The following is a 230,686-nucleotide window of genomic DNA, read 5'->3' as shown; positions in this document are numbered from 1 at the left end:
CCGGGTGCGAGGGGGGCCGGAATCAGTAACCAGTTCTTGCCCTCCAGCTGGGGATACTCGTTCAGCAAGCGCAACTGCCACTGGCCGGACACAACTGCCGAGCGATCGAATTCCCGGGTATTCACGCCGCGCCAGATTACATTCGGGGAACCTGCCAGGCGCCTGGGATTGCGTTCGTGCAGGGATTTGGCCAGCCACTCTGACACGGCGATAACCCGCTCCCCATAAACCTGTGCCCGGGTAAAAAAGCCATTGCCACTCTCATCGTGCGCACTGGTAACCAGGCGGGGACGAGCAGCCGCAGGCATACGTCGCCAGGCTTGCCACGCAAGCCGTGCGGGTACAGCGCCACTGACATGCAGCACGTCAGCGTCCAGGTCGCGCAAAAGCCTTCGTAACCGCCCCACAACCCGCAGGCTCAAGAGGGAACGCTTGCTGACCGGCAACTGGAAATGCCTGCCGCCCCGCATGGTGAGACGTGGCACCAGCTCGCCACCACTGGAAATGACGATACACTCGTGGCCTCGTCGCATCAGTTCCTGGGCCAGGTCCAGGGTGGACCGCGCCAGCTCTCCCCCGTCAAAATCGGGCAATATTTGAACTACTCGCATGTAACGTCAAAACCCGTACTATGTTTTTTTCGGCTATTGTCCGGAAACAGGGAACTTCTGCCGAGGTGCACAACACATTTTTTACAATCCGTGCGTTCAGGCAGGTTAGCCAGCTCGAATCACAGATTCCTGGCGTGCTAGCATGGCCCGCCAAGGTAATGGAATTTTCACAGGGAAAATTCATAAGGAAAATCTTGATGAAACACACCTGGCTCCTCTCATACGCAAACCTCGCTCGTGCATGGACCGCACTGCTGTTCCTGGCCTTCTCTGCGCTGGCCTTCGCGGCCAACGACAAGGGGGTATTCTGGGTTGCCCAGAAAGATAACCAGACTGTCTACCTGCTGGGCTCGGTACACCTGGCCAACAGTGGTTTCTACCCACTGCGCGAGGAAATTGAACAGGCCTACGGGGAAAGTGACGCACTGGTGGTCGAGGCCGATGTCCTGGCCGCTGAATCCGACCTGGCGCTGCAACAGCAAATCATGCAGGCCTCTGTCTACCAGGGGCAACGGACGTTGAAAGATGACCTGTCGGCAGATGTTTACGGACAATTGCAGGCGTGGCTGGAGCGGCGCAAGATCCCCGAGGCCATGTTCATGCGCCAGCGCCCGGCTATTGCCATGGTCAGCATGAGTATGGTGGAGCTGCGGGCACAGGGACTGGAGCCCGGACTGGGTATCGACCGCCACTTCCTGCTCAAGGCGCACAAGTCAGACAAGCCGGTGCTGGAGCTCGAGGGAATCGTGGCGCAGCTGGAGATGCTCAATAACCTGGAAAACCCGGACCTGCTGCTGGAGCAGACCCTGGAACAACTCGAGGAAGTGCAGTCCTTTGTCCCGCGCATGACTTCGGCCTGGAAGTCCGGTGACATGGACGAGCTGTACGAACTGGTAATCGCCGAGGGGCTGCGGGAACACCCCGAATACGCCTCCCTTTACGATGTGATTTTCTTCGACCGCAACCACACCATGACGGAAAAGATCGCTGAGTTCAGCAACCGGCATGGCAGCCTGTTTGTTATTGTCGGCGCCGGGCATCTCGCCGGCGAAAGAAGCGTGCTCGAGGGACTGGAACAGCAGGGATTCCGCCTGAAGCAGCTCTGAGCTGACCACAGCCCCGCCAAACAAACCCGGGCGAGGGACGGCCCGGGACTCCCTCCCGAAAGAAACAACCGCCGGCAAACTGATAACTGGCGCGCGGCAATACCGCAACGCCCTCGCCGGCGGTTGGGGCCCATTGTAACCGGACACTCACAGGCCGGTAATATTGCGCCTTACAGGCGATCCCGCGCGCCATTATTGCAGCGCCCTACACGCCATTGTCTAGACTCTGGAGGCACCGTGCCCGGTGCGGAACGCAACGGCATCCCGGAGCCTGATATGGACACCCGCAAGCTTATCCTCCCACTGCTCACACCCGCATGGCTGGGGCTTTCTTTCATCCCCGCCCACGCGGACACGGCCAAGACCAGTGGCGGCCTGGAAATCGTTTCCGATGATGGAAACTTTTCCGCCGAGCTGGGTGGCCGCATTCACTTTGATACCTACCTTTTCGATACCGATATCGACGACCCTGTCAGCACCACCGAATTCCGCCGCGCCCGGATCACCCTGACCGGCGAGGCTTACAACTGGGAATACAAGCTTGAGCAGGATTTTGCCGCCGGCGACACCCTGGCCGGCTTCCGCGAGGTCTGGATCGGCCACGATTTTTACGGTGGGCAGATCAGGGTCGGCCAGTTCAAACCGTTCCGGGCGATGGAGGAGCTCACCAGCTCCAATGAAATCCTGATGCTGGAGCGACCCTTTACCACCGCCACGGGCATTTATGACGGGCGCCAGTTCCAGCAGGGCATTGGCTGGAACAATTACTGGGACTGCTACACCGCCGGGATCATGGCGTTTAACCTGCGCAACGCCGATACTCCCCGCAATGAGGGCGTCGGTGCGGCAGGCCGCTTCACCTGGGCACCGATCAACAACGAGCTGAGCACCATCCACCTGGGCGCTTCATACAGCTATGAAAACGCCAACCGGGAGACGGAGCCGTTTGAGGCCGACGCCGACTATGCCGGCCGACGCGGACCCAGCCAGCTGATTGCCCTGACTCCCGGTGACGAGGAATTCTTCTTTGGCGATTTCGGTGACGACGAATTCTTTCTCGGCTCCCAGGGCGGCGCCGTACACATCACCGGCCTGGAGCTGGCCGGCACCTGGGGACCGTTTTACGCCCAGATGGAATACGCCTATGGCGACTACGAGGGCGAATACTCGGTTTCCGAGATCTTCTTCGAGGACCTGTTTGACGCACCGCCAACGTTTGAATGCGATCCGGATTTCGGCTGCTTTATCGGCGACCAGGACGTCCACGCCTGGTATATCCAGGGCAGCTGGCTGATCACCGGTGAGCACAAGCCCTATAACAGCAAGAAAGGCGTCTTCAAGTCAGCCAAGCCCAGCAGCCCCTGGGGGGCCTGGGAGCTTACGGCCCGCTATGAGTCGATCCAGAACGATGAGATACCCGACCTGGAAGCGGACAGCTGGATTGTGGGCGTCAATTATTACCACAACCCCAAAGTGCGCTTTATGCTCAACCTCCGTTTCGGTGACGATGACTTCACCGGCGACGGTACTGACCAGCTGGGCATCCGCGCACAGATGAGCTGGTAGCCGGCAGCACAGCACGGAACCCGGCACAAAAAAAAAGGGCCCCGGAAGGGCCCTTTCCTGTTGCCGTGCCTGGTTATCCCACCTGCTGCGCAGTCGCGGGGTCAAACACCTCGACCGGTCGGCTCGCACCGGTACCACTGGAGGGGTTCTGGAAGCGCTCCAACGCATCGTTACGGAACTTTTGAGCCTCCTCGACGCTGGCCTCTTTCACCGGGCCATAACCGCGGATACGGTCTGGATAACTGAGCAGCTCGATCGCGGCGGCATGGTTATCGGCATTGAGGGAACCGATAACCCGGTCCACCAGCTGCTCGTACTCACCGATCAGCTGGCGCTCCATGCGGCGCTCGGCGGTGTAACCGAAAATATCAAACGCCGTGCCGCGCAGGAACTTGAAGCGTGCCAGCACTCCAAACGCCTTGTGCATCCAGCCGCCGAATTTCATCTTCCGCGGGCGTCCCAGCGCCTTGTCGAACGGTGCCAGCAGCGGCGGTGCCAGGTTGAACTCCAGTTCGAAATCGCCGGCGAAATTCTCTTCCAGCGCACTGGTGAAGCGACCGTCAGTGTAGAGCCGGGCCACCTCGTACTCATCCTTGTAGGCCAGCAGCTTGGCGTAATAACGCGCAACTACTTCCGCCAGGGCCTCGCTCGCCGGCACCCGCAGGATCTCGGCATCCCTGACCCTGTCCACCAGCGCCTGGTAACGACGCGCCAGCTCGGCGTTCTGGTAGCCGGTCAGGTGCCCCACCCGGTGGGCAACGATCTCTTCCAGCGTGCGGGGCAGCTGCGCCGTGCGGCGAGTGCCTTTCAGCAGCTGGTCAAGGCGGGCCCGGTCGGCCGCCGCCAGGCGCCCGGCGGCGAACCCCTGCAGGTTGGCCTCCACCGCCACGCCGTTCAGCTCGATAGCCTGCTGCAGGGCATCCAGGCCCAGCGGCAGCATGCCCTTCTGCCAGGCAAAGCCCAGCATAAAAATGTTGGCGGTCAGGGTGTCACCGAGCGCGGCTTCGGTGAGCTTGTGGCCCTCCACCGCTTCCAGCTCGCGCACAGTGTCACTGATGGTGTCCAGCACCGCCTGGGGCGAATGCGCATCCTCACGCCCGAGCACCGAGGCTGCCGTGGGGCTCAGGTGTGTGTTCACGACAGCCCGGGAATGGGTTTCGTCCAGCTTGGCCAGGCAGGCCTGCAGGTTACCCGCGGCGATCAGGTCGCAGGCCAGCAGGGAGTCCGCGCGACCGTCAGAGATACGCACCGCTTTCAGTGCCTCCGGCGCCGCGGCGAACCGCACGTGGGAGTAGACCGCCCCGCCCTTCTGCGCCAGGCCGGTCTGGTCCAGGGTGCTGGTGGCCTTGCCCTCAATATGCGCCGCCATCGCCAGCAGCGCGCCGATGGTCACCACGCCGGTTCCACCAACACCGGTGACCAGCAGGTTATAGGGCTCCTCCAGTGACGGCAGTTGCGGCATTTCCAGTTTGCCGGCCTCGGTGCGCAGTACGTCGCCCACACCAGCCTGTTTGTTCAGCTTGCCACCCTTCACGGTCACGAAGGAGGGGCAGAAGCCGTTCACACAGGACATGTCCTGGTTACAGCCGGTCTGGTTGATGCGGCGCTTGTCCCCAAAGGCGGTGTCCACTTTCTCCACCGCGATACAACTGGACTGCTTGACGCAGTCACCGCAGCCCTCACAGACCAGTTCGTTGATGAACGGGCGCCCCTCAGCCTGCGGCAGCAGGCCGCGCTTGCGCTTGCGGCGCAGCTCGGTGGCGCAGGTCTGGTCATAAATGATCACGGTACAGCCAGCGGTCTCGCGCAGCTCTTCCATCACCACCGGCATGTGGTCGCGGTGGCGGATTTCGACTTCTTTCGGGAAAGTCAGCATGCCCCGGTACTTGTCCGGGTTGTCCATCACCAGGACAACCTTTTCCACGTTCTCCGCCAGCACCTGGCGGCAGATCATGTCCGGGTGCAGCTCGCCATCGTGCGGCTGCCCGCCGGTCATGGCCACGGCATCATTGAACAGGATCTTGTAAGTGATGTTGACCTTCGCCGCCACGGAGGCGCGGATGGCGAGGATCCCGGAGTGGAAATAGGTACCGTCACCGAGGTTGACGAATACGTGCTCCTCGCTGGTGAATGGCGCCTGGCCAACCCAATTGACGCCCTCGGCGCCCATCTGGGTAAAGGTGTAGGTTTCGCGGTCAAGCCACTGGGCCATGTAGTGACAGCCGATACCCGCCAGTGCACGGCTGCCCTCAGGTACCTTGGTGGAGCGGTTATGGGGACAACCGGCACAGAACATCGGCAGGCGCGACACACTGGAGCCGGCCTGCCGGGAAATACGCTCGGCCAGGGTGTCCAGGCGCATCAGCCGGTGTTTCGCGCGCTCGCTAAGGTCCCTGTCACCAAGTACCCGGCCCAGCACCTGGGCCACCACCGCCGGCGACAGCTCGCCGTACATTGGCATCAGCGGCTGATCGTGCTCGTCCACCTTGCCCAGGATGCGGGGGAAATTCGGGTCCTTGAGGTGGACGTTGTACAGCTCCTCTTTCAGCTGCACTTCCATCAGGCTACGCTTTTCCTCGAGTACCAGCAGGTGGTCGAGCCCGCGGGCGAACTCCTGGATACCGGGGACATCCAGCGGGTAGGTCATGCCCACCTTGAGGATGCGGATACCCAGGTCGCGGGCCTGCTGTTCGTCAATGCCCAGGTCTTCCAGGGCCTGCATCAGGTCCAGGTGGGCCTTGCCGGTGCTGACAATCCCCAGGGTCGCCTGCGGGTTGTCGAGCACCACTTTGTTCAGTTTGTTAGCGCGGGCAAACGCCAGCGCAGCCGGGCGCTTGTAGCGCCACAGGCGCTCTTCCTGTTCCAGCGGGTTATCCTGCTTGCGGATGTTCAGGCCACCTTCCGGGCGCTCCACTTCCGGGTAACTGAATTGCACCCGCTCGGGATCCACCTCCACGGTGGAAGAGCTGTCCATGTTTTCCGCCAGGGTAATCATCGCCACCCAGCAGCCGCTGAAGCGCGACAGCTCCAGGCCGTAGTGGCCATAGTCCAGCACTTCCTGCACGGTGGATGGGTTGAGCACCGGGATATGCATATCCACAAAGGCGAATTCGGACTGCCCGGGATAGGACGACGACTTGCAGCCGTGGTCGTCGCCGGCAATGATCAGGGCACCACCCTTGGGGGAGGAGCCGGCCGCGTTGGCGTGACGGAACGCATCACCGGAGCGGTCGACACCCGGTGTCTTGCCGTACCAGATACCACAGACGCCATCCACCTGGGCGCCTTCGAACAGGCCTACCTGCTGCGATCCCCAGACGGAAGTCGCCGCCAGTTCCTCGTTCACACCGGGGACAAAGCGGATGTTGTGCTCCTGCAGCAGCTTGCCGGCGCGGCTCAGCTGCTGGTCGTAGCCGCCCAGGGGCGAGCCGCGGTAACCGGAGATAAAAGTGGCGGTATTGAGACCGCGGGCCCGGTCCATGCGCATCTGGTCGATGGGCAGGCGCACCAGTGCCTGGATGCCCGACAGCAGTACCCTGCCCCTGAGGGTGGTATAGCGATCGTCCAGGGAAATCTTCTGGGGCTGGGGTTGCGCCGCGTTCTGCGGGCTCTTGACTGCTTCACTCATACGCCTACTTCCGGTTCTCTCTTCGCTCGAACTTCTGCTAAAAGCCCGTTTCGTGCTGATCATTATTGTTCCGGCAATCCAGGTCCCCCTGCCGCCCCCCTTTTCCGGGGGGTTGCGGCCAATTCCGGGGCCGGTAGCCCGTTGCGCGGCCCCGCCCGGGACTGGCGGGAGGGCTACGACGAGCTGGTCAGGTCATACTAGTGCTTAAAGCGCAATGAATCATTGCTTTATTTACACCATTGGGCGTAAAATTATGATGACCGTCTCGATTAAAGCAAAAATTGTAGGACAGGAGTTTATATGAAGCGTTCGACAGACCTGGACGATTTTGACCGCAAGATTCTGCGAGCGCTGCAGGAGAACGCCGACTATTCCATGGCGGAACTCGGAGATAAAGTGGGTCTTTCCCACACGCCCTGCTGGCGCCGGATCAAACGCCTCGAGGCAGAGGGCATCATCCGTGGACGGGTCACCCTGCTCGACCCCCGTAAACTCGACCTGGGAGTCACAGTATACTGCTATGTGACCATCCAAAACCACGACGAGGAGTCACTGAACAGCTTTGAGTCCGCCGTTCACGATGTCCAGGAAGTGGTTGAATGCTACTCCACCAGCGGCGATAAAGACTATGTGCTGCGCGTGGTGGTGGACAGCGTAGAGCACTACGAACAGCTACTCAAGCGGACTCTGGTGCACCTGCCCAATGTCGCGTCGGTTAATTCAACCTTCGCCCTCAAACAGGTGAAGTACACCACCCAGCTGCCGCTCTAGGCCGCGCGGCAGGCCCCTGCCTGCCGCGGCCCCGGGAAGCGGTAAAGTGACGTGCGTCTCAGTCCAGCTCCCGCAGCTGCTCGAGCACCCGGTCCAGCACCTGCTGCAGGTTCCGGCCGTCGCAGTCCACAGTGATATCCGCGTACTGGCGGTAGAGCGCCTGGCGCTCCTCGAACAGTTCGGCAAAGGACTGGCCCGGCGCCTTGGCAATGCCGCGACTGTCATAGTTGTGGATACGGCGGCGCAACTCTTCGGCAGAGCAATTGAGGAACACCACCGGCCCGAAACCGGACAGGTTTTTCATGCCCTCGTCGCTGTACACGACACTTCCGCCGGTGGCGATCACGTGCTTCGGCAGGTTAGCCGCCCTGATGACCTCCCCCTCGATCCGCCGCAGGTTCATATAATCCGTTTCGTCGAGGATTTCCTGGAGGGTCTTGTTTTCCCGCAGCTGGATAAGCACATCGGTATCGACGAAATCCAGCGCGAGCTCCTTGGCCAGCAGCACCCCGAGCGTGCTTTTGCCCGCGCCGGGCATCCCGACCAGTACGATACTTTTCTGTTTCTTCATGAATTTATTGTGACTGCTAAATTATCCTGACGGCACTGCCTTGCAGCGGTCCCGCACCCGCACCGGCCTGGACATTACCCTGCCCCACCCTGGTTCTCAATCCCCGCGCCGCGGAGAGACCAGGGCACGCAACCAGCCGCGCAGGGTATTTTCCCCCAGCAGCATCCGGTCCAGTTCATCCATATTGTGCGCCTGGCGGAAAGCATCGGCAAACAGGGCCTCCCGCGTGATCATGCGACGACCGGGGTTGATCTTGCGAATTTCCCGGGCCGGGTTGCCGGCTACCACGGTATTTTCCGGGACATCCCTGGTCACCACACTGCCGGCCCCGACAACGGAGTTATCCCCGATCGTCACGCCCTTGCAGACAATGACACTGTCCCCCAGCCAGACATTGTTCCCCAACCGTACCGGCGAGGTACAGCGAAACGGACGCGTACGGTTATACAGGCCGTGCCAGTCCGAATCGCTGATATACGTATTCGCCGCTATCATGCAGGCATTGCCGATGTGTATGGACTGCTCGGCAGAAATGCGCACGCCGGGTGAAATAAGGACGTAATCGCCAATGTGGATTTCCGCCTTCTTGCCCCGGTGGCCCAGGGTGGTCAGGCGAATCGGGTTATCCGGTGTGGAAATCAGGTGGGGGAAGTCACCCAGCTGGATGCGGTCACCAAAGACCTGCACCGAACCGGGGTCCATGATTTCCGGCTCCCGGCCAATAGCGTCAAACTGCGGCCACAGGAAGCGACGCGCACGCCAGTTGCGCAGGCGCACCTGCAATCGCTTGAGCCAGTATGGGCGGTGGTCCTTGCGCATATAAAAGAGTTACCTTGCGAACAAATCCTGGAGCCCGCTATAGGCGAATGTGCCAATTGCTTTTCCAGGGGGGTCGGTTTACTGTTGCCCGAAATCCAGAACAAGAACGATCGACCATGTCCATCAACCTGCCCGTCGACATCCACTCCATCAAGGGTTTCCTGGCCGCCCACGAGGGCGAGGCCCTGTACCACCTCGCCGCCGAGGCGAGCGGTTTCGGCGCGTGCCTGGAAGTCGGGAGTTACTGCGGCAAATCCACCATTTACATGGCTTCCGCCTGCAAGCTGATGAATGGTGTGCTCTACGCAGTGGATCACCACCGCGGCTCCGAAGAGCACCAGCCGGGCGAGGAATACCACGACCCGTCCCTTTTTGACCAGGGCGCGCAGTTGATGGACAGCTTCCGTACTTTCCGCGGCAATATCCGCGCGGCCAACCTGGAAAACTGGGTGGTGCCGATTGTAGCGAGTTCAGCCGTGGCCGCGCGCTTCTGGAATACCCCACTGAGCCTGGTCTTTATTGACGGCGGCCACTCCCTCGAGGCCGCCATGACCGATTACCGCAGCTGGTCCCGGCATATTGTGCCCGGCGGCTACCTGGCGATCCACGATATCTTCCCCGACCCCAACGACGGCGGCCAGGCGCCCTACGAAATATACAAGCTGGCGCTGGCCTCAGCCCAGTTCGAGCTGGTCGAACTGGTCGACACCCTCGGTATACTGCGCCGCGTCTGATGAGTGGGTCACCGCTGTGAAAAGCGCACAGGCTCCGGTCAGCGAAGCCAGTGCATCCGCAGCAAGCAGCATGGCCCCAACTGTCCAGGTGGTTTTCTCTTCCGGCCACACGGCATCGTCACGGTAGACATAACCGGTCCAGTAACCCCCGTCCCGGTCCTGCCAGCGATGCAGGTAGCGGTAGATTTCAGCGGCGCGCCCCCTCTCTCCCGCCGCCACCAGTGACATGGTGAGCTCACAACTCTCCGCCACCGTTACCCAGGGCTCATCGTTAACACAGCGGCAACCCAGGCCCTCCACGACAAACTCATCCCACTTCCGCTCCAGTCTCGCGCGGGCTGCATCGCCACGAAACACCCCAGTGAGAACCGGGTAGAACCAGTCCATGGAAAAGCGGGCCTTGCTTTCCCAGGTGCGGTCGAAGCGCTCCGGCGCCAGCCGCAGTGCATCGCCGAGCTTGCGGCGCCCATGGATCCACTGCGGGCGCGCATGGCCGAGTGTGTGCGCAATGGCGATACCACACTCGAGACTTTTGTAAATCGATGCGCAACCGGTAATCAGCGCATCCTCCATCGGCTTTCCGTCGGCATCGACTGCCCAGTGGATCTCACCGTATTCCGTCTGCAGCCGCAGTACGAATGCCAGCGCCCTGTCCACCATTGCCCAGTGACGCAACAGGAAGTCCCGGTCGCCGCTCACCAGGTAGTGGTGCCAGATACCGGTGGCGATATAGGCAACAAAATTCGTCTCCCGGCGTTCGCTGTTATGCACAGCATTGTCCCGGTACGCGGCCCACCAGCTACCGTCCGGCAACTGCAATCGGGCCAGCCACGTATAGGCCCTCTCGGCGGCGCCATGCTCCCCGGCGATGCTCAATCCCATCGCCGCCTCGATGTGATCCCAGGGGTCGGCATAACCGCCGGTAAACCAGGGGATGCAGCCATCGGGCTGTTGCTGGGAAAGGATGTAATCGGCACTTTTGCGCAGGAAATCCCGCGGAAACAGTGGCTCATCCTCAGGCGCGACCACCTGTGCCGTCACCGGATTGGTCATGCGTGCGCCTCCAGCGCGGGAACCGCCTGTTCCGCCTCGCAGGGCGGCTTTACAAAGTACAACACAATACTTTTCCCCAGGATTGGTGCCAGCAGTTTCTCCAGCACACGCGTCAACAATGGCCGCTGCATCAGGTCCCAGACCAGGAAGCGGTGATAGAGCTGCAACAGGCGGGACTCCGGGCGCTCCCACAGCAGGCATTTCAGCCACCAGTAGGGCGCGTGCAGCGCGTGGGCTTTATGCCTCGCATAGCAACGATGGCCAAGTGATTCGATACTGCGACGCAGCTGGCGCTCGCGGAAAATGCGGATATGGCCACCTTCCACCTGGTGGTATTCGTCGCTCAGTTTCCAGCAGACCCACTCGGGCAGGAAGGTTGGCACGCTGGCCGCGAAGGTGCCGGCGGGCTTCAGGACCCGGTCGATTTCAGCAAGCATGCCGCGGTAGTCATGGATATGCTCGAGCACCTCGGAACAGATCACCACATCAAAACTGTTGTCGGCAAATGGCAGGCTCAGGCCGTTACCCACACCCAGCAGCAACCTGCCGGCCGCCTCCCCCTCCTGCAGGAAGGGTACCGCCCGGTCCCTTGCGGTGGAGATATCGGTAAAATCCAGGTCGAAGCCGTAGACATCGACATTGTCCGACAGCGCGAGGTGAATGGCATGGCGTCCCTCCCCGCAGCCCAGGTCGAGGACTGTCTGGCCCGGCTGCAGTTTCAGCCGCTGCGGCTCGACTGTAATCATCAGGCGGCCTCCGCCTTGTCATTGGCTACCCGCACCGAGAGCGGCAACAGCGCACCCGGTTGCCTTCCGGTGGAAATAATTCCCCGGTAGTAGTCCACCAGCTGTTCGGCCACATGCCGCCAGGAGAATTCGCGCTCGATGCGCGCCCGGCCCCGGGTTGCCAGCTCGGCCCGCAGTGATGCATCACCGAGCAAGCTCGCTATTGCTGTAGCGAGGGCTTTATTGTCACCGGCGGGTACCAGTAGCCCGGCGTCGCCCACTACTTCGGGCAGCGCACCACCGTTACTGGAAATCACCGGGGTGCCACAGGCCATTGCCTCGCCGGCAGGCAGGCCGAAACCCTCGTAGAGAGAGGGGCAGACCACCAGTGACGCAGAGGCGTAATAACCGGCCATTTGCTCATTGGAAATACCGGATTCGAAGCGCACTGCATCCTGCAACTGCAATTCCTGCAACAGTTCTGCCGTGGGACCGCCCTCTTTCAGCCGGCCAATCACCAGCAGCTCCAGCTCCGGGTATTGGCGACGCACCTGCGCCAGGGCCAGCAGCAATACTCGCAGGCCCTTGAGGGGCTGGTCTGCGGACGCGGTTGTCATGATGCGGTGCGGCACCTTCTGGATATGCGGCTGCGGGCGGAATACCGACGTATCGATACCGTTGTGGATTACCTGGATCTGCCGCTCGTGCACACCGAACTGCTCGATAATATCCCGCCGCGACTGGGCAGAGACCGTCACGATATGGGCCAGCTTGCGCGACACCCGCTTCTGCATGCGCAGGAAACTGTGCCAGCGGCGCACCAGCAGGCGATAACGCCAGTCCGGTGCCGCCTGCACGGCAAGGTCCCGATCCCGTGTGATCGGGTGATGGATGGTGGCGACAACCGGCAGCCCATTGCTCTCGATCTCCAGCAGCCCGTCACAGAGCGACTGGTTGTCATGCACGATATCGTAATGCATACCGTGCCGGCGCAGGTATTTTGCCGCCCGGCGGCCAAAGGTGTAGGGCTCGGCGAATCCCCCGGTGAGCTTACTCCACCATTCGAAGAAATCCGCCCAGCTGAGCAGGTGCCGCCAGCGCAGGGCACGGGTGGGGTTCTCGACCTCGTAGAGGTTCAGTCCCGGCATTTTGATCAGGCGAACCCGCGGATCCAGTTCCGGATACGGCTGGCCGGAAATAACGTCCACCTGGTGCCCCGCCTCAACCAGCGCCTTGCTCAGGTAGTAGAGGTAAACTCCCTGTCCACCGCAATGCGGATGACTGCGATAGCCGAGGAGACAGATTTTGAGTGGACGCGAACTCGAGACAGCAGGACCGTCGGCACAATTCTCCAGGGCCGTCATGGATTCCCCATTCAATTCGTATTATTGGTACTGGCAGATTCAGGAGAAGAATACACCGGCATGAATGTGACTGCCACCGCAATGGCGTCCACTCCGGGGTTGGCTGGACTGATATAAAAACGGGAGGGCAGCACCCTGCCCTCCCGCGGGAGTGATACTAACTGTTCAGAAACTGAACTTGTAACCTACACCCAGGTTGAAGATCCACGGATCCAGCTGCAGCTCGTCACGAATCCGTACCGGCAGCTCTACAGGCGCTGCAAAATCCGCCGGCCGGGTGAAGGTATTGAACCCCAGGTCCAGATCCGGCTCCGAGTCCACATACATGGCAGAAGCATTGATGATCCAGGTGTTATCACGACCGAACGCGAAATCCACACCGACCTGGGCGGTCCAGCTGAAATCGCTGCCGAAGCTGATCAGGCCATGGTCACGAGCGCCATCAACCCGTGTAACCCCGCGCACAAAGTCCTCGTCGATATTGGTGTAGGCCACACCGAGCCCCACATAGGGTTGCCAGAGGCAGGACGGGTCGAGGAAGAACCAGTCGAGGTACAGGCTTACCGTGCTGTAATCAAAGTCACCCAGCCCCTCGGAAAACTCACCGATAAACTCGCCGGTATCGGCCACTACCGCATCGGAGCGCAGGGTCGCGTCGAGGCTGGCCTCGCTCTCCCAGTAAAGCTCGATCGCCCAGTGATCCATGAAGATGTAGGTACCGCTGATAAACCAGGTAGTCTCATCATCGATATCAAGCCCTACGCCCACATCAATCGGGACCTGCTCCGGGTTCGGGAGGGGCTCGCCCAGCTCGTCAAACAGGAGGTTCTCGGCGATAAATGACTGGGTTGTCGAATAATCGTCATCCGGGTCCACCCAGGCGGCGCCCACTCGCACAATGGTGGTACCGGCAATGTAGCCGGAGGGGGGCGGGGGTGCCTGTACCGGGTAACCTGAGGGGCCCGCGAGAGCCGACTGTGCGGCGAGGCCGGCATTAACCGCCACTGCCAGGGGAATGAGGAGGGGCTTCAGTCTCATGGGGTAACTCCTTGTAACGCTAAAAAGCTCCTTCGCCGCATGTGCGGTTACAAACAGTATAGGTGGGGTTTTGCGGGCTGCAGAAAGGCTCGCCTAAAACAGGAATAAATCAAAGAAATTAATTTTCCACTTACTCGTCATCGCAAAAAAAATGCCCGCCAATTGGCGGGCCAGTTTTCTCGAACACACTTTCAGGAGGAGAGCTTAAGACACGCTGTTTGCCTGTCTGACTCTAGGTATAGCAGAGGAATTTTTGCCGCAGCCAGTGGCAGTCGCGAATCCCATCTTTTTCTGCTCACAACAGGCCGGCGCCGGCACTTGAGCTGTGACGCATCACACGCGATGCAGGTAACTCTGGTATTCCACATCGGTAACCCGGGCGTCGATCTCCGCAAGCTCCTGCCGCTTGAGCAACACAAACAGCTCCACAAACCGCGGGTCGAGGTATTTTTGCCACAGGGCACTCTGCTCAAAACGCTGGAGTGCAGCGCCCCACGTATTGACCAGCTGCTCGCTTTCCACCTGGTAGGCATCCCCCTCAACAGGCGCAGGGGCCTCCAGCTGCTGCTCGATTCCGTGACAGACACCCGCCAGGATAGCCGCCAGCACCAGGTAGGGATTCACATCGGCACCTGCGATCCGGTGCTCGATGCGGCGCGCTTCCGGGTCACTTGCCGGCACCCGCAGTGTGGTGGTGCGGTTGTCGTACCCCCAGCACAGATTCAGCGGGGCGTGGGAACTCTCCTGGAAGCGCCGATAGGAGTTTGCATGGGGGGCGAACACCGCCATGGCGTCGTTCGCCGTCGCCAGCATCCCCGCGGCGGCGTAACGCAGCAGGTCCGTACCCTGGTCAGAACCATCGTTGAAGACATTCTTGCCGTCCTGGTCGATCAGGCTCATGTGGACATGCATGCCATTACCGGCCTGGTCCCCGAAGGGCTTGGCCATGGTGCTGACCCTCAGGCCGTGGCTCCGGGCCACACCTTTCAACAACCGCTTGAACAGCAGGGTCTGGTCCGCCACTTTCACCGGGTCGGCGCTGTGCAGCAGGTTGATCTCGAACTGGCCCGGTGCGCATTCCGACAGGATCGAATCCGCGGGGATCCCCTGCTCCTCGCAGGCCGCGCGCACATCGGCAAAGAAATGCCGCTGGGCATCCAGCTCTGACAGGTCATAGACGTCGGTGGATGGCACCAGGTCGGCGTCGTTGTCGCTGACCGGTCGCGGCCGGGCCAGGTGGTCTGCATCTTCACGCAGCAGGTAAAACTCAAGCTCGGTGGCGCAGACAGCGCGGTAACCCAGCTCACCCAGCCGCTCGACTACCCGCTGCAACTGGGTGCGGGGATCCGCGTACAGCGGTGAACCGTCTGCCTCGTGCAGCTGCATGTGCAGTTGTGCGGTTTTCTCCCGGTGCCAGGGCGCCATGGAAATTGGCGACACGGGCACACAGACCCCATCACTGTCGCCGCTGGCAAACACCAGCGGGCTGTTTTCGATATCCCGGCCCCAGACATCCAGGCTGACGGCACTGCGCGGCATCTGCAGGCCGCCCTTCAGCAGCTTGTCTGCAGCCTCGGCCGGCAGCCACTTGCCGCGGGGGATACCGTTGATATCAAAGGCAAAGCCCTCGATCCACTTCAGGTCGGGATGCTCGCGCAGGAAGGTTTCCGATGCGTCGAGAATCTCCGGGGACGGGGAGAATCGTTGTTCTTCTGACATAAATAGCCTGGCAATAAAAAGGTGGCCAAAAAGCGAAGCGGGCGCCGGCGGCGCCCGCTGGGACAGAGTTTACGCCAGAGCCTTGGCAGTATCATCCAGCGCGCGGTGCGCCTTATCCACCAGCTCGTCAACCTGCTCGGTGGTGATAATCAGCGGCGGCGCGATAATCATCGTGTCACCGGTTGCGCGCATGACCAGGCCATTTTTGATGCTCATGTCGCGGCAGACACCGCCGGCAGTGCAATCCTCATCGAATCGCGCACGGCTGGACTTGTCCTTCACCAGTTCCAGCGCACCCACCATACCCAGGCTGCGGGCCTCACCGACAATCGGGTGATCCGCCAGCTCGGCCCAGCGCTTGGCCAGGTAGGGACCGGTCACATCGCGCACATTGCCGATGATGTTCTCATTGCGCAGGATATTGATGGTGGCCAGGCCGGCCATACAGGCTGCCGGGTGTGCGGAGTAAGTGTAGCCGTGGGTGAATTCCCCGCCCTTCGACTTGATTACCTCGGCAACGCGGTCGCTGACCATGGTGCCGCCCAGGGGGAAGTAGCCATTGGTCACCGCCTTGGCGAAAGTCATCAGGTCCGGCTTCATACCGTAGTAGTCGGCGCCAAACCATTCACCGGTACGGCCGAAACCAAAGATCACCTCGTCCATCACCAGCAGGATATCGTACTGGTCGAGTACCTTTTTCACTTCCGGCCAGTAGGTCTCCGGCGGGATGATCACACCGCCAGCGCCCTGGATCGGCTCGGCAATAAATGCCGCCACCTTTTCCGGGCCCAGTTCCTGGATTTTCTCGTCCAGGCTGCGCGCCGCCTGGACACCGAACTCTTCCGGGGACATATCGGCACCTTCGCCGAACCAGTAAGGCTGCTGGATATGCTCGATGTAATCCAGCGCCTGGAACTGCTTGTGCATGCCGTTCATGCCGCCCAGGCTGGCGCCGCCGATGGTGGAACCGTGATAGGCGTTCTTGCGCGAGATCACGATGCGCTTTTCCGGCTGCTCTTTCAGGTCCCAGTAGCGGCGGATGATACGCAGGTTGGTATCGTTGGCCTCGGAACCGGAACCGGTAAAGAAGACGTTGTTCATGTGCGCCGGGGTCACCTCTGCCAGGGCGTCCGCCAGCTGGATGGAGGGCACGGTGGTGCACTGGAAGAAGCTGTTATAGAACGGCAGCGTGCGCAGCTGCTCGTAAATGGCGTCGGCAATCTCATTGCGGCTGTAGCCCAGGTTACAGCACCACAGGCCGGACATGCCGTCGAGCATGCGATTGCCGTCGATGTCGGTGATATACGCGCCATCGGCATTGGTGATCACGCGGGTGCCCTGTTTACCCAGGTCATTGAAATCGGTAAACGGGTGCAGCAGGTGCTCGCGGTCGTGTTGTTGCAGCTCGCTCTTGTTCATATTCTCACTCCTGACTGGTTACAGCGCGACCAGGCCCCGCCGGAAAGCAGGGCCCGCGGCTCGGCCGCCTCAATTTGTGATCACATTTTAGTGCCAGCCGCGGGAATAGCGCAAGAGCTGACTGCAGTCACTCTAGGGTAAGAATGCCCCGGTGCGCATTCAGACCGGCAGGTCGCGCTTGCTGGCCAGGGGGGCCAGCATGGCCTCGGGGCTCAGCAGGGCCTCCAGTTGCTCCGGGCTCATCAGCTTTTCCTCGATCACCAGCTCCGCCACGCCGCGCCCGGTCGCCAGCGCGCGCTGGGCGATGGCCGAGGTCTTGCCGTAGCCGAGATAGGGGTTGAGCGCCGTCACCAGCCCGATGCCCTGCTCCAGGTATCCCCGGCAGACCGCCTCGTTGGCGGTAATGCCCTGGATGCAGTCGCGCTGTAGCGATCCCATCGCGGCGTCCAGGTAGCGGATGGACTCCAGCAGCTTGAAGCCGATCAGCGGTTCCATCACGTTCAGCTGCAGCTGCCCGGCCTCGGCGGCCATGGTGATGGCGGTGTCGTTGCCGACCACGGTAAAGGCCACCTGGTTGACCGCTTCCGGGATTACCGGGTTGACCTTGCCCGGCATGATCGATGAGCCCGGCTGCTTCTGCGGCAGGTTGATTTCGTTGAGTCCGGCGCGGGGACCGGAGGACAACAGCCGCAGGTCGTTACATATCTTCGACAGTTTGATCGCGCAGCGCTTGAGCATGCCCGACAAGAGGACAAACGCCCCCATGTCCGAAGTGGCCTCCACCAGGTCGGCGGCGGCCTTCACCGGTACACCGCTGATACTCCGCAGGTGGCCGATGGCCAGGTCGCGGTAATCCGCCTCGGTATTCAGCCCGGTGCCAATGGCGGTGCCGCCCAGATTGACCTCGGTCAGCAACTCGGCCATTTCATTGAGGCGCGCCACCTCCTCACCGATATTGGTGGCGAAGGCATTGAACTCCTGGCCCAGCGACATGGGTACCGCATCCTGCAGCTGGGTGCGCCCCATTTTCAGGACCGGGGCGAATTCCCTCCCCTTCTCCGCCAGCGCCTGCTGCAACCGGGCCGCGGCGGCAGTGAGCCCGCGCAACCCAAAGACCATCGACAGGCGCAGTGCCGTGGGATAAACATCATTGGTGGACTGGGACATGTTGACGTGGATATTGGGATGCAGGGCATCATAATCCCCGCGCTCGCGCCCCAGGATTTCCAGGGCCCGGTTGGCGATCACTTCGTTTGCATTCATATTGGTCGAGGTGCCGGCGCCCCCCTGGATCATATCCACACAGAAATGCTCGTGGTGCTGCCCCCCGATCAGCTCATCACAGGCGTGCACAATCGCCCCGAGCTGTTCCTCGTCCAGCTTGCCCAGGTCGCTATTGGCCAGGGCACAGGCACGCTTGACCATGGCCAGCGCGGTTACCAGGTCGGGAAAGTGGTTCAGGGGAATACCGCTGATACTGAAGTTCTCCAGTGCCCGCAGGGTCTGCACCCCGTAGTAGGCCGCTGCCGGTACCGACCGCTCGCCCAGCAGGTCTTTTTCCACACGAAAGTTGGCGGTGTCGCTCATGTCGTTTTCCACAAAGAGATCCGGCCGGCACGCGGTCGCGCCCGGCCCGGGAATAAAACGGGAAAGAATCAGTGCCCGGGTTCCGGGCGGGAGCATAGTAACGCCCGCGGACTAACCGGCAATCGGGGCTGGCGATTCTCGCCGGCCCGGTGGCGAGAATTCAGTGGCCGGGCCTGGAAGCCAGCGGGGCCATGGATTTATTCAGGGCTTCCCCGGTGAATCTCCACCGCCACCGGCTCCACCGACAGCCTGACATCGCTGATCGAGTACTGGTCCTTGGTACCGGAACCGTAACGCCAGTAGCCCCGGCTGTCATCGGTCTGCTCGAAGCGGAATCGTACCCCGTCGCCGGCCTCACTGAAGGCATAGCGGCGCAGCTCGCGGCTTTTGTCGTTGTCCAGCAGGGAGAATCCCAGCAGGTGATCCAGGCGGCTGTTGGGCAGCGCCAGGCCAGCGCCCTGCTGCGCCTCGTAGGAGAATGCCTCCCGGTCACGGGTCTGGGCGCCATCCATGTGCTTTTCACCGGTTTGCCAGTTATAGCTGTCGCCGTGGCTGAACACCGACAGCAACAGCCCGTCCACGGCGAAGCGACCTTCGTCGGCAAACCGCGCATCGCGTGCATCCACCAGGATCATATTGCCGCTGCCGATCACCTCCAGCTCCCCGGAATCCAGGTGCACCATCGCCGCGGTATCCTCATCGATACCATAACCCAGGCGGAGGTCCTCACTGTGCGCCGGTGCCAGCGCCCGGATCAGCCGACCCAGCCGGCTCTTGCGATCGAAGTGCTGGTCGACAATACCGCCGGGGAAAAAACCCAGGCCGGGCTTGACCACCAGCAGGCCGGATTCCTGTGCCTCCATACCCGCGTATTCGTCGGTCCCCGGCCGGGTCAGCGCGCTCAGGGAGTCCCCGGCGGCAATCATCGGGTTACTCATGATTGCGGCACCAGCGCTGGTACCGCCCACCACAGCACCCCTGGCGAGCTGTTCCCGGATCGCGGCCAGGAGCGGGGAATCGTCACCACCCGGGCCCACCAGGGTCTGGGTAATGCGGGTCTGGTCACCACCCACGAACCAGATACCGCCAACCCTGCTCATGGTGGCGACCACCTTCTCATCAAAGGCCCCGCGGGCCCAGGTGCTTTCATCCTCCTCGCTGTCGGGGTCGTCGCGCACCGCTACCGGGAGCACATGCACGGGCCCCTTGTACCCGTGGTCGCGCAGGTCCTTCAGGAACTGCCCGGCATAGTGCGCCGGGCGCCCGGAGGCCGCCGGCACGATGGCTACTTCCGGGTAGCCGGCCGGGATCGAGTCGATAAACGCCCGGTACACGGCGGCGTTATCACTGCGCAGCGCGCCGCCCACAATCAACAACCGGCCTTCACGGGCCTGCCCCTGTGCAGGCGCCATCTCACTGGCCCCGCCGCGGGCATCGCCACAGGCGGAAACAGCGACAGCGGCGGTAATCAGAAGAGTTCGGTACAGTCTTTTTATCATCGTAAACACTCGCGGTAAGTGGTTCCCGTTGTCGGGCCGCAGCCGGGGTTGCCCCCACTGCGGCCCCGGCTAAAACCGGGATGAACAGGATGCTGCCGCTCCTCACGGGGCGTGCAGCCGAAATAATTGCGAAAGGCACGGCTGAAATGTGATGGCGAGCCAAACCCGCAGCGCTTGCCAATTTCCTCGATGCTGAGGTCACTGTGGTGCAACAGGTCGCGGGCAAGGGCCAGTCGCAGGCCGATATAGAATCGTGCCGGCAGCTGGCCAGACAGGCGCTTGAACACCCGCTCGAGTTTCTTACTGGTAACCTGCAGGTAATCGGCAATCTCGCCGGTGGTCAGCGGCTCGGACAGGTTGCTGCGCATCAGCGCCTGGGCCTCGGTGAGTAGTGCCCGGTCGCCGACCTCACCGCGCGGGGCATCGCCCGGGCCACTGCCAGGGGCCCGCCAACCCGCCAGCAACGAGTCGAGTATCGAGGTCAGCATGTCCCCGTCGGCGCACGTCCAGATATTCCGGTCCTGTGACACCCCCTGTGAGGCCAGGGCCAGCCTCGGCTCCTGGGCCCGTAGCTGTGAGTGCAGCTCTGCCGGGGCACTGCAGGCCCGCCCCGCCAGGAGGCCAAGTTGTGCCAGTAAAAGAACGCCCGAGCCGACACCAATACAATTACCTGCCCGCCCGGCATGTGCCGCGAGCCGCTCGTGCATGGCTGCCGATAGCGGCTCGCCTGAATACTGGCGTCCACCGCAGATAAACAGGGCCTGCCGGGAACCCGGCACGGCGGGCAGCACCTCGGCCTGGATCCTTACACCGTGCCGGGCCGCTACTGCAGTGCCGCCGAGGCTGTAGACCTGTGGGGACTGGTCAGCTAACGCAAAGCGTTCCATCAATACCCCCAGCGCCCCCATCGGGAAACCGGGAAGCAGTATCACTGCAACATTGCCGGCGACCGGGGTACTCATGTCAGGAGAAAGCCCCGCGGAATTGCAGTTGGCTGTCGAAGTACTGCCAGCGCCCCCTCGCCATCACATGGCGGATGGTGAAACTGTCAGGGTCCACCAGGCTCAGGTCCGCATCGAGACCCTCGCCGATACCACCCTTGCGACGCAATCCGAGCACTTTTGCCGGATTGGCGGTAACCGCCCGCAGCGCCTTGACAAAGTCCACCTGCTCTTCGCGCACCGCCCGGCGGAATTCGTCAAACAGGCTCGCCACCGATCCCACTTCAATATCCTGCAGGGTGCCGTTGTCACAGAAGTTGGTCATCGAGCCCTGGGCATCGGAAGAGAATGTCAGGCGGTCCTCCGGTGCACCGGACTCCAGCGCCACCCGCAGTGCACGGCTGGCGCGCAGCTCGCCCGACGCCAGGATTTCCGGCGTAGTGGATGTGGTGAAATCGATAAAGCCACCCGCCTGCGCAAACTCGACGCCGTGCTGCAGCAGGTGCTCGTTGCGATTGATATGGGTGGGATAAAACTGGCTGATCGGGATATCCGAATTGTTGACCGCATCGAAGAGCGGCTGCAGGCGGCCGTCACAGCCACCCACATGGATGCTGATGACCCCGCTCTTGCCGCTCAGCAGGCCCGCGACCCGGGCATCGGAGGCGACCCTCAACAGCTCAGCCGTCGACGGGTGAGAAGAGCGATGATCGGAAATGGCCAGCTCACCCACGCCAATAATATTGTCCACCAGCATGATGTCGGTACGGACACTGCCGGTAAGGGTATTTACCGGGAACTGGTATGAACCACTGTGCATATAGCAGGACAGTCCCTGGGCATCCAGGGCCCGGGCCTTGCCGTAAAGTTCATTCAGGGTGCGCGTGGTGGCATCGGTACCCAGCACGCCGATCACGGTGGTCACCCCGGAGGCAAAGGCCTCACGCGGGTCCAGTTCTGGCGTGCGGGAAGCAAAGCCGCCCTCCCCGCCACCGCCGCTGATATGGACCAGGGAATCGACCAGCCCCGGCAACAACCAGGCCCCGTCCGCATCCACCACCTGGCCGATATTTTCCGGCAGGGTGAGGTTGTGGTCGATCTTCGCAATCCTGTCCCCGGCCACCAGCACATCGCAGATTCCAAAATCCCGCGGGGCGAAGACATGGGCGTTTTTTATCAGTGTTATTTGTGACATATCAATTTTTTACTGCTCAGAAGCCGGCCAGGGCGGCGACAAGTACTGACAGGGAGGCGAACAGGAACAGGCCCGTCCACAACGGCAACACGAAGCGAAGCCAGATGCCCCAGTCCAGCCGGGCCGCCCCCAGGCAACCCATCAGGGCGGCCGAAGTCGGCACGATAATATTGGTGAAACCGTCACCCAGCTGGAAAGCCAGTACCGCGGTCTGGCGGGTAACCCCCACCACGTCCGCCAGCGGCGCCATGATCGGCATAGTCAGGGCTGCCTGCCCTGAACCAGATGTAATAAAGAAGTTAAAAACCGTCTGGAAAACCAGCATGAACCAGGCGGAAACCGCGCCGGAGACATCGGCTAGCCCCTGGCCCGCCCAGTGCAGCAGGGTATTGAGGACACTGGCCCCGTTGGGATCGTCTCCCCCCAGCAGCAACACGATGCCCTTGGCCAGCGCTACCACCATGGCTGCCGGCAATAGCTGCTGGGCACCCTCCTTGAATGCAGCCGCCGCCTTATTCGCCGTCAGGCCATTGAGCCCGAAGGCGATGGCGACAATCGCAATCACAATCCCCATGGTGAAAAACTGGCTGGCGATTTCCGGCAGGAAATAACTGCGCTCCACCACGCCCCAGATCATCCAGGCGATACCCGCCGCGAACAGCAACAGGATCCAGCCGTCACCGCGGACCATGGTCTGCAGGGATTCCACCGACTGCTGCTTCTGGCGGAATACCGCATCCGAATCATGTGCCAGGGACGACTCCGGGTCGCGCTGGATACGGCGTGCGTAGAAGAGCGTGTAGCCCGCAAGCAGGCAGGTGGCGACAAACCAGATCGCCATGCGGGGCCCACTGCCGGACATCAGCGGCACATCGGCAATACCCTGGGCAATACTGACACCGAAGGGATTCATCCACGAGGTAGCGAAGCCCACCTGGGTGGCGACGTATGTCACCAGCAGTGCGGTGATACTGTCATACCCCATGGTCACCAGCAGTGGCACCACGATCAGGGTAAAGGGAATCACCTCTTCCCCCATGCCAAATACTGCCCCGCCCAGGGAAAAGAGCACACACAGGATGGCCAGGTAGAGATGCCCGGCCTCGCGGTTGCGGGCGATGACCTGGAACAACCCGCGCTCCACCGAGCCACTGGCAAAAATCAGCCCGAAAGCACCGCCGGTCAGCAGGATAAAGGCGAAAACCCCGATCGAGGCGCCCCACTTGCTGCCCGAGACCATCCCCTCGAAGGCGAAATTCAGCAGGCCGATCTCTCCGCCTTCCGCAAATACGGCCATACCCTGTGGCGCATCCGTCGCCTGCTGGTAAGTGGCCGGGTCGATCACCTTGCGTTCGACACCGTTGACCGTCTGCACAATGGTCTCGTAAGTGCCGGCCGGGATCAGGAAGTTGAGGGCAAATGCGACCAGTGCCACACACAACAAGATCAGGTAGGTATCCGGCATTGCCCATTTGGGCTCTGCGACCACCTCACCGGCGCCTTGCCGTTCGACTTCAGGGGCAGAAGCTTGCATAGGGGTACACCAAGTTGGTTTTTATACTGGTTAACAGCCACCGCACCCCTGTGGGGGCGGTGGTATCCGGCTCGATTAAAACGCGTGGCCGTAGCTCAGGGTGACGAAGCGGCCCATGGAACTGTGGTTGACGTGATCCACATTGGCACCAGTGCCCAGAACCAGGGGCGGCTCCTCGTCCAGGAGGTTATCGACCCGCAGGCTCAGCCAGCTGCCATTGTCGAAGTCTCGGCTGATGTTCATATCGAGAACTTCCCAGGCGTCTACCTCAACCTCAGCGGTCTCCGGCAGGCCAACAGCGTCCAGGACACGCAGGGTCGGGTCGTCCGCATAGCTGTGGGTGTAACGCGCACCCAGGGAGGCCGACCACTGCTCATAGGTCCAGCGCACCTTGGCATTGGCCAGCCAACGCGGGTACTGGTATTCACCGGCCTCACTCACCTCACCCAGCGCATCTGACGGGTAACGGTCAAACTCAGCCAGGTATGTGGTATCCAGGGTGAAGCGGAAACTGCCCAGGTTGTCGGTATCCAGGTACTGGGTGAACGCCAGGTCCACGCCGCTGGTTTTCTGCAGGCCCAGGTTGGTCAGCTGGAAATGGGCATCCACTACAAACCCACCGGCATCCACTTCCAGGCCCGGCCTTCCGGTAGGCAGCTCACCCTCACCGACCACGTCAAACTCACCCGCTAGCGCACGCAGGATAAAGTCATCTTCCTCAACGCCAATCAGGTTTTCATGCTCGATATTCCAGTAATCGATGCTGATCTCGGTATCGGCCGTCGGCTTTAGCAGCAAGCCCGCGCCCCAGGTAGTGGCCTCTTCTGGTTGCAGGTTATCGTTACTGACCTCTTCAGAGAGCAGGGACTCGCCGTCGACATCATTCAGGCCATCGCAGGCGCCGGGCGTCACTTCACAGTCGACGCGGTAGCTGCTGAGCAGGGTACCTGCACCGACCTGGGCCAGTGAGGGCGCACGGAAGGAAGTGGACCAGTTACCCCGGGCGATGACGGCATCATTGAAGGCATGGCGCAGGGAAACCTTGGGATTGAAATCGCCGCCAAAGCTATCGTAATAGTCATAGCGCAGCGCCAGCTGCATTTCAGTATCGAGTGTTACCGGAATCGCCTGCTCCATGTACACTGCCCACTGGTCACGCTCTGCGTCGGCTGATGTGGAGCTGAAGCCGAGGATCGGCTCGGGGTTGAAAGTGGTCGAAACCGCATCTGCTGCCGGCGTGTCCTCCACACTTTCGCGACGCACTTCTGCACCAATGGCAACTTTTACTGTGCCCGCCGGCAGGTCAAAGAGGTCACCAGAGATATTACCGTCAATGGCATATAGGTTGGAAACACCACTGCGCCTGGCATCAGTTCTTACGAACTGGTCAATCGCATCAACCTGGTCGGCCTGCCCGTCGAATGGGTTGTACCAGGCTGTTGTCTTACCGATCGATTCACAGGTCTCTCCCGCGTAAAACGCATCCACCGGGTCAAGATCAACATCCCATCGATTGACCACCGTGCCATCGGCACAGAGATTGCCCAGCGATGCATTGTAGAAGGCCTCGGAGTTATACAGCCCCGAAATACCACGCTGTTCATTTTCGTTGCGGCCAACATTGGCAGCCACTTCCCAATCCCAGTTATTGAGCTCACCGCGAAGCCCGGTCAAAAGGCGAACCGACTGGCTCTCGACTTCGACAGCCCGGGGATCGGGGAATTTGCCCCAGGCATAGATCGGGTAGCCGTAAAAATCACTGATATCCGTGGTGCCCTCAAACGAACCCTCCTCGACGATGTCCTCGACCAGGGCCGCAGGCCACAGGGGGCTCTCGGGATCAAAAGGCGCATAGCTGAAATTGGCCGGGGAGCTGGTTCCCCGGGATTCGCTGGTCTGGAACATGACATTGTTGAACCATTCCAGGTTATCACTCAGGTCGTAATTAAACGTCGCTACCACACTGCCGCTCTGGTAGTCATCCCGGGTGGCAGCTACCGCATTGGTGTTGAATTCACAATAATCACCCAGCCGCCCAAACTTGAACTGGTCTTCCGGACAGCCACCGGCTGTGGGGGTCTGCGTCTGGTCGTAGAGCATAAAGGCCAGGTCATTGAAGCTGGGGTAAACCCCCTGCTGGCTGGGGCGAACAGAGTTGGCAGAAATATCCCGGTCGCGGTCGTAGAGTGCATTGCGCTTGAACAGGTCCACCACCACCATGCTGTGGCTGCGCTCGCCGGTGCGCCCCCAGATCCAGTTCAGGTTGTACTTGCCCTCATCTGAACTGGCAGTGGAGTTACCGTGGGTGATGCTGACTTCACTGCCTTCAAAATCATCACGGAGCACGAAGTTAACCACGCCGGCAACCGCATCGGCGCCGTATGTTGCAGCCGCACCGCTGGGCAGGACTTCAACGCGCTCAATGGCTGACAGGGGAATGGAGTTTACATCGACAAAGGATTCCTGCCCCTTGGCGAAGGAACTGACAGATACGCGGCGGCCGTTAACCAGTACCAGTGTTGCCGAGCTGCCCAGGCCGCGCAGGGAGACACCTGCAGCCCCCACCGGGGTGTTGCTGGAAAGTGGCCCACCGGTTGCTGTGGAGAAGGTGCCGGAGCCACCACCGGTCTGCGTCAGCTCCTGCAGGATTTCAATTGCGGAGGTCGCGCCGGATGCCTCGATATCGTCGCGGTTGATCTGCACAACCTGCACCGCGCCCTCGGTATCGAGCCCCTTGATGTGGCTACCGGTGACGGTGATCTCCTCCACCGCCTCACCAGCGGGGTTCGGTAAGTCCTGCGCAAATGCGCTGCCGGCGACCAGAGAACAACCGACGGCCAGGCGAATGGCTTTGTAAAGATGGGTTCTCTTATTCATTTGGATTCCCTCTGTGTTCAGGCTCCAGGGCCCTTCTTATCTTGGATTTGCAATGTGCTTTTTGAGGGCAAGCAATGCCCACAGGCAAACGCCGGCGGCCCGGTTGCGCACACAGGTCAGCATGCCGGAGACACACCGATACTGCTGGATATTGTTGGCGATATAAGGCGGGGAAAAGAGAACCGACTTATAGCTTCCCTGTGCTCGGCGGCACGCTCAACTTTGTCCTATCAAAACAGGGTCAAGCGCACGGTCAGGCCGATGCGTGGAAGCTACTCGTCAAACCACTCGCTGAGGTGGTAGTTGGCGGAGCAGCACTCGATGGCAGCAATGGATACCACGTTGCTTGAGTTCATAGTGCTTTTCTTTGGAGGTGTTTGCTTGTTGTTATCCAACGAACTTCACCGATTTTTTATCACGGTGAAAAAATGCTGTAAAGCGTTTCTTGACATGCAGGGAAGACCGGCGTGGAACCCGTGGCAAACAGAATTTTCTGCAGCCATCGATTACAAAACAGGCACCCCTCAATCGATGCGGGCAGGGGAAAATTTCCCATAAAAAAGCCGGGGCGGGAATTTCTCCCCGCCCCGGCCCCGCAACCCAGGGGATACCCCGGTTACTGGTACGGCTGGTTGATATAGAAGTTGGTCTTGCTGCCGTCGATGCCAATCCGGGTGGGCGCAACCGATGTCGCCCCAGTCAGTATGTTGTACTGGTCGGACTCGGAGAGCTGGTAGCGCAGCACATTCTCATAGATGACCGGCAGTCCACAGGCTGCCTGGGTGCGGGAGGTCGAGCCGTCCTCGGCCAGCACGTAGACATTGCCGCTGCCATCGACCACCCCTGTACCATCGCTGGTAAAGAAGATCGAGGTCTGCTCGTCCACGCCCATGCCACGGATACCCACTGGCAGGCCGGCCATAAAGGCCATCAGGCGCCCCATGCGATCCCGCTCTGCAAAATGGGTATCCACCAGCACATTCTCCATCATTGCGGTGGTCAGGAAATCCGTCGAGATGTTGGTGTACTCGTGGCAGAGGTCGGTCACAGCCTCCGGGGAGTAGGCGCCGTAAGTGCCGTCGGGATCGTAGATATACTCGGATTGCACCGCCGCTCCGGCGGAGGTACCACCCAGCACGGCACCCCGGGCAAGGGCCTCATCCAGCGCCTGCTGTACCGGGGTTCCCTGCCACTGGTTGAGGTAGTCGGACTGGTCACCACCGGCCAGCCAGATAAACTCGGCGGACTGCAGCGCCCAGAGAACATAGTCGCTGTCCGCATGCTGAGACCGGTCGACCATCAGGGTTTCAACCGAATCGGCCCCGAGCAGGTTAAGGAAGTACTCGTTGTAACCATCGCCGCCGGAAGTACGCAGGACCACCACATCGCCACCGCCTGAAATGGGCTTGACGCGTCGCTCAAACGCCATATCCACGTCAGTGCCGCCCCCCATGACCAGCAGCCCGCCCCCATTGGGCGCCAGCTCCAGGCAGGCATCGTCCGGATTACCGGCCAGGTAGGTAGTAAGCCCCCCGGGCTTGCTCGGCCGTGCACCGAGGTTGCAGCCACCGGTGCCACCATCACCGCCATCGCCACTGCCCCCGGAAGAGGGAATTCCGGCAACGGAAAGGGAGTAGGAGCCAGTGCCGCTATACCGGGTGACCTTAAGTGTGTACATGCCTGCCCCACCCACAGAAACAGACGCGCTCTCCGGGGTGTTCGCAGTTTCGGCGGCATAGAGCTGCTGTTGTGGATCGTATAGGTACCAGTCAAAGTCGTCGCCACTGGCGTGACCCAGGGTGATATCGAGCGTGGTCGCCTCGTCAATATTGAAGTAATACCAGTCCTGGTCGCGCCGGCTGTCGATCTCGCCGGCCACCTGCTGGCTGGAGCAGACCGGTCCGTCTGCATTGGACTCGGCATCGTTGGATTCGGATTCCTGTGTGATACAGGCCAGGGCCCCATGACTCAGGAACAGGGTTGAAAAGAGCAACGCGAGCTTGCTGGGCATTGTGATCTCCTTGACGTGTTGTGCCCGCGAAAAGCCGGGCAGTTATTGTTATGTCGTCAAAGAGTAACGGCTTTGTCATCCGCGATTTGTGAAGGCGCTTCGCAACGGCCAAAAACGTCAAGTCCGGGCGCAATGCGAACATTTGCAAGCAACGATGCGCAATATTTCGGTGCACTCAAGCTGACTTTTTCCTAAACCGTGCATGCGGAATATTCCCGTCCGGTGAACAGCTCAATTGTGGGCTGCGGATATCATAGACCGCAACCCGCCGCATCGATCAGCATATGCGCCACCAGCCCTACCCCGAGCATACGCACAGGCTTCCAGGGCAGGAACAGCAACGCCCCGAAGAAGGAGATCGGGAACATGGTGTGTAGTGGATAGGTGTTGATGGCACATTGCACCGGTTCAGATGTGGCCTCCACAAACAGGTGATCCAGGTCGACCAGGTTTGCCGCCAGCATGATCAGGGCCGCTTTCAGCCAGTCGTCACGGAACAGGAACCAGGCCAGTGCAATGGGCACCACGACGTGGAGGGAAATATGGATAAAACCGTACATGGAATCCTAGATTAATTCTTCTGCGGAGAGAGAGCCGAGGCCTTCCTCGATATCCTGGCGGATGGCGGTGCGCACCCGTTCCGGGTCTTTGGACGCTATGGCCTCCAGCAGGTCCTGGTGGCGATCGGGCAGCTCCTGGACACCAAAGCGCTGGAACACCAGGTGCTGTAGAGGGGCAGTCTGCAACCAGAGGCTCTCGATCAGGGAGAGGATGATATGCGGCCGCCCGAGCCGGTAAAGGGTAAAGTGAAATTCCAGGTTGGCCGTGACGTACTCTTCAATGTCTTTTTCTGCCAGTGCGTCGGTCACCCGGCCATCCAGCCTGCGCAACTGCTCCAGCTCCTCGGTCCCCACATACGGCAGTGCCTGCTCGGCCGCCTGGCATTCCAGTGCGACGCGCGCCGCGCAGATTTCTGCCAGTTTTTCCGGGGTCATGGTGGGCACGGTTACCCGGCGGGTATCCGAGAGCTCCAGCGCGCGCTCTGAAGTCAGGCGGCGCAGGGCCTCGCGCACAGGCATCGGGCTGCAGTCCAGCTCTGCGGCCAGGCCGCGGATGGTAATGGCATGGCCCGGGAGGAAGCGGCCGCGCAGGATGGCATCGCGCACCTGGAAGTAGACGCGCTCCTGGGTAGTGCGGTACTCCTCCTGGGGCGCGCTGAAATCCTGCTGTTCACTCATGCGGCACTTACCCTTTCCAGCTTGTGCAGGACATCGTCGTGCCCAACTTCAATTATGTGATCGACAATTGTACCCCGCTGCCACATCTCATAGAAATCCTCGGCCACACGCCGGCTGGCATCCACCACAGCATTCCAGTACTTGAGCCGCTCAGCCGTGGTGAACTGGTAGAAATCGTTGCGATCAGGGATCTTGCCATAAGGCAGGCTGGCAACGAAGCCGGGGGAAGGCGCCAGCAACAGTGTATTCTGCAATGCCCCGCCCCGCACCCAGCGCCAGCTCAGGCTCTTGTCAAACCAGCCGGGCACCATGTAGGGGAAAAAGTGCGGGTACAGTGCCAGCCCGTCCGGGTGCCGGAAACGCAGGTCGAAATGATAATCGGTGATGCCCCCGTCCCGATAGTTGCCCAGGGGCGCCCCCCGGGGATTCTGCACCCCGGCCATTACCAGAGGGATGGAACCACTGGCCAGCACCGAGGAGCGGACATTGTCCGGTGACAGGGTGATATTGACCGTGCGCAGGCTGTCAAACTGCACCGCCGGGGTGTCGCCCGCATGGAACACAACCCGGTCCCAGAAGGCGCTCAGGCTGAGTCGGGAGAAGGCATTGGCCAGGGCCGATGCCAGCAGGGCCGGCGCCAGTACCGCGCGCCGCTCGCTGGCCAGGGGCCCGCGGCCACGCACGGTAACAAAATGGCTCTGCCAGGTCCGGTTGGCCGCTACCTGTGCCGCGCCCTCATCCCCGAGAACCCCCTGCAGGATCCGCTCGGCGGCCGTGGTGATCTCTGCCGGGGTGGGCTTGCCGGAATCGTAAGCCTGGTTGATGTAGCCATGTTCCAGTGCCTCCAGGGCCTCCAGCGGTCGCTCCATGGCGTAACACATATTGCGAAAGCTGCCGATCGAGGAACCCACCGTGGCAATCGGCTGCTGCCGGTCGCGGAAAAAATCCCCCATCAGTACCCGGTCGAGCTGGCTGATCACCAGCCACTTGGGCCCTCCGGAAGCGCCCACCAGGGTCGAAATCTGTTCCTGGCGCAGGCCCTCTTCCCGGACCCGCCGGGCAGCTTCCGCCCCCGCCAGTATTACGCAGGATCTTTTCTTCACAAATTCATCCAATTTCAGGTCGGGCCAATCTTCCGGCCCCAATCACGCGCTGCGTCGGCGCTTTAAAAGTGCAGCTCCCCTGCGCCTTCAGGCTCGCTGTGCCAGCGCGCAGGAAGCGGAATGTACACGAGCACATGAGCATTCCGAGCACTGCCCGCTGGCGACGCAGTCACCCACCTGCCTCCTTCGAGGCGGAGAGTGACGCGGGAAGCGTCATGAGCGCCGGCAGGTTGGTCGGTGCCAGCGCGCAGGAACCGGAGTGTGCATAAAGCACATGAGGATTCCGAGCACTGCCACCGACCGAGATGCCAAGCGCAATAGCTTCCCGTTCACTCTTACCAGGTGCCGGTGTTTTCCATTGACGCCCAGGGCTCCTCCGGCTCCAGGGACTCCCCCTTCTGCAGCAACTCAATCGAGATACCATCCGGAGAGCGTACAAACGCCATATGGCCATCCCGGGGCGGCCGGTTGATGGTGACGCCCTCGTCCATCAGCCGCTGGCAGATGGCGTAGATATTATCTACCCGGTAAGCCAGGTGGCCAAAATTACGGCCGCCGGAGTAGGTTTCCGGATCCCAGTTATAGGTCAGCTCCACCAGCGGGGCCTTGTTCTCCCGCGCGCTTTCCGCGTCGCCCGGGGCGGCAAGAAATACCAGGGTAAAGCGCCCCTTGTCGTTGTCGACGCGGCTGATCTCCTGCAGGCCCAGCTTCTCACAGTAGAACTTGAGCGACTCCTCGAGGTCCGCGACCCGGACCATGGTATGCAGGTATTCCATCGTGTAACTCCTCTGACGGTATATTTGGGAACCGGTAAACGCATGCAGGGCCACTGTGGGAGCTTTCCCCGGCGACCATGACACGGGCCGGGGCTCCCCTGGCAGGCGAGCACGCCGTTCAAATATCGACCACATGCAAGTGCCGCAGCGACCGCGATGCCAATTGTGCGTATCAATAGCGTCACTGTACCGCTTACGTCGCTGGCCCTGTCCGGCCCGGCACATATCTGCGCCAGGCCAAACCGGCTACAATCGGGCGGTAAAATAAAGGTTGTTTATTACGGACGCCAGAGCCAAATGTATCAGAAGTATTATCGACAATTCCTGCAGGGCGCTGCAGAAAGCGCCGCCAGCGGGGCACAGCCTCCGCTGCATATGGCCTGCCACTCCCATCATTACTGGCCAGACGTCACCTGCGAGGCGGCGCAGCAGTACTGGACGGATTCCGCCACCCTCGCGGACAGCAAGTGGGGACCAATTTTTGAACAGAAGATTCCCGCCTGGCAGGCGGCGGTTGCCCGCGTGCTCAACCTGCCCAGCCCGGACCGGATCGCCATGGCGCCCAATACCCACGAACTGGTATTCCGCCTGATCAGCGCTTTCGACCTCTCCCGCCCCCTGCGCATCCTGACCACCGATGGCGAGTTTTACAGCTTTACCCGCCAGCTGCAGCGCCTGGAGGAGGAGTCCAGTGTCGAGGTGACCCGCATCCACAAGGAGCCCTACGACACCCTGGCCGAACGCTTCGAGCAGGAACTGCACCGCGGCCACTATGACCTGGCCTACGCCAGCCAGGTGTTTTTCGACTCCGGCGTGGCCTTCCCCGACCTGGACGGCATCGCCGGGCGCAAGCCGGAGCGTACCGAGTTCGTTATCGACGGCTATCACGGCTACTTCGCCCGGCCCACAGACCTGGGGGCAATCGCCGACAAGGTTTTCTATACGGCCGGTTCCTACAAGTACCAGGGCGCCGGCGAGGGCCTCTGCTTTATGAGTATCCCCGCGGGATGCACGCTGCGGCCGCTGTATACCGGCTGGTTTGCGGATATGGCGGAACTGGAAAACCGTGCCGACCGGGTTGGCTATGCGGATAACTGGCTGCGTTTCGCCGGCTCGACCATGGACTATTCCACCCTTTACAAGGCCCTGGCGATCCTGGAGCTGTTCGAGCGCGACGGTGTCACGGTGGAAAAAATCCATGATTATGTGCTGGACCGCCAGCGGCGCTTCCTGGACACCATGGACAGCGCCGGCCACCCATTGCTAAATCGCGACAGGCTGGTGCACCACGACCTGGAAAACGGGCATGGACATTTTTTCACCTTCAACTGCACCACCGCACAGCATGCGGAGAAACTGCAGGAAGAGCTGGGTTCACGCGGTGTCCTGTGCGACCGCCGGCAACAACTGCTGCGCCTCGGTTTTGCCATCTATCATGCAGAAGACGAAACGTTTCAGCGTGTATTCAGCTAACAGGCAAGAAAATCAAAACTGATCGTTATTACAAGAGTTCATGGAGAATTAAGGAAAACGCCATGCAGAAAATGATGAAGTTGATCTCCGGCAGCCTGGTTGCGGGCCTTGTCCTCTTCGGCGCCGGCTGCGGCAACGGCACTGAGGGCAAGCCCACCGGCACCCTGGTATCCATCTCGTCTACAGGTGAGGCCAGCAAGGTCCCGGATGAGGCCGATATCTCCGCTGGTGTGGTCACCGAGGCAGAGGAAAGCCAGCAGGCCATGCAGGCCAACGCCGAACAGATGGAGAAACTGATCAAGGCAATCGAAAAAGCCGGCATCGACAAGAAAGACGTACAGACCAGCGGCATCAGCCTGACACCGCGTTACAGCTCCCGCCCCAACAGCGAGGGACCGAATCGACAGATCACCGGCTATATGGCCCGCAATACCGTGCGGATCACCGTACGTGAGATTGATGAACTGGGGGAAGTACTGGACAAGATGGCCGAGGCCGGGGCAAACAATATCTATGGCCCGAACTTTTCCATTGGCGAGCCCGAGCCCCTGCTGGCCGAGGCCCGCGGCAAGGCCCTGGACCTGGCCCGGGAACGCGCGGAAACCTACGCAGACTCACTGGGAATGAAAGTGGCCCGCATCGTGAGCATTTCCGAGGGCGGCAATGGCGGCGCACCGCGCCCGATGATGCGCGCGGAAATGGCCTCGGCCGATGCCCGCACCCCGGTCGCGCCCGGCGAGACCACCATGTCCGTCAACCTGGAACTGGTATTTGAACTGAAGGACTGACAACAGGCCGGCCGGGTGGCGTGCAGGCGGCGCGCACCCGGCCCGGTGTCCCCGCCTGCCCGGCTCCTCCTTTCCCTTCCCTGCGTAAGCGGCCCCTGCTTAACGGGCCTGAGGCGGCTGCCGGTAGATCTTGCCACCTTTCATGATAAACCGGACCCGTTGCAGCTGGGTGATGTCCTCCAGCGGGTTACCGGCGACGGCGATGATATCCGCATGCTTGCCGGCACTGATACTGCCCAGCTGGTCCTGCACCTGCAGCAGCCCGGCGGCATTCCAGGTTGCACTGCGCAGGGCGTCGGCGGGATTCATGCCCGCGGCAACCATCAACGCAAACTCCTGCGCATTGTCACCATGGCGGCTGACGCCACTGTCGGTGCCGAAAGCGATCTTGACCCCGCGGCGATAGGCCTCGGCAAAGGTCTCCTTGATCAGCGGGCCGATAGTCGCCGCCTTGGTGCGGACGATCTCGGGGAAGAAACCCTCCACCCGCGACTTCTCTGTGACCCAGGCTCCCGCCAGCAACGTGGGGACATACCAGGTGTTGTTTCGCTTCATCAGCTCGATGGTCTCGCCATCCATATAAGTGCCGTGCTCGATCGAGTCCACACCGGCGCGAATCGCCCGCTGCATACCCTCCTTGCCGTGCGCATGGACCGCCACGGTAAAGCCATAGTCCTTCGCAGTGGCGACGATGGCCTCCAGCTCATCCTTCATAAACTGGGGGTTCTGGCCGCTCTTGGCGACACTGAGCACGCCGCCGGTCGCGGTAATCTTGATCAGGTCGGCGCCGTCCTTGTAGCGCTGGCGGACCGCCTCGCGCGCGCTCGCCACACCATTGACCACGCCATCAACAGGCCCCGGCTGCCCCATCAGCGCCATACGGTACCCGTTGGTGGGATCCGCGTGGCCGCCGGTGGTGGCAATGGACTTGCCGGCAGTGAAGATACGGGGACCGTCGATGGTGCCCTGGTCGATGGCCTTGCGCAGGCTCACGGTGACATTGTCGGTATCCCCCAGGTCGCGGACGGTGGTAAAGCCAGCCATTAGCGTGCGACGGGCGGTATCCACACCCCGCAGGGCATAATCAGCCGGATTCCAGGTAAACCGCTCGACATAGGTGCGAGGGCCAAACTCCGTCACCAGGTGCGTGTGCATATCCATCAGCCCCGGCAACACGGTGTAGCCCCGCAGGTCCACCAGCTGTTCGCGGTCGCGCTTGGCAAAGCCCTTCTGGACGGATTCTATGCGGCCGTCGACAACATGGATGGTGCGGTTCTCAAGCATTTCACCGGATTCGCTGTCGAACATCTGGCCGGCGTAGATCGCCAGCGATTCTGCCATGGCCTGGGAAGCGCCCGCCAACGCCAGCAGCGCCGCGGCCAGGGCGGCCGCGCGAATACGGAAGACTCCCCGATTGGTCAAAGTGGTCATTGTTACACCTTTTATGACTGGCTTAGTCTTGTTGTTGTGTCGAGTGACTGTGTAACCCCACAATCTACCCTATTCGCCAAGTGGAGAGAAATGCCCCATGAAGATCTATGAGTATTCCCAGGCCCCCAATTGTCGCCGGGTACGCATGTTCCTGGCCGAGAAAGGTATCGAAGATGTGGCTTTCGTGCCGGTGGATATCGCCCGCGGCGAAAATCTCAGCGACGATTACCGGCGCAGGGACTTCAACGGCAAGGTGCCGGTGATGGAGCTGGAGGATGGCACCAGCATCGCCGAATCAGTGGCGATCAAGCGCTATTTTGAAGAGCAATACCCGGAGAACCCGCTGTTCGGCCGGGACGCACAGGAAAAGGCTGTGGTGGAAATGTGGGTCCGGCGAGCGGAGTTCAACCTGATGTTCAATGTGGGCATGGCATTCCAGCACACCACCGGCTTCTTTTCCGACCGCATGAACACCTTCCCGGACTACGGTGAAGATTGCGCCGGTAAGGCCCGGGCTTTTTTTGGCCAGCTGGATCGCCACCTGGCAGATAACCGCTATCTGGCCGGGGACTATTTCTCGGTGGCAGATATCAGCATGCTGTGCGCGCTGGATTTCGGCAAGGTGGTCAACCTGCGCCCGTCGGCGGAAGAGCACCCGCACCTGAAACGCTGGCGGGATGAATTGAGCGAGCGACCCAGCGCCCGGGCCTGACGACCCCGCTTGCGGGAGACCGGCGCAGCACCGTAACAGCCGGCTCTCCCGTTCGCTGGCGAATTGCCCGGAAACTAGGTAAAGGGATCCAGGGTCTTTTTCTCCGGGGTACTGAGGACGCGTACATCCCGTTGCGGGAACGGAATCTCGATTCCGTGCTGTTGTAACGTCTCGAAGATAATCAGCAGCAGGTCACCGCCAACACGATTGCGGCCATCGTCGACCCCCTCCATCCAGAATTCCACAAACATGTTAACGCCGTTGTCACCGAAGCTGTCGATCTCACAGTCGGGCCGCTCCTCGATGGGCAGGTCATCGCCGCTCAGGACCTGTGGATGCCGCGCTACCGCATCTTTTACGATTTCCACCATTTCACGCACATTGGTGCTGTAGCTGACGGAAAAGTCTACCCGGTAGCGCTGTTTCCGGTTTTTTTGTGTCCAGTTGACGAACGATTCAGAAACGAACTTCTCATTGGGTACAACGATATCCTTGCCATCAAAGGTTTCCAGGGTGACCGCCCGCATGCTCAGCTTGGTCACGGTTCCGCGGCGCTCCTCGTCCAGCGCAACGTAGTCGCCAAGGGTGATCGAGCGATCCAGGATAATGATCAGCCCCGAGATAAAATTGGAGGCAGTGCTCTGCAGGCCGAAACCAATACCCACGCCCACGGCCCCGCCAAACACTGCCAGTGCGGTCAGGTTGATCCCCATCAGGTTGAGAATCAGGATAAAGACCAGCGTGAACAGCGCGATCTCGAACAGCTTGGCCGCGACTTCCCGGGTGCGGTAATCCAGGGCCTGCTGGTTGCGGATGATGGTCTGCCCGGTGGAATTGGACACGCGGCCCAGCCAGAAAAGCAGTGAGCCAAAGATCACGGCCCGGGTGATCCCGTAAGCGGAGATACGGATATTGCCGAGTTCTACCGCCATGGAATCCAGCACCCGGACGATGTCATCCAGTGCGCCAATCACATACAGGAACAGGATCGGCATTCCCACCCAGCGGAATACGGTGGCAACCGACGCCCGGGTGATCACCAGTTTCACAAAATCATTGAACAGCAGGATAATTGCGATGGCAAAAGCTGCCTGCACAACCCAGCTTTCCCCCAGGACCTGCGGGATAAATGCCAGGTCGATACGCAGGAACACAAGGGCCAGCAGGGGGAACAGCAACCTGCCACAACGATAGACGAGCAGCTGGATTGGTGACTGCTCCGGCCGCTCGGGAGGACGCCTGAACCACGGGACCAGCTTGACCAGGCGGTGGGCAATTACGTAGGCGAGCGCGTAGATTGCCAGTATGACGCCCAGCTGCCCCAGGATTTCCATCCGGTCAGTGGAGGTCAGTGCCTGGCTGGCATTCTGTTTTAACTCTTCAAGCAGCTCTTGTGTTTCCACGCATTTTTCCCACAAGTCGGGCGGCACACCGGGGCAGAAAGCCCCACCACCCGGAATACAGTGCTGCGCTGTCTCGGTTTTTTATTGCCCGTGCCGGTAGTCGAGTGACTGTCACAACTCCAGGTCTGACACCTCTCCCGCAATGGCCAGGTCGGAAGGCAAGTCAGAAATGTCCGGCCGCCGGCGTCGACGGGTCTTGGCCGGCACCATGCCCCGCATGGCTTCCAGCTTACCAAAGCAAAGTAACTTGTCACCCGCCTCCAGCTCCCGTTCAGGCTTGGGATTCGGTATTACCTTGGCGCCCCGGTATAGAGTGAGCACATTGATATCGTGCTCATAGAGCTGGGTATCGCGAATGGTCTTGCCCACAAACCTGGAACCTTCCGGAATATAGATTTCAGTGACACCGTAGCCCTTACTCACTGTCAGGCGCTGTCGCACATCGATTTCCGGGAAGTCCACCTGCGCGGCAATATATTCAATCACCGCGCCGGCCACATCGAGCCCGGTACAGGTCTCGATACCCTCCAGCCCCGGCGAGGAGTTCACCTCCATGATCTGCGGCCCGTTCTTGCCCTCGAGCATATCGACACCCGCAACCTGCAACCCCATGATCTGGGTGGCCCGCACCGCGGTTTCCATGTATTCGTCCGGCAATTCGACCGGTTCGGCAACGCCACCGCGATGCACGTTACTGCGGAACTCCTGTCCCTGCGCGACCCGGCGCATGGCGGCGACCACACGATCGCCTACCACGAAGGCGCGGATATCCCGGCCCTTGCTCTCGGCGACAAATTTCTGGATCAGCACATTCTGTTTCTGGGCCTGCAACAGTTCGATAATGGCCTCTGCCTGCTTGACCGTCTCGGCCAGCAGCACGCCGATCCCCTGGGTGCCCTCGATCAGCTTGATCACCACCGGCGCCCCGCCCACGCGCTCGATCGCGGGCAGCACATCTTTCTTGTGGTGCACGAAGGTCGTGCGGGGAATGCCCACATGGTGGCGGCTGAGCAGCTGCAGGCTGCGGAGCTTGTCACGGGAATTGTTGATACCATGGGCGGTATTGGCACAGAAAACATCCATTTCCTGGAACTGCCGCACTACCGCTGTACCGTAGTAGGTGATCGAGGCGCCGATGCGCGGTAGTACCGCGTCGAAGTCCCCGATCTGTTTCTGCCGGTAATAGAGGTCCGGGGCCCCGCGCTGCAGGTCGATGGCAAACTTGATGGTATCCAGCACCTCCACCTCATGCCCACGCTTCTGCGCCGCTTCCTGCAGGCGCATGGAGCTGTAGCACTTGGGAGAGCGGGACAGGATCGCGAGTTTCATGGTGATTACCTTTTATTGTATTTCCGGCGGAGTCACCCGGCGGCTCTGGACGAAATGGGGCGAGTGCCCTGTTCAGATGCGGCGGGGGGCCCCGCGCGGTGACAACAACAGTTCTATTCTGGATCTCGTTATTGGATTCCCGTGTTGCCCGCCGGGCGCTCGGCGCCTCTCAGCTGGCGCGCGGCAGGCAACAGTACCCAGACTAGTAGAAAATGCAGAAAACGCCAATTGCGATTTCTTTCGCGCCGGGTTCAGGACTCCCCGGGCAATACCGTCACCGGCCCGATATCCAGGGCCTCGATATCCTCCCGGATCTTGTCCAGGTCCCCCACAATCACCCAGGTAAACTGGCCCGGGTCGAGGAATTTGTCTGCGGCCAGCTTCACATCCTCGCGCGTAAGCGCAGATACCCGCTGCGGGTACTCGGCAATATATTCCGGCGGTAACCCCTTCTCCACCTGCCAGGCAATACTGGAAAGCAGCTGCTCCTTGGTCTGGAAGCGGGCACTCTGCTTGAGCACCTCATCATCGCGGTAGTCCGCGAGTTCTTCCTCCGTAACCGGTTTGTCGCCCAGGAACTGGGTGTATTCCTTCAGCAACTCGGTGACGGCCTGGGCGGTCTTGTCGGTCTGCACCGGGGCAAACAGGACATAGGGACGCTGCCCCTCGGTATCCAGTGAGACCGCCCGGGCCCCGTAGGACCAGTGCTTGTCCTCGCGCAGGTTCATGTTCACCCGTGAGGTAAATTTCCCGGCGATGACACTGCTCATGGCGTCGAAAGCTTCGGCACCCTCTGGTTCCCATGACGGGATCACCAGCCCCGCAAGGATATAGCTCTGCTGGGCCCCCGGCCGGTCCAGCAGGAAAACGCGCGGCTCCGGGGGGCGCTCCACCGTTGGAATAGGGATCTCCGGCAGCTGGGTATCGGGGGCCTTCCAGCCGCCCAGGGCATCATTCAGCCGGGCCTTCAGGTCTTCAGCTTTTACATCCCCCACTACGGTCAGCACGGCGTTGTCCGGGCGCAGCCAGGTATTGTGGAAGTCCACCAGGTCGTCGCGAGTGACGGCCCTGATGCCCGCCTCTGTACCCGAGCCGGTCAGCGGCGCACCATAGGGGTGGCCATCGCCATAGAGCAATGGCGGCAACTCACGCAGGGCAAGCCCCTGTGGTTGTGCCTTCTCCTGGCCGATGGCATCGATGCGATTGGATTTTACCCGGGCCAGGTCCTCCTCCGGGAACAGTGGGTTCTCGACCACCTCTGCCAGTAATTCCAGGGAGGGTTCCAGCTGCGTGGTCAACGCACTGAAGTTGATGCTGTTGTAGTCAAGCCCACTGCCGGCGGTAACACTGGCCCCCAGTTCTTCCTGCCTGCTGCTGAAGGCCAGGCTGTCGTACTTCCCGGCCCCCTCACTGAGCATACGCGCGGCCAGGGATGCCAGGCCCGGCTTGTCACCATCGGCAGCGGCGCCACTGCGAAACTGCAGGTTCATGAAAACTGCCGGTGTATCGTGGCGCTCGGCCAGCACCACCCGCAGGCCGTTATCGAGGGTAAACTCTTTCTGCGACGGCAGTTCCAGCTCAACCGTCTTGTCCACCGACGGCAGGCTGCTGCGATCGGCCCCCTCATCGGCCGCCTGGTACTCTTCCGCGGGCTTGATAATGAGTGTGTAACTCTCCGGGGTCAGCCAGCGCTCCGCAACGTCCTGGACTTCCAGCGCCGACACGCGGGAGTACTCCTCGAGCCCGGTGATCAGCGCGCCGGGGTCACCGTAGTAAAACTCTGATCGCGCCAGGATATCGCTCTTGCCGCCGAAACCGCCGATTTTCTCCAGCCCCTTGACCAGGCCGGCGAACTCGCTCTGCTTGATACGCCGCAATTCCTCGACACTGACCCCGTCCCTGGCAAACTGGCGCAGCTCCTCGTCCAGTAGCCGCTCCACTTTCTCGACCGGCTGGCCGGGTTTTACGTCCACCATGATGAACAGCTGCCCCGCCAGCTGGCGGCCGAAGTAATAGGCACTGACACTGGTAGCAACCTGCTCCTCCCGCACCAGTCGCCGGTAAAGCAGGGAGTTGTTGCGGTTCGCCAGCAACGAAGTCATCAGGTCCAGGGCATTTTCTTCCTCGCTGTCCAGGCCGGGGACATTCCATACCTTGTAAATACGCGTCTGCGGCACCTGGTCGGTGAGCACTTCGCGCTTGTCCGGCTGCACGGGCAGCTCCCAGCTTTCCAGCCGCGGGGGTACCGAGGTGCTGGGTATGTCGCCGAAGTACTTTCGCGCCTTGGCCATGGCCTCCTCGACGCCGATATCACCGGCGATCACCAGGATGGCATTGGCGGGCTGGTAGTACTCGGCAAACCACTGCTTGACGTCCTCCAGGCTGGCATTGTCCAGGTCTTCCATGGAGCCAATGGTGGTCCAGGAGTAAGGGTGATGCGGGGGAAAGGTACTCTCTGCGATGACTTCAAACGCCCTGCCATAGGGGGCATTCTCGCCCTGGCGCTTCTCGTTCTTTACCACACCGCGCTGTTCATCGAGCTTCTCCTGGCTGATGGCACCCTGGAAGTGGCCCATACGGTCGGACTCCATCCACAGCGCCATATCCAGTGCGCCCCTGGGGACGGTTTCGAAGTAATTGGTACGGTCATTATTGGTGGTACCGTTCATATCGGTGGCACCGGAGCGCTGGAACGGTTCGAAGTATTCACCGGGATAGTTTTCCGAGCCATTGAACATCAGGTGCTCGAAGAGGTGTGCAAAGCCGGTTTTGCCGGGCTTTTCATCCTTGGATCCCACCTTGTACCAGATATTGATCGCCACAACCGGCGCCTTGCGGTCCTCGTGCACAATCACGGTCAGGCCATTGTCGAGGGTTTCCCGGTGGAACGGGATCTCGATATCCGGCACTTCAACGTAGGCTTCCTGCTTGGCCGCTGCGGCGCGGCTACTGGCGGCAGCTTCCCGGTCAACCGTCAGCGCGCGGTGCTCACCCTCCCCGTTCTTCCGCCGGGACTCCTCGGGTGCGCCGCAGCCAGCCTGCAGCACCGCGGTGAAAAGTATGGTGATAAGCACAAAACGCGTGAGCATGGATGAATTCCCCGTTACCGAGCCGGCTTTTCGGTCCCGCCAGTGCGCTCGTGGCATTGCGGGTGGCACATACCGGGAAAGATAGTTTAGGCAACAAACTTCGGTGCGCGCCGGGCAAATCGGTCGACTGCCAGCGCCAACGGGCCAGGTGGCCAGCGGGGAGAAATGGGAGGAATAAAAAAACGGGCGCAGATGCGCCCGGGAAACTACTTCAGTTGGACTTCGCGACAATATATCGCCAGAGGGAGAAAGCTGCCTGGCGCCTTCCCCGCCGATCAGGTTATCGGCGGGGCCGGCGCGCCGCGTTCAACGTGACCCGGTGCGGGTCTTCACATCAGGCCGCGGCAGAATCAGTTTTTTTTACTGCGTCCTCGTGCCCGAAACGCTCTTCGGCAATACGGTCCGCCACATGCGCGGTAGTCTCGCCGGTCTCTTCGGCACGCTGGAAGATTTCCTGCATGGTGTCGGCGATACGCTCGATGTGCTCCTGGACCTGCGCGGGATCGTAGTTGCCCTGCTGCTGGTAATACACATCGATAATGCCACCGGCATTGATCACGTAATCCGGGGCATAAAGGATGCCCTTCTCGCGCAGTACCTGAGCGTGGCGCTCCTCGGCCAGCTGGTTGTTGGCCGCACCGGCGATGGCACCCACTTTCAGTCGCGCGATGGTGTCGTCATTGAGGATGGCCCCCATGGCGCAGGGCGCGAACAGGTCCACATCCAGGTCAAAAATTTCGTCGGAGCCCACTGCAGTGGCACCCAGTTCGTTGACGGCGCGGTCGATGTTGTCCTGGAAGATATCGGTGACAAAAATCTCGGCACCTGCCTCTTTCAGCAGTTTGGCCAGGCGGAAGCCCACATTACCCACGCCCTGGATGGACACCTTCAGGCCCTTGAGGTCATCGCGGCCCCAGCGGTGCTTTGCGGTGGCCTTCAGGCCCACAAAGACGCCATATGCGGTAGAAGGGGACGGATCGCCACCGGTCTCGGAGCCCTCGATCAGGCCGGAAACAAACTCGGTGGTCTCGCCGATCACCTTCATGTCGGCAACACTGGTGCCGGAATCCTCAGCAGTGATGTAACGGCCACCCAGGGTATTGATGAATTCGCCCATGGCACGCAGCAGTTCCGGAGTCTTCTCCTTGCGCGGGTCACCGATAATCACGGATTTGCCGCCACCCAGCTTGAGACCCGCCATGGCGGACTTGTAGGTCATGCCGCGGGACAGCCGCAGTACGTCCTCCAGCGCCTCGCCATCATCGGCGTAGGGCCACATACGGCAACCGCCCAGTGAGGGTCCCAGATTGGTGTTGTGCACCGCAATAATCGCCTTCAGTCCGCTTTTGGCGTCCTGGTAAAAAGCCACTTGTTCGTGCTTATCGTAGGCGTGATGGGAAAATATACTCATTTTGTGTTCCTCTCCGGAGACCGGTTCTACAGCTGGGGAACAACCACAGCCCTTTGTGCATTTTTATTCGAGAATAAGATTATATCCATGATCAGGATATAAAGTTTGCAATCTTTGCACAAACAAGCGTCCAACGGGTTAATTTATCACACAGGCACATTATTTTTAGGATGAAGGGTCACTGTGACCCGGAAATGGCTTATCGGTCATTCACCACCTGCCCCGGGGGAGGGTTTAAACTGGTTCCGCAATCTCTGTCTGGTAGAATCCGCGCCCAAATCGACCCGTGTAGAGACCTCACGCATGCTGAACCCGGATGCCCTCAAGCAACTGAACCAACTGAAAACCGATATCCGCTCCACCAAGGAGTTTGCCGAGGGCCGGGTCCGCGGCAGCAACGGCAAATTCGGCTTCGTCATGCTCGACGATGGACGCGAGGCCTTTCTCCCTCCCCCCGAAATGGAACGCGTATTTCCCGGTGACCGGGTGCGGGTCAGCCTCACCGAGGAAAACAAGGGCAAACTGTCCGCTGAACTGGATGCCCTGCTCGAGAGCGACCTCAATCACCTGGTGGGCCAGTATGTCCAGCGGGGCCAGGGGCACTTTATCCAGCCCAGCCAGAACGGCCTGAACCGCTGGATCTTCCTGCCCCCCAAGGCCCGTGGCAAGGCACAGCCAGGCGAATTCATCGCCTGCAAGGTGATCCGTCACCCGTTCAAGGATGGCAAGGCCCAGGCCAAGGTACTGGAAGTAATCGGCGCACCGGAAATGCCGGGTATCGAGCATGCCTTTGTCGTCGCCCAGCACCAGCTGCCGGAGAAGTTCAGTGACGCAGCCCTGAAGCAGGCTGCGGACATCAAGCAAAAAATCGCCGAAGTGGCTGCCGGGCGCGAGGATCTCACGGACACCGGCTTCGCCACCATTGACGCCGAGTCCACCCGCGACATGGACGATGCCATTGCCGTCACTGCGCGCGACGGCGGCTGGACCCTGCACATCGCGGTCGCCGATCCCTCCAGCCTGATCGAGCCCGGCACCCCTCTGGACCGGGAAGCTTTCGAGCGCGCCCACAGCCAGTACCTGCCCGGCGAGACGCTGCCCATGCTGCCGCGCGAGCTCTGCGAGGAGGCCTTCTCCCTGCTGCCAGGGGAATTGCGCCCGGCGCTGGTACTGCACATCGACATTGACAGTGATGGCCGCATCGGCGACAGCCGCTACGAATTCGCGGCGATTCGCTCCCGGCACAAGCTGAGCTATGACAACGTCAGCGGGTTTATCGATGGCGACCTCAGTGCCGTACCGGAAGACCAGCAGGAAAGCCTCCGCAACCTGGAAGCCCTGAGCAAGACGCGCGCCACCTACCGCGCGAGCCACTCCCTGATCATGGAGGACCGCCCGGATTACGACATCCTGCTGGATGAGAAGCGCAAGATCGCCCGCATCGAGAAACGCGAGCGCAACGTGGCCCAGCGCATGGTTGAGGAAGCCATGCTGGCCACCAACATCGCCATGGGTGCGAAACTGGCAAGCCTGCAGCAGGGCTGCTTCTCGGTCCACCTGGGATTCCGTGACGAGCGCATGGGTGAGGTCAAGAGCCTGCTCAAGGAACTGCTGCCCGAGCACGCGGAAAAGGACCTGCACCAGCTGGACAACTACCTGGCGCTGGTGAAGTACCTTGAGACCCACGACGAGCCCCGGATGCAGAACCTGCTGGCAGTGCTCAAGCGCATGCTGCGCCCTGGCCAGCTGGCCAACAAACCCGGCGCCCACCTGGGCCTGGGCCTGGAGGCTTACGCCACCGTTACCTCACCGATCCGCAAGTACAACGACCTGCACAATCACCGGGTGCTGCAGGCAGCCGCTGCTGGACAGCAGACAGCGGACCTCGACGACGGGAAGATCGAGGGGCTGCAGGACAGCCTGCTCCGCGGTCGCCAGGCGAATCGCGCCCTGGAACAGTGGCTCTACTGCCAGTTTATGCAGGACAAGGTGGGACAGGAATTTACCGGTAGGGTGACACTGGTCAATGGCGCCGGCCTGGGCGTTCGCCTGGATGACTTCGGCATCGATGGCTTCGTACGCCTGAACAGCGACAAGAAGAACCTGCCGGATTTCGACGGCAAGCACCTGACCCTGGCCCACGACGATCTCTCCTACCAGCTGGAGCAACCGGTGACCGTAAAGGTAGGCAGTGTCGACGTGGACAAGCGCCGCATCGCCTTTGAGGTGGTCGGCGGCGGTATCCCCGTGGCCACAGAGGCTGCCACCTCCGCTGCGGACGAGTAATGCACTGGCGCGGCCCTTCCGGGCCGCGCCCACCTGTCACTCCCCCGCCCCCAATCCTATAATTGCCACCGCAATTTCCCGGGCCGGGCCACAAGCCCGGCCGGCTCATACCCGCGGCCAGCCCATCCGGCCGGGACCGCGCCAGAAATAAATAAAGGAAGAAGGACGCAATATGTCATCCATTGCCGAACTGAACCCGACCCCGCTGTGGAAACATTTCTCCAGGCTGTGCGAGATTCCCCGGCCCTCAAAGCACGAGGAAAAGGTGGTGGCCTACATCCTCGACTTCTGCAAAGAACGTGGACTGGAAGCCAGGCTGGACCAGATCGGCAATATCATCATCAAGAAACCGGCCACTCCCGGCATGGAGGACCGCAAGATCCTCGCCATGCAGAGCCACGTGGATATGGTGCCGCAGAAGAACGCCGACACTGACCACGACTTCCTCAGGGATCCAATCCGCCCGCAGATCGACGGCGACTGGGTCACCGCCACTGGCACGACCCTGGGCGCGGATAACGGCATCGGCGTAGCGGCCATCCTGGCGCTGCTGGAGAGCACGGATATACCGCACCCGCCGCTGGAAGCCCTGCTGACGATCGATGAGGAAGCAGGAATGACCGGCGCCAAGCACCTGCAGCCGGGCCATTTTGAGGCCGAGCTGCTGTTGAACCTGGATACCGAGGACGAGGGCGAGCTGTACGTGGGCTGCGCCGGCGGCGTGGATATCAACGTGGCACTACCCTACTCCGCCGAACCACTGCCGGCGGGCCACAAGGCCTTCCGCCTGAGTGTGCGCGGCCTGCGCGGCGGCCACTCCGGGCTGGATATCGACAAGGGCCGCGGCAACGCCAACAAGATCGCCAACCGTATTATCGATACCGCCATCCGGGAGATCGAAGGGCTGCGCATTGCCGCGCTCGATGGCGGCACCCTGCGCAATGCCATCCCGCGCGAATCCTTCAGCACCCTCACGGTACCTGCGGACAATGCCGCCCGGCTGATGGAAATTGTCCTGCAGGAAAGCGCAGTGAGCAAAGCCGAACTCGACAACGAACCGAAACTGGATATCGCGGTAGAGGAAACCGAAGCCCCGGCATCTGTCATGGACCGGGAGAGCGAGCGCAGGGTTATCCGCATGCTGCGCGCCTGCCCCAGTGGCGTGGAGCGCATGAGCACCACCCTGGAGGGCATCGCCGAAACCTCCAACAACCTGGCCCGCGTGGTTACTGAAGAAAATGACGGCGAATACCGGGTGCGTGTGCAGTGCCTGGTACGCAGCCTCTCCGACAGCGCCCGCGACCAGCACGGTCTCAATGTCGCCGCCGCATTTGAGCTGGCCGGCGCAACTGTGTCGCTGGATAACGCCTACCCGGGCTGGACGCCCAATGTGAAATCACCCCTGCTTGCATTGATGAAAGATGTCTACAAGGATATGACCGGCGCCGAGCCGGAAGTAAAGGTCATCCATGCCGGCCTGGAGTGCGGCCTGCTGGCCAAGCCCTACCCCCACTGGGATATGGTTTCCTTCGGACCCACGATCCGCCGCGCGCATTCGCCGGAAGAGCGGGTACATATCGAGAGCGTGGCGAATTTCTGGGAGTACTTCCTGAAGGTGGTGCAGGCGATCCCGGCAAAGCACCACTAAAGCACGACCGATGTGGCTCGCCAGCGCGCAATTCCGATAGACTGGTCCCCCGCAGCAGGAGAGATTTCCCTCCGGGTGCGGGGTAAGCAGATAACAGGGAACCGGACATGATTTACGGACTGGGAGCTCTGCTCGTCGTATTGCTGGTATACGGCCCCTCGCTCTGGGTCCAGCTGGTGATGTGGCGCCACTCGAAACAGCGGGAGGCCATGCCGGGCACCGGAGGCGAGCTGGCCCGCCACCTGGTCGAGCGTTTCGGCCTCGACGGCGTCACCGTGGAACGGGGACGGCCGAATGGTGACCACTACGACCCGGCGAAGAAAATAGTCTCACTGAGCCCCCGGGTCCACGACGGCAAGTCCCTGACGGCTGTCGCCGTGGCCGCCCACGAAGTCGGGCACGCGATCCAGTTTACCCGCAACGAGCCCGTCAGCCACCTGCGGCAGAAACATATGGGCAAAGCCTTCTTTATCCGGAGGCTGGGCACCGGGCTGATGCTGGCAATCTCTTCCCTGGCCCTGGTCGCCAGGGTTCCCCATATCTTCGCTGTTGCCGTGGCAATCGGTGTGCTGACCATGATGGCATCCGCGCTGATGTATGCCGCCATCCTGCCAGAGGAGTATGACGCCAGTTTCAACAAAGCGCTGCCGATCCTGGAAGAGGGATATGTACCTGCGGAGCACATGCCCGCGGTCAGGTCGGTGCTCAAGGCAGCGGCGCTCACCTACTTTGCCGGTGCCCTGACAGAAATGCTCAGCCTGTGGCGATGGTTGCGGTTTATCCGCTAGGCTGGACATTGCCCCGGTGAGACACCCCAGACAACATGCCCCCCAACTGGCACTTCCATACCAATCTGTTTTCAGCGTGGCCTCATGAAGCCAGAGATCACTATAACCAGGGGTAGTATTTCGAGCTGAATGGAGGATTGCGCCAGCCGTCTTTTTTAGATGCAGCTCCTCCCCCTGAGGTATTCGCAACCTGCAGAATCACCAGGATTGAGATCAACCGCACATTCTGTGAAACCAGAATAGCCGGGATCATCGTTCCGCCGAATAGTGCAACTTTTTTCCCAGGCAGTTGCAGCATTATCAACGCTCCTTTCCGCACCACACCCTTGGGCGGAAAGCTACTGTAAAAAGAACTCTCTGAAGTAACTCCCTCCCCCACCTGTTGGGCCGCTCACGCAGCGGCCTTTTTTCTTTCGAAGCTCTGATGCCACTACAAGTTGTTCACTTTTTCAGGACAACACGACCTGCAACAACCGGTTAACCGGACCCTATAACATTTCAGCAAGATTAATTTCATATTCCTGTAAATCCCGATTCATCAGGTGGCGCCATTGTAGCCGCGCCAGACAAGAGCCGCGGAGATGAAGCGCCGACGAGCGCTACTGCCCGATGGATGGCAACAACGAAGTGGCCGGGTTGAATAACCACCTGTTAAAGAGGGAACAAAGGAATGAACAGTTCAAAAAGATTACTTTCCACAGCTATCTCCATGGTTACCGCCATGGCTTCAGCTGGCACCGTTGCACAGGACAACAGCAGTGAAAATATCGAGGAAGTGGTAGTACTCGGTAGCGGCGAGACGTTCAACAGCAGTGCTGTTACCGATGCGATGCGCAAACAGCAGTCTACGATAACCAGCGTCAACGCCCTGATCGACAACCTGCCCGGGGTATCCGTCAACGAGGGGGATACTTACGGCTTTGACGACTGGTCAACCAATATCTCTGTGCGCGGCTTCACCACCAGCCTGGATGAGCAGCAGATCGGCACCACCATCGACGGCATCCCCAACGGCGGTTCCAACTATGGCGGGGGTTCCAAGGCCAACCGCTTTATTGACCCGGCCAATATCGGCGGTGTCGCCGTGTCCCAGGGTACTGCGGACATTGCCTCCCGTTCCAACGAGGCCCTGGGCGGCACCATCAACTATCGCACCGATGACCCCACCGAAGATCGCCGTATGCGCGTCGAGATGTCCGGCGGCGAGTTCGATGCTCAGCGCTACTACCTCCGCTATGACACCGGCAGCTTTGCAGAAGGCAGCACCCGGGCCTGGATCTCCTACGCAAACCAGGAGGCGACCGACTGGATTACCGAGACCGCCGAAAACGAACGCGAGCATGTCGCGGCCAAGCTGGTAACCACAGTCCCGGCTGGCACCCTCTCGGGTTATGTTTCCTACGATGACATTCACGAGGATAACTACCAGCGTATCTATTCCGCCGCCCAGTTCGAGCAGTTCCCGGAAAATGACTTCCTCAGCAGTGAATGGAGCGGTGTGCCCTATATCGACCAGCTATACCGTCGCGGCTGGTCCACACTGCGGGAGAACCTGCTCGGCTATGCGCAGTTCGACCTGGACCTGGCAGAGAGCCTCAACCTGAAAGGCAGTGTCTACTACCACACTAATGAGGGGCGTGGCGACTGGGTACCGCCCTACCTGGTGGATGTCACCGATGACGGCGACAGCGGCCAGTCCGAGTTCCTCGGTGGCACCACCGCCATGACCGGTCGCAGTGCCGGCCAGTTTTTCTATGTGGACGCCGGCGGCAATGCGCTGGCACCGATCGAAGGCTGCACTTCCAATATTGTCACCATCTATGGCCAGGCCGGCGCACAGTACGACCCGGCATGTTATGAGGCCGGTGCCATCCCGGTGATGTCCTACCGTCATACGCACTATGAAAAGGAGCGCAGCGGCTTCAGCCTCGACTTCGCCCACAACGGTGAAATTGCCGGCCTGCAAAATGAGTTCCGCGGTGGCTTCTGGTACGAGGACGCCACCCGTGACGAACACCGGGACTGGCACCGGATCACCGATGCCACCAGTGGCCCGGAGTTCGACGGTACCCCCTACTGGGAGCAGTATCGCCGCAGCTATCCGCAGCAGACCAACAAGTGGTACCTGCAGGATGCCCTGACAATCGACAGCGTCACCCTGAGCCTCGGCGCCAAGCAGTTCCTGGTCGACGTGGAGCGCGAGGACCTGTTCTCCGAGAGCCTGGACGCAGACCTCGAGTCCGATTCCGATGTACTGCTGTCGGCCGGCCTGGTCTGGGAAGCTCCCATGGATGGCACCGAGGTATTTGCCGGCTATGCCGAAAACTTCAAGGCCATCGGTGACAGTGTCCTGGAACGGCCCGAATCCAACCTGGACAACCTCGACCCGGAAACTTCCGAGACCATCGAACTGGGCCTGCGGTACACGGGCGAAGCGCTGGCCGCCACTGCCACCCTGTTCCGCAATGAGTTCGATAACCGCATCATCTTCCTGGACAACAACACCGCGGCGGGCCCTAACTACCTGATCGGTACCAACGGCTCCTACTTCAATGCCGGCGGTATCGAATCCGATGGCCTGGAACTGCTGCTGGACTATGACCTGAACCCGGGCCTCAATCTCTACGCTTCCTACACATTCCTTGATGCCAGCTATATCGGTACCGGTGATGCCGCTGTGGACGCTGCCCAGGGACTGGTACCGGGCAATAATGTAGTGGGCATTGCCGACCAGCTGTTCGTAGCCGGGCTGGACTGGCGTTCATCGCTGCTCTACGGCGGCCTGTCAGCCAAACTCACCGGCGACCGCTACGTGGACCTGGCAAACACCTGGGAGGCGGAGTCCTACGTCGTGGCCGACGCCTACCTGGGCCTCAACCTGGCGGACGTCAGCCCGGCACTGCAGGGGATCAACCTCAACCTGGTGGTCAATAACCTGACGGACGAGGACTACCTCGGCACCGTGGTCTCCGGCGGCGCCTGGATCGGGGCACCCCGCACCGCCTCACTCTCCGCCACCGTGGATTTCTGACCGCTTATTGCAGCAATTGGCGGGCCGGCCCATGTCGGTCCGCCCCATAGCAGAGAGTACAATGTGTAAATCAAAAGTATCCCTGGTCATTGTCATACTGGCATTGGCCGCCAGGGTCCAGGCCGCAGACAACCTGGTGCTCGTCACAATTGACGGACTGCGCTGGCAGGAGGTTTTCTCCGGCTACGACCCGGCACTGATGGATAATGAACAGTTCACTGAACACCGGGAACTTTTGCTGGAACAGTTCGGGGCCAACACGCCAGAAAGCCGGCGGCAGAAACTGATGCCCTTCCTGTGGGGCACTATCGCCAGGCAGGGACTGCTGGCGGGCAACCGGGCCAAAGAATCCCGCGTGGAGGTGGCGAATCCCTGGTGGTTTTCGTACCCGGGTTACAATGAGATCCTGACAGGCCGTGCCGACCCAGAGATCAGTTCCAACCGGGCCGTGCCCAACAAAAACCATACCTTCCTCGAGTGGCTGCATAGCAGGCCGGCCTACCGGGACCGCGTGGCTGCGTTCGGTAGCTGGGAAGTATTCCCGGCGATTCTGAACCGCGATCGCAGCGGCATTCATGTCAATGCGGGTTTCCAGGATGCCAGCTGGGCCGGCATGTCCGCGCGCGCCCGCTTCCTGAATGAGCTGCAGGCCAGTACTCCGAGCCCCTGGACCAATGTGCGGCTGGATGCATTTACCTACGGCTTTGCCCGGGAGTTCCTACAGCAGCGCAAACCGAGGGTGCTCTACCTGGCACTGGGGGAAACGGACGACTTTGCCCACGATGGCGACTATTACCAATACCTCAATGCCGCCCATCGCAGCGACAGCTTCCTGGCCGATCTCTGGCGGACACTGCAATCGATACCGGCTTACAAGGACAACACCAACCTGGTAATCACCGTCGACCACGGTCGTGGCCGTACACCCGGCGCCTGGCCGCACCATGCCAGTCGGCGCGCCGTGCTCAGCTACTTCGATAATCTCGGGGAGTTCCGGGAAACAGGGGTTGAGGGTGCCAGTGAGACCTGGATCGCCGCCCTCGGACCGGATATTCGGGCCGCTGGTGAACTTGCCGGCGGTGTAACGCTTTACCTGGACCAGGTAGCAGCGACTTCCCTGTTACTGCTGGGTGAAAACCCGGAAGCATTTGCGAGGACCTACAGCACCGAGATTGGCAAGCCAATCACCCGCATTATCGCCAGTGACGTCCAGGTATCCCGGTAGCATTCCCCAATGGAGAACGCTAGGGTTCGGTTTCCAGCGCCGGGGCAGTGCTTCTCGCCGCATCCCCGGTCGCTCGCTCCAGCCTCTGGCCCAGCAGCGCCACCAATGCAGGCATCTGCCGGATGATTGCGCGGTCCTTGTCCCGGTCCGTTTCCGCCAGAGCTTCCCACGGCTTCAGGTCCGGGTGTAGGAAGCGGCTGTCGTCCCGCTCGGGCCCGACGCTGTACCCGGCCAGTAACTTGTCCGCTACCCAGCGCTGATGCTCCACCCGGGCTAGGGTTTCCAGCATCGGCCCGTCCCCGGGGAAGGCGGTCCCGGGTACGCCGTTGCCGGCTCCGTCGACGCGCCTGAAGCCGGCAATCCGCAGCTTTACGTCCAGGTGCGAAGCTGCCCGCTGATTGGCAAGTTTTTTGTAAAGGGGCAGTCCCTGCCAGTTTACTATCGAGGGATTATCCCTCTGTGACATCCCGGCACTACGCTGGCCTTCCAGGTAATACGCATGGATCGCCATTGCGACCCGATCGAGGGCATCGTTGACCACCACATCAATCGTGATGGTTTCGTCCAGGCACTCAAAGTGCTCGATCGGCTCAGCCGGGTCAATGCGGGACTTGTCCCGGGAAATGGGCAGGAAATCATCGTCCACGACGTCTGCAATCCAGGACTGCTGGTTCAGGCAAACCACAAAATTGACAGCGTCGGTTCCCAGGGCATTACGCATGCGGTTCAGGCGCCTTACAGCGAGGATGCCATCGGCATCATGGGGCAAGGCGCAGTAACAGGCCACAAACTGCTCGGCCTGCATGAGCTCACCCCACTGCTCCAACTTGATCGCAACCGGGTCCTGGTAAATAAACTCCAGGTCGACAACCTGCTCAATATTGGCGCAACGATGGTAGAAGCGCGCCACTTCCCTTCGGCATTCCTCTTCGCACATGACGACCACACGGGGCTTGCGAAAATCAGCGTAATGAGCAGTGAGTGCATACTGCACCAGCAGCGAACGGGCCAGGGAGCCAAAACCCAGGATAAGTATATTCATCCTCCTGGAATCCGCTCCCCGGGGCAGGTAATAAAGGTCGGGAGCACAGTAATCAAAAATATTCCGGGCAATATAGATATCCCGGTTAAAAATTTTCAACTCCAGTTTCTCATCCACCAGGCTGAAAAAACTGTGGTTCTGGAAGATTTCACAGATCTCGGGGGAGTTGACCTGGATATGGCAGCGAAGCCTCGGGGTCGGCTTTTTTACGCCCCTTACGGCTCGCCCCCCGCTCTTTTTACCCTGCACACGTACCAGCCGGTGTACCACCTTGGCTACGGCGATATTGGCCTCGTCGTCACCGGTAAATACAAAGACCTCGCGCGCCGCAGTGACTTTTGCCCGGATAAAGGTTGCCGGATCCATTGCATCCCCAATCACCGGGATAGCCCCTTGCGCGGACAGTGCCGCAACCCTGGGATTAACCGGGTTATGGTCGATTGCCACCACGGCATGGGGACTCTCGGCCAGGTACTGCCTGGCCAGGCGAAGCCCTGTCTCGCCGATGCCGCAGATGATCACATAGCGGTGAGGGCGGAATCGCAGCAGAAACAGCGCCAGGTGCTCGCCAGTTCTCAACCAGATGGTCTTGATTGCCGTGTAAACGAGCAGGAATGGTGCCAGAATCCGCACCAGTTGCAGTGAGAGCGGCCAGCCCTCGGTGGTATCCGGGCCATTGAAGATGAATAGCTTGATCGCGCTATACAGGGCATCCCAGTGGCGCTCCAGCCCCGGGCCGGATCCACTGAGGACCTGGTAGTAGCCCAGGTAACCAAATACAAACAGCACACTGACCAGAAAGGAGACTATCAGCCATTCATTTCGCAGGGCCCAACCGCGGACCCGTTTACGCTGCGAAAACACGCTCATCGCCAATGCCCTCTTGTCACCAGTCAAAAGACCGTGCCCGCAAGACGGGGCACGGATTCAGCCCGCAAACTGATGGTTTACGCCATCGTGGTGTTCTTGATCATGGGATCCAGTACAACAGGCGGCTGCGAGGCATCACTGGTATCAAACAGGGTCAGGGTGTAGCTCCAGGTATCACCGTCATCATTTTCATCAGTGACAACCAGGGTGCGGTCTCCACTTTTTACGTTCTTGATGGAGAACTCGCCCTTTGTGTTGGAGGTAATACTGCTCGCCAGGAAGGAGCCTTTTGTGAAGCTGTAGTCACTGTAGACATCATCGGCGAGACGGAAGGCAATATCCACAGCGGTGCCCTTCTTTTTGCTGATGGTGATAGTGCCAGCCTGGTCGATGGAGGCAGGGTTACTATCCTGGCCGGGATCCTTTACAAACTCGACCTCACAGGAAGCGGGATCATCGGGATCAAAAGCGGGATTCTTGATAATGTTGATGCGAAACTTTGCATTACTCATAACTCTCTCCTTGAGACAGGTTTAGTACCTCGGGGTTGGCTTCCAGGCCGATACACTGCCTGGCTACTGCAATCACTTGTGAGTCTGTCGGCCTTCCCGGGCCGAGCAATGGCACGAACGAATCCTCGCCACAGTACAGGTTAAAATCCATGCGGTTGTCAGTGCCGGCCAGCAGCCGCTGCCCTTCGAGGAGCCCGGCTCGCCATTCTTCTGCCCCGGCACTGCTATCCATGGCTTGCAACAGGCCGGAAAGTACCCGGAGCGGCTCCAGCAGGCGCTGCTGGCCTGTCGCATCAAGCCCTGCTGCCCATCGGGAAAAATCTCCGACGGAGCCCACCAGGACGTCCCGGCGGGCACTGCCAAAATATTTAAGTGCCAGCTTGAATTCGGCCTGCCACCGCAGCTGCTGGACCTCAAAGCGCTCCGGCATTTCCCTGGCCAGCGAGCGTATATCGGCCAGTAACCGGTCTGCTTCTGCGGTTCCGATATGCCCGATAAGCGCATCATTCAGGTGGAACTTGTAGGCGCGCAGGCGGTAGTCGCGGTTCTCCGGATCCTGTTGCACAAGCTCCCGGGCAGTTTCCCCGGCCAGGGCACGGTAGCGTGTTAGCGCGACGGTATCGCCAGTGCGGTGATACAGCCGTACCAGCGCGTTCTGCGCGGTCATGGTGTAATCGAGCAGGTTGTTGCGATCCGGTTCCCGGGCCAGCCAGTCATCGATCAGGCGCAGCTCTTGTTGCCGGCTGTCGATGGCGGAGTCGAATTCCCCCAGCATGAAATACGCCGAACCGATCCAGGCGAGGTTATTGATCCGCGCCTCCCGGTTATCATTATTATCTGGCAGACCGGCGAGGATGGTCCCCGCCTCCTGGAACAATTCCAGGCCCTCGCGATACTGCGCATCCCGGAATTTCAGCACTGCCTGGGTATTGAGTGCATAGAACAGCTCCATCTGCCATGCAGGCCTGGCAGGCTCCAGCCGGACCAGTTGCCGCGCCAGCTGGAGATACTCGTCGAACCACCTCTGGGCCTCTCGGTAGTGACCGCGCTGGTAATCGGGATAGCCTACCCAGAAGACGCTCTGCGCGTGGTCAAAGATGCGATCGGGGTTGGCGGGGTCCCGTGCGAGCAATTCGCCGGTGGTAACGGCTGCCCGGGAGAACAATTCGATGGCTGCGTCCGTATCCCCGGACAGGTCGCGGATCTCTCCCAGCAGGTGCATTGCAGAGGCCTGCCTGCCCAGCGCATCGGCGTTCAGTGCACTGTGGCGCTGGGCGCGATAGAAACTGAGGACTTTCTCCCCCACCAGGTCAAGCGCATCGAGCCTGCCGATAGGCTCCAGCCGGTCCCGCAGGTCCGTCAGCATGAAGTTAACCAGGTCCTCGGCTGCCAGGCGCCTCTTTTCGGCGATATCGCGGGCATTGATGGCGGCGTAGGATAGCGCCGCCAGTATCGTCACCGCGACCAGGGCCGTCGCCGAAATCAGTTTCTGCAGCTGCATCCGCCGCTGGTGGTCGCGCCGGGCCAGTTCGTCCAGTCCCAGCCCCAGCATGGTTGCCAGCAGTTTGAGGAGCGCCATGCGCTTGCCATCACCCCGGGACCGGATATCCGAGGCAAGGGGCTCTGCCGGCTTATCGCTAAGGTTTCCGCTGCGGTCTATCCGGAATCGCAATGCCGGCGGCAGGCACTCCTGTTCGGGCCGTCCCGACAGAGAGGCAAGGGGCTCGCCATCGACAACCAGGGCGAGGATACGGCCCTCACCATGCTGTCGCTTGAAAAACAGGATTTCATCATTGACCCAACGGGAGGCGGCAGCTGCCGGCGAGCACACCACCAGCAGGTAACGACTCTCCAGCAGCGGTTGCCGCAAGTGCTCTGTCAGGTCCGGCCCCACGGAAAGATCAGTTCGGTCACGGAATATTTTTCCCGGGCGAGCCTGGAGAATCCCCTCCGGGGTCCGGCGGCCGACCAGGTGACGGGGCAACCGGTAAGACTCCAGCGCACGCTGCAGCCACCTGGCGTGTCGCTCATCGGTGTGGCTGTAGCTGATAAATGCCCGGTAACGCTGGGAGTTATTATTTTCGCTCATCTGAGCCCAGTACCCGGCGGATTCGAAGGCAAAGAGACTATTCGAATTTTATCGGTGAAACCAGCAGGCTTTTTCCGTCAAGATGAAAGCGACGCAAGCGAGATTGTTTCTGCGCCAGTTTCACTCTGGGGCAGCTAATTCCCGCCACTCGCTGTCGCGCCGGCTGACCAGGTGCCCGATAGAGACGCCAATTGCAAACAACCGTCACCTGGCGGGTATTTCCTTCTCAGGTCGTGACGGGGTATATTCGTCACGACTGTCCGTCCATTGATTCAAGGAGAGGCTCCAGTGTCCGCAACTTTATACAGAACGGCAGTGTTCGCCGCCCTCGCGTCCCTGCTTGCCGGCTGCGGGACTGCCACCACCCTGGGACAGCCCGACCGGGAAGTTGCCGCAGAACTCCGCCGCCAGAATACCTATTGTGAATCCCTGCCACGGGTATACAGCGGTGTCTCTTACAATGTCTGCAAGTTGAATTCGAAGCGGAGCTCCACCGTAATCCTGCCAATTGCCGGCTTCTATGTCTTCGATACAGTGCTGTCGTCAGTAACCGACACGGTTGTGCTGCCCTTCACTATTTACGCACAGAATAAGGACGGCAACCTGCGGCTCGATGTGCCTCGCTAGTTCTATTTCCGGGAATCCCGCCGGCCCACTATCGCGATGCAAAGGACAACTGTGCAGTTAATATTTAAATCCCTGCTTATTTTTCTTTTGGGCGCAGGGCCGGCCATCGCTGGCACGGCAACCTCTTCATCCTCCCCCTTTACCATTCCCCGCACGGAGACGATCGCAGTAACCGACCCGGAAACACAGCGAAACTACGAGCTGTTTATCAAATTGCCCCGCAGTTATAAAAAGCAGGGCATGGGCGACAGGCGCTACCCGGTAATTTACATGACCGATGCCATGTATACCTTCCAGGTTGTTTCCGGCGCCACCCGCTACCCCATGGCCATCAAGAAAATGGAAGAAGCCATACTCGTGGGTGTGTCATGGGATAAAGCTATTCACTCGACCCCAAGCCGCGTCCGCGACTATACCCCATCGATCGACACCGAATGGAAGCTCGAAACCGGGGGCGCCGAGGCGCACCTGCGATTCCTGCGCGATACGGTGTTCCCCACCGTCGAGGAACACTATCCGGCGGATCCGGCGGGCCGTACCTATGTGGGCAATTCCCTGGGTGGCCTGCTGGGTGCCTATGCGTTACTGAAACATACCGGGATGTTCCGGCATTACGTTCTGGGGAGCCCATCACTCTGGTTCGACGAGCGGATTATTTTCGACCTGGAGGCAGAATACGCGCGAAAGCGCCAGGACCTCAGGGCCAGGGTCTACCTGTCCATCGGTAGCCTGGAGCATCCGGGGCACTATAAGAGCTGGCCCCACGACCTGGTGGCTGACGCGGACCGTTTCCACCGAACCCTGTCCGCCAGGCAATACCCCGGCCTGGAGCTGGAATACCGGGTCATTGAGGGGGCTGACCACGAGACGGCCTTCCCCACGACGGCCATCCAGGGGCTTTACTGGCTGTTCAGGATTTAACCAGGGCCGCCCTCTCCAAAGACAAAACTGCGGACGGGGCACTGGCTGTGACCGGCCGCTTCACGCATAATTGCCGGCCGCTTCCGAAAACAGAATGAATGTCCCGTTGTATGTGGTTCAAGAACCTGCGTGTATACCGCCTCACCAAAGAATTCGATCTCACTGCCGAAAAATTGAACGAACTACTGGAGCCGGGGCAGTTCGTGCCCTGCGGCAGCCAGGACGCGGCCCGCTACGGCTGGGTGCCGCCACTGGGACGCCACGGCTCCGAGCTGGTCCACAGCACCAATGGCTACCTGATGGTCTGCGCCAAGAAACAGGAGAAAGTCCTGCCCGCCGGCGTGATCAATGAGAAGGTGGACGAAATGGCCCAGGCCATCTCCCAGAAGGAAGGCCGCCAGGTGGGCCGCAAGGAGCGCCAGAACCTGAAGGACGAGGTCCTGATGGAGATGCGCCCCAAAGCCTTTGCCCGTTCCCGCCTGCATTACGCCTATATCGCGCCCCGCGACGGCTGGGTGGTGGTGGATGCCTCTTCGGCGTCCGCCGCAGAGGAACTGCTGGAAAACCTGCGCGAGGCGATCAGCAGCCTGGCGGTGGTCCCTCTGGCGGCCAAAAACCTGCCGCAGCAAACCATGACACACTGGCTGCATGCCCCCGAGGCACCGGCGCAGTTTGAGTTCGGCCATGAGTGTGAGCTGCGCGACCCGAAAGACAGCGGCAGCGTGATCCGCTGCAAGAACCAGGACCTATGTGCCGAGGAAATCCACAACCACCTGGTGGCGGGAATGCAGGTGCACAAGCTGGGCCTGACCTGGCGTGGCGGCGTGGAGTTTCTCGTTGACGACCAGCTGTCCCTGAAACGGGTGAAGTTCAGTGATGAGCTGATCGAAAAAGCGGACAGTGCCGACGCCGACAATGCGGCACAGCGATTCGACGCCGATTTCTCAGTGATGACCATCGAGATCTCCGCCCTGCTCACGGACCTGCTGGTAGCTTTCGGCGGTGCCAACACGGAAACAGCAAGCGTGGAGGAAATCGTCGCGCGGGCGTCCCGTGCCGAATCCGAACATGCAGCGGCGGAGGTAGACGAGGTCGTCTTCTGACCGTCACCGCGAACAGGAAATTAGCCCCGGAGACAACCCCGGCAGGAAAAGAGGAGGGGGCTCTCACTGACAGCCCCTACTTTCCTGCAACAAGGCAAAATTTAAATACGGCCCGTTACAACACGCGTAACTGCCCGGTATAAGCCCGTTCCCGAGCACTGTTCCCTACCCTGCCTGTTCAGCCTATACCGCAGAGCCTGGCAGGCCATCGCGGGCACTGGATCCTGCTCCAGTCCCCGCCCCTAAACCTCTTTGCCTCCTTCATGGCCATTCCAACCATCAACTAATCGACGAGCCATATCGTCCTGCCCCGGAACAAAAACAGCGGGTAGACACGACTGCAACCGGAAATTATATTCACGCCAGACCGCTTGTTAAAAAGTTTTACCAGGATTCAACTAATGAAAAAGATTTTATTTTTATTATGTCTTATGCCCGGCCTTACGGTTGCAAAGGTGGATACCCACTTTGGGCTGGGCCTGGGAACGCAATACGGTGGCCTGGCAGGTTTCAAGTTTACCCTCGGCAACGCAGGTGACAGGTTTTCAGCCGGCGCCGGGATAGCAAATTCAGACTGGGACACAGAGGACGCTTACGGTATTGCCCTCGCATGGGAGCGGCTGATGACGGACCAGCATGCACTCGGTGCTTTTGTCCGTACCAGCCACCGCGACCTGAATCATGTAGCCATCACCAGGTACGACGCGATCCAGGACACTCTCGTCATAGAGCGCGCCGGCACCTTTTACGAAACCTTTGTGGGTGGCTCCTACACCTATTATTTCGACAGCGCAAAAAATAGTGGATTATCGGCTGGGATCAATATCGGCAAGGAATACACTCATTCCGATAGCTACCAGGAGTTCGAGAACGGCATTACCTGGGGCCTCCAGATTGGCTACCAGTTTTAACTGGTGACAGTGTGCCCCGGCAAGGAGAGGCGATGACCACACTCAGTGAGATTAACCTGGTCAACTTGTCAGGCCTGTTTGTCGCCGTCTCCGCCATCACCTACCTGGTTATTGCCAGGGCACGCCGCGCATGGCCAAAGGTCCGCGGCAGGGTTGAACAGAGCAAACTGGATGCGGAAATACATGAGGGACCCGGTATCAGTGCCAGTGAATACCAGGTAACCATCGGTAAAAGCCGCTCCATCAGTTATACGCCGGTACTGCGATACCGCTACCAGGTCCGGGGGCGCGAATATATCGGGTGCAAACTTTTCTCGGTCAACCTGCTACCCATCCGCCCGTGGGACCTGCTGCCGGTCGTTGCCGGTTCAACCGTGGACGTCTTTTTCAATCCCGCAAACCCCGCTCGTGCCTACCTGCTTCCATCCGGGCTGGTACTACCTGTGATTTACCTGCTTATCGGTACCACACTGGCACTACTGGATGCCGGCCAACTGGAAGCCGTCCGCGCAATTGCCGCGGATCTCTGGCACGATTTTACCCGGCTCGGCAAGCCCTAGGGCAGCCGGATCAAACTGCCAGCAGACACAGCTCTCAGTGCCACGCAGGGAGCCCGTTCGCCATTTCCTGGTCTAAGCTCTGTCACTGAATACCTGCCAGCCACATAGAGCAAGCTCCGGGCTGGCGACAGCTCCACCGACGGATCGGAACCTGCGCATGAGTCACAATACTTTCACCGCCCTCTTCCTCTCCCTGTTCCTGGCTGGATGTTCAGGGGCTTCGGTTTTCTCGTCAGCCGACGATGACTCACGCTGGGGAGACTACCGCACCTTCGGTTTTGTACAGTCAGGTGGCGCCAACAGCCGCGTGGAATCCATCCTGCAGGCAGAGGTCACCCGGCAACTGAATGCCCGTGGCATGACCCGCAGCACCAGTCCGGATATCCTGGTGAATATCGCCGCCTACACCGAGAAGTTGCCCAAGACACGGATTTCACGCACCACAGGCTTTGCCGCGGCACGCTATCCCTTTTTGCAGGAGTACTACCGTGACCTCGGGGAGAAGCACTTAACCGATATCGATGAGCAGACGGAGGGCAGGCTGACCATCGACGTGCTGGACGTCAGGCAACGGGAGATGGTCTGGCGCGGTCGTACCCGGGGGCGCATTACCCCGGCAATGATGGCCGACCCGCAGGCAGCGCTGGCCAGTGCGGTAAACGAGGTATTCCAGAAATTCCCGAAAGCTGGGGGATAACCCAGGGAAATAAATGCTGGATAGACCGGCGGCCGGCGCCCCGGCGGCCGGCGGACCGGCCACCCTGCCAGGTCAGACCCGGACGATCGGCCGGCCTTCCCGACTCCACAGCACGTGATATTTCTCGTTTTCCGGCCGGTCATTGCGGGAGAAAGTATGCGCGCCGAAGAAGTCCCGCTGCGCCTGCAGCAGGTTGGCGGGCAGTGATTCGCGGCGGAAGGCATCATAATAATTGAGCGCTGACGAGAGCGCCGGCACCGGAATCCCGCGCAGGCTGGCGTCCGCCACCGCCTGGCGCCAGTTGCCCTGGTTGGCCGCGATCTGCTCGATAAAGTAATCATCCAGCAGCAGGTTCGAGAGCTTGTGGTCGCGCTCGTAGGCAGCGCTGATGGACTGCAGGAAAACCGCACGGATAATGCAGCCGGCGCGCCAGATGCGCGCGATCTCGGCAAAGTTCAGCTGCCAGCCCTGTTCCCGCGCCGCCAGCTTCATCAGGTCGAAGCCCTGCGCGTAAATACAGATCTTCGCGCAGTACATGGCGTCATGCAGCTGGGCGATCACGGTGTCCCGCTGCTCCGCGGGCACCGCCTCCACATCCGGCCCCAGCAACTTTTTCGCGGCGCGGGAGCGCAATACCTTGCGTGTGGACAGGGAGCGGGCAAACACCGCCTCGGCGATACTGGGAGCAGGACAACCCACTTCCAGGCTGCTTACCGCAGTCCACAGGCCGGTGCCCTTCTGCCCGGCGCGGTCCAGGATCACGTCCACCAGCGGCTGGTCGGTGTCTGCATCCACGGTAGCCAGCACCTCGGCACTGATATCGATCAGGTAGCTGTTCAGCGGCCCCCTGTTCCATTCCCGGAATACCGCCGCAATCTCGGTAGGGCTCATCTCCAGCGCACTGCGCATCACGTCGTACGCCTCGCAGATCAACTGCATATCGGCGTACTCGATGCCGTTGTGCACCATTTTCACATAGTGGCCCGAGCCGATCGGGCCGATATAGGCAGCGCAGGGCTCACCTTCCTTGACCGGGTTACCCGGCTCGAAGCGTTCGATCGGCTGGCCGCTTTGCGGATCCACCTTGGCGGCCATGGCATGCCAGACCGGCTCGATACGGGCCCAGGCATAGGGATCGCCACTGGGCATCAGGGACGGCCCGAACCGGGCCCCCACCTCGCCGCCAGACACGGCAGTGGTAAAGAAGATCAGGCGCCCCTCGTAGCGCTTGCAGCGCTCGACGGAGTCGGTCCACAGGCTGTTGCCGGTATCGACCACGATATCGTCGGCCTTGAGACCGGCATCCAGCAACTTGTTGCAGACATCATCGACGGGAGCGCCCGCAGGCACCGACAGGATCACCAGGTGGGGAGCTTTTACCCGCGCCAGCAGCTCGGTATAGGAATTACAGGTCTCAATCCGCGCCGGCTGGTCACCGCGCTCCTGACGGTCCTGCTCCAGCAAAGCCTCCAGGCGACTGTGGTCCAGGTCAAAGGCGCAGACCCGGAATCCGTTATCGGCCAGGTTCAGGATCAGGTTCTTACCCATCACCCCCGCGCCAATAAAACCAATGTCGCACAGTGAGTCGGTATCAGCCATGGATCGCTCCGGAAATCGTGAAATGAAGCCTGGCGGGCGCCAGATTGGGCGCGAAGTATAGCAATACGCCGACGCTACCGGGAGGCCAGGAGCCAGCCCGGAGCGGCGCGTATACCGACGTGACCGCCGGACAGAGCATTCTGCTAAAAAGATAGCAAGGTACAGTCATTGGCTCTCATGATGTTGCGTATTCAGGTACCATACGCTGACTCAACAGACAGCAAAACCGGGACGGCCGAGCCAGGATTATGCCGGGCTCGCCGGAGACAGGCAGGAGCAGTACAGGAACCATGAATCAACAGGCACTGATTGAATTTTACCTTGCACACCAGTGGCTGGTACTGCCAGTGTTTATTGTCCTTGTCATCGGGGTGGCCCTGCTCTGGTTTGGCGGGCTGGTCGCGGCCCTCGTGGCCCTGGGCAACAGGCAATGGCTGTGGGGCATACCCACAATCATCCTGGGCCCGTTTACCGGCCTGCCCTACGCCCTGCTCTACCCGGGCCGGGCGGAATATGCCCGGACGCTCATGCTGCGGGGCCTGGCAATGGTGCTGGGGGCACTGGTTCTTCTACTCTTGATCTGGCTCTTTGCCTGACCCCATCACCGGGGATGACTTCCCTGCACCAAGAGCCGGGCTGTCCAGTTCGCGCAACCCGGCCGCTTGCCTGGCAACCTCGCTCGGCACCCGAACTACGCGTCCCTCTCTTCCGCCCACATTTCCAGCCCTCGCCGTCCTGTAAGGCGCCGTAATCCAGCGCGGTATAAACCACCACATCACGGCGGTAGACTGGTCCCAGCAACCTGGGAATCAGGGGGCACTTGCTGGCATAACGCAACCGGCCAATAACTGCGTTCTTCATTCGAGCAGAGCACCACAGGAACAGACAATGACACTCTCACCCCGAATTTCCCTCCGGGCCATTTCACGCGCTGTTATTGGCGGTATCGCCTGCACCCTTTACCTGTTCGTCTCCGCCGGCCTGCCCGCGACTTCGGTGGCGGCAACGCTACCGGGTCAGGTCCAGCCTCCCCGGTACATCTGCCCGCCGTGCAATCATGAACAGGACCTGTTCCAGGCCAGTGCCGTCAGGGCCCGAGGCTCCTGCCATGTGTGTGGTATGGAACTGGTCGAGAAGCCGCTGCGACTGGATACCGCGGAGGGCTCTATCCGGGAGGGCTCCGGCAGCTTCCTGGTGGATAGTAATACCCCCGACAGTAACCCGCTGGCAGTTTTCTATCACCGACCCGAAAATCTCCGCAAGGATGCGCCGGTGGTGATTGTGCTCCCCGGTGCCGGCCGCAATGCCTGGCGCTACCGGGATACCTGGGTTGACTCCTCGGAGAAATACGGCGTGCTGGTACTTTCACCCCACTATTCCGAAAAATATTACCCGGAGTTCTGGAGTTACAATATTGCCGGCATGATCGAGAACGTGCGCATCAATAAAGAGCGCACCCGGGTAAGCGGTTACGACATCAATCGCCGGGCGGAAACCTGGCTGTTCAGCGACTTCGACCGGATATTTGAAACCGCTGTCGCGGAACTTGGCATGACCACGGCGACATACGACCTGTTCGGCCACTCCGCCGGTGGCCAGGTCCTGCATCGCTATACTCTCTTTGCCGGCGATAGCAAAGCACGGCGCATCCTCGCCGGGAATTCCGGCTGGTACACGGTGCCCCGCTTCGACAAACCATTCCCCTTCGGCACAGGCAGCGACATGCTGGACAGGGACGGGTTGAAAAAAGCATTCAAGCGTGAGCTGGTGGTATTCCTCGGCGAACTGGACAACGCCGACGAAACCCGAGGCCACCTGGTACGCACCCCCGACGTCAACTGGCAGGGCGACCACCGCCTGTCGCGCGGAAAATATTTTTTCGCCCAGGCACAGGAGCGGGCCCGGGAGTTGGGAACGGAACTGCAGTGGCAACTGGAAGTGGTTCCCGGTGTGGGGCACGATTACCCGGCGATGGGCAAGGCTGCGGCCGACTACCTTTACGGGGACTCCAGGCGGCCATAAAAGTGTGCCGGCACAACGCAGCGGCCATGTGGAAAGTAATCAATTCCATATTGCCGGGCAAGCGTACCTGTTTACCGGGTTCATCTGGCTACAAATGACCGGCTCTTCTAGCACCGGTAGAGAAATACTTCAGCCCGCGGCGAACACCCGGGTGTTACATAAGGGAACGGGTCGGCAGGGCCTGAAGAAAGGGAATGATAATGATTCGATTGAGAGAACGCCTCACCTTCAAGCTTAAGTTATTATCAATTCCAGCAGCTCTGCTTTGCGGCACCTACTCAACGCACGCAGTGTCAACTGCCAGTGAAGAAACCTTTGTATTCGAGACCTGGAGCAAGCAGACCGCCAGTGGGTACCGGGGGGAGATCAAGGTACCTGAGAACCGCCAGCGGCCTGACAGCCGTATGATCCCCCTCCGTTATGTTCGTTTTCCGGCAACCGGTGAAAGCTCGGGACCACCCATTATCTACCTTGCAGGTGGCCCCGGCGGCTCCGGCATCATGGCAGTCAATTACCGGTTCGGGATGTTTATGGCCCTGCGCCAGTTTGGCGACGTCATCGCCCTGGACCAGCGTGGCACAGGCCAGTCCAGCATCCTGCCGGAATGCCACTCCGGACAAAGATACCCCGCCTCCGGCGCAGTCTCTGACCGTGAATATATCGAGAGGTACCGCGAGGCTGTGCGCGAGTGCATGAAGTTCTGGCAGGACAGGGGTATCGACCTTGCCGGTTACAATACCCGGGAAAGTGCCCGCGACCTCGATGCGCTCAGGGCGCATCTGGGTGCGGAAGCGGTTGTGCTGTGGGGCACATCATACGGCAGCCACCTGGCCCTGGCTGCGCTGGGGGAAATGGAAAACCGGATTGCACGTATTGTCCTGTCCAGTGCCGAGGGACTGGACCAGACTGTCAAGCTCCCCTCCAGTACCGCTGGTTACCTCGACAGACTGCAGGCAGCTGTAGACTCACAACCTCGGGCCAGGGCCGCCTACCCCGATATCAAGGGACTGATAGAGCGGGTTCATGGGAAGCTCGACCTCAACCCGGTGCCAATGCAGCTCACGAAAGACAATGGCACCACCGTGGATTACCTGCTTGAACGGCGGGATATGCAACTGATCGCCTCAAGCTTTATCGCGGATCCCCGCAGCGCCGCACGATTACTCGATTTCTATCGCGCCCTGGACCAGGGAGAGCAACCGGCATTTGACTCGGTGCCACGCCGTTACTTCCCGGACGCGATACTCCATCCCGGCGAGCCAATCTCACTGAACGCCATGCCCACTGCAATGGATATAGCCTCGGGTATTGGCAAAGACCGCTCCCGGGTGGTTGCCCGCGAAGCAAAACACTCCCTTCTGCACGACTACCTGAACTTTTCCTATCATTTGCAGGGGCTTGCCCCGGAGCTTGACCTGGGAGACGAATTTCGCCAGGCGCCCCGGAGCAAAGTGCCTGTACTCCTTTTCAGCGGGACCCTGGATGGTCGCACCGATATCAATGAACAGCGCGCTGCAGTATCTGGCCTGGAAAACTTGACCGCCATTACCGTCGAGAATGCCGGTCACAACCTGTTTATGTCTTCCGAGCAGATCCAGCTTGCAATCAACCGCTTTATGGCGGGAGAGCCTGCGCAGGGCGACCGGATTGTCATTCCTTTACCGGAACTCGGGCCAAAGACGCTACGGGAGTGATGTTGCGGGGAGCGTTTACTCCCGGAGGCTCATGCAGTGGCTTCAATACAGCCAGGCGCAAACCGCACTGGTGAAAATCGGCCATGTTTTCTCTGAAGCGTAGACCCAACCAGGTTTGTTGGTAGACTCACCGGCTGAGCCTTCTATATATTTGCGGATAACAATAATGGGGCCTGCCCTTAAGCAACTTCCAACCCCGCGACCCACGCAGGGACTAATCCTGTTATTCCTGTGCTTCCTGGCTACTTCCATCGCCAACGCCACCCCACTCACGGCTGACCGGATCTTCCACGGTGGCTCCATTGTCACCATGGACCCGCGCCAGCCCCTTGCCGAGGCCGTGGCAGTGCTGAATGGGAAGGTCCTGGCGGTGGGAACAGACAATGCGGTGCTCGATATGCGCGGCCCGGGGACAGAAATGGTCGACCTCCATGGCCAGGTGCTGATGCCCGGTTTTATCGATATCCATACCCACCCGATCCTGTCGGCCATGATGGGGGAAGTCATCGATATCTCCGGCTTCACCCATCGCAGTCGCGAAGATGTGCTGGACACGCTGAAGCGGCGCATTGCCGGGAAAGACCCCGGCGAATGGGTGCTGGCCTATGGCTGGGACCCGGCACTCCTGCGGGACCTGGAGCCTCCAACCCTGGCCGAACTGGACCTGCTGGCACCGGATAACCCGCTGTTTATCATCGCCCAGACATTACATTCGGGTTTTGCCAACAGCCGCGCCTTCGCGGAAGCCGGTATCGACAGGAACAGTCCCGACCCGGACGGCGGCCACTTCGAGCGCAACGCGAATGGCGAGCTGACCGGGTTGGTAGTGGAGGTGGGCGCGATGGCAAAGTTCACCGGCTCCACCCCCGGGTACCCCCTGCCCGCCTACCTCTACCTGCTGACCAACCAGCTGGAGACTTATGCGGCCCACGGCTACACCACCATTGTCGCCCCGGGGCTGCAACCGATAATCCCGGAGCATATCCGCGCCCTGAAGTCTGTCGCCAGCCACCCCGGCGCCCCGGTGCGGACCTACACCTACCCATTGTTTGACCAGCTGGATGAATCCGGCATCGCCCCCGGTTCGGGTAACCTGTCGTTCGAGGTGCGTGGGCCCAAACTCTGGATTGACGGCTCACCCTATGCCGGCGGCATGGCTGTGGACGCCCCCTATCTCGATAATGAATTTACCCGGCAACGGCTGGGAATCGAGGCCGGCAGTCGCGGGCACCTAACCTTTAACAATGAACAACTGCAAGCCCTGGTACTACGCTACCACCGGCAGGGCTGGCAGATCTCCGCACACGCCCAGGGCGAGCGGGCAATCGATCAGTTCCTCGATGCAGTGGACGCAGCCCAACGGCAATTTCCGCGGGAAGACCACCGCCACCGGATCGAGCATGGCGCCCTGATTACTCCCGTGCAGCTGCAACGGGCGGCACAACTCGGCGTTACCCCCAGCTTCTATATGGACCATATTTACTACTACGGCGACACCTTGCAAGAATTGATCGTCGGCCCCGAGCGCGCGAACCGGTTTATGCCAGCCGGCTCCGCAGCGCGCGCAGGCCACCGGTTTACCATCCATACAGATTCCCCCTCCTCGCCGCTGGGGCCCATCCGCGCCATGCGGACTGCCGTACTGCGCGAGAGTCGAGGGGAGAAAAACATTTTCGGGAAACGCGAGCGTATCAGCGCAGACGATGCAATTCGTGCGCTGACCATCAATGCGGCCTGGCAGATCCACCAGGAGCAGTCGCGGGGCAGTATCGAGGTGGGCAAGCTGGCAGACTTTACCGTGCTGTCGGAAAACCTCCTGGAGGTGTCGCCGCAACAGTGGGATCGGGTGCAGGTCACAGCCACCTATATTGGCGGAGAGCGTGTCGATCCACCCCGCTGGAGCTGGCGCAAGGCAAGCCTGTTACTGCAAGCGGGATGGTCGATGCTGTTTGACTGAACCCCCGGAATGACTGTCGGGCAAGCAGAGGAGCGACACCCGGCTTGAGCGGGGATCCGGATCAGTCCTGGCCGAACTCCCCGTGCCGGCCCGCGCCCGCAGTAAACCGACCTGCTCCGCTGATCGCCTCCTCGGACACCACCGGATACCCCCCACGTCCCTCATTGGCCAGGGCCTCTTCCAGTGTCAGGTCCCATTGCCGGTAGGCGGAGTCGCGGTCCGCTCGCAGGCATCGCTGGGGAAAGCGCGCAATGTCCCCGGCCAGTTCCAGTGCCGTCACCAGCACCTGGTCGTCTTCGACCACCCGGTTGGCCAGCCCCGCCTGCAGTGCCTCGTCGGCACCGACCGGGCGACCGGTGAGAATCATATCCATGGCCCGGCCATGGCCGACCACTCGCGGCAGCCGCACGGTACCACCGTCAATCAGGGGCACGCCCCAGCGGCGACAGAATACCCCGAAAATCGCGGACCTCCCGACCACGCGCAGGTCACACATCAACGCCAGTTCAAGGCCACCAGCCACCGCATAACCGCGAACCGCAGCGATCACCGGCTTGTCAAACTGCATGCGCGTGGGTCCCATGGGGCCCGGGCCAGTGCCCCCGGGCTCGATTTCATTGCGACTTTCCGGGTCGGCCATTGCCGACAGATCCGCGCCGGAACAGAAGTTGTCACCACTGCCGGTCAGTACTGCGACACGCAGCCGCTCATCAGCGGCAAAACGCACAAACGCGTCGCGCAATGCGGTGGCTGTTTTCCTGTCCACCGCATTGCGCTTCTCCGGGCGACAGATAGTGATAATGAATATATCGCCATCGACACTGGTGCTAACCGGGGCTCCAGCGGACTTTTCTCCCTTCATGCTCCCTCCTCGAGTACTGACTCCCGGTCCATCTTATACCGCCCGGAGGCCGGGATATACGTCCCAGACCAGCGCTGTGACGCCGCGGGGGGGAGCCTACAATCCCCCGGTAACAAACCTTTTAGAGTGCGGCCCGGTTGCGCCGCGACCATAGCCATGAACAATGCTGGGAATATACTCGAGCAGGTAAACAGGGTATCCGAGCCGCTGGCAGGCAACGATACCGATCTCGATCCTCTGCTGCGCAGGGCCGCCGATCGCAGTGTCATACTGCTGGGTGAGGCCAGCCATGGCACCCACGACTTCTACTCGATGCGCGCGGAGATCACCCGGTCCCTGGTCGAGGAACAGGGCCTCGACGCAATTGTGCTGGAGGGTGACTGGCCGGATGTTTACCGCATCAACCGCTTTGTCCGGGGGCTGGATGGCGACGCGAATGCCCGCGCCGCCCTCGGCGACTTCGAGCGTTTTCCGCTGTGGATGTGGCGCAACACCGTGATGGAATCATTCGTGCACTGGCTGCGTGAGTGGAACAGTACACGTGCCCCGGCAGACCGGGTGGGTGTCTACGGCATGGACCTGTACAGCATGTATCGCTCTGCCGACGCCGTAATCGGTTACCTGGAAAAGGTTGACCCTTCCGCAGCAGAGCGAGCGCGACAGCGCTATGCCTGCCTGGACCGGCATGGAGATCCGCAGCGTTATGGTTACCAGGCGGCCATGGGGCTGAGTGAATCCTGCCAGAAAGCGGCCGTCGAGCAGTTGCTGGAAATGCTGCAGGCGCATAGCCAGTGGCTGCAGCGGAGCGGGCTGTATGGGGAGGATGAGCTCTTTTACGCCGAGCGCAACGCGCGGGTGGTACACCATGCCGAGGCCTATTACCGGGGCATGTTCTTCTCCGGCGTAAACACCTGGAACCTGCGTGACCGGCATATGGTGGACACCCTGCTGGACCTGCGCCAGCACCTCAGCCAGCAGCGTGATCGCCAGGCGCGGATTGCGGTCTGGGCCCACAATTCGCACCTGGGCGACGCCCGCGCAACCGACGCAGCGCTACACGAAGAGGTAAACGTCGGCCAGCTGGTTCGCGAGAAACTGGGTGACGACGCGCTGCTGCTGGGGTTCACTACCTACACCGGCCATGTGACAGCGGCCACCGACTGGGAGCAGCCGGTGGAGCATCGCTGGGTGCGACCGGCACTGGATGGGAGTGTCGAGGAACTGTTCCACCGGGCCGACCGGAAACGGTTTTACCTCGACATGGCTTCACTGCCTCCGGATACCCTCGGCCATCCGTTACTGGAACGGGCCATCGGCGTCATCTACCGGCCCGAAACCGAGCGCCAGAGCCACTATTTCCGCACCCGCTTGCAGCACCAGTTCGATGCAGTGATACACCTCGATGAAACGACGGCACTGGAGCCTCTGGATATGACCGAGGGCTGGCAGGAGCGGGAGCCGCCTGAAACCTGGCCCTATGGCACCTGAACCAGGGCCCGGGTTCGCCCTCGCATAACAGGTCAGAAATCGCGATTATCGTTCCTGAATACCTGTCCGTCCTTCATTACAAAACTGACCCGCTCCATCACGCTGATGTCCTCCAGCGGATTACCCGGCACCGCGACGATATCTGCCAGCTTACCCGCGCGAATACTGCCCAGCCGGGTATCCTGCCCCAGCAGCCTGGCGGAATTGATGGTTGCCGCCTGCAGTGCCTGTAACGGTGTCATGCCGAATTCCACCATGCGCGAGAACTGGCGTGCATTCTGGCCATGGGGATAGATGGAAGCATCGGACCCGAACACCATCTTCACCCCGGCATCCACCGCTGCACGGAAGCTCTCCCGCTGGCGCCCACCGACTTTGCGTTCCTTCTCCAGGCTCTCGGGCATGATTCCGGCCTTCTCACCCTCCGAGAGAATGTACTCAGTGACATAAATGTCCATCGACAGGACGGTGTCGTTTTTCTTCGCCAGCCGGATTGCCTCGCGGTCGAGGAAACTGGCGTGCTCGATGGAATCCACACCGGCACGGATGGCCGCCTTGATACCCTCGGTGCCGTGGGCATGGGCCGCGACAATGGCACCGCGCCGGTGGGCCTCGACCACAGCCGCCCGCATCTCCTCTTCCGCCAGCTGCTGGACGCCGGGTTCGGTGTTCCTGGACATGACGCCACCGGTGGCGCACATCTTGATCAGGTCAGCGCCATACTTGAAGTTTTCACGCACCTTTGCCCGCACGGCCCAGGGACCATCGGCGACGCCCTGCCCGCGGGCCTCGTACTCGTGGGTCAACAGGTTGTTGTCACAATGCCCCCCGGTAATCCCGATGGCCGGGCCGGATACAAACAGTCGCGGCCCGGGCACATCGCCGTCATTGATGGCATCGCGCAGCGCAATATCCGCGTATCCGGACGCGCCCAGGTTGCGCATGGTGGTAAATCCGGCCTTGAGCGAAGCGCGCGCGCTCTTCACCCCGGTAATCGCCGCACGCTCGGATGTCACTGCCAGGCGCCGGTAACCGTGCTGGTCCGAGGATCCTGTCAGGTGCACATGCATATCCATCAGGCCCGGCACCAGGGTCATGCCAGCCAACGCCAGTGCTCCCTCCGGGGCCGGGACATCGGCCTCGACTGACACGATTCGGTTGCCATCGACAGTAACCAACGGCGATTCAATAACCTTTCCTGTCTCCACATCGATCAGGCGATCCGCACTGATATAGGTGACCGCCACCGAGGCCTGGGCCAGGATTGCACTGCCGACGCCCACCAGGATGGCCATCAGGGATTTCCTGTTGTTGGTTTTACGGTACATTCCTTCTCCTGTGCGGGTCCGATAGCAATTGGGAAGCTGAACTACGCCCCGGGGCTCAAAAACTGATACCCGGTTGTACCCTATTTAACATGGCCATGCCAGCCGCTGCGATGAGCTGCCCGGATGGCGGGTTGGCACGCAGATACAGGGAATGCGATGACGACTACTGAAAAGGAAAAGATGCTCCGCGGTGAGCTGTACCGGGCCTCCGATGCCGAACTCGCGCAGGAGCGCCTTCTGGCCCGGCAGCTGTGCTGGGAGTACAACCATTCAGAACCGCATCACGACGTACTGCGCAACCAGCTGTTGACGCGGCTGCTGGGAAGCCGCGGCGAAGCCTGCATGATCGAACAGTCTTTCCAGTGTGACTATGGCTACAACATTCACCTGGGCGACGGCTTTTTTGCCAACTTCGAGCTGGTAATACTGGACGTCTGCAGCGTCCGCATCGGGGCAAGTTGCCTTTGCGGCCCCAGGGTCAGTATCCTCACCGCCACCCACCCGAGGGATCCTGTGGAACGTGCAACCGGGCTGGAGTACGGCGCGCCGGTTACCATCGGCGACAATGTGTGGATTGGGGCCGGGGCCATTATCAATCCGGGCGTTACCATCGGTGATAATGCTGTAATCGCCTCGGGGGCAGTGGTCACCCGGGATATCGCCGCCAATGCGGTCGTGGGCGGAGTGCCCGCGCGGGCTATTCCCCATGCTCTCTGAATAATGACAGTGAAAGGCCGGAGCAACAGGGTATGAGAGACAAGCCGACCATCAGGGTCTATTACAACTCCGCCTGCCCCGTTTGCCGTGCCGGCATCGGGCACCAGAAGCGGCGCATGGCCGGCTGCCCGGTGGACTGGGAGGATGTCCACCTGGACCACGACCGGGTCAGGGACCTTGGCGCCGACCTGGAGTTTGTCCGCGAACGGTTGCACGTCATTGATGAAAACGGCGACCTGCAGGTGGGGCTGGGTGCGTTTATCGCCATATGGCGCAACGCCCCCGGGGAGGCGTGGAAGGCCCGGCTAGCGAGCCTCCCCCTACTCCGGCCGTTACTGGGCCTCTCCTACAACGGCTTTGCCCGGCTCCTCTACCACTGGAATCGCGCCAGGAATCACTGGCAGGCCTGAATCGCGGCAGCTAAATCCACATTATCAACCCGGATTCCCCGCAAATTGTGGCGACTGTCGGTCAGTGCCCCCGGCCCGCGCGGATTGGTATAGGCTCATATAAGAAGACCACCGTTTTCGGCGGCCCCGAACGGGCGTGGCCGTGTTTCGGGTCACGCCGCCAGAAATACTGGAGGAAATAGATGAACTGCCCATCCTGTAAAGAGTCCGGATTGATGGCCATGGATCGCAATGGCGTGCAGATCGATTACTGTCCCAATTGCAGGGGAATCTGGCTCGATCACGGCGAGCTCGAAAAGATCATCGAGAAGTCCCATGCCGCCGGGCTCAGCGATGCGGGTCACCCGCAGGAGCCCCACAAGCAGAAGCGCAACCTGATCACCGAGCTATTTGACTTCTGAGTATCGGACAGGTGTTGGGCGCCCGCGCCGCACCCCGGTAACGATGGGCAAGGCACGCTCGCAGGACCAACAGGGCCGCGAATCGCCGGAGACAGGCTGGCAGGCGGTTCCCGACGAGCCCCGTCGCGGCGCTATTGGGGACCTGCGCGCACTGCAGCAATCGGGCCTGCAAACCTTCCGCCGTTTTGTCCGGGGAGAACTGCCGGGCCCGCCCATCTGGCGCCTGACCGGAATGAAGCCCACCGAGGTCACCCTGGGAAAGGCGACTTTCTCCATGCCAGTAACCACCTGGCTGGCGGACGGCAGCGGCATCTACTGGGGAGGCATCTGCGCACTGCTGGCTGACGCGCCCCTCGCCTCGGCCATCTGGACCACGCTCCCCGCCGGCAAGGTACTCTCCACCTCGGAACTGACCATCAGTTTTGTGCGCCCGATTACCAATGCCACCAGGAATCTGGTTGGTCGCGCAGAAACGGTGCATTCCGGCCGGCAGGTGGGGCTGTCGATGGTCGAGATCACGGACCAGGACGGGCGCCTGCTGGCGTTTGGCAGCAGTCGCTGCATGATCACCGATTTGAGTGTGGACCCGGACGAGGACCTGCCCGAGCCGGACCTGGGGCCAGACGATACGCCCGACCCCTATCGCCGTGATCCACCGGATGCAGAGCTATGTGACCTCAAGGAATTTGCCGAGCTCAAGCCACTGGAACTGCAGCAGGCGACCATCGCCGAGGGCCGCACACAGCCAATCTGGCAACTCACCGGCTACCGCCCCCGGGAAGTGGAGGAAGGCTGCTTCCACGGCACACTGCCCACCTCGGAGTGGTTCTCCAATGGCAGCCTCGCGATATATGGCGGGATGCTGGCCTGGGCTGCAGACTTCACCATGGGTGCCGCGATCTATTCCACGCTGCCGGCCGGCGACCTGTTCGCCACCCTGGATATGCATATCCGCTTCACGCGGCCGGCAAAAATCAACAGTGGCGACCTGACCTGTATTGCCCAGGTCCGGCATTACGGCCGGCAATTGCGGGTGGTTACCTGCAATATTGATACAGCCGATGGCAAGCGCGTGGCCATGGCAACTGCTTCGGCCCTGGTCATCAAGGGAGCCGCCCGGGACCTGGCCGAAGGCGGGGACCCGGAGGAAATCATCGCCCAGGCCGACCACAGTGCCGGGCACCACGGAAATTTCTCCAGGTGAGATCAGGGTCCGTTAACTTGCCGGCGCCGTGATGACTGTCGATTGACTCCCGCCCTTCGTCAAATTTCTTTTGCCAACAACCCGCGCCCGTTCCCTATTGAGCAGTAGAAAGACGGGTCGAAATCAATAATCTTCGAAGATGCCCTCCACCTATCGGCCAACCCCCATGCAGTACACGCTTGCTCCCGGTTCCATAAATGAACCCTGTGGCATGGTTTTATTCTCATCCCGGCACTACGCCCCCGACAGGGTTGATGCACTGTTTCGGGACACCGCCATAACCTTGATTGTGTATTCACCCGGTAAGCTCCGGGAGCAAGCACCGGGGACCAGTAGCAAGAGAAAACCTGCAGCGCAGTATCCGTGTGATTTAGCCCAGGGGCTTCAGCCGGTTGCTGCAGGAGACCTCCCCGGATAAAAGCAAACAGTCATTATAATAACCAACCAATCGAGGTACTCCGATGAGATACTTCAGTGCGATGATGTTCCTTTCACTGGCCCTCACTACGGCAAGCACAACAGCACACGCCGTACCCCGCACAGCATTTGTGCACCTGTTCGAATGGCAATGGGACCAGGTGGCTGCCGAATGTGAAAACTTCCTCGGCCCCAAGGGGTTCTCAGCCGTCCAGGTTTCACCGCCGCAGAAATCCATCAACGGCAGCCAGTGGTGGACCCGCTACCAGCCGGTAAGCTACGCGATCGAGGGTCGCTCCGGCAGCCGCCAGCAATTCGCCGACATGGTCAGCCGTTGCAACGCGGCTGGCGTGGACATCTATGTCGATGCCGTAATCAACCACATGGCGGCCTGGGACCGGAATTTTCCCGAAGTCCCCTACGGTCCCAATGATTTCCATAATTGCACCGACGACATCGACTATTCGAACAAGTGGTCGATACAGAATTGTGACCTGGTGGGCCTGAACGACCTGAAGACCGAATCCGCCTACGTCCAGGGTAAAATTGCCGATTACCTCAATGACCTGATCTCGATGGGCGTGGCAGGTTTCCGTATCGACGCAGCAAAGCATATGCCTGCGGCGGATATCAATGCGATTGTGCAACGCCTCAATGGCGACCCGTACATCTACCAGGAAGTGATCGGCGCGGCCGGCGAGCCGGTACAGGCCGGTGACTATACCTGGGTTGGTGATGTAACGGAGTTCAACTTCACCAATACCATGGGCTATTACTTCAAGCTGCGCGGGCCACTGAAGGAAATCAGCAATATCGGCAACTGGCAGGGCTGGTTGCCCACTGATGATGCCATCACCTTCGTGGCCAACCACGATAACCAGCGGCAGAATACCGATAACACGATCACCCACAAGGACGGCAACAACGCCAATAATATGGCGCATGTATTCCTGCTGGGCTGGCCCTATGGTTACCCGAAGGTCATGTCCAGTTACGACTGGAGCGACCATGACCAGGGCCCTCCCGCCTCGGCCGCGGGTGACTGCAGCAACGGCTGGCTGTGTGAACACCGCAATCGTGCCATCGCCAATATGGTGGCCTTCCGCAACAATACCGCCGATTACTTCGGGGTGACCAACTACTGGGATAACGGCAACCACCAGCTGGCCTGGGGTCGCGGCGGGCTCGGTTTCGTGGCCATCAATATGGAAGGAAGTGACCTGAACCGCAGCTTCCAGACGGGTATGCCCGCCGGCACCTACTGCGACATCATCCAGGGCGAATTCGATTACGACGCCGGCACCTGCAGTGGCCCCACTATTTCCGTGGACGGCAATGGCAATGCAAACTTCAACGTTTACTACCGCAACGCCTCTGCGATTCACGTGGGCGCCCGCGTGGGTGTCCCCTGCCCCGACTGCGGTGGCAACTCCGGTGGCGAGTCCGGCGGTGGTGGCTCTACGGGCGGCGGTGCCGGTGGCCCGGTAAATGTGTCATTCAGCTGCGCCAACGGCTACACCTACTGGGGCCAGAGTGTCTACGTGGTAGGAAACCAGGATGAACTGGGCAACTGGGACCCGGCCGGTGCGCGAGTCCTGGACGCCTCCGCTTATCCCACCTGGAGTGCCACTATTGAATTGCCCGCCTCTACCGACGTGGAGTGGAAATGCCTCAAGCGCGAGGAAAATAATTCCGGCGCCGGAATCGAGTGGCAACCGGGCTCCAACAATGGCTTCAATACCGGTACATCCGACTCCAGCCAGTCGGCCGGCTTCTGACTCTCACAGGCTGGAAGTAAAAAGGCGGGCCCCCGGGCCCGCCATCCCACAGTGCCCCTCTTTCCTCACTTCCCCGGCCAACGCATATCGACGCTGGGATCAACAGCGGCTCCCCCACCCGTAAACAACCAGGCGCCTTTGACTATGCTCTGGACTGGGAAATCGGCCCGCAACGATTGGAACCCCCGGGATGAGGATTGGCATCAGACAGAGAACCGGTTTTTGGCGCCGGCATTTCCCCGCCCCCAATCCCATTGCAGAGTCCGGCGGGTTGATCAGGCATTGGCTCTCCATCGTCGTACCCTGCATCGTCATATCCTGCTTTCCCACCCCCGCATTCGCGCAGTTCTCACTGCCCGGTTCAGAGCCCGCGGCCGAACCACAATTGCCGGAGGCCCAGGCGCCACTGGAAGACATTGAGGCCGAGCGAGCCCGGGTAGAGGACAACCTCCAGTCAGCCAGTGACCAGCTGCGCGAAGCCAGGAAAACCCTCGAGCCGCTGCAGGGGTCAGGACAGGACACCGCGCCACTGGAGCGCCGGGTAGGTCTTCTCTCGGGAAGGGTCCAGACAGCGCGGCGGCACCTGAGCATCATCGAGGACGAAACCAGCCTGCAGCAGGAGCGCGAGGACCTGCGACGCGAAATCGCCAACTGGACCGGCTTTCCCGAACCGGGTCCCTACCCCGCAGCGCTGGCGGACAAGCTGTTTCACCAGTTAAAGGCTGCGCGCGCTGCCAGGCAAACCGCGGAGACCCGCCTGGCATCAATCGAATACGGGAAAAACCTCGTGTTCGACGCCTATGGCGACGCGGAGAGGAGTGCACGACAGGCAATGGAGGCACTCGAGGCCGCGCCTACGGGCCCGAAGCGGGCGCAGGCTCGCCGCGATAATGAACTGGCGCAACTTGAACTGCGATTCGACGGCGAGACCGTGGCCTACCTGCGCTCCGCGGAAAAACACCTGCAGGAACGTATCGCCTACCAGCAGGCCAGGGCTGACTTTATCCGGCAGAAACTGGCGACCGCCCTGGCCGATACACGCGTCAGCGAAAGTGAATTCGAGGAGCGTAAAGCCACGCTGGCTGCGCAACTCCAGGACGCACGGGAGAAACGCCAGGCTCTCGACCCGCGCCAGGCGGAACTGGCAGCGAGAATCGAATCCCTGCACCCGGATCCCGCTTACCGGGCCGACCCGCCAGCGCAGCCCGGCGAAGCAGGTAATACCGACCAGGTGAAAGACCCGGAACCGGGTCCGCCCGGAGACGGGACGGGTTCCGCCACCCCGGGGCAGCCGACCGGACAGGAAGCGGAACTGGAGCTGCGCCAGCGGCAGATGAATGTACTCAGGAACACCGGCGACGACATCAGCCTGGAGATCACTTACCTGCAACTGCGACGGGACCTCTGGGAGGAGCGATACCGCCTGCAACAGGAGTGGCAGGTGGCCCGGGCCAAAACCCTGTTGCAGGAATTGCCCACCTTCGGGAAGGTGATCGGTGACAGCATCTCCGGCCTAGAACAGGCGCGGGCCGAAGCTGAGGATTTCGCACTCGAGCCGCGTTTCTCCGTGTCCGCACTGGAGCCTGCCCGGCACGACCTGCTGGCCAGCCTGGAAGACCGCACACAGCAACTGGAAACCACCCTGGTTGCTGCCCGGCGGCTGCGGGACTTCCTGCAACTCTGGCAACTGGAACTGGAAACCCGTATCCGCAACGCCACCACTGCGGAGGAAATTCGCGGCTGGTGGGACCTGATGCTACAGGAAGCCCTACGCATCTGGGACTATGAACTGGCATCGGTGGAAGACACGCTGGTGGTGGACGGTGAGCGCGTTGTCGAGCAGCGCCCGATTACCCTGGGCAAGGTAATACAGGCATTACTGATCCTGGCCATTGGCCTGCTACTCGCCTCGCAGATCTCCAGGCTGATCAGCCGTATCGTCCTGCCCTTTTCGGCCGGCAAATGGCAGAACCGGCTGTTGCTGCAGCGGCTGCTGCGCATCGGGCTGGTCCTGGTGGTAGTCGCGCTGGCACTGATCACTGTAAAGATCCCCCTGACCGTATTCGCCTTCCTCGGCGGCGCCATCGCCATCGGCATCGGCTTCGGGGCCCAGAACCTGATCAATAACCTGATCAGCGGCTTTATCCTGCTGGGGGAAAAGCCGATCCGTGCCGGCGACCAGATAGAGATCGAGGGAGTGCGCGGGATCGTGGACAAGATCGGCGACCGCTGCACACGGGTCCGGCGGTTCGATGGTGTGGAAATCCTGATCCCCAACAGTATGCTGCTGGAGAACACCGTCACCAATATCACCCTTTCAGACCAGCGTATGCGGACCAGCATCACTGTCGGTGTGGCCTACGGCTCGCCCACCCGCGAGGTGCAGGAACTGCTCGAGTCCATTGCCCGCGACCACCCACTGGTGGTGCAGGTACCGGAACCGGTGGTGGTATTCGAGGACTTCGGGGACAGTGCGCTGAATTTCTGCATCTATTTCTGGCTCGACCTGGCTGCGCAGCCGGATTTCCGCACCGTGCTCACCGACCTGCGCCACACCATCGTGGAGGCCTTTGCCGGGCGCGATATCGAGATCGCCTTCCCCCAGCGGGATGTTCACCTGGACTCTGGGTCACCCATTGCCGTGCAACTGCTCTCACGGCCCGACTAAACCCGCGTCCACAGCGCCCCCGGCATTACAGCCGGCCCGCTCCGCTGCATGACATCCCGGTCACCCCCAGCGAATTTCAGCACGGCCGTTCAGCCGCGGCCCCGTTTTGTGTATCATCGACGGTTTTAGCACAAATTTTGACCAATTTTTAACCGGTAACCGGTGCTGGCACTAACACAGAATTCTTACAGAACCAGAGAACAGCCATGACCTCAACCACTTCCCCCAGTGCGGAAAGCTCCCAGGCCACGGGAAAGAAGACCGCGTTCACCCGCTTCCTCGATACCGTCGAGTGGCTGGGTAACCTGCTGCCCCACCCGATCACCCTGTTCGCCCTGTTTGCCGTGGGCGTGGTGTTTATCAGCGGTATCGCGTCCTGGTTCGGCCTGGCAGTGCCGGACCCGCGCCCGGTGGGTGCCGCTGGCCGGGACCCGGACGGTATTATCGAGGTGTTCAACCTGCTGTCCGGGGACGGGTTGCGGATGATCGTGACCAGCCTGGTGACCAACTTCACCGGCTTTGCGCCGCTGGGCACCGTGTTGGTGGCCCTGCTGGGTGTGGGTGTGGCAGAGCACTCCGGGCTGCTGAGCGCCGCAGTGCGGGGCCTGGTGATGCAGGCCTCCAGGCGCACCGTGACCGTGATTGTGGTCTTCGCCGGCATTCTCTCCAACACCGCCTCGGAGCTGGGCTATGTGGTGCTGATCCCGCTGGCGGCAATGATCTTCCACTCCCTGGGGCGCCACCCACTGGCGGGCCTGGCCGCGGCCTTTGCCGGTGTATCCGGCGGCTACAGCGCCAACCTGCTGATCGGCACCGTGGATCCGCTGCTGTCCGGTATCACCGAGTCCGCCGCCCATATGATCGACCCCACCTACGCCGTGGGCCCGGAAGTGAACTGGTTCTTCATGATGGTCAGCACCGTGCTGATCACCCTGGTGGGCAGCTGGGTGACCATCGCCATCGTCGAGCCCAAGCTGGGTAAATACGATGTATCCGAGGCCTCTGTGGACCTGTCCCAGGACAAGATGGGCGAGCTCACCGCCGATGAGAAACGCGGCCTCAAGTACGCGGGCCTGGCGGTTCTGGCAGTCTGCGCCCTGTTCGCGCTGTCCATTGTGCCGGAGTGGGGCGTGCTGCGGGATCCTGAGACCGGTGCGGTCGCCGGCTCCCCGTTCCTGAAGGGTATCGTGGCGCTGATCGTGGTGTTCTTTGCGATCCCCGGATTTGTCTTCGGCCGCGTCACCGGCACCATGCGCAACGACCGTGACGTAATCAACGCCATGTCCAAGAGCATGGGGACCATGGGCATGTACATCGTCCTGGTGTTCTTCGCCGCCCAGTTTGTGGCCTTCTTCAAGGTCACCAACCTGGGCACCATCTTCGCCGTGGTGGGCGCCGACACCCTGCAAAGTATTGGCCTGACTGGCCCGCTGCTGTTCCTGTTCTTTATCATGATGTGCGGCTTCGTGAACCTGATGCTGGGCAGTGCCTCCGCCCAGTGGGCGGTCACCGCACCAATCTTCGTGCCCATGCTGATGTTGCTGGGCTATGCCCCGGAAGTGATCCAGGCGGCCTACCGGATCGGCGACTCGGTCACCAATATCATCACCCCGATGATGAGCTATTTCGGCCTGATCGTGTCGTTTGCCACCCGCTACAAGAAGGACCTGGGTATCGGTACACTGATCTCCACCATGATCCCCTACTCGATTTTCTTCTTCGTGGGGTGGTCGCTGCTGTTCTTTATCTGGGTATTCGCACTGGGCCTGCCGGTCGGTCCCGGCGCTGCGACCTACTATTCAAGCTAGGCCAAGCCAGAAATCCACTGGGTGGCACCCGCGCGGTGCCGCCCAAGAGGGTGCCATTAGCGCCCGAATCAGTTTAAAGTCCCCGAAAATCCCCAGGACCACTCACGGAATTCACATGAGCTCTCTCCAGGACCAGTTACTCAAGGCCGGCCTCGTCGACAGCAAGAAAGCGAAACAGGTCAGCAAGGAAAAGCGCAAGCAACAGAAAGTGGCCAAGAAGTCCGGCCAGCAGGTGGAAAACGAGGCCCGGGCAGCGGCGGAACAGGCCCGGGCCGAGAAAGCGGCCCGTGACCGGGCGCTGAATGCCGAGCGCGAAGCAGCCGCCCACGAAAAGGCCATTGCCGCCCAGATCCGCCAGATGGTGGCCGGCAACCGCCAGCCCCGTGGCCGCGAGGACGTGGCTTACAACTTCACCTTTGAGCGCAAGATCAAGACCATCCATGTCAGCGAGGCGGTGCGCGACCACCTCGCTGCCGGGCGCCTGATGATCGTCGGCCTGGACGACAAGTTCGAGCTGGTACCGCGGGTGATAGCCGAGAAGATTGCCGAGCGTAACCCGGATGCGGTGGTGCAGCCGCCGGAAGACAGCAGTGCCGTGGACGAGGACGATCCCTACGCGGAGTTCCAGATCCCCGACGACCTGATGTGGTAAGCGGCTTGGACGATCGCGAGGCGGTGATCGCGGCAGTGGAGAAATGGCTTGCCGACGTAGTGGTAGGCCTGAACCTCTGCCCTTTCGCACGCAGGCCCATGCGCGCGGGCCAGGTCCGCTTTGCAGTCAGCGCGGCGGAGACCGACGAGGCCCTGATGCAGGAGCTGCTGGCGGAAATGGAACGGCTGGATTCCCTGTCGCCCGCGGAGCTGGAGACCACCCTCCTGGTCATCCCGCACCACTTGCAGGAGTTTACCGATTTCAACCAGTTCCTGGACCTGGCAGAGTGGCTGGTCGAGCGGCACGGCTACAGCGGGATTTACCAGCTGGCCACTTTCCATCCCCATTACCAGTTCGCCGGCACTGCCCCCGGTGATGCAGAAAACCTGACCAATCGAGCCCCCTACCCGATCCTGCACCTGATCCGGGAAGAATCGATCGAGCGGGTGCTGGCCAACTATCCCGATCCGGAGTCGATCCCCGAGCAGAATATCCGCAGGGTCAGCGGGCTGTCGCCGGAGCAGAAACGCAGGCTGTTCCCCTACCTCTTCTACCGCGATCCGCCGACGTCGCGCTGATCTCCCACGGACGAACACGCCGAGGCCAGCCCCAGGTGCTGGAGCGCCTGCAGGCGCCCCATCTGGTAGCCCTGTTCCAGCAGGTCGGGTTCGCGGGTAAAACGCTTCACCGGGAAGTCCTCCGGTGGTGCGATAACTGACACCCGGCACCCCTGCGGCGGGTTGACGATAAACTCCAGCGCCCGGTTGTAGCGTCCGGCGCGCTCCAGAACCGACTCGAACAGCCGCGAGTGCTCGTGAAATACCTGCTTTAGCATTTGCGGGGCGGGCGTCAGGCGCTTGCGATACCCGAGTGGCCGCGACAGCACCACGGTGATATCGGTTGCGCCCATCTCGTAGGCCCGGATCACGGGAATGGAATCGGCCAGGCCGCCATCGGTCATGGGCTCACCGTTTACCTGCGGGAATTCCCGGTATACAAACGGGATGGCACAGGACGCAGGGAACACCTCGTGCATATTCTCCGCCGATACTTCCAGGTAGCAGGCCTCGCCCGTATTGACGTTGGTAGTCACGGCGTAGAGCGGTATCGCATTGTCGTAGTAGCGCTGGACGTTCAGCGGCACCTCGTCGAATGACGCATGCCAGAGCCAGCTTACATCGCAGAAGTGGCCGCCTTTCAGGTAGCGGCGCCAGTTGATGAAGTCCGAGCGCCGCGCGTGGTCGAGCAGGATCCTGCGGCTGCGTCCCCGGTCCCCCGCCAGGTAACCGATCAGGTTGGTGGAGCCCGCCGACACACCGATGGCAAAGTCGTAGGGCAGGAAGTCGGACTCAATAAATGCGTCGAGGACGCCGGCGGCAAAAATCCCGCGCATCGCACCACCCTCAACAACCAGCGCACGATTACCGACTTTGCTGCTCACTTCAGCGCCCTCTGCCTTGAAACCAAAAAATAAAACGCAGTCACAATAGTACAATCTGCGCACAGCGTAACACCAGCGAAGATCCGGACCCCGCGGCCATCATCCCCCGGCGAGCTGGCATGCTTTTCTACCTGCACGAATTGTCGGGGTCACTGGAATGGGACACCTATGGTACAAGGTTATTCGCGTCACGCAGGCCATAACAATAAGGAATCTTTATGACAGTCATTGCCAGCCCGATCCTTGTCCCCGTCACGGTCCTGGTTGCCTGGTCCCTGCTGATGTGGCTGTGGATGTATGCGACCCGCCTGCCCGCCATCTCGAGGGCGGGAATCGACCTGGACCCGACTGTCCCCCCGCCCGAACTGATGGGCCGGCTGCCAGCCCGGGTGCGCTGGAAGGCCGATAATTACAACCACCTGATGGAGCAACCGACGCTCTTCTACGCCATCTGCCTGACCCAGGCATTACTGGAACAGGGTAACGGCGCCGACCTCTGGCTTGCCTGGGGATATGTCGGGTTGCGGGTCGCCCACAGCCTGTTCCAGGCCCTGATCAACAAAATCGAGGTGCGCTTTATGATTTTCACCCTGTCGACGCTGGTGCTGTTTGCGCTTACCATCCGGACGCTGATTACCCTGACTCTAACAATTGACTGAAATGGCTATTCCCTACCAATTCAATGCTCCCTGGAGCCGGCAGCTGAAATGGCTCACCGCTCTCGCCGTGCTGTTGCTACTGGCTATCCCACTGATCCTGATGGCGCGGGCGCCGGCCGACCCACCCGTCCTCTACAGGGTCTCCATCTGGTTGCCGGTGGCGATCCTGGCGCTCTCGACACTGTTCGCCATCCGCGGCTTCACCCTGAAAGGCGATGCCATCTACGTAATTCGCCCATTGTGGAAAACGCGCCTGCCGCTCGACGGGCTGCAGCAGGTGGTTGCCGATCCCGGCGCCATGCAGGGTTCTATCCGGATATTTGGCAACGGCGGACTGTTCGGCTACATCGGCCTGTTCCAGAACAAGCACATCGGCCGCTACCGGGCGTTCGCCACGGACCAGGCAAAAGCGGTGATATTGCGCTTTCCCGAGCGCACCCTGGTGGTGACCCCCGGCCGACCGGAAAAGCTGGTAGCGCTGCTGCAGGAGCGCATTGACCGACAATAACCGGCGCGCTCGCGGACCCTCGAGCCCAATACGGGGTTGCAGGCCGACGCCCGTGAAGCGTTCCTGTTTGTCTATCGCTGGAGTCGATTCGGTCAATTCCCCGTTGCCTGCACCGTGCTAGCTTGACTCACTGACGGCACAATAATGACAACGAGCCCCCGAGGAGTCCGGTGATGGAACAGTTCCCGTTTTCGGAAGCGCCGCCCCTGCCCGCCTGGCTGGCGGAGCAACTTCCCTACCGCCGCCGCATGTTCAGCAGCGGTGGCTATCGCATGCACTTTGTCGATCAAGGTTCCGGCCCTGTGGTGCTGATGCAGCACGGCAATCCCATGTGGTGTTTCCTGTGGCGCAAGGTGATTGAGGAACTACTGCAGCAGCCGGTGCGGGTGATCGCGCCTGACCTGATCGGCATGGGCTTCAGTGACAAGCCCCGCGATCCAGCCATCCACACCCTGGAATTTCACGGGCACCAGCTCTCGGCACTGATCCGTGCACTGGACCTGCGGGAAATCACAATCGTCGGCCAGGACTGGGGCGGGCCAGTTAGCGGCCTGGCGGCGGCGCTGAACCCGGAACGTATTGCCGGAGCGGTTTTTGCCAACACCTCCCTGCGGCTGCCGACGAAACAACCACGGGTGACGCCCTTTCACCGCTTTGCCAACCGCCCGGTGATCTCCGACCTGGCCTTCCGCCTGTTCAATTTCCCGATGCCCATGCTGCCGAAGGTACAGGGCAATCCCGCCAGCCTGGGGCCAGCGGAAATGCGCGCCTACAGGTATCCCCTCCGCCACTTCCGCGACCGGACCGCGCCACTGGCACTGGCGCGCATGGTGCCCACCCGGCTCGAGCACCCGACAATCGCGCAGCTGGCACTGGTGGACCGCTGGGCGCGGGACTTCCGCGGCCCGGTGGAGCTGGTATGGGGTTGTCGCGATCCCATTCTCGGTCGCGCCCTGCACGGCAACCTGGAGCTGTTCCCCGATGCCCGTGTGACCGAGACGCAGGCCGGGCACTTCCTCCAGGAGGAAGTGCCCGGCGAGCTGGCTGCCGCCATACGCCGGGTAATCGCCATCGCCACAGCGCCGGCATAGTAATCCGCCCGGGACAGGCGGGAACCGATCAGGCGCCTGACCGCCTTGGCAGGTCACGATAGCAGCCAGTGTGCTTTACTGCGGTAAACACCACGGTAACGGCCCATGAATGAAACCATGCCCCCGGACCTGATCGCTGCCGCGGCAACAGAAGCCGAATGGCTGCGCTGGTGGTTCCGGGTGATGATACTGACCAACCTGGCAGCGGTTTTCTTTGTCCTGAAGAAAAAGCCGACAGGCGGCGTCACTGCCAGGCCCGAAGCCCTGGCAATCCTGGCGGCGTTTGTGGCTTCCGCCGTGACCATGAACTGGCTCTATGACTGGGTCGGTTATGTCCGGCTCCTCGGGGTGACGCACCTGCTTTTCTGGACACCCGTGTACTTCTGGCTGCTGGGAAAATTCTGGCGGGATGAATATTCCGGCCCTTTCCGCATGTACGCCTTTATCTACCTGGTAATCGCGGGCGCCAGCCTGCTCACGGATGCTGCGGATCTCGTCCGCTATGTGCTGGGAGATCACCAGCCGCTGCACATGCATTAGACTGAGGGAATAGCTTCACTCGGGCATAACGGAATGCATTGCAAATCCTGCTGGCCGACCTGTTTCCCTGCCAGTAGCGGGGCACGTTGGCATACATTTGTTTCATTGCTGTTTGGCTTCCTGGCCGGGACACTGTTGCCATGTGTGCAGGCAGAAGAACAGCCGGACAATGCAATCCAGTTCAAATCCGGCCACAGTGGCGCCACCATAGAGGGGACGATCAAGGGCCGGGCCTATGAGCTCTATACCGTACAGGCGAGCGCCGGGCAGCGTATGACGGTGGAAATGCAAACCGATAATGCCGCCAACTACTTCAATATCTTCGCCCCGGGCAAGGGTCCCGGGGACGCCGCCAGGTTTATCGGCTCCACCCATGGCAATCGTTTTTCCCAGGTACTGCCCTCATCCGGTGTCTACACCATCCAGGCTTACCTGATGCCCAGTGCCGCACGGCGGGACGAAACTGCCAACTTCAGCCTGGACATTTCACTCACTGCGGGCACTCCCGCCACGCCCACCACGGGCGACGTCCAGTGGCCGCTTGAATACGATACGGCCGGCAAGCTTACCTGTGCCGTTGGCGACGCCGAGTTCAGCCTCGCATGCCCATTCCGGGTGCGCCGCCACCGGCCCGAGGCAACCATCTGGACCATTTCCCCTGCGGATCCGTCAGTGCTGCGCATCCTGTACTTTCGCAAGAACCGGTTTTCCACCAATGGCGCCGCAAAGGTCCAGTGGCAGCGACAGGGAGACAACTGGCGCGTGGATATTGGTGAACAGGAGTCCTACCTGGTCCCCGACGCCGTGATACAGGGAGACTGATTGCATGAGAGTGATGCCGCGACCATTGCGACTGGCCCTCGGCGGTGCCGCCGGCGGCCTGGTCGTTGCACTCCTGGTCGACCTGCTGGGGGCGGGAAAGGGAGTACTGCCCTACATCATGTACCCCGTGGCCGGTTTTATTGGCGGGCTCCTGGGCAGCTGGATCCAGCAGCGGAAAGGCCGCAGTAAAAACCGGCAGGATGACCACTGAGCCCCGCCGCCCCCATACGCGACATTATCCAGAACAGGACGGAGCGCAACATGCCCAGCGACGAACAGGGATACCCGGTTTCCGGTGCGACAGACGAGGCCATGCCACATTACCTGGCCGGACTGCGCGCATTCAATCTCTATCATGGCGACCCCCTGGAGCCGTTGCAGAAGGCGATCCATGCGGCACCGGAGTTTGCCATGGCCCACCTGTTGCAGGCGGGCCTCTGTGCTGTGGCCACTGAGCCGGCGGCCAATCTCGCGGCACAGAAATCCCTGCTGGCCGCCCGCGACCTGCCAATGAATGACCGTGAAGAATCCCTGTTCAGTGCCCTGGAAAAACTGGTGATGGGCTACTGGACCACTGCCGCAGAGGCACTGGATTACCACTGCGCGCGCTTCCCCCACGACCTGGTGGCACTGCAATGTGGGCACCTGGTGGACTTCTACCGGGCCAACAGCCGCGACCTGCGCGACCGGCTCGCCCGCGCCCTGCCCCTGTGGTCGGCGGAAATCCCGGGCTACTCGCTCCTCCTGGGCATGTATGCCTTCGGGCTCGAGGAAACCGGCGACTACCTGCGTGCGGAGGAATATGGCCACAGCGCCATCGAGCTGGAACCTTTCGACTGCTGGGCCCACCACGCAGTGGCCCATGTACTGGAAATGACCGGCCGTCCCGAAGTCGGCATCGAATGGATGAAAAGCCGCGAAGCGTTCTGGGCCGGGGAGGAAAACTTCTTCAAGGTGCACAACTGGTGGCACCGGGCACTGTACCACCTGGACCTGGGCGAGCAGGACGAGGCTCTGGCGCTCTATGACGGCCCGGTGCGCAGTGAAAAAAGTAATATGGCGCTGGATATGGTGGATGCCTCGGCCCTGCTATGGCGCCTGTCCATCAGTGGCTGCGACGTCGGTGACCGCTGGCAAGAGCTGGCGAAAGCCTGGGAACAACATGCGGATGGCCGGCTCTACCCCTTCAACGACTGGCATGCAGTGATGGCTTACCTCGGTGCCGGGGAGGACAGCAGGGCGGAAGACATCACCAACAGCCTCCGTGCCGGCAGGGACAACGAAGCGGAGGTATCACACTGGGGCTGGCAGACCGGCCTGCCCCTGGTGGAAGGGTTTATCGCCTTCTGGCACGGTGACTATCACCGGGCCACGGAACACCTGCACAGCGCCCGCTATATAGCCAATACCTTCGGTGGCAGCCACGCACAGCGGGATATCATCGACTGGACCCTCACCGAGGCAGCCATCCGCAGTGGCAACCGGGAACTGGCGGAAGCCTTCGCCAATGAGCGACTGGCACTGAAACCGGACAGCCTGGTAAACCAGGGGTTTATTGCCCGCGCTTCCGCACAGCACACCCCCTAGCGCGGCACGCCGCAGTTATGTCGGGCACCGGGATACACCGGTTCAGAAATCAAATAACCTGCGCCAGCTGAACCTGCCAGCGCGCTCCCGCCCCGTGTGCTCACGGTGGAACAGGCGAGCCAGCTCCTTTGCCTCGGACTCACTGAATTGCAGCGGCGCAAAACGCAGGTAATCCCGCGCCGCCAGGAATTCCCGCACCGACTGCTCGGCGGGGACATATTTCATCGACCAGTCGGCAAACAGACGCGTTTCCGCTGTGTTCACCGACAGGATGGTCAGCTGCCGGTGGCGGGAATCGCCGCTGATGCGCTGATAAGTCCTGTTGACCGCCTCGCGCTCTCCTTCAAGAACCTGGAAGAAATGCCCGTCGCCGAAGTACAAAACACCGCCAATTCCACTGCGCTTGTTGTTGCGACGACTCTGCATAAGTATGCGACCGACATTGGGTTCAACCCCCTGTACAGGATCAGCCGGCGCGAACTCTGCGCGACTGGCGTAGATCAGCCTAACCAGCTCAGACATGGTGACACCCCCTTTAACCCAAATGACGTCATACGCGCGCAATCACCCTGTGGATTACCCGGGAGTGCAAACAGTTCTTCCCTCGCGCTTTACAAGAGGCGCTGGTGCACTAGATTCCAGAAGTTAAATACTATTCGGAGAACACGCATGCCTTTGCTCCCTGCGCGGCTACTGGTTCCCGCGGTCGCGCTTGCCTGTTTACTGCAGTCCCTCGGAGCCTGGGCAATTCCGGTATTTGCCCGCCAGTACGAGATGAGTTGCGCCGCCTGCCACTCGGCTTTTCCCCGCCTGAATGCCTTCGGTGAAGAGTTCGCCGGTAATAACTACCGCCTGCCCTCATGGCGCGACAAAACAGTCGATACCGGGGACAACCTGCTGGCCCTGCCGGAGAAGGTTCCTTTTGCCGTGCGCGCCCAGGCGTATTTCCAGGGGCGCGAGGGTGAATCGATCGATCCACTGAACGGCAAGCGTGTAGAGGCGGATACTGATTTCCAGGCGCCCTATCTGGTAAAGCTGCTCTCCAGCGCGCCCCTCAGTGAAAACCTCACCTACTACTTTTACGGGATCTTCGCCGAAAAGGGAGAAAACGGCGAAGTGATCATCGAGGACGCATGGATCCGCCACAGTGACCTGTTCAGCTCCGGTGTCGGCCTGCAGCTGGGCCAGTTCCAGATATCAGACCTGATGTTTCCGCGGGAAGTACGTCTCACGTTCCAGGACTTTATGGTGTACCGCATGGCCAGTATCACCTATGAGCGGGGCATGATACTCGATCGGTCATTTGGCCCGGTTGACCTGGCCCTGGGGCTGGTCAATGGCAATGGCATCACGGATAACTTCAATGTGAACAGTCCCGGCTATCGCCGCCCGGACAACCTCTTTGATGACAACAACTCAAAAAGTGCCTTTGCCCGCCTGGGTGTTGATGAGGAGCCGCTGTCCGCGGGACTGTTTGCGCTTTCAGGAAAACGGGATAGCGCCACCGGTCCAGCGGGCCTGTTCAGGGGCGAGCGAGACTCGGATGTAACCATGCTCGGGGTCGACTTTTCCGGCAGTATCGGCAACAGGGCGCACTGGTATGCCCAGTATCTCTGGACCAGCTGGGATGATTTCCTGCAGCCGGAAATCGGCGATACGATCCTCTGGCCCAACCGACAGTATGACTGGCACGGGGGTTTCCTGGGCCTGGACTATATCGCCAGCGATCGCTGGGCATTTTCACTCCTGTACAACAGCGCCGACGCCAATGACCTGGCCCATACCGATACGATCTACGAGGGCATTGAAATTGATACCCTCACCTTCACTGCGAGCTATTACTTTATGCGCAATGCCAAGGGAATCATCGAGATCAATGCCGATTTTCTCGGAGCAAATGACCAGCAGGGACTGTACTTCACCGGCCACCTGGATAAGGAATCCTATATCCTGCTGGGGTTTGATGTGGCCTATTGATACCCGGGGGACCAACTCCCCGGTGCGCCGGCCCAAACGGGGAAGGCTGTATACCGGGCGTACACTTGGCAAGCGCCACAGCTCGCGGTAGATTGGGCAGCCAGCCGCCAACGACCCGGACTTATCGAAAACCATGTACATAGGCTCCCGGAAACGGGCATACGCATTGCTGCTGGCAGTACTGGCACTGCCCTACTCTCCGCTATCCAGCGCCACTGAAGCCTGCGTGATTCTCCTGCACGGCCTGGCCAAATCCGACCGTTCCATGGCAAAGCTGGAACGTGCCATCGGGGAAGCCGGTTACCACACAGTGAATGTCGATTACCCCTCCACCGAACGGCCCATCGACCAACTCGCCGGGCCCGCAATAGCACCGGCCCTGGACCGGTGCCCGGAAGATAGCGAGGTAAATTTTGTTACCCACTCCATGGGCGGAATACTGGTACGACAGTACCTCAGCCGGGTGCCGATCAAGAACCTGAAACGGGTCGTTATGCTGGGGCCGCCCAACCGGGGCAGTGAGGTGGTCGACCGATTGGGGAGCTTCCCGGGCTTTCATTTCATGTTCGGCGACGCGGGACTACAGCTTGGCACCGGCGACATGAGCGTTCCCAACCGGCTGGGGGCGGCCGAGTTCGACCTGGGGATCATTGCCGGTAGCCGCAGCATCAACCCGATACTTTCCCGGATGATCCCGGCCACCGATGACGGCAAGGTCTCGGTAGAGAGGACAAAGCTGGAGGGCATGAACGACCATATCACCGTGCCTGCAACCCATGTATTCATGATGAAAAATGACGAAGTCATCGCCCAGGTAATCCACTACCTGCAACAGGGCCAGTTCAAGCGGCCGCAACAGGATCGCACTGGCCGGGATTGACTTGCGGCACGCTCTCCCCTGTCGCGGATCGGTCTTCCAGTGGTGGGCGCTGATCCCCGGCGACTGACACCAGCGTGCCGGCCAATCGTGTTGCCTGCTTTCATGGCTGCTACCAGGACATTCTTTCTCTAGCCCGGTTCCTCCCCCCGACCGTCCCGTGCAGTGATTGAGATGGGCGCCTCAATCTCCCGGCAGCTGCGTGATGCCATGCGTGGCCACAACATCCCGATAGCGATCATCCTCTGAGACGCGATACTTCTACCCGACGCCGGAAAGTCCCGGAGGATACGCCGCCCGGCCGCGGCTACGACTAAACTGCGCGATACAGCAGGGAAAACTCGACCCGGCCAGGGGTCTCGGGGATGAATTGGATGACGGCACAACGCCTACTCGCCGGCCAGGAAGAAAGTTCGGAAGCGCTCCGGGAACTTCCGGAGCAGGTAGATCGCGGCCTGGAAACCGCACTGGGCAAAGTCGATGGCTGGATTGCCGATGGTATCCAGCATATCCCCAACTTTGTGGCAGCGCTGGTGGTAGTCATACTGCTGTACCTGCTCGGCACGCTGTTCGGTTTCCTCACCCGCAAACACCTGGCGCGACGCAAGCGGGAAAACCTCGGGGAAGTCCTGGGCGGCCTGGTGAAGTGGATACTGTTCGGCGTTGGTTGCCTGCTGGCAGCAACCATTGTCATGCCCACCCTGAAGCCGGGCGACCTTGTCGCCGGGCTCGGCGTGGGCTCAGTGGCTTTTGGCTTCGCCTTCAAGGATATCCTGCAGAACTGGCTGGCAGGCCTGCTGATCCTGCTCAAGGAGCCCTTTCACCTGAACGACCAGATCCGTGTCGGGGAATTCGAGGGCACGGTCAAGAAAATCGAGAACCGCGCCACATTTATCCGCACCTATGACGGCCAGCGGGTGGTCATTCCCAACGCCGACATCTACACCACCGCAGTGGTGGTGAAGACCGCCCACCCACTGCGTCGCAGTGAATACGATGTCGGCATCGGCTACGGCGACGGTATCGACCGTGCCTGCGAGGTATTGGTAGAAGCGGTCAGCAAGGTCGAGGGCGTGCAGGACAAGGTTCCTGTAGAGGCCCTGCCCTGGGGGCTCGCCGCCAGCTGGGTGACCATCCGTGTACGCTGGTGGACCCACAGCCGCCAGACCGATGCCAACCATATCGGCGCTGCCGTGGTCAGGGCCATCAAGCTGGCCCTGGATGAGGCGCAGATCGATATGCCGTTCGAGACCCGGGTGCAGCTTTTCCACGACCAGACAGAGGAGAATGACGGCGATCGCAGCCGGCAGCGGGAGGGCTGGCCGGCGCCTTCGGCGGGAGAAACCCGGCCCCGCTGGCGTGCCCAGCTGGAGCGGGACTGATGGCAGCGGGCCGCCCGGCCGTTCTCACCCCCGGCGGAAACCGCTATTCTCTGCGCTCAACCCGCTAAGGAGAGAGATTGTTCATGGTGGAGTGGCAGTGGGCGCGCCTCGAGGGGCTGGACAACCGGCAACTGTATGAAATCCTGCGGGTGCGCCAGGAGGTCTTCACGGTGGAACAGGACTGTGCCTACCAGGACGCCGATGGCAGGGACTGGGATTCCTGGCACCTGTGTGGCTGGGATACGCGCACCCCGGAACCACACCTGCTCGCCTACCTGCGCGTGGTGGACCCGGGGAAGAAGTATCGCGAACCGGCCATAGGCCGTGTGCTAACCGCCCTGTCGGCGCGGGGCACCGGGCTCGGGCGCGAGCTGGTGCGCCGTGCAGTGCTGCTATCTGATGACGTCCATCCCGGCGCCGCCATCCGTATTTCCGCCCAGCTCCACCTTGCCGGTTTTTATCGCGATTTCGGCTTTGAGCAGGTATCAGAACCCTACGACGAGGATGGTATCCCGCATATCGAAATGCTACGCCCGGTCCAATAAAGCCTTTCAGCCCGTATCGGGGGTAGCTGCCGGCTCTCCGGAAACCGCTTCCCCCGGGCGGGCAACGCGCTGGCGACCATCCCGGAACCAGCAGGACAGGCCGAAACCGAGGGCGCAGAGCAACCAGACAAGGTTGCCCACCAGCGCGCCGCCATGGATGGCACCGGCACCAAACCGGCCAAGGTGTGCCCCGACCACGCCCATCGCGACCAGGACAACAGCCAGGCGCAAGTACCAGGACCATCCGGCACAACTCCCCCGGAACGCAGCCACCAGGCTGAGCCCCAAAATCCCGCCCCAGAATACCGGCAGGGGAGGCAAGCCCAGGACCAGCTGGCCGAGGGCGGCCGCTGCAATCAACAGGGGCACCCCCCACACCTGCGCCACCCATATGCGCTCCAGCCTTTCCCGGGGGAAACCCCGCTGTCGTTTGCGCAGCAGCCAGATATTGATTCCTGAAACCACCAGTGCACACATTCCAAGGCCCAGCAGGAAGTAGGCCACTTTCACGGCGAAACCGCCGTAGTGACCAAAATGCAGGCGAAAACTAGAGGCGTAAACCTGCTTGCCCGCACTGCCATCGGACCAGCCATCCCGCCCCAGGGAAGCGCCATCGGCATTGAAGTAAAATCGTTCTCCCCAGACCAGTCGCCCCGGTACGCGGGTGGTAATTTCAAACAACTGACCCACCCTGCCGGGGTTGTGAAGGCTGATCCGAAACGGCTCTCTTCCTGGAGCGATGCGGGCCAGCGACGCGAGTGCCGGGGCAAAATCCGGCACCGGTACAGCGCTGGCTTCCGCCTTCGCCTCCGGCACATCCCGAAACAGCAGGTGGTGCACCCTCTCCACATCGCCGGAATAAAAAACCTGTGCAATCGCAAAGGCGAACACCGTTGCGAGGCCGATAAATGCACCCGTCAGCGCGATCATCAGGTGAAATGGCGCCGCCCATACGCCCAGGCGGTTATGCAGGTCCACCTGGCGTCGACGCGCTGAACCACGACCACGGAGGGAGAATGCCTCACGCACGATATTGGGGTGGGCCAGCAATCCGGAAATAATCAGCGCCGCCATCAGCACGCCGATCAGGCCCACTACCGGGACACCCAGGCCCACAGGGAGGTTAAGGGCAAAATGGAGATAGACGAGAAAATCCGTCCACTCATGCGTTACCTGTTCCCGCAGAGTCCCGTTACCGCCGACGAAATGCTCTCTCTCCCCCACTTCGACCAGCATGCGGGGCATCTCGGCGGTGGGTGCCGTAAAGCGGATCACGCCCGGCTGCTCGCCATCGGCAGGAATCCCGGCAAGGGCCTCGCGGGCAGCGCGCCGGTATACATCCGCTTCGACTGTCAGCATTTCCCCCGCGGATGCCTGCTCCCAGCGTTCAAACTCCGGGTAGAAGACCGCGAGGGTACCGCTCACACAGACGATATACAGCAGGGTGGACAGAAAGAGCCCCAGCGCTGAATGCCCACCGGTCATATCGCGCACAAAGGCCGGGCTGGGCCTGAATGACAGTTTCATCGCTCTTCTCCCCCGGTCATTGCACGGCCAGCAGCAGGCCGCTGCCGGCGTTGACCAGCAGCAGGCCCAGCACCGCCCGCGCCAGATTCCGGTCGGCACTTACCCAGACCACCCCGGCCTTCCAGGCCAGCAGCCCGACAAACACCGCACTCACCAAGCGGGTACTCTCCTCCGCGTCGCTCCAGCCAAAAAACGACAGGGCAAATACCACGGCGCAGGTAAGCGGCAGCACCAAAGCGGCCAGGAAGCGTATGCTCCTGCGCAACCTGACACGCCCGGCGACCGTCGGTTCTGAACGGCGCGCGCGGGCCGGTCGTTGTGACAAGAGGTCCCGGCGCCGCGGCAATGCCCCACCCAGGATCACTACCAGCCAGGCCACCAGCGCCGTGAGAATTACACTGAAGCAGATGCCGAACTCCAGGCTGTAGGCGCCCGACCAGCTCCAGACTGACGCGACAAGCAACCCCCATCCCGCGAGCGTAAACAGGCGCTGCGGCCCGCTACGCTGCCATGCGAAATACAGGCAAGTGACACCGGAGAAAATACAGAGTCCAGCCACCAGGCCGGCAACAAGCGGCGATTCCATCATTGGTATTCCCGGCGAGAGAGGCCCGGCTCCTGTTTTTATGTCCCTGGAATTGCATACCGGTCCAGATGGCAGGGGATTGCCGCGCGGGACCAGCACAACCGCAGCAAACAATAATGCGATAGATTCTTATTTGCAACAAAGAAAGGAAAACGTCCGGGTATAGCCACAGGGCGGGCCGCAGGTCAGTGCACCTTGCTTTCAGAGAAGAGGTTGATGATCACCACACCGGCGACAATCAGCGTCATGCCGATCACCGCCGGCCAGTCCGGCACCTCGCGGTAGATAACCGCGCCCGCCAGGGCCACCAACAGGATCCCTACCCCGGCCCAGATGGCGTAGGCGATGCCCACCGGAATAGTGCGCAGTACCAGCGCCAGCATATAGAACGCCAGTCCGTAGCACACCACCACAACCAGCGACGGCAGTGGCCGGGTGAACTGCTCTGAGGCCTTCAGTGCAGTGGTACCGGCGACCTCGGCAACAATGGCAATGGCCAGGTACAGGTAAGCCATATTCTCACTCAACCAGGCGGGAAGAGCCTGGCGGTGCCCCTATGGCCCCGCCGGCAGTTTCCCGGTCAATGTCAGGGATAGGTATAGCTGGACTGCAGCCCCAGGGGCAGGCCGATGGACCAGTAGATCACCAGGAAGATCGACCAGCACAACAGGAAGGCCACTGAATAGGGCAGCATCAACGATACCAGGGTGCCGATACCGGTACCCTTCACGTAGCGCTGGCAATACACCACCACCAGTGGGAAATACGGCATCAGCGGGGTGATGATGTTGGTGGAGGAATCCCCCACCCGGTAGGCGGCCTGGGTCAGGTCCGGGGAGAAACCCACCTGCATCAGCATGGGTACAAAGATCGGGGCCAGCAGTGCCCATTTGGCGGAGGCGGAACCCACGAACAGGTTTACCGAGCCCACCAGCAGGATAATGCCCATCAGGGTCACGGGTCCCGGCAGGTTCATCGCCGCCAGCAGGCCGCCTCCCTCCACTGCCAGCAATGTACCGAGCCCGGAGCGGCCGAATTCGGCAATAAAGAGGGCACAGAAGAACGCCATCACGATGTAGTAGGACATGGAGCCGGTGGTCTTCGACATGGAGTCGATAACATCCTTCGACTTGCCAAAGGTGCCGGTCAGGTAGCCGAACACCACTCCCGGGATGATAAACAGCAGGAAGATCAGCGGCACGATCGACTTCATCGCCGGTGCACCGAAGGATGCCAGCTGGCCCGCACCATCGCGCAGGGCCGAGGACTCCGGCAGCATCCAGGCCACCAGCCCGGCAATGCCGGCAGCCATCACCAGCAGGGACCAGCGCAGCGCCCGGCGCTCGCGCTCGCCCATGTCCTGCATCACCGGCATCTCATTCTCGTCCCCGTCGATCTCCACGTCCCTGAGGCGCGGTTCGATGACCCGGTCGGTGAGCCACCAGCCCAGCAGCACGATCACCAGGCAGGAAGCCGAGGTAAAGGCCCAGTTGTTCAGTGGGTTGAGCTGTACCTGTGCATCCACGATCTGCGCCGCCGACTGGGTAAAGCCCTGTAACAGGGGATCGATCGCCGAGGGCACGAAGTTGGCAGAGAAACCACCGGAGACGCCGGCAAACGCCGCCGCAATACCGGCCAGCGGATGGCGTCCGGCCGCATAGAAGATCACCCCACCCAGCGGTATCACCAGCACGTAGCCCGCATCCACTGCCGTGTGGCTGACGATGGCGACGAGGATCACCATTGGGGTCAGCAGCATCTGCGGGGTTACTCCCAGCAGCTTTTTCAGCACCGCATTGATAAACCCGCTCTGCTCTGCGACACCCACGCCGAGCATGGCCACCAGCACCACCCCCAGGGGGGCAAAGCCGGTAAAGGTCGTGACCATGTTGGAGAGAAAGTATGCGAGTGACTCCCCCGAGAGGAGATTGTTGATGCGGATCGCCTCACCGGTGGCCGGGTGCTGCGCGTCAAAGCTGACCCCGGACAACAGCCAGGAGAAGACCCATACGGTGACCATCAGGATCAGGAAGAGTACCGCCGGGTCCGGCAGGCGGTTGCCGATCACTTCTACCCGGTTCAGCGCCCGGTTGACCCAGCTGTTTTTTTCAATGCCCTTGCCACCTTCTACACCGGCGGCAGGACTCGCCTCGACATCACTCATAACAGGGCTCCCTGTAATTAGTAGTTATTGTGCTTGTTTGTTGTTCTTATACATCCATCCGCGGGCCATGGCCCGCGGATGACTACATTGAGCGAATGCGCCGGCGAGCCGGCAACGCAATCAGCCGATCTTGCGGATACCCACCGCCGCACGCAGCTTCTCGATAAACGGGGCGGAATAAGCCCGGGCCTTTTCGGCGCCCTTCTCCAGCTCTGCCTCGATATCCGCCGGGTTGGCCAGCAGCTCATGGTAACGCTCGCGGGCATCGCCGATCTGGCCATTGACCAGCTCGAACAGTTGCTTCTTGGCCTCGCCCCAGGCGATGCCCTCCTCGAAAGCCTTGCGCATCTCGGCGGTCTGCTCCGGGGTGGCAAACGCCTGCCAGACCTGGAACACGGTAGAGGTATCCGGGTCCTTGGGCTCGCCCGGTTCCAGCAGGTTGGTCTTGATCTTGTTGATGTGCTTTTTCAGCTGCTTTTCCGTCAGGAACAGCGGGATGGTATTGCCGTAGCTTTTACTCATCTTACGGCCGTCCAGGCCCTGCAGCACCGCTACATGATCATCCACGACCGCCTCCGGCAGCGCAAAGTGCTCGCCGTAATGGTGGTTGAAGCGCTGGGCGATATCACGGGCCATTTCGATGTGCTGGACTTGGTCCTTGCCCACAGGCACCTTGTTGGCGTTGAACATCAGGATATCGGCGGCCATCAGGATCGGGTAGCTGTACAGGCCCATGTTGATGCCGAAGTCGGAGTCCTCGCCGTCGGCCCGGTTGGCATCCACCGCCGCCTTGTAGGCGTGTGCACGGTTCATCAGGCCCTTGGCGGTCATGCAGGTCAGCAGCCAGGTGAGTTCCGGGATCTCATGGATATCGGACTGGCGGTAGAACACCACATTGTCGGTATTGAGTCCCAGGGCCAGCCAGGTGGCGGCAATTTCCCGGGTGGACTGGTGTACCTGCTCCGGGTCCTGGCACTTGATCAGCGCATGGTAGTCGGCGAGGAAGTAAAAGGACTGGTTGTTTTCCTCCTGGCTGGCGGCAATCGCCGGGCGGATGGCGCCCACGTAATTGCCCAGGTGGGGAGTGCCGGTGGTGGTGATGCCGGTCAGGACACGCTGCTTGCTCATAGATCCTTGGGTTTCCGTGCTACATACTGGTACAAATCTGAGCGACATGATACCCGTTTCAGCGGCGCGGTTGTATGCCGGGCCAACCGGCCCGGCCGCTCAAAATTCAACCAGGCCATATCTCTCCAGGGAGCCGGGTTGAACCGGTTACCACTACCAGCCCAAAGCCACCAGCACCTGACCCCACGCCCGGGGGACTACGTGCGCTTCACCCTGGAGCGCGCTTTTGACTTTCCGCTAACCATCCGGCTGGACCCGGTACCGGGTAGACTCTGTATTGCGGAAAGCACGCCCTGGGGCAAAGCCCGCACGGGGCCGGTATCACTGGAGGCCGAGGCCTCATTCGTCGACCGGATACGGCGGCTGGTAACCGGAAGCTACCTGGGCGCGCGCCCACCGCCGGAACGCCATGGCCTGGACGGCGCGGCCTGGAAGATAGAAGTTCAATGGGCAGGGGAGTACCATTCCAGCAGTGTATGGTCGCCGCAGTCAGGGCCCGAGTATGAACTGGGACGACGGCTGTTCAGGCGCGCGGCGCGCGCCGTCCCGCTGGGCGAGCTCTACTGAGCCCGGGCACCACCACCCGCGTAACCCGGCCGGCTGGCCCGGGCCCCTGTTATGGAGACTTGGCAGAGACATCGATGGCCAAAGAAATCGAGAGAAAATTCCTGGTGGAGCCCGGCTTTGCCGCTACCCTGGCCACCCGGGAGGGGGGCACCGCCGTATCCCAGGGCTACCTGCCGGTGTCCGGCACATCCACAGTCCGGGCGCGAATCTATGGCGACCGCGGCTTTCTCACCCTCAAGGGGGCCACCAGGGGTATTTCCCGCAGCGAGTTCGAATACGAAATTCCCGTGGCGGATGCACAGGAAATTATCGACACCCTGTGTGGGGGCCAGGTCATCGAGAAAACCCGCCACATCGTAACCGTGGGACAGCACAAGTGGGAGATCGACATTTTCTCGGGGCGTAACCGGGGACTGGTAGTGGCCGAAATTGAGCTGGAGTCGGAGGCCGAGGAATTCGAGCGCCCGGACTGGGTCACAGCAGAGGTTACCGGCGATCCCCGCTATTACAATGCGAACCTGGTCGACACCCCGTATTGTGACTGGTAACCGGGAGCCCAATGACAGATCCATGCAGTAATAAAGCCGCTATGCGGCGAATGCTTGCCAGTAATATCGCCATGGCGAGCGAATCGAGGTAGCCAAGCGCCCCATGATCAAGAAGACCCTAGCCCTTATCCTCCTGGCTTGCTGCGGGGCTGCAGCCGCCCTCCTCGCCTTTCCCGGGCTCAAATACACGATCTACCGCGAGCTTCCGGTCGACCTGCGCTGGAAAATTTCATATATCACCTCGGACAAGTTCCTGGTCGGCATGGTGTTCCTGATTAAGAGGGAAGACTCCCTGTTGCTGGTCCGCCACCGCTACCAGGATGCCTGGGGCCTGCCCGGGGGATGGCTCGAGCACGGTGAAACCGTGGAGCAGGCGGTGCGGCGTGAACTACAGGAAGAAATAGGGGCCGAGGTGCTGTCCACCCGGGTACTCGACGTGCGCAAACCCGCCTATACACCGGTGGTTGATATCGCGGTCCAGTGTGAAATCGCGGAAGGGGATATGGTATTCAATGACAGCGAGGTGGTGGAGACCCGCTTCTTCGCCCCGGATGACCTGCCGGAGGATATCCTCTACACACACAAGCCATACATCCAGCGCTATATGGCACTATCGCGGCTGACTGCTGCGGGCCAGTAGCAGGCCCCTGCAACGGGTGCGCGACAGCTGTCACCCAGCTGGTACACTCCTGCCTGTCACCGCTTTTACAGCAAGGGCCCAAACACCCATGTGCAGCCTGTTCGATGCAGACGACCATGCCGGCATAGAGCGATTTCTCGAGCAGGTGGGCGTCGGCTACCCGCAGAGAATGATTTATGGCCGCCGGCGCCGGCCGACCTCACAGGTCAGCATTGTCACCGGCCGCCACGGGATGCCCGAACTGGAGACGGCAATCTGGCACCTGTACCTGCAGAAAGAGGGTGACCACTACAGCCCCCATAAAAAATACTGGTCCATCAACAGTAACTGGCGCAAGTTACCCAAGCGTCCGGAGTACCGGCACTCCCGCTGCCTGATTCCGGCCAATGCCTGGGTTGAGAGCCAGCACGGCGACAACCCGGTGGAATTTTCGTTTGGACTACCTTTTTTCTTCTGCGGCCTGTACAAAAGCTGGGACGACGGCAGGCTGCTGAGCTGCTCAATCATTACGCTGCCCGCGCACCCGCTAACGGAACGCTTCCACGACAAGAGCCTGCCCATGATCGCCCCACCAAGCAGCGGATTTATCCGCCAGTGGCTGTCAGGCGATACCGATACCACGCCCTTCAGCCCCTACCTGGTACCGCGGGTCGACTACGCTGACCGGGTCCTGCAATACCGGCCACTGAAACGCGCCACATCCACCGACTACACCGGTCCCGCTCTGCCGGTGGGCGCGCCCGGTGAGGGGCAGTCATGAACACATTCCTGGCCGTTATCGCGCTGGCAATCCTGGTCTGGGTGCTGCCGGTCTACTGGCAGAAATGGCGGCGGCGCTACCTGCGAGCGCGTCCCCTCACACCGTCGGCCTACCGGCACCTGCAATCCGCCCTGCCCTTTTACTCGGCCCTGGCGCCGGAAGCCCAGCGGGAATTGTGCGCCAATGTCAGCCTGTTCCTGCATGACAAGGAGTTTGTCGGCTGTGACGGCCTGCGGATAACCGATGAAATGCGGCTCTGCGTGGCCGCCTGGGCCTGCCTGCTGCTGACCGGCCGGCAAAACCGCTGCTACCCCGCACTGCGAACCGTGCTGCTTTACCCCGATACCTATGTGGCGCGGGAAACCCATTTCGAGGGCGCCATCGAGATGACCGCCGCCAGCGCGCGGGAGGGGGAGTCCCACTATCTCGGGCCGGTGGTGCTGTCCTGGGCTGACATCGAGGAAGACCTGCTCCACCCACAACAGGGCCGCAATGTGATCGTGCACGAATTTGCCCACAAGCTGGACGAAGAGGACGGTGTCTATGACGGCCGCCCCCTGTTCACCGATAATGAATCGGGACGTAACTGGGCGCCGGTCTTTCGGGAGGAATATGAGCGACTGCGACACCAGGTGATTAGGCAGGAGAAGAAAACAGGGACAGGCAATACCGGGAGCGACGAGGCTGCCGGGGGACAGGCTTCCATTCTCGACCCCTATGGCGCCCAGTCACCGGCGGAGTTTTTCGCCGTGGCATCAGAGTCTTTTTTCTCGATCCCGGTGGAGCTCAGGGACCACCATGGGAAGCTGTATGCAGAGCTGCGGGCCTTCTATCACCTGGACCCCGCCGCTTGGCACGATGAAAATCTGCGGGGCAGTCAACATCCAGCGTAACGCCTATATCATCCACCGGCACGTCGCACAGTGCGGCGGGATTGGCATGGATTACCCGCTCCCAGTCCTTCCGGGCCCGCAACTGAGCCAGTTGCCCCAGGAAGCACCGGCCGAACACCACCGGCTTGCCCCGCTGCCCCGCGAATACCGGCGCACAGATCTTGTCCGCCGCGCAGTGGCGCAAGAGCTCGCACAATGACTCGGGCCTTACAAACGGCATATCTGCCGGGCAGATCGCCAGGGCCCGTGGCGGCTCATCCAGCGACGCCAGTTTCGCGGCGGCAGCGGAGATACTGGCACCGATCCCTACCGGCCAGGCGGGGGCACGCACCAACTCCCCACCCTGCCCCGCCAGCAGGCGGCCCACCAGCCCGTCCCGGGAACGAACCACCACCTGCAGCCGGCCCGGCTCGGCGGGGCCCGGCCCCAGGGTATCCAGGGCCGCGCGAATACCGGCCAGTGTTGCCAGCAGCATGGGCTCCCCGTCGATATCCGCCAGGCGCTTGTCACTGCCGAACCGGTGCGAGTAGCCGGCGGCGAGAAGGATAGCGGCGTATTCCATCAGTGGCTCCCTGCCCCGGCGTCTTTCATGCCAACGCGGCTGTCCGGGTTTCCCCAAACTAATAGTCCCTCTTCCACTGAAGCTCCACGCTGCCGGCGCCACTTTCATTGCTACCGGCGGATTTCAGCTCCAGGTTCAGGTTGCGCCGCAATTCAATCTGCATCTGGGCCTCCCAGGGGTTGAGGGGATCAGTACTGCGCTGCAGTTCGATAAAGATGCGGCTGGTAATGTACTTGCCCAGGCTGAGCGCATAGCGATCCTGGCCTTCCTCGCCCTCCTCGCTCTTGATATCCAGCGTATCGACCCCGAGTAACTCCCGGGTTTTGGCCACCGGGTCGAAGCCGGCCCCGCCGCCCTGCAGGGTGCGCACTACCGTCACCAGCCTTACTGCCTGCAGTGGCGATATATCCTGCAGTGACTTGCCAAACAGCAGCTGGGCGAAGATCTCATCCTGGGCCGCCTCGGGCGTGGAGCTGAATTCGATATCCAGGTCGTCGGCGGTGCCGGAAATCTCGGCAATAATTTCACCGTCACTGTACTCGTGACGCCCCTTGACGAAAATGGCAGCCTCGCTGTTCTCGAACAGCACCCGACCTTCCAGCAACTCAAAGCGCTTGCCCAGCAGGTCGAAATTACCCCGCACGATGGTGAGTTCCCCGGATGCGTTCGGGTTGGCCGCGGTGCCGGCGACATTTACCTGCCCCTGCAGCTCCGAGTTCAACCCCAGGCCACGCACGTAGGATTGCTGGTCCAGCACAACCTGGATCGCCAGCGCGATGTTCTCCAGGATGGGCGGGCCGCGCTGCTGCACCGGGCCGTCCACCTCGACTTCAACCACCTCGATTTCCGGCACACTGCTGCCGAACAGTTGCTCTACCTGTACTTCCAGCGGCCGCAGGGTCAGGCGCCCCTCCAGGCGCGCGTCCTCGGTGGTCCCGCTCAGTCCCAGCGTGCCGGATACAGCGCCGCGCACGGCGGGGGAATTGAGCAGGTGCAACCGCTGTGCACGCACCTCGAACGCCAGCTGCGGTGGCCCCACTGCCGGGAAGGTCACTGCACCACCGATATCAATGCGGCCATCCTCCCGGTCCTCCGCCCGCGCCTCCTCGATCACCCAGCGATCCGGGGTCAGGCGCGCCAGCAGGGCAATACGTCGCAGGCGGGTATTGCTCGGGCGATGTTCGTAGGAGCCCCCTTCAAGGCGCACCTCCCCCAGCATCCGGGGCTTCTCCACGGTGCCATCCGCGGTCAGGGTAAATTGCAGCTGCCCCTGCATGGTGTGAATCCCGGGATCGAGAAAAGCCTCAAGCACGGACAGGTCCGCGCTGCCCCCGCTGTCCAGGGCCAGGGGCAATGGCGGCCGCGCACTGCCGGCCGGGCGCTCGGCCAGCAGTATTTCCAGGATTGGCCCCACCTCCAGCTGTGCACTGGCCTCCGCCGCCCGGCGCGTGCCATGGTCCATCTCCAATTCCAGTTCCAGTGTGGGCCCCCGGGTCTGCCAGCGGATCGCGCCGGACAACGGTTTGCCATCAGTGACGCTGGTGAGGCCCAGCTCCCCCTGCAACTGCGGTTTGCGCGGACTGCCGGCGGCGGTCGCCTGCAGGGTAATCTCACCACGTTCGTTCAGTTCCGCCGGCAGGCCCAGCTCCAGGTCGGCCAGCATGGCATTGCCCCGCAGCTCCAGGTCGAGCTCTTTTTCATTCAGGCTGCCTTCGGCCAGAAGTCGGTTGCGGCCCGCCCACTGCAGGTCGACACCGGACAGGGAAATACTGCCCTGGCGGTAACCCACGTCGCCCTGCAGGCGCCAGGGCTCCTCGCGGAAGCTGCCCTGGGCGAGGATATTGACCTGGGCCTCGGGACTGGCGAAAGGCCCGGAGAATTCCCCGTCGAGGCTCACCTCACCCTCCAGTGTGGCGGGCAGGGACACGCCCGCCAACTCTGCCAGGGATACCGGGATATTGCGCCCCGCCACTGTTCCCCGGGCACGCTGCTTGCCCGGCTCGACGATCCCGTCCAGCTGCAGCCAGGCCTCACCCTGCCAGGCCAGCTGGGCGGATTCCCGGGCCAGCTCGCGCACGCGACTGGGGCTCTGCTGCGGCGCAAGTGAACCTTTGCCTCCCTCATCGCCATTGGTGACCGGGGACTGTTGTCCCGCCAGGGCGGTCACACCAAAACCGCGGCCGGGATCGAGACTGGAGAGTTCCAGCCGCACTCCGTCCAGCTGGATCCGGTCCATATCCCCGGCCACAGCCCCCTCCAGGCTATAGCGATAGTCTCGGTACTTGCCGTCCGAGTTAATACTGGCCTGGAGCTGTGGCTTGCTCCAGGGCCCGCGCACGGACAATTCCGCATCCAGGTTGACGGCAATGCCGGCCAGCTCGGGGATATCGAGCAGCAACCGCGGCGGGAATTCATCTGCCCTCGCCGTGAGTTGCAGCTGCAGGGTTTCCTTTTCCAGCGAGACGTCGCCATTCCCCCCCAGCTGGAAATGTTCGCCGCTGAGGCTGAATTCCCGCACGCGAATCTTTTTCGGGCTCCCCGCAACCACGGCGCGGAGATCACCCTGCAGCTCGCCATAAACCGGGCTGGCGCGGAGCGTGGCGGTAAAGTCCGGGTTGCCCCAGGGGCCACGGGCGCTGAGCTGCAGGCCGTCGATGGCACCGGAAAGCTCCGGCGGCAACTCCACCCGGCTCTCTTCCGGCAGCACCGCCAGCAGCGCGCGGATATCGTCCAGTTCCAGGCGCGCCAGCTCGCCCTGAAGATCGATGGACTCTGCGGGAATGTCCACTTCGCCGGCCAGGTCCAGGCGGGCGCCGGCAAATTCCAGCGTCGCACCCGCCAGCTCGATCACCTCATCCCGGGTCTGCACCCGGCCCTCCAGGTGTACCGGCTGCTGGCGGTAACTACTGCGCAGCTCCACCATCCCTGAGACCGCCGGCAGCGACAGCGGGCCCTGCAGTGACAGGTCGGCGCTGAGCCAGCCGCCCTGCAGGTAATCCTGCCAGGGCTGTGAAATGGCCAGCGGCAGGCGATTGAGCCGAATTTCCGCATCCACCCGTTCGCCGCTGACAGAGCCTGAAATCGCGTGTTTTGTGTCATCGACAGTCAGCGAAAGGCCGCCGGTCTCCACCAGCCAGGGCGACAGTGCGATTTCCAGGGGCCCGGCAAGCCCGAAGCGGTGGGACACCAGCGGCAGGGAAAATTCCTCGATGGTGACTGCCAGCCGGTCACCGGACTCGCGCACTGCAATCCGGCCACTGGCATCCAGCGCCTGCCCGGAGGGCAGCTGCAACAGCTGGCCGGCAAATCCGCCGCTGTCCTCGCGCGCCAGGAATTCCACCCGGTAACGCCCTTCACTGGTCTCGCGGGCAGCCAGGCTTACCAACAGCCCCGCCCCGTCCAGCTCGCGTATTTCCAGCCCCCCGCGGGTTGTCTCGCCCTGCCAGCGAAAGTAGCCGTCCCCGTCCACGGCCACCGGGGGCAAATCCGGGTAGCGCCGGTCGATCACCCGCAGGCGATCGATGTCCAGCCGGCCGAGCCTGATGGAGGGAATATCGAGCGCCGCCGCCGGCTGCTCCTCCACCTCTGCCTCGGCCTGCTCGGCGCCCGCCTCCAGCAGCGACTGCAACACATCCAGGTCCAGCAACAGGTCGGCGGCACCCACCCGCTCGATATCCACCCTGCCGGCGACAAGCCCCGGCAGGTCGATGCCCAGCGCCAGCCCACGGGCCTGTAACAGCACCTCGCCCTCGTAATCCACTTTCAGGGAGGAAAACGACCAGGCGCCCAGGCGTTCACTGGCCACCTCGCCCGCCTGGATGCGTAGCCCCGGCACAAGGCGCTCGGAGAGGGCGAGCGCGCCGTGCGTCAGGGATACGCGCCCCGGGCCGGTGCCAACGAAATAAAGCAACGCCAGCAGAAGCACCAGCAGCACACTGGACACCAGTGCACCGCGACCGCCCAGGGAGTGCCAGAGACTGCGGAGCACCGTGCCAATGGCGCGCACGAAACCAGATGCCAGGGCAGAGAGCGACCGTGCCATATCAGAACGCCTGCCCCAGGCTCACGTATACTTGGAAGTCGTCATCGAGCCCTTCCCGCTTATCCAGTGGCACTGCAATGTCGAAGCGCACGGGCGCGAAGGAGGTGAAATAGCGCACACCGATACCCGCCCCCCACAACAGCGAATCGAAGCGCGGTTCAGGATCCAGGTAGGCATTGCCACCATCGACGAATATCACCCCGCCCCATTTTTCAGTAAAACGCAGACGTCCTTCCAGGGATATCTCACTGAGGGCGCGACCGCCAATCGGGTCACTCAGGCGCGGTTGCTCGCCCGGCTCTTCCGGCTCGATCACCCGGCGCGGGCCCAGCGCCTGGTAACCGTAGCCGCGCACGGAGCCACCGCCGCCGGCGTAGAAGCGCTCGTCCGCCGGCACATCGGCATTGTCGGCACCGGATATCACCCCGGCCTTGAGGCGCAGCGCCAGGGTTGGCTCCCAGCGGGTATCTGCAAGCGTGTGGTAACCGGTCCCTACCACCAGGCTTTTCACAAAATTGCTGCCGCTGGTGCCGAGGTCCACATAGGGCTTCACCTCCAGCGCCGCAGTCGCACCCTTGCGCGCATCGAGCGGGCTGTCGGTCGTATCCCATTTCAGGCCCAGCGGGAAAGCCAGCAACTGGTAGTTCTCGGTGATACCGCCCTCTTCCTCGATATCACTGAATTTCAGCTCGCTGCCGACACTCGCCGTCCGATGCTCACTGAGCTTGCGGGAGATGGTTGCACCCACGGTGAACGATTCCGCCTGGTAGGCATCGCGCTCCTCATTGGAGAGTTCCACCTTGCCGGTCAGGTCCTGGTCATCGCGCAGGAAGCGTGGCACCAGCAGTCGCGCCTTCAGGCTCTGCTGCACGGGATTGGCCTTGCTCTCGATATCAATTTTCTCGCCGCGATGGAAAACATTGCGGTGCTCCCAGCCCGCCGACACACCGGCGCCCTCGCTGGAGGTGTAGCCGACACCCAGCTTGACGGTGCGATGCTTGCGCTCCTGGATCCGGAAAGTAATATCCACAACACCGCCGTAGGGCTCGGAAACCTCGCTGCCCACCCCGGCCACCAGGTTGGTACGCAGCAATCGCAACTGGGCAGCGTCCAGCCGGCTGCGCTTGAAACACTCACCGGACGTGATGCCGACTTTATCGCGCAGGTAATCGCCATCGATTGTGGTAACACCCTCGATATAGACCTGGCCCACAACAACCTCGGGACTGGGGGCCACACGGTAAACCAGTCGCGCAGCAGCCTCGCTGTGTATGACCGTGGCCTCATAACTCACATCCACATTCAACAGGCAGGCATTGTCATTGAGGTACTTCTCGATCACTGTCACGCCTTCCTTGACCTTCTCGGCGTTGAGTGGATCGCCAATCTGCAGGGGCAGCGCGCCGAGGCCACGACGCAACTGGGGCGGCATCTCCACCGAGATATCCTTGATCAGGTAGCGGGGGCCCGGCTCGACGCGATAGACAATCTTGCCGTCACTAACCGATTCGCGCACACGGCTGTCGTAGTAGCCGCGCGAGCGCAGCAGTTTCTCCAGGTTACCCCGTTCGTAGCGCGCCACATCCCGCGGGTCCTCATAGTTCTCCAGCACACTGCTGCCCTTGCGCAGGTCCTTGAGCTGGTCGCCCAGCCACTCTTCCAGGTCACGGTCACCCGCTACCCGCACCCGGAAATCGGGTAGTTGATCGAAGAAGGGAATGGCGCGCGCAGCCTGCATGGGGCCGAACAGCACTGCCGCCAGGAGAATACCGATTAGTACGCGCAAAGAACTCATCCATTATTGAATTACGGCTGTGGGGAATCGCCGCGCAGCCGATCCCGCCCGGGCGGGCGGGAAGAATGTCCATTTACCCTTCGATCCTGGTTTGCGCCGGAAGTTGCGTGTCCCGGGTCAGCGGGTGCTGCCGGCGCCGGTGCCGAGCAGCGGGTTGCAGTCGCGGATTATCACCCGGCCTTCCAGCAGGTTGCCCTTGGAATATTCGGAGAAAATACACTGGTTCGTTTGCGGATCGTAATTCTCGATCCACAGGTTGTCTTCTTTCCAGGTGGCACCGATATGGCGCTGCCCCTCAGGCACGGAAATACGCATCACCCCGCCAAACCGCTTGACGAAGACCTGTTCGAAATGGAAATAGTAAGCGAGCCAACCCACCAGAAAGATAATGACAGCAAAAATGCCCCCCACTTTCAGGCTACCCATGCGACTACCCGCCAGGAGCGAAAAAACGACAAGGGCAATCACTGCTGCCCAGTAGAGATACGTGATCATCAGTGCTCTTCCGTGAAGATTATTGGAGGTTATAAAAGCGTTTCTTGCGACTTCAGGGTAGCGCAGTTTGGCAGGAATGGTACAGCGCCAGGGGATGGGGCGACGCGGAGAAGGGACCGGGCGGCTGCCGGTTTATACCGGCCGCCGCCCTTTGCCGGAATCGATCAGTTGGATCCCAGTTCCGGCAGGTTTTTATAAAGTGCCAGGGCCTCGGGGTTGGCCAGCGCTTCCTGGTTCTTCACCGGCTTGCCGTGCACCACATTGCGTACCGCCAGTTCAACGATTTTACCGCTGATGGTACGTGGGATATCGGTGACCTGGATCACCTTGGCCGGCACATGGCGCGGCGTGGTGTTGGCGCGGATGGTGGTACGGATCTTCTGCACCAGCTCATCGTCCAGGGTGACACCGTCGCGCAGAACCACGAACAACACCACCCGAACATCATCCTGCCATTCCTGGCCGATACAGATACTGTCCAGCACCTCCTCGACTTTTTCCACCTGGCGATAGATCTCGGCGGTACCGATACGCACCCCGCCGGGGTTGAGTACCGCATCAGAGCGGCCGTAAATGATCACCCCGCCATGTCCGGTGATTTCCGCGTAATCACCATGGGCCCATACGCCAGGCCAGTTCTCGAAGTACGCGCTGTGGTACCTGGAACCATCTTCATCATTCCAGAACCCGATCGGCATACACGGAAAGGATTTCGCGCATACCAGCTCACCTTTCTCACCGACCACCGGCTCGCCGTCGTCGTTCCATACCTCCACGGCCATGCCCAGCCCACGGCACTGCAGCTCACCGGCATAGACCGGCAGGGCCGGGTTGCCCAGGGCAAAACAGGAGATGATGTCAGTGCCACCGGAGATGGAAGACAGGCACAGGTCGGCCTTGATATCCCGGTAGACATAGCGGAAACCCTCGTGGGCCAACGGTGAACCAGTCGACAGCACTGCGCGCAGGTTCTCCAGTTTATGGGTCTCGCGGGGCTTGCGGCCGGCCTTTTCCAGCGCGGCGATGTACTTGGCGCTGGTGCCGAAAACACTGATGCCTTCCTCGTCCGCCATATCCCACAGGCTCTCCGCCGCCGGGTAGAACGGGGAACCGTCGAACAGCACCAGGGTAGCACCGCAGGCGAGGCCACTCACCAGCCAGTTCCACATCATCCAACCACAGGTGGTGAAGTAGAACAGGGTATCGTCCCGGTCCAGATCACAGTGCAGGCGGTGCTCCTTGAGGTGCTGCAGCAGGGTGCCGCCGGCACCGTGCACGATGCACTTGGGCACCCCGGTGGTTCCGGAGGAATACATGATATACAGCGGGTGGTTGAACTCCGTCTGCACGAAAGTCAGCGGCTGTTCCGGGGCGCCTTTGATAAAGGCCTCCACAGTGGTACTGCCCGGCAGGTCGGCCACGGCTGCAGCCGTATCTCCGGCGGAGCGCGCCACCGGCACCACCACTATCTTCTCCAGCGAGTCGATTCGCGCGGCTATCTCGTGGATCCGCGGCAGGGAATCGATGGTCTTGCCGTTGTAGAAATAGCCCTCACAGGCAAACAGCACTTTCGGCGCCACCTGGCCAAAGCGGTCGAGCACCCCGTTGATCCCGAAATCCGGTGAACAGGAGGTCCAGATGGCACCCAGGCTGGCGGTAGCCAGCATCGCGACCACAGTATCCATGACATTGGGCATGAAACCGGCGACACGGTCGCCCTCGACGACGCCCTGTTCCGCCAGTGCCGCGGCCAGGCGCTCCACCCGGGCAAACAGTTCAGCGTAGGTGAGCTGGCGGCGGCTGCCATTTTCCAGTCGCTCCACCAGGGCCGTGCGATCGTCGCGGTAACGCAGGAGGTTCTCGGCGAAATTCAGCCGCGCGCCGGGAAACCAGCGCGCTCCTGGCATCTCGTCATTCTCCAGCACGGTGTCGCCCCGCTCGCTGGCTATGACCCCGGTCTCGTCCCACAACAGCTTCCAGAACTCCTCCCGATGATCCACCGACCACTGGTGCAGCGCGTGGTAATCCTCCAGTTTGGTGGAGAAGCGCTCGTTGACCAGCCGGCGGAACCGGTCCATCTGGGTGGCGGCTACGGCCTCCGGCGTCGGCTGCCACAGGGGCTGTGCGGTTATACTCATCTCGTCTGACCTTCTGTGTTTATTGTCTTCCGGGCCCGGAAAAATACGGGCATCACAGGCATGTCACAATCATGCCTTGGTCTTACCCTTAATAAAATTTAAAATATATTTATAATTGTTAACTTTAAGTTAAATTATGACCAGGTTACGGTTAACAGTCTAATGAGTGCCACTCTCAAGCAATTGCGCGCTTTTGTCGCGGTCGCCAGAAGCCGCAGCCTGGCCGAGGCCAGCGCCCTGCTGCATATCTCGCAACCGGCCCTGTCGGTGGCCATCCGCAACCTGGAGGAGGCAGCGGGCGGCCCATTGTTCAACCGCGACAGTCGCCAGCTGGCACTCACGCCGGAAGGGAGCGAGTTTCTCGGCCGGGCGGAACAACTCCTGAATAACTGGGACCAGTCCATGGAGGCGATCCAGCAACGCTTCAGGCTGGAACAGGGACAACTGAACCTGGCGGTGATACCCGCCTTTGCCCTTAACCGGTTGCCGGGCTTGTTGGCAGAATTCAATCGCCGGCATCCATCCATCAACATCGTGATCGAGGATATCGTAATGGAGCGGGTGCAGCGGGCTGTCCAGGAAGGCCGGGCGGAAATTGGCATTGCATTCCGCCCCGATGACCTGGCCGGACTCGAATTTCACGGATTTGCGAGAGATCGCTTTATCGCAGTAGTGCCACCGGAACACCCGCTGGCGGACCGGGACTCTGTGACCTGGCAGGCGCTCGCCGCGGAGCCGTTTATCGCCATGAACCGGGGCTCGGCAGTGAGGCGCTGGACCGATGCGGCGATGGCAGAGAGCGGCTACAGTGGCAGGTTATTATGCGAAGCCAACCAACTCAGCACTATCGGCCAGCTGGTGCGGGCCGGCATCGGCGCCAGCGTGGTCCCTGAGCTTTGCCGACCGCAGATGCGCGACTACGGCCTGCCCTGCCTCCCCCTGCAGGCACCAGTGGTTGAGCAGGAAGTCGGTGTGCTGCTGCGCAGCCGCGGTGCGCTGTCGGCACCGGCCAGTGCACTTTTGCAGCTGGTGACAGAGCCATCCGGCAGCCACTGAAGCCGCCTCCTCTTAAGCACTCAGGCCGGCCGGTCGGCGATCGTGCGGAAGTAGCGTCGCAGGTTCTGCAGCAGGTCCCACCCGGTAACCAGCGCGGCAACGATAACCACCAGCTGCCACTTGGCTGCCGGCATTTCCCATGAATTAACCCCGGCGCCTTCCCACTGCAAGCTGAATACCTGCTCCAGGCCGAACAGCTGCGCAAAGAGAAACAGCCACAACAGGTTGATGGCACTGTCCAGTGCCAGCTTGGCCCGGGTCCAGAATGGCAGGAAGAGCTTGTCCAGTGCCATCAACAGGTTCAGGGCAATAGCCATGTTCAACCACGGGAGCAGTGCGCGCAATTCGCTGGATATCGTGACCTCAATACCCCCGGGGCCGGTCACCTGAATCGCGGGAAACAGGTCGTTGAGCCAGCCCGCGAGCAGGACCATGGCCACCAGCTCCACCGCGCTGTCAAAAGCGCTGATACGCTGGCCCGCTGCGGCAATCCTGGGCAGTTTCCGGGGATCCCACTTGCCGAATGCATCGCTGAAACTGATGCTTTCACCGGCCAGGAAAAAGCCCAGTGTCACCAGTGCAAAACTGTATAGGCCTGCATCGAAACTGCCCTTCAACCACCCCAGAGCGGCGGCCAGGAACTGCGGCTGCGACTGGTTGAGCAACTCGACCAGTAGCACCGCACCGTTACCGATCAGGATCGCCAGGAAGACCCACTTCAGGACCTGCATATACAGTGGTAACAGCGCCTCACTCACCAGCGCCCTGCGCGGCTGGTAGGCCGCAGCCACTTCCATCGGATGCCCCCTGCGCTTGAGCAATTCCGACAGCTCGGACTCGGTGGGATCACGGCCCAGCGCCTCGCTTAAATCGTCGTACTGGTCCTGCAGGCCCGAATAGAGTTCGCTGCCGATATCATCCCGCAGGCCGCCCGGCAGGTAAGTCTTGACGTTATCCACATATCGCTGCAGTAGTTCCATTACCACTCCTCCCCAAGCTTATCGATAGCGTGATTAAGTTTGCGCCACTCCCCTGTCATCAGTTCCAATGCCGCCCTGCCATCTTCCGCGATGACATAAAAGCGCCGTTTGCGGCCATCGTGGACCTGCCAGGTGCTGCTGAGCAGCCCCTGTCCCTCGAGCCGCCGGAGCAGCGGGTAGAGCGTGCCCTCGTCGATTTCCAGGCCGATGGCGGCGAGACGCTTGCGTAGGGAATAGCCGTAGTGCGGCTTACCCAGGGCCCGCAGCACCGCCAGTACCAGCATCCCCCGGCGCATTTCCATCGCCAGTTTGTTGAGCCGCTCCGCATCCAGCGTCATGTCGCTCCTCCACATACTGTGTGATGCACAGCATATACTGTGTAACACACAGCGTAGGAATGCAAGCGCGAAACCCGGCCGCAGAAATTACCCAAGTTGTACCAATTGCCCGGGAGAGGATGACTCAACGGACCTGTTGCGGAGTGAGGGAGGGGAAAACCAGGGAGGAATCAAAAGCGGGAAGCCGCGGTAATAGTACCCACCGCCTGACGGGTATCACCTGCCGGGGCGCCCGTTCCCCGCGGGGGGAACGGGTGCAGGAGACTGACTCCCGGCAGGGGCGCCCTACCCGGGCGCCTTGCTTGTGGAGGATTATTTCTTGGTAGTAGCCCGTAGCATCCAGGCGGTTTTTTCGTGCACGCTCATGCGGTCGGAGACCAGCGCCATGGTGGATTCGTCATCCGCGTCCTGCGCGGCCTTCAACACTTCGCGACAGGTCTTGACCACCTGCTCGTGGCCCTGCGTGAGAATTTCCACCATTTTCTCCGCCGCGGGAATGGAATCCACTTCCTTGATGGAGCTGAGCTCGGCAAACGCCTTGTAGGTGCCAGGGGCCTCAACATCCAGGGTGCGGATACGCTCGGCGATGTCGTCGACAGCCTCGGCCAGCTCGGTGTAATGCTCCTCGAACATCAGGTGCAGTTCACGAAACAGCGGGCCGGTGACATTCCAGTGGAAATTGTGTGTCTGCAGGTAGAGCGTATAACTGTCCGCCAACAGGCGCTTCAGGCCGTGGGCGACTTTTTCACGATCCTGCTCGTTAATACCGATGTCGATCTTGGTCATAATCCACCTCTTGTTGCTGTCTTGAAAAAACTTCCCGAAAGCCGAATGACTTATCGAATTGACCCCATAGTAACGCCGCAGTCAGAAATTAAAAATTTATTTGGGGAATAGGTTCGATAAGGAAAAGCTATCTGGTGCCGGCGCGACAATATTGCAAGCTTAGCCGCGATTACAGGTTTCGCGGCCCCGCAGCGCCAGAAATCCGGCAATCCCTGCTATCAGCGCCCGGTCCCCGCCTTTGGCCGCCCGCGGGCGAGATAACCGGCATCAACGCCGAACCAGAACGCACTCTCCGCGGGGTCAAAGTACATATGCCGCACATTGCCACCGCCGGGTACCGGCGAACTGCTGAAAAATTCCTGCCGGCCAAGGTCGAACCCCAGCACCCGGTTGGGCATCACGCCGGTATCGACAACCCAGAGATGCCCCCTGTTGTCGAGGGCGGTGCCATAAGGGCGCGGGGAGTCTCCCGGCAGCCGCCACTCGGCAAACCGGTCGCTCTCAGGCTGGTAGCGGCCGAGGAAACCGCCGACATAGTCCACATACCAGATATCGCCACGCTCATCGATCTCCAGCCGGCGCGGCCGCGCGTCGGGACGCGGCAGCTCAAACTCGGTCAGCTGCATGGTATCCGGATCTACCCTGGCGAGGCGGTTGGTACCGAACAGTGCCACCCACGGGTGATCGTCACTGTCCAGTTTGATGCCGTAAGGGCGCGCACCGGCAACGCTGGGCTGCACCGACCGCACCCTGCCGCTGCCTGTATCGAGTAGCCCGATGCGGTTGCTGTGCTGTGCGGTAAACCAGATATTGCCCTCGCCATTCAATACCAGCGTGTGCGGATCGTCGACACCTTCGGGCATGGAAAAGCGCCGGATACCACCGTTCGACGGATCCAGCCGGCCAATATGGGCATTGCGGTTACCGGCGTACCAGATATGGCCTTCAGGATCGACAACCAGGTTGTGCGGGTGGGAGTTCTCCGGCACCTCGAACTGTTTGAGGTCCCCCGTTGACGGATCGAGGCGGCCAATATAATTGCCGGCCTGGCCGCAGAACCAGACCGAACCGCGGCTATCCACAAATGGGTCCCGTGGGCGACCACCCCAGGGTATTCGCCATACCCGGATTTCCAGCTGGTCCGGCAGCGAGGTATCCGTATCCTGCAATGCCTTGCCTGCCGCGTTGCCGTCCGCTCCGCTTTTATCCTCCGGGCCGTCCAGCTTTTGTGCCGCAACAGGGGTAATCCACAGGGAGAGAGTGAGAAAAGCGGTGAAGAGTAAAACAACCGGCCAGGAAATGGCGGATGGGAAAAGCCTGTGAAGTAAGGATAAATCCCGGGAAGAGGGGTTCCGGGGTTCAACAGCACGCATAGGCCGACTCCTGTCGATCAGTCCGTGTGGTAAACCACTCGCCACTGCGAATGGTTTTTATCGCCAGGCCAGCTGCTCCCGGGGCGCTTGCGATCAGTGCCCCGCACTGGTGGTGTCACGGCCCGCCTCGGCCCCTGCCGTATCATCCAGCGCGGCACCTGCCATATAGCGGATCAGGCCGGCGAATTCGGATTCAGTGCAATCGAAGCACAGCCCCCGGGGAGGCATGGCCCTGTAACCCTCCATGGCGTTGGTCACCAGCACATCCAACCCCTTTGCGGCACGGGGTTTCCAGGCCGCCACGTCGCCGGTACGGGGCGCGCCGGTGACACCGGGCCCGTGGCAACTGTGGCAACTGCGCAGGTAGGTTTCACGAATGTCCTCCGGCGCCGCCCCGCTTGCGGCCTGTATTCCCGCCGGCTGCGAGGCTGCAGCCTGCGATGAAACCGCTGGATCGTCCCCGGGGGCACAGGCGACCAGTACCAGGGTGGCTGTCAGGATGGGGAGCAATCGTTTCATTGTTGTTATTTCCGTATGCATTGTCGGCGCACAGTCCCCGGCAGGACTCCGGCTGCACGCCGGAGGGTAACCCGGGCCCGTACAGATTCCCGCACGAATCCGGACGGGTGGCTGCAAAAGTCCGCTCACTGGCCCGGGAAACATTCGGGACATTGATTATTACCCTGCAGCTGCAGCGACCGCAACTCCAGTGTCTGCGCCTCGAACAGTTGTAACCGGCCCAGGCTCGGCACCGGCAGTCCCAGCAAAAACTTGATCGCCTCGATCGCCTGCAGGCTCCCCATCACCCCCAGGGCCGGCCCCAGCACTCCCGCACTGGCACAGTTAGCCGCCTCCCGCTCCCCGCCGGGGGGGAAAAGGCAGGCATAGCAGGGGCTCAGCCCGGTGGCAAAATCAAAGCTCACCAGCTGGCCGGAAAAACCCCGCGCCGATGCCATCACCACCGGCCTGCGGGCCTCACGGCAGGCACTGTTGATGGCATAGCGGCTGTCCAGGTTATCCGTGCAGTCGAGCACCAGGTCCATTTGCGGAACCTGGTCACGCAACCAGGCGGCATCGGCCATGCGCACGTGTCCCTGCACCCGGATTTCCGGGTTCGCCGCCACCAGCTGCTGCGCCGCCACCTCCGCCTTGGGTTTGTCCCGGTGATTGGTCTTGTAGAGAATCTGTCGCTGCAGGTTGGATATTTCCAGTCGGTCGCCATCCACCAGGTGTAATTCGCCGATCCCGGCCGCCGCCAGGTAGAGCGCCGCCGGGCTGCCGAGTCCGCCCATACCGACGATCATCACCCGAGCGCGACCGAGTTTTTCCTGGCCGCCCTCGCCCACTTCGGGCAGCATGATCTGGCGACTGTAGCGCTGGTATTGCCTGTTACTGAGCATGATTCAATTCCCGCAAATGGCCCGCAGCTCGCGCACGGCCTGTCGGTAATCCGCCGCCCGGGTAATGGCGCTGACCACGGCAATACTGCCCACGCCAGTGGCCGCCACCGCCGGGGCCCGCTCGATATTGATGCCACCGATTGCCACCAGCGGGATATCTGTCACCAGTGCCGCCATCCGCGCAAGCTTGGCCACCCCCTGCAACTGGTCACTCATATCCTTGGTATCGGTGGCAAAGATGGCCCCGATGGCCAGGTAGCTGGGGCGATAGCGATAGGCGCGCAGCAATTCATAAAAACCATGGGTGCTGATGCCCAGCTTCAGCCCCGCAGCCCTGATCGCCTTCAGGTCGGCGGCCTGCAGGTCCTCCTGTCCCAGGTGTACCCCGTAGGCACCGCACTCAATGGCAAGCTGCCAGTGATCATTGATAAAGAGGCGCAGGCGATACTGCCGGCCAATAGCGACCGCCCGCTCAACCTGCCCTCGCAGGTTTGTGCCGGCCTCCTTGATCCGCAGTTGCAGGGTCTTAACCCCTTCCGCCGCCAGTTTTTCCAGCCACTCGACCGAATCGACAACCGGGTAAAGCCCCAGCGTCCCACTATCCGTGGCGGCGAAGTCGCTGGTAAAAAGGCGGCTGCCGGATGCGTCGAATGTACCATAAAGGCTGGCCGATTCTTCCTGCGGCAGCAGCACCCGGGGGAAATCCACCATTTCAACCGGCCAGCCACAATGCCCCACCGGGCCCGGGCCACTGCCCACGGTATCGCTATCCCCCAGGCGCAGGCCCCTCTGGACATAGGCCTTGGCCACCACACAGGCATCCCGCAGCGGATAACCAAGTGCGGTACAGGCGGCAATTGCGGAAGACAGGGTACAGCCGGTGCCATGGGTGTTGACCGAAGGCTGCTTATCGCCAATTAGCCAGTCACTCCGCGCCCCGTCCCAGAGCAGGTCGGCAACCTCCCCGGGCTGGATTTCCGCGTGGCCACCGGTGACCAGCACCGCGCGACAGCCACCGGCATGCAACAGGCGCGCCGCGTGCTGAATCTGCTCCGCGCTGCCCACAGGCGCACGTGCCAGCCACTCCAGTTCGTGCAGGTTCGGGGTCACCAGGTCACACAGCGGGAACAGCTCGCGCATCACCAGTTCACCGATGCCTTCCTCGGCCAGGTTGTCGCCACTGGTAGCAACAGCCACCGGGTCGTAGATTACCGGCACCGGCGTCACCGCCTTGAGACGGTGCAGGAACTCCGCCAGGGCGAGCACCTGCCCGGCATTGGCCACCAGGCCAATCTTGATCGCGTCGGGGAAAAGGTCACGCTGCAGCGCCTCCAGCTGCCCGCTCAGTACATCCAGGGGGACCGCATTGACGGCCGCAACTTCCACGGTGTTCTGTGCAGTATTGGCGGTGATGGCAGTGCAACCGTGGCAACCGAGATCGGCAAAGGTAAGCAGGTCCGCCTGGATACCGGCGCCACCGCCGGAATCGCTGCCGGCGATGGTCCAGACAATCGGTTTTGTTTGCATTTGCATAAACTATTTACAACTTGTTCCTGGCACAGGGGATTACCGCCGCTCCCGCTTTGCCGTGCTTCACATCTTATTATTCACGTCGTGTATGACCGGGTTTCGACTCAGGAATTCACCTGCCCGGCAACTCGATGCTTGCGGCGGCCGTCCAACGGTGGCACCAGCGAGCTCAGCACTGCTGGCTATCCACACGGAAATCCTCCGTCGCCGAAAGCGTTGTGCGCGGTCAATTCCGGCCCGCGGTTTCCGCCTGCTGCCAGAACGGCATATCCAGCGTCGGGGTACTGGGGCTGGCGGTCTGGCGCTGGACCATCAGGCCGGCCCGGTGTGCCGCGCGTCCACTCTCCACCGCCAGCCGGAACGCCCGGGCCATAGCGGCCGGGTCCTGTGCCCTGGCGATGGCGGTGTTCAGCAGGATGGCATCGAAACCCATTTCCATGGCTTCTGCTGCCTGGGAGGGCGCTCCTATGCCCGCATCAATAATCAGCGGGATATCCGGCAGACGGTCGCGCAATGTCTGCAGGTTGTATTTATTCATCAGGCCCAGCCCGGTCCCAATCGGCGCGCCCCAGGGCATCAGCACCTCACAGCCCACGTCCAGCAGCTTGCGGCAAACCAGCAGGTCGTCAGTGCAGTAAGGCAATACCCTGAAGCCGCGCTGCACCAGTTCCCTTGCCGCTTCCACCAGGCCGTACGGATCGGGCTGCAGGTTGTAATCATCCCCCACCACCTCGAGCTTCAGCCAGTCGGTACGGAAGATTTCCCGCGACATTTCCGCCAGGGCGATTGCCTCCGCGGGTGACTTGCAACCGGCGGTGTTGGGTAATAACGAGCAACCGGACTCCTGGATATAATCCCACAGCATCTTGCCCTGCTGCTGGGCCGGGTTCTGCCGGCGCAGCGACAGGGTGATGATCTCGGCTCCCGCCTCAACCACGGACTGGCGCATGATTGCCGGCGACGGGTACATGGCCGTGCCCACCAGCAGGCGTGAGGAAAAAGATTTGCCGTACAGTGCCAGCTCATCGCTCATATCAGCCTCCGACCACCGGCGCCACTACATCCAGTGCATCGCCGTCATTGAGTATTGTTTCCGCATAGCGGCCCCGCGGCACAAAATTACCGTTGAGGGCCACGGCAAAGGTATCGCCCTCATAGCCCAGCCACAGTAGGAAATGGTCGAGGTTCCTCTCTTCCGGGAGCGGCTGTGTTTCCCCGTTGACCTGGATTTTTATCGGCTTGCTCATGGGATTCGCATTTCACCTCGCTTTATAGCTGCCTGTTCAGCAGTAAGTTATTGCTGTATATCCGGGGCGGTGGATAGCTGCATCCCGGCCGTCCTTCATGCCAACTGCTGCACCTGCCCTATCGCCAACTGCTCCACCCGTTCGGCCAGTGCCGGCGCCAGCAGGTAGCCATGCCGGTACAATCCATTGACACTGACCAGCCCCGGCTCCCCCTCCACCACGGGCAGGTTATCCATAGTGGCCGGACGGCAGTTGACGCGGGTCTCGATAATCCGCGCCTCGGCAAATGCCGGGTTCAGGGAGTACAGGGCCGAGGATAATTCCATGCAGGAACGCAGGCTGGTCGGCGACATATCCTCGCTCTCGATTTCAGTGGCGCCAATCACCGTCTGGCCGTTTTCTCTTGGTACCGCGTATAACTGGTAGCGGGGATGCAGCAGGCGCACCGGGCGCCGCAACTGCACCTCGGGCGTTTCCACCACCAGTACCTCGCCGCGCACGCCGCGCAGGCCCGGCACCCGATCCCTCGCACCAAGCCCACGGCAGTCCACCACCAACTCAAACTCCTGCCGGCGACCGCCCTCGAAAATTGTGAACGGCTCGCAGTCCACCGGGCATTCCTCGCGCAGGGAAACCCGCTGCCGACGGAGTACCTCCAGCAGGGCCGGCAACAGGCGCCGGTTGTCGATATCGCCCTCCGGGGCCAGGAACAACCCCCGCTCAAAGCCGGCCAGCGCCGGCTCCAGCTCCCACAGCTCAGTGGCGGCAACGGCCCGCAGCTGCCCCACCTCCCCGGCCTCGAGCTTGCCCTGTAGTTCGCGCTGGAATTGCAGCAACTCGCTGCGGTCACGGCCGTGTGCCACCAGCACACTACCGGCCTGGCGAAACCCCACCGGGGAACCGCAGAGGAGCTGCAGGCACCCGCTCCATTCCCGCCATAGCACCAGGCTGCGTAGGCCCAGCTCGTATACCGAGCGTTCGCTGTGCACCAGTTCTGAAAGCGGTGAAATCATTCCCGCAGCGGTCCAGCAGGCACCACTCGGGCGCGCCAGGCTGCCCGCCTCGAACAGGGTGATATCCAGCCCGCGCAATGCCAGGCGCCAGGCCAGCAGGCGCCCCATCAGGCCGCCGCCGGCGATGGCGACGCGGGGACATTGGTTGGAGACAGTCAGGGTCATCGGTTTTCCTGTGCCGGGAGCTCTCGAATGCCGAAGTTGCGGCGCGCTGCATCAGCCCTTGTGATACAGCTCGCTGCCCATGTCCTTGAACTTGAGCGCCATTTCCTCCATGCCCTGTTCCGCCTCAAGCTTGCGGGAATAGTCCCGCACATCCTGGGAAATTTTCATGGAGCAGAACTTGGGACCACACATGGAACAGAAATGCGCCACCTTACCGGATTCCTTCGGCAAGGTTTCATCGTGGTAAGTGCGTGCACGCTCCGGATCCAGGCCCAGGTTGAACTGGTCTTCCCAGCGGAACTCGAAGCGGGCTTTGGACAATGCATCGTCGCGCTGCTGCGCGCGGGGGTGGCCCTTGGCCAGGTCCGCGGCGTGGGCGGCGATCTTGTAGGCCATCAGCCCCTCTTTTACGTCTTCCTTGTTGGGCAGGCCCAGGTGTTCCTTGGGCGTCACGTAACAGAGCATGGCGCAGCCGTAGGTACCGATCAGTGCAGCCCCGATACCGGAAGTGATATGGTCATAGCCCGGCGCGATATCAGTGGTCAGCGGACCGAGGGTATAGAACGGCGCGCCGTGGCAGTGCTTGAGCTGCTCATCCATGTTTTTGCGGATTTTGTGGATGGCCACGTGGCCCGGCCCCTCGATCATGGTCTGCACGTCGTGGCGCCAGGCAATTTCAGTCAGCTCACCCAGGGTGTGCAACTCACCGAACTGGGCCTCGTCATTGGCGTCGGCAATACAACCCGGACGCAGGCCATCGCCGAGGCTGAAGCTCACATCATAGGCTTTCATGATCTCGCAGATTTCCTCAAAGTGGGTGTAGAGGAAATTCTCCCGGTGGTGGGCCAGGCACCACTTGGCCATGATGGAGCCACCGCGGGACACGATGCCCGTGACGCGTTTTGCGGTAAGCGGCACATAGCGCAGCAGTACCCCGGCGTGAATGGTGAAGTAGTCCACCCCCTGCTCCGCCTGTTCCACCAGGGTATCGCGGAACACTTCCCAGTTCAGGTCTTCGGCAACCCCATTCACTTTTTCCAGGGCCTGGTAAATCGGTACCGTGCCGATGGGGACCGGTGAATTGCGCAGGATCCATTCGCGCGTCTCGTGGATATTCTGGCCCGTGGACAGGTCCATCACCGTATCCGCGCCCCAGCGCGTGGACCACACCAGTTTCTCCACCTCCTCCTCGATGGACGAGGTGACTGCGGAATTGCCGATATTTGCATTCACCTTGCACAGGAAATTGCGCCCGATGATCATCGGTTCCAGCTCCGGGTGATTGATATTGGCGGGGATGATCGCGCGCCCCTCCGCCACTTCACGGCGCACAAATTCCGGGGTGATCTGTTCCGGGATAAAAATGCCGTCGCGGGCTTTGCCGTAATCGGATTCCGCCAGCACTTCGCCGGCCGCGGCGCGGCCCATATTCTCGCGCACGGCAATAAACTCCATTTCCGGGGTAACAATGCCCTGGCGGGCATAGTGCATCTGGCTGACATTCTGCCCCGCCCGGGCGCGGCGCGGGGACGGCAGGTTGTCAAAGCGGATATGGTCCAGGCCCTGGTCGGCCATGCGCTGCTGGCTGTAGGCCGCCTGCCGGGTGGTCAGTACCTCGGTATCGCCGCGGGCCTCGATCCAGGCCTGGCGCAACCGGGGCAGGCCGTCGCGCACATTGGGCCGGTAGTCCGGATCGGAATACAGGCCGGCAGTATCATAAACCCGCAGTGGCGCGTTGGGCTCCAGTACCGGGTTGCTTTCGTCACCACCCACCACACTGTCGCCCAGGCAGATTTCGCGTACGCCAACACGGATATCGGCGCTGTCACCCTCCAGGTAGATCTTGCGGGAATTGGGAAAGGACTGGGCGGTAAGGTTGTCGAGGAAAACCCGGGCAGATTCGCGGCTTTCCGCGCGGGATTGTCCACTTTTTTTCGTGGAATCCCGTTCGCTGGACTCTCGGTTCGCGTCGACCGGCGTATCGGTTTCTTGAGACATGCTGACCCCTTTGTATTGCGCGGAAATGCGCAACGTGGCGCTTTTTCGCGGAGAGTGGCGCCCGAGCGCCCGGGGAAGAATCAGCAGAGAGGAAAGTCGTGTAATGACTTTTTCGGTAGCGGGGAATTTATGGTGAAAACCCCGCGCTCACATATGTAGCGACTTCAGATCTTGTTCCCTACGCGGGGGTTACCCCGATCAGGTTCAACGGATCTCGCAACAGCGATCTCAGCCCACAGGCACTCCGACAAGTTGTGCCGGAGTATAGTGGATGATCCGCGCCCTGGACAAGGCCGGCCAACAGTATTGTGAACCGGGGCCAAGAGAGGGTCAGATTACCAGGGATTTCTGGTAGCTCATCTCGCGAATGGCGTAGCGCACACCTTCGCGCCCTACCCCGCTCTCTTTCACCCCGCCAAAGGGGAAATGCTCCGCGCGGAAGCCCGGGCCGTCGTTTACAGCCAGCAGCCCTACATCGAGAGCGTTGAACAGCTGCTTGGCCAGGCCCAGGTCACGGGTGAAAACCCCGGCCTGCAGCCCAAAGGGACTGTCATTAACCAGCCTGATCACCTCGTCGATGCTGTCGAACGGGCGCAGCGGGATAACCGGCCCGAAGGTCTCGTCTGCCACCAGGGGCGCGTCGTCCGGGATCCTGTCGATAACCGTGGGCCACAACAGGTTGCCCTCGCGGCGATGCCCACACAGCACCCGCGCACCCCGGGTCACCGCATCCTCGACACGTCCGTGCACCTCGTCTGCGGCGGCAGTGTGGATCAGCGGGCCAACAAAAGTATCTTCCGCCATCGGGTCGCCGACTTCCAGGCGGGCGGTAGCATCCAGCAGCTTGCCGGTGAAAGCTTCGTAAACCTCGCGCTGCACAAACAGGCGCTTGGCCGCAGTGCAGCGCTGGCCGGCAGTGGCGAACCGCTGGTTGATGGCCGCGGATACCGCCGCATCCAGGTCGCCGTCCGCCATCACCACCAGAGGATCGTTGCCGCCCAGCTCGAGCAGCAGTTTCTTGTAACCGGCCGCTGCGGCAATGGCATTGGCCGCCGCCGTGCCGCCGGTAAAGTTGACTGCCTGCACCTGCGGGTGCGCCACGGCGTAGCTGGTGGCGGGAATATCCGGCACCAGCATCTGCAGTACGTTGCGATCCATACCGGCGCGATAGCAAAGCTCCACCAGGAATTCCGCCGAACGCTTGTTCTGCGGGCCTGGCTTGAACAGGATGGTGTTGCCCGCGGCAAATGCCGGACCGATCTTGTGTACAGCGATATTGATGGGGAAATTAAACGGAGTGATACACAGTACCGTGCCCAGCGGCTTCCACAACACCACGCCGATGCGCTCACGCTGCGGAGGGTAGGCATCGGAATCCAGTGCCTCGCCGTTTATGGCGCGCGCTTCCATGGCACTCGCCAGGGCTGTGTTGTACGCGCGCTCGATCTCCACCCGGCTGTCACTGATGGTCTTGCCGGTCTCGGCGGTAATTAGCCTGGCCAGGTGATCGGCGTGCTCACGGAGCAGGCCAGCAAGCCGCAACAGGATATCGGAACGCTCGAATGCTGGTGTGGCTGACTGTACCGCACGCCCCGCCACCAGTTGGCCAATAACTCGCTCGACATCGTCGCGGTCAGCAAAATCGTACTCTTCGATCAGCTCACCGTCGTAGGGATTGAGGATGCGATAATCGGCCATGGCGGCGCTCCAGTTAATTCACAATCAGTTGATAGATGATTCGCAGGCCGGCAACCAACAGTGCCAACCGCATCAGCCGGAAGAACAGCCTGCTGTCCAGGCGGTTGAGCATGGCGATGCCGATCCGGGTTCCCACCACCGCTGCCAAGGTCAACAGCAGTATCAGCCCCAGGTGATCGGAAAAGGCAAAGCCCAGGTAGATGAACGCGGGCACCTTGAGCGCATGGCACCAGGCCTGCATGACCGATTTATTCGCCACCACCTCTTTGGGCGAGAGGTCCCTGCGCACAAAAAAGGCCGCCAGCAATGGATCCACGGCGCCTGCCAGTATGCCCAGCGTCCCGGTTCCGATCCCGACCCAGAAATAATTGCGCGGGGCCAGGCGGATTTCCGGCAGTTTCTTCGGTTTCAATACGGTGTAAAAAATCAGGACGGCAAGTAGCGCCATCGGCAACTGCTGCCAGTCCAGGCTTGCCAGTCCCATGGTCATAACCGCCGCACCCAGGGTACAGCCGGCAAAAAAGGGCAGGCAGAACTCCCAGCGGATGTGCTCGCGCACATAGTAGATCCGCGCGAGATTATTCATCAGCTGTACCGCACCGTGAATCGGCACCAGCATCCGCAGCGGGATCGCCACATTGAGTGCGGCAAACATCAGCACACCACCGGCACCACCGGTAACCGCCGATATAAATGCACTGGCGACACAAACCGCCAGCAGCAGCCCCAGCGTCACCGCCGACAGGGAGGACAGCGACGATAGCGAGGACAAAAAGGAGAATTCGGCGAATTCCGGCACGGCACGGTCTCTACAGCAGCGCCGGGGCCCGGCATTGTTGAGTCTTATCGTGGGCGAACCCGTCGATGGCGAACCCGTCGATGGGCAGTCTAGCCGCAGCTACCAGCCAAACCCAGTAGTCACCGGACCACGACTGGTTAAATCAGGACATACTTGCAACACCGGCCAGACAATCCCTGTACGCCGGGGCCAGCCGCTGCCATGCATAGCCGGAAAAATCCGGTGACGGGCACAGTGCGGCACCGGCGGCCATACGGCCTATTTTATCGACTGCCTCGCGGACGTCCCGGTAGCGGCTGGTAACGGGGTAAAACTCGGGGTAGGCCTGCTCGTCCGGTACCAGGGGCGAGCACCCCAGCGCGCAGGCCTCCATCACTGCCAGCCCCTGGAACTCGTGGTGGGCGGTGGACAGGAATACATGGCTGCGCGCCAGGATCTCCAGGTACTGCCGCCGGCCGGGCAGGAATCCCACCCGCCCCAGCCGATGGGCAAACTCCCGCCGGATAGTGGCGAACTCCCCGGGACTGTTGCGAAAGGATTCCCCCAGCAGGTGCAGCCGGTAGTTCACCTGCCCCTCCTCCAGCCCTTGCAGTATCCCCAGCAGCCGCTCGCCGCCCTTGTCATATTCCCAGCGCGCCGCCCAGCAGACTTCCAGCGGGGCATCGCGGTCCGGACCGGTTGCCGTTGGGGCTGGCCCGGTGAAAAGCAAATCGTCGAGTGGCACCGGCAGTACCCGTGATTTCTGCTCGATCTCATCGCAAATAGCGGGCGGCACGTGATCGGGGAAGCGTTTCAGCAGCTGCCTGGCGCCGTCGAGGAGGGTGCTGCGATTGAATTCCGAGTTGAACAACAGCAGGTCGCCGGCAAGGGCGGTATAGATGTTGAGGAGCTGCGGCTCGACCGACTGGAACGCCCGATCGCTGCGAGGGTAGGCGAACTGGTTTTCGTGAAAATAAACTGCTGCGGGAATACCCGCCAGCGACGGTACCAGGCCGCGCAGCGTGGCCAGGTCAGTCATGGAAGTGGCCACTACCAGGTCATGGGGCTGCTGCAGAATCTTAGCAGCCTCTCCCCGCCCCCAACTGAGGCTGTTGCCGCGCACACGCCAGCTGAAATACCGCGGAGGCAGGGTGAGCACCGTCCAGTCCCACTCGGGTAATGCAGCGACCAGGCCCTTGCGCCAGCGGCGGTGGCTGCCGGCGTCGTAGGCGGACAACAGCAGGACTTTCATACCCCAGCCCCGCCCCGGACTATAGTCACTGCTTCCATGGCACGATGCGGCTCAGTCGAAAGAGCGTACATTCGTCAGGCGGGCGAACAGGCTGGAGGTATCCCAGCGACCACCACCCAGGGCCTGCACCTCACTGTAGAACTGGTCCACCAGGGCAGTAACCGGCAGCAGGGCGCCATTGCGCTGTGCCTCGTCCAGCACGATGGCCAGGTCCTTGCGCATCCAGTCGACTGCGAACCCGTGCTCATATTCGCCCGCCAGCATCGTCTGGTAGCGGTTTTCCATCTGCCAGCTCTGGGCCGCTCCCTTGGAGATCACCTCGACAACCTGCTCCGCATCGAGCCCGGCCGCCCGGGCAAAGTGCAGCCCCTCGGCCAGGCCCTGCACCACACCGGCAATACAGACCTGGTTAACCATCTTGCACAGCTGGCCACTGCCCACCGGGCCCAGTCGGTTGACCGCGCGGGCGTAGTGATCGATCAGCGGCAGCGCACGCTCGTAGTCATCGGGTTCTCCGCCCACCATCACCGTGAGCGCACCGTTCTCGGCCCCGGCCTGGCCCCCGGAGACCGGTGCATCCAGGAATCCGATGTCGCGCTCCGCAGCCAGGGCTGCCAGTTCCCGCGCCACATTGGCAGAAGCCGTGGTGTGATCCACAAACAAGCTGCCCCGGGACATACCTGCAAATGCGCCCCGCTCCCCGCAGGCTACCTCGCGCAGGTCGTCATCGTTACCCACACAGGCAAACACATACTCCGCTCCCTGCGCCGCTTCCGCCGGTGTCGGCCAGACGGTGCCCGGGTAGTCCCCGGCCCACTGCTGTGCACGGCTGGTAGTGCGGTTGTATACCCGCACTGTATGGCCGGCCCGGGCGAGGAATCCCGCCATCGGATACCCCATTACCCCGAGCCCAATGAATGCGACGGTTGTCATTGGCAGTTACCCCCAGATCATCCAGATAAGAGCCGCGCCCAGCAGGAGACGGTAAATGGCGAAGGGCGCCATACCGATGCGGCTGATAAATTGCAGGAAAAAGTGAATACACAGGTAGGCACTGATGCCCGACAGCAACGCCCCCAGGAATATATCCCCCCAGGGGACAGATTGCTCACCGAGCAGGTCGAACGTCAGCAACAGGGCGCTGAGGGCGATCACCGGGATCGACATCAGGAAAGAGAATCTCGCCGCGGCCTCCCGCTTCATTCCCAGCATCAGGCCCGCGGTCATGGTAATACCGGAGCGGGATGTGCCCGGGATCAAGGCGACGGCCTGCGCCACCCCGATCAACAGGGCCTTTTTCCAGTCCATTTGGGCCAGCGTCAGTTCACGGCGGGCACGCACATCTGCCCACCAGAGGAGAACACCAAAGCCAATGGTGGCAGCGGCAATCACCGCCGCAGAGCGCAGGTTGTGCTCGATAAACCCCTTGAACGCCAGACCGGTCATGCCCGCGGGGACAGTCGCCAGGACGATCAACCAGGCCAGCCGGCCGTCATCGGTAAACTCCCCCTTTACCAGGCCACCCAGGCCATCGCGCAGCAGCGCCCACACCTCGTGCCGAAAATAAAAAATCACCGCCGAAAGCGAACCAAAGTGGACCGCAACATCGAATGCCAGCCCCTGGTCCGGCCACCCCAGTACTTCCTTGGGCAGGATCAGGTGGGCAGAGCTGGAGATGGGCAGGAATTCCGTCAGCCCCTGGATCAGGGCCAGGATCACAATCTGAAAAATTTCCATGTAAGGCCGGGTTTCCTATTCCGAGCGGATTTTCTGCCGCTTCTTCCAGGTGACTTCATTGCGCAGGTAAAGGGGCTCCAGCTGTTCTGCAGTGACTGCCGCCGCTGTGCCGGCCGCACGGGCCAGCTCAGCGATATCCCGGGCATGGATGGGGCAATTCTGGTCCGTTGCCGTCACCGGTGCCGTCGCCAGGCCCTCGTAGTGCCAGCCCGGGCCAGCTCCATAAAGGGGGGAGTCGAGTTCCGCACCGGCGATCACCGCAGCCACCGCTTCCGGGTCCTGCACTGCCTCAGGCAGCAGGCTCTGCGCCGGTGATGCGGCGGAGTAAACTCCCCAGTAGACCTGCTGCATACGCGCATCCAGTGCCGCGATGATGCTCCCGGTCGACCAGTCCCGGTGCTGGCGCCTCGCCCCGGCGGCAAGTGCAGCGAGGCTGGATACGGGAATTACCGGCAGGTCCGCGGCGTACGCCAGGCCCTGGGTGGTGCTGATAGCAATACGCAGGCCGGTAAACGAGCCCGGGCCGCGGCTGACGGCCAGGGCGTCGAGATCACTGAGCTTGAGGCCGGCCTCGGCCAGTACCTGGTCAACCATGGGCAGCAGGCGGCGGGTGTGGTCGCGTTCAGCGGCGACAAACTGCTCCCGGACCAGGTCGCCATCGCTCAGGGCGACCGAGCAGGAGCCGGAGGTGGTATCCAGGGCGAGGATTTTCACTGCAGAGGGGTCCCATCAATTGCGAGGAGCAGATTGTGTCACATCCGCCGCGGCAGTTCATGGCCTGGAGCCCCGGAATTGGCCGCAAACGCAAAAGCCCCGGCCAGGCCGGGGCTTTTGCTCGATACTGCGGGTAACCGGAATGGATATCCGGTTGTCAGGACTTCTTGGGCGGACGGCCACGGCGAGCCGTGGACTTTTTCGCCGCCTTTTTCCTGGTGGCCTTTTTGGTCGCGGCCTTCTTGCCAGACGCGGCCGCCTTCCTGTCAGCCACATTCACCTTGGGGGGACGACCGGGTCCGCGTTTCTGTCCCTTGCGGGCGCTACCGGCCCTTGCTGCAGACTTCTTCGGCCGGCCGGCTTGCTTGGTGGTGGCCTTCTTACGTGCGGCCTTTTTGCCGGGAGCTTTCTTAGCCGTCTTCTTCTTGGCCGCCTTCTTGGCATCAGCCTTGGCCTTGGCCGCGGCTTTCTTGTCCAGCGCCTTCACCTTGGCGGTGGCCTTCTTGGCCGCCTGCTTCACCTTGGCCTCGGCTTTTTTCTCCGCCGCCTTCAGCTTCTTGGCATCAGCTTTCTCGCGGGACTTTTTCCAGCGCTTTTCAAAGGCGTCGACTGCCGCCTTCATATCCTTTTCCGCCTTGCTGGACAGGCTATCCGCCATCTCGGAAACTTTTTGCTTGGCTGCCTCTTCCGCGTGACGAACCGTTTCCATTGCCTTGGCTTTGGCCAGGTCCAGCTTTGCGGAAGCCGACTTGGCGCGCAAATCCTTTAGCTTCTGGTTGGCGCTGGTCAGGGACTTCTTGGCCGCCGCTGTTCCGGTCCGCTGGGCCCGCTCACGTGCCTTGGCCACGCGATCCATCTGGGCGTCCAGGGCCTTGGTCGCGGAATCAACCGACTTCTGGGCCTTGGTTACTGCAGGTGATTGTGAAGCCGGAGCTTTTGCCCGGGCGGTACGCTTGGCCGTGGCCTTTTTTTTTGCTGTACGCTTTTTTGCTACTCGTGCCATCCCTTGTCTCCTTGTATGAGAAGAAGTACTTCCTACCTACCTGAAAGTGTATCGGCTTGATTGCCGCGGTCATCGCCTTTCGACTTCCCTTTAAGTTCAGTCAGCAGGTAGCCGGCTGCGCTCAGGGAGCGAGTTGCATGGTTTATTTCCATGCAACTTTATCTAAGTTAATAAAAAAAACCTGCTTTGCAAGAAAAATGGGACAAAAAAACAGCTTTTTGGGTAAAAAAATCCCGCTTTCAACCATTCGGATCCATTTTTTCACTTTCAAGGGCGACAAAGCGGATTTTTAACAGGAGAGAGGAAGCTTTTCTTCGATAATGGCCGCGAGCGCTTCGATATGATCCGGCCGAGCATTCAGGGACGGAATATACCGGTATTCACCCCCGCCGCTATCCTGGAAATTAGCGCGATTCTCTACTGCAATTTCCTCCAGGGTTTCGAGGCAATCGGCCGCGAATGCCGGGCAGATTACATCGACGCTCGCCAACCCTTCACGCCCCCATGCCTCCAGGGTTTTATCTGTGTAAGGCTGTAACCACTCGGCCTTGCCGAAACGCGACTGGAAACAGATCTGCCAGCGGTCCTCCGCCAGTCCCAGCGCACTGGCCAGGTGCCGGGCGGTTTCATGGCATTGCTGTTCGTAGGGATCGCCCTTGCGGACATTGGCCCGGGGGATACCGTGAAAAGACATCAGGAGCTTTTCTGCGGCACCGTGTTTTTCCCAGTGCTCCCGCACCGAACTGGCAAGGGCCTGGATATAGAGTGAGTGCCGGTAATAATCGCGCACCAGGCTGATATCGGGGATATCACGGTTGGACCGATAGATTTTCGCCACCTGGTCATAAATAGCGCCGGTGGTGGTCGCTGAGTACTGGGGATAGAGCGGCAGCACCAGGAATGAATCAAAGCCTTCCCGGCGCAGGCGCTCGACAGTGGACTGAAGGCCGGGCCTGCCATAGGTCATGGCGTAATCCACGGTAATATCGGGTCGCAGGTCAGCGAGGCGCGCCTGCAGCAGTTCCACCTGGCGACGGGTGTAGAAGTGTATCGGTGACCCCTCAACCGCTTCCCCGTCCAGTCCACGGCCCCAGATTTCCGCGTAGGCCGGGGCGATCTTGCCCGGCCGGAAGGGCAACACGAATCCGTGCAGGATGGCCATCCACAGCGGGCGGGGAACCTCAACAACCCGGGGGTCGCCAAGGAATTCGCGAAGGAATTGCCGCACTGCTGCGGGCGTGGGTTCTTCCGGTGTCCCCAGATTCATCAGGATAACGGCTGTAGTCATTTGCTGGCCCCATTTGAAATTGAACAGATCCGCCCGGCTGTACCCAGGGTCGCGCCGGCAACGCCCCTGGCATCGCAGCCGCAAAGCCCCAAGGAATACCTGAACACTATAAAGCGGAATACACCGGCGCCCCAGATGTGAACAGCAATTACAGGCAATCCCCCGAACCCGGCAAACCGTATGCCGGATGCCCATATGCCGGACACAAAAAAGCCCCCGTCAGGGGGCCGTTTTACGTGGCGAACCCATTCCCGGATCAGTCCGGGACCGGGCGCATCACTTGGTGAGCGCCGCGCTCACCTTTTCGCGAATCTCATCCATGGTGCCCACGCCTGCAACCTTGCTGCACTTGGGTGCAGTTTCCGGTGCACGCTCCGCCAGCTCGCGGTAAAAGCCAACCAGCGGTTCGGTCTGCTCGTGATACACCGCCAGGCGATTGCGGACAGTTTCCTCTGTATCGTCGCTACGCTGCACCAGCGGTTCACCGGTGACATCGTCCTTGCCCTCTTCCTTCGGCGGATTGTAAATCACGTGATAGACGCGGCCGGATCCCTCGTGGACACGGCGGCCAGACAGGCGCTTGACGATTTCTTCATCGTCCACAGCGATTTCCAGTACATGATCGATGGCAACATCGGCATCCAGCAGTGCCTGGGCCTGGGGGATGGTGCGCGGGAAACCGTCAAACAGGAAACCGTTGGCACAGTCCGGCTGGGCAATACGCTCCTTGACCAGGGCAATGATCAGGTCATCCGAAACCAGCTTACCGGCCGCCATGATGTCCTTGGCCTGCAGCCCCAGCGGGGTGCCTTCCTTTACTGCCGCACGCAACATGTCGCCGGTGGAGATCTGCGGAATGCCGAATTTCTCTGTAATGAACTGAGCCTGGGTACCTTTGCCGGCCCCCGGCGCCCCCAAGAGAATAATTCGCATAGTCAGATTGCCTCCAGATTATATCGGCGGGTCAATGCCTGCCACGCCAAAAGAGCGCTACCTTACACGCAGACCCCAGGCAGGGCAAGGTACAGCGGCGAGCGCGACCGACCGATGACGGGTCGGTCACTGCCAACACGCTATGCTAGTACAAAATTTGTACCGCAGGAGCCAGGTCCATGAAAATTGCCGTCTACCAGACTCACTCCTACGACCGGACCTACCTCGACCGGTACAACCGCCGCTTTGGCCACGAACTTCACTATATAGACACCCAGCTTGACCGCGACACGCTGGCCCTGGGCAAGGGCGCGGAAGCTTTCTGTATTTTTGTCAACAACACGGTCGACCGTGACCTGCTCCAGCGACTGCAGGAGAGCGGGGTAAAAATGCTCGCCCTGCGCTCCGCAGGCTTCAACCATGTGGATATCAAGGCGGCCAACCAGCTCGGGATACTGGTCGCCAACGTACCAGGCTATTCGCCCTACGCGGTCGCCGAACACGCCACGGCCCTGTTGCTGTGCCTGATCCGCAACATCAACCGCGCCCAGGCGCGGGTCCGGGACGGCAATTTCGCCCTCGATGGCCTGATGGGCTTCGACCTCCACGGCAAGACCGTGGGCGTGGTGGGAACCGGCAAGATCGGGACGGTTTTCACCCGCATCATGCACGGCTTCGGTTGTGAACTGTTGGGCCATGACCCGGAGGAGAACCCTGACTGCCACGCCCTGGGAATGCGCTATGTGCGCCTCGACACCCTGTGCAGGAACTCCGATATCATCTCACTCCACTGCCCCCTGCTCCCCGCCACAACACACATGATTGACCGGCATATGCTGTCGAAGATGCGCGATGGTGCCTGCCTGATCAACACATCCCGCGGTGCGGTGATCGATACTCCCGCAGTTATCGAGGCACTGAAAAGCGGCAAGCTTGGATACCTGGGCATCGACGTTTACGAGGAGGAGGACAGCCTGTTTTTCGAGGACCACTCGGATACCGTGCTGGATGACGATGTTTTTGCGCGCCTGCTGATGTTCAATAACGTACTGGTAACCGGCCACCAGGGATACTTCACACGGGAAGCCATCTGTAATATCGCGCAGACCACGCTGCAGAATGTGACAGAGTTCGAGTCACATGGGCAATGCAGCAATGCACTGTTCGTCGACTGACAGGCTATCGGTTCACTCCCCGCCCCGCTCGACGCGCTTGGCCTTTTCCCACAGCGCATCCAGCTCCTCAAGCGAGGCCTGGGCGGGGCGGCGCCCATCGGCGGCAAGGGCCCCCTCCACCATATTGAAACGGCGCTCGAACTTGCGGTTGCAGTCCCGCAGGGCGCCCTCCGGATCCACCTTCAGGTGACGCGCCGCATTCACACAACTGAACAGCAGGTCTCCCAGCTCCTCCCTTATGTGGGTACTGTCCCCGGCAGCCACCGCGGCCCGCAATTCCGCTACTTCCTCTTCTATTTTTTCCAGCACGCCATCGAGCGCGGGCCAGTCAAAACCGACCCCGGCCGCACGCTTCTGCAGCTTCAGCGCACGTGTGCTCGCGGGCAGTCCCCGCGCGACACCGGCAAGCACCCCGGCGTCCCCCCTGGCACCGCGCTCCGAGGCCTTGATCGCCTCCCAGTTGCGCTTGACCTCGGACTCATTCACAGTCGCTTGCGGACGCTGGCCGTAGAGCTTGCCATCGGGAAAAACATGTGGGTGCCGGCGCAGCAGCTTGCGCACCAGCGTATCGACTATCCGGGGGAAATCGAAGCGATCCTGCTCCCGCCCCAGCTGGGCGTAAAAGATCACTTGGAACAGCAGGTCACCGAGCTCCTCATGCAGGTGCTCAAAGTCCTCCGCCTCGATGGCCTCTGCCACTTCATAGGCCTCCTCAATAGTAGAGGGGACGATACTGGCAAAGTCCTGCTTCAGGTCCCAGGGGCAACCCCCGTCCGGGTCGCGCAGGCGCGCCATCAGGTGCAGGAGGTCCTCAACGGTGTAGCGATCTTGCAAGGTCAACTCCGGTCGGTTTACAGGGCATTACGCCGCCTCAATGCAGGACACGACGCTGGGCGGAGGCCACATTGGGCAGCTGGTTGATCCGGTGCAGTACACGGCTCAGCTCCTCGAAGTTGTGGATCTCCGCGGTCAGCACCATGTCCACCGTATGCTTGTGCTTATTCGAGCGCGTCTGCATGGCGGTGATATTGATGCGCTGGCTGTCCAGCATCGCGGTGATATCCCGCAGCAACCCGTGGCGGTCATAGGCCTCGATCATGATTTCCACCGCATACAGTTCACGCGGCTTTTGCGCCCATTCCACCTGCAGCACACGCTCGTGCTCCTCTGACTGCATACGCAGCATGTTGGCGCAGTCCTTGCGGTGGATCGAAACACCCCGACCGAGCGTGATGTAACCCATGATCTCGTCGCCGGGGACCGGGTTACAACAGCGCGCGATATGCGTCATCAGGTTACCGACACCATCGATATACACATCGGCCTGGCCATCGCTGCGCGCCACTGACGCAGTCAGCGACGGAACCGGCTCGGCCTGCTCAACCTTGACCATCCGCTGGGCCGAATTGAGCACCTGCCCTACCCCGATATCCCCGGCACCCACGGCGGCATAGAGGTCGTCCAGTGAGTGCATATTGAGCTTGGCGGCCAATGCGGCAAAGTCGAAGTCGATCAACGCCAGTTGCTTGAACTCGCCGTCGAGGATCGCCCGGCCATCCGCGATATTCTGGTCGCGGGCCTGCTGCTTGAACCAGTGGATAATCTTGGCCCGGGCGCGCGAAGTGGTGATATAGCCCATCCCCGGCGACAGCCAGTCGCGACTCGGTGCCTCGCGCCTGCCGGTAAGGATTTCCACCTGGTTGGCGGTCTGCAGTTCGTGGTTGAGGGGCACGATGCGGCCATCGACCTTCGCACCGCGACAGCGATGGCCGATTTCCGTGTGGATCTTGTAGGCAAAGTCCAGCGGCGTGGCACCACTCGGCAGGTCCACCACATGCCCGTCCGGGGTGAACACGTAAATGCGCGTATCCACCTCACTGGACTGCAGGTCGTCCTGCAAGGGGTTGCCGCCCACTTCCTCGTGCCAGTCGAGTACCTGGCGCAGCCAGGAAATTTTCTGTTCGTAACCGTCCTGCCCCTGCGAGTCCTTGTCCGTGCCCTTGTAGCGCCAGTGCGCACAGACGCCGTACTCGGCCTCCTCGTGCATGGCGAAGGTGCGAATCTGCACCTCCAGCACCTTCCGCTCCGGGCCGATGACCGCGGTGTGGAGAGAGCGATAGCCATTCTCCTTGGGCGAGGCAATGTAATCGTCGAATTCGTTGGGAATATTGCGCCAGAGGTTATGCACGATGCCCAGTACGGCATAACAGTCGCGCACGGTGGGCACCAGGATGCGCACCGCGCGGATGTCGTAAACCTGCGAGAAGCCGATATTCTTGCGGCGCATTTTGCGCCAGATGCTGTAGATATGCTTGGCACGGCCGAAAACGTCGCCCTCGATATCCGCGCGCCCCAGCTCGGAGCGCAGCAGCTCCAGCACCTGGTCAATATATTTCTGTCGATCGAGCCGCTTCTCGTCCAGCAGCCGCGCGATCCGCATGTAGTCTTCCGGCTCCAGGTAGCGGAACGACAGGTCTTCCAGCTCCCACTTGATATGGCCGATACCCAGCCGATGGGCCAGCGGCGCGTAGACATCCGCCACTTCCCGGGCCACCCGCCGGCGCTTCACCGGGTCGGCGTTTTTCGCCGCGCGAATGGCACAGGTGCGCTCCGCCAGCTTGACCAGCGCCACACGCACGTCGTCCACCAGCGCCACCAGCATACGGCGGATATTTTCCGAGTGTTCCTCGACCGCGCCGCGGGCACTCTCGGTATCCGTATCCGCACTGCGGCTGCGGATCGCCGCCATGCGCAGCACCCCGCGGATCAGCTTGGCCACGGGCTTGCCGAACTCCTCCTCGACCTTCTTGACCGGCAGGCGCTTTTCCCGCACCGCGCGGTACAGCACTGCGGCACAGAGCGCTTCGCCGTCCACCTGCAGGTCTGCGAGGATCTCGGCCATTTCCAGGCCGGTCAGGTAGCTGCTGGCCCCCTCGGCCCAGATATTCTCCGCCGCAATGGCCTGTTGCTCGGCATCGCTGCTCAGCTCCGCCGCGCGACGCAGGGTAACCAGGGCGCCGCCATCGAGATTGGCGAGGGTCTGGATATGGCGCAACCAGGACTCCAGGTCCAGTTCGCCACTCGCGCCGAAAGAGTGATGTTTTCTGACTTGTACCATCGGACTTGAATACTTCCCGAATCAATTGCCGGCTTGCGGCTGGCTGAACAGCCCCGAGGAGAGATAGCGGTCACCCCGGTCGCATACAATGGCGACGATGGTGGCATTCTCCACTTCCGCGGAGAGCCGCAGGGCTGCCGCCACAGCACCGCCGGAAGACACCCCGGCGAAAATCCCCTCGACCCGCGCCAGCTTGCGCGCCATCTCCTCGGCCTCGCGCTGGTCCATATCCACCACGCGGTCCACCTCTTCGGGCACAAAAATACTGGGCAGGTATTCCTGCGGCCAGCGGCGGATCCCGGGGATACTGGAACCCTCGGTGGGCTGCAGGCCCACAATCTGTACCGCCGGATTCTGTTCCTTGAGGTAGCGGCCACAGCCCATGATGGTGCCAGTGGTCCCCATGGAGGAAACGAAGTGGGTAATCTCGCCGCCGGTCTGGCGCCAGATCTCTGGGCCGGTGCCCTCATAGTGCGCGCGGGGGTTATCATCATTGGCAAACTGGTTCAGTACCAGCCCCCGCCCCTCGGCCTGCATACGCAGTGCCAGGTCTCGCGCCCCTTCCATACCCTCTTCGGCACTGACCTGGACCAGCTCCGCACCGTATGCCGTCATTCCCGCCTTGCGCTCCTCGGTGGCGCTCTCGGGCATGATCAGGATCATGCGGTAGCCCTTGATCGCCGCCGCCATCGCCAGGGCAATTCCCGTGTTGCCACTGGTCGCCTCGATCAGGGTGTCGCCGGGCGTGATCTGGCCACGGGCCTCTGCCCGGCTGATCATCGACAGGGCCGGTCGGTCCTTGACCGAGCCGGCAGGATTGTTGCCCTCGAGCTTGAGGAGAATCGTGTTGCTGGTATCACCCTGCAGGCGCTGGAGGCGCACCAGGGGAGTGTTCCCCACGCAGTCGGCAATCGTCGGGTAATGCATAATGTGCTCGCAACCGGGCAAAAAATCGAAGCGCCATTCTACCCTTCGGGCCCGGCACCTGCGACCCTGGTGAAATCTGCCCGGCCGGTGGCCTGTTTACGGTCAACCCAACGGCCACCCTGCCGGAAAACCAGGCAAGGGGCGCAGCGGTGAGAAATCTGGTTTCGCAGGGCAAATACGCAATCAGCGGCACGGCGTCACCTGTTTTCGGGCACGGACCGCAGGAACGAAGCTGTTTTTCCGCAACGCGGCGTTACGGCCTGCCTGCGGGAAACGGCTCCGGGTACTCACTGCCCCTGGCCCGGGGATATACCGGCCCCGCCGGCGGCCGTGGAATTAGTGCGAACTGGCGTGGTGCGATTTGCCCCCGGGGGGAGTAGAATCGGGACAAAATAACGTCCGAACACATGTCCTTCCTATGACTGTACCCACTACTCCGGTACAAGACCCGGACCCCGCCAGCCGCGCGGTTTCGCTGCGCGCCCTGATCTTCCGCCTGACCCTGGGGCCCGCACTGATCCTGGCCCTGGTACTGGGTGGGCTGCTGACCCAGCAACAGGTGAGCGATCGCCGCCAGCTCCTGCTGAGCCACGGCCACGCCAGCGCGGAGCAGCTGGCGGAACTGATCGAGCTCAGCGATGGGGAGCCGCTGCAGAAGCGCCTCGACTGGCTGCACAAGAGCCTGCTGGCCCTGATGCTCGAGAAGGACATGGTGCGGTCGGTGCACATCTACTCCGCTTCCGGGGACGACCTCGACCCGGACACGGGGCTGAAGGAACTGGCGTCGGCGGGCCCGCGCCCGCGCTCGCCCCTCAGGGCCACCCAGCTGGCGGGCCAGTCGGATGGCTTTATTCTGGAGAAATCCGGCAGTATCCAGGTACTCCATCCCCTCAAGACCGAACCGCTGACCTGCTGGATCGCCATCGAGCTGCATCGCCCCTATTTCACCATCGGTGCCTACCAGGTGGCCCTGGCCGGCCTGCTGGGACTGATACTGTGCTCCCTGGCCGCGCTGGCCTGGTCGATCTTCCTGTCCGAGAGGCTGGGGCGCTACCTGACACATATGGGCAAGGCGGTCGAGGATATCGGCCACGGCCAACTGGACCGCCGGGTTGCCCCCGGGGAAAATCGCGAACTCAACCTGCTGGCCGAGCGGATCAACCAGATGGCGAGCAACTTTGCCTCCTACCAGGAGGACGCCACCGCAAACCTGCTGCAATCCATGGAGGACCTGCGCCAGTCCCTGGACAGCATGGAGGAGCAGAATATCGAGCTGGACCTGGCCCGCAAGAAGGCACTGGAAGCCAGCCGCGTAAAGTCCACATTCCTCGCCAATACCAGCCACGAAATACGCACCCCGCTCAACGGTATCATCGGCTTTACCCACCTGTTGCTGAAAACCGAGGTCGACGAGTTGCAACAGGATTACCTGCAGACAATCCTGCGCTCCTCCGAGAACCTGCTGACAACCATCAACGACATCCTGGACTTTTCCCGGATCGAGTCCGGCAACCTGGTGCTGGACCATATTCCCCTCAACGTAGGGCAGCTGCTCGAGGAAACCCTGCAGATCCTCGCCCCCTTCGCCCACGAGAACCGGGTCGAACTGGTACCGCTGATCGACGCCCAGCTACCGCCCACCATGATTGGCGATCCCCTGCGCATCAAGCAGGTACTCACCAACCTGGTGGGCAATGCCGTGCGCAGTTCGGCAGACGGCAACATCCCGGTGCGCGCCAGTGTGCAAAGCGGCCAGGATGCAGAGATTACGGTGCGCATCAGCGTCACCGATCTCGGTAACCGGATCAACGAGGAGGGGCGCCGGGAGCTGCGCCAGGTGCTCGAGAGCAGTGCCCAGAGTCCCGGGCAGCAGATCAGCAGCAATGGGCTGGGACTGGCCATCGCCCGCAGCCTGGTGGAGCGCATGCGCGGCAGCATTGGTATCGACGAGGCCGCTGGCGGGGGCGCCACCTTCTGGGTGCATATCCCGCTGCAACTGGAACGCAACCGCAGCCAGCCGGTACGGGACCAGTTCCCCGGCGCGCGGGTGCTGATTGCCGACCCCAACCGCATGACGCGCATGCAGGTATCACAACTGCTGCAGCTCTGGCGGGTTGAAGCCATCGAGCTGGATGACACCGGCACACTGCTTCCGGCACTGCAACAGATGTGGAACCACGATGCCCTGCCCGATGCAGTGATCATTGATACCGCCATCGCCGGGGACGATTTCTGCAGTTTCGTCGGCACTATCCAGCAGCTGGTGGACACTTACCAGTGCCGGGTGATCATGCAGGGCTCGCCGGTGGAACTGCGCCGCTGCTACGAGCAGCTGCGCACCCGCGTACTCACATTCCTGGCCAAGCCGGTGACCCGCGACAACCTGCTGCGGGCCATGCGGCGCTCGCTCCCCCACCAGCCCAGTAGCCGCCCCACTGGCACCACCCATCCGGCCCTGCCATGGACATCCCCGCCCCGGGTACTGGCGGTGGATGATCACGAGGCCAATCGCCACCTGGTGGGCGAGTTGCTGCGGGCCCAGGGTATTGACGTGACCGTTGCGGCCAGCGGCCAGGAAGCGATATCCCTGTGGGAGCATGAAACATTCGACATGATCTTTATGGATATCCAGATGCCGGGCATGAACGGTATCGAGGCAACGAAGAAAATCCGTGCGGCGGAAACCGATGGCAGGGTGCCGATTATCGCCCTGACGGCCCATGCCGGTGCCGAGGAAAAGGCCCGCCTGCTCTCCGCCGGCCTGGATGACTACCTGAGCAAGCCGGTAAGCGAAGCCCAGCTGAGCAATATGATCAAGCGCTGGATGAAAATCCTTGTCCCAACCAGGGACAACCAGGAGGCGCCGGACACGCCACGCCTGGTGGATATATCCGAGAGCCTGTCGCTCAGTAACAACGACGCCACCCTGGCCCGGGATATGTTGCAGATGCTGGTCAAGGGACTGATCGCCGACGAGCAGGAACTCAACCGCTGCCGTGCCGCAGACAATCACCGCGACCTGTTTGAGCTGGTACACCGGCTCCACGGTGGCTGCTGCTACTGCGGGGTCCCGCGCCTGCGGGAGGCCACCGGTGCCCTGCAGGACCACCTGCGCCCGTTGCAGAACCGCAATGATGCCGATATCGACGACCAGAAAGTGGAAGCGGTGGCCCGCGAGATCCGCGCGTTGCGGGAATGGGCCTCTGAGCAGGACCTGGACGCACTGTTCGGCCTGACGGCCAACGCCTGACTTACGCCGGGCACAGGCCGGGTGACGGTTCAGCGCTCACCATAGACCTGGCGAAACAGCTCGCGGCTCTGCAACGGCCGGGCGCCCAGAAGTGGCTGTAACAACAGGCGGGTCAGGCGCTTGGCTACGGCCAGCATGGCCGGGTCGATCGCCTGGCCCGCCGCAGCGCACTCCAGCGCCAGCAGCTCAACGCCGCTGAATTCATCGACGGACCTCGCACCGGTGGCCGAACGGAACACCGGCACGAAGCCGTGCTCCGGCTCCAGTCGGTAAACCCCTTCCGCACTGACCGGCCCCTGACTGTGGGCACAGTAGCCCAGTTGTGGACACTGGCCCAGTTCCCGCAGCAGCTGCAATTCAAACCGGCGCAACGGCGGCTCCAGTGCGCCGGCGGTATCACCCGCCAACTGCGCCAGCTCCTGCAACAGCGACTGGTAACAGGCAAACACCGCGTATTGGGCTTCTCCCTCCGCCAGCGTCCTGACCAGCAACTCATTGGCGTACAGGCCGGCATAAACAGCCCGGCCCCGCAGCCAGGTGGCAACACCGGCACTCTCCACCTGGCCCAGGGTTTTCAGGCTACCGCGACCCAGCAGCGACACCAACAGCGGGGCGAACGGCTGCAATGACTGCTGGCGGCGCTGCTTGTCACGGCGCGCTCCGCGGGCGACACAGCTGATCCGCCCCTCATCCGGGGTCAGCAATTCCAGGATCAGGCTGGTATCGCGATAGGCCCGCGAGTGCAGGATATAGGCCGGTTGCGGTGGTTGCCGATGGGACATGGAAGTTTCTGTAGTGAATAGCCTGGCTGCACCGGGCTAATGCCTCAGGGACGATGCTCGATATTATCCGGCAATTTTACCCATGAATGGCAACTTGATTCATAGATTGAAGCGGTCGGCTCAGGCAAGCCGGGGTCCGTAAACGCTCCCACCGGAAACCCTATGAGCCCCCGGCTCGATATCCAGGACCAGGAACAGGCTTGCCCCACTGGCGGGACAAAAACGAAATGTCAGGCAATTGCCACTGTCGGCGGTGCGCAGGTACTCGCGCCATTCACCGTGCAGATCAACAGCTTCGGCGGGGAAGCGCGCCCGCACGCCGAAGACACTGCCGGCACGGCGCAGGCAGGCCTGGCAATGGCAGATGGATACCCTGACGGGATTGCCATGGGCAGCCAGTCGCAGCTGGCCGCACCTGCACGACGCCCGGTGCTCAGTGGGTTGCCGGCCGCCGGATTGCTCCGCCACATCCTCTCGTCCGGTTCCAGCGACAACTGACACGAGCAACAATCCGGGATTTAGTCGTCGCGATAGCCGAGGCTGCGCAGGGCGCGCTCATCGTCCGACCAGCCGGACTTGACCTTGACCCAGAGATTCAGCATCACTTTGCTGTCGAACAGGCGCTCCATATCCTGGCGGGCCTGGCTGCCGATCTGCTTGATGCGTTCACCCTTGTTGCCGATCAGGATCCGTTTCTGGCCGCTACGCTCCACCAGGATCGCCGCGCTGATGTGCAGGACACTGCCGTCCTGGGCAAACTCTTCCACCTCGACGGTGACCTGGTAGGGGATCTCCGCCCCCAGTTGGCGCATTACTTTTTCCCGCACAATCTCTGCGGCGAGGAAGCGGGAGCTTCGGTCAGTGATCTGCTCCTCGGGGAAGTAGTGCTCGCCCTCGGGCAGGTGCCGGACGATCACTTCCTCAAGCGCATCCAGGTTGACCCCGCGCAGCGCGGAGATGGGTACGATCTCGGCCTGCGGGTGCTGTTCTGCCAGCGCCTGCAGCTGTGGCAGCAGGTCGCCCTTATTGTCCAGCTGGTCGACCTTGTTTACCGCGATTACCAGCGGGCTCTTGAGCCCCCGCAGCTTGTCCGCCACCAGCTGGTCGCCCTCGGTCCAGCGGGTTCGCTCAACCACGAATACCACTACATCCACATCCCGGGCAGCACTGCTCGCGGCGCGATTCATATAGCGGTTGATGGCCTTGTCCGCCTCGCCATGCAGGCCCGGGGTATCGACAAACACGATCTGGTAATCGCCCTCGGTCTTGATACCGAGCATATTGTGGCGGGTGGTCTGGGGCTTGCGCGAGGTAATGGCCAGCTTCTGCCCCAGCATGTGGTTGAGCAGGGTGGACTTGCCGACATTGGGTCGGCCGACAATGGCAACATAGCCGCAACGGCGGGCCTGCTGCTGGTTAGAATCGCTCAAGGAAAACCTCCGGGTGCGGGACGCGCATCAATGCTCGCTCCACTTGATTGTAGGGTGTATCTGGTGCCGGGTGCACAATGCCCGTTCCGGGGATCGCCAGCATGGGGATCGGGTGAGGGATGGAGGCACTGTAACAGAATTCGCCAGGCAGGCTCAGCTCGCACCGGTCAGTAGCCGGAAGGCCTCGGCGGCGGCGGCTTTCTCGGCGGCCCGGCGGCTGCTTGCCTCGGCCCTGACCGCATCCGCCAGCCCTTCCACCTTGCACTCTATCACGAATCGCTGCGCGTGCTCGGCGCCGGCCACGTCCACCACCCGGTACTCGGGCAGCGGCCGCTGGCGCGCCTGCAGCCACTCCTGCAGGCGGGTCTTGGGATCCTTGGCGGTTTCCAGGGAAAGCCCCTGCAAACGGGTGGAATACCAGTCAAGCACCCGCGCGCGCGCCGCCTCCAGCCCCGCATCCAGGTAGATCGCACCGATCAGGGCCTCGACCGCATCGGCGAGTATCGAGGCGCGCCGGTGGCCGCCACTTTTCATCTCTCCCTCACCCAGGCGCAGGCACTCACCCAGTTCCATTTCGCGCGCCAGCTTTGCCAGCATCTCACCGCTGACCAGTTGTGCGCGCAGGCGTGTAAGCTGGCCCTCGCGGCCGGCCGGGAACTGCTCGAAGAGTGCCGCACCGATGGTGAAGCCAAGAATGGAATCGCCCAGGAACTCCAGCCGCTCATTGTTGCGGCTGCCATGGGAGCGATGGGTAAGCGCTAGCTCGAGCAGTTCGGGACGTTCGAAGTGATGACCCAGCCTGCGGCAGAGGCGCTCCAGTGCAATATCAGTCACGTTGGCGGAATTGCTCCAGATCTACCAGTGGCTCGCAGCACAGCTCCGCCTTGGCGGTATTCAGCTGCTTGTTGAAACGCAGAACCACATCGACGTTGTACATCAGTGGCTGGCGCACCTCGTAGTCGACACTGACCAGCATGCTGTCCGCACCGCGGATAATCTTGACCGATTCGGTCGGCTGGCCGCGGACGTTGTTGATCAGGAAGAATTTGTCGAGTTCCTTCTTGATCTCCGAGCGTGTCATGTCGCGCAGGTTATCCTGCTCCGCCAGCTTCTTGAGGCCCTGGTCAACATAATAGGCGTCGATATAGCCAGGCCCCATCTTGGAGACACAGGTCAGGACAAAACCCAGCCCGGCCACAACAAGTATGATGCCCCAGTAACTCATGCCGCGCTGGCGCTGCAGTGAAGCTCTGATTTGCCCACCCATAAAGCTATCCTCTGTCTTTTTATTGTCGATGCTCAATGAAAATCGAAGGTTGTCACTCGATGGTACCCACGCGCTTGAAGCTGGGCACGCTTAACAGGCTGTCCCAGTGCATCCAGATCGCAAAAGCCTTGCCGACGATATCCTGCTCGGGCACAAAGCCCCACTCGCGGCTGTCCAGGCTGTTGTCCCGGTTGTCGCCCATCATGAAATAATGCCCGTCGGGCACCACCACCTCGGGGATATTGGCGAAGCGGCTGGGATAGACGCTCTTGGCCATCAGGTGACGGCGGCCATAGATCTCCTCCCACAGGACCTCCATCTGCGGATCGCCCGGGGGGATCGCCTGGATCAGTTCCTGCGGTGCCGGCTCACCATTGATATACAGCATGTTACCCTCAACCCGGATCCGGTCTCCCGGAAGGCCGATCACACGCTTGATAAAATACGTCTCATTCATGTGCGGCGGAAAGAACACCATCACATCCCCGCGTTCCGGCTCACCAATGTCCACTACCTTGGTGCGGGAAACCGGCAGGCGCAGTCCGTAGGCGTATTTGTTCACCAGGATAAAGTCGCCCACCTGCAGGGTGGGCACCATGGATGCGGAGGGGATCTGGAACGGCTCGACGATAAAGGAGCGCAAGACAAACACCAGCGCCAGCACCGGGAAGAATGACTTCGCATACTCCACCAGCACCGGCTCGCGCACCTCGCCCGGCGCCACCTGCCTGCCGGGCTGCGCCTGCGTTGAATCGACCCCGGCTGCCGCAAGCTCGCGCCGCCGCCGGGCAAAAAACAGGCTGTCCACCAGCCAGATCAGGCCACTGCCCACTACCAGCCACAACAGGATCAGGGGGAAATTGATGTCCATATTGCTCTCAGAGATCTATACCAACGCGATCAATAGTCCGTGTGGTCCTGCCGGGCATGGCAGTCCGCAGCCACCACTCACTGATCCACTTTCAGAACCGCCAGGAAGGCCTCCTGCGGCACCTCGACACGCCCGAGCTGTTTCATCCGGCGCTTGCCCGCCTTCTGTTTCTCCAGCAGTTTCTTCTTGCGCGATACGTCGCCGCCGTAACACTTGGCGGTCACGTTCTTGCGCAGGGCCTTGACCGTGGTGCGGGCTATCACCTGCCCCCCGATCGCAGCCTGGATCGCCACGTCAAACATCTGCCGCGGGATCAGTTCCTTCATTTTTTCCGCCATCGCGCGCCCTTTCTGCTGCGCGGTATCACGGTGCACAATCAGCGCCAGCGCATCGACCCGGTCACCGTTGATCAGGATATCCAGCCGCACCAGCTTTGCCGGGTCGAAGCGCACAAAACTGTAATCGAGTGAGGCGAAGCCACGGCTGACCGATTTCAGCCGGTCAAAGAAGTCCATTACCACTTCGCTCATCGGCAGCTCGTAGCGCAGCGACACCTGGCTGCCCACGTACTGCATATCCCTCTGGACACCGCGCTTTTCCACACACAGGGTAATAACGTTGCCCAGGTGCTCCTGTGGCACCAGGATATTGGCCTCGACGATAGGCTCACGCATTTCCTCGATATTGCCCACCTCGGGGAGGCGGGACGGGTTATCCACGGTGATCACCTCCCCGTCGGTCAACTCCACCTCATAGACCACGGTGGGTGCGGTGGTGATCAGGTCCAGGTCGTACTCACGCTCCAGGCGCTCCTGGATGATTTCCATGTGCAGCATGCCCAGGAAACCACAGCGGAAACCGAACCCGAGGGCATCGGAGGTCTCCGGCTCGTAGAACAGGGAGGCGTCGTTCAGGGAGAGCTTGTCCAGTGCATCCCGGAAAGCCTCATAATCGTCAGAGCTGACCGGGAACAGGCCGGAGTATACCTGCGGCTTCACCTTCTGGAAGCCGGGCAGCATATTCACATCGTCGGCTTCCTTGGCATGGGTGAGGGTGTCCCCCACCGGCGCGCCGTGGATGTCCTTGATACCGGCGACCACAAAGCCCACTTCGCCGGCGCGCAGCACGCCGGTCTCTTTCCGCTTGGGGGTAAAAATCCCCACACTGTCGACCACGTGTGCGCGGCCGATAGACTTGGTAACAATTTTTTCCTTGGTTTTCAGGGTGCCCTGCACCACCCGCACCAGGGAGACCACACCCAGGTAGGCATCGAACCAGGAGTCGATAATCAGTGCCTGCAGGGGTGCATCCACATTGCCCTCCGGCGGCGGCACCAGCCGCACCAGGTCCTCCAGCACCTCTTCCACCCCCAGGCCGGACTTGGCGCTGCAACGGGTGGCTTCGGTGGCATCGATCCCGATAATGTCCTCGATTTCCTCCGCCACCTTGTCCGGGTCGGCCTGCGGCAGGTCCATCTTGTTCAGTACCGGGATCACCTCGAGCCCCTGCTCGATGGCGGTATAGCAGTTGGCCACGGACTGGGCTTCAACCCCCTGGGCCGCGTCCACTACCAGCAGCGCACCCTCACAGGCCGCCAGGGAGCGCGATACCTCGTACGAGAAGTCCACGTGGCCGGGCGTGTCGATGAAGTTGAGCTGGTAGGTCTTGCCGTCGCGCGCGGTGTAATCCAGGGTCACGCTCTGGGCCTTGATGGTGATACCGCGCTCCCGCTCCAGATCCATGCTGTCGAGCACCTGCTGGGCCATTTCCCGGTCGCTCAGCCCCCCGCAGACCTGGATAAAACGGTCTGCCAGGGTGGATTTACCGTGGTCGATGTGCGCAATGATGGAGAAGTTGCGGATATGGGAGAGATCTGTTGCCACTGCGGATTAGAAACCCTTTGAAAATCAGAATGTTATCTGGCGACCTCGCCAGAGAGATGGCGCAAGTCTACCAGATGGCAGTGGCTACTGGGCAGTGCTATTCACACGGGGCCCGCAGGCGCCCGCCGGGACCGGGTCCCGGCAGCAATACCGGGGCCTGCAACCCGCCGGCCCCGGGACCCCGCGCGGGTCAGTCCTCTTCGATCTGGATGGTGCGGAAAGTGGGCTGCCCGCCGCGGAAAAAGCGAATCGGCAGCAACTCGTCACCCGGCAGGTCCTTGACCACGCGGCGGTAATCGTCCAGGTCATTGACCTCGTCGAAGCCCAGCTGGGCGATGATATCGCCGCTGCGCAGTCCCGCCTTGGCCCCGGCCTTGCCCGGAACAACCTCTTTCACCATCACCCCGGACTCAACCCCCAGGCGCTGCTTCAGCGCGTCGGGAATCTCGTCAACCATCAACCCCAGGCGGCCGCCGGCATCGGTACTGGGGCTGACCGCAGCCTGCTGGCGCTGCTGGTCGTCACCCTCGAGAGCGCCGACCACCACGCCCAGGCGCTTGACCTTGCCTTTGCGCATCAGCTCGACGGTTACCTCCTCGCCCGGGCGGGTCTGGCCAACCACGTGCGGCAGGTCACCGGAGACATCGATACGCTCGCCGTCGAAGTGGGTAATGATGTCACCGGCCATAATGCCGGCTTCAGCAGCCGGGGCACCAGCCTCAACCTGTGCCACCAGGGCGCCGCTGGGACGGCGCAGCCCCATTGCCTGGGCCATGTTGCGGTCCACATCCTGGATGCCCACGCCCAGCCAGCCGCGGTCCACGCGCCCCTTATCTTTCAGCTGGGCGACCACATCGCGGGCCAGGTCTGCCGGGATTGCAAAGGACAGGCCGATAGAGCCACCACTGCGAGTATAAATCTGCGAGTTAATGCCCACTACCTCGCCCTTCAGGTTGAACAGCGGGCCACCGGAGTTACCGGGGTTAATGGCCACATCGGTCTGGATAAACGGTACATAGTTCTCGCGGCTCTCATTGGGGATGCTGCGCCCCATGGCGCTGACGATCCCGGCGCTGGCCGAGTAGTCGAGGCCGAACGGCGAGCCGATCGCAACCACCCACTCACCCACTTTCAGGTCCTCGGATTCCCCCCAGCTGATAGCCGGCAGGTCATCGGCATCCACTTTCAGCAGTGCCAGGTCGGAACTCGGATCGGTGCCGATCACCTGTGCCTCGAACTCGCGCCGGTCGGTGAGGGTCACCAGGACCTGGTCGGCGCCGTCAACCACGTGGTTGTTGGTAACCACATAGCCATCTTCCGAAATGATGAAGCCGGAGCCCATGCTGGCCACCGGGCGCTGCTCGCGGCGGCGTGGCTCCAGCAGGTGACGGAAGATATCCGGGATATCCTGCCGGTACTGCGGCGGGCCCCCGCGGCTGGCCTGGCGGGTGGTCTCCATGGTGTTGATTTTCACCACCGCCGGGGAGTTTTTCTCGATCAGGTCGGTCAGATCCGGCAAGCCGCGCGCACATGCGGCTGTCGAGATCATCAGGCTAAGGATGAAAAGGAACTGCGTACAGCGTTTAACCATCGGTTTGTTACCCCTAGTTATCCCTTCTAATATGAAAACAATGACTGTCTGTTCGTCCCGGGTACCGTCCCAGCCCTAGATAGGGTCAGGGAAGTCGGTATTCAACGGGTCCGGCTTACAGTGTTAGTGGCAAGCCTACGCCTAAAGTTCTGGCGCCGACTGTAAATCAGTGTAAAGAATGATCAATTTACGCCCCCGCACCCAGCGCGGCAAGTTCGACCATCCCCGCCAGGCCTATGGCGAATCCCGCCTGGGCAGCCCCCTGCTGTATTTCCCGGCCCAGGTCCCGGAGGGCGCTGACCGGCCAGGCATGGTGATGGCGGGCACCCACGGTGACGAAGTCGCCGCGGTGGTGGCCCTGTCCTGCGCCCTGCGCGCCATCCCCGCTGCGGCGCTGCGGCACCACGTGATCCTCGCGGTCAACCCCGATGGCTGCCAGCTGGGCCAGCGCTGCAATGCTGCAGGAGTGGACCTGAATCGCAATTTCGCCACCAGCAACTGGCAGGCAGAGGACACGGTCTACCGCTGGAACAGTGCCGCGGACGAGCGCGACGTGCTCCTCAGCACCGGCGACAGCGCCGGTTCGGAGCCCGAAACCCGCGCCCTGTGCGAGTTGATCGACCGGCTGCAACCCTCCTGGCTAGTGACCATTCACGAACCGCTGGCCTGTGTCGAGGACCCGGCCTCCAGCACCCTGGGACAGTGGCTGGCCAGCGCCCTGCGCCTGCCCCTGGTGGCCGATGTGGGCTACCTGACCCCCGGCTCCTTCGGCACCTGGTGTGCCGAACGGGACCTGCCCTGCATTACCGTGGAATTCCCGCCGGTTTCGGCCGACGCCGCCAGTGAGGATTACCTGCAGGCCCTGATCGACCTGATCACGCGCTGAGCCGCGGTGCTGGTGTCAGTACTCGCTACCAGGTTGCCTTATTACCAGTAGACACGCCCCGCTTCAAAGCGCAGCGGCGGTTGCACATCCCGCGCCAGCCAGGTGGGACCGTCCAGGTCGCGCAACTTCACCAGCTCGCCCAGTGGCCAGGCGGCGCGTATGGCCCTGGATGTGCACAGCATGCAGCCCAGCATCAGGGCAAACCCCTGCGCCCTGGCCTCATCCGCCAGGGCCAGTGCCTCGGTGATACCGCCGGTCTTGTCCAGCTTGATATTGACCATTTCGTAGAGCCCCTGCAGCCGGGGCAGGTCTTCGCGGGTGTGGCAGCTCTCGTCGGCGCAGATCGGCAGCGGATGGGGGAATGAGGACAGGAAGCTGTCATCATCGGCGGGCAGCGGCTGCTCCAGCATGGCCACCCCGAGACCGGCAAGCATCTGGCAGCGCTCCACCAGCGTCGCGCGCTGCCAGGATTCATTGGCATCGATCACCAGTTGGGTCTCCGGTGCCGCGGCCCGCACTGCGCGCACCCGGGCCTCCACGCTGCTGTCATCCAGCTTGAGCTTGAGGGTTTCCACCCCTCGGGCCGCCTGCTCCGCCGCAGCCTCTGCCATGGCCCGCGGCGTATCTATAACCAGGGTCTGGACGGTGGCCAGCGACCCGGGACCGTGCTGGCCGGCCTGGTCGCGACGGCGCTCCCAGTCCATCAGGGCACAATCCACTGCATTGCGGGCGGCGCCGGCGGGCATCTGTGCCTGCAACGCAACGCGGTCCAGCCCGTCCTCCACCGCCGGCAGTATCGACCGCACCTGGGCCAGCACCGTCTCGACACTCTCGCCGTAGCGGGGATAAGGCGTGCACTCGCCGACACCGGTGACCGAGCCGTCCGATACTTCCACCACCACGACCGCTGCCTCGGTTCGCGCACCACGGGAGATCACAAAGGATGTGCGCAGGGGCCACTGCTCGGCATAACAACGGGCATGCATAAGGGTTTCCCGAAACGTCAGACCCTAAGAGTTTAGTTCGGGGACAGCCTGCGCGGTCAGGCGGGAGAGGGGTGGGACGGACTCGCGGACTCGAGCCGCAACAGCACCGGGGCATAGAAGGGATTGGAAGCATGGCGGCGGCTGTACCAGCGCACCACGCCGGCCCCGGCCAGCAGGCCCGCCACGGCACCACTGATGGCACCGATTTCTCCGCCGAGCGCCTCGCCCAGCATCGCCGCCAGCATCAGCGCAACGAGGGGCACCAGGTACACAACCAGCGCACCGGTACTCAGGGCGCGCTCTGGAATGCCGATGACCGCGGTGTCGTTGAGGGAGATGCGGTCCTGGTCCCAGCTGTTCAGCGCCACCCTGATACGGGTGGATTTGGAAAGGTAGTCACCCAGCGCACCGGTACCGCAGCCGGACCTGGCTGCGCACCCGCCGCAGGCACTGCGCTGGATGGTCTCCACCCAGATAGCGCCGGATTCGATTGCCACCACGCGGCCACGCTCTTCGTGCATGCTCTCAGGAGCCCGCTTCCATCGCCACGGAGCGCGCCAGGCGCTGCGCGGTGGCATCGGGGATCTCACCGACAACGGTAACGGTGTAATTGGTGCCGTCCACCTCGACGCGGTCCATATAGGCCACAGTGGCCCCGCGGATTGCCCGCCCCTTGTACTCCAGTTCCGGGCCCAGGCGCTGCACAAATACCGTGAACACGCTCAGGCCATCGCTGAATACCAGCATGTCGCCATCGGCCAGGGTGCGCACCGCTACCCGCTGGTAGCCGTCGGGCAGCCAGCCCAGCTGCCAGCGGGTCTGGGCGGATTCACACGCATGGCGATTATCTATGCGTCGCGTATTGGGGGATCCGGGCTGCAGGTTGGCGTCGCTGATCGGGGACAGGTCCAGCTGCACAAACTGGTAGCGCTCCAGTACCTTGCCCTGGGCGCCCACAAGCATGGACTTGAGCGGCAGGCCGGTTTCCCGGTCGAGATTGAGCAATACCCCGAGGCGGTGCTGGTCGCGCGGACGCGCCTCGATCACAACCGTATCGCGATCGGCAATACGCTCGCCGCCGCGCAGGACAAAGTGGTAACTGCCCGCCCGCTGGCCGTCGATAGAGGTCCACTGGCTGGCCCGTCCAAACGGGCTCACCACCCGGTTACAGGCAGATGTGGTGCCGTGACTGATCAGTTCCCTGGGTTCGCCGCTCAGGTAGCGGACCCGCTCCACCTGCTCGCCATCGCGAACGGCGTGGAAGACCTGCAATGTTTCCAGCAGGCCCTGGTGCTCAAACGTCACCAGGCCACTGTATTCCAGGTTGCTCACTGCATCGGAGAGCTTGCCCAGCCAGTAATCGATGCTGTCGGCCTGCGCCGGGGGCTCCTGCCCGGTTGGTGGCACCACCGCCTGCGGCTGCTGCGCGCCGGTGGGATTGTCCGCCGGTTCTGCAGGCACGGGCTGCTGCGCGAAAACTGCCGGGGCCATCAACAGCAAAGCCAACAGCATGCTGTTGGCTTTGTAGTGCGGGATAAATCGCGATTCGGTCACTGTCCGTCCTGCTCTCCGTAGGTGGCGCGCGCAAACGGCACCATGCCCTGGGTGCTGACATGGCCCGCCTGCTGTGAATGCTGGATCATCACCCGGTTCAGGTGACGAATCAGCTCCGCGGGCGGCGCCTGCTGGATCACGCCCTGCACCGGGACACCCGATTGCCGTTCGGGCACCAGGCGCGGGCCGGCAGTGCTGACCGAACGGGTTGTCGGTGCGGGCACGTAGAAACCACTGGGCTGCGGTGCCGACTGCTGGACCGGCTGCTGCACCGGTCGCGCCGGCTCGGCTGCCAGCTGTGGGGCACCAGTTTCATTACCTGTCACCCCGGGCTGGGGCTGCGACAGCTGCTGCACCCCCAGAATGGCTGCGAAAGCCACAGTGGCGGCGACAGCACCGCGGGACAGGGTCCGCATCCAGGGGGAACGGGTACCGTCGTTGGCAGCCGAAGGACTCTCCCCGGCCTGCACATCCAGGGGTGCCTCAGCTTCAATCGCCGCGGAAATGCCGGCTGCGAGCCCCGGTATTGCCGGTGACACCTGCTCGCGCCGCATCACACTGGCCGCCAACTGGTAGCGGGACCAGCGCTCGGCCAGCTCACCCTCGGCGCCGCCGTGCTTCAGCAGGCGCTGCAGCTCCAGCTCCGTGGCCTCGCCATCCATCAGCGCAGACAGCGATTCATTCAGCCGATCCTGATGACTCCCGTGGGACATACGGGCAACCCCTCTCTAAAACAATTGATGAACCGGCGCAGAGACCCGCGCCACGGCAAAATTGCCAGTTCCAGCAGATACCACTTGCCGGTCATTCTCTCAGACATGCCGGGCGGGGAATTGTTTCACCACCGCAGCAAAAATTCTCCAGCGTCCCGGTCTTGCGGGACCTAGCCGCGATCCCCCATGGGCTCGGGCTCACCGGCCATTACCGCCTTGACCGTGCGGTCAATCGCCTCCCTGGCGCGGAAGATGCGCGAGCGCACGGTACCCACGGGGCAACCCATGACCTCGGCGATATCCTCGTAGCTCAGGCCCTCCATCTCGCGCAGCGTCACGGCCGAGCGCAGGTCTTCAGGAAGTGCCTGGATCGCCTGGTGCACGGCCTGCTCGAGCTGGTCGCGGAACAACTGGTTTTCCGGTGTCTCATTGTCCCGCAGCATGTCGGCCCCGGAATAAAACTCCGCATCTTCCAGGTCCACGTCTGAGGACGGCGGGCGACGCCCGCGGGACACCAGGTGATTCTTGGCCGTATTGATCGCGATGCGATACATCCAGGTATAGAAGGCACTTTCCCCACGGAAATTGGCCAGTGCACGGTAGGCCTTGATAAAAGCCTCCTGCACCACGTCCTGAACCTCGCTGTGATCCTTGATGAAACGGCTCACCACGGCAACGATCTTGTGCTGGTATTTCAACACCAGCAGGTCGAAGGCGCGCTTGTCGCCCTTCTGCACCCGCTCTACCAGCTGGCGGTCACTTGGTGACGCCTGTTGCGCTGTCATCCCCTACTCCCAAATACAGCCACACCGCGTGCGGCCTCCCAGATGGGTCTGGAGCTGGCAACGCAGGTATTTATTCTGTGATGTTGAAGACACTGGCGGTAGGACATAAGTTCCGGGCCAAATCGACGAATTGAAAGTTGGCGCTATACTACGCGACCCCACTGGACAATGAAAATTATGAGTGCAAAGGCAAATTACGACGTCCTGGTCATTGGCAGCGGTGCTGCCGGGCTGACCCTGGCGCTGCACCTGTCGGCCCGTTACCGGGTGGCGCTGCTATCCAAGCAGCGACTGCGGGACGGCTCCACCTGGTTCGCGCAGGGCGGCATCGCCGCGGTGCTCGACAGCGCCGACTCGGTGGAGTCCCATATCGCTGATACCTTAGATGCGGGCGCCGGCCTCTGCCACCCGGATGCGGTGCGCCACACAGTGGAAAACGGCGCCGCAGCGATCCAGTGGCTGATTGACCAGGGGGTCGACTTCACCCGCGAGGACCAGGATTACCACCTCACCAAGGAGGGTGGCCACAGCCACCGGCGCATCATCCACAGTGCCGATGCCACCGGCCGGGCGGTGCACAGCACCCTGATCGAGCGGGTGCGTGCAGCCGCCAACATCGACTGTTTCGAGCAGCACGTCGCGCTGGACCTGATCCGCCAGCCCGATGCCGCCAAGGGCCGCTTCCGCTGCGCCGGCGCCTACGTACTGGACCGCGAAACCGAGGAAGTGGAACTGTTCCAGGCTCGCGCCGTGGTGCTGGCCACGGGCGGCGCCAGCAAGGCTTACCTCTACACCAGCAACCCCGACGGCGCCAGCGGGGACGGCATTGCCATGGCCTGGCGCGCCGGTTGCCGCGTCGCCAACATGGAATTCAACCAGTTCCACCCCACCTGCCTGTATCACCCCAGGGCCAAGGCCTCGTTGGTGACGGAAGCCCTGCGCGGCGAGGGTGCGCAACTGAAACTGCCCGACGGCCAGCGCTTTATGCACCGCTTCGACAAGCGCGGCGAACTGGCGCCCCGGGACATCGTCGCCCGCGCCATCGACCACGAAATGAAGCGCCTGGGTGCCGACTGCCTCTACCTGGATATCTCCCACAAGGACGCCGACTTTATCCGCGGGCATTTCCCCACTGTTTACAGCAATTGCCTGCAGTACGGCATTGATATCACCAGGGAACCGATCCCGGTGGTCCCCGCAGCCCACTATACCTGCGGCGGTGTGATCGTGGACGAACACGGCCGCACCGACCTGGACCAGCTCTATGCCATCGGCGAAACCACCTTTACCGGCCTGCACGGCGCCAACCGCCTGGCCAGCAATTCCCTGCTGGAGTGCCTGGTATACGGACGCGCCGCGGCACTGCATATCGATGCGCACCTGGACCGCGTAACGCCGCCCCGGGAGGCGGCGCCCTGGGACGCCTCCCGGGTCACCGACTCGGATGAGGATGTGGTTATCTCCCACAACTGGGATGAATTACGCCGCTTTATGTGGGACTACGTGGGCATCGTGCGCACCCGCAAACGCCTGTTGCGAGCGGAACACCGGGTAAGGCTGCTGCAGCAGGAAATCCGTGAGTTCTACGCCAACTACCGTATTACCAGCGACCTGATCGAGCTGCGTAACCTGGCAGTGGTGGCCGAGCTGATCATCCGCTCAGCACTGGACCGCCGCGAGAGCCGCGGGCTGCACTATTCAGTGGACTACCCGCGCCTGCGTGAACTGGCCATGGATACCATCCTGGTGCCGGAGAATTTCGCCGACCAGCGGCAGTTTGTGTAAGTGGCGGGCGCGCCCCCGCCCGCATACCGCCAGTTTCAACGGGAGTACTGCAGTGCCGCCCGCAGGCGCCGCCAGTCATCCGCGCTCATAATGTCGCGGGCCAGCACCAGCCGCAGGCGGCGCCCGCGCGGGTCGCGGCTGTTCACCACTACCACCCAGGACCACAGCACCAGCTCACCGTGCAGAAAGATTTCACCACCCTCAGCACCATCGGGACGCCAGAACCAGCGCCGCTCGCGGGTACTGATGACTCCGCTGGTGGACACGATGCGGTGCCATTCCAGGATGGCGTAGGCCAATACCGGCACTACCAGGGCCAGGGCGATATACCAGGGCAATGGCGCCAGCCACAACAAGAGCAGCCCCTGCAGCAGGGCCGCCGCCAGGATCAAGGTAAGAATACGGGAGGGCGCCACGCTGCAGGATAACCGCGCGTGGCGCTCGGGGACGGGGGAGTGCGGGCTATTCCTGCAGGCCGGTGTTGTCACGGATAATCTGCACAATATGCAGCAACTCCGGATCCTCCGGATCCTCGCGGCGCAGGAACCAGGCAAACAGGTCCTGGTCCTCGCTGTCCAGCAGCTTTACATAACGCTGCTTGTCAGCCTCGTCGAGGGTGTCGTAGACGTTTTCCAGAAACGGCAGCAGTACCAGGTCCAGCTCCAGCATACCGCGGCGGCTGGCCCAAAACAGGCGGTTGCGATCCATACTTCATTCCAACCAGAGAATTTGCGGCAGTATACCTGTAGCGGGCGCCCGAACAGTAGCCCCGGCCACGCCGGGACCCTGCGCTCCCGGTTGAAATCCACCCCGCCAACCCCACATAGTGGTGTCAACACACACCAACCGAGCAGTACAGGGACTCACCATGGACCAGGCACAGTGGCAGGAATACCTCAGCGCACGGGGCGCCGTGTGGGAGGGCAACCAGGCGCACTTCCCCGATACCCCGGCGGACCTGCACCTGGTGGACCTGAGCCCCCTGGGGTCGGTCACCGTCACCGGCCCCGACAGCCAGAAATTCCTGCAGGGCCAGCTTACCTGCGACCTGGTCAACCTGCCCGATAACCACAGTACCCTGGGTGCCCACTGTAATCCCAAGGGGCGCATGATCAGCGCCTTCCGCGCCATCAAGCACTCGCAGGAAGACTTTACCCTGCTGCTGCCCCGGGACCTGGCCCCAATCGGCCGGGACGCCATGGCCAAGTACGCGGTCTTTTTCAAGACCGAACTGGCCGAGGCCGGGGAATCCCGGCGCTGGCTGGGCCTGCAGGGCAAGGGCGCCATCAGGCAGGCTGCGGAGTTGCTGCAGGTCCCGCAACTGGCACCCGGTGAAGCCGCGCACTGCCAGCTGGACGACACCACAATCCTCGCCTGTGCCCTGAATGAGCACCAGCTGGCGCTGGAGGTTCCCGGTGAGTCTGCAGGGGCCCTCTGGGAAAAACTGGCCACGGTCGCCGAAGCGGCAGGTTACTGCCACTGGGTGGCGGAACAGGTGGCGGCAGGAATCCCGCAACTCCACGCCGCCACCAGTGAAATGTTTATCCCGCAGATGTTGAACCTGCACCTGCTGGGCGGGGTGAGTTTCAAGAAAGGCTGTTACACCGGCCAGGAAGTGGTGGCCCGCATGCAGTACCTGGGCGCCGCCAAGCGCCGCATGTACCGGGCGCGCTGCGAGTCCGGCGAACTACCCGCTCCCGGCAGCGATATCGTCACGGGCGACGGCAAGTCCATTGGCAATACTGTCGAGGCCTGCCGCAGTGAAGAAGGCATCGAGCTGCTGGCGGTGCTGACCATTGCCAGGGTCGCCGAGGAGGCCTCGCTCAAACTGGCAGACGGCCGCCAGTTACAGTTGCAGGAACTACCCTACGACGCGGAAGCAGACCCGCTGGCCTGATTCGCATCCAGGCCGGCTATCCCGCAATCAGATTTCAACCGCAACCCGGTGAAGCTCAGCAGCTGCAGGTAACTGCCAGTCGATGGGCGCCTGGCCGTGCTGCTCTAGCCAGGCATTGGCCTGTGAGAATGGCCGGGTACCGAAGAACCCCCGGTGTGCCGACAATGGTGAGGGATGTGGCGCGCGCAGCACCAGGTGTTTATTGCGATCGATAAAGGCCCCCTTTTTCTGCGCGTAACTGCCCCACAGGATAAATACCAACCCCTCGCGCTGCTCTGCCAGGGCGTGGATAGCCGCATCGGTAAACTGCTCCCAGCCGCGCCCCTGGTGGGCACCGGCCTTGCTGTCCTCCACCGTCAGGGTGGCGTTCAGCAATAATACGCCCTGCTCTGCCCACGGCTGCAGGCAACCGTGCTGTGCCCGGGGGATACCCAGGTCGGATTCCAGCTCCTTGTAGATATTCTGTAGTGACGGGGGAATGCGCACGCCCGGCATTACCGAGAAACACAGGCCGTGGGCCTGGCCCGCCCCATGGTAGGGATCCTGCCCCAGGATCACGACCTTTACCCGATCAAACGGTGTTGAGTTGAAGGCATTGAAAATCTGGCCACCAGGTGGGTAGATCTGCTTGCCGGCACTCTTCTCTGTGCGCAGGAACTCCCGCAGCTGGCCCATATAGGGTTTCCGGAACTCACTCTCGAGCACCCGGTGCCAGCTGGGTTCTATCTTTATTTTTTCGGGGGATGTCATGCTGCTTCCTGAAAAATACTATCTTCGTGCTTTTGTCGCGGTGCGCGGGCGAACACCGGGCTCGCCCCTACGGTAAGACCTTCTTTACCTGGCGGCGGAGTTCCGGCACCACTTCTTTCTCGAACCAGGGGCGCTGGCGCAGCCAGAGGGTATTGCGCGGGCTCGGGTGCGGCAATGGGAAATAACCGGCGGGCAGCGCATCGGCGTAGTGCCGCACGTTCTCGGTAATGCTGCCATACCAGTGCGGCAGGTAGTAGCGCTGTGCATACTGGCCCACCAGCAGGGTCAGTTGCAGGTCCGGCAGAAGCTCCAGCAATCGCGCATGCCAGGCGGCAGCGCACTCGGGTCGCGGCGGCAGGTCGCCGCCCTTGCCGCGCCCGGGATAGCAGAACCCCATGGGGATAATGGCGATGCGGGATTCGTCGTAAAAGGTATCGCGGTCGATTGCCAGCCAGTCCCGCAGGCGATCGCCCGAAGGATCATTCCAGGGGATGCCGGTCTCGTGCACCTTAGTGCCCGGTGCCTGGCCGACAATCAACAGGCGCGCCGACTCAGCCGCGCGCAGCACGGGGTTCGGGCCCAGCGGCAGCACGTCCTCGCACAGGCGGCAGGCACGCACCTCGCGCAGCAGGTCCTGCAGGGGGATGCGCCGGCTCATTCGGGTCCGGCTTCCGCCACCACACCCGCCGGGGGATGCGCCAGCTGTAACAGCAAGCCGCGGCGATCATCCGGGGCTGCAACGCGGCCGAGATTGTTATTATCCAGTACCACAAAAATCCCGTCGTCGCGCACAGCCAGGCCCTCGGCCTTGCCGTAATAGGTCTCCCGGTAGATGTACTCCGGCCTTTCCTCAACCGCGCGATAGTTGATGCACCACTGCGCACGCAGGCCGGGCAGTGCGCGGCGGCAAACGGCAAACGCATTCCGCTCCAGGGTGTAAAGGGCCCCGTCATAAATATCGAGCCCGGTCAGGTCTTCCGAACGACCGCGGAAATCCAGGCCAGGCACTCCCGGTACGCGAAAATACTCGACTGTATCCCCGGACAGGTGCACCAGCCCCCGCCCATCCCGCTCCATCGCAATCCAGGTATCTTCGCCGTCCCGCACCAGTCCCTCGCTGGCACCATTGAACTGCAGCATAAAGCCGCGCTCACGGGCGCCATCGGCCCACTGCGGTGGCAGCCAGCGCGCATCACCAGTAGTTGGCAACTGCGCAACACGGTGGTGACGCTCGCTGACCATGTAGATATCGCCACCGCTGCAGCTGATCCCCTCAAAGTCCGCCGCTGTCCCCGACTGGACCAGGTTGAGCAGCGCTGCTTTCCAGCCCTCCCAGCGCCCGGACGGCAAATCCAGCCCGTTGATGCGTCGGTAGGGCTCCAGCTGTGTCGCCGCCGCTGGAACAGCGTTATCTCCCGCTTCACCACTATCTGCATCTGTGCGCGGCCCAGGCCCCATTGCCGGTTGGTCCAGCCGGATCCGGTAAATACCGGTGGAATCCTTGTCTGATACCGCCAGCAATTCCCCGTCACAAAAACTCAGCCCGGAAATATCCAGGCCCGCACTGCCGTCCAGCCACCAGCTGCCGCGCAGCTCCGCAGGAATAACCGGCTGCGCCACAGAAACAGTCACCTGCCCTAAAAAACCTGACAACAGCAGGCCCCGAAGAAACTTCTGCATTTTTTACCTTTATCCCGTTGCCCGGGGGCACGGTATTATCAATCGCGGAAGTTCTCGAATTGCAAGGGTTGTTCCAGCTCTTTCCCACGCAGTGTTGCGATGACCTGCTGCAGATCGTCGCGCTTCTTGCCGGTAACCCTGACCTGGTCGCCCTGGATGGATGCCTGCACCTTGAGCTTCTCATCCTTGATAATCTTTGTGATTTTCTTGGCCAGCTCTTTGTCCAAGCCATTTTTCAGTGTGATCTTGACCTTAACCACCTTGCCGGACTGCTCCGGCTCGCCCACTTCCATGGCGAGGGGATCGATATCACACTTGATCAGCGCGCTGCGGAGCATATCCACCATCTGTGTTACCTGGATATCGGCCTCGGCCCGCACGGTCAGCTCAAAGCCATTCATTTCCACTTCGGCGTCCACGCCCTTGAAGTCAAAGCGGTTACCCACGGTGCGGTTTACCTGGTCGACCGCGTTGGTCAGCTGGTGCTTGTCCACTTCAGAGACAATATCGAAAGAAGGCATAAATACTCCAAAATTATTGCAGTTGCTCCGGGATCACCTCCAGGCTCTCCTCCCCGCTGGCAATCCAGAGGTGGCCATCCTGTATGGTGACGTTCAATTCCATAGTGCGTTGCGCAAGCGACGCCAGTGCTTCGGTCTGGTCAGGGTCCAGCTGATAGACCCGCAGGTTGGAGAATCGTGCCAGGGCCTGCCCATGCTTCTGCCACCATACCCCGGCCGTGCGCCGCCCATAACTGTACACCAATACCTTCCCTGCGCGGTTGCAGGCCTTGCGCACCCGCTCTTCCGCTGGCAGCCCCACCTCGATCCAGTGTTCTATTTCCCCGCTGAGGCCCAACTGCCACAGGTCGGCCTCCTCATCACTGGAGAGGCCACGGGTGAATTCGAGTGAATCGCCGGCATTGTGTGCGAATGCCAGTAAGCGGACCATCATGCGCTCGTCGGTTTCCGATGGGTGGCGGGCGATGGTCAACGGGTAGTCCGCATAGTGATGCCGGTCCAGGTCAGCGACCTGCAGCCGGACTTTGAAAATTGTTGCTTTAAGCGCCATTACTCTCCCCGGCCCCTACCTGTTGCCGTGACTGTGTCACGGGAAGCTATTATTGTCGGGCTCTGGGCATAAACATGGATGATTGGCATGAAACCGATAACTCCCGGCACCCGCTCCTGTTTAAATTCCCGCCCCTGTGTGCGCCCCTGGTCCTGGCCACGCTTTTTGCAGGCACTGTTTGTTTCCTTCTTCGCCATAACGGCGAGCGGGTGCGGCATCAATAATATCCCTACTTACGACGAGCAGGTAAAAGCCGCCTGGGCCCAGGTACAGAATCAGTACCAGCGACGTGCCGACCTTATCCCCAACCTGGTCAAGACCGTAAAAGCCTATGCTGACCAGGAGCGGGAGACTCTGGAGGCAGTCACCGAGGCCCGCGCCCGGGTCAACTCCATGCAGGTTGATGAAAACCTGATCAACGACCCCGCCAAACTCCAGCAGTTCGAGGCGGCACAGGCACAGCTCAGTGGTGCCCTGTCGCGCCTGATGGTGGTGGTCGAGCGCTACCCGGACCTCAAGTCCAACCAGAACTTCCTTACCCTGCAATCACAGCTGGAAGGCACCGAAAACCGCATCAGTGTGGCCCGGCGGGATTATATATCCGCCGTGGAGCGCTACAACCGGGAAATCCGCACCTTTCCGGGACGTATCTGGCACAGCGTGCTCTACAGCGACATGCCGATCCGCGAGACTTTCGAGGCCACTTCGGAAGATGCAGAAAAAGCCCCGGATGTGGATTTCCAGTGACGGAACCTGACCACCGATAATGCACTTTCGCCACCTGCCCCTGCTGTTCAGCCTGCTGGCCTGCCTGTATAGCGTTGCTACATGGGCCCAGCCCGAGTTTCCGATGCTATCCGGGCGGGTTGTGGACCGCGCCAACCTGCTGCGCCAGGACACCGAGTACCAACTCACCGAGCTGATGCAACAGCATGAGAAAGAAACCAGTAACCAGCTGGTGGTGGTAACCATACCGGACCTGCAGGGACTCACCATCGAGGAATATGGTTACCAGCTGGGTCGCGAGTGGAAACTGGGGCAGAAGGACAAGGACAATGGGGCACTGCTGATTGTTGCGCCACAGGAGCGCCAGGTGCGTATCGAGGTGGGCTACGGCCTGGAAGGTGCACTCACCGATGCCCTGTCTTCAAACATCATCCATACCAAAGTACTGCCGAAGTTCCGCTCCGGTGATTTCGATGCTGGTGTCATTGCCGGAGTCGAATCAATGATCGCCGCAATCCGCAACGAATATGTGGCTGAACCCACGGAAACCAGCGGCGACCGTCGCCTGGCGCTGCTGGTGGGCTTTTTCCTGCTGCTGGTGATGCTGCAGCTGTTTGGCGGTGCGGTATTCGGCGCCCCACTGAACAGTGGCCGCTATCGTCGCGGGCGCTACGGCGGCTATTACGGCGGCGGTGGCTTTGGTGGCGGCTTCGGGGGCGGCGGCCTGGGCGGGGGCTTCGGTGGCGGTGGTGGCAGCTTTGGCGGCGGGGGCGCCTCGGGGGGATGGTAATGCTCAACAGTGAATACCGGCGCAAGGTGGCCGAGACAATCAAGGAAGTGGAGTCACGGACCGATGCCGAAGTGGTGACCGTCCTGACCCGCGAAGCCGACAACTACGTCTACATCTCCACCCTGTGGGCCGCATTCCTGGCCCTGGTGCTGGCGCCACTGCTGCAGTTCCTGCCCTGGTGGCTGGAATACCACGAGGCCTTCACTATCCAGTGGATCCTGTTTATCGCCCTGGTGGTGTTGTTCCGCTGGCGCCCCCTGACCATGCGCCTGGTACCGCGCAAGGTGAAATTCTGGCGCGCCGCCAACCTGGCCCGGCGACAGTTCCTGCAGCAGGAATTGCACAGCACTCACGGACGTCTGGGCCTGTTGATCTTTGTCGCCGAGGCCGAACATTACGTGGAGATTCTCGCCGACCGGGGCCTGGCGGAACATATTACCGATGAGAGCTGGCGCGAGATCGTCGAGGAGTTCATCCACGAGATCAAGAAAGGCAAAACCGGCGAAGCGTTTGTACACTGTATTGAGCGGTGCGGCGAACTCCTGCGGGAAGTAGCGCCGGCCACAACGATGAAAAATGAGCTTCCCAATCACCTGGTGATCCTGGACTGAGCACTGACACTGGTCTCCGGGTCACTTCCCGGTACTGACCATGATATTTGCGAGCCGCAGACTGAACCTTGCCCTTCTTGCCCTTCTGGTGGCCATACCCGGCGGCTACCTGGCGATCGCCGCGGGTGCGCCGGACAGTACGGCCGGCGCCCTGGCTGACGGCCGGGCCGGCCGCCTGGCACAAATCTTTACAGGTGACGGGGACCTGGAGTCCCGCGTGGCCAGGCTGGAAGAATCCCTCGCCCGCTCCAATGAAATCCAGTCACAGATGCTGGACCTGGTGGAGGAGCTGCGCCAGCAGCTGGAGGGTGAGGTCGACAACGAGCCCCGCACCCGCCAGGCAGCAATTAGTGAGGGGGATGGGCAGCGGCACAGCAGGCGTCGTGCACACAGCCAGGACTTTCACGAGATGCAGCTGCAACAGCTGGTCGAGGCGGGCATCGATCCCGCACGGGCCGCCCATATTCTCGAGCGGCAGGAACGCTTCCAGTACGAGCACATGAAAATTTCCTACGCCTACCGCCACACCCCCAACAAATCGTCGCCGGAGGCCATGGCCCTGCGCGAGAAGCTGGAATCCTACAGCCACCCCCGCAAGATGCTGGAGCACGAACTGTCAGCGGAGGAATTCGAGCGCTACCTGGAGGCCACCAGCGGCAGCCAGAATATGGAAATCAACGACGTGATCAGCGGCGCCCCGGCCGCCGCAGCCGGCCTGCGCCCCGGCGACCGGATCATCAGCTACAACGGCGAGCGAATTTTCCATATGGGTGACCTGCGCTCGCAGGTCTACAAAGTGGCACCGGGGGAAAACGTGGCGGTGGAAATCCAGCGCCGGGACAGCGGCAGCCGGGAGACCATTTACCTGCCCAGTGGACCGCTGGGCATTCGGGGGTAAAGACAGGCAGAAACAGCCGGGAGCGGAACTCCCGGCGGCGGGCTTGACCGGCAATTGCCGCTCGCGACCTTACGTTACTCCGCGCTGGTTTCCGGGCGCATATGCGGGAACAGCAGCACGTCGCGAATCGACGGGGAATCGGTCAGCAGCATCACCAGGCGGTCGATACCGATACCCTCACCGGCGGTGGGGGGCAGGCCGTATTCCAGCGCACGAATATAGTCCGCGTCGTAATGCATGGCCTCGTCATCGCCGGCATCCTTCTCTGCCACCTGCGCCTTGAAGCGCTCGGCCTGGTCCTCGGCATCATTGAGCTCGGAGAAACCATTGGCAATCTCGCGGCCGCCGACAAAGAATTCGAAACGTTCGGTAACGAACGGGTTCTCGTCGTTGCGGCGCGCCAGCGGCGATACCTCGGTCGGGTATTCCGTGATAAAGGTCGGCTGGTCCAGGCGATGTTCGACGGTCTTCTCGAAGATCTCGATCTGCACCTTGCCCAGGCCCCAGGTGTCCTTCAGCGGGATGCCCAGGTTTTCCGCTACCTTGCGTGCCCCAGCCAGGTTGTCGATATCCGACGGATTGAGGCCCGGGTTATAGCGCAGGATGGAATCGAACACCGACAGGCGCGCGAACGGTTTGGAGAAATCGTAGCTGTTGCCCTGGTACTCAACCGTGGGGGAACCGAGCACGTCCTCGCAGATACCACGCAGCATGCCCTCGGTGAGGTCCATCAGGTCGTTGTAATCGGCGTACGCCTGGTAGAACTCCAGCATGGTGAACTCGGGGTTGTGCCGCGTGGACAGGCCCTCGTTGCGGAAGTTGCGGTTGATCTCGTAGACGCGCTCGAAGCCGCCCACCACCAGCCGCTTCAGGTACAGCTCCGGCGCCACCCGCAGGTACATGTCGATATCCAGCGCATTGTGGTGGGTGATAAACGGCCGCGCGGTGGCGCCGCCCGGGATCACCTGCAGCATCGGCGTTTCCACTTCCATAAAGTGGTTGTCGTTCAGGAAGCGGCGGATATAGTCGATCACCTGCGAGCGGATGCGGAATACGTCGCGGGATTCCGGCGTGGCGATCAGGTCCACGTAACGCTGGCGATAGCGCAGTTCCTGGTCGGCAATGCCATGGAATTTCTCCGGCAGCGGCCGCAGTGCCTTGGTCAGCAGCTGGTAGTCCTCGCAGGTAACGTAGAGGTCGCCCTTGCCGGACTTCTGCAGGGTGCCGCGCACCCCCACGATATCGCCGATATCCCAGGCACCGTAACGCTCCTTGATATCCTTCTGCGCCGTTTTGTCGGCGTACAGCTGGATACGGCCGGATACATCCTGGATCACCATAAACGGGCCGCGCTTGGCCAGGATCCGCCCGGCCACGCATGCGGTCTTGCCCAGCTCCGCCAGCTCTTCCTTGGATTTATCGCCAAACTCGGCCTGCAGGTCAGCGGCCAGGTTTTCGCGGCGGAAGGCATTGGGGAAGGGATTGCCCTTTTCACGCAACGCGGACAGCTTGGCGCGGCGCTCGGCAATCAGTTTGTTCTCGTCTTGCTGGGTATCTGTCATGGCGATTCGTCAATCGTGGCTATTTAAGGGTTTGTTTCCTGTACTGTAGGAGCGGCCCATGGCCGCGATCGGGGCTCAGCGTGTTCCCGCCAGTTCAATCGCGGCCATGGGCCGCTCCTACATCAAGGGATCCGGAAAGTTTACAGGCCGGCCTTGAGGCTCGCCTCGATAAACTGGTCGAGGTCGCCGTCGAGCACCGACTGGCAGTTACTGGTCTGCACACCGGTGCGCAGGTCCTTGATGCGCTGGTCGTCGAGCACATAGGAGCGGATCTGGCTGCCCCAGCCGATATCGGACTTGCTCTCTTCCATTGCCTGCTTCTCGGCATTGCGCTTGAGCATCTCCTGCTCGTACAGGCGGGCCCGCAGCATCTTCCAGGCCTTGTCGCGGTTCTGGTGCTGGGAGCGCTCGCTCTGGCAGGCCACCACGATGCCGGACTCGATATGGGTCAGGCGAACCGCTGAATCAGTCTTGTTGACGTGCTGGCCGCCGGCGCCGGAGGCACGGTAGGTGTCCTCGCGCACCTGGGACTTGTCTACCTCGATCTCGATATTGTCGTCGATCTCCGGCGACACAAATACCGAGCTGAAAGACGTGTGGCGGCGGTTGCCGGAGTCAAATGGGGACTTGCGCACCAGACGGTGTACACCGGTCTCGGTGCGCAGCCAGCCGAAGGCATGGTCGCCCTGGAAATGGATGGTGGCACTCTTGATGCCGGCCACTTCGCCGGCGGAAGCCTCTTCCAGGGTGGTCTTGAACCCGTGGGCCTCGCCCCAGCGCAGGTACATACGCAATAACATCTCGGCCCAGTCCTGGGCCTCGGTGCCCCCGGAGCCGGCCTGGATATCCAGGTAGGCATTGTTGGCATCGGTCTCGCCGGAGAACATGCGGCGGAATTCGAGCACACCCAGTTGTTCCTGCAGGCTCTCGATTTCTTCCGCCACCTCGGCCACGGAATCCTCGTCGCCCTCTTCCGCGGCCATCTCCAGCAACTCGCGGCAGTCGGCAATGCCAGTCTCGAGGTTTTCGATGGTGGTGACCACGGTTTCCAGCGAGGAGCGCTCGCGGCCCAGCTCCTGGGCGCGGCTGGGATCGTCCCAGACGCTGGGCTCGGCCAGCTCCAGTTCGACCTCGGTCAGGCGTTCTTTCTTGTTGGCATAGTCAAAGATACCCCCTAAGAACGCCAGTGCGCTCTTCGAGGTCATTGAGTTTGTTCAGCAGGGGATTGATTTCCATGGATTCCAGAATTCCGAGCCAGTTGAAAGCGGCGCGCATTCTACCGCAGCGCGCCCTGCCCTTGCCAGTGCGCCCCCTGTCAGCGGGCTCCGGGAGCCGCCAGCCCGGCCAGGATTGAACACTCGGGGGAATCGTCTCCCGGGCAGTCCCGCGCCAGCTCCCGCAGGGTCGCGCGCATGTCACGCAGCTGCTCTATCTGCCGTTCCAGCTGCCCCAGCTTGCCCTCGACCATGGCCCGGGCCTCGCGGCTGCGGCGCCGGGGATTGCGATGCAGTGCCAGCAGGTCGCTCACCTCGTCCACCGAGAAACCGGCATTGCGGGCGCGACGGATAAAATGCAGCGCCTCCAGGTCGGCGTCGCTGTAGTCACGGTAACCATTGGCGCAGCGCCCGGGGACCACCAGGCCGCTGGATTCGTAGTAGCGCAGGGCCTTGGTGGTCAGCCCACTCACCTGCGCTGCAGCAGAGATGTTCATCTGGCCTCCCGTCAATCACCGCAAAGTTCCAGGAGGCGCCATTGTACACCGGGCCGGCTTCAGTTGCCGTTACCGTTGCTGGTGCCATTGCCGGGGCAGCTGGCCTGCTGGTACTGGATATTGTCGGCGGGGTCGTATCCCTGCTGGAGGACCGTGTCCAGGGAGGTTTTTTCCACCAGGTGCAGCAGGATATCCCCGGTCTGGCCGCCGCAGACGCTGGCATACATCCGGTCGGTGCGGGTGCCGCAGCGGGATTCCTGGATGTCCACACCGGCGGCCGTGAGGCTGCTGCTGCTCTGTTCCAGGGTTGTCCCGCCGTTCTCGCACTGGCGGTTGCCGCGGGCCCGGAACACCCACACCAGTTCTTCCGCCGGCACGGCTTCCGCCTCGCCGGTTTCCTGCTGGCCATTGCCGCCGTTTTCGGCGGTGGTATCGTCCGGGGTGGGCTTTTCCTCTTCCCGCGGTGCACAGCCAGACGCCAACAGCAGCAGGCTCACAACCAGTATCAGGTTTTTCATGGGCTCTCTTCCTCCTTAAAGTTACTGCCCGCAAGTGGGCGGAATACCGATGCGCCGGACCGCCGGATCGCCGGTTCAGCCGAACGCCAGCCAGCCCCCCACGCCCAGCATCAGGCTGCCGGCAATGCGATTGATCACCGTGACATTTTCACCGCGTTGCAGCAGGCGCCCAAGCGTCTGTCCTCCGCCGGCATAGATGAGCATGCACAGGGTTTCCAACAGCAGAATGATAGCAACCAGCACCGCCAGCTGCGGCGCCAGGGGCAGGCTGTCGTTGATAAACGGGGGCAACAGGGCGATCGTGAAGGCCCACCCCTTGGGATTGGCCACGGCGGTGACAAAGCCCTGGGTCACCAGCGCGCGGCGCGCGGGTATCGGCTTGTCCTCGCTGTCTGCGGGCGCCACCATCACCATCCGGCCACGGGAGCGCCACATCTGCACCCCGACCCAGGCCAGGTAGGCCCCACCCAGGTACTTGAATACGGTAAATGCGGTCGGGTATTTCAGCATCAGGGCGGCGATGCCCAGCACCGCGGACACGGATACCAGCGCCACCCCGGCCAGCTCCCCCAGCATCATCCAGCCGGCGCGACGCACGCCCACGGTCATACCCAGCGTCAGCGCCAGGGTCATGCACATGCCCGGCGTGATGGAGACGATAAAGAATGTCGGCACAAACAGTGCCAGCAGCGACAGGTCGATCAACCCCATAGTCAGTGATGTGTTCCCGTATGGTTGCCATAGTGACTGACCAGCATACCAGCCAGCATCAGGCCACAGCCAAGCAGTTCCCGCACTGAAAGCACCTCATTCAGGAACAGCCAGCCGGCCACCAGCGCGAATACCGCCTCCAGGCTCATGATGACGGTGGCGTGGGAGGGCGCCGCATGGCGCTGGGCCAGCAACTGGAAGGTGAAAGCGATCGCAGTGGAGAAGACCATCATGTAGGCGATCGGCCAGGCGGCGTCCACGGCCGACTGCAGGCTGGGCTGCTCCACCACCAGCGCGGCAACCCCGGAAAGGACACCGCAGACCAGGAACTGGATACAGGCCAGGCGCAGGGCATCGTAGCGACGCACGAAATGATCGGCGGAGAGCACCTGCACCGCAAACACAAACGCGCTGGCAAACACCATCAGGTCGCCAATCAGCTGGGCCTGTTCACTGAAATCAGCCAGCCAGTAGAGCCCCAGCAACGCCAGCCCGATCCCGGCCCAGGTCCAGCGATTGGTGCGATGCCCCAGGGACAGGCCAATGACAGGCACCAGCAACAGGTAGAAGCCGGTGATGAACCCGGCGCGGCCGGCAGTGGTGTACAGCAGGCTGGCCTGCTGCAGGGCCGCCCCCAGGAAGAGCCAGAAACCCAGCACAGCCCCGCCGGGCAGGCAGCGGCGCCAGGTATGATGGACTCGATGACCGCCCTCCTCACCCGGCTGCAGGTCGCGTCGCGACGACAGCCAGTAAACAATCGGGATCAACAGCAGGCCGCCCAGGAAGAAACGCCAGGCATTGAACGCCAGGGGCTCGATATGTGCCATGGCGATTTTCTGTGGCACAAAGGCGAGTCCCCAGAACAGGGCGGCCAGCAGGAGCAGGACTTCAGCCCGGGCTTGCTTGCGATTCATTCAGGTACATCCACAGGGGGCGCGGTCGACGCGGCCCGGTAACTCGATAAAAGACTTGCCGGATTCAGGCCGGCTCCAGGTGGTCCACCAGCAATTGCAGGGACTCGCGGCCGCGATACTCGTTGATATCCAGCTTGAAGGCCAGCCTGATTTTATCCACCGGTTGCGGCCACTGGTCCGTATCCACATTGAAGGCGATGGCATCAACGGCCCGCTGCGGGTCGGATTGCGGCGCCACTGTCATTTTCAGGTGGCGCTCGCCCACGATCCGCTGTTGCAATAGCAGGAATTCGCCGTCGAACAATGGCTCGGGGAATGCCTGGCCCCAGGGGGCACAGTTGCGCAGCATGGCGGCAGTCTGCAGGGTGAAGTCGCCGAGCTGCAATTCGCCGTCGGACTCGATCACCGCATGCAGGCGCGATTCGTCCAGGCGCGAGCGCACTGCCGCCTCGAATGCATCGCGAAAGGCATCCAGCTTTTCCGCCGGCAGGCTGAGCCCGGCCGCCATGGCGTGGCCGCCGAATTTGCTGATCAGGTCCGGGTGGGCCGCCGCCACGTCACTCAGGGCATCGCGGATATGCAGCCCCGGGATCGAGCGTGCCGACCCCTTGACCAGCCCGTTGTCACCCTCGGCGAAGGCAATCACCGGGCGATGGAATTTTTCCTTGATGCGACTGGCCAGGATACCCACCACGCCCTGGTGCCAGCCCGGGTCATAGAGGCACAGGCTCCAGGGAATCTCGCCTTCCAGGTGCAACTTGTCCAGCGCCGCCAGGGCCTCCCGCTGCATCCCCTGCTCGATCGCCTTGCGGTCACGGTTCAGGGCATCGAGTTCCGAAGCCAGCTCGCGCGCCTCTTCCGGGTCCTGCGTCAGCAGGCAGCGGATACCGGTGCCGATGTCATCCAGGCGCCCCGCCGCGTTGATACGCGGGCCGAGGATAAAGCCAATATCGGTGGTGGACAGGCGCCGCTGGTCGCGCCCGGCCACCTGTAGCAGCGCCGCGATACCGGGCCGGCAGTGGCCGGCGCGGATACGCGCGATCCCCTGGTGCACCAGGATACGGTTGTTGTGGTCCAGCGGCACCAGGTCCGCCACGGTGCCCAGGGCCACCAGGTCCAGGTAGTCCGCCATATTGGGTGCTGGAATGCCGCTCTCGGCAAACCAGCCACTGTGTACCAGGGCGGTGCGCAGCCGGCTCAGCAGGTAAAAAATCACCCCCACCCCGGCCAGGCCCTTGCTGGGGAAATCGCATCCGGGCTGGTTCGGGTTGACGATCGCATCCGCCTCGGGCAGCTCACTGCCCGGCAGGTGGTGATCGGTTACGATCACCCGCATACCCGCCGCGCGGGCCGCGGCGACACCATCGATACTGCTGATGCCGTTGTCCACGGTAATCAGCAGGTCGGGCTGGTAGTCCTTCGCCACCTCGACGATTTCCGGCGTCAGGCCGTAGCCGAAATCGAAGCGGTTCGGCACCAGGAACTCCACCGAGGGCGCCCCCATTGCCCCCAGGGCCAGCACGGCAAGGCTGCTCGAGGTGGCTCCGTCGGCGTCGAAGTCGCCCACGATCAGGATCTTCTGCTGTGCGCTCACTGCCTCCACCAGCAGCTCCACCGCCGCCTGCACACCGCGCATGGCGTCCGGCGAGTGCAGGCGTGCCAGGCGGTGCTCCAGGGCATCCTCGCTGGTCACACCGCGCCCCAGCAGCACGCGCTGCAGGATTTCGGGTACGTCAGATGCAAAACGGCCAGTGGAGAGATCCACTGGCCGTCGCTGAATTGTTTTGCTCATTCTGTCTCAGCTGGTTGTCGGTGTATTCATAACGCCGTTGCCATAAACCTGTGGACCTGCTCCAGGTCGTTGGGCAGTACCTTGTAGCGCTCCTCGCGCTCGAACAGGTCCTGCATATGGGCCGGCAGCGGAATCTGTTGCGTCGGCAGCGCCCGGGCAACGGCATCGGGGAATTTTGCCGGATGCGCGGTGGCCAGGCAAACCATCGGCTGCGTATGCGAGCGCCGGGTCCTGCGGGCCGCCTCGAGGCCGATGGCGGTGTGGGGGTCGAGCAGGTAGCCACTGGCCTGGTACACCTCACGGATCACCTCGACGGTGCGGGCATCGTCGACCCGGCAGGAGGAAAACACTTCCCGCGCCCGCGCCAGCGCACCCTCGTCCAGGGACATGGGCGCGCCGCGGTCGGCCAGCAGGTTGGCCACCGACTCGCCGTCGCGCTGGTAGAGGTCGAACAACAGCCGTTCGAAGTTGCTGGACACCATGATGTCCATGCTGGGCGACAGGCTGTGTACCAGCTCCCGGGGTGAATGGTCGTTATCGCTGATGCAACGGTGCAGGATATCGTTGGCATTGGTGGCAATCACCAGCTGATCGATGGGCAGCCCCATCTTGCGGGCCAGGTAACCAGCGAAAATATCACCAAAATTGCCCGTGGGTACCGAGAAATTGACCGTGCGATCCGGCGCACCCAGGTTCAGGGCCGCGTAGAAGTAGTAAACGATCTGGGCCATGATCCGCGCCCAGTTAATGGAGTTAACCGCCACCAGGCGACGGCCGTCGGGCAGGAATGACTGGTCGGCAAAACTCGCCTTGACCATGTTCTGGCAGTCGTCGAAGTTCCCTTCCAGGGCGATGTTGAACACGTTGTCGGACAGCACGGTGGTCATCTGCCGGCGCTGCACTTCGGACACCCGGTTGTGCGGGTGCAGGATAAAAATATCGATATTGTCGCAGTGGCGGCAACCCTCGATGGCGGCCGAGCCGGTATCACCGGAAGTCGCCCCCATGACCACCACCTGCTCGCCCCGTTTTTTCAACAGGTGGTCAAACAGCTGGCCGAGGAACTGCAAGGCAAAATCCTTGAACGCCAGCGTGGGCCCCTGGAACAGTTCCAGTACCCACTCGCTGCTGGCGGTCTGCACCAGTGGCGCCACCGCCTCGTGGCGGAAAGTGCTGTAGGCGCGGTCGATGATGCCCCGCAGCTCATCATCAGCGAGGTCACCATTAGCGAAGGGCTGGATAATCCGGAATGCGAGCTCGGGGTACTCGAGGCCCGCCATCGCACGGATTTCGTCCCGGGAGAATTTTGGCAGGGTTTCCGGCACATACAGGCCGCCATCGCTGGCGAGGCCGGTGAGGACTGTATCGGCAAAGGACAGGGAGGGCGCGCGGCCACGGGTACTGATAAATTTCACGGTTTATTCGGTATTCAATCTTGAGGATTCATTGAAGGAGTGGCGCTGGCGACCCTGTGGCAAACAATTGCCGAAAAGGCTGTTTGCCACAGGGTTGCCAGCGCCACGGCCAGTACGGATCGCGGCCATGGGCCGCTCCCACAGGTACCGGGTTAGGTACCGGGGTCGCGGGATGGCCTTTTTCAGCCCAGGGGTTCCACGCGGATGCGCACCACTGCGCCCTCGACCGTGTCCAGGGCTTCAATCTGTGCCACCGCCTCCCGCAGGCGCGCCTCGCGGGCGCGACTGGTGAGGATCACCACCGGCACCAGCGCCTCGCCCTCGGCCGGCTCGTGCTGGATCAGGGCCTCGATGCTGATGCCCTGGTCACTGCAGATACTGGCCACCTGCGACATCACGCCGGGCTTGTCGTGGGCGGAAATGCGCAGGTAGTAACTGGTCACCACCTCGTCCATGGGCAGTACGTCGGTATTCCCCTGGCTGTCGCGGGTCACGCCTGCCAGCGGCACCCTTTCCTCGGGCCGGGATTCCAGTGTCCGCGCCACATCCACGATATCGGCGATCACCGCCGAGGCGGTGGCCTCATCGCCGGCACCGGCACCGTAGTAAAGTGTCGGACCCACGGCGTCGCCGCTCACGAGCACGGCGTTCATCACCCCGTTCACATTGGCAATCAGGCGCCGCTGGGGGATCAGGGTGGGATGCACTCGCAGCTCCACCCCCTTGTCGGTTCCGCGCGCGATACCCAGGTGCTTGATCCGGTAACCCAGCTCATCGGCGTAACGGATATCCTCACTGGAAACCCCGCTGATACCCTCGGTGTATACCTTGTCGAACGCCAGCGGCATGCCGAATGCCAGCGATGCCATGATCACCAGCTTGTGGGCGGCATCGATGCCCTCCACGTCAAACGTTGGGTCTGCCTCGGCATAACCCAGCTCCTGCGCCTGGCACAGGGCCTCGTCGAAGCTGCGGCCCTTCTCCCGCATCTCGGTCAGGATGTAGTTGCCGGTGCCATTGATAATTCCCGCCAGCCACTCGATGCGGTTGCCCACCAGGCCCTCACGCAGCGACTTGATGATCGGGATACCCCCGGCCACCGCCGCCTCGTAGGCGATGGTGACACCCTGCTCCGCCGCCGCGGCAAACAGCTCATTGCCGTGCTCGGCGATCAGAGCCTTGTTGGCCGTGACCACATGCTTGCCATTGGCAACCGCCGCCAGCACCAGCTCGCGGGCCACGGTAGTGCCGCCGATCAGTTCCACCAGCACATCGACATCCGGGTTGCTGGCGACATCGAATATCTCCCGGGAGATATTGATACCACTGATGTCACAGGCGGGATTATCCCGCCGCGCGCCGATCTGCACGATTTCCACCGGGCGCCCACAGCGCGCGGCAATGGCCTCACGGTTACGCGCCATGACATTGACGGTGCCGCTGCCCACAGTGCCCAGGCCACAGATGCCAATACGCACCGCGCGGCGAGGCTCGCCGGCAGGTTTCAGGGGGGTGACAGACGTGGTTTCTTCAACGGTTGCGCTCACAACTTCCCTCCGCGCAATCGGCCCGCGGTGACGCCCGGAGCCGCGCACTGACTGGCGGGCTGCCGGTGCCGGGCCAGGCAACAGCGCAATAAGTGTTTCTCAAATCGATAAAAGGACGACAACATTACCGAGAAAATGGCTAAATTGTCAATAAAATTGCGCGACGGGCAGGCTCCCCCGCCTCGTCTCGCAGACGCTTCAGCGGGTGCTCCCACAGGCCTCCCACTGCAAGCCTGACCGCCCCGGGCAGATATAAAAAAGGCGCCCGCCGGCTGCGACCGGGGGCGCCCTTCTCTCGGGACAGGGACCGGTCGGATCAGATACCCAGGGCCTTGGCCATGGTGGCCGGCGGCACATAGCCGGGCACTACGGTACCGTCCGGCATCACGATGGTCGGTGTACCGCGCACGTCGATCACCTCGTTGCCCAGCTTGTACTGCTCGGCGACCGGGTTGTCGTTGCAGACCTTGAGGGAGACGTTCTCACGGTTCTTGAGGGCGGTCAGGGTCTTGTTGCGGTCGTCGGCGCACCATGCAGTCGCAATCTTGCGGTAGCCGAGGGAGTTCAGTCCGCCACGGGGGAATGCCAGGTAGCGCACCTCGATACCGCGCTTGTTCAGTTCCGGTACGTCCTGGTGCAGCTTGCGGCAGTAACCACAGTCCACATCGGTAAACACATAAACGTGGGTCTTGGTCTCGCCCTTTGGGGAGAAGACGATCATGTCGTCGGTATCCAATGCCTCCAATACCTGGGCACGCTGCTTGCCGCGACGCTGCTCGGACAGGTTTACCAGCTCACCGGTCTTGACCTGGAAAAGATCACCATAAACAAAGTGACTGCCATCTTTGGACACATACAGGGTGGTGTTGCCGTCGACCTCGATTTCATAGAGACCGGCGATGGGGCTTTCGGTCACCTCGCCGTAACTGGCCTTGGGATTGGCTGACTGCAGCTTCGCCTTGATGGCCTTGGCCACGTTCGCGTCCACCTCGGCCTGGGCACCCTGCACCAGCAGGCCCAACAGTGCGCCGACCAGGATCAGCGGCTTTCTTATCAGCGTCATTCTCACAATTTCCTCAGTCTCTTTATTCGCTTCGACTCACCGGACCCTCCCGGGTTCCAGCCAGTATGGCATGGTTCCGCGTCAATCGTTGTCCATGGCGCGTTTTACAATATTCGCCGCATCTATACCACCGTGCGGCGACAGAATCCGGAAATTCCACGCCGAATCACCGGGCTGCCGGGCCCGATCACCCGCGGGGATGATGCTCCCGGTGCAGGGACTTGAGCCGCGCCTGTGCCACATGGGTGTATATCTGGGTGGTGGACAGGTCGCTGTGGCCCAGCAGCAGCTGCACCACGCGCAGGTCGGCACCGTGATTGAGCAAATGGGTGGCGAATGCGTGGCGCAGGGTGTGGGGCGACAGCGGCTTCTCGATGCCTGCTGCAGCGGCCCAGTGCTTTACCCGGTACCAGAAGGTCTGGCGGGTCATGGGGCGCCCCTTGCGCCCCGGGAAACAGGTATCACTCTCTCCCGGGGGCAGGAGGTTGGGGCGCACCTGCGCCAGGTAGCGCTGCATCCAGCCCTGCGCGGCCTCTCCCAGCGGGACCAGCCTCTCCTTGCCCCCCTTGCCGAATACACGCACCACACCCTGCCGCAGGTTCACCTGGCTAACCCGCAGCTCCACCAGTTCGGTCACCCGCAGGCCACAGGCGTACAACAGCTCCAGCATGGTGCGGTCGCGCTGGCCGATATCGCTGTCCAGGTCTGGCGCTTCCAGCAGGGCCTCCACGTCCGCTTCGGACAGGGACTTGGGCAGGGGTTTGGGCAATTTCGGGTTTTCCACCAGCGCTACCGGATCCTCCTGCACCAGCCCCTGGCGCAGGCAGTACTGGTAAAAGCTGCGCAGGGCCGCCAGGGCCCGCGCGCTGGAGCGGGCCGAGTGCCCGGCGCGATGGCGCTGCCCGAGGTAGGCCAGCACCTCGGCGCCACCGCAGGAGAGCAACCCGGTGCGACAGGCGGCCGCAAACGCCCTCAGGTCGCGGCCGTAAGCCGCCCGCGTATGCTCACTGGCACCGCGCTCGGCCCAGAGCATATCCAGCCAGGACTCGATCAACCGCTGTTGTTCGGGGGAGGTTTCCATGGGCGTATTAAACCACAGCGGCCATCGCCGCAGGCGCACCCGAATACCGGGCATAAAAAAACCGGGGCTTTTGCCCCGGTTTTTCGCGTAACCGCTTATCGAGAAAATGCCCTTAGTTGAGCTTTTCCTTGATGCGCGCGGCCTTACCAGTCAGGTTGCGCAGGTAGTACAGCTTGGCCTGGCGCACGTCACCGCGACGCTTGACCTGGACGCTGTCGACCAGCGGGCTGTGGGTCTGGAAGGTACGCTCAACGCCAACACCGTGGGATACCTTGCGCACGGTGAAGGAGGAGTTCAGGCCGCGATTGCGCTTGCCGATCACCACACCTTCGAACGCCTGCAGACGCTCGCGGTTACCTTCCTTTACTTTTACCTGGACAACGACGGTGTCGCCCGGGGCAAAAGGAGGAACTTCGCTCTTCAGCTGTTCCTGTTCCAGCTGCTGGATGATTTTATTGGTCATTTGGACTTCTCCCAAATACAGATATGTAGCTTCTCAGCTAGGCTGCCGAATTACTCTCGCCTCCCGGCGAATTCGACCTGTCAATGCGATCCGCGACAGTGTCGCGAACCCGTGTTCAATGCTCTTCAGTGCCAGTGCCGGCATTCTGCTCGCACCGGATCTGCTCCAGAAGGGCAGCTTGCTCCCCTGTCAGCTCGATGCGCTCGAGCAGGTCGGGCCGCCTCTGGCTGGTGCGCGCCAGGGCCTGCTTGAGGCGCCAGCGCCGAATTTTCTCGTGGTTGCCGGACAACAGCACCTCCGGCACCGACCGTCCCCGGTATTCCTCGGGACGGGTATAGTGCGGACAGTCCAGCAGCCCCTGGGCGAAGGAGTCCTCCGCCGCCGACTGATCGTGCCCGAGGGCCCCGGGAATCAGCCGCGTGACAGCATCCACCATCACCATGGCGGCCAGCTCGCCACCACTTAAAACATAGTCACCGATCGACCACTCTTCGTCGATCAGGGTCTCGACGATACGCTCGTCGATACCCTCATAGCGCCCCGCCAGCAACACCAGGTTGCCCGCGTCGGCGAGCTCCTCGACACCGCCCTGGTCCAGCGGCCGGCCCTGCGGCGACAGGTAGATGGAGCGGGCACTTGCGCCGCCCTCTTCTGCCCACGCTCGCGCGGCAGCCAGCGCCTGGTAGAGCGGCTCTGCCAGCATCACCATGCCCGGGCCACCGCCATAGGGCCGGTCGTCCACGGTACGGTGCCGGTCGCTGGTGAAATCCCGGGGATTCCAGCAGCGCACCTCCAGCAGGCCATCCCTCACTGCCCGGCCGCTGATGCCGTATTCAGTCAGGGCGGCAAACATCTCCGGGAAGATGCTCACCAGCGCGATACGCCGGGCACTCATGGCGCTAGAATTCCGGATCCCAGTCGACGGTAATCACACCGGCGTCCAGGTCGATATCGGTAATGTACTCACCCGGCAGGAACGGGATCAGGCGTTCACGCCCGTCCTTTCCGCCCCGCACGACCAGGACATCGTTGGCCCCGGTCTCCATCAGGCGCTCCACCTTACCCAGATCGTGCTCGGCATCGCCAAACTGGCTGATCACCGCGAGCCCTTCGAGCTGGTGCCAGTAGTACTCACCCTCGGCCAGTGATGGCATCTGCGCACTGCTCACCGCGATATCGCGCTGGCAGAAACGGGCGGCGAGGTCGCGATCATCCACACCCTTGATATGGACAACCAGGCCCTTACCGTGGCGGCGACCGCCATCTATCTGCAGCGGCTCCCAACCGTCGCCATCCTGCAGCCACCAGTCGTGGAATTGCAGAATATTGTCCATCGGCTCGGTAAAGGAATGCACCTTCACCCAACCGCGCACACCATAGACGGAGGTAATGCGCCCGACCGTGACCAGTTCACCGGAATGGGATCTGTTCTCCGTCACGGGCGCTCTCTCTGCGTTACCGACCTGGTTCAGGCGGATTCTTTCAGCAGCTTGCTGACGCGATCGGAAACCTGGGCGCCCTGGCTAACCCAGTAGTCGACGCGGTCGCGCTCAACGCGCAGGCGCTCTTCCTGACCACGGGCGACCGGGTTGAAAAAGCCGACGCGCTCGATAAAACGACCGTCGCGGGATTTGCGGCTGTCGGTCACAGTCAGGTGATAAAACGGGCGCTTCTTAGCACCGGCACGAGCCAAACGAATGGTTACCATGTAGCTTTCCTGTAAGTTCAATACTGGGCGGTCGCGATTCACGACCACCAACAACAACTAGCCGGCAGCTCACCCGGCTGAAAGGCGGCGTATTCTAATGTACCGCCCGATATTTGTATAGCGCTTAACACGCTGTCGGATAAGGTTTTTCCGCGGTCCCGCGATTACCGCCCGGACCCTACTTCTTGCGGAAGCCCGGAGGCAGGCCGCCGGGCATGCCGCCCATACCACCCATGCCGCCACCACCGCCCATGCCCGGCATGCCACCCATGCCACGCATCAGCTTGCCCATACCGCCGCCCTTGAGCTTTTTCATCATCTTGCCCATCTGCTTGTGCTGCTTGAGCAGGCGGTTGAGGTCCTGGACCTGGGTGCCGGAACCGGCGGTGATACGGCGCTTGCGCGAGCCGTTGAGGATATCGGGGTTGCGACGCTCGGCAGGGGTCATGGAGCTGATGATGGCATCCATACGCTTGAACTCCTTGCCCATGTCAGCCTGCTGGGCCATCTGGGCCATATTGCCCATTCCCGGCATCTTCTCCATCAGGGAGCCCAGACCACCCATATTCTGCATCTGCTGCAACTGGTCGCGCAGGTCTTCCAGGTCGAAGCCCTTGCCCTTCTGCACTTTCTTGACCAGTTTCTCCGCCTTGCCCCGGTCGATGGTCTGCTCGGCCTGCTCGATCAGCGAGAGAATATCGCCCATCCCCAGGATACGGGAGGCAATACGGTCCGGGTGGAAGGTTTCCAGTGCATCGGTCTTCTCCCCCACACCGATGAACTTGATCGGCTTGCCGGTCACATGGCGCACGGACAGTGCCGCACCGCCACGGGCATCACCGTCGGCCTTGGTCAGGATCACGCCCGTCAGCGGCAGTGCGTCATTGAAAGCGCTGGCGGTATTGACGGCATCCTGGCCGATCATAGCATCAATCACGAACAGGGTTTCCGCCGGGTCCAGCGCCCCGTGCAGCTCACGGATTTCCCCCATCAGCTCTTCATCAATATGCAGGCGGCCGGCGGTATCCACGATCAGCACATCGGCAAACTGGCGCCGCGCCGCGTCCATCGCACTGCGCGCGATATCCAGCGGCTTGTCCTCCGGGGCGGACGGGTGAAACAGTGCACCCACCTCGCCGGCGAGGGTTTCCAGCTGGTTGATGGCCGCAGGACGGTAGACGTCCGCACTGACCACCATCACCTTCTTCTTCTCGCGCTCCTGAAGGTACTTGGCCAGCTTGGCCACGCTGGTGGTCTTACCCGCACCCTGCAGGCCGGCCATCAGGATAACGGCCGGGGGCTGCACGGCCAGGTTCAGCGGGGTTGCCGCCTCGCCCATGACCTGGACCAGCTCGTCCTGCACGATCTTGACGAACTGCTGGCCCGGATTCAGCGACTTGCTGACCTTCTGGCCCACGGCAGCGGTCCGCACCTGCTGCACGAAAGCCTTGACCACCGGCAGCGCCACGTCCGCCTCCAGCAGGGCCTTTCGCACCTCGCGCAGTGTGTCGCGGATATTGTCATCCGTCAGGCGCGCTTTACCGGTGACCTTTTTCAGGGCCGTCGAGAGGCGATCACTCAGGTTGTCGAACATATGTACGTCTCGATCTCTTTCTGGACCGGCCGGTCAACCCGGACCGGCCTGTGCGATATACCAGAACTCCCTCCTAACGAAGGCAGCTCCACAATGTCTGGGGCGCGGCAGTATAGCCCAGGAGCCCCCACAGCAGAAATACCGCCAGCGGGACACAGGCTTTCCAGTACCGGCGCGCTGTGCCACACTGCCGCCCTATCATAATGACAGACGGATTTATCGATGGCGGCAATCGCCCACTGGACGGCAATCCTGCTTTACCTGGCCACGACTGTCGTGGCCGCACAGACGGTTTTCCGGCAACACCGCAGCCGCAACCCGCTGCTGCTGGTGCTGCTCGCCGGCGCCCTTATAGCGCACGCCCTGTCACTGTCCTTTAACCTGGTCACCGCCGGTGGCTACCGCTTTGACCTGTTGGCCATGTTGTCCCTGGTCGCCTGGATCGTGAACCTGCTGATCCTGGTACTGGCCTGCCGCCACCCACTGACCCTGCTGATCCTGATCATGGCCCCGCTGGGCGCGCTGGCAGAACTCAGTGCCGTGCACTCCTGGGGCAATGTAGCACCGCGCCAGCAGCTGTCTCCCGGAATCGCCCTGCACGCACTACTGTCCGTTTCCGCCTACTCCCTGCTTGCCCTGGCCACCCTGCAGGCGATTTACCTGCACTTTCTCAACCAGCAGCTGCACAATCACCGTCCCGGCGGTGTCAGCCGGTTCCTGCCACCGCTGCAGACCATGGAATCCCTGCTGTTCGGACTGGTAGCCTTTGGCCAGCTGCTGTTGACAGCCTCGCTGGTCACCGGCTTCGTGTTCCTGGATAACCTGTTCGAGCACGGGCTGATGCACAAGACCACGCTGTCGCTGGTGGCCTGGGTGCTCTACAGCATCCTGCTGTGGGGGCACTGGCGGCTGGGCTGGCGCGGCAACACCGCCGTGCGCTGGACCCTGACGGCATTCGCCATCCTGCTGCTGGCTTACTTCGGCAGCAAGCTGGTGCTGGAGGTCATTCTCCAGCGCAGCTGAGGTAAATTGTGCCCCACGCCGCGGGCTGTGCTTGCGGCGCGGGAAATTCTGTTTCAATATCCCGGTTCGCAAATAACAAGAGCTCTCCCTTGAACGAGATACCCCCCGGCCTGCTGTTTAGCCTGCTGGCTGTGCTGATTGTCATTTCCGCGTTTTTCTCCAGCTCCGAAACCAGCATGATGGCGCTGAACCGCTACCGCCTGCGCCACCAGGCCAAGAGCGGCCACCGCGGGGCCAAGCGGGCGATGGAGCTCCTGACCCGGCCCGACAAGCTGATTGGCGTTATCCTGATCGGCAACAACCTGGTGAACATCCTCGCCTCTGTGCTCGCGGGGGTAGTCTTTACCAAGCTATACGGCGATGCCGGCGTCTTCTATGCCACCGCCGTGCTCACCATCGTGATCCTGATCTTTGCCGAGGTCACACCCAAGACCATCGCCGCCCTGCATCCCGAGAAGGTCGCCTTCCCCGCCTCACTGGTCCTGCGCCCGCTGCTGTGGCTACTGGCGCCGGCGGTTTGGCTGGTGGGCAGCGTCTCGAACGGCCTGGCGCGACTGGTCGGCGTAGAGGCCGGGGAACAGGCAGAAGCCGAGCACCTGGCCCCGGAAGAGCTGCGCACAGTGGTATTCGAATCCGGCGCCCTGCTGCCCACCAAGCACAAGGGTATGCTGCTCAATGTACTGGACCTGGACCAGGCCACCGTGGAGGACATCATGATCCCCCGCAACGAGGTGGTGGGCATCGACCTGGAGGACTCCGGTGACGAGATCCTGCAACAGCTGGCGGAGAGCAGCTTTACCCGCCTGCCGGTATACACCGGCGATATCAACCGGGTGGTGGGCATCCTGCACCTGCGCCGGGCCGCGCAGATACTGCGGGAAGGTCCGGCAGCCTTCAATTCCGAGCAATTGAAGTCGTTTACCGACGAGCCCTACTTTGTTCCCGAGGCAACACCACTTCCTACCCTGCTGATGAATTTCCAGAAGAGAAAGCGCCGCATGGGCCTGGTGGTGGACGAGTACGGCGAGGTGATGGGCATCGTCACCCTGGAGGACCTGCTGGAGGAGATCGTGGGGGACTTCACTGCCAGCCCGGTACCCAGCGAGGATGAGGAAATCATCGCCCAGGGGGACGGCTGGTACTCCATCGAGGGAGGCACCTCGATCCGCGATATCAACCGCACCCTGCACTGGGAGCTACCCACCGACGGACCGAAGACATTCAACGGTCTGGCGATGGAGCACCTGGAGAATATCCCCGACGGCAATATCAGCTTCTATATCCTCGATTACCTGGTGGAGATCGAGGAGGTATCCGAGAAAATGATTACCCGCGCCCGGGTCAGGAAGGTTGCCCGCGGCTAGCCGCCAGGCCAGGCTGGCCCCTGAAGGAAGGTTTAAAACTCAATCAAAAGCTGTTTGACCGGCGCGAAACTCTGGCGATGAATCGGCGTCGGCCCATGCTCTTCAAGAGCCATCAGGTGAGCGCGGGTGGGGTAGCCCTTGTGTCCCGCCAGTCCGTAACCCGGGTACCGCTGATCCAACTCGACCATCTCCCGATCTCGGGTAACCTTGGCCAGAATCGATGCCGCGGCAATCGCCTGCACCCTGGCATCCCCCTTGACCACGGTATCGCAAGGGTAATCCCAGTCCGGTTTGCGATTGCCGTCCACCAGCACATACTCCGGCTGCAACGACAGCTGCTCTACCGCCCGTTTCATCGCCAGAAGGCTGGCATGCAGGATATTGAGTTCATCGATCTCGGCCACTGACGCCCTGGCGACAGCAAAACTGAGGGCACGCTCGCGGATCTCATCGAACAACTGCTCGCGGCGTTTTTCGGTCAGCTTCTTGGAATCTGCAACCCCGGGAATAGGCGCCGCCGGATCCAGAATCACAGCTGCGGCCACAACATCACCGGCCAGGGGACCGCGACCGACTTCATCAACGCCCGCCAGCAACTCCCCCTGATAAGCACAGTGATATGGTGCCAGTTCAGCCCCGGCTTTTGATTTTACCGCTGCCACTCGATCAACCTTCCAATTTCTGTTTGTTATCCCGATTATTCTTTGCCTGCGCCAATAGGTCACAGACGGCGTCAGCCGCGCGGGATGACGCATTGCGGCGCAACATCTGGTGCAATTCGGAGAACTCCCGCTGCAGCTGGTCGTACAGAAGTGGATCATCAAAATACTGTAACAGCGCCGCCCCAAGGTTCTCCGGGGTAGCCTGGTCCTGCAGTATTTCCGGAACCAGCTCCCGCTGTGCCAGCAGGTTGGGCAGGGCAACCCAGGGAGTTTTTAGCATGCGGGAAAAAATTGCATACGAAAGCCCGGCCATCTTGTACGCCACCACCATCGGCTTTTTCAGCAGCATGGTCTCCAGGGTGGCGGTGCCCGAGGCAATCAGGACATTATCCGCCGCGGCCAGTGCCGTGTGGGACTGGCCCTGCAGCAGCTGCACGTCGAGATCAGGGTATTTCTCCAGCATCGCGGAGAGTTCGCCATGCCGCGCCTCATTGGCAGCCGGAAGCACAAATTTCAGTTCCGGCCGGCGCTGGCGACACCAGTGCGCCACCTGCAGGAACAGCGGCCCCAGTAATTTCACTTCGCCACCACGACTGCCTGGCAGCAACGCGATTACCCGGTCCTCCGGGCCATAGCCAAGTTCGACGCGCGCGGCCTCAGTATCCGGCTGGAGCGGGATTTCGTCAGCCAGCGGGTGCCCCACAAAGGTTACCGGCACCTGGTGCTCGCGATAGAAATCCGCCTCGAACGGCAACAGGGTCAGCATATGGTCCACGGCCCTGGCGATCTTCTTGATACGCCCGCGCCGCCAGGCCCAGACCGAAGGGCTGACGTAGTGCACGGTGGGGATACCGCCCTCGTGCAGCGACTGCTCCAGGGAGAGATTAAAATCGGGAGAATCTATGCCGATAAATACATCGGGCGGGTTGTCCAGGAAGTGGTCGCGGAGGCTGCGACGAATCCGCAACAGCTCAGGCAGCCGCTTGAGGGGTTCAACCAGCCCCATGACCGACAGCCGCTCCATGGGAAACAGCGACCTGACCCCCTGGGCCTGCATACGTGGGCCGGCGATACCCTCCACCTGGATATCGGGGAATCGCGACTGCAGCTCTGCCACCAGGCCAGCACCGAGGATATCCCCGGATGCCTCCCCGGCGAGTATACCGACGCGCAATGGATGTTCTGGCTTGGTCACGGGCTTAACTTTCTAGGGAGAATATTGGCGCGCTACAGTCCGCAACCCGCATCAGCGGGTAATACCTCGAGAGGAATTCTGCAGGGAATCGATCCAGGGTTGTACCACAGCGGACTGTTCCCGCAATTCAGCCAGCGCCTCCAGGGCTTCCTGAAGGGTGAGGCCGCGGCGGTAAACGATTTTGTAGGCCTTGTTGATCAGGGCGATCTCGTCACGCGAGAAGCCCCTTCGCCGCAGCCCCTCGGCATTGATGGTCTTGGCCTCGGCGGGATTGCCAGCCACCATTACATAGGCGGGCACATCCTTGCCGATTGCCGCCCCCATCCCGGTAAAGGCATGCTCACCGATCGTGCAATGCTGGTGCACAAGGCTGAAGCCGCTGAGAATGGCCCAGTCACGGATTTCAACGTGCCCTGCCAGCGCCACATTGTTGACGAGGATGGTGTGATTACCAATGACACTATCATGACCCACATGGGCATAGGCCATGATCAGGTTGTCGTTGCCGATCGTGGTCTCGCCACGATCCTGGACTGTGCCACGATGGATGGTGACACCCTCGCGGATCACATTATCATCACCGATCACCAGCGTCGTATCCTCGCCCTGGTACTTCTTGTCCGGGGTATCCTGGCCTACGGAGGAAAACTGGTAGATACGGTTGTTCTTTCCCATCCTGGTGGGGCCACTCAGGACCACATGCGAAGCGATGTCGCAGCCATCGCCGATCTCAACACCTGGGCCCACCACGGTGTACGGGCCGATCGACACCCCGGCACCGATGACCGCGGAATCATCGACAATTGCAGTGGGGTGGATATTCGTCTGCATGCTGCGCCTTACTCCCGGAAAAACTCGACCGCCACCCCTGCTGTCCGGGGTGGCATTGCAAGAAACCAAACTGGGGTTTCGACCACCAAGTATAAATCGGTCAGATTTGTTTTACCGCACACAATACATTGGCGGAGGCGGCCAGCTCACCATCCACACTGGATTTACAGGCAAATTTCCAGATGCCGCGGCGTTCCGACACCACCTCGGATTCCAGCTGCAGCTGGTCACCGGGAACCACCTGTCGCTTGAAACGCACATTATCGATACCGGCAAACAGGTAGAGAAAGCCGTCCTCGGGCTTTTGCCCCAGGGTCTTGAACCCCAGGATACCGGATACCTGCGCCATTGCCTCGACGATCATAACACCCGGGAAGATGGGCGCTTCCGGAAAATGACCGTTGAACACCTCTTCATTGACGGAGATGTTCTTATAGCCCTTGATGTATTTTCCCTCTTCCAGCTCCACCACGCGGTCAACCAACAGGAAGGGATAACGGTGAGGCAGGTATTGACGAATCTCGCGCACGTCCATCATGGTAAATGTCCCCAAAAACTACTTCGGGGCGTGATTACGCCCCGAACAACAAAACAATTCTATTGCCCGAATCGCACCGGACGCCTGGACCTGCAAAGCCCGGTTACTCCCGCTGCCTTACTCTCCGTCGCCAGCCTCGGGGCGGCGCGCGGAAAGAACCGCCACCTGCTTCTCGAGCTCCCGCAGGCGACGTGACATCTGGTCCAGCTGTGCATAACGCACTGCATTTCGACGCCAGCTGCGACTGTCAGAAAAAGGCGTGCCGCTTGAATAGGAACCGGCCGATTCGATGGACTTGGTGACCAGCGTCATCGCAGTGACATGTGTGCCATCTGCCACCGTGACATGCCCCACCACCCCGGCACCACCCGCGATCGTACAGTGTTTGCCGATCACAGCGCTGCCGGCGACCGCCGAACAGGCGGCAATGGCTGAGTAGTCACCAATTTGCACATTGTGCGCGATTTGCACCTGGTTGTCGATCTTGACCCCCTGCCCAACCACGGTATTGCCCAGTGCGCCGCGGTCAATACAGGTACAGGCACCAATTTCGACATCATCGCCAATCTCGACACCACCCAGCTGGTGGATCTTCGTCCAGCGCTTCTCATGAGGGGCAAAGCCGAAGCCGTCTGCACCAACCACTGCACCACTGTGAATGATGCATCGATCCCCGATAGCACAACCGTGGTAGACGAAGACACCGGCGTGCAGGCAGGTGCCGTCGCCAATAATGCAGCCCTCTCCCACCGTGGTGTTGGCACCGATAACGACATCGCGACCGATACGGGTGGAAGCGCCGATAACGGCACCGGGACCGATACTCGCGGATGGATCGATGTCGGCTCCCTCGTGCACCGTCGCCGCTGGGTGAATACCCGCGGCCGGCGCGGGAGCGGTATCGTACAGTGCTGTCGCCCGGGCGAAGGCATGGTAGGGCGCCTCCACCACCAGGGCAGACACCGGGCATTCGTCCGCGAGCTCGGCAGTGAGTATCACAGCACAGGCGCGTGTATCGCGCAGGAAGCGGCGATAGTTTGCACTGGCAAGGAAACTTACATCGGAAGGCGCTGCATCCTGCAGCGTGCTCAGCCCACCCGGCACCTCATCGGGGCTCGCCCCGGGCGCCAGGCGCAACTCAGCGCCCAGCCGGGAGGCCAGCTGGGCGAGGGTCAGTTTATCTGTCATGCGCGCAATTCTTGCCGGATTACTTGTCCGCGTTCATGCGCTTGACTACCGCGGCAGTCAGGTCGACATTGGGGCCAGCGAAATAGGCGGAATTTGCGTCCAGCACCAGGTCCAGGCTCTGCTCTTTGATAATGGCTTCCAGGGCACTCTTGGCCTTGGGTGCCATGGTCTTCTGGATCTCCTGGCCGACCTGCCCTTCCATTGCACGCAGCTTCTTGACCGCAGTCTCAAAGTCGGAACGCTTGAAGTTCATCTTGCGCTGGTGCTCGGCCTTCTGCTCTTCGGACCAGGTAACCGCATTCTTCTGCGCATCTTCGGCCAGTTTCTGCACTTCGGCACGAATGGATTCCGCAGTGCTCTGCAGCTGCGAGTACTCGGAGCTGGTCTTGAGCGCGTTAACCTTGGACTTGGCCGCCTCGGTGCTCATGATGGCGGCCTGCAGGTTGAAGACTGCTACCTTGCTCTGTGCCGCGGCAGCCCCGGAAAAAATAATTCCCACAAACAGGACTGCGATAATTTTTACAGATTTAAGCACGTCGGTTTCTCCATTTTTGCTTATTTATACTACACGGCGGCTCTCTTCGACCGCCTCGTTCAAGCCCTGCCCCGGGAATCAGAAACTGTTACCCAGGGAGAACTGGAATACTTCGACCTCGTCCTCGTCGTTCTTCTCCAGCGCCTTCGCCACACTGAATGTCAGTGGGCCAAAACCGGAGATCCAGGTGAGGCCGATACCGGCTGAAACATTCAGCCGCTCAACGTCGACATCGTAGCAGTTCAGCTGAGATTCGCCACAGCTGGTATCAAAGACATTACCCGCATCGATAAAGAACGCGGACTGCATGGAGCGCTGGTCCTTGATGAACGGCAACGGGAAAATCACCTCAGCGCTACCCTCTACGAGGATATTGCCACCGAACGGATCCGGCTCACGGGGGTTCGAGACGACCTCAAGAGCCCCGGTCTCCTCGTTCAGTACGTAACATCTCTCGGCCGCGAAGCCCTCTGCGGTTACCGCACAGGTGGTGGTGTTATAGGGCGTGGGCGGGGTAGAGCGCGGGCCGAGTGAATTGCGCTCAAAGCCGCGTACCGAGCCGAAGCCACCACCGTAGAAGTTCTCGAAGAACGGCAGCTCGGAGGTATCACCAAAGCTGTCAGCGTAACCGAGGCGGGTACGCAGGCGCAGGGTCAGGTTCTTGGTCAGCGGGCGGAAATACTGGCCGGTGTAGATAAACTTGTAGTACTCGAGGTCCCCGCCCGGCACAGCGATTTCCAGGGATGCACGCTGCGACGTACCGCGGGTCGCCAGGATGCCGCGGTTCAGGGTGGAGCGGGCATAGGAGCCGGTTACCGAGAATGTATCAAACTCGTCACCGTTCACGTCCACAAAGCCGTCCAGGTCGGTATTCAGCAGCGACGGATCCAATGGCTGGCTGAGGTCAAGAGCCTCGCCCGCCTCCACAGCGGCAGCCAGCTCTTCATCGATTGTCACGATGTCCGTATCCAGCACCTGCCCATCCACGCCCTCAATCGCGCGGGGGGTCTCACGGATTTCCTTGACCGAATTACTGGCGGTGCCAAGCTCCAGGTGGCTGAAACCGAAATTCAGGCCCACCCGGGAGATTTCCGAAATCGGATAACCAAAATTCAGGCCGGCACCGTAAGTGGTGGTGTTATAGCTCGCCAGGTTGATTTCCGAGTAGTCCCGCTCCTGGTAGAACACATTGAAACCACGGCTCACACCGTCGGGAGTGAAATAGGGATCGGTGTAGGAGAAATTCGCTACCGTCTGGTAACGGGAGGTATTGATGGCGACGCCGACGGATTTACCGGTACCCAGCCAGTTATTCTCCTGCACGTTGGCACCCAGCACGATACCGCTGTCCTGCGCGTAACCCACTGTGCCGCCGATAGTGCCGGAAGGCTGCTCCTCTACCGTGTACTCTACGTCGATCTGGTCGGAGGTACCGGGTACTTCCGTGGTTTCCACCTGCACTTCCTTGAAGTAGCCCAGGCGCTCCAGGCGGACCTTTGACTGCTCGATACGGGCAGAGGACGCAGAAGCGGACTCCATCTGGCGCATTTCGCGGCGCAGTACCTCATCGGAGGTGCGGGTGTTGCCGCGGAAATTGATCCGGCGCACATAAGCGCGCTTGCCCGGGTCGATGAAGAAGGTGACTTTTACCGTCTTGTCTTCCTCGTTGGGCTCGGGCATGCCATTGACCTCAGCAAAGGTATAACCCTCGTTGCCCAGGCGCTTGGTAATGTAATCGGAAGTGGTCGTCATCAGGACCTGGGAGAAGGTCTGGCCCTCGCGAACCAGCAGCAGGCGACGGATCTCCTCCTCGGGCACCACCGGGTCACCGGCCAGGTCCACTTCGCTCACCTTATACACGTCTCCCTCGGAGACATTCACGGTGATGAAAACGCTCTGCTTGTCAGGGCTCAGGGATACCTGGGTGGAATCAATCTTGAATTCCAGGTAGCCGCGGTCCAGGTAAAAGGACTCCAGCCGCTCCAGATCGCCGGTCAGCTTCTCACGGGAATACTTGTCGTCACTGCTGAGCCAGGACAACCAGCCGGTGGTCTGCAACTCAAAGATATCCGCCAGCTCATCATCAGAGAAAGCTTCATTGCCGACAATATTGATGTGCTTGATCGCAGCGACCGAGCCCTCATCAACCACAACCTTCAGTTCCACCTGGTTGCGGGGCAACTCCTTGACCTCGGTGGTGACACTGGCGCCATAACGTCCCTGAGCTACGTACTGTCGCTCCAGTTCCTGCGCCAGGCCCTCGAGGGTGGCACGCTTGAAGATCTGGCCCTCGGCGAGACCGTTCTCCTCCATGCCCTTGAGCAGGTCCTCGGATTTGATCGCCTTGTTACCGGTGAGCTCGATCTTGGAGATGGCGGGCCGCTCGCGAACCGTGATTACCAGGACGCCGCTCTCCCGGCCGATCTGGATATCCTGAAAGTAACCGGTGCGGAACAGTGCGCGGGTCGCGCTCTGGATCTCGAGGCTCTCAATGGTATCCCCCACGCGCACCGGCAGGGCGGCGAAGACCGTGCCAGCCGATACCCGCTGCAGGCCCTCCACGCGAATATCGTTGACCACAAACGACTGGGCAACAGCGGTAATCGGCAGTGCCAACCCCAATGAGGCCGCTTTCAGGAAATCATTCATTAACCAGTTCCAAAGTATTTATTCGCAATTCCACTGGGCCGGGAGAATGCAACCCTGCCCGGCCTGGTCCCGCACCGCCTATGGCAGGGGGATCTCTCGGGGAGCCGCCTTGCCGGCAGGCCCCTCCGCGCCCCCTGGGGGGCTGTCCCTCCCGGTAGCCCGGGCGGGACCAATAAACCAGCTGCGCTACAGGCGCAGGATGTCGTTGTACAGCGCCAGCCCCATAATCCCCAGTACCAGCGCCATACCCACCTGCAGGCCAATCACCTGCACGCGCTCGGACACCGGTGAGCCCTTGACCGCCTCAATGCCGTAATAGAGCAGGTGGCCACCGTCCAGCACCGGAATCGGCAGCAGGTTTAGGACCCCGAGACTGATACTGAGCAGCGCCAGCAGCGACAGAAAAGACTGCCAGCCGGCGTCCGCCGAAGTGCCGGCCACTTTAGCAATGGTGATAGGGCCGCTCAAGTTCTTGGTCGATAGCTGCCCGAACACCAGTTTCTTCAGGCTATTCAGGGTAAATACTGTCTTGTCCCAGGTCTCCTGCAGCCCCTTGGCCAGCGCGCCCGCAATACCGTAGTGGTAGGTGCGAACCCGGTCTTCCGGCCAGGATTCAACCACCGGCAGGACCCCGATCCGGCCGATCTCCTCGCCACTGTCGAGTGTTACCGGGGCCGGCGTCACTGTCAGCGAGACACGCTCGCCGTCTCGCTCCACCTCCACCTGCAGGGGCTCACCCGCCCGTGCGCGCACGTACTCTGTCCACGCCTCCCAGGTCTCGAAAATACGACTGTCGGTTGTCAGGATGCGGTCACCGGCCTGCATTCCCGCCTCACGGGCCGGGCTGTCGGCAGTTACCTGGGCCAGGGTCATCGTGATCGGGGGTCTCCACAGCTCGAGACCGGCCTCGGCCACCGGGTCCGGCACTTCCTGTCCGGCCAGCCAGCGGTCGATATCCGCCACTGAGTGGTACTCCAGTTCAGAATCCGGGTAGCGAATGGTGAACTCTATGGTACCGGAATCCCCCAGCCGGTTAGCCAGGCGCCAGTTGAGCGCCTGCCAGGTTGGGGTCGGCTGGTCGTCCACGGCCAGGATCTCCTGGCCCTCTTCCAGGCCTGCACGGGCGGCGATACTGCCGGGCTCCACTGCCCCCACTACCGGGACCGGCCCGGCGGTGCCGCCCATAAACACCGCCCAGAACAGCACGATCGCCAACAGGAAGTTCGCCAGGGGGCCGGCAGCGGCGATGGCAATGCGGGCCCAGACGCTCTTGCGGTTAAATGCCTGGTCCAGCTGCCCGGGTGGCACTGCCCCCTCGCGCTCGTCCAGCATCTTCACGTAGCCACCGAGCGGAATAGCGGAAATAGTGAATTCGGTGCCATGGCGGTCGTAGCGCGAGATCAGCCGCCGACCGAAGCCCACGGAAAAGCGCAGCACCCTGACGCCGCACAATCGCGCGACCAGGAAATGCCCGAACTCGTGAAAAGATACCAGCACCCCGAGCGCCACCAGCGCCCAGAGGACCGTCTGAATCAGATCCATAACTACCCGTCAGTTAATGCCAGTCCCACCGGTGACTCCCGCAACGCACCGGCCCGCCTCAGGCGGACTCCAGCACTTTGAGAGCCAGGGCGCGAGCCTGGCGATCCGCATTTTCGACTGCATCCAGGCCGGTCAGTTCAACCGCTGGCACAGAATCCATAACCTGCTCGATCACCGCCGGAATCCCGGTGAACGGCAGTTTTCCACCAAGGAAGGCATCTACAGCCACCTCATTGGCGGCATTGAGCACCGTCGGGGCACTGCCGCCTGCGGCCATTGCTTCCCGCGCCAGCCGCAGACAGGGGAAACGCCGCAGGTCCGGCGCCTCGAAATCCAGCCGCCCCTGGGCGATCAGGTCCAGCGCCGCCACGCCGCTGTCAATCCGCTCCGGGAATGCCAGCGCGTGCGCGATCGGGGTACGCATATCGGGGTTACCCATCTGGGCCAGCAGCGACCCGTCGCGATACTGCACCATGGAGTGAATGATACTCTGAGGATGCACCACCACCTTAATCTGTTCCGGGCGGGCATTGAACAGCAGGCAGGCCTCGATAAACTCCAGGCCCTTGTTCATCATGGTGGCCGAATCCACCGAAATCTTACGCCCCATCGACCAGTTGGGATGAGCGCAGGCCTCATCCGGGGTCACGTGGTGCAGGTCGTCCAGTTGGTGGCGCCGGAAGGGACCGCCCGACCCGGTCAGCAGGATCTTCTCCACCCCGGCTCCCTCCAGGCTACCGCACGGCTGGGGCAGGCACTGGAAGATGGCGTTGTGCTCGCTGTCGATGGGCAGCATCTCCGCGCCGCTGGCGGCCAGGGCCCGGGTGAAAACCGGGCCGGCCATGACCAGTGACTCCTTGTTGGCCAGCAGCACCCGCTTGCCGGCCTCAACGGCCGCCAGCGTGGGACGCAGCCCCGCCGCACCGACAATGGCGGCCATGACCGTATCCACACGGGAGTCAGCCGCCACCTGGCAGAGGCCCTCAACCCCCCACAGCACTTCGGTCTGCAAATCGCTCGCTGCGAGCATGGACTGCAACCGCCCCGCCTTCTCTTCGTCGGCCACCACCGCGAAGCGGGGCGCAAAGCGGCGGCACTGCTGGGCCAGCTCCTCCACCCGCTCGCGGGCGGTGAGCGCAAAGATGCTGTAGCGCTGCGGGTGTCGCTCGAGGACATCGAGGGTGCTGACACCGATGGAGCCGGTGGAGCCCAGGACGGTGACGGCTTGCTGCTGCGGGGAATACATAGACTTTCAGTTTACCTCTGAGGCCCCGCAGTCCAGGGCCTTTTATCCGGGATACTGCTGTTGTTCACACACTGCTGCCTTGAAGAAAAACACTTCAGGGACAACATGCTGGCGGCTACAGGTACTTGGGTAATTCGCTCGCCAGCGCCGCCATGGTAAATACCGGCAACGCCGCCGAGAGGCTGTCGAGACGATCCAGGATACCGCCGTGCCCCGGCAGTATATGGCTGCTGTCCTTGATCCCCCGGTGGCGCTTGAACATGCTCTCCACCAGGTCGCCAATCACTGAGGCAACCGCCGTTACCAGGATACCGAAAGAGAACAGCACACTGTTCTTGAGGGGCAGGTCGAGCAGGATGGAAACGCCAACCGCCAGTACCAGGCACGCCGCCAGGCCGCCGAAAAAGCCCTCCCAGGACTTACCCGGGCTCACTTCCCGGGCCAGCTTGTGCTTGCCAAAACGCCGCCCCACGAAGTAGGCACCAACGTCGGCAGACACCACCACTGCGACCACAAACAGGACCAGCCAGGCACCGTGTTCCTGGCCGCGCAGGATTACCATCGACAGCCAGGCCGGCACCAGCACCACGAGGCCGATCAGGCCGCGCGCCCAGCGGTTACCCCAGAGCATGGCGCTGGCGGGATAGCTCTGCACCCACAGGAACGCCAGCGCCCACCAGCCGCAGGCCACCGCCAGGATATGGCGCGCCCGAGCGGTGTCGGGACTGGCGAAATCCATCGCAAAGACGTACTCGGCCGTACCGATCAGGGCCAGGCCCAGGGCCGCCAGGAATACGAAGCGCAGGGCGCGATTGAGATTCGAGAGGTTGGCCCACTCCCAGCCACCCAGCAGGATGACCGCAACCGTGGCCAGGGTGAACCACTGGATGGGCAGCAGGAACAGGGCGCCGAGAAACAGGGCGACCAACACCAGCGCGGTAATTATTCTTTGTTTTAGCACCGTAAAACCCTTTATTGCCTTGTTTTTGTAGCCTGGTTATAGCCGATGTCAGGCCTGCGCTTTCAGCCCGTCATCATCGTCGCGCCCACCGAAGCGCCGGTGGCGCCGGGAGTAAGCTGCAATCGCCGCGTCCAGTTCAGCCTCGCCAAACTCCGGCCACAGCGTCTCTGTGAAGTAAAACTCGCTATACGCGGCCTGCCACAGGATAAAGTTGCTGATACGCTGCTCGCCACTGGAGCGAATCAGCAGGTCCACCGGCGGCAGGTCAGCCAGCTGGACATACTCTGCCAGTGTCTGTTCATTAATGGAATCCGGAGTACGCTCCCCGGCCGCCACCTGCTCCGCGAGCTGCCGTGCAGCGTTGGCGATATCCCACTGGCCGCCGTAATCCGCCGCGATCACCAGGTTGCCCTGGGTCCCGTCGCGGGTAATGTCCTCGGCTTCGGCGATGGCGCGCTGGAGGCGTGGAGAGAGGCGGTCGCGACGGCCGATCACCCGCAGCCGCACACCCTCATCGGCCATCCGCCGGGCTTCTTTGCGCAGGTAGGAGTAAAAGAGGCTCATCAGCAACTCCACCTCTTTGGGCGGGCGCTGCCAGTTCTCACTGGAAAAGGCAAACAGGGTGAGCGCCTCAACCCCCCGGTCCTTGCAGGCCGAGACCAGGTCGCGAATGCGCTCGACGCCGGCCTTGTGGCCGGCGGAGGGCGGCAGGCCGCGCCGGGCGGCCCAGCGGCCATTGCCATCCATGATGATGGCGATATGGCGGGGCCCCTCGCGGGACACCACTTCGGGGGAACCACCGGAAGCCATCAGATTTCCATCAGGTCCTTTTCTTTGGCCGCGAGGGCCGCATCCACATCGCTCACGAATTTGTCCGTAATCTTCTGGATGTCGTCACTGGCGCGGCGCTCATCGTCCTCGGAAATTTCCTTGTCCTTGACCAGTGCCTTCACGTCCGCCAGCGCATCGCGGCGGATATTGCGGATGGAAACACGTGCGGTCTCCGCCTCGCTCTTGGCCTGCTTGATGAAGTTCTTGCGTGTTTCCTCGGTCAGCATCGGCATGGGGATACGGATTACGGTACCCGCAGTGCTCGGGTTCAGGCCCAGGTCGGACTTCATGATCGCTTTCTCGATCTCCGGCACCAGGTTCTTTTCCCAGGGAGTGACGCTCAGGGTACGGGCGTCCTCTACGTTGACGTTGGCCACCTGCGACAGGGGGGCATCGGCACCGTAATAGGAGACATGGATACCGTCCAGGATGCTCGGGTGCGCACGGCCGGTACGGATTTTATTGAAATTGCTGCCCAGGGCGTCGAGCGCCTTGCTCATGCGCACCTTGGCATCTTTCTTGATATCTTCAATCACTGTCTCTCTTCCTCTTCGATTAGCGTGCCCTCTTCACCGCCCACCACGATATTGAGCAGTGCGCCGGTCTTGTCCATACGGAACACCCGCACGGGCATGTTGTTGTCGCGGCACAGGCAGATTGCGGTTAAATCCATCACGCCGAGTTTCTTGTCGAGGACCTCGTCAAAAGTCAGCTGCTCATAGCGGGTCGCCGACGGGTCCAGCACCGGGTCGGCTGAGTAAACGCCGTCGACCTTGGTGGCCTTGAGCACCAGCTCGGCCTCAATCTCTATACCACGCAGGCACGCCGCCGAGTCGGTGGTAAAGAAAGGGTTGCCGGTGCCGGCAGCAAAAATCAACACCTCGCCACGCTCAAGGTGACGAACAGCGGCCCTGCGGTCATAGTGGTCGACGATACCACTCATCTGGATCGAGGACATTACCCGGGAGGAGATATTGGAACGCTCCAGGGCATCGCGCATGGCCAGGGCATTCATCACCGTGGCCAGCATCCCCATATGATCCCCGGTCACCCGGTCGAGCCCGGCGGCGTGCAGCGCGGCGCCACGGAACAGGTTGCCACCGCCGATCACCAGGCCCACCTGGACCCCGATCCCCACCAGCTGGCCGATTTCCAGGGCCATCTTGTCCAGCACCTTGGGGCTGATCCCGAACCCCTGGTCCCCCATCAGCTCCTCACCGCTGAGCTTTAACAGGATTCGCTTGTACTTGCGGTCTTTTACACCGGGCATCCTCTGGTCCTCACTAGCGCTGGCAGGTATTGCCGCCGAACATTACAACAATTTCGGTCATTTACACAGAGGGGTGCCGCGATGCAGCTCCATGAGCCCACCGCAGGCACCCCTCCGCAGCCGGTCGCCCCATGGGGCGACCGTATTGTATCGATCAGGAAGAAGATTTGACCTGGGCGGCCACTTCAGCAGCGAAGTCCACCTCTTCTTTCTCGATGCCCTCGCCCACTTCGAAGCGGACAAAGGAAACAACATCAGCACCGGCATCCTTGACCAGCTTGCCGACGGTTACGTCGGGGTTCTTGACGAACGGCTGCTCTACCAGGCTGTTTTCCTTCAGGAACTTCTTGATACGGCCACCCATCATCTTCTCGACGATTTCAGCCGGCTTGCCTTCCATATCGGGCTGGGCCTTGATGATGTCCTTTTCCTTTTCCAGGACCTCGGCCGGCATATCTTCCGGCTTGTTGACCTGCGGGTTGACCGCCGCCACGTGCATGGCCACTTCGCGAGCCAGCTCAACTTCGCCACCGCTCAGGGCCACGATGGTAGCGATGCGGTTGTTGGAGTGCACGTAGGCGCCCACGACCGGCGCTTCCACAACCTGGACACGACGCACACCGATGTTCTCACCGATCTTCTGTACCAGTGCTTCGCGTGCAGATTCCAGCTCGCCTTCCATCAGGGCAGCGACATCTTCCTGGCGCTCGGCGAAAGCCTTCTCCACAACCTTCTGTACAAAGCCGTTGAAGTTGTCATCGCGGGCAACGAAGTCGGTCTCGGAATTGACTTCAACCAGCACGCCGTAGCTTCCATCGTCGGCTACCTTTGCAGCCACAACACCGTCAGCAGCAGTGCGGCCGGCTTTCTTGGCGGCTTTCAGGCCAGAGGCTTTACGCAGGTCTTCGATCGCCTTCTCGATATCGCCATCGGCTTCGTTCAGTGCTTTCTTGCACTCCATCATCGGCAGGCCGGTGCGCTCGCGCAGTTCTTTTACCATAGACGCGGTAATCGCCATGATTCAATCCTCGGGGTTCGTTCGCTAATGAATAGGATTTGAAAAAAAGGGGCCAGTCGAGGGGCCCCTTTCCGATTGGCAGCGTAACGGTTCAGTGTTACACCGCTGTGCCCTGCGGATTACTCCGCAGCGGCCTCGTCGTCACTCGCTTCGACGTACTCATTCTGAGCAGCGCTGCCACCAGCTTCGGCAACGCCCGCCACTACAGCGTCGGCCACCGCAGTGGTGTAGAGCTTGATCGCACGGATGGCGTCGTCGTTACCGGGGATCACGTAGTCAACACCCTCCGGGTCGCTGTTGGTATCAACCACGGCGATCACCGGGATACCCAGCTTGTTGGCTTCCTGGATGGCAATGCGCTCGTGCTCTACGTCGATCACGAACAGTGCGTCCGGCAGGCCACCCATGTCCTTGATACCACCGATGGAACGCTCGAGCTTATCCATAGTGCGGCTGCGCATCAGGGCTTCTTTCTTGGTCAGCTTGTCGAAAGTACCGTCTTTGGACTGGGCTTCGAGGTCGCGGTAGCGCTTGATGGAGGCGCGGATGGTCTTGTAGTTGGTGAGCATGCCACCCAGCCAGCGGTTGCTGACGTAGGGCATGCCACAGCGCTCAGCCTGCTCGCGGATGGACTTCTGCGCGGCGCGCTTGGTGCCAACGAACAGTACCTGCTTCTTCTGGGCCGCCATACCCTTGATCACCTGCAGGGCCTCATTGAAGGCCGGCACAGTGTGCTCCAGGTTGACGATGTGAATCTTGTTGCGGGCGCCAAAGATGTATTGACCCATCTTCGGGTTCCAGTAGCGGGTCTGGTGGCCAAAATGGACACCAGCCTGCAGCATATCGCGCATGCTGACTTGCGGCATAGTAAACCTCAATATCTACGGAAGCGGCCATCCTGCGGCGGACACTTCCCGGGTTATATCCTCCACACACCCCATGCACCAATCCCCTTGCACCCCTTGCGAGGCCACTCGGGAACACCCAGGCGCATGTGCCGGTGTATGTGAGACGTTAGTCTTAAATGGTGAAAGCCCGGGCACGGCGGCCCAGAGCGGCGCGCTTTATACCATATTCAACCGGGCCCGGGAAGCCAAAAAGCCGACAGCTGGCATCCCGGCCGGCCCCGGTTGTGCCCGGGGCAGCCGAATCCGCTACAATAGCGCGCCTCCCGGATCACCCGGGAATTGACGAACCCGCAGCAACCAGCCCGGAAGTGAGAGTATGACCGCAGCCACCAAGACCCCGGAACAGATCGCCAAGATGCGCACCGCAGGCCGCCTGGCCGCAGAAGTGCTGGAAATGATCGGCGAATATGTGGTTCCTGGCGTCACCACCGAGGAGCTGGACCGACGCTGCCACGACCATATAGTCAATGTCCAGGACGCCATCCCCGCCTGCCTGGGCTACCGGGGATTCCCCAAATCCATCTGCACCTCAATCAATGAAGTGGTCTGCCATGGCATCCCGTCAGACAACAAGGTGCTGAAGAAAGGCGACATCATTAATATCGATGTCACTGTGATCAAGGATGGCTGGTACGGCGACACCAGCAAGATGTACTTTGTGGGCAAGCCCGCCCCCCATGCCGAGCGGTTGGTGCGCATCACCCAGGAGTGCCTCTACCGTGCCATCGATATCGTCCGGCCGGGCACCACGCTGGGCGATATCGGCCACGTGATCCAGCAACACGCGGAGAAAAATTACTACTCCGTGGTGCGCGACTTCTGCGGGCACGGTATTGGTGACGTTTTCCACGAGGACCCGCAGATACTGCACTATGGCAAACCAGGCACAGGCCTGGTGCTCGAGGAAGGCATGACCTTCACCATTGAGCCGATGATCAATGCGGGCAAGCCCGGCACCAAGGTACTGCGCGACGGCTGGACTGCGGTGACCGTCGACCGGCGCCTGTCCGCCCAGTGGGAACACACCATGGCGGTGACCAACGACGGGGTTGAGGTACTGACCGCCCGCGGGGAAGAGAATTTCTGACCAATTTTGGCCCGGCGGTCCCCCTCCGCCCCGCTCCCGGTAAACCTGCGAGTATCACGGGGCCACGATTTCCGGCCGGGCACTGCCCGGCCACTTGCCGCCGACGATGATCCCAAGGAACTGTCCGATGCAGCTGGCGAACACCCCCTACTTCACCCGCCCCCTGTTCTTCTTCGACCAGGCCCGCTTCCGGCGCGCCCTGGCCGCCGGTGACAAGCCGGCCCTGGAAATTTTCAAGGATGCTGCCGGCGCCGCCGATACGCAGATGGAACAGCGCTTCCGCGAGGGCGAGGATGTACGCACCCTGGTGCACGAGCGGGCACTGTTCGTCGACTGCCTGCTCCACTACGCCTGGCACCAGTACCAGTGGCCCGCGGGCATCAGCCTGCTGGCCGTGGGCGGCTATGGCCGCGGCGAGCTCCACCCCCACTCCGATATCGACCTGCTGATCCTCACCGACGGCCAGCCCGACGGCCATGTGGTGGACAATATCGAACGCCTGGTGGCTTTCCTCTGGGACCTGGGGCTGGACATCGGGCACTCCGTACGCACCCTCGAGCAATGCCTGGAGATGGCCGGCCGCGATATCACCGTGGCCACCAACCTGATGGAATGTCGCACGGTGGTTGGCGACGACCAGCTGCGCGCGCAACTGGCCGGGCGCATGACTCCCGACAGGCTGTGGGCAGCCGATGAGTTTTTCGCTGCCAAGGTCGCAGAGCAGAACGAGCGCCACCATCGCCAGCAGGGCTCCGAATACAACCTGGAACCCAACATCAAGAATGCCCCCGGTGGGCTGCGGGACATCCAGACCATTGGCTGGGTAGCCAAGCGCTATTTCCGTGTGCGTACACTCAAGCAGCTGCAGGGCAAGGGATTCTTCACTGAAGAGGAATTCGGCATCCTGCAGTCGGGTGAGGACTTCCTCTGGCGCGTGCGCTACGGCCTGCATTTGCTGGCCGGGCGGGCCGAGGAGCGACTGCTGTTTGACTACCAGCGCGAGCTGGCCAGGCAGTTCGGCTACGTCGACACCGACACCCACCTCGCGGTTGAGCAGTTCATGCACAGCTACTATCGCATCGTAATGGCCCTGCGGGAACTCAACGACGTACTGCTGCAGTTCCTCGACGAGGCCATCCTGCAACGCGGCCAGAGCGAGAGCGTCACCCCCATCAACGAGCGCTTCCAGCTGCGCGACAACACCATCGAGGTGACCCAGACCCGGGTATTCACCGAGGACCCGTCCGCATTGCTGGAGATCTTTGTGCTTACAGCGGAAAACCCACGGATCGAGGGAGTACGCGCCTCCACCATCCGCCTGATCCGCGAGCACCGCCACCTGATCGACGACCACTTCCGGGCCGACCCCCACAATGCGGAACTGTTTATGCAGTTGCTGCGTTCACCGCGCGGCCTGTCCACCCAGCTGACGCGGATGACCCGCTACGGCATCCTCGGCCGCTACCTGCCCGAGTTCGGCCGCGTCACCGGCCAGATGCAGCACGACCTGTTCCATATCTATACCGTGGACGCCCACACCCTGCAGGTAGTGCGTAATATGCGCAGTTTCCGCGGTCCCGAGGCCTGGGAGAAGTACCCCATCGCCGCCGAGATCCTGGCGCGGTTGCGCCGGCCAGAGCTGCTGTATATTGCCGGCCTCTACCACGATATCGCCAAGGGCCGCGGCGGCGACCATTCCATCCTGGGAATCCGCGATGCTGACGCCTTCTGCCGTCGCCACGACCTGCCCGCCCGCGATCGCCGGCTGGTGTGCTGGCTGGTAGAGAAACACCTGCTGATGAGTGCCGTCTCGCAAAAGCAGGACATCAGTGATCCGGAGATAGTGCACAGCTTTGCCCGCGAGGTTGGCGATCGCGAGCACCTCGACTACCTCTACGCCCTCACCGTGGCCGACATCAACGCCACCAATCCCGAGCTCTGGAACAGCTGGCGCGCCAGCCTGATGCGCCAGCTCTACCAGGCCACCCGCCGCGCCCTGCGCCGCGGGCTGGAAAACCCGATCGACCGCGAGGAGATCATTGAAGAGACCCGGGCACAGGCCAGCGAAAAGCTGCAGGCCATGGGTCTGCCGCAATCCTCGGTGGAGAATATCTGGTCCCAGATGGGCGAGGACTATTTCGTCCGGGAAAGTGCGGACAACATCACCTGGCACACGGCAGCGATCCACCAGCTGATCTGCGCCAACGAGAAAGGGGAGACCAGTGACACCCTGGTTCTGACACGGAACTCCGGCCCCGGCGAGCACGATGGGGCCACGGAAATCTTTGTCTATACCCCCGACCGGGCCAACGTGTTCGCGGCCGTGGTTACCGGCCTCGACATGCTAAACCTGAATATCCACGATGCCCGCCTGTACAGCTCGGCTGCAGGCTACACCCTGGACACCTTCTACGTGCTGGACGAATCCGGCCAGCCACTGCTGGAGGATCCGGCAAAACTGGAGCAGATCCGCACCACACTGCAGGAGGAGCTGGCGCTGGTGGAGGACTACTCGAAAGTGATCAAGCGCCGTACGCCACGGCGCCTGAAGATGTTCGAGCTGGAGACCCGCGCCCACCTGACTACCGAGCCTGGCGATCACTACAGCACCCTGGAAATCACCAGTGCCGACCGGCCGGGCCTGCTGGCACGCATTGCACGGATCTTTGTCGACCACGACCTGCAACTGCATAACGCCCGGATCTCCACCCTGGGTGAGCGTGTCGAGGATATCTTCCATATCACCGACGCGGCCGGGAACCTATTGCAGGACGAGGAGGCCAACCGGCAACTGGAGGAAGCCATCTGCCGGGAGCTGGATGCGCACCAGACAATCCAGCAGGCACCGTAAGCGGTTACACTGCCAACCTGCAGGCACTTTGACCACATTGAAAAACAACGCCGTGCACCGCCACGACGCCAGGCTGGCATAGATTGCCGGAGACGAAAGCGACGCACCGCAATGCGCCGCCACAAAAAAGAAAGACTGATGAACCCTAACCTGGAAAAGCTACAACCCTACCCCTTTGCCAAGCTGGCGAAGCTGAAAGCCGGCCTGGTCCCGGCCGACCAGCCGCACATTGCGCTGTCGATCGGTGAACCCAAGCACCCCGCACCTGATTTTGTCCGCGAGACACTGGTGGCGCACCTGGACCAGCTCTCCGCCTACCCGGCAACCAAGGGGCTCGACGACCTGCGTGGTGCCATCGGCGACTGGCTCCGCGCGCGGTTCGGGCTGGAGCATGTCTGCCCCGATACGCAGGTTTTACCGGTCAATGGCACCCGCGAGGCGCTGTTCGCCTTTGCCCAGGCTGTCGCTTCACCGGGCAGCAGGGTTCTGATGCCCAACCCTTTCTACCAGATCTACGAGGGCGCGGCCCTGCTGGCAGGGGCTTCGCCCTTCTTCCTGAATTGCACCGCGCAGACCGGCTTTCGTCCCGACTTCGGCGCAGTGCCGGCAGGGGTTTGGCGGGACTGCGACCTGCTCTACCTGTGTACGCCGGGAAACCCGACCGGGGCGCTACTGGACGAGGATGCGCTGCGACAGCTGATTGACCTCGCCGATCGCCACGATTTCATCATTGCGTCCGACGAGTGCTACTCGGAACTGTATTTCGATGAGGACGCCCCGCCTCCCGGGCTGCTGCAGGCCTGCCGCGCCATGGGCCGGAATGACTTCAGTCGCTGCGTGGTCTTTCACAGCCTCTCGAAGCGCTCCAACCTCCCGGGCCTGCGCTCGGGGTTTGTTGCCGGCGACGCGCAGGTACTGGAAAAATTCCTGCTCTACCGCACCTACCATGGCTGCGCCATGCCACTGCCGCACCAGCACGCCTCCATCGCCGCCTGGCGCGATGAGACCCACGTGAAGGAAAACCGGGCGCTATATCGGGAAAAGTTCGCCGCAGTACTTGAAACCCTGGACGGCTGCCTCGATGTTTCAGCACCCGAGGCAGGCTTCTACCTCTGGCCCCGCGTCGGCGACGGCGAAGGATTTGCCCGGGAACTGTTCCGGCAGCAGAACATCACCGTGTTACCGGGCAGCTTCCTGGCGCGCGAGTCCGGTGGTAGCAACCCGGGCCGGGAATATGTACGCATGGCCCTGGTAGCGACACTGGAAGAGTGCATAGAGGCCGCCCGGCGTATTCGCGCATTCTGCGGCTGATCCCGGACAGCTCCGGGCAGCCGGGGCCATCGGCCCCTCATCGGTGCATAAAAACCAGTAGACGGCCCGGCGCCGTTTACAGGCAGAAGACAGAACTTCATGGCAGTAAAAAACTTACTCAAGCAGGAACGGGTCGACTTTATCCTGGACAAGCTCGAGGAGCTCTACCCGGAAACCCCGGTCCCGCTCGACCACAGGGATCCGTACACTTTACTGGTGGCGGTGCTGCTCTCGGCCCAGTGTACCGATGAGCGCGTCAACCAGGTCACACCATCCCTGTGGCAGCTGGCCGACAACGCTGCGGATATGGCCCGGGTACCAGTGGAAAAAATCCAGCAGGTAATCCGTCCCTGCGGCCTGTCACCACAAAAGGCCAGGGCGATCAGCAAGCTGTCCCAGATCCTGGTTAACGAGTACCACGGCAAGGTGCCCGAGAACATGGCCGCACTGGAAACCCTGCCCGGCGTGGGCCATAAAACCGCCAGCGTGGTGATGGCCCAGGCGTTCGGCCACCCGGCTTTCCCGGTGGATACCCATATCCACCGGCTGGCACAGCGCTGGGGGCTGACCAGCGGCAAGAATGTGGCGCAGACCGAGAAGGACCTTAAGCGCCTGTTCCCCCGGGACCGGTGGAACCGCCTGCACCTGCAGATCATTTTCTACGGCCGGGAATATTGCTCCGCGCGGGGCTGTGACGGCACCGTGTGTGAAATCTGCACCACCTGCTACCCGGCACGCAAGAACCCCAAGAAAACCAAGAAGGCATAGTGGTATTCGAATGATTACTCTCTACGGCATCAAAAACTGCGACACCGTGAAAAAAGCCCGCAAATGGCTTGAAACCAACGGGGTCGAATACCGTTTCCACGATTTCCGCGAGGACGGTATGGACAACGTGCCGCTGCAACAGTGGCTGGAAGACTATGGCTGGGAGCAGGTGCTGAACCGCCGCTCCACCAGCTGGCGCGCACTCGAAGATACGCAGAAGGAGACCATGGACAACCCATCGGCCCTCACTGCCGCGCGGGAAGCCCCCACCCTGATCAAGCGGCCGGTCACCGTATCCGGCCAGGGCGTCCTCTTCGGTTTCAGGGAAGCGGCATTCAAAGAACTGGTCAATTAAGGAAGCATTCACCCATGAGCGATACATACAGCATCGGATTCGGCGTCGGCACCTGTAACCGCAAAGGCGAGTGGCTCGAGGTTTTTTACCCCCGGCCCATGCTCAAACCCGACGCGGCAGTGGCAACGGCTGTCAGGGAAACCCTCGGTATAGACAGCGGTAACCAGAGTGCTGCCCTGGACCCGGCCCAGCTGGAGCCCCTGGCGGAACGAATGGAAGCGGCCGGCGCCGGAGATCAGGCGGAAGTGCTGCGCCAGTTTGCCAGCACCCAGCGGCCGCTGGTGGCGGTGTTCCTGCAGGACGACACCGCGCCGGAGTCGGTGCCCGAGGCCTACCTCAAGCTGCACCTGCTGTCCCACCGCCTGGTGAAGCCCCATGAGACAAAACTCGATGGTATTTTCGGCAAGCTCGTCAATGTCGCCTGGACCAACCAGGGCGCCATCGACCTGGAAGAGCTGCCCCAGCGCCAGCTGGAAGCGCGCCTCAAGGGCGAGCTGCTGGACGTGGATTGTGTGGACAAATTCCCGAAGATGACCAACTACGTGGTCCCCGGCGGCGTGCGCATTGCCCACACCGCCCGTGTGCGCCTGGGCGCCTACCTGGGGGAGGGAACCACCATCATGCATGAGGGCTTCGTCAACTTTAACGCCGGCACCGAAGGCCCCGGCATGATCGAGGGTCGCATCTCTGCAGGCGTCTTCGTCGGTGCCGGTTCTGACCTCGGCGGTGGCTGCTCCACCATGGGCACTCTGTCTGGTGGCGGCAACATCGTGATTTCTGTGGGCAAGAACTGCCTGCTGGGCGCCAATGCCGGTATCGGTATCCCCCTGGGCGACCGCTGTACCGTGGAGGCAGGACTCTATCTCACCGCCGGCACCAAGGTGGCCCTGCTGGACGACACTGGCAAGCTGGTTGAGCACGTCAAGGCCCGTGACCTTGCCGGCAAAACAGACCTGCTGTTCCGCCGCAATTCCACCAACGGCGCGGTGGAGTGCCTGACCAACAAGAGCGCAGTAGAGCTCAATGAGGCGCTGCACAGCAACTGACACCGGTGCCCGGCGAGCGCTGCAGGCAGTCGCTCCCCGGGCTGCCCTCAGGGACAGCTACTGCCCCTGTTCACTGCTTGATTTATCCAGGGGATAAAATGCAAGGGCCAGCCGGAAACAGCGGTTCGGCTCTTCCCCCTCCCCCTCGGCATGTTCGCCCAGCCACTTTATGTAGTCGAAAACCGCATCAATCCGCCGGCGCAGCTCGTCGATATGCTCCTGTTCGGCGTTAACAGCCAGATGGCCGAGAACCGCCTCATCTTCTGCATCGACCGCCGCCACGCTCGGAAACAGCTCAGCCATCTCCCTACCGGTTCCCGCGAACATTTCCAGCAATACCCCCGGTACATCCCCACCGGCGGCCTCCCCGGAGAATAACTGCGGATCAACCTGGAAGGATTTGGCGATAGCCTCGTAGTACTGCTCGACGGTGCCGCGATTCTGCTGGTTGCGGGTCTTGCGGATCAGCCCGGCCCTCTCCAGCATCTCCACATGGTGGTAGAGCTTTGTGGGTCTCTCTCCCAGGTTTTCTGCCACTTGCTTGGTGGTGAACTCGCCACCACAGAAGACCATCAGGATGCGGCTGCGCAGGGGATGCGCCAATAATCGCACCTGCTCCAGGTCGTTCAGGATATAGCCGCCACTCTCACTCACAGATTTCTCTCCCCATTACCCATGTCCGGCGGATACTAACACACATTCAAACTGTTGCTATTATTCAGTACAACATGAATAATCACCGCCTGCTTAATAATCAAGCATAACTGAATAAAACAGAGGACGTTACCGTGACAGACGCCAACCTGAGTAAAAGGACACCCCCCGCGAAACCATTCTGGCTCCTCTGGAGCTGCCAGGCCCTGTCATTGCTCGGCAGCCAGGCGGTGCAGTTTGCCCTGATCTGGTGGCTTACAGCAGAAACGGGCTCAGCAGCCACACTGGCTACCGCAGCAGTTGTCGGTCTTCTCCCCCAGGTCCTGCTCGGCCCTCTCATAGGGACCTTCGTGGACCGCTGGAACCGAAAGTACATCATGCTGGTCGCCGACGGCGCCGTCGCACTGGTCTCCGCTTGGCTGGCTTACCTGTATTTCACCGACGCCATCGGGGTCTCCCACCTCATGGTGGCACTGGGCCTCCGGGCTATCGGGGCCAGTTTTCACTCCGCAGCGATGACAAGCTCGACGACCCTGATGGTGCCTGCATCCCTTCTCAGCCGAATCCAGGGCCTCAACCAGGCCCTGCAGGGTGGCGCGCCCCTGCTCTCGGCCCCCCTGGGCGCCCTGTTGGTGGCGGCCCTGCCAATGAGCAGTATCCTGCTGGTTGATGTCATTACAGCACTGGTCGCCATCACGCCCCTCGTTTTCATCCGGGTTCCACAGCCGGCTACGAGCCAGAGCACAGACAGTTCATTCCTGGGGGACATGGCCCTGGGCTTCCGGTACCTGGGGAAACATCGCGGCCAGCTTTACCTGCTGTGCGGGGCCGCCGGCGTTAACCTTGTCGCTGTGCCCGCGTTCGTGCTGCTGCCGCTTTTTGTCATCTCTGAATTGCAGGGCACAGCACTGCAACTCGGCTGGCTTGAAATGATTTTCGGCGCCGGTTCTATCGCCGGGGGCGTGCTGCTGGGAATCTGGGGTGGATTCGAGCGGCGCATCGTTACCGCACTTTTCGGGCTCGCCGCGATGGGAATAGCGGTGATCAGCCTGGGCCTGGCGCCCGCCGAGATATTTTCTGTGGCCCTGGTCTCCATGCTGCTGGTTGGCACAGGCACGTCTTTAGTCAACGGATCCATTCACGCGATTCTCCAGGCCACGGTTCCGCCCGATTACCAGGGCCGCATCTTTACGCTGGTGGCAAGCGTGGCAGGTGCAATGACCCCCCTTGGACTCGCGCTGGCAGCACCTGTGGCAGAGGTAATGGGTGTCCGCTTCTGGTACCTGGCCGGTGGCGTCACCTGCCTGGTCGCCGCAGGCGCCGCCACAATGGTCCGGGCGATTATGGAAATAGAGACAACAGCCACGCTACCTGAAGACCCGGCCGGGATTTCCGTCGAGTCCCCGGGGCCGGGCTAACAACAGCTTGCTGACAGCATGAGAAATAGCTAGGGTGCCAGCGGGCAGTCTCGTGCCCCGGCCCCCCGTCAGACACTATGGAAGAATCATGACACCGACCCTGAAACTTGCCAGCGACCTGATCCGCCTTCGTTCCGTCACCCCCGACGATGCCGGCTGCATGCCGCTGATGCTTGAACGCCTGGAAAAAATCGGCTTCACAACCACGTACCTCCGCCGTGGCGACACCGACAATTTCTGGGCTGTGCGCAACGGCGGCGGCGCGGGACCGCTATTTGCTTTCGCCGGCCACACCGACGTGGTACCCACCGGCCCCGAGGACAACTGGAAACACCCTCCGTTCGAACCGGTCATTGAAAATGGCTACCTCTATGGCCGCGGCGCCGCGGACATGAAAGGCTCGCTGGCGGCAATGGTCATCGCCTGCGAAGAGTTCATCGCCGCGCACCCCGACCACAATGGACGCATCGCCTTCCTGATCACCAGCGACGAGGAAGGGCCGGCCACCGACGGTACCGTCAAGGTAGTCGAGTGGCTGCAGGAACAGGGAGAGAAAATTGACTGCTGCCTAGTGGGGGAGCCCTCCAGCACCGATCGGGTCGGCGACGTGATCAAGAACGGGCGCCGCGGCTCCCTGGGACTCGAACTCACTGTCTTCGGGACCCAGGGCCATGTGGCCTACCCTCACCTGGCGGCAAACCCCGTGCACATGCTGGCCCCGGCACTGGCGGAGCTGGCTGCGGAAATGTGGGACAACGGCAATGAGTTTTTTCCGGCCACCAGTTTCCAGGTATCCAATATCAACGGCGGTACCGGTGCCACCAACGTGATCCCCGGCGAAGTCAAAGTCATCTGTAACTGGCGCTTCTCCACCGAGACCACGTCAGAGCAACTGCAACAGCGCGCCTGCGCGATTCTCGATTCACATGGCCTCAGGTACGAGGCCAACTTCAAGCTCTCCGGCCAACCTTTCCTGACTGCTGCCGGCCCGCTGGTGGAAGCGGCCCAGTCGGCGATCGAGTCTGTCTCTGGCGAAAAGACACAACTGTCCACCGCCGGCGGCACCTCGGACGGTCGCTTTATCGCACCGACCGGCGCGCAGGTGGTGGAACTGGGACCGGTCAACGCCACTATTCACAAGGTGGATGAATGTGTACGCGCAGAGGACCTGGATCGCCTTAAGGATATGTACCGTGAAATACTGTGTAATCTGATGCTGTGACACAGTTCACCCGGCCGGCTTGTCCGGCCCGGGGCCTGTTGCATAATGGATCCGATACCTGAATAGGAAGCCCATTATGCAAGGACGCCGGTTGATGCTGGTTTTTCTGTTGTTTTTGTCACTGCCAACCTGGGCTGCATCCCGGGTGCCCCTTGGTGACCTGGTAAAACACGCCGAGATCCAGCAGGTAAAACTCTCCCCTGATGGCAGCCATATCGCAGTGCAGAAATTGCATGAGGGCGAGCGGGTGCTGGTTTTTATGTCACTCTCCCCTCTCGAGGTGACCGGCGCCCTGCGCTTTCGCGGCAAGGAAGAGGTCGGCGACTTTTACTGGGCCAACGATGAGCGCGTGGTCGCCGAGGTAATTTCCCGGCGGGCCGCCCTGGAGGCGCCTGTCAGCTATGGCTCCCTCTATGCAATCAACTACGATGGCTCCCGGGGCAAGAATATCTTTGGCTGGGCAGCCGGCGAGAACCAGGCCGGCTCCCGTATAAAGCGGGCAGAAAGCACCCGGGCACGCGCAACCCTGATCGATACCCTGCCGGATGACGACAGGGAAATCCTGGTTTCCACCTATCCCTGGGCCCGGGACTGGGAGACCCACGGCGAAGTCCTGCGTATCAATATATATTCCGGGGTGAAGGACCGCGTTGTAGGCCTCCCGCAGGTAGGCGGGCGCGCCTTCACCGATGGCCGCGGCGAATTATTGTTTGCCAATGGCACCAACCGTTCGGGCGATTACCAGCTGTACCGCAAGAAAGAGGTTGGCTGGGAACAAGTCGGGAACCCGCTGCTGGAAACCGGCACACCGGTAGGGTTCGATCACGAGGCAAACGCTGCCTACCTGGTTATCAACCGGGCGGGCAAGACCGAGCAGCTGGTGCGGCTGCAGATGGAAACCGGTGAAGTCACCCCGGTGTACAGTCACGAATTCACCGATATCACCGAGGTGATCCACGAGCCGAGCTCGGGCCGGCCCGTGGGTATCTACCTCGACCCGGGCAAACCAAAGGCAGAGTTCTTCGATGAGAACGGTGGCTTCGCGGCATTCTTCCGTGGCCTCAAGAAAGCCTTTGCCGGATACCGAATCGACTTCACCAGCTTCAGCGAAGATGGCACCAGGGGCGTGCTCCGTGTGTCCGGTGACCGGCTGCCCGGCGATTACTTCCTGGTAAACCTGGAATCCAGGAAGGCGGACTTCCTGCTGCCCTCGGCCGAATGGCTGCAGCCAGACCAGTTGAACCCGATGCAGGCGGACTCCTTTACCACCGAGGATGGCCTGCGTATCGGCGTCTACCTGACTTTCCCCCGGGACCGCGGGGAGAACCTGCCGATGGTGGTGATGCCCCACGGCGGCCCCCACGCCCGCGACTACTGGCGCTACGATCGCGAGGCGCAGATCCTGTCCCAGAATGGCTACCTGGTATTGCAGGTCAACTTCCGCGGCTCCACAGGTTACGGCGATGCGTTCTTTGATGCAGGCCGGCGCGAATGGGGCGAAGACATCCAGCAGGATATTGCCGACGCCGCCCGCTGGGCGGTGAAACAGGGTTACGCCGACGGCGACCGGATCTGCATCTTTGGCGCCAGCTTTGGTGGCTACTCCGCGATGATGAACCCCATTCGCTACCCCGATCTCTACCAGTGCGCAGCAGGTTATGTGGGCGTTTACGACCTGGCGATGATGTTCGACCGGGGAGATATACAGCGGCGGGACCGTGGCATCGCCTACCTTGCCGAGGAGCTCGGCGAGGACGAGGCATTCCTGCGGGCCCATTCACCGCTGCACAACACCGCAGAGCTGGACCTGCCACTGTTTATTGCCCATGGCGGCCAGGACGAGCGCGCGCCGGTCGAGCACGCCGAAGCCCTGCTGGAGCGGCTGGAGGAGGAAGGACGGCAGGTGGAAAGCCTGATCGTACCGGATGAGGGACACGGCTTTTACAGCGAAGAGAACAACCTGAAACTGTATCGCCAGCTGCTGGCATTCCTCGACCAGCACATCGGTGTGGGTGCCACCGAGAAGAACCGGAAGGCAAGGGACTAGTTACGCACCGGGTGCGGGCGCCTCAGTGGAGGCGTCCGCGCGAACCACCGGGTACATGTTGCTGCGGCTCTTCCAGGCCGTGGGTCATGACAAAGTAATAGGCCACCTGTGGCTGCCCCTGCACCTCTACCAGCAAGTCAAAATTGAATTCGCCCTTTTCGCCAGGGCTCACCTGCACGGTGTTCACATGCTCCGGCTCGATAAACAGTTCAGCCACCAGGCGCTTGCCCCGCACCACCTGGACCAGCAGCGTGCGCGCATCCTCGCGACTGAACCGCCAGTGGTAATCGTCGTCATCGTAAACCACCGAGTCGGCGGTACCGGCCCGCAGGATACAGTTGGGGTGGTCGGCCAGCCATGCCCAGAACTCGTCAAAGGGTAGTGTCGTCTGCATGGCGGGCTCAGTCATCCAGCGCGGCAACGCTGTCCGCGCCACCCGGCAGGCCGAATTCCCGTGCGATCTGGCGGCACCACTGGTTCAGGCGGCCCGCGGTCAGCTCTTCCTGCTGGTCCTCATCGATGCCCAGCCCGACAAAGCGGCCCTCACCCTCAATCTCGGCCTTTGAGGCCTCGAATTCGTATCCCTCTGTCGACCAGTGCCCCACAATTGCAGCGCCGTTGGCAACGATCACATCGTGCAGCATCCCCATGGCATCGAGGAAATAGTCACCGTAGCCAAACTGGTCGCCCAGCCCGAATAGCGCCACGGTCTTACCGGTGAAGTCGATCTCCTGGACATCTTCCCAGAATTCCTCCCAATCGGACTGGATCTGGCCGAAGTCCCACGTGGGGATACCGAAAATGAGCTGCTCGTACCCGGCGATTTCAAGCTGCGTGACATCGGCAATATCATGCACTTCCACACGCTCCTCGCCCAGGCGGGCGCGGATACGCTCGGCCACACCCTCGGTGTTGCCCTCATCACTGCCAAAAAACAAGCCGATCTTGCTCACAAACACTCCTATCAACAGACTTTCACCGCATGCGAACACCCATGACCAGATGGTCAGGCTGCACCGCCTGGCGAGGCGCGGTATTTTCCCAACAATACCTGCCTACAGCAAGCGCGGCTGCCGACAGTCACCTGGCCGTACCGCCAGGCATAAAAAACCCCCGCATGGCGGGGGCAAGGATGGCGCGTCGGCCGGGCAGTTGGGGCGCGCCCGGCACTTCGCACAGGACGGTTACTTGACTGATTGGATAGCGCTTTACTCGCTGTCGGTGCGCTGCTTGCGACGCTCCTTCCAGCGCTCCTTGCGCTCACTATGCATTTGCTCGAGCTTGGCCTTCTGCTCGTCAGTGAGGATTGCCTGGAACTGCTCGTGGCGCTCGTGCCGCTGTTGCATCTTCTTGATCTCGAGTGCACCCAGTTTTGCCGCCAGGCTGTCCAGGGTCGCCTGGTCTGCCCCCGAATCCAGGGCCTCACGAACCTGGCTGCGCAGCTCGTGCATCTCCTTGCGGAGTTCGCGCCGCTTCTCCCGACCGGCCTCACGATTGGCCTCCAGCTGCGCCCTCTGGCCCTCGGTAAGCTCCAGCTTGTCAGCCATGCGGTCAAACATCTCCTGGTGGTGATGCCCCTTGCCATGGTGATTTCCGTGGTCACCCGCCAGCGTAATGCCGGGAACAGCGACGGCCGAGGCCAGGACCAGGCTACCTGCGAACTTCTTCCAGTTGCTCCGCTGCATAACTGATTCCTCTCAATTTGGTGTGAGTTGTTCTGTGTCGGTAGGTGCATAGTAGGCCCGCACGGGGTAAATGGGGGCAAAGGGGGGTAAACAACTGTTAAGAACGGTAAAACGACCCGGCTGCGGCAGTCCACGGGGGCGGGCTATGAATATAATGACCGCACTGAGATCATGGAATCCGATATGAACCGAATCCTGCTGGTCGACGACGACCGAGAACTGACCGACCTGCTAGACGAGTACCTCTCCGGCGAGGGCTTTGGGGTAACCGTAGCCAACGATGGCGGTCGCGGGCTGGAGCTGGCCCGCGGCGAAGGCTTCGATGCACTGGTCCTGGACGTCATGTTGCCGGTGCACAACGGTTTCGAACTGCTGCGCAAACTTCGCGAGGAAGGCGGTGCAGCGGGGTCCCTGCCAGTGCTCATGCTTACCGCCAAGGGAGACACCGTCGACCGTATCGTCGGTCTCGAAATGGGCGCGGACGACTATCTGCCCAAGCCCTGCAACCCGCGCGAGCTGGCGGCACGGCTGCGCGCCGTGCTCCGCCGCGGCCGCGCCGAGCGCCCGGCGGACGAGGACCAGTTGAGTAGTGGCCCCCTCAGCCTGCGCACATCACAGCACCAGGCCTTCTGGCACGGGAGCGCCCTGTCCCTCACCGGAGCCGAGTTCTCAGTGCTGAAAGTCCTGGTCCAACGTGCCGGGGAAGTGGTCAACAAGGAGACGCTGACCGAGAGTGCACTGGGCCGCAAGCTGATGCCCTATGATCGCTCCATCGATGTCCACGTGAGCAATATCCGCAAGAAGCTGGCGGAGCACGGCGCCAGTCGCGACCTGATCATCAATATCCGCGGGGCCGGGTACATGCTTACCGAAAGCGCGGAAGCCTGATGCGCAGCCTGTTCTGGAAAATGTTTTTCGGCGCCTGGCTGACTGCCATGGTGATGGTGGTTACCACCATCTACGTCACCCACATGGGCGAGTTTGGCGACCCCCGGCAGAAAGACCGCTGGGAAGTCTCCGCCATGGTGGGTGAACTGACGCGCAACATGCGCCGGGCACGCCGCCACGGCCCGATGCACTTCCGTCACTGGCTGGAACGCCAGCCCCCCGAGTTTCGCGACCGCGTATTCGCCCTGGGCCCTGGTGGAACCGAGATCCTCGGGCGCCCGATCCCGTCCGATATGGCGCCACTGTTCCAGAACCTGCACTTTCGCAACCGCGAGCTGCGCATGATGGTGGACAACAAACCCACGGTGGGGTTCTTTATTCCCCTGCGCGAGCGCGGTGGCCTGCGCGTGGCGTTTATCGCCGGCAAGAGCAAGCAGGAACTCCTGTTACTGTTCCTGTGGCGCAACTTCTGGCCCATCCTGCTGCTGTCGATGCTCGCCTCCGGTGCCGTCTGCTACTGGCTGGCGCGGTACCTGAGCCGTCCCCTGGACAAGTTGCGCACCGCCACCAGGCGGGTCGCCGCCGGTGAACTGGACTACCGGGTATCCCCCGCCCTGGAAAAACGCGGCGACGAACTGGCGGACCTGGCGCGGGACTTTGATTCCATGACCGCCCAGGTACAGGAATCAATGGCCGAGCAGCGCAGGCTGATCAAGGATGTCTCCCACGAGCTACGCTCGCCGCTGGCGCGCCTGCAGGTCGCGCTGGGTATCGCCCGGCAGAAGGATACCCGCGGCCTGGACCCGGAGCTCGAGAAGATCGGCAAGGCAGCGGATTACCTGGAGGAAATCATCGCCGATATTCTCTCGCTGCCGGTGGCAGGTGGCGAAGAGCGCAAGCTGGACGATGTGGTGGAGATCAACGGCCTGCTCAGTGCACTCAAGGAGGACCTGCGCCACGAGGCAGAACAGAAAGGCATTGCCATCGAGCTCACCCCCTCCGGGGGCGAGCTGCTCGTGGCCACCCGGGGCAGCAGCCTGACCGCAGCGCTGGAGAATATCCTCCGCAATGGAATCAAGTACAGCCCCCGGGACAGTCGCGTAATCGCCACAGTGCAGGTCACCGGCGAGACCTGCCGTATCCGCGTGCAGGACAGTGGCAGGGGCGTCCCGGAAGAAGAACTCACGGCCATTTTCCGGCCCTTCTACCGCACCGATACCGCCCGCACCCGCGAAAGCGGTGGCGTCGGCCTGGGCCTTGCGATTGCCCAGCGCACCATCCAGCAACACGGCGGAAAAATCTCCGCCAATAATGCCGCTGGCGGCGGGCTTTGCGTGGAAGTGATGCTGCCGCTGGTCGCGTTCGATATGTAGCCAGTTCACGCGGCGGTCGTGTACACGTTGGCCTGTGGCCGGCGAGGCGCTAAACTCCGCGAAGAAAACCGATAATTGAAAAAGGCCCCGCTATGCGCTGGATTCTCTACATCATTGGACTGCTCGTGTTGCTGGTCCTGGCCGGCTTCCTGTTCCCCCGTGAAGTCACCGTCGAACGCAGTGTCTATATCAACAAGCCACCGGCAGCGATATTCCCGACGCTGAATAACCTGCGCAACTTCAATAACTGGTCGCCGTGGTATTCCATCGACCCGACCACCGACTACATCTACAGCGGCCCCGCTGAGGGCGTCGGCAACAAGATGTCCTGGAGCAGCGAAAACCCCAATGTGGGTCGCGGCAGCCAGACCATTATCGACAGCCAGACCAACTCCATGGTGCGCACCCACCTGGACTTCGGCGCCCAGGGTACCGCCATGGCCGAATTGCAGCTGGAACCACAGGGCAGTGGTACCAACGTGACCTGGAACTTCAACAGTGATATGGGCAGCGGCCCCATTGCCCGCTGGATGGGCCTGGTCGTGAAGAATATGGTGGGCGAATCCTACGAGCGCGGCCTCAACAAGCTCAAAAACTATATCGAGTCATCTGCCGATACCCCGGAGGCCGCAGCCGGGAGCGAGGCGGAGGTCGACAGCGGTTCGGACGAGGCCCTCACGCCCGAGTCCGGGCCCGACTCCGGCATGGAAGTCGACCCGGGCGATATGGACGGGGATATGGAGACGGAAATTATCCAGGAAGAGAGTGAGGAGGCAGTGGAGGAAAACCGCCACGGTCGCTGAGGCAGGAATGCCAGGGCAGAAAAAAAGCCCACACATGTGGGCTTTTTTATTACGTCAAGGGTAACCGGGCAAACAGTTCAGTCCTTGCTCCCGGGCTTCGCGGCCCTGCCCGGCTGGCGCCGTTGTGCCGGCGGCTTGCGCAGCTTGCGGCGCTGTCGCTGCAGGCTCTGCTTTTCCGCCTGGGTCAACGGGCGCTGGCCCAGCTTGGGTAATCCCGCAGTAACACAGAGATCATCGATATCCGCCGGCTCCATCTCGATCCACTGGCCAACACGCACCTGGGACGGAATAAATACATTGCCATAGCGGACTCGCTTGAGACGGCTTACCCGCACGCCCTGGGACTCCCACAGGCGCCGCACCTCACGGTTGCGCCCCTCCATCACCACGCAGTAAAACCAGCGATTATTCCCCTCACCGCCGCTCTCCACGATATCGGTAAAGCGGGCCACACCATCATCCAGCAATACGCCGGTGCGCAGGCGCTCTTTCATTTCATCGTCCACATGACCCTGGATGCGCACCAGGTACTCCCGGTCGATCACCGACGAGGGGTGCATCAACCGATGTGCCAGCTCGCCGCTGTTGGTAAACAACAACAGGCCGCTGGTATTGAAATCCAGGCGACCAACGGAAATCCAGCGCCCGGAACGCAGGCGCGGCAGTCGATCGTAGACGGTAGGTCGCCCCTCCGGGTCATGCCGTGAGCAGATTTCCCCTACCGGTTTGTTGTAGAGGATTACCCGGCACCGCTCCTCCTCCTGGAGTCCCACACGCTTACCATCGAGTTCAATCCGGTCCTCATCGCTAACCCGCTCGCCAAGCTTCGCCACCTGCCCGTTGACTGTGACGCGGCCGGCCTCGATGGCTCGCTCCATCTCGCGCCGCGATCCCTGTCCGGCGCGTGCCAGGACTTTCTGCAGTTTTTCGCCCGCAGGCGCGGTACCTTCACTCATGTATTCGTATTTTCCGGTTGCGCAGTTTCCTGCGATTCGCCCTCACCGGGCTCTTCTTCCGCTTGCTCGGCATCCACAGTGCCACCAAACAGCGCGCTGGCTGGCAGGGAAGCGGCGATGGACTGGCCATCTGCCCCGGGCGCCCCGCCGGAGGTTTCCTCCGCGGCGGCAGTTCCAGTATCGGCCACAGTTTCGATACCGGTTCCAGCGCTTTCGGGCATGCCTTCGTCGACAGTATCGTCACTCCCGGCCACTGCGGGTGCATCCTCGTCGACGCCGACCGTCTCCCCGACCGTCTCATCGTTCTCATCCAGCCCATGCCCGGCGGCAGCATCTTCCATGCTGGCCGGCCTCACATCCACATCGGGCCCATCCTCACCGACAATGTCGTCGATCGTGTCCGCGGGATTTTCCCCGGCGACCACAACGGGTTCAGCATCATTCTCTGCGGGATCAGCCGCATTCCCGCTGTCGGCCCCGCCATCTGCTTCAACGGATTCCTCACCCTCAACGTTCACCGTCCCGGGATCCACGCCATCGAGGTCGGTAGCATCCACACCGGCTTCGGTGGCTTCTGTCGCGGTCTCTTCCCCGGCCGCAGTTTCAGCCTCGATCGCGCTGTCGGCAACCTCGCCCTCAGCGGACTCGGCTTCCACGCCGGGCTCGCCACCAGCCTGTTTGACGGGTGTACCGTCACCCAGGTCGAGCGACTGGTTGAGGCTCTCGATATCGCGGATCTCCGCCAGGGTGGGCAGGTCGTCGAGGCTGCGCAGGTTAAAGTAGTCTAGGAACTCCCGCGTGGTGGCGTAGAGGGAGGGCTTGCCGGGCACATCGCGCTGCCCCACCACCTTGATCCAGCCGCGCTCTGTCAGTGTCTTGACGATATGGGAGCTTACCGCCACACCGCGGATCTCCTCGATATCGCCGCGGGTGATCGGCTGGCGATAGGCGATGATCGCCAGGGTCTCGAGAATGGCGCGCGAGTATTTCTGCGGTTTTTCCTCCCACAGGCGGTTTACCCATGGGGCCAGGTCTTCCGGCACCTGGAAACGCCATCCACTGGCCACCTGGCGCAGCTCGAAACCGCGCTCGGCACCACTGTCGGCAATGTCCTGCAGGACCTGGCGCAACTCACTTTTCTCGGGCCGCTCGCCCTCGTCAATCAGGGACAGCAGCTTGTCTTCGTTCAGCGGTTGTCCCGCTGCCAGCAGGGCGCCCTCAACGATACGGCGCAGCAATTCGGGGGCGATGGTCATCTCTCGTTCTCTGGGTCCAACCGGCCCGCGCTCCTGGCGCGGGCCTGCCAATGTCTGGGTCTGTATTGTCAGCGTTACTGTGCGCGCTGGTTAGCGGCCGGGGCTCTTCAGTCCAGCGCTCCGGCAAAGGCCTCTTCGCCGGCCATCTCCGGTGCCTCGTCCGCGGGCTCGGTCACCTGGTCCGGCTCCTGGCCGGCCGCGCGGACATGAATGGGGCCAAAGGACTCATTCTGCACCAGCTCGACCAGTGATTCTTTCATCAGCTCCATAACCGCCAGGAAAGTCACCACCACGCCGAGGCGCCCCTCCTCCACGGTAAACAGGCTGACAAAAGGCACAAACTGGCCGTGGCGGATCCGGTCCAGCACCTGGGTCATCCGCTCGCGGGTGGACAGTTTCTCCCGCTCCACCTGGTGGCTCTCGAACATGTCCGCCCGCCGCAGCACCTCGGCCAGCGCCACCATCACCTCCTTGAGGTCCACATCCGGGTCCGGACGGGTGATATTGCGGTCCGGTGCCTGCGCGGCAGCCTGGTGGATATCGCGGCCCATGCGGGGCATTTCGTCGATATCCTCTGCAGCGGTCTTGAAGCGCTCGTACTCCTGCAGCCGCCGGATCAGGGCTGCGCGGGGATCCTCCCCCTCCTCTTCCTCGGCCGCCGGTGGCCGCGGCAGCAGCATGCGCGACTTGATCTCGGCCAGCATGGCCGCCATCACCAGGTATTCCGCCGCCAGCTCAAAGCGTATGGCGGTCATCATATCCACATACGCCATGTACTGCCGCGTGATATCGGCGACATTGATCTCGAGGATATCCAGGTTCTGGCGACGGATCAGGTACAGCAGCAGGTCCAGCGGCCCCTCGAAGGCCTCGAGGATCACTTCCAGGGCATCCGGGGGAATGTACAGGTCGGATGGCAGGTCGGTAAAAGCCTGGCCCTGCACCATAGCAAAGGGCATTTCGTCCTGGCGCGGGTGGGTTTCGCCATGGGCACCGGTCTCTCCGTCGGCACTGCCGTCATCGTCGGTGCCGTCCTCAACCACGGTTTCAGCCCCGGCAATCTCGGCCAGCACCTGCTCCTCGGCCTCGGCTAGTAACTCTTCACTGGACACACTGCCCACCCTTCAAAAACGCAAACGCGGGATTATACATTGCTAAGGCGGCCTGCACCGGCTCCGTTAACCGAAAATCTCGTCTACCGGGCCACAGCCCTGCCGCACCAGTTCCGGCTCATCCCCGGTCAGGTCCACCACCGTGGTAGCCTCCAGTCCGCAGAAGCCACCGTCGATCACCAGCTCCACCTGGTGCTCGAGGGTGTCGCGGATATCGTATGGGTCCGTCAGGGGCTGGGTATCACCTGGCATGATCAGGCTACAGCTCATCAGCGGCTCGCCCAGGCGCTCCAGCAGGGCCTGCACGATGGCATTTTCCGGAACCCGCATACCGATAGTCTTGCGCTTCGGGTGCATCAACCGGCGGGGAACCTCGGCGGTGGCCGGCATGATAAAAGTGTACGGGCCGGGCGTGTGGTTTTTCAGCAGCCGGAACATCTGGTTGTCCACCTTGGCGTAACTGGCCAGTTCCGACAGGTCCCGGCACATCAGGGTGAAGTTATGCCGTTTATCCAGTTGCCGCAACGCGCGGATACGTTCCACTGCCAGCTTCTCCCCCAACCGGCAACCAATGGCATACGCCGAGTCGGTCGGGAACACAATCACGCCCCCGGCCGCGACAATATCGGCGGCCTGGCTGACCAGCCGCCCCTGTGGATTCTCCGGATGGATCTGGAAAAACTGCGCCACTACTCCCCCCTTTGACAATGCTGCAACGGGCCTCAGGCCCGCTCTCCCGCGCTAGTTTGCCATAGATTCCACACTGGCTCGACGTCCGCCGGCAAGTGAACACAGCCCAGCTCCCGCCAGGGCTGGTCGGGACGGTGGAAGTCACTGCCGAGGGAGCAGCGCAACTGCGGGGCATGGCGCTCCATCAGGCGCCGCAGGTCAGCGGTCTGCACCGGGTTCTGTCGCCCGCACAGCAACTCCGCGGCCTCGCCACCACAGGCCTGGAAGGCCTCCAGCAACAGCGCCAGGCGCGTGCGGGTGAGCCCGTACTTGAGCGGGTGTGCCAGCACTGCAGTACCTCCGCTGGCACGGATCGACCCCACAGTCTCTTCCAGTGAAGGCCACTCGACCATCACGTCACCGGCCTTGCCGGCTCCCAGGTAACGCTTGAACGCCTGCTGCTCACTATCCACATGGCCTGCATTCACCAGCCAGCGGGCGAAATGTGGGCGCCCCAGAACGCCTTCAGCGGCCACTTCCCGGGCCCCCTCGAGGGCCCCACTGAAACCGCGCTTCTCGAGGCAGGCTGCAATACGGGCGGCGCGCTCACGGCGCAGCCGCTCCCGCTCCCGGATGGCGCTTGCCAGCGCCGCGGACGCCGGGTCGACATTGAGGCCGACAATATGTACCTGGCGGCGTCCCCAGCTGGCAGTCAGCTCGATGCCGGGCAATATCGACACCCCCTCTGCAGCCCCCGCGGCGCGAGCGGCGGCCAGCCCGGCCAGCGTGTCGTGGTCGGTGAGCGCCAGGAGGGACACTCCGTGGGATTTCGCCCTCGACACCAGCGCCTCAGGACTTAAAATACCGTCCGACGCCGTGCTGTGGCAGTGCAGGTCCACGCGACCCGACAGCGCCCGGGCGGCAGGATCGTCATATGTTGTTACCATTGGGACCTCCCGGGGAACTCACCCCGGCTCGATTGCGCCGGCGCAGGGTCGCCCGCAGCGGAACCTCTGGCCGATCCTGTTGTCATATTTAATTCAGTCGCGCCCAGTCACAGCCCCCTCCAGCCGGGGCTGGCAAAGCGACTTGGTGGTCCCGCAGGAGGGACCCGTGCATCATTCATTGTATCGCCGCGAGGCGGTACGGCCGGTCGACAGGCCTTTTCGTGCGCAGGACCTGCACCCGACTGTCGTGGCATTATCACCGGAACCGAGCATGACCGAAACCAATCCGACCAGTTCAGCCGCTACCCGCGAGCGCAGCGCCGGGGCGCAACAGCAGCCCCAGCGCGAAAGCCTGCTCGCCAACCTGCTGCTGAATATAGTCATCCCCACCTTGATCCTGACCAAGCTGTCCGGGGGTGACTGGCTGGGCACCAAATGGGCAATCGTGGTGGCCCTGGCATTCCCGCTTGCCTACGGCGCACGGGACCTGATGCGCTCGGGCAAGGTCAACTTTTTCTCGGCGCTCGGCGTCATCAGTATCGTACTGACTGGCGGTATCAGCCTGCTGGAGCTCGACGCCAAGTACATTGCCATCAAGGAGGCGGCCATCCCCGGGCTGCTGGGCATCGCCACTGTCGCCTCACTGTATACTCCCTGGCCCCTGGTCAGGACGCTGCTGTACAACGAGCGCATCCTCGACACCTCCCGGGTGGCCGCGGCGCTTGCCGATAACGGCAATGAGGCTGCATTCGAGAAGACATTGCAGCAGGCGTCCTGGATGATCGCCGGCTCATTCTTCGTGTCGTCGACACTCAATTACATCCTGGCCAAGGTGCTGTTGCAGAGCCCGCCGGGAACCGAGGCGTTCAATGCCGAGCTGGGCAAGATGACGGCCCTGAGCTTTCCGGTGATCGCCCTGCCGGCCACTGTAATCCTGATGCTGGCGCTGTTTTTCCTGTTTCGCCGGATCGGCAAGCTGACCGGCCTGAAGCTGGAAGACATTGTTGCCCAGCAATGAACCATAAATTCCAATAATTTTCACCGGACAGAAGAGCACATTCATGTGGTACGCAATCATTAGCGAAGATGTGGAGAACAGCCTGGAAAAGCGCAAGAGTGCGCGTCCCGAGCACCTGGCGCGACTCAATCGCCTTAAAGACGAGGGCCGCCTGCTGATCGCCGGCCCCTGCCCGGCGGTGGACAGCGAGGACCCGGGCGAAGCCGGCTTTACCGGCAGCCTGGTGGTCGCAGAATTTCCCTCGCTGGAGGACGCCCGCGCCTGGGCTGAAGCCGACCCTTTTGTCACCGCCGGGGTATACGCCTCCGTAGCGGTCAAGCCATACAAGCTTGTGCTGCCCTGAGCAAACCAACTGACCGATTCAACCGTTTCCATTCACGCAACGATAAAAACAGCTGTATCAAAATGATGAAATCCTTGACCAGCCTGCTCGCCGTGGCCCTGCTCGCCACTACCCTGCCCGCTTCCGCCCAGAGTGGCGGTACCCGCTATATCACCGACCAGCTGCACGTGCCCCTGCGTTCCGGCAAGGGCAATGAATTCCGCATCCTCAACAGCGGCCTGCCCAGCGGCACCAAGCTGACGCTGCTGGAAGACGCGCCGGATGCCGGCTGGGCCCGGGTGCGCACTCCCGGCGGCGAAGAGGGCTGGGTGCGTCGCCAGTACCTGGTGACCGATCCGGTAGCCTCCATCAAGCTGCAGCGTGCCCAGGCCAACCTGGAGCGGTTTGAGAAGATGGAAGGCAACCTGGGTGGCGAGGTGCGTCGCCTGGAAGGTGAGAACCAGGAGCTGGAGACCGCCCTGGAGAAACAGGAAGCCCGGTCGGCACAGCTGGCAAAAGAGCTCAAGGACCTGAAGAAGCTTTCCGCCGATGCCGTCGCCCTGAACCAGCGCCACCAGAAGCTGCTCAACCAGCATGAGCTGCTGAAACAGGAACAGGCCATGGCGGAAGCCGAGATCCAGCGCCTGTCGGGCAGTGAAAGCCATAAATGGTATATGTATGGCGCCATGTCGGTCGGCCTGGGTGCTATTCTGGCGATGATCGCCCCGCACCTGCGCCCCCGCCGGCGCCGTTCCGAGTGGGCGAACTGACCTGACCCCCGGCGGGTAGCCCCCGGGCACCCGCCTATAGCCAAGGAGTTGGTTCCAATGATAAAGACAATTGCCTCCACCCTGCTCGCCGCCCTGCTCGCCACCACGGCATTTGCCGAGGATGACCGGCCACAGGTAGACATCAAGACCGACCTGGGCACCGTCCGGGTCGAACTCTATGCCGACAAGGCCCCCGCCACCGTGGAGAACTTTCTCCAGTACGTGGACAGCGGCTTCTATGACGGCGTGATTTTCCACCGTGTAATTCCCGGTTTCATGGCCCAGACAGGCGGGCATACCTTCGACTTCCAGGAAAAAGAGACCCGTGATCCGGTGGTGAACGAGTCTGACAACGGGCTGCAGAACATCCGCGGCACTCTCTCCATGGCACGCACTGACGATCCCGACAGTGCGACCTCGCAGTTTTTTATCAACTACGGGGACAACACCCGACTCGACGGCAGCGAAGACAAACCCGGCTATACGGTTTTCGGCAAGGTCGTCAGCGGGATGGAAGTGGTCGACAGGATCGGCGAGGAACCCCGCGGCCTCTATCGCGCCTTCCCCGACGCGCCCAATACACCTGTGCGCATTCTCGAGGCGCAGCGCGTCAAGGACAGCACCGTCGCCAGCAAGAACCAGGAGTAACCGGTGATCGACCTCAGTGTAAACCTCAACAAGATCGCCCTGATCCGCAACTCCCGCGAGGGCAACTACCCGGATGTGGTCGCCCACGGCCGTGTGTGCCTGGATGCCGGCGCCCAGGGCCTGACCGTGCACCCGCGCCCGGACCAGCGCCATATCCGCCCCGGCGATGTGCGCGACCTGGCCGAGCTCTGCCGGCCGCTGGAGGGTGTTGAATTCAATGTCGAGGGCAATCCCTTTGCCGAGCCCCTTGCGGACTACCCGGGCCTGCTGCCGCTGGTGCTGGAGACCCGCCCGGACCAGTGCACCCTGGTCCCCGACAGCAACGACCAGCTGACCTCCGACCACGGTTTTGACCTGCGCCGCGATGGCGAGCGGCTGGAACCGATCATTGCCCAGCTGAAGGCCGCCAACATCCGCGTCAGCCTGTTTATGGACCCGGATCCGGAGCAGATCGGCCTGGCCCGTGAAGTGGGCGCGGATCGTATCGAGCTCTACACCGGCCCGTACGCAGAGGCTGTGGCCAGCCAGAGCCCGGAACTCGACAGCATTTTCGCCGCCCACTGCGCTGCCGCCGAGCACGCCCTGCAGCAGGGGCTGGGGGTCAACGCCGGGCACGACCTGAACCTGATCAACCTGCCGCGTTACCGCAACCTGCCCGGCCTGCAGGAAGTCTCCATCGGCCATGCGCTGACGGTGGACGCCATCGCCATGGGCCTGGGCAATGCGGTGAACGCTTACCTGAACTGTCTCGCCGGCAACTGATGCAAACGCTGAATATCGTCGGCGCCGGCAACCTGGGCCGCACCCTGGGCCGCCTGTGGCAGCAGCAGGGTTTTTTCCGGGTGCGCGCCGTCTGCAATCGCAGCCCGTCCAGCAGCGAAGCTGCGGCGTTTTTTATCGGTGCCGGCGCTGCGGGAGAAATACCCGAGGCGTTCAGTACCATCGAGGCCATGCCGGCGGCAGACTGTTGGCTGGTGGCGACCGGTGACAGCCAGATCGCCGCTGTGGCCCGGGAACTGGGTGCATCCGGGCGGGCCCGCAACACTGTGGTATTTCATTGCAGTGGCGCCCTGGATGCCACAACCCTTACCCCCTGCCGCCCGGCAGCACTTGCCAGTGCCCACCCTGTCCACAGTTTTGCCGACCCGGCCCGGTCCCTGCAGACGCTGGGCGGGAGTACGGTCGCCCTGGAGGGCGACGAGTCAGCCCTGGCGCTGCTGCGCGAGGCATTCATCGCGCTGGACTGCCAGCCACTGTCACTGGCCGGCGCTGACAAGTCCCTGTACCACGCCGCCTCGGTGCTGGGGTGCAACTATCTCACCGCCCTGCTCGACCTGAGCCTGCGGGCCTATGAGCAGGCCGGAATCGACCGGCAGCGGGCACTCGAGATGCTGGGGCCGATCGCTACGCAGACCCTGGCCAATAACCTGCGGCTGGGCCCGGAAGCCGCCCTCACGGGCCCCATCGCCCGCGGCGATATCGACACGGTGCAATCCCACCTGGATGCGCTGCCAGCCACAGATCCGGTGCTGCAACAATGCTATCGGCAGCTCGGGCGCGCCTGTGTGGAACTTGCCCGGCGCCGCGAACTCGATCGCGATACCGCCAACCAACTGGAACAACTGCTGAGTGAGCAAGGCCCTTGAACGACTCGCCGGAATACCTGCGCAAACGCGCCTTCTACGACAGCCTGCTGACGATTTACGGCCGCAAGCCCGTGCTGGAAGCACTGGAAGATTTCTCCCTGCCGGTTCATAAGCTGCACCTGGCCGTGAGCAACCGGCGCGACCCGGTAATGGCCCGCATCGAGCAGCTCGCCACTGAACGCAAGATCGAGGTGGCTCACCACGATCGCAAGGCCCTGTCGCGCATTTCCCGGAACGCCCGCCAGGACCAGGGCGTGGCACTCGACCTGGCTCCGCCACTGTACGGCAGCGCCACGGAATTCCTGCAGCGGGGACCGGGAGATCGCTATGAACTGCTTGCCCTCGACGGCATTACCAACCCGCAGAACCTGGGCATGATCATCCGCTCTGCCTGCGCGGGGGGGATCGACGGCATTATCCTGCCACGCAAGGGCTGCGCGCAGGTCGATCCCCTGGTTATCAAGGCCAGCACCGGCACCCTGTTCAAGACACGCCTGTTACGCTGTGATGAACTGGCTCCCACCCTGGCAAGCTTCCGCGATCAGGGTGCACGAATTTATGGGCTCTCCTCCCACGCCAGCGAGACCCTCGCCGGCATCGGCGATGGGCAGGCGAATATTTTTGTACTGGGCAACGAGACCCATGGCGTCAGCGACCAGGTGGCGAAGCAGTGCACCGACAGCATCCGGATTCCAATGCACAATGATGTCGAGAGCCTCAACGTGGCTGTCACCGCGGCCCTGATCAGTTTCCGCCGCCAGCTGCACTAGTCGTACCAGGCCCGGACCGGTCCCGCCATTCCGCAACCGTCGGCATGGGGGGGGCCGGCGATTTATTGTCACGATCCTCTCCCAGGCCCACTTCCTATCCCAAAGCCTCCCCACGGCCCCCCGCAGCGCTTTTCTCATTCAAAACGATCAGTCCTGCGCCAATTTCTTGGATAACTGACGCGTCTGGACTAAATAACTCAGAGGCGCGGTGCGGCAGGGAAAATATTGCCGAAAATATGCACACCGCGAAACGACGCCAATAATTCCAACAAGGAAGTCACCGATGCAGATTTCACGCCCCCTGCTATTGTCCCTGGCCATCGCCGCCAGCCTGCCCGCGGGCGCCGCTGGCCCCGACGACGGCTACCTGGACCTGCTGCCTTATTTCTCCCGAGTCGACAGCGAGCGCAATACAGATCCCGACGCACTGGGACTCCGTGCCGCCTATGGCTGGGGCTACGAGGGGCCCTGGTACAACGAGGTACAGGTTTTCGGCGCCATTTTTGAGACCGACAACGAGTTCACCGACTTTTACAACTACGGCGTGGGTTTTGATGTGTCGTACCACTTCGGTGACCGGCAAGCCTACACCCCCTACCTGCTCGCCGGTGTCGGCGTTGCGCGCAACGATGTGATTCCCGACGTCGACGATGATACAGACGGCTTTGCGAACCTGGCTGCCGGCATCACCACCGGGGAAATATCCCGCCGCGGTATCCGCTTGCGGGCAGAAGTGCGCTACGTCCACGACTTTTTCAAGAACGGCCGGGACGACTGGCAACTGGGATTTGGCATCAGCATACCGCTGCGCTGCCCGCCACCGCCCACCATCGCCATGGCCCCGCCGCCCCCCGAACGCGGCCCGGTTGAGGTCAACATGGCAGACTCGGATGGCGATGGTGTGCTCGACCGCGATGATCGCTGCCCCGATACCCTGCCCGGCGCGCAGGTGGATAGTGATGGCTGCGTGATCGCCAACCAGACCATCACCCTTGAGGACGTGCGTTTCGAATTCAATTCCGACCGGCTCACCCCGGCTGCACGCAATGACCTGCAGTCAGCGGTCCGGGCGCTGCGCAGCCAGCCCGGATCTGCGGTGGAAATTGCCGGGCACACCGACAGCCTGGGCAATGACAACTACAACCTGCGACTGTCCCAGAAGCGCGCCAATGCAGTACGAGCGTTCCTGATCAGTAACGGCATTGATGCCGGCCGTATTTCGGCCAACGGTTACGGCGAGCAGCAGCCGGTGGCGCCGAATGACACGGAAGCCGGTCGCGCGCAGAATCGCCGCGTGGAGATGCGCTTCCGCTGATCCCTGTCCACGCCGCGCCGTGCGGGTCCGGCGCGGCGGCTACCGCTTTTATCAACATTCCTGTCCGCAATAGTCGCCCTTCACGACCAGGTACCAGCGCCTACTGGACAAATCCTGTCCCGGGGTCTACGCAGTCCACAGAATCTGTGGATATCTCTGTGCATAGCACCCGGGAAAATCCCGCCAGCCCCCATGAAACCGTTGTAACGCATTTGTGAAGAAAATTTAATCAAAGGCAGAAAGCCATATAAATCAATAAGTTACAAGGTGCTGTAAATCGGTCTTGACAAAAAAACTATCTAACTGAAGTGCCAGGGAGGACTTGATTTCGCTGTGGAAATCATTTCTGGCAGTCGGGAATGGCACGTCAAACCCAACTGTCAGCTGGGCGCCAGGGATTCAGGCCCCGGGGCATGTGCAAAATCGGCGTGACAGCAGGAAGCCCACCTGGAGGATGTCGTGGCCCACGGGGGCCTGCCGGCTCCGTGCACACTTACTGCTGCCGAGGGAACACCGCCAGGGGATGCGTGGTGGTAATGGCCATATGCACAGGTTCCCCGGGCTGGGCCCGGACCTCGTGATTGACACGCACCTTGAGCTGCGCGCCGCCGTCGATATTCACCGCGTAAAGCCGGGATGAGCCCTCATAGCGCACCCAGTCGATCACACCGTTACCCGTCTCCATGGGGGTAAGCGACAGGTCATCCGGCCGCAACAGCAGGTCCACATCGCCACTGGCACCATTGATCGGGACACCTGGCGCGGGACCAAGCACGGTCGCCACCTGCTCGCCCTGCAGGCGCCCAGGCAGGAAGCTCGCCTCGCCGAGGAAGCGCGCCACAAAGCGGCTGGCCGGCTCGGCATAACACTTCTCCGGGGTATCCAGCTGCTCCAGCCTGCCATCTTTCAGGATCCCCACACGATCGCCCACCGACAGGGCCTCCTCCTGGTCATGGGTCACCCAGATGGCCGGCACACCGGCCGCCTTCAACGCCTCGCGGATCTCCCAGCGCAGGCTGTCCTTGAGGGCGGCATCCAGGTTGGACAGCGGCTCATCCAGCAGGATAAAAGCGGGCTCGTGAGCGAGGCTGCGGGCCAGGGCAACACGCTGCTTCTGGCCACCGGATAACCTGTTCGGCCGCGCGTGGCGAAAATCGTCAAGCCCCAGCAGCTGCAGCCAGTGGTCCGCCTTCGCCGTGTCCCTGAGACGGAAACACACATTTTGCTCGACCGTGAGGTGGGGAAACAGCGCGAAGTCCTGGAACACCATTCCCACATTGCGCTTCTCCGGCGGCACCGCTTTCGAAGGGGTCGAGCGCCAGTGCCCCAACTGGATTTCCCCCCCGGAAATAGGCACCAGGCCCGCCAGGGCCTGCAGGATAGTGGTTTTGCCACAGCCGGTGGGGCCCACCAGCATCAGGACTTCGTCGTCCGCCAGCGCCAGGTCCAGGTTATCCACCACACGGGTGGAGCCGTAATTCACGGACAGATTGCTAACCTTCAGCATTATCCTTGATGAGTCTCAGTTGCGAATTCTGTCCGGCGCTCGCCGGACAACATCAGGGCCAGCCCCAGTGCCGAAATCAGCACCAGCAGCAGGCCGGGAATGGCTGCCCGGCCAAAGTACCCCGCCTCGTACACCCGCCACAAATAGGTGGCCAGGGTTTCAAACCCGGTGGGACCCAGCATCAGTGTTGCCGGGAGTTCGCGCATCGCCTCGAGGAAAACCAGGGCCGCGCCGGCCACCATGCCGCGTACCGTCAGCGGCAGGGTGATGCGCTGGAAGGCTTCCCGCGGACTGGCACCAAGCAGCCGCGCCGCCTGCACCAGGCTCGGGTCCAGCCCCTCGGCGGTGGAACGGACCGAGCCGACTGCCAGCGGCAGGAAGCGCAGCACATAGGCAAGCACCAGCAGGCCCAGGGTCTGGTAGAGGAAGGGCAATCGCAGGCCCACGTAAACCAGTGCCGTCCCCATCACAATACCCGGCACCCCGAAACCAAAATAGGTAACGCGCTCCATCAAGCGCCCTGCCTTTCCGGCAATGGCTGCATGGGCGACCGGTACTGCCAGTATCACTGCAACCAGTGCAGCCAGGAAGGACGCGTGGGCAGAGTTCCAGGCGTAACTGAATTCAAAGCCACCCGTCCCCTCGCGCACCAGCCAGCTCCCGAAAACCGCGAGCGGCAGGACAATGGCCAGCAGAGTCACCGGTGCAGCCGCCAGCACAATCCCCAGCTTCATTCCCGGGCCGGGCCATAACAGCAGGTGCCGGCCCGGCTTTTCCGCACTTCCGCGGATGCGGGATTCCAGGAACAGCACCAGGCCAACAATAACCAGTAGCTGCAGCGACAGCATTGCCGCCTGGCTCAGGCCGAAAGCGTTGTACTCGACAAAAATAACCCGGGTAAAGGTATCCAGGCGCATGATCGCCGGCGTACCAAAGTCCGACAGGGTATACAGGGCCACCAGCAGTGCGCCGGCAGCAATGCCGGTAATCGCCCGCGGCAGCACCACCCTCCAGAGACTGGCGCCGAGCGACATGCCCAGGGTGCGGGCAGCGTTTACCAGGCTGGCGTCCAGGCTCAACAGGGAAGCCCGGGTGGTGAGCATCACGAAAGGGTAGGAATAAAGGGTCATCACCAGGGTAGCGCCCGCCAGTCCGTCCACGGCCGGCATCGGCAGCCCCAGCAACCTGTCGATTTCCCCCCCGGGACCAAAGGCGGCGTAGAGGGTAAAGGCACCGATATAACTGGGAATGGCCAGTGGCGCTGCCAGCAGGATCAGCCACAGCCGCCGCCAGCGCAGATGCATATAGGCAGTGACAAGGGCCAGTGGCACACCGATCACTATCGACCCGAGCACCGTAAACACCATCAACAGCAGCGTATTGCTCAGGACCCTCAGGTTGTGGGCATCAAACAGCTGCGCACTGTCAGACGCCAGCCCGAACAGGACACCCACCGGCGCGAGCGCCAGCAGCGCTATCACCAGCGCCAGTGGGTAGGACACCGGCCAGCGCACGGTTGGCCAGCGGACAGGGAGCCAGCGGGTCATAGCACCCCGACACTACGCATCAGGTCGAGC

At 61.9% G+C, this 230,686-nt stretch carries 212 protein-coding genes, 1 pseudogene and 1 riboswitch (2 of these 214 only partly in view); of the genes and pseudogenes, 81 read left to right on the top strand and 132 right to left on the bottom strand.

The window, feature by feature from the left end; all coding sequences use genetic code 11:
• Positions 1 to 611, bottom strand: the 5' portion of a protein-coding gene (locus ACH6CX_RS05520) for a glycosyltransferase (protein ID WP_232941734.1). The gene continues 499 nt to the left of window position 1, outside the view; only the first 611 of its 1,110 coding nucleotides appear in the window; the start codon lies at positions 609 to 611; its stop codon lies beyond the left edge, outside the window.
• A gap of 197 nt (positions 612 to 808) precedes the next feature.
• Between ACH6CX_RS05520 and ACH6CX_RS05515 the strand changes: the two genes are divergently transcribed.
• Both ACH6CX_RS05515 and ACH6CX_RS05510 read left to right on the top strand, forming a co-directional pair.
• The gene (locus ACH6CX_RS05515) at positions 809 to 1,717 is read left to right on the top strand and encodes a TraB/GumN family protein (RefSeq protein ID WP_237063724.1); all 909 of its coding nucleotides are present in this window, start codon (positions 809 to 811) and stop codon (positions 1,715 to 1,717) included.
• Positions 1,718 to 1,993: 276 nt separating this feature from the next.
• Positions 1,994 to 3,283, top strand: a complete 1,290-nt coding sequence (locus ACH6CX_RS05510) for an OprO/OprP family phosphate-selective porin (RefSeq protein ID WP_232941732.1) — start codon at positions 1,994 to 1,996, stop codon at positions 3,281 to 3,283.
• 73 nt (positions 3,284 to 3,356) lie between these two features.
• Here ACH6CX_RS05510 and ACH6CX_RS05505 read toward each other — a convergent pair whose 3' ends face one another.
• Positions 3,357 to 6,911: an indolepyruvate ferredoxin oxidoreductase family protein gene (locus ACH6CX_RS05505; protein WP_237063728.1), complete on the bottom strand. Its 3,555-nt coding sequence runs from the start codon at positions 6,909 to 6,911 to the stop codon at positions 3,357 to 3,359.
• Between the two features lie 300 nt (positions 6,912 to 7,211).
• Between ACH6CX_RS05505 and ACH6CX_RS05500 the strand changes: the two genes are divergently transcribed.
• Positions 7,212 to 7,682 carry an Lrp/AsnC family transcriptional regulator gene (locus ACH6CX_RS05500; protein ID WP_232941730.1) on the top strand — a complete coding sequence of 157 codons (471 nt, stop codon included), beginning with the start codon at positions 7,212 to 7,214 and terminating at the stop codon, positions 7,680 to 7,682.
• A 58-nt stretch (positions 7,683 to 7,740) separates the two neighbouring features.
• On the opposite strand, the gene ACH6CX_RS05495 is transcribed toward ACH6CX_RS05500, so the two are convergent.
• Positions 7,741 to 8,253: a shikimate kinase gene (locus ACH6CX_RS05495; RefSeq protein WP_232941729.1), complete on the bottom strand. Its 513-nt coding sequence runs from the start codon at positions 8,251 to 8,253 to the stop codon at positions 7,741 to 7,743.
• Between the two features lie 96 nt (positions 8,254 to 8,349).
• Complete coding sequence (locus ACH6CX_RS05490) at positions 8,350 to 9,072, bottom strand: DapH/DapD/GlmU-related protein (RefSeq protein ID WP_232941728.1); 723 nt, start codon at positions 9,070 to 9,072, stop codon at positions 8,350 to 8,352.
• Between the two features lie 116 nt (positions 9,073 to 9,188).
• Here ACH6CX_RS05490 and ACH6CX_RS05485 point away from each other — a divergent pair, with 116 nt between their 5' ends.
• Positions 9,189 to 9,806, top strand: coding sequence for a class I SAM-dependent methyltransferase (locus ACH6CX_RS05485; protein ID WP_232941727.1), 618 nt, complete (start codon positions 9,189 to 9,191; stop codon positions 9,804 to 9,806).
• Here ACH6CX_RS05485 and ACH6CX_RS05480 read toward each other — a convergent pair.
• The 12 genes from ACH6CX_RS05480 to ACH6CX_RS05425 all read right to left on the bottom strand — a co-directional run bounded on the left by ACH6CX_RS05480 (position 9,747) and on the right by ACH6CX_RS05425 (position 26,757).
• The gene (locus tag ACH6CX_RS05480) at positions 9,747 to 10,859 is read right to left on the bottom strand and encodes a prenyltransferase/squalene oxidase repeat-containing protein (RefSeq protein ID WP_237063729.1); all 1,113 of its coding nucleotides are present in this window, start codon (positions 10,857 to 10,859) and stop codon (positions 9,747 to 9,749) included. The two genes, ACH6CX_RS05485 and ACH6CX_RS05480, sit on opposite strands and share 60 nt — an antisense overlap.
• A complete protein-coding gene (locus tag ACH6CX_RS05475; protein ID WP_232941725.1) occupies positions 10,856 to 11,605 on the bottom strand; it encodes a class I SAM-dependent methyltransferase in 750 nt (249 codons plus the stop codon). Before ACH6CX_RS05475 ends, ACH6CX_RS05480 begins: the two co-directional genes overlap by 4 nt.
• On the bottom strand, positions 11,605 to 12,948 hold the full coding sequence (locus tag ACH6CX_RS05470; protein ID WP_396675099.1) for a glycosyltransferase family 4 protein: 1,344 nt from the start codon (positions 12,946 to 12,948) through the stop codon (positions 11,605 to 11,607). Before ACH6CX_RS05470 ends, ACH6CX_RS05475 begins: the two co-directional genes overlap by 1 nt.
• A gap of 165 nt (positions 12,949 to 13,113) precedes the next feature.
• The gene (locus tag ACH6CX_RS05465) at positions 13,114 to 13,986 is read right to left on the bottom strand and encodes an OmpW family protein (protein WP_232941723.1); all 873 of its coding nucleotides are present in this window, start codon (positions 13,984 to 13,986) and stop codon (positions 13,114 to 13,116) included.
• Between the two features lie 333 nt (positions 13,987 to 14,319).
• Positions 14,320 to 15,705 (bottom strand): glutamine synthetase family protein, encoded by a 1,386-nt coding sequence (locus tag ACH6CX_RS05460; RefSeq protein ID WP_232941722.1) that lies wholly within the window; start codon positions 15,703 to 15,705, stop codon positions 14,320 to 14,322.
• Positions 15,706 to 15,774: 69 nt separating this feature from the next.
• The gene (locus tag ACH6CX_RS05455) at positions 15,775 to 17,124 is read right to left on the bottom strand and encodes an aspartate aminotransferase family protein (RefSeq protein ID WP_232941721.1); all 1,350 of its coding nucleotides are present in this window, start codon (positions 17,122 to 17,124) and stop codon (positions 15,775 to 15,777) included.
• Between the two features lie 159 nt (positions 17,125 to 17,283).
• On the bottom strand, positions 17,284 to 18,711 hold the full coding sequence (locus ACH6CX_RS05450) for an aspartate ammonia-lyase (protein WP_334078540.1): 1,428 nt from the start codon (positions 18,709 to 18,711) through the stop codon (positions 17,284 to 17,286).
• A 197-nt stretch (positions 18,712 to 18,908) separates the two neighbouring features.
• Positions 18,909 to 20,210: a cyanophycinase gene (locus ACH6CX_RS05445; protein ID WP_232941719.1), complete on the bottom strand. Its 1,302-nt coding sequence runs from the start codon at positions 20,208 to 20,210 to the stop codon at positions 18,909 to 18,911.
• A complete protein-coding gene (locus tag ACH6CX_RS05440; protein ID WP_232941718.1) occupies positions 20,207 to 21,172 on the bottom strand; it encodes a helix-turn-helix domain-containing protein in 966 nt (321 codons plus the stop codon). The genes ACH6CX_RS05445 and ACH6CX_RS05440 overlap by 4 nt, the downstream gene beginning before the upstream one ends.
• A 1-nt stretch (position 21,173) precedes the next feature.
• Entirely contained in the window at positions 21,174 to 22,346 is a 1,173-nt protein-coding gene (gene iadA / locus ACH6CX_RS05435; protein WP_232941717.1) for a beta-aspartyl-peptidase, read from the bottom strand.
• A gap of 16 nt (positions 22,347 to 22,362) precedes the next feature.
• Positions 22,363 to 23,880 carry a putative basic amino acid antiporter YfcC gene (yfcC, locus tag ACH6CX_RS05430; protein ID WP_396675095.1) on the bottom strand — a complete coding sequence of 506 codons (1,518 nt, stop codon included), beginning with the start codon at positions 23,878 to 23,880 and terminating at the stop codon, positions 22,363 to 22,365.
• Between the two features lie 75 nt (positions 23,881 to 23,955).
• Positions 23,956 to 26,757 carry a TonB-dependent receptor plug domain-containing protein gene (locus ACH6CX_RS05425; RefSeq protein ID WP_396675093.1) on the bottom strand — a complete coding sequence of 934 codons (2,802 nt, stop codon included), beginning with the start codon at positions 26,755 to 26,757 and terminating at the stop codon, positions 23,956 to 23,958.
• Positions 26,758 to 27,078: 321 nt separating this feature from the next.
• Here ACH6CX_RS05425 and ACH6CX_RS05420 point away from each other — a divergent pair, with 321 nt between their 5' ends.
• The gene (locus ACH6CX_RS05420) at positions 27,079 to 27,315 is read left to right on the top strand and encodes a hypothetical protein (RefSeq protein WP_232941714.1); all 237 of its coding nucleotides are present in this window, start codon (positions 27,079 to 27,081) and stop codon (positions 27,313 to 27,315) included.
• A 58-nt stretch (positions 27,316 to 27,373) separates the two neighbouring features.
• Here ACH6CX_RS05420 and ACH6CX_RS05415 read toward each other — a convergent pair whose 3' ends face one another.
• From ACH6CX_RS05415 to ACH6CX_RS05395, 5 genes are all read right to left on the bottom strand, one after another.
• Entirely contained in the window at positions 27,374 to 28,768 is a 1,395-nt protein-coding gene (locus tag ACH6CX_RS05415; RefSeq protein ID WP_396675091.1) for a Type 1 glutamine amidotransferase-like domain-containing protein, read from the bottom strand.
• A gap of 251 nt (positions 28,769 to 29,019) precedes the next feature.
• A complete protein-coding gene (locus ACH6CX_RS05410) occupies positions 29,020 to 29,328 on the bottom strand; it encodes a DUF6122 family protein (protein WP_232941712.1) in 309 nt (102 codons plus the stop codon).
• 6 nt (positions 29,329 to 29,334) lie between these two features.
• Positions 29,335 to 30,006 (bottom strand): GntR family transcriptional regulator, encoded by a 672-nt coding sequence (locus ACH6CX_RS05405; RefSeq protein WP_237063733.1) that lies wholly within the window; start codon positions 30,004 to 30,006, stop codon positions 29,335 to 29,337.
• Complete coding sequence (locus tag ACH6CX_RS05400; RefSeq protein WP_396675089.1) at positions 30,003 to 31,109, bottom strand: hypothetical protein; 1,107 nt, start codon at positions 31,107 to 31,109, stop codon at positions 30,003 to 30,005. Before ACH6CX_RS05400 ends, ACH6CX_RS05405 begins: the two co-directional genes overlap by 4 nt.
• Before the next feature lie 335 nt (positions 31,110 to 31,444).
• Positions 31,445 to 31,885, bottom strand: coding sequence for a VOC family protein (locus ACH6CX_RS05395; protein WP_232941709.1), 441 nt, complete (start codon positions 31,883 to 31,885; stop codon positions 31,445 to 31,447).
• A 297-nt stretch (positions 31,886 to 32,182) separates the two neighbouring features.
• Between ACH6CX_RS05395 and ACH6CX_RS05390 the strand changes: the two genes are divergently transcribed.
• Both ACH6CX_RS05390 and ACH6CX_RS05385 read left to right on the top strand, forming a co-directional pair.
• Complete coding sequence (locus ACH6CX_RS05390; protein WP_232941708.1) at positions 32,183 to 33,358, top strand: aminotransferase class V-fold PLP-dependent enzyme; 1,176 nt, start codon at positions 32,183 to 32,185, stop codon at positions 33,356 to 33,358.
• Positions 33,359 to 33,420: 62 nt separating this feature from the next.
• Positions 33,421 to 34,146, top strand: a complete 726-nt coding sequence (locus tag ACH6CX_RS05385; RefSeq protein WP_396675086.1) for an SIMPL domain-containing protein — start codon at positions 33,421 to 33,423, stop codon at positions 34,144 to 34,146.
• A 99-nt stretch (positions 34,147 to 34,245) separates the two neighbouring features.
• On the opposite strand, the gene ACH6CX_RS05380 is transcribed toward ACH6CX_RS05385, so the two are convergent.
• Positions 34,246 to 35,577: an amidohydrolase family protein gene (locus ACH6CX_RS05380; protein WP_232941706.1), complete on the bottom strand. Its 1,332-nt coding sequence runs from the start codon at positions 35,575 to 35,577 to the stop codon at positions 34,246 to 34,248.
• A 97-nt stretch (positions 35,578 to 35,674) separates the two neighbouring features.
• Here ACH6CX_RS05380 and ACH6CX_RS05375 point away from each other — a divergent pair, with 97 nt between their 5' ends.
• Entirely contained in the window at positions 35,675 to 36,289 is a 615-nt protein-coding gene (locus tag ACH6CX_RS05375) for a glutathione S-transferase family protein (RefSeq protein WP_237063736.1), read from the top strand.
• Positions 36,290 to 36,363: 74 nt separating this feature from the next.
• On the opposite strand, the gene ACH6CX_RS05370 is transcribed toward ACH6CX_RS05375, so the two are convergent.
• From ACH6CX_RS05370 to ACH6CX_RS05350, 5 genes and pseudogenes are all read right to left on the bottom strand, one after another.
• Positions 36,364 to 37,692 carry a mechanosensitive ion channel family protein gene (locus tag ACH6CX_RS05370; protein WP_232941704.1) on the bottom strand — a complete coding sequence of 443 codons (1,329 nt, stop codon included), beginning with the start codon at positions 37,690 to 37,692 and terminating at the stop codon, positions 36,364 to 36,366.
• A 111-nt stretch (positions 37,693 to 37,803) separates the two neighbouring features.
• On the bottom strand, positions 37,804 to 38,115 hold the full coding sequence (locus ACH6CX_RS05365) for a cation:proton antiporter regulatory subunit (RefSeq protein WP_255701186.1): 312 nt from the start codon (positions 38,113 to 38,115) through the stop codon (positions 37,804 to 37,806).
• A pseudogene (gene rimK / locus ACH6CX_RS05360) lies at positions 38,098 to 39,021 on the bottom strand (30S ribosomal protein S6--L-glutamate ligase); the annotation flags it as partial. The gene ACH6CX_RS05365 and the pseudogene rimK, both read right to left, overlap by 18 nt.
• Before the next feature lie 251 nt (positions 39,022 to 39,272).
• Positions 39,273 to 42,110, bottom strand: a complete 2,838-nt coding sequence (locus ACH6CX_RS05355; protein ID WP_396675083.1) for a M16 family metallopeptidase — start codon at positions 42,108 to 42,110, stop codon at positions 39,273 to 39,275.
• Between the two features lie 334 nt (positions 42,111 to 42,444).
• Positions 42,445 to 43,521, bottom strand: a complete 1,077-nt coding sequence (locus tag ACH6CX_RS05350; protein WP_232941702.1) for a Glu/Leu/Phe/Val dehydrogenase dimerization domain-containing protein — start codon at positions 43,519 to 43,521, stop codon at positions 42,445 to 42,447.
• A 303-nt stretch (positions 43,522 to 43,824) separates the two neighbouring features.
• On the opposite strand from ACH6CX_RS05350, the gene ACH6CX_RS05345 reads away from it, so the two are divergent.
• From ACH6CX_RS05345 to ACH6CX_RS05335, 3 genes are all read left to right on the top strand, one after another.
• Positions 43,825 to 45,807, top strand: a complete 1,983-nt coding sequence (locus ACH6CX_RS05345) for a VacB/RNase II family 3'-5' exoribonuclease (RefSeq protein WP_334078535.1) — start codon at positions 43,825 to 43,827, stop codon at positions 45,805 to 45,807.
• 172 nt (positions 45,808 to 45,979) lie between these two features.
• Positions 45,980 to 47,455: an aminoacyl-histidine dipeptidase gene (locus ACH6CX_RS05340; RefSeq protein ID WP_334078534.1), complete on the top strand. Its 1,476-nt coding sequence runs from the start codon at positions 45,980 to 45,982 to the stop codon at positions 47,453 to 47,455.
• A gap of 107 nt (positions 47,456 to 47,562) precedes the next feature.
• Positions 47,563 to 48,243 (top strand): zinc metallopeptidase, encoded by a 681-nt coding sequence (locus ACH6CX_RS05335; protein WP_334078533.1) that lies wholly within the window; start codon positions 47,563 to 47,565, stop codon positions 48,241 to 48,243.
• Between the two features lie 100 nt (positions 48,244 to 48,343).
• On the opposite strand, the gene ACH6CX_RS05330 is transcribed toward ACH6CX_RS05335, so the two are convergent.
• Positions 48,344 to 48,541 (bottom strand): hypothetical protein, encoded by a 198-nt coding sequence (locus tag ACH6CX_RS05330; protein ID WP_232941698.1) that lies wholly within the window; start codon positions 48,539 to 48,541, stop codon positions 48,344 to 48,346.
• 372 nt (positions 48,542 to 48,913) lie between these two features.
• On the opposite strand from ACH6CX_RS05330, the gene ACH6CX_RS05325 reads away from it, so the two are divergent.
• Both ACH6CX_RS05325 and ACH6CX_RS05320 read left to right on the top strand, forming a co-directional pair.
• Positions 48,914 to 51,274, top strand: coding sequence for a TonB-dependent receptor domain-containing protein (locus tag ACH6CX_RS05325; RefSeq protein WP_396675079.1), 2,361 nt, complete (start codon positions 48,914 to 48,916; stop codon positions 51,272 to 51,274).
• 61 nt (positions 51,275 to 51,335) lie between these two features.
• Positions 51,336 to 52,499, top strand: coding sequence for an alkaline phosphatase family protein (locus ACH6CX_RS05320; RefSeq protein WP_396675078.1), 1,164 nt, complete (start codon positions 51,336 to 51,338; stop codon positions 52,497 to 52,499).
• A gap of 19 nt (positions 52,500 to 52,518) precedes the next feature.
• On the opposite strand, the gene ACH6CX_RS05315 is transcribed toward ACH6CX_RS05320, so the two are convergent.
• From ACH6CX_RS05315 to ACH6CX_RS05305, 3 genes are all read right to left on the bottom strand, one after another.
• A complete protein-coding gene (locus ACH6CX_RS05315; RefSeq protein ID WP_396675076.1) occupies positions 52,519 to 54,411 on the bottom strand; it encodes an NAD-binding protein in 1,893 nt (630 codons plus the stop codon).
• Positions 54,412 to 54,488: 77 nt separating this feature from the next.
• A complete protein-coding gene (locus ACH6CX_RS05310) occupies positions 54,489 to 54,923 on the bottom strand; it encodes a hypothetical protein (RefSeq protein WP_232941694.1) in 435 nt (144 codons plus the stop codon).
• Positions 54,916 to 57,012: a toll/interleukin-1 receptor domain-containing protein gene (locus ACH6CX_RS05305; protein ID WP_237063747.1), complete on the bottom strand. Its 2,097-nt coding sequence runs from the start codon at positions 57,010 to 57,012 to the stop codon at positions 54,916 to 54,918. Before ACH6CX_RS05305 ends, ACH6CX_RS05310 begins: the two co-directional genes overlap by 8 nt.
• A gap of 288 nt (positions 57,013 to 57,300) precedes the next feature.
• Here ACH6CX_RS05305 and ACH6CX_RS05300 point away from each other — a divergent pair, with 288 nt between their 5' ends.
• The 6 genes from ACH6CX_RS05300 (at position 57,301) to ACH6CX_RS05275 (ending at position 61,831) form a co-directional block, all read left to right on the top strand.
• Entirely contained in the window at positions 57,301 to 57,639 is a 339-nt protein-coding gene (locus ACH6CX_RS05300) for a YceK/YidQ family lipoprotein (protein ID WP_237063748.1), read from the top strand.
• A gap of 36 nt (positions 57,640 to 57,675) precedes the next feature.
• On the top strand, positions 57,676 to 58,560 hold the full coding sequence (locus ACH6CX_RS05295; protein WP_334078529.1) for an alpha/beta hydrolase-fold protein: 885 nt from the start codon (positions 57,676 to 57,678) through the stop codon (positions 58,558 to 58,560).
• Positions 58,561 to 58,670: 110 nt separating this feature from the next.
• Positions 58,671 to 59,663, top strand: a complete 993-nt coding sequence (rdgC, locus tag ACH6CX_RS05290) for a recombination-associated protein RdgC (protein WP_237063752.1) — start codon at positions 58,671 to 58,673, stop codon at positions 59,661 to 59,663.
• A 401-nt stretch (positions 59,664 to 60,064) separates the two neighbouring features.
• Positions 60,065 to 60,574, top strand: a complete 510-nt coding sequence (locus tag ACH6CX_RS05285) for a hypothetical protein (protein WP_396675073.1) — start codon at positions 60,065 to 60,067, stop codon at positions 60,572 to 60,574.
• Positions 60,575 to 60,606: 32 nt separating this feature from the next.
• The gene (locus ACH6CX_RS05280) at positions 60,607 to 61,134 is read left to right on the top strand and encodes a DUF3592 domain-containing protein (protein ID WP_396675071.1); all 528 of its coding nucleotides are present in this window, start codon (positions 60,607 to 60,609) and stop codon (positions 61,132 to 61,134) included.
• A 157-nt stretch (positions 61,135 to 61,291) separates the two neighbouring features.
• Complete coding sequence (locus tag ACH6CX_RS05275) at positions 61,292 to 61,831, top strand: DUF4136 domain-containing protein (protein WP_232941688.1); 540 nt, start codon at positions 61,292 to 61,294, stop codon at positions 61,829 to 61,831.
• Positions 61,832 to 61,903: 72 nt separating this feature from the next.
• Here ACH6CX_RS05275 and gndA read toward each other — a convergent pair whose 3' ends face one another.
• A complete protein-coding gene (gene gndA / locus ACH6CX_RS05270) occupies positions 61,904 to 63,430 on the bottom strand; it encodes an NADP-dependent phosphogluconate dehydrogenase (protein WP_232941687.1) in 1,527 nt (508 codons plus the stop codon).
• Between the two features lie 290 nt (positions 63,431 to 63,720).
• Between gndA and ACH6CX_RS05265 the strand changes: the two genes are divergently transcribed.
• The 4 genes from ACH6CX_RS05265 to ACH6CX_RS05250 all read left to right on the top strand — a co-directional run bounded on the left by ACH6CX_RS05265 (position 63,721) and on the right by ACH6CX_RS05250 (position 69,103).
• On the top strand, positions 63,721 to 64,026 hold the full coding sequence (locus tag ACH6CX_RS05265) for a hypothetical protein (protein ID WP_232941686.1): 306 nt from the start codon (positions 63,721 to 63,723) through the stop codon (positions 64,024 to 64,026).
• Positions 64,027 to 64,318: 292 nt separating this feature from the next.
• A complete protein-coding gene (locus ACH6CX_RS05260) occupies positions 64,319 to 65,452 on the top strand; it encodes a hypothetical protein (RefSeq protein WP_396675068.1) in 1,134 nt (377 codons plus the stop codon).
• A gap of 200 nt (positions 65,453 to 65,652) precedes the next feature.
• Complete coding sequence (locus ACH6CX_RS05255) at positions 65,653 to 67,146, top strand: alpha/beta fold hydrolase (protein ID WP_396675066.1); 1,494 nt, start codon at positions 65,653 to 65,655, stop codon at positions 67,144 to 67,146.
• Positions 67,147 to 67,312: 166 nt separating this feature from the next.
• Positions 67,313 to 69,103, top strand: a complete 1,791-nt coding sequence (locus ACH6CX_RS05250; protein WP_396675064.1) for an amidohydrolase — start codon at positions 67,313 to 67,315, stop codon at positions 69,101 to 69,103.
• A 61-nt stretch (positions 69,104 to 69,164) separates the two neighbouring features.
• Here ACH6CX_RS05250 and ACH6CX_RS05245 read toward each other — a convergent pair whose 3' ends face one another.
• On the bottom strand, positions 69,165 to 69,965 hold the full coding sequence (locus tag ACH6CX_RS05245; protein ID WP_232941682.1) for a crotonase/enoyl-CoA hydratase family protein: 801 nt from the start codon (positions 69,963 to 69,965) through the stop codon (positions 69,165 to 69,167).
• A 156-nt stretch (positions 69,966 to 70,121) separates the two neighbouring features.
• On the opposite strand from ACH6CX_RS05245, the gene ACH6CX_RS05240 reads away from it, so the two are divergent.
• Positions 70,122 to 71,453, top strand: coding sequence for an erythromycin esterase family protein (locus ACH6CX_RS05240; protein WP_396675062.1), 1,332 nt, complete (start codon positions 70,122 to 70,124; stop codon positions 71,451 to 71,453).
• A gap of 32 nt (positions 71,454 to 71,485) precedes the next feature.
• Here the strand turns inward: ACH6CX_RS05240 and ACH6CX_RS05235 are convergent, their stop codons facing one another.
• Positions 71,486 to 72,781 carry an amidohydrolase family protein gene (locus tag ACH6CX_RS05235; protein ID WP_237063766.1) on the bottom strand — a complete coding sequence of 432 codons (1,296 nt, stop codon included), beginning with the start codon at positions 72,779 to 72,781 and terminating at the stop codon, positions 71,486 to 71,488.
• A gap of 156 nt (positions 72,782 to 72,937) precedes the next feature.
• On the opposite strand from ACH6CX_RS05235, the gene ACH6CX_RS05230 reads away from it, so the two are divergent.
• The 9 genes from ACH6CX_RS05230 (at position 72,938) to ACH6CX_RS05190 (ending at position 83,414) form a co-directional block, all read left to right on the top strand.
• Positions 72,938 to 73,498 carry a sugar O-acetyltransferase gene (locus ACH6CX_RS05230; protein WP_396675060.1) on the top strand — a complete coding sequence of 187 codons (561 nt, stop codon included), beginning with the start codon at positions 72,938 to 72,940 and terminating at the stop codon, positions 73,496 to 73,498.
• 32 nt (positions 73,499 to 73,530) lie between these two features.
• Positions 73,531 to 73,908 carry a DUF393 domain-containing protein gene (locus ACH6CX_RS05225; RefSeq protein ID WP_396675058.1) on the top strand — a complete coding sequence of 126 codons (378 nt, stop codon included), beginning with the start codon at positions 73,531 to 73,533 and terminating at the stop codon, positions 73,906 to 73,908.
• 182 nt (positions 73,909 to 74,090) lie between these two features.
• Positions 74,091 to 74,309, top strand: coding sequence for a zf-TFIIB domain-containing protein (locus ACH6CX_RS05220; RefSeq protein WP_232941677.1), 219 nt, complete (start codon positions 74,091 to 74,093; stop codon positions 74,307 to 74,309).
• A 43-nt stretch (positions 74,310 to 74,352) separates the two neighbouring features.
• Complete coding sequence (locus tag ACH6CX_RS05215; protein WP_232941676.1) at positions 74,353 to 75,513, top strand: PaaI family thioesterase; 1,161 nt, start codon at positions 74,353 to 74,355, stop codon at positions 75,511 to 75,513.
• A gap of 461 nt (positions 75,514 to 75,974) precedes the next feature.
• A complete protein-coding gene (locus ACH6CX_RS05210; protein ID WP_396675055.1) occupies positions 75,975 to 77,708 on the top strand; it encodes a carbohydrate-binding module family 20 domain-containing protein in 1,734 nt (577 codons plus the stop codon).
• A gap of 271 nt (positions 77,709 to 77,979) precedes the next feature.
• Positions 77,980 to 80,376: a mechanosensitive ion channel domain-containing protein gene (locus tag ACH6CX_RS05205; RefSeq protein ID WP_396675053.1), complete on the top strand. Its 2,397-nt coding sequence runs from the start codon at positions 77,980 to 77,982 to the stop codon at positions 80,374 to 80,376.
• Positions 80,377 to 80,582: 206 nt separating this feature from the next.
• The gene (locus ACH6CX_RS05200; RefSeq protein WP_334078522.1) at positions 80,583 to 82,184 is read left to right on the top strand and encodes an AbgT family transporter; all 1,602 of its coding nucleotides are present in this window, start codon (positions 80,583 to 80,585) and stop codon (positions 82,182 to 82,184) included.
• 115 nt (positions 82,185 to 82,299) lie between these two features.
• Positions 82,300 to 82,836: a DUF2058 domain-containing protein gene (locus ACH6CX_RS05195; protein ID WP_237063776.1), complete on the top strand. Its 537-nt coding sequence runs from the start codon at positions 82,300 to 82,302 to the stop codon at positions 82,834 to 82,836.
• Between the two features lie 5 nt (positions 82,837 to 82,841).
• A complete protein-coding gene (locus tag ACH6CX_RS05190; RefSeq protein ID WP_232941671.1) occupies positions 82,842 to 83,414 on the top strand; it encodes a DUF1415 domain-containing protein in 573 nt (190 codons plus the stop codon).
• Here ACH6CX_RS05190 and ACH6CX_RS05185 read toward each other — a convergent pair.
• Positions 83,387 to 84,277, bottom strand: a complete 891-nt coding sequence (locus ACH6CX_RS05185; protein ID WP_232941670.1) for a patatin family protein — start codon at positions 84,275 to 84,277, stop codon at positions 83,387 to 83,389. The genes ACH6CX_RS05190 and ACH6CX_RS05185 overlap by 28 nt on opposite strands.
• 218 nt (positions 84,278 to 84,495) lie before the next feature.
• Between ACH6CX_RS05185 and ACH6CX_RS05180 the strand changes: the two genes are divergently transcribed.
• The 7 genes from ACH6CX_RS05180 (at position 84,496) to ACH6CX_RS05150 (ending at position 89,484) form a co-directional block, all read left to right on the top strand.
• Entirely contained in the window at positions 84,496 to 84,936 is a 441-nt protein-coding gene (locus tag ACH6CX_RS05180) for an MAPEG family protein (RefSeq protein WP_396675050.1), read from the top strand.
• 1 nt (position 84,937) lies between these two features.
• Positions 84,938 to 85,444, top strand: coding sequence for a PH domain-containing protein (locus ACH6CX_RS05175; RefSeq protein WP_232941668.1), 507 nt, complete (start codon positions 84,938 to 84,940; stop codon positions 85,442 to 85,444).
• Between the two features lie 173 nt (positions 85,445 to 85,617).
• Positions 85,618 to 86,535: an alpha/beta fold hydrolase gene (locus ACH6CX_RS05170; RefSeq protein ID WP_396675048.1), complete on the top strand. Its 918-nt coding sequence runs from the start codon at positions 85,618 to 85,620 to the stop codon at positions 86,533 to 86,535.
• A gap of 105 nt (positions 86,536 to 86,640) precedes the next feature.
• A complete protein-coding gene (locus ACH6CX_RS05165) occupies positions 86,641 to 87,075 on the top strand; it encodes a hypothetical protein (RefSeq protein WP_396675046.1) in 435 nt (144 codons plus the stop codon).
• Positions 87,076 to 87,219: 144 nt separating this feature from the next.
• A complete protein-coding gene (locus ACH6CX_RS05160) occupies positions 87,220 to 87,897 on the top strand; it encodes a hypothetical protein (RefSeq protein WP_232941665.1) in 678 nt (225 codons plus the stop codon).
• 4 nt (positions 87,898 to 87,901) lie between these two features.
• Positions 87,902 to 88,108 carry a hypothetical protein gene (locus ACH6CX_RS05155; protein WP_237063778.1) on the top strand — a complete coding sequence of 69 codons (207 nt, stop codon included), beginning with the start codon at positions 87,902 to 87,904 and terminating at the stop codon, positions 88,106 to 88,108.
• 50 nt (positions 88,109 to 88,158) lie between these two features.
• Positions 88,159 to 89,484 carry a tetratricopeptide repeat protein gene (locus ACH6CX_RS05150; protein WP_396675044.1) on the top strand — a complete coding sequence of 442 codons (1,326 nt, stop codon included), beginning with the start codon at positions 88,159 to 88,161 and terminating at the stop codon, positions 89,482 to 89,484.
• A gap of 42 nt (positions 89,485 to 89,526) precedes the next feature.
• Here ACH6CX_RS05150 and ACH6CX_RS05145 read toward each other — a convergent pair whose 3' ends face one another.
• Positions 89,527 to 90,006: a BLUF domain-containing protein gene (locus tag ACH6CX_RS05145; protein ID WP_232941662.1), complete on the bottom strand. Its 480-nt coding sequence runs from the start codon at positions 90,004 to 90,006 to the stop codon at positions 89,527 to 89,529.
• Between the two features lie 147 nt (positions 90,007 to 90,153).
• Between ACH6CX_RS05145 and ACH6CX_RS05140 the strand changes: the two genes are divergently transcribed.
• The 4 genes from ACH6CX_RS05140 to ACH6CX_RS05125 all read left to right on the top strand — a co-directional run bounded on the left by ACH6CX_RS05140 (position 90,154) and on the right by ACH6CX_RS05125 (position 94,265).
• Positions 90,154 to 91,461, top strand: a complete 1,308-nt coding sequence (locus ACH6CX_RS05140; RefSeq protein WP_237063780.1) for a hypothetical protein — start codon at positions 90,154 to 90,156, stop codon at positions 91,459 to 91,461.
• A 133-nt stretch (positions 91,462 to 91,594) separates the two neighbouring features.
• Positions 91,595 to 92,341, top strand: a complete 747-nt coding sequence (locus ACH6CX_RS05135; protein ID WP_232941660.1) for a triacylglycerol lipase — start codon at positions 91,595 to 91,597, stop codon at positions 92,339 to 92,341.
• A 371-nt stretch (positions 92,342 to 92,712) separates the two neighbouring features.
• Positions 92,713 to 93,720, top strand: a complete 1,008-nt coding sequence (locus tag ACH6CX_RS05130; RefSeq protein WP_237063781.1) for a mechanosensitive ion channel family protein — start codon at positions 92,713 to 92,715, stop codon at positions 93,718 to 93,720.
• Positions 93,721 to 93,803: 83 nt separating this feature from the next.
• Positions 93,804 to 94,265 carry a GNAT family N-acetyltransferase gene (locus tag ACH6CX_RS05125; protein ID WP_232941658.1) on the top strand — a complete coding sequence of 154 codons (462 nt, stop codon included), beginning with the start codon at positions 93,804 to 93,806 and terminating at the stop codon, positions 94,263 to 94,265.
• A 6-nt stretch (positions 94,266 to 94,271) separates the two neighbouring features.
• On the opposite strand, the gene ACH6CX_RS05120 is transcribed toward ACH6CX_RS05125, so the two are convergent.
• The 5 genes from ACH6CX_RS05120 to ACH6CX_RS05100 form a co-directional block, all read right to left on the bottom strand.
• Complete coding sequence (locus ACH6CX_RS05120) at positions 94,272 to 95,792, bottom strand: PepSY-associated TM helix domain-containing protein (RefSeq protein WP_396675040.1); 1,521 nt, start codon at positions 95,790 to 95,792, stop codon at positions 94,272 to 94,274.
• Between the two features lie 16 nt (positions 95,793 to 95,808).
• Entirely contained in the window at positions 95,809 to 96,381 is a 573-nt protein-coding gene (locus ACH6CX_RS05115) for a hypothetical protein (protein WP_237063783.1), read from the bottom strand.
• A 182-nt stretch (positions 96,382 to 96,563) separates the two neighbouring features.
• Positions 96,564 to 96,893 carry a multidrug efflux SMR transporter gene (locus ACH6CX_RS05110; protein WP_232941655.1) on the bottom strand — a complete coding sequence of 110 codons (330 nt, stop codon included), beginning with the start codon at positions 96,891 to 96,893 and terminating at the stop codon, positions 96,564 to 96,566.
• A 71-nt stretch (positions 96,894 to 96,964) separates the two neighbouring features.
• A complete protein-coding gene (locus ACH6CX_RS05105) occupies positions 96,965 to 98,542 on the bottom strand; it encodes an AbgT family transporter (RefSeq protein ID WP_237063785.1) in 1,578 nt (525 codons plus the stop codon).
• 120 nt (positions 98,543 to 98,662) lie between these two features.
• Positions 98,663 to 99,670 carry a tryptophan--tRNA ligase gene (locus ACH6CX_RS05100; protein ID WP_232941653.1) on the bottom strand — a complete coding sequence of 336 codons (1,008 nt, stop codon included), beginning with the start codon at positions 99,668 to 99,670 and terminating at the stop codon, positions 98,663 to 98,665.
• A gap of 138 nt (positions 99,671 to 99,808) precedes the next feature.
• On the opposite strand from ACH6CX_RS05100, the gene ACH6CX_RS05095 reads away from it, so the two are divergent.
• The 5 genes from ACH6CX_RS05095 (at position 99,809) to ACH6CX_RS05075 (ending at position 103,078) form a co-directional block, all read left to right on the top strand.
• Positions 99,809 to 100,237: a hypothetical protein gene (locus ACH6CX_RS05095; protein WP_334078518.1), complete on the top strand. Its 429-nt coding sequence runs from the start codon at positions 99,809 to 99,811 to the stop codon at positions 100,235 to 100,237.
• 74 nt (positions 100,238 to 100,311) lie between these two features.
• A complete protein-coding gene (locus tag ACH6CX_RS05090) occupies positions 100,312 to 100,785 on the top strand; it encodes a CYTH domain-containing protein (protein WP_232941651.1) in 474 nt (157 codons plus the stop codon).
• 103 nt (positions 100,786 to 100,888) lie between these two features.
• Positions 100,889 to 101,425: an NUDIX domain-containing protein gene (locus tag ACH6CX_RS05085; RefSeq protein ID WP_232941650.1), complete on the top strand. Its 537-nt coding sequence runs from the start codon at positions 100,889 to 100,891 to the stop codon at positions 101,423 to 101,425.
• An 88-nt stretch (positions 101,426 to 101,513) separates the two neighbouring features.
• Positions 101,514 to 102,185 carry an SOS response-associated peptidase family protein gene (locus ACH6CX_RS05080; protein WP_334078517.1) on the top strand — a complete coding sequence of 224 codons (672 nt, stop codon included), beginning with the start codon at positions 101,514 to 101,516 and terminating at the stop codon, positions 102,183 to 102,185.
• On the top strand, positions 102,182 to 103,078 hold the full coding sequence (locus tag ACH6CX_RS05075; protein WP_334078516.1) for a M90 family metallopeptidase: 897 nt from the start codon (positions 102,182 to 102,184) through the stop codon (positions 103,076 to 103,078). The genes ACH6CX_RS05080 and ACH6CX_RS05075 overlap by 4 nt, the downstream gene beginning before the upstream one ends.
• On the opposite strand, the gene ACH6CX_RS05070 is transcribed toward ACH6CX_RS05075, so the two are convergent.
• The 5 genes from ACH6CX_RS05070 to ACH6CX_RS05050 form a co-directional block, all read right to left on the bottom strand.
• Entirely contained in the window at positions 102,972 to 103,640 is a 669-nt protein-coding gene (locus tag ACH6CX_RS05070) for a nucleotidyltransferase family protein (protein WP_334078515.1), read from the bottom strand. The two genes, ACH6CX_RS05075 and ACH6CX_RS05070, sit on opposite strands and share 107 nt — an antisense overlap.
• A gap of 58 nt (positions 103,641 to 103,698) precedes the next feature.
• The gene (locus ACH6CX_RS05065) at positions 103,699 to 107,682 is read right to left on the bottom strand and encodes a translocation/assembly module TamB domain-containing protein (RefSeq protein ID WP_237063793.1); all 3,984 of its coding nucleotides are present in this window, start codon (positions 107,680 to 107,682) and stop codon (positions 103,699 to 103,701) included.
• Position 107,683: 1 nt separating this feature from the next.
• On the bottom strand, positions 107,684 to 109,477 hold the full coding sequence (locus ACH6CX_RS05060) for an autotransporter assembly complex family protein (protein ID WP_370636696.1): 1,794 nt from the start codon (positions 109,475 to 109,477) through the stop codon (positions 107,684 to 107,686).
• Between the two features lie 117 nt (positions 109,478 to 109,594).
• The gene (locus ACH6CX_RS05055; RefSeq protein ID WP_232941644.1) at positions 109,595 to 109,972 is read right to left on the bottom strand and encodes a hypothetical protein; all 378 of its coding nucleotides are present in this window, start codon (positions 109,970 to 109,972) and stop codon (positions 109,595 to 109,597) included.
• Between the two features lie 164 nt (positions 109,973 to 110,136).
• On the bottom strand, positions 110,137 to 112,110 hold the full coding sequence (locus ACH6CX_RS05050; protein WP_255774687.1) for an acetoacetate--CoA ligase: 1,974 nt from the start codon (positions 112,108 to 112,110) through the stop codon (positions 110,137 to 110,139).
• Between the two features lie 162 nt (positions 112,111 to 112,272).
• Here ACH6CX_RS05050 and ACH6CX_RS05045 point away from each other — a divergent pair, with 162 nt between their 5' ends.
• Positions 112,273 to 113,166, top strand: coding sequence for a LysR family transcriptional regulator (locus ACH6CX_RS05045; protein WP_232941643.1), 894 nt, complete (start codon positions 112,273 to 112,275; stop codon positions 113,164 to 113,166).
• 20 nt (positions 113,167 to 113,186) lie between these two features.
• Here the strand turns inward: ACH6CX_RS05045 and ACH6CX_RS05040 are convergent, their stop codons facing one another.
• The 20 genes from ACH6CX_RS05040 to adk form a co-directional block, all read right to left on the bottom strand.
• Positions 113,187 to 114,146, bottom strand: a complete 960-nt coding sequence (locus tag ACH6CX_RS05040) for a hypothetical protein (RefSeq protein WP_237063795.1) — start codon at positions 114,144 to 114,146, stop codon at positions 113,187 to 113,189.
• On the bottom strand, positions 114,146 to 114,484 hold the full coding sequence (locus ACH6CX_RS05035; RefSeq protein WP_232941641.1) for a PadR family transcriptional regulator: 339 nt from the start codon (positions 114,482 to 114,484) through the stop codon (positions 114,146 to 114,148). The genes ACH6CX_RS05040 and ACH6CX_RS05035 overlap by 1 nt, the downstream gene beginning before the upstream one ends.
• Before the next feature lie 312 nt (positions 114,485 to 114,796).
• Positions 114,797 to 115,270, bottom strand: a complete 474-nt coding sequence (locus tag ACH6CX_RS05030) for a Dps family protein (RefSeq protein ID WP_232941640.1) — start codon at positions 115,268 to 115,270, stop codon at positions 114,797 to 114,799.
• Between the two features lie 218 nt (positions 115,271 to 115,488).
• A complete protein-coding gene (locus ACH6CX_RS05025) occupies positions 115,489 to 116,439 on the bottom strand; it encodes a lyase (RefSeq protein WP_237063796.1) in 951 nt (316 codons plus the stop codon).
• A 297-nt stretch (positions 116,440 to 116,736) separates the two neighbouring features.
• Positions 116,737 to 117,162, bottom strand: a complete 426-nt coding sequence (locus ACH6CX_RS05020; protein WP_232941638.1) for a cytochrome c5 family protein — start codon at positions 117,160 to 117,162, stop codon at positions 116,737 to 116,739.
• Positions 117,163 to 117,287: 125 nt separating this feature from the next.
• On the bottom strand, positions 117,288 to 118,043 hold the full coding sequence (locus ACH6CX_RS05015) for a HesA/MoeB/ThiF family protein (RefSeq protein ID WP_232941637.1): 756 nt from the start codon (positions 118,041 to 118,043) through the stop codon (positions 117,288 to 117,290).
• 3 nt (positions 118,044 to 118,046) lie between these two features.
• Entirely contained in the window at positions 118,047 to 119,570 is a 1,524-nt protein-coding gene (thiE, locus tag ACH6CX_RS05010; RefSeq protein ID WP_396675032.1) for a thiamine phosphate synthase, read from the bottom strand.
• Positions 119,571 to 119,799: 229 nt separating this feature from the next.
• On the bottom strand, positions 119,800 to 120,606 hold the full coding sequence (locus ACH6CX_RS05005) for a thiazole synthase (protein ID WP_232941635.1): 807 nt from the start codon (positions 120,604 to 120,606) through the stop codon (positions 119,800 to 119,802).
• 1 nt (position 120,607) lies between these two features.
• Positions 120,608 to 120,820, bottom strand: coding sequence for a sulfur carrier protein ThiS (gene thiS, locus ACH6CX_RS05000; protein ID WP_232941634.1), 213 nt, complete (start codon positions 120,818 to 120,820; stop codon positions 120,608 to 120,610).
• Between the two features lie 95 nt (positions 120,821 to 120,915).
• Complete coding sequence (thiO, locus tag ACH6CX_RS04995; RefSeq protein ID WP_396675029.1) at positions 120,916 to 121,998, bottom strand: glycine oxidase ThiO; 1,083 nt, start codon at positions 121,996 to 121,998, stop codon at positions 120,916 to 120,918.
• 51 nt (positions 121,999 to 122,049) lie between these two features.
• Positions 122,050 to 123,996: a phosphomethylpyrimidine synthase ThiC gene (gene thiC / locus ACH6CX_RS04990; RefSeq protein WP_396675027.1), complete on the bottom strand. Its 1,947-nt coding sequence runs from the start codon at positions 123,994 to 123,996 to the stop codon at positions 122,050 to 122,052.
• A gap of 158 nt (positions 123,997 to 124,154) precedes the next feature.
• Positions 124,155 to 124,253, bottom strand: a riboswitch (TPP riboswitch).
• Positions 124,254 to 124,326: 73 nt separating this feature from the next.
• Positions 124,327 to 125,694, bottom strand: coding sequence for a sulfoacetaldehyde dehydrogenase SafD (safD, locus tag ACH6CX_RS04985; RefSeq protein ID WP_232941631.1), 1,368 nt, complete (start codon positions 125,692 to 125,694; stop codon positions 124,327 to 124,329).
• Positions 125,695 to 125,707: 13 nt separating this feature from the next.
• Entirely contained in the window at positions 125,708 to 126,493 is a 786-nt protein-coding gene (locus tag ACH6CX_RS04980) for a sulfite exporter TauE/SafE family protein (RefSeq protein WP_232941630.1), read from the bottom strand.
• A 142-nt stretch (positions 126,494 to 126,635) separates the two neighbouring features.
• A complete protein-coding gene (locus tag ACH6CX_RS04975; protein ID WP_334078507.1) occupies positions 126,636 to 127,724 on the bottom strand; it encodes a DUF3524 domain-containing protein in 1,089 nt (362 codons plus the stop codon).
• A gap of 51 nt (positions 127,725 to 127,775) precedes the next feature.
• Positions 127,776 to 128,657 (bottom strand): NAD(P)-dependent oxidoreductase, encoded by an 882-nt coding sequence (locus ACH6CX_RS04970; RefSeq protein ID WP_232941628.1) that lies wholly within the window; start codon positions 128,655 to 128,657, stop codon positions 127,776 to 127,778.
• A gap of 6 nt (positions 128,658 to 128,663) precedes the next feature.
• Positions 128,664 to 129,461: an undecaprenyl-diphosphate phosphatase gene (locus ACH6CX_RS04965; protein ID WP_334078506.1), complete on the bottom strand. Its 798-nt coding sequence runs from the start codon at positions 129,459 to 129,461 to the stop codon at positions 128,664 to 128,666.
• Between the two features lie 15 nt (positions 129,462 to 129,476).
• Complete coding sequence (gene tsaB / locus ACH6CX_RS04960; RefSeq protein WP_232941626.1) at positions 129,477 to 130,175, bottom strand: tRNA (adenosine(37)-N6)-threonylcarbamoyltransferase complex dimerization subunit type 1 TsaB; 699 nt, start codon at positions 130,173 to 130,175, stop codon at positions 129,477 to 129,479.
• Between the two features lie 157 nt (positions 130,176 to 130,332).
• The gene (locus tag ACH6CX_RS04955; RefSeq protein WP_232941625.1) at positions 130,333 to 131,178 is read right to left on the bottom strand and encodes a hypothetical protein; all 846 of its coding nucleotides are present in this window, start codon (positions 131,176 to 131,178) and stop codon (positions 130,333 to 130,335) included.
• A 289-nt stretch (positions 131,179 to 131,467) separates the two neighbouring features.
• Positions 131,468 to 132,466, bottom strand: a complete 999-nt coding sequence (gene hemH / locus ACH6CX_RS04950) for a ferrochelatase (protein ID WP_232941624.1) — start codon at positions 132,464 to 132,466, stop codon at positions 131,468 to 131,470.
• A gap of 276 nt (positions 132,467 to 132,742) precedes the next feature.
• Entirely contained in the window at positions 132,743 to 133,399 is a 657-nt protein-coding gene (gene adk, locus ACH6CX_RS04945) for an adenylate kinase (RefSeq protein ID WP_396675023.1), read from the bottom strand.
• 179 nt (positions 133,400 to 133,578) lie between these two features.
• On the opposite strand from adk, the gene ACH6CX_RS04940 reads away from it, so the two are divergent.
• The gene (locus ACH6CX_RS04940) at positions 133,579 to 134,574 is read left to right on the top strand and encodes a 2-hydroxyacid dehydrogenase (RefSeq protein ID WP_232941622.1); all 996 of its coding nucleotides are present in this window, start codon (positions 133,579 to 133,581) and stop codon (positions 134,572 to 134,574) included.
• A 12-nt stretch (positions 134,575 to 134,586) separates the two neighbouring features.
• On the opposite strand, the gene mazG is transcribed toward ACH6CX_RS04940, so the two are convergent.
• Genes mazG through cysM form a run of 3 tightly spaced genes read right to left on the bottom strand, consistent with a single transcriptional unit; the run spans position 134,587 to position 138,619 of the window.
• Positions 134,587 to 135,408, bottom strand: coding sequence for a nucleoside triphosphate pyrophosphohydrolase (gene mazG, locus ACH6CX_RS04935; RefSeq protein ID WP_396675021.1), 822 nt, complete (start codon positions 135,406 to 135,408; stop codon positions 134,587 to 134,589).
• Positions 135,409 to 135,445: 37 nt separating this feature from the next.
• Positions 135,446 to 137,692 carry a GTP diphosphokinase gene (gene relA, locus ACH6CX_RS04930; RefSeq protein ID WP_232941620.1) on the bottom strand — a complete coding sequence of 749 codons (2,247 nt, stop codon included), beginning with the start codon at positions 137,690 to 137,692 and terminating at the stop codon, positions 135,446 to 135,448.
• A gap of 21 nt (positions 137,693 to 137,713) precedes the next feature.
• Entirely contained in the window at positions 137,714 to 138,619 is a 906-nt protein-coding gene (gene cysM, locus ACH6CX_RS04925) for a cysteine synthase CysM (RefSeq protein WP_232941619.1), read from the bottom strand.
• A 418-nt stretch (positions 138,620 to 139,037) separates the two neighbouring features.
• Between cysM and ACH6CX_RS04920 the strand changes: the two genes are divergently transcribed.
• A complete protein-coding gene (locus ACH6CX_RS04920; RefSeq protein WP_396675018.1) occupies positions 139,038 to 141,869 on the top strand; it encodes a response regulator in 2,832 nt (943 codons plus the stop codon).
• Positions 141,870 to 141,898: 29 nt separating this feature from the next.
• Here the strand turns inward: ACH6CX_RS04920 and recO are convergent, their stop codons facing one another.
• The 8 genes from recO to ACH6CX_RS04880 form a co-directional block, all read right to left on the bottom strand.
• Positions 141,899 to 142,651 (bottom strand): DNA repair protein RecO, encoded by a 753-nt coding sequence (recO, locus tag ACH6CX_RS04915; protein WP_232941617.1) that lies wholly within the window; start codon positions 142,649 to 142,651, stop codon positions 141,899 to 141,901.
• A gap of 120 nt (positions 142,652 to 142,771) precedes the next feature.
• On the bottom strand, positions 142,772 to 142,969 hold the full coding sequence (locus ACH6CX_RS04910; protein ID WP_396675187.1) for a hypothetical protein: 198 nt from the start codon (positions 142,967 to 142,969) through the stop codon (positions 142,772 to 142,774).
• 200 nt (positions 142,970 to 143,169) lie between these two features.
• Positions 143,170 to 144,081, bottom strand: coding sequence for a GTPase Era (gene era / locus ACH6CX_RS04905; RefSeq protein ID WP_232941615.1), 912 nt, complete (start codon positions 144,079 to 144,081; stop codon positions 143,170 to 143,172).
• 153 nt (positions 144,082 to 144,234) lie between these two features.
• Positions 144,235 to 144,915 (bottom strand): ribonuclease III, encoded by a 681-nt coding sequence (gene rnc / locus ACH6CX_RS04900; RefSeq protein WP_232941614.1) that lies wholly within the window; start codon positions 144,913 to 144,915, stop codon positions 144,235 to 144,237.
• Positions 144,908 to 145,348 (bottom strand): DUF4845 domain-containing protein, encoded by a 441-nt coding sequence (locus ACH6CX_RS04895; protein WP_232941613.1) that lies wholly within the window; start codon positions 145,346 to 145,348, stop codon positions 144,908 to 144,910. The genes rnc and ACH6CX_RS04895 overlap by 8 nt, the downstream gene beginning before the upstream one ends.
• 52 nt (positions 145,349 to 145,400) lie before the next feature.
• Positions 145,401 to 146,219, bottom strand: a complete 819-nt coding sequence (gene lepB / locus ACH6CX_RS04890) for a signal peptidase I (RefSeq protein ID WP_237063803.1) — start codon at positions 146,217 to 146,219, stop codon at positions 145,401 to 145,403.
• 77 nt (positions 146,220 to 146,296) lie between these two features.
• Entirely contained in the window at positions 146,297 to 148,102 is a 1,806-nt protein-coding gene (gene lepA / locus ACH6CX_RS04885; RefSeq protein ID WP_232941611.1) for a translation elongation factor 4, read from the bottom strand.
• 190 nt (positions 148,103 to 148,292) lie between these two features.
• Complete coding sequence (locus tag ACH6CX_RS04880; RefSeq protein WP_232941610.1) at positions 148,293 to 149,693, bottom strand: Do family serine endopeptidase; 1,401 nt, start codon at positions 149,691 to 149,693, stop codon at positions 148,293 to 148,295.
• Positions 149,694 to 149,871: 178 nt separating this feature from the next.
• Between ACH6CX_RS04880 and mpaA the strand changes: the two genes are divergently transcribed.
• Complete coding sequence (mpaA, locus tag ACH6CX_RS04875) at positions 149,872 to 150,579, top strand: murein tripeptide amidase MpaA (RefSeq protein WP_232941609.1); 708 nt, start codon at positions 149,872 to 149,874, stop codon at positions 150,577 to 150,579.
• Between the two features lie 41 nt (positions 150,580 to 150,620).
• Here the strand turns inward: mpaA and ycjG are convergent, their stop codons facing one another.
• From ycjG to rpoE, 5 genes are all read right to left on the bottom strand, one after another.
• The gene (ycjG, locus tag ACH6CX_RS04870) at positions 150,621 to 151,565 is read right to left on the bottom strand and encodes an L-Ala-D/L-Glu epimerase (RefSeq protein ID WP_396675013.1); all 945 of its coding nucleotides are present in this window, start codon (positions 151,563 to 151,565) and stop codon (positions 150,621 to 150,623) included.
• 56 nt (positions 151,566 to 151,621) lie between these two features.
• On the bottom strand, positions 151,622 to 152,086 hold the full coding sequence (locus tag ACH6CX_RS04865) for a SoxR reducing system RseC family protein (RefSeq protein WP_232941607.1): 465 nt from the start codon (positions 152,084 to 152,086) through the stop codon (positions 151,622 to 151,624).
• 4 nt (positions 152,087 to 152,090) lie between these two features.
• Positions 152,091 to 153,119, bottom strand: coding sequence for a MucB/RseB C-terminal domain-containing protein (locus ACH6CX_RS04860; protein ID WP_396675010.1), 1,029 nt, complete (start codon positions 153,117 to 153,119; stop codon positions 152,091 to 152,093).
• The gene (locus ACH6CX_RS04855) at positions 153,116 to 153,832 is read right to left on the bottom strand and encodes a sigma-E factor negative regulatory protein (protein WP_396675008.1); all 717 of its coding nucleotides are present in this window, start codon (positions 153,830 to 153,832) and stop codon (positions 153,116 to 153,118) included. The genes ACH6CX_RS04860 and ACH6CX_RS04855 overlap by 4 nt, the downstream gene beginning before the upstream one ends.
• A gap of 170 nt (positions 153,833 to 154,002) precedes the next feature.
• Positions 154,003 to 154,617: an RNA polymerase sigma factor RpoE gene (gene rpoE / locus ACH6CX_RS04850; protein WP_232941604.1), complete on the bottom strand. Its 615-nt coding sequence runs from the start codon at positions 154,615 to 154,617 to the stop codon at positions 154,003 to 154,005.
• A gap of 168 nt (positions 154,618 to 154,785) precedes the next feature.
• On the opposite strand from rpoE, the gene nadB reads away from it, so the two are divergent.
• Positions 154,786 to 156,402: an L-aspartate oxidase gene (gene nadB, locus ACH6CX_RS04845; RefSeq protein ID WP_237063808.1), complete on the top strand. Its 1,617-nt coding sequence runs from the start codon at positions 154,786 to 154,788 to the stop codon at positions 156,400 to 156,402.
• Positions 156,403 to 156,437: 35 nt separating this feature from the next.
• Here nadB and ACH6CX_RS04840 read toward each other — a convergent pair whose 3' ends face one another.
• Positions 156,438 to 156,890 (bottom strand): protein YgfX, encoded by a 453-nt coding sequence (locus ACH6CX_RS04840; protein ID WP_396675006.1) that lies wholly within the window; start codon positions 156,888 to 156,890, stop codon positions 156,438 to 156,440.
• Complete coding sequence (locus ACH6CX_RS04835; protein WP_232941601.1) at positions 156,865 to 157,110, bottom strand: succinate dehydrogenase assembly factor 2; 246 nt, start codon at positions 157,108 to 157,110, stop codon at positions 156,865 to 156,867. Before ACH6CX_RS04835 ends, ACH6CX_RS04840 begins: the two co-directional genes overlap by 26 nt.
• Positions 157,111 to 157,270: 160 nt before the next feature.
• On the opposite strand from ACH6CX_RS04835, the gene ACH6CX_RS04830 reads away from it, so the two are divergent.
• On the top strand, positions 157,271 to 158,299 hold the full coding sequence (locus ACH6CX_RS04830; protein WP_396675003.1) for a YgfZ/GcvT domain-containing protein: 1,029 nt from the start codon (positions 157,271 to 157,273) through the stop codon (positions 158,297 to 158,299).
• 27 nt (positions 158,300 to 158,326) lie between these two features.
• Here the strand turns inward: ACH6CX_RS04830 and ung are convergent, their stop codons facing one another.
• The 5 genes from ung to ACH6CX_RS04805 form a co-directional block, all read right to left on the bottom strand.
• Positions 158,327 to 159,049, bottom strand: coding sequence for a uracil-DNA glycosylase (gene ung / locus ACH6CX_RS04825; RefSeq protein ID WP_232941599.1), 723 nt, complete (start codon positions 159,047 to 159,049; stop codon positions 158,327 to 158,329).
• 67 nt (positions 159,050 to 159,116) lie between these two features.
• A complete protein-coding gene (locus ACH6CX_RS04820; protein ID WP_232941598.1) occupies positions 159,117 to 159,707 on the bottom strand; it encodes a uracil-DNA glycosylase family protein in 591 nt (196 codons plus the stop codon).
• Positions 159,704 to 160,729 carry an esterase-like activity of phytase family protein gene (locus ACH6CX_RS04815; RefSeq protein ID WP_237063816.1) on the bottom strand — a complete coding sequence of 342 codons (1,026 nt, stop codon included), beginning with the start codon at positions 160,727 to 160,729 and terminating at the stop codon, positions 159,704 to 159,706. The genes ACH6CX_RS04820 and ACH6CX_RS04815 overlap by 4 nt, the downstream gene beginning before the upstream one ends.
• A 38-nt stretch (positions 160,730 to 160,767) precedes the next feature.
• On the bottom strand, positions 160,768 to 161,250 hold the full coding sequence (locus tag ACH6CX_RS04810; protein ID WP_232941596.1) for a YajQ family cyclic di-GMP-binding protein: 483 nt from the start codon (positions 161,248 to 161,250) through the stop codon (positions 160,768 to 160,770).
• Between the two features lie 13 nt (positions 161,251 to 161,263).
• Positions 161,264 to 161,800 (bottom strand): YaeQ family protein, encoded by a 537-nt coding sequence (locus ACH6CX_RS04805; protein ID WP_334078497.1) that lies wholly within the window; start codon positions 161,798 to 161,800, stop codon positions 161,264 to 161,266.
• An 87-nt stretch (positions 161,801 to 161,887) separates the two neighbouring features.
• Here ACH6CX_RS04805 and ACH6CX_RS04800 point away from each other — a divergent pair, with 87 nt between their 5' ends.
• Genes ACH6CX_RS04800 through ACH6CX_RS04785 form a run of 4 tightly spaced genes read left to right on the top strand, consistent with a single transcriptional unit; the run spans position 161,888 to position 164,825 of the window.
• A complete protein-coding gene (locus ACH6CX_RS04800; protein WP_232941594.1) occupies positions 161,888 to 162,547 on the top strand; it encodes a LemA family protein in 660 nt (219 codons plus the stop codon).
• A gap of 19 nt (positions 162,548 to 162,566) precedes the next feature.
• Positions 162,567 to 163,316, top strand: coding sequence for a TPM domain-containing protein (locus tag ACH6CX_RS04795; RefSeq protein ID WP_396675000.1), 750 nt, complete (start codon positions 162,567 to 162,569; stop codon positions 163,314 to 163,316).
• Positions 163,316 to 163,927: a TPM domain-containing protein gene (locus tag ACH6CX_RS04790; protein WP_232941592.1), complete on the top strand. Its 612-nt coding sequence runs from the start codon at positions 163,316 to 163,318 to the stop codon at positions 163,925 to 163,927. The genes ACH6CX_RS04795 and ACH6CX_RS04790 overlap by 1 nt, the downstream gene beginning before the upstream one ends.
• 40 nt (positions 163,928 to 163,967) lie before the next feature.
• The gene (locus tag ACH6CX_RS04785; protein WP_232941591.1) at positions 163,968 to 164,825 is read left to right on the top strand and encodes a PDZ domain-containing protein; all 858 of its coding nucleotides are present in this window, start codon (positions 163,968 to 163,970) and stop codon (positions 164,823 to 164,825) included.
• A gap of 74 nt (positions 164,826 to 164,899) precedes the next feature.
• Here the strand turns inward: ACH6CX_RS04785 and lysS are convergent, their stop codons facing one another.
• The 16 genes from lysS to ffh all read right to left on the bottom strand — a co-directional run bounded on the left by lysS (position 164,900) and on the right by ffh (position 180,904).
• Complete coding sequence (gene lysS / locus ACH6CX_RS04780; RefSeq protein ID WP_232941590.1) at positions 164,900 to 166,387, bottom strand: lysine--tRNA ligase; 1,488 nt, start codon at positions 166,385 to 166,387, stop codon at positions 164,900 to 164,902.
• A gap of 140 nt (positions 166,388 to 166,527) precedes the next feature.
• A protein-coding gene (gene prfB, locus ACH6CX_RS04775; RefSeq protein ID WP_232941589.1) for a peptide chain release factor 2 occupies positions 166,528 to 167,623 on the bottom strand; the annotation gives its coding sequence in 2 pieces (ribosomal slippage) (positions 166,528 to 167,550 and positions 167,552 to 167,623; 1,095 coding nt in all).
• Between the two features lie 79 nt (positions 167,624 to 167,702).
• Positions 167,703 to 168,098, bottom strand: coding sequence for a MerR family DNA-binding protein (locus ACH6CX_RS04770; RefSeq protein WP_232941588.1), 396 nt, complete (start codon positions 168,096 to 168,098; stop codon positions 167,703 to 167,705).
• Positions 168,099 to 168,157: 59 nt separating this feature from the next.
• Positions 168,158 to 168,616 carry a hypothetical protein gene (locus ACH6CX_RS04765; RefSeq protein ID WP_237063821.1) on the bottom strand — a complete coding sequence of 153 codons (459 nt, stop codon included), beginning with the start codon at positions 168,614 to 168,616 and terminating at the stop codon, positions 168,158 to 168,160.
• Positions 168,617 to 168,691: 75 nt separating this feature from the next.
• Positions 168,692 to 169,327, bottom strand: a complete 636-nt coding sequence (locus ACH6CX_RS04760; protein WP_334078494.1) for a LysE family translocator — start codon at positions 169,325 to 169,327, stop codon at positions 168,692 to 168,694.
• 2 nt (positions 169,328 to 169,329) lie between these two features.
• Positions 169,330 to 170,241, bottom strand: coding sequence for a DMT family transporter (locus ACH6CX_RS04755; protein ID WP_232941585.1), 912 nt, complete (start codon positions 170,239 to 170,241; stop codon positions 169,330 to 169,332).
• A 64-nt stretch (positions 170,242 to 170,305) separates the two neighbouring features.
• Positions 170,306 to 172,033: a single-stranded-DNA-specific exonuclease RecJ gene (gene recJ, locus ACH6CX_RS04750; RefSeq protein ID WP_396674995.1), complete on the bottom strand. Its 1,728-nt coding sequence runs from the start codon at positions 172,031 to 172,033 to the stop codon at positions 170,306 to 170,308.
• Between the two features lie 26 nt (positions 172,034 to 172,059).
• Positions 172,060 to 173,448, bottom strand: a complete 1,389-nt coding sequence (gene thrC / locus ACH6CX_RS04745) for a threonine synthase (protein ID WP_232941583.1) — start codon at positions 173,446 to 173,448, stop codon at positions 172,060 to 172,062.
• A 182-nt stretch (positions 173,449 to 173,630) separates the two neighbouring features.
• Positions 173,631 to 174,956, bottom strand: a complete 1,326-nt coding sequence (locus tag ACH6CX_RS04740; protein WP_396675186.1) for a homoserine dehydrogenase — start codon at positions 174,954 to 174,956, stop codon at positions 173,631 to 173,633.
• Between the two features lie 355 nt (positions 174,957 to 175,311).
• On the bottom strand, positions 175,312 to 176,058 hold the full coding sequence (locus ACH6CX_RS04735) for a DsbC family protein (protein ID WP_232941582.1): 747 nt from the start codon (positions 176,056 to 176,058) through the stop codon (positions 175,312 to 175,314).
• A gap of 187 nt (positions 176,059 to 176,245) precedes the next feature.
• A complete protein-coding gene (gene xerD / locus ACH6CX_RS04730; protein ID WP_232941581.1) occupies positions 176,246 to 177,139 on the bottom strand; it encodes a site-specific tyrosine recombinase XerD in 894 nt (297 codons plus the stop codon).
• A gap of 112 nt (positions 177,140 to 177,251) precedes the next feature.
• Positions 177,252 to 177,602, bottom strand: coding sequence for a 50S ribosomal protein L19 (gene rplS, locus ACH6CX_RS04725; RefSeq protein ID WP_232941580.1), 351 nt, complete (start codon positions 177,600 to 177,602; stop codon positions 177,252 to 177,254).
• A 115-nt stretch (positions 177,603 to 177,717) separates the two neighbouring features.
• A complete protein-coding gene (trmD, locus tag ACH6CX_RS04720; RefSeq protein WP_396674992.1) occupies positions 177,718 to 178,497 on the bottom strand; it encodes a tRNA (guanosine(37)-N1)-methyltransferase TrmD in 780 nt (259 codons plus the stop codon).
• A 4-nt stretch (positions 178,498 to 178,501) separates the two neighbouring features.
• On the bottom strand, positions 178,502 to 179,041 hold the full coding sequence (rimM, locus tag ACH6CX_RS04715; RefSeq protein WP_232941578.1) for a ribosome maturation factor RimM: 540 nt from the start codon (positions 179,039 to 179,041) through the stop codon (positions 178,502 to 178,504).
• Positions 179,042 to 179,070: 29 nt separating this feature from the next.
• Positions 179,071 to 179,310: a 30S ribosomal protein S16 gene (gene rpsP / locus ACH6CX_RS04710; RefSeq protein WP_232941577.1), complete on the bottom strand. Its 240-nt coding sequence runs from the start codon at positions 179,308 to 179,310 to the stop codon at positions 179,071 to 179,073.
• A gap of 178 nt (positions 179,311 to 179,488) precedes the next feature.
• The gene (gene ffh / locus ACH6CX_RS04705) at positions 179,489 to 180,904 is read right to left on the bottom strand and encodes a signal recognition particle protein (protein ID WP_232941576.1); all 1,416 of its coding nucleotides are present in this window, start codon (positions 180,902 to 180,904) and stop codon (positions 179,489 to 179,491) included.
• A gap of 222 nt (positions 180,905 to 181,126) precedes the next feature.
• On the opposite strand from ffh, the gene ACH6CX_RS04700 reads away from it, so the two are divergent.
• Positions 181,127 to 181,927: an inner membrane protein YpjD gene (locus ACH6CX_RS04700; protein WP_232941575.1), complete on the top strand. Its 801-nt coding sequence runs from the start codon at positions 181,127 to 181,129 to the stop codon at positions 181,925 to 181,927.
• Between the two features lie 89 nt (positions 181,928 to 182,016).
• Positions 182,017 to 183,291 (top strand): HlyC/CorC family transporter, encoded by a 1,275-nt coding sequence (locus tag ACH6CX_RS04695; protein ID WP_232941574.1) that lies wholly within the window; start codon positions 182,017 to 182,019, stop codon positions 183,289 to 183,291.
• Between the two features lie 32 nt (positions 183,292 to 183,323).
• Here the strand turns inward: ACH6CX_RS04695 and rnhB are convergent, their stop codons facing one another.
• From rnhB to rpsB, 15 genes are all read right to left on the bottom strand, one after another.
• Entirely contained in the window at positions 183,324 to 183,920 is a 597-nt protein-coding gene (gene rnhB, locus ACH6CX_RS04690) for a ribonuclease HII (RefSeq protein WP_396675185.1), read from the bottom strand.
• Between the two features lie 37 nt (positions 183,921 to 183,957).
• A complete protein-coding gene (lpxB, locus tag ACH6CX_RS04685) occupies positions 183,958 to 185,148 on the bottom strand; it encodes a lipid-A-disaccharide synthase (RefSeq protein ID WP_396674988.1) in 1,191 nt (396 codons plus the stop codon).
• Between the two features lie 51 nt (positions 185,149 to 185,199).
• Positions 185,200 to 185,979 (bottom strand): acyl-ACP--UDP-N-acetylglucosamine O-acyltransferase, encoded by a 780-nt coding sequence (gene lpxA / locus ACH6CX_RS04680; RefSeq protein ID WP_232941572.1) that lies wholly within the window; start codon positions 185,977 to 185,979, stop codon positions 185,200 to 185,202.
• Between the two features lie 100 nt (positions 185,980 to 186,079).
• Positions 186,080 to 186,517 carry a 3-hydroxyacyl-ACP dehydratase FabZ gene (fabZ, locus tag ACH6CX_RS04675; protein ID WP_232941571.1) on the bottom strand — a complete coding sequence of 146 codons (438 nt, stop codon included), beginning with the start codon at positions 186,515 to 186,517 and terminating at the stop codon, positions 186,080 to 186,082.
• Between the two features lie 117 nt (positions 186,518 to 186,634).
• Positions 186,635 to 187,705, bottom strand: coding sequence for a UDP-3-O-(3-hydroxymyristoyl)glucosamine N-acyltransferase (gene lpxD, locus ACH6CX_RS04670; RefSeq protein WP_232941570.1), 1,071 nt, complete (start codon positions 187,703 to 187,705; stop codon positions 186,635 to 186,637).
• A 19-nt stretch (positions 187,706 to 187,724) separates the two neighbouring features.
• Positions 187,725 to 188,240, bottom strand: a complete 516-nt coding sequence (locus tag ACH6CX_RS04665; protein WP_232941569.1) for an OmpH family outer membrane protein — start codon at positions 188,238 to 188,240, stop codon at positions 187,725 to 187,727.
• A gap of 78 nt (positions 188,241 to 188,318) precedes the next feature.
• Positions 188,319 to 190,889: an outer membrane protein assembly factor BamA gene (bamA, locus tag ACH6CX_RS04660; protein ID WP_232941568.1), complete on the bottom strand. Its 2,571-nt coding sequence runs from the start codon at positions 190,887 to 190,889 to the stop codon at positions 188,319 to 188,321.
• A gap of 186 nt (positions 190,890 to 191,075) precedes the next feature.
• Positions 191,076 to 192,431, bottom strand: coding sequence for an RIP metalloprotease RseP (rseP, locus tag ACH6CX_RS04655; protein ID WP_232941567.1), 1,356 nt, complete (start codon positions 192,429 to 192,431; stop codon positions 191,076 to 191,078).
• Positions 192,432 to 192,489: 58 nt separating this feature from the next.
• Positions 192,490 to 193,677: a 1-deoxy-D-xylulose-5-phosphate reductoisomerase gene (gene ispC / locus ACH6CX_RS04650; RefSeq protein WP_396674984.1), complete on the bottom strand. Its 1,188-nt coding sequence runs from the start codon at positions 193,675 to 193,677 to the stop codon at positions 192,490 to 192,492.
• Positions 193,678 to 193,792: 115 nt separating this feature from the next.
• The gene (locus tag ACH6CX_RS04645) at positions 193,793 to 194,638 is read right to left on the bottom strand and encodes a phosphatidate cytidylyltransferase (protein ID WP_232941565.1); all 846 of its coding nucleotides are present in this window, start codon (positions 194,636 to 194,638) and stop codon (positions 193,793 to 193,795) included.
• Positions 194,639 to 194,686: 48 nt separating this feature from the next.
• A complete protein-coding gene (gene uppS, locus ACH6CX_RS04640) occupies positions 194,687 to 195,448 on the bottom strand; it encodes a polyprenyl diphosphate synthase (protein ID WP_232941564.1) in 762 nt (253 codons plus the stop codon).
• Positions 195,448 to 196,005, bottom strand: coding sequence for a ribosome recycling factor (gene frr / locus ACH6CX_RS04635; protein WP_232941563.1), 558 nt, complete (start codon positions 196,003 to 196,005; stop codon positions 195,448 to 195,450). Before frr ends, uppS begins: the two co-directional genes overlap by 1 nt.
• On the bottom strand, positions 196,002 to 196,739 hold the full coding sequence (gene pyrH, locus ACH6CX_RS04630) for a UMP kinase (RefSeq protein WP_232941562.1): 738 nt from the start codon (positions 196,737 to 196,739) through the stop codon (positions 196,002 to 196,004). The genes frr and pyrH overlap by 4 nt, the downstream gene beginning before the upstream one ends.
• 154 nt (positions 196,740 to 196,893) lie before the next feature.
• The gene (gene tsf / locus ACH6CX_RS04625; protein ID WP_232941561.1) at positions 196,894 to 197,757 is read right to left on the bottom strand and encodes a translation elongation factor Ts; all 864 of its coding nucleotides are present in this window, start codon (positions 197,755 to 197,757) and stop codon (positions 196,894 to 196,896) included.
• A 119-nt stretch (positions 197,758 to 197,876) separates the two neighbouring features.
• A complete protein-coding gene (gene rpsB, locus ACH6CX_RS04620; RefSeq protein WP_232941560.1) occupies positions 197,877 to 198,623 on the bottom strand; it encodes a 30S ribosomal protein S2 in 747 nt (248 codons plus the stop codon).
• 358 nt (positions 198,624 to 198,981) lie between these two features.
• Here rpsB and map point away from each other — a divergent pair, with 358 nt between their 5' ends.
• The 6 genes from map to dapD all read left to right on the top strand — a co-directional run bounded on the left by map (position 198,982) and on the right by dapD (position 206,083).
• Positions 198,982 to 199,752, top strand: coding sequence for a type I methionyl aminopeptidase (gene map / locus ACH6CX_RS04615; protein ID WP_232941559.1), 771 nt, complete (start codon positions 198,982 to 198,984; stop codon positions 199,750 to 199,752).
• Positions 199,753 to 199,879: 127 nt separating this feature from the next.
• Entirely contained in the window at positions 199,880 to 202,603 is a 2,724-nt protein-coding gene (locus ACH6CX_RS04610) for a [protein-PII] uridylyltransferase (RefSeq protein ID WP_232941558.1), read from the top strand.
• Between the two features lie 138 nt (positions 202,604 to 202,741).
• The gene (dapC, locus tag ACH6CX_RS04605; protein WP_232941557.1) at positions 202,742 to 203,914 is read left to right on the top strand and encodes a succinyldiaminopimelate transaminase; all 1,173 of its coding nucleotides are present in this window, start codon (positions 202,742 to 202,744) and stop codon (positions 203,912 to 203,914) included.
• 99 nt (positions 203,915 to 204,013) lie between these two features.
• Complete coding sequence (nth, locus tag ACH6CX_RS04600; protein ID WP_232941556.1) at positions 204,014 to 204,682, top strand: endonuclease III; 669 nt, start codon at positions 204,014 to 204,016, stop codon at positions 204,680 to 204,682.
• 10 nt (positions 204,683 to 204,692) lie between these two features.
• Positions 204,693 to 205,037, top strand: a complete 345-nt coding sequence (locus ACH6CX_RS04595; RefSeq protein WP_232941555.1) for an ArsC family reductase — start codon at positions 204,693 to 204,695, stop codon at positions 205,035 to 205,037.
• A 14-nt stretch (positions 205,038 to 205,051) separates the two neighbouring features.
• On the top strand, positions 205,052 to 206,083 hold the full coding sequence (gene dapD, locus ACH6CX_RS04590; RefSeq protein WP_232941554.1) for a 2,3,4,5-tetrahydropyridine-2,6-dicarboxylate N-succinyltransferase: 1,032 nt from the start codon (positions 205,052 to 205,054) through the stop codon (positions 206,081 to 206,083).
• A gap of 57 nt (positions 206,084 to 206,140) precedes the next feature.
• Here dapD and ACH6CX_RS04585 read toward each other — a convergent pair whose 3' ends face one another.
• A complete protein-coding gene (locus tag ACH6CX_RS04585; protein WP_232941553.1) occupies positions 206,141 to 206,737 on the bottom strand; it encodes a helix-turn-helix domain-containing protein in 597 nt (198 codons plus the stop codon).
• Between the two features lie 134 nt (positions 206,738 to 206,871).
• On the opposite strand from ACH6CX_RS04585, the gene ACH6CX_RS04580 reads away from it, so the two are divergent.
• The 3 genes from ACH6CX_RS04580 (at position 206,872) to ACH6CX_RS04570 (ending at position 211,424) form a co-directional block, all read left to right on the top strand.
• Entirely contained in the window at positions 206,872 to 208,155 is a 1,284-nt protein-coding gene (locus ACH6CX_RS04580) for an MFS transporter (protein WP_369413283.1), read from the top strand.
• An 88-nt stretch (positions 208,156 to 208,243) separates the two neighbouring features.
• Positions 208,244 to 209,377 carry a succinyl-diaminopimelate desuccinylase gene (dapE, locus tag ACH6CX_RS04575; protein WP_396674977.1) on the top strand — a complete coding sequence of 378 codons (1,134 nt, stop codon included), beginning with the start codon at positions 208,244 to 208,246 and terminating at the stop codon, positions 209,375 to 209,377.
• 94 nt (positions 209,378 to 209,471) lie between these two features.
• The gene (locus ACH6CX_RS04570) at positions 209,472 to 211,424 is read left to right on the top strand and encodes a S9 family peptidase (protein WP_232941551.1); all 1,953 of its coding nucleotides are present in this window, start codon (positions 209,472 to 209,474) and stop codon (positions 211,422 to 211,424) included.
• Positions 211,425 to 211,446: 22 nt separating this feature from the next.
• On the opposite strand, the gene ACH6CX_RS04565 is transcribed toward ACH6CX_RS04570, so the two are convergent.
• The 3 genes from ACH6CX_RS04565 to ACH6CX_RS04555 form a co-directional block, all read right to left on the bottom strand.
• Positions 211,447 to 211,818 (bottom strand): hypothetical protein, encoded by a 372-nt coding sequence (locus tag ACH6CX_RS04565; RefSeq protein WP_232941550.1) that lies wholly within the window; start codon positions 211,816 to 211,818, stop codon positions 211,447 to 211,449.
• Between the two features lie 7 nt (positions 211,819 to 211,825).
• Positions 211,826 to 212,377, bottom strand: a complete 552-nt coding sequence (locus ACH6CX_RS04560; RefSeq protein WP_232941549.1) for a flavodoxin — start codon at positions 212,375 to 212,377, stop codon at positions 211,826 to 211,828.
• 255 nt (positions 212,378 to 212,632) lie between these two features.
• A complete protein-coding gene (locus ACH6CX_RS04555) occupies positions 212,633 to 213,109 on the bottom strand; it encodes a Spy/CpxP family protein refolding chaperone (RefSeq protein ID WP_232941548.1) in 477 nt (158 codons plus the stop codon).
• A gap of 183 nt (positions 213,110 to 213,292) precedes the next feature.
• On the opposite strand from ACH6CX_RS04555, the gene ACH6CX_RS04550 reads away from it, so the two are divergent.
• The 3 genes from ACH6CX_RS04550 to ACH6CX_RS04540 all read left to right on the top strand — a co-directional run bounded on the left by ACH6CX_RS04550 (position 213,293) and on the right by ACH6CX_RS04540 (position 216,173).
• Positions 213,293 to 213,997 carry a response regulator gene (locus ACH6CX_RS04550; protein ID WP_396674974.1) on the top strand — a complete coding sequence of 235 codons (705 nt, stop codon included), beginning with the start codon at positions 213,293 to 213,295 and terminating at the stop codon, positions 213,995 to 213,997.
• Entirely contained in the window at positions 213,997 to 215,370 is a 1,374-nt protein-coding gene (locus tag ACH6CX_RS04545; protein ID WP_396674972.1) for an ATP-binding protein, read from the top strand. The genes ACH6CX_RS04550 and ACH6CX_RS04545 overlap by 1 nt, the downstream gene beginning before the upstream one ends.
• Positions 215,371 to 215,462: 92 nt before the next feature.
• Positions 215,463 to 216,173, top strand: coding sequence for an SRPBCC family protein (locus ACH6CX_RS04540; protein WP_237063842.1), 711 nt, complete (start codon positions 215,463 to 215,465; stop codon positions 216,171 to 216,173).
• A 77-nt stretch (positions 216,174 to 216,250) separates the two neighbouring features.
• On the opposite strand, the gene rluB is transcribed toward ACH6CX_RS04540, so the two are convergent.
• From rluB to ACH6CX_RS04515, 5 genes are all read right to left on the bottom strand, one after another.
• Positions 216,251 to 217,129 (bottom strand): 23S rRNA pseudouridine(2605) synthase RluB, encoded by an 879-nt coding sequence (gene rluB / locus ACH6CX_RS04535; RefSeq protein WP_232941544.1) that lies wholly within the window; start codon positions 217,127 to 217,129, stop codon positions 216,251 to 216,253.
• Positions 217,126 to 218,385: an SMC-Scp complex subunit ScpB gene (gene scpB / locus ACH6CX_RS04530; RefSeq protein WP_396674969.1), complete on the bottom strand. Its 1,260-nt coding sequence runs from the start codon at positions 218,383 to 218,385 to the stop codon at positions 217,126 to 217,128. The genes rluB and scpB overlap by 4 nt, the downstream gene beginning before the upstream one ends.
• Positions 218,386 to 218,492: 107 nt before the next feature.
• The gene (locus tag ACH6CX_RS04525; protein WP_237063930.1) at positions 218,493 to 219,428 is read right to left on the bottom strand and encodes a ScpA family protein; all 936 of its coding nucleotides are present in this window, start codon (positions 219,426 to 219,428) and stop codon (positions 218,493 to 218,495) included.
• 135 nt (positions 219,429 to 219,563) lie between these two features.
• Positions 219,564 to 220,187 carry an L-threonylcarbamoyladenylate synthase gene (locus ACH6CX_RS04520; RefSeq protein ID WP_232941542.1) on the bottom strand — a complete coding sequence of 208 codons (624 nt, stop codon included), beginning with the start codon at positions 220,185 to 220,187 and terminating at the stop codon, positions 219,564 to 219,566.
• A gap of 32 nt (positions 220,188 to 220,219) precedes the next feature.
• On the bottom strand, positions 220,220 to 221,113 hold the full coding sequence (locus ACH6CX_RS04515; RefSeq protein ID WP_237063846.1) for a PHP domain-containing protein: 894 nt from the start codon (positions 221,111 to 221,113) through the stop codon (positions 220,220 to 220,222).
• Between the two features lie 271 nt (positions 221,114 to 221,384).
• On the opposite strand from ACH6CX_RS04515, the gene ACH6CX_RS04510 reads away from it, so the two are divergent.
• From ACH6CX_RS04510 to ACH6CX_RS04475, 8 genes are all read left to right on the top strand, one after another.
• Positions 221,385 to 222,131, top strand: a complete 747-nt coding sequence (locus ACH6CX_RS04510) for a VC0807 family protein (protein ID WP_396674966.1) — start codon at positions 221,385 to 221,387, stop codon at positions 222,129 to 222,131.
• Positions 222,132 to 222,174: 43 nt separating this feature from the next.
• Positions 222,175 to 222,474: a YciI family protein gene (locus ACH6CX_RS04505; RefSeq protein WP_232941539.1), complete on the top strand. Its 300-nt coding sequence runs from the start codon at positions 222,175 to 222,177 to the stop codon at positions 222,472 to 222,474.
• Positions 222,475 to 222,536: 62 nt separating this feature from the next.
• A complete protein-coding gene (locus tag ACH6CX_RS04500) occupies positions 222,537 to 223,223 on the top strand; it encodes a TIGR04211 family SH3 domain-containing protein (protein WP_232941538.1) in 687 nt (228 codons plus the stop codon).
• A gap of 57 nt (positions 223,224 to 223,280) precedes the next feature.
• Complete coding sequence (locus ACH6CX_RS04495; RefSeq protein WP_396674964.1) at positions 223,281 to 223,871, top strand: peptidylprolyl isomerase; 591 nt, start codon at positions 223,281 to 223,283, stop codon at positions 223,869 to 223,871.
• Between the two features lie 3 nt (positions 223,872 to 223,874).
• Positions 223,875 to 224,633, top strand: coding sequence for a pyridoxine 5'-phosphate synthase (locus ACH6CX_RS04490; RefSeq protein WP_232941536.1), 759 nt, complete (start codon positions 223,875 to 223,877; stop codon positions 224,631 to 224,633).
• Positions 224,633 to 225,517 carry a Rossmann-like and DUF2520 domain-containing protein gene (locus ACH6CX_RS04485; RefSeq protein WP_232941535.1) on the top strand — a complete coding sequence of 295 codons (885 nt, stop codon included), beginning with the start codon at positions 224,633 to 224,635 and terminating at the stop codon, positions 225,515 to 225,517. Before ACH6CX_RS04490 ends, ACH6CX_RS04485 begins: the two co-directional genes overlap by 1 nt.
• On the top strand, positions 225,514 to 226,287 hold the full coding sequence (locus ACH6CX_RS04480) for an RNA methyltransferase (RefSeq protein WP_232941534.1): 774 nt from the start codon (positions 225,514 to 225,516) through the stop codon (positions 226,285 to 226,287). Before ACH6CX_RS04485 ends, ACH6CX_RS04480 begins: the two co-directional genes overlap by 4 nt.
• Positions 226,288 to 226,570: 283 nt before the next feature.
• The gene (locus ACH6CX_RS04475) at positions 226,571 to 227,602 is read left to right on the top strand and encodes an OmpA family protein (RefSeq protein ID WP_232941533.1); all 1,032 of its coding nucleotides are present in this window, start codon (positions 226,571 to 226,573) and stop codon (positions 227,600 to 227,602) included.
• A gap of 493 nt (positions 227,603 to 228,095) precedes the next feature.
• Here the strand turns inward: ACH6CX_RS04475 and ACH6CX_RS04470 are convergent, their stop codons facing one another.
• The 3 genes in view from ACH6CX_RS04470 to ACH6CX_RS04460 are tightly spaced (at most 23 nt apart) and all read right to left on the bottom strand, a layout consistent with a single transcriptional unit that may run on beyond the window.
• The gene (locus ACH6CX_RS04470; protein ID WP_232941532.1) at positions 228,096 to 229,085 is read right to left on the bottom strand and encodes an ABC transporter ATP-binding protein; all 990 of its coding nucleotides are present in this window, start codon (positions 229,083 to 229,085) and stop codon (positions 228,096 to 228,098) included.
• A 23-nt stretch (positions 229,086 to 229,108) separates the two neighbouring features.
• Positions 229,109 to 230,656 (bottom strand): ABC transporter permease, encoded by a 1,548-nt coding sequence (locus ACH6CX_RS04465; RefSeq protein WP_396674960.1) that lies wholly within the window; start codon positions 230,654 to 230,656, stop codon positions 229,109 to 229,111.
• Positions 230,653 to 230,686, bottom strand: partial view of a substrate-binding domain-containing protein gene (locus ACH6CX_RS04460; RefSeq protein WP_396674958.1) — the final stretch only. It continues 995 nt past the right edge of the window; only the last 34 of its 1,029 coding nucleotides appear in the window; its start codon lies off the right edge, out of view; the stop codon is at positions 230,653 to 230,655. Before ACH6CX_RS04460 ends, ACH6CX_RS04465 begins: the two co-directional genes overlap by 4 nt.

The sequence above is a fragment of the Microbulbifer sp. JSM ZJ756 genome, from assembly GCF_044383805.1.
Lineage (GTDB): Bacteria > Pseudomonadota > Gammaproteobacteria > Pseudomonadales > Cellvibrionaceae > Microbulbifer > Microbulbifer zhoushanensis.
This window is presented reverse-complemented; position numbering and strand designations above follow the sequence as displayed.

Bases quoted from the DNA above. Each gene is read 5' to 3' on its own strand.
- ACH6CX_RS05515 (WP_237063724.1), top strand. From the start codon at position 809: ATGAAACACACCTGGCTCCTCTCATACGCAAACCTCGCTCGTGCATGG.
- ACH6CX_RS05510 (WP_232941732.1), top strand. From the start codon at position 1,994: ATGGACACCCGCAAGCTTATCCTCCCACTGCTCACACCCGCATGGCTG.
- ACH6CX_RS05505 (WP_237063728.1), bottom strand. From the start codon at position 6,911: ATGAGTGAAGCAGTCAAGAGCCCGCAGAACGCGGCGCAACCCCAGCCC.
- ACH6CX_RS05500 (WP_232941730.1), top strand. From the start codon at position 7,212: ATGAAGCGTTCGACAGACCTGGACGATTTTGACCGCAAGATTCTGCGA.
- ACH6CX_RS05495 (WP_232941729.1), bottom strand. From the start codon at position 8,253: ATGAAGAAACAGAAAAGTATCGTACTGGTCGGGATGCCCGGCGCGGGC.
- ACH6CX_RS05490 (WP_232941728.1), bottom strand. From the start codon at position 9,072: ATGCGCAAGGACCACCGCCCATACTGGCTCAAGCGATTGCAGGTGCGC.
- ACH6CX_RS05485 (WP_232941727.1), top strand. From the start codon at position 9,189: ATGTCCATCAACCTGCCCGTCGACATCCACTCCATCAAGGGTTTCCTG.
- ACH6CX_RS05480 (WP_237063729.1), bottom strand. From the start codon at position 10,859: ATGACCAATCCGGTGACGGCACAGGTGGTCGCGCCTGAGGATGAGCCA.
- ACH6CX_RS05475 (WP_232941725.1), bottom strand. From the start codon at position 11,605: ATGATTACAGTCGAGCCGCAGCGGCTGAAACTGCAGCCGGGCCAGACA.
- ACH6CX_RS05470 (WP_396675099.1), bottom strand. From the start codon at position 12,948: ATGACGGCCCTGGAGAATTGTGCCGACGGTCCTGCTGTCTCGAGTTCG.
- ACH6CX_RS05465 (WP_232941723.1), bottom strand. From the start codon at position 13,986: ATGAGACTGAAGCCCCTCCTCATTCCCCTGGCAGTGGCGGTTAATGCC.
- ACH6CX_RS05460 (WP_232941722.1), bottom strand. From the start codon at position 15,705: ATGTCAGAAGAACAACGATTCTCCCCGTCCCCGGAGATTCTCGACGCA.
- ACH6CX_RS05455 (WP_232941721.1), bottom strand. From the start codon at position 17,124: ATGAACAAGAGCGAGCTGCAACAACACGACCGCGAGCACCTGCTGCAC.
- ACH6CX_RS05450 (WP_334078540.1), bottom strand. From the start codon at position 18,711: ATGAGCGACACCGCCAACTTTCGTGTGGAAAAAGACCTGCTGGGCGAG.
- ACH6CX_RS05445 (WP_232941719.1), bottom strand. From the start codon at position 20,210: ATGATAAAAAGACTGTACCGAACTCTTCTGATTACCGCCGCTGTCGCT.
- ACH6CX_RS05440 (WP_232941718.1), bottom strand. From the start codon at position 21,172: ATGAGTACCCCGGTCGCCGGCAATGTTGCAGTGATACTGCTTCCCGGT.
- iadA (WP_232941717.1), bottom strand. From the start codon at position 22,346: ATGTCACAAATAACACTGATAAAAAACGCCCATGTCTTCGCCCCGCGG.
- yfcC (WP_396675095.1), bottom strand. From the start codon at position 23,880: ATGCAAGCTTCTGCCCCTGAAGTCGAACGGCAAGGCGCCGGTGAGGTG.
- ACH6CX_RS05425 (WP_396675093.1), bottom strand. From the start codon at position 26,757: ATGAATAAGAGAACCCATCTTTACAAAGCCATTCGCCTGGCCGTCGGT.
- ACH6CX_RS05420 (WP_232941714.1), top strand. From the start codon at position 27,079: ATGGCAGCAATGGATACCACGTTGCTTGAGTTCATAGTGCTTTTCTTT.
- ACH6CX_RS05415 (WP_396675091.1), bottom strand. From the start codon at position 28,768: ATGCCCAGCAAGCTCGCGTTGCTCTTTTCAACCCTGTTCCTGAGTCAT.
- ACH6CX_RS05410 (WP_232941712.1), bottom strand. From the start codon at position 29,328: ATGTACGGTTTTATCCATATTTCCCTCCACGTCGTGGTGCCCATTGCA.
- ACH6CX_RS05405 (WP_237063733.1), bottom strand. From the start codon at position 30,006: ATGAGTGAACAGCAGGATTTCAGCGCGCCCCAGGAGGAGTACCGCACT.
- ACH6CX_RS05395 (WP_232941709.1), bottom strand. From the start codon at position 31,885: ATGGAATACCTGCATACCATGGTCCGGGTCGCGGACCTCGAGGAGTCG.
- ACH6CX_RS05390 (WP_232941708.1), top strand. From the start codon at position 32,183: ATGTATCAGAAGTATTATCGACAATTCCTGCAGGGCGCTGCAGAAAGC.
- ACH6CX_RS05385 (WP_396675086.1), top strand. From the start codon at position 33,421: ATGCAGAAAATGATGAAGTTGATCTCCGGCAGCCTGGTTGCGGGCCTT.
- ACH6CX_RS05380 (WP_232941706.1), bottom strand. From the start codon at position 35,577: ATGACCACTTTGACCAATCGGGGAGTCTTCCGTATTCGCGCGGCCGCC.
- ACH6CX_RS05375 (WP_237063736.1), top strand. From the start codon at position 35,675: ATGAAGATCTATGAGTATTCCCAGGCCCCCAATTGTCGCCGGGTACGC.
- ACH6CX_RS05355 (WP_396675083.1), bottom strand. From the start codon at position 42,110: ATGCTCACGCGTTTTGTGCTTATCACCATACTTTTCACCGCGGTGCTG.
- ACH6CX_RS05350 (WP_232941702.1), bottom strand. From the start codon at position 43,521: ATGAGTATATTTTCCCATCACGCCTACGATAAGCACGAACAAGTGGCT.
- ACH6CX_RS05345 (WP_334078535.1), top strand. From the start codon at position 43,825: ATGCTGAACCCGGATGCCCTCAAGCAACTGAACCAACTGAAAACCGAT.
- ACH6CX_RS05340 (WP_334078534.1), top strand. From the start codon at position 45,980: ATGTCATCCATTGCCGAACTGAACCCGACCCCGCTGTGGAAACATTTC.
- ACH6CX_RS05335 (WP_334078533.1), top strand. From the start codon at position 47,563: ATGATTTACGGACTGGGAGCTCTGCTCGTCGTATTGCTGGTATACGGC.
- ACH6CX_RS05330 (WP_232941698.1), bottom strand. From the start codon at position 48,541: ATGCTGCAACTGCCTGGGAAAAAAGTTGCACTATTCGGCGGAACGATG.
- ACH6CX_RS05325 (WP_396675079.1), top strand. From the start codon at position 48,914: ATGAACAGTTCAAAAAGATTACTTTCCACAGCTATCTCCATGGTTACC.
- ACH6CX_RS05320 (WP_396675078.1), top strand. From the start codon at position 51,336: ATGTGTAAATCAAAAGTATCCCTGGTCATTGTCATACTGGCATTGGCC.
- ACH6CX_RS05315 (WP_396675076.1), bottom strand. From the start codon at position 54,411: ATGAGCGTGTTTTCGCAGCGTAAACGGGTCCGCGGTTGGGCCCTGCGA.
- ACH6CX_RS05310 (WP_232941694.1), bottom strand. From the start codon at position 54,923: ATGAGTAATGCAAAGTTTCGCATCAACATTATCAAGAATCCCGCTTTT.
- ACH6CX_RS05305 (WP_237063747.1), bottom strand. From the start codon at position 57,012: ATGAGCGAAAATAATAACTCCCAGCGTTACCGGGCATTTATCAGCTAC.
- ACH6CX_RS05295 (WP_334078529.1), top strand. From the start codon at position 57,676: ATGCAAAGGACAACTGTGCAGTTAATATTTAAATCCCTGCTTATTTTT.
- rdgC (WP_237063752.1), top strand. From the start codon at position 58,671: ATGTGGTTCAAGAACCTGCGTGTATACCGCCTCACCAAAGAATTCGAT.
- ACH6CX_RS05285 (WP_396675073.1), top strand. From the start codon at position 60,065: ATGAAAAAGATTTTATTTTTATTATGTCTTATGCCCGGCCTTACGGTT.
- ACH6CX_RS05280 (WP_396675071.1), top strand. From the start codon at position 60,607: ATGACCACACTCAGTGAGATTAACCTGGTCAACTTGTCAGGCCTGTTT.
- ACH6CX_RS05275 (WP_232941688.1), top strand. From the start codon at position 61,292: ATGAGTCACAATACTTTCACCGCCCTCTTCCTCTCCCTGTTCCTGGCT.
- gndA (WP_232941687.1), bottom strand. From the start codon at position 63,430: ATGGCTGATACCGACTCACTGTGCGACATTGGTTTTATTGGCGCGGGG.
- ACH6CX_RS05265 (WP_232941686.1), top strand. From the start codon at position 63,721: ATGAATCAACAGGCACTGATTGAATTTTACCTTGCACACCAGTGGCTG.
- ACH6CX_RS05260 (WP_396675068.1), top strand. From the start codon at position 64,319: ATGACACTCTCACCCCGAATTTCCCTCCGGGCCATTTCACGCGCTGTT.
- ACH6CX_RS05255 (WP_396675066.1), top strand. From the start codon at position 65,653: ATGATTCGATTGAGAGAACGCCTCACCTTCAAGCTTAAGTTATTATCA.
- ACH6CX_RS05250 (WP_396675064.1), top strand. From the start codon at position 67,313: ATGGGGCCTGCCCTTAAGCAACTTCCAACCCCGCGACCCACGCAGGGA.
- ACH6CX_RS05245 (WP_232941682.1), bottom strand. From the start codon at position 69,965: ATGAAGGGAGAAAAGTCCGCTGGAGCCCCGGTTAGCACCAGTGTCGAT.
- ACH6CX_RS05240 (WP_396675062.1), top strand. From the start codon at position 70,122: ATGAACAATGCTGGGAATATACTCGAGCAGGTAAACAGGGTATCCGAG.
- ACH6CX_RS05235 (WP_237063766.1), bottom strand. From the start codon at position 72,781: ATGTACCGTAAAACCAACAACAGGAAATCCCTGATGGCCATCCTGGTG.
- ACH6CX_RS05230 (WP_396675060.1), top strand. From the start codon at position 72,938: ATGACGACTACTGAAAAGGAAAAGATGCTCCGCGGTGAGCTGTACCGG.
- ACH6CX_RS05225 (WP_396675058.1), top strand. From the start codon at position 73,531: ATGAGAGACAAGCCGACCATCAGGGTCTATTACAACTCCGCCTGCCCC.
- ACH6CX_RS05220 (WP_232941677.1), top strand. From the start codon at position 74,091: ATGAACTGCCCATCCTGTAAAGAGTCCGGATTGATGGCCATGGATCGC.
- ACH6CX_RS05215 (WP_232941676.1), top strand. From the start codon at position 74,353: ATGGGCAAGGCACGCTCGCAGGACCAACAGGGCCGCGAATCGCCGGAG.
- ACH6CX_RS05210 (WP_396675055.1), top strand. From the start codon at position 75,975: ATGAGATACTTCAGTGCGATGATGTTCCTTTCACTGGCCCTCACTACG.
- ACH6CX_RS05200 (WP_334078522.1), top strand. From the start codon at position 80,583: ATGACCTCAACCACTTCCCCCAGTGCGGAAAGCTCCCAGGCCACGGGA.
- ACH6CX_RS05195 (WP_237063776.1), top strand. From the start codon at position 82,300: ATGAGCTCTCTCCAGGACCAGTTACTCAAGGCCGGCCTCGTCGACAGC.
- ACH6CX_RS05180 (WP_396675050.1), top strand. From the start codon at position 84,496: ATGACAGTCATTGCCAGCCCGATCCTTGTCCCCGTCACGGTCCTGGTT.
- ACH6CX_RS05175 (WP_232941668.1), top strand. From the start codon at position 84,938: ATGGCTATTCCCTACCAATTCAATGCTCCCTGGAGCCGGCAGCTGAAA.
- ACH6CX_RS05170 (WP_396675048.1), top strand. From the start codon at position 85,618: ATGGAACAGTTCCCGTTTTCGGAAGCGCCGCCCCTGCCCGCCTGGCTG.
- ACH6CX_RS05165 (WP_396675046.1), top strand. From the start codon at position 86,641: ATGAATGAAACCATGCCCCCGGACCTGATCGCTGCCGCGGCAACAGAA.
- ACH6CX_RS05155 (WP_237063778.1), top strand. From the start codon at position 87,902: ATGAGAGTGATGCCGCGACCATTGCGACTGGCCCTCGGCGGTGCCGCC.
- ACH6CX_RS05150 (WP_396675044.1), top strand. From the start codon at position 88,159: ATGCCCAGCGACGAACAGGGATACCCGGTTTCCGGTGCGACAGACGAG.
- ACH6CX_RS05145 (WP_232941662.1), bottom strand. From the start codon at position 90,006: ATGTCTGAGCTGGTTAGGCTGATCTACGCCAGTCGCGCAGAGTTCGCG.
- ACH6CX_RS05140 (WP_237063780.1), top strand. From the start codon at position 90,154: ATGCCTTTGCTCCCTGCGCGGCTACTGGTTCCCGCGGTCGCGCTTGCC.
- ACH6CX_RS05135 (WP_232941660.1), top strand. From the start codon at position 91,595: ATGTACATAGGCTCCCGGAAACGGGCATACGCATTGCTGCTGGCAGTA.
- ACH6CX_RS05130 (WP_237063781.1), top strand. From the start codon at position 92,713: ATGACGGCACAACGCCTACTCGCCGGCCAGGAAGAAAGTTCGGAAGCG.
- ACH6CX_RS05125 (WP_232941658.1), top strand. From the start codon at position 93,804: ATGGTGGAGTGGCAGTGGGCGCGCCTCGAGGGGCTGGACAACCGGCAA.
- ACH6CX_RS05120 (WP_396675040.1), bottom strand. From the start codon at position 95,792: ATGAAACTGTCATTCAGGCCCAGCCCGGCCTTTGTGCGCGATATGACC.
- ACH6CX_RS05115 (WP_237063783.1), bottom strand. From the start codon at position 96,381: ATGATGGAATCGCCGCTTGTTGCCGGCCTGGTGGCTGGACTCTGTATT.
- ACH6CX_RS05110 (WP_232941655.1), bottom strand. From the start codon at position 96,893: ATGGCTTACCTGTACCTGGCCATTGCCATTGTTGCCGAGGTCGCCGGT.
- ACH6CX_RS05105 (WP_237063785.1), bottom strand. From the start codon at position 98,542: ATGAGTGATGTCGAGGCGAGTCCTGCCGCCGGTGTAGAAGGTGGCAAG.
- ACH6CX_RS05100 (WP_232941653.1), bottom strand. From the start codon at position 99,670: ATGAGCAAGCAGCGTGTCCTGACCGGCATCACCACCACCGGCACTCCC.
- ACH6CX_RS05090 (WP_232941651.1), top strand. From the start codon at position 100,312: ATGGCCAAAGAAATCGAGAGAAAATTCCTGGTGGAGCCCGGCTTTGCC.
- ACH6CX_RS05085 (WP_232941650.1), top strand. From the start codon at position 100,889: ATGATCAAGAAGACCCTAGCCCTTATCCTCCTGGCTTGCTGCGGGGCT.
- ACH6CX_RS05080 (WP_334078517.1), top strand. From the start codon at position 101,514: ATGTGCAGCCTGTTCGATGCAGACGACCATGCCGGCATAGAGCGATTT.
- ACH6CX_RS05075 (WP_334078516.1), top strand. From the start codon at position 102,182: ATGAACACATTCCTGGCCGTTATCGCGCTGGCAATCCTGGTCTGGGTG.
- ACH6CX_RS05070 (WP_334078515.1), bottom strand. From the start codon at position 103,640: ATGGAATACGCCGCTATCCTTCTCGCCGCCGGCTACTCGCACCGGTTC.
- ACH6CX_RS05065 (WP_237063793.1), bottom strand. From the start codon at position 107,682: ATGGCACGGTCGCTCTCTGCCCTGGCATCTGGTTTCGTGCGCGCCATT.
- ACH6CX_RS05060 (WP_370636696.1), bottom strand. From the start codon at position 109,477: ATGAGTTCTTTGCGCGTACTAATCGGTATTCTCCTGGCGGCAGTGCTG.
- ACH6CX_RS05055 (WP_232941644.1), bottom strand. From the start codon at position 109,972: ATGATCACGTATCTCTACTGGGCAGCAGTGATTGCCCTTGTCGTTTTT.
- ACH6CX_RS05050 (WP_255774687.1), bottom strand. From the start codon at position 112,110: ATGAGTATAACCGCACAGCCCCTGTGGCAGCCGACGCCGGAGGCCGTA.
- ACH6CX_RS05045 (WP_232941643.1), top strand. From the start codon at position 112,273: ATGAGTGCCACTCTCAAGCAATTGCGCGCTTTTGTCGCGGTCGCCAGA.
- ACH6CX_RS05040 (WP_237063795.1), bottom strand. From the start codon at position 114,146: ATGGAACTACTGCAGCGATATGTGGATAACGTCAAGACTTACCTGCCG.
- ACH6CX_RS05035 (WP_232941641.1), bottom strand. From the start codon at position 114,484: ATGACGCTGGATGCGGAGCGGCTCAACAAACTGGCGATGGAAATGCGC.
- ACH6CX_RS05030 (WP_232941640.1), bottom strand. From the start codon at position 115,270: ATGACCAAGATCGACATCGGTATTAACGAGCAGGATCGTGAAAAAGTC.
- ACH6CX_RS05020 (WP_232941638.1), bottom strand. From the start codon at position 117,162: ATGAAACGATTGCTCCCCATCCTGACAGCCACCCTGGTACTGGTCGCC.
- ACH6CX_RS05015 (WP_232941637.1), bottom strand. From the start codon at position 118,043: ATGCTCAGTAACAGGCAATACCAGCGCTACAGTCGCCAGATCATGCTG.
- thiE (WP_396675032.1), bottom strand. From the start codon at position 119,570: ATGCAAACAAAACCGATTGTCTGGACCATCGCCGGCAGCGATTCCGGC.
- ACH6CX_RS05005 (WP_232941635.1), bottom strand. From the start codon at position 120,606: ATGAGCGATGAGCTGGCACTGTACGGCAAATCTTTTTCCTCACGCCTG.
- thiS (WP_232941634.1), bottom strand. From the start codon at position 120,820: ATGAGCAAGCCGATAAAAATCCAGGTCAACGGGGAAACACAGCCGCTC.
- thiO (WP_396675029.1), bottom strand. From the start codon at position 121,998: ATGACCCTGACTGTCTCCAACCAATGTCCCCGCGTCGCCATCGCCGGC.
- thiC (WP_396675027.1), bottom strand. From the start codon at position 123,996: ATGTCTCAAGAAACCGATACGCCGGTCGACGCGAACCGAGAGTCCAGC.
- safD (WP_232941631.1), bottom strand. From the start codon at position 125,694: ATGGCCGATTATCGCATCCTCAATCCCTACGACGGTGAGCTGATCGAA.
- ACH6CX_RS04975 (WP_334078507.1), bottom strand. From the start codon at position 127,724: ATGAAAGTCCTGCTGTTGTCCGCCTACGACGCCGGCAGCCACCGCCGC.
- ACH6CX_RS04970 (WP_232941628.1), bottom strand. From the start codon at position 128,657: ATGACAACCGTCGCATTCATTGGGCTCGGGGTAATGGGGTATCCGATG.
- ACH6CX_RS04965 (WP_334078506.1), bottom strand. From the start codon at position 129,461: ATGGAAATTTTTCAGATTGTGATCCTGGCCCTGATCCAGGGGCTGACG.
- ACH6CX_RS04955 (WP_232941625.1), bottom strand. From the start codon at position 131,178: ATGGCACGAGTAGCAAAAAAGCGTACAGCAAAAAAAAAGGCCACGGCC.
- hemH (WP_232941624.1), bottom strand. From the start codon at position 132,466: ATGACTACAGCCGTTATCCTGATGAATCTGGGGACACCGGAAGAACCC.
- adk (WP_396675023.1), bottom strand. From the start codon at position 133,399: ATGCGAATTATTCTCTTGGGGGCGCCGGGGGCCGGCAAAGGTACCCAG.
- ACH6CX_RS04940 (WP_232941622.1), top strand. From the start codon at position 133,579: ATGAAAATTGCCGTCTACCAGACTCACTCCTACGACCGGACCTACCTC.
- relA (WP_232941620.1), bottom strand. From the start codon at position 137,692: ATGGTACAAGTCAGAAAACATCACTCTTTCGGCGCGAGTGGCGAACTG.
- cysM (WP_232941619.1), bottom strand. From the start codon at position 138,619: ATGCATTACCCGACGATTGCCGACTGCGTGGGGAACACTCCCCTGGTG.
- ACH6CX_RS04920 (WP_396675018.1), top strand. From the start codon at position 139,038: ATGACTGTACCCACTACTCCGGTACAAGACCCGGACCCCGCCAGCCGC.
- recO (WP_232941617.1), bottom strand. From the start codon at position 142,651: ATGTCCCATCGGCAACCACCGCAACCGGCCTATATCCTGCACTCGCGG.
- ACH6CX_RS04895 (WP_232941613.1), bottom strand. From the start codon at position 145,348: ATGGGTGGGCAAATCAGAGCTTCACTGCAGCGCCAGCGCGGCATGAGT.
- lepB (WP_237063803.1), bottom strand. From the start codon at position 146,219: ATGGACATCAATTTCCCCCTGATCCTGTTGTGGCTGGTAGTGGGCAGT.
- ACH6CX_RS04880 (WP_232941610.1), bottom strand. From the start codon at position 149,693: ATGGTTAAACGCTGTACGCAGTTCCTTTTCATCCTTAGCCTGATGATC.
- mpaA (WP_232941609.1), top strand. From the start codon at position 149,872: ATGATCAATTTACGCCCCCGCACCCAGCGCGGCAAGTTCGACCATCCC.
- ycjG (WP_396675013.1), bottom strand. From the start codon at position 151,565: ATGCATGCCCGTTGTTATGCCGAGCAGTGGCCCCTGCGCACATCCTTT.
- ACH6CX_RS04865 (WP_232941607.1), bottom strand. From the start codon at position 152,086: ATGCACGAAGAGCGTGGCCGCGTGGTGGCAATCGAATCCGGCGCTATC.
- ACH6CX_RS04855 (WP_396675008.1), bottom strand. From the start codon at position 153,832: ATGTCCCACGGGAGTCATCAGGATCGGCTGAATGAATCGCTGTCTGCG.
- rpoE (WP_232941604.1), bottom strand. From the start codon at position 154,617: ATGACAGCGCAACAGGCGTCACCAAGTGACCGCCAGCTGGTAGAGCGG.
- nadB (WP_237063808.1), top strand. From the start codon at position 154,786: ATGAAAATTATGAGTGCAAAGGCAAATTACGACGTCCTGGTCATTGGC.
- ACH6CX_RS04835 (WP_232941601.1), bottom strand. From the start codon at position 157,110: ATGGATCGCAACCGCCTGTTTTGGGCCAGCCGCCGCGGTATGCTGGAG.
- ACH6CX_RS04830 (WP_396675003.1), top strand. From the start codon at position 157,271: ATGGACCAGGCACAGTGGCAGGAATACCTCAGCGCACGGGGCGCCGTG.
- ung (WP_232941599.1), bottom strand. From the start codon at position 159,049: ATGACATCCCCCGAAAAAATAAAGATAGAACCCAGCTGGCACCGGGTG.
- ACH6CX_RS04820 (WP_232941598.1), bottom strand. From the start codon at position 159,707: ATGAGCCGGCGCATCCCCCTGCAGGACCTGCTGCGCGAGGTGCGTGCC.
- ACH6CX_RS04815 (WP_237063816.1), bottom strand. From the start codon at position 160,729: ATGCAGAAGTTTCTTCGGGGCCTGCTGTTGTCAGGTTTTTTAGGGCAG.
- ACH6CX_RS04810 (WP_232941596.1), bottom strand. From the start codon at position 161,250: ATGCCTTCTTTCGATATTGTCTCTGAAGTGGACAAGCACCAGCTGACC.
- ACH6CX_RS04805 (WP_334078497.1), bottom strand. From the start codon at position 161,800: ATGGCGCTTAAAGCAACAATTTTCAAAGTCCGGCTGCAGGTCGCTGAC.
- ACH6CX_RS04800 (WP_232941594.1), top strand. From the start codon at position 161,888: ATGAAACCGATAACTCCCGGCACCCGCTCCTGTTTAAATTCCCGCCCC.
- ACH6CX_RS04795 (WP_396675000.1), top strand. From the start codon at position 162,567: ATGCACTTTCGCCACCTGCCCCTGCTGTTCAGCCTGCTGGCCTGCCTG.
- ACH6CX_RS04790 (WP_232941592.1), top strand. From the start codon at position 163,316: ATGCTCAACAGTGAATACCGGCGCAAGGTGGCCGAGACAATCAAGGAA.
- ACH6CX_RS04785 (WP_232941591.1), top strand. From the start codon at position 163,968: ATGATATTTGCGAGCCGCAGACTGAACCTTGCCCTTCTTGCCCTTCTG.
- lysS (WP_232941590.1), bottom strand. From the start codon at position 166,387: ATGACAGATACCCAGCAAGACGAGAACAAACTGATTGCCGAGCGCCGC.
- ACH6CX_RS04770 (WP_232941588.1), bottom strand. From the start codon at position 168,098: ATGAACATCTCTGCTGCAGCGCAGGTGAGTGGGCTGACCACCAAGGCC.
- ACH6CX_RS04765 (WP_237063821.1), bottom strand. From the start codon at position 168,616: ATGAAAAACCTGATACTGGTTGTGAGCCTGCTGCTGTTGGCGTCTGGC.
- ACH6CX_RS04760 (WP_334078494.1), bottom strand. From the start codon at position 169,327: ATGGGGTTGATCGACCTGTCGCTGCTGGCACTGTTTGTGCCGACATTC.
- ACH6CX_RS04755 (WP_232941585.1), bottom strand. From the start codon at position 170,241: ATGAATCGCAAGCAAGCCCGGGCTGAAGTCCTGCTCCTGCTGGCCGCC.
- recJ (WP_396674995.1), bottom strand. From the start codon at position 172,033: ATGAGCAAAACAATTCAGCGACGGCCAGTGGATCTCTCCACTGGCCGT.
- ACH6CX_RS04735 (WP_232941582.1), bottom strand. From the start codon at position 176,058: ATGACGCTGATAAGAAAGCCGCTGATCCTGGTCGGCGCACTGTTGGGC.
- xerD (WP_232941581.1), bottom strand. From the start codon at position 177,139: ATGGAAACCTCCCCCGAACAACAGCGGTTGATCGAGTCCTGGCTGGAT.
- rplS (WP_232941580.1), bottom strand. From the start codon at position 177,602: ATGACCAATAAAATCATCCAGCAGCTGGAACAGGAACAGCTGAAGAGC.
- trmD (WP_396674992.1), bottom strand. From the start codon at position 178,497: ATGAGTGCCCGGCGTATCGCGCTGGTGAGCATCTTCCCGGAGATGTTT.
- rpsP (WP_232941577.1), bottom strand. From the start codon at position 179,310: ATGGTAACCATTCGTTTGGCTCGTGCCGGTGCTAAGAAGCGCCCGTTT.
- ffh (WP_232941576.1), bottom strand. From the start codon at position 180,904: ATGTTCGACAACCTGAGTGATCGCCTCTCGACGGCCCTGAAAAAGGTC.
- ACH6CX_RS04700 (WP_232941575.1), top strand. From the start codon at position 181,127: ATGGCGGCAATCGCCCACTGGACGGCAATCCTGCTTTACCTGGCCACG.
- lpxA (WP_232941572.1), bottom strand. From the start codon at position 185,979: ATGCAGACGAATATCCACCCCACTGCAATTGTCGATGATTCCGCGGTC.
- fabZ (WP_232941571.1), bottom strand. From the start codon at position 186,517: ATGATGGACGTGCGCGAGATTCGTCAATACCTGCCTCACCGTTATCCC.
- lpxD (WP_232941570.1), bottom strand. From the start codon at position 187,705: ATGACAGATAAACTGACCCTCGCCCAGCTGGCCTCCCGGCTGGGCGCT.
- bamA (WP_232941568.1), bottom strand. From the start codon at position 190,889: ATGAATGATTTCCTGAAAGCGGCCTCATTGGGGTTGGCACTGCCGATT.
- rseP (WP_232941567.1), bottom strand. From the start codon at position 192,431: ATGGATCTGATTCAGACGGTCCTCTGGGCGCTGGTGGCGCTCGGGGTG.
- ispC (WP_396674984.1), bottom strand. From the start codon at position 193,677: ATGTATTCCCCGCAGCAGCAAGCCGTCACCGTCCTGGGCTCCACCGGC.
- uppS (WP_232941564.1), bottom strand. From the start codon at position 195,448: ATGGCTTCCGGTGGTTCCCCCGAAGTGGTGTCCCGCGAGGGGCCCCGC.
- pyrH (WP_232941562.1), bottom strand. From the start codon at position 196,739: ATGCCCGGTGTAAAAGACCGCAAGTACAAGCGAATCCTGTTAAAGCTC.
- tsf (WP_232941561.1), bottom strand. From the start codon at position 197,757: ATGGCGATTACCGCGTCTATGGTAAAAGAACTGCGCGAGCGCACCGGC.
- rpsB (WP_232941560.1), bottom strand. From the start codon at position 198,623: ATGCCGCAAGTCAGCATGCGCGATATGCTGCAGGCTGGTGTCCATTTT.
- map (WP_232941559.1), top strand. From the start codon at position 198,982: ATGACCGCAGCCACCAAGACCCCGGAACAGATCGCCAAGATGCGCACC.
- ACH6CX_RS04610 (WP_232941558.1), top strand. From the start codon at position 199,880: ATGCAGCTGGCGAACACCCCCTACTTCACCCGCCCCCTGTTCTTCTTC.
- dapC (WP_232941557.1), top strand. From the start codon at position 202,742: ATGAACCCTAACCTGGAAAAGCTACAACCCTACCCCTTTGCCAAGCTG.
- nth (WP_232941556.1), top strand. From the start codon at position 204,014: ATGGCAGTAAAAAACTTACTCAAGCAGGAACGGGTCGACTTTATCCTG.
- ACH6CX_RS04595 (WP_232941555.1), top strand. From the start codon at position 204,693: ATGATTACTCTCTACGGCATCAAAAACTGCGACACCGTGAAAAAAGCC.
- dapD (WP_232941554.1), top strand. From the start codon at position 205,052: ATGAGCGATACATACAGCATCGGATTCGGCGTCGGCACCTGTAACCGC.
- dapE (WP_396674977.1), top strand. From the start codon at position 208,244: ATGACACCGACCCTGAAACTTGCCAGCGACCTGATCCGCCTTCGTTCC.
- ACH6CX_RS04570 (WP_232941551.1), top strand. From the start codon at position 209,472: ATGCTGGTTTTTCTGTTGTTTTTGTCACTGCCAACCTGGGCTGCATCC.
- ACH6CX_RS04565 (WP_232941550.1), bottom strand. From the start codon at position 211,818: ATGCAGACGACACTACCCTTTGACGAGTTCTGGGCATGGCTGGCCGAC.
- ACH6CX_RS04555 (WP_232941548.1), bottom strand. From the start codon at position 213,109: ATGCAGCGGAGCAACTGGAAGAAGTTCGCAGGTAGCCTGGTCCTGGCC.
- ACH6CX_RS04550 (WP_396674974.1), top strand. From the start codon at position 213,293: ATGAACCGAATCCTGCTGGTCGACGACGACCGAGAACTGACCGACCTG.
- ACH6CX_RS04545 (WP_396674972.1), top strand. From the start codon at position 213,997: ATGCGCAGCCTGTTCTGGAAAATGTTTTTCGGCGCCTGGCTGACTGCC.
- ACH6CX_RS04540 (WP_237063842.1), top strand. From the start codon at position 215,463: ATGCGCTGGATTCTCTACATCATTGGACTGCTCGTGTTGCTGGTCCTG.
- rluB (WP_232941544.1), bottom strand. From the start codon at position 217,129: ATGAGTGAAGGTACCGCGCCTGCGGGCGAAAAACTGCAGAAAGTCCTG.
- scpB (WP_396674969.1), bottom strand. From the start codon at position 218,385: ATGACCATCGCCCCCGAATTGCTGCGCCGTATCGTTGAGGGCGCCCTG.
- ACH6CX_RS04515 (WP_237063846.1), bottom strand. From the start codon at position 221,113: ATGGTAACAACATATGACGATCCTGCCGCCCGGGCGCTGTCGGGTCGC.
- ACH6CX_RS04510 (WP_396674966.1), top strand. From the start codon at position 221,385: ATGACCGAAACCAATCCGACCAGTTCAGCCGCTACCCGCGAGCGCAGC.
- ACH6CX_RS04505 (WP_232941539.1), top strand. From the start codon at position 222,175: ATGTGGTACGCAATCATTAGCGAAGATGTGGAGAACAGCCTGGAAAAG.
- ACH6CX_RS04500 (WP_232941538.1), top strand. From the start codon at position 222,537: ATGATGAAATCCTTGACCAGCCTGCTCGCCGTGGCCCTGCTCGCCACT.
- ACH6CX_RS04495 (WP_396674964.1), top strand. From the start codon at position 223,281: ATGATAAAGACAATTGCCTCCACCCTGCTCGCCGCCCTGCTCGCCACC.
- ACH6CX_RS04485 (WP_232941535.1), top strand. From the start codon at position 224,633: ATGCAAACGCTGAATATCGTCGGCGCCGGCAACCTGGGCCGCACCCTG.
- ACH6CX_RS04475 (WP_232941533.1), top strand. From the start codon at position 226,571: ATGCAGATTTCACGCCCCCTGCTATTGTCCCTGGCCATCGCCGCCAGC.
- ACH6CX_RS04465 (WP_396674960.1), bottom strand. From the start codon at position 230,656: ATGACCCGCTGGCTCCCTGTCCGCTGGCCAACCGTGCGCTGGCCGGTG.